Origin of the sequence: Klebsiella sp. 2680, assembly GCF_900198535.1 — a bacterium.
GTDB lineage: Bacteria > Pseudomonadota > Gammaproteobacteria > Enterobacterales > Enterobacteriaceae > Klebsiella > Klebsiella indica.
The window spans coordinates 461,373-692,058 of record NZ_FZNJ01000002.1 but is presented as its reverse complement, the minus strand read 5'-3'; the positions used below and the strand labels follow the sequence as shown (position 1 = coordinate 692,058).

At 52.8% G+C, this 230,686-nt stretch carries 206 protein-coding genes, 7 tRNA genes and 9 pseudogenes (2 of these 222 only partly in view); 126 read left to right on the top strand and 96 right to left on the bottom strand.

Features of this window, described 5'->3' with window-relative positions; translation table 11 throughout:
* From FN037_RS10685 to FN037_RS10635, 11 genes are all read left to right on the top strand, one after another.
* A protein-coding gene (locus FN037_RS10685) for an MFS transporter (RefSeq protein WP_221887623.1) crosses the window boundary here: on the top strand, positions 1-1,059 show its 3' portion. Its footprint begins 321 nt before the window's first position; 1,059 of the gene's 1,380 nt are visible here — the last part of the coding sequence; the start codon falls outside the window, past its left edge; it ends in the stop codon at positions 1,057-1,059.
* A 392-nt stretch (positions 1,060-1,451) separates the two neighbouring features.
* A complete protein-coding gene (locus FN037_RS10680; RefSeq protein ID WP_221887622.1) occupies positions 1,452-1,919 on the top strand; it encodes an Lrp/AsnC family transcriptional regulator in 468 nt (155 codons plus the stop codon).
* 230 nt (positions 1,920-2,149) lie between these two features.
* Positions 2,150-3,202, top strand: coding sequence for a PotD/PotF family extracellular solute-binding protein (locus FN037_RS10675; RefSeq protein WP_185929249.1), 1,053 nt, complete (start codon positions 2,150-2,152; stop codon positions 3,200-3,202).
* 21 nt (positions 3,203-3,223) lie between these two features.
* Positions 3,224-4,402, top strand: a complete 1,179-nt coding sequence (locus FN037_RS10670; RefSeq protein ID WP_142502188.1) for a M24 family metallopeptidase — start codon at positions 3,224-3,226, stop codon at positions 4,400-4,402.
* 40 nt (positions 4,403-4,442) lie between these two features.
* Positions 4,443-5,324 (top strand): ABC transporter permease, encoded by an 882-nt coding sequence (locus tag FN037_RS10665; protein ID WP_142502187.1) that lies wholly within the window; start codon positions 4,443-4,445, stop codon positions 5,322-5,324.
* Positions 5,324-6,136, top strand: a complete 813-nt coding sequence (locus FN037_RS10660; protein WP_142502186.1) for an ABC transporter permease — start codon at positions 5,324-5,326, stop codon at positions 6,134-6,136. Before FN037_RS10665 ends, FN037_RS10660 begins: the two co-directional genes overlap by 1 nt.
* Before the next feature lie 9 nt (positions 6,137-6,145).
* The gene (locus tag FN037_RS10655) at positions 6,146-7,192 is read left to right on the top strand and encodes an ABC transporter ATP-binding protein (RefSeq protein WP_142502185.1); all 1,047 of its coding nucleotides are present in this window, start codon (positions 6,146-6,148) and stop codon (positions 7,190-7,192) included.
* Between the two features lie 26 nt (positions 7,193-7,218).
* Positions 7,219-8,301 (top strand): DUF2817 domain-containing protein, encoded by a 1,083-nt coding sequence (locus FN037_RS10650; RefSeq protein ID WP_142502184.1) that lies wholly within the window; start codon positions 7,219-7,221, stop codon positions 8,299-8,301.
* Between the two features lie 158 nt (positions 8,302-8,459).
* A complete protein-coding gene (locus tag FN037_RS10645) occupies positions 8,460-9,635 on the top strand; it encodes a cystathionine gamma-synthase family protein (RefSeq protein ID WP_142502183.1) in 1,176 nt (391 codons plus the stop codon).
* 433 nt (positions 9,636-10,068) lie between these two features.
* Positions 10,069-11,013, top strand: coding sequence for a DMT family transporter (locus tag FN037_RS10640; protein WP_142502182.1), 945 nt, complete (start codon positions 10,069-10,071; stop codon positions 11,011-11,013).
* 688 nt (positions 11,014-11,701) lie between these two features.
* The gene (locus FN037_RS10635) at positions 11,702-12,190 is read left to right on the top strand and encodes an Lrp/AsnC family transcriptional regulator (protein WP_142502181.1); all 489 of its coding nucleotides are present in this window, start codon (positions 11,702-11,704) and stop codon (positions 12,188-12,190) included.
* Positions 12,191-12,214: 24 nt separating this feature from the next.
* Here the strand turns inward: FN037_RS10635 and FN037_RS10630 are convergent, their stop codons facing one another.
* Entirely contained in the window at positions 12,215-13,390 is a 1,176-nt protein-coding gene (locus FN037_RS10630) for a cystathionine gamma-synthase family protein (protein WP_142502180.1), read from the bottom strand.
* Positions 13,391-13,755: 365 nt separating this feature from the next.
* On the opposite strand from FN037_RS10630, the gene argT reads away from it, so the two are divergent.
* The 5 genes from argT to cbl all read left to right on the top strand — a co-directional run bounded on the left by argT (position 13,756) and on the right by cbl (position 18,927).
* Positions 13,756-14,535: a lysine/arginine/ornithine ABC transporter substrate-binding protein ArgT gene (gene argT / locus FN037_RS10625; RefSeq protein WP_142502179.1), complete on the top strand. Its 780-nt coding sequence runs from the start codon at positions 13,756-13,758 to the stop codon at positions 14,533-14,535.
* Positions 14,536-14,595: 60 nt separating this feature from the next.
* Positions 14,596-15,282 (top strand): histidine ABC transporter permease HisQ, encoded by a 687-nt coding sequence (hisQ, locus tag FN037_RS10620; RefSeq protein ID WP_142502178.1) that lies wholly within the window; start codon positions 14,596-14,598, stop codon positions 15,280-15,282.
* Positions 15,279-15,986 (top strand): ABC transporter permease, encoded by a 708-nt coding sequence (locus tag FN037_RS10615; RefSeq protein ID WP_142502177.1) that lies wholly within the window; start codon positions 15,279-15,281, stop codon positions 15,984-15,986. Before hisQ ends, FN037_RS10615 begins: the two co-directional genes overlap by 4 nt.
* A gap of 4 nt (positions 15,987-15,990) precedes the next feature.
* On the top strand, positions 15,991-16,776 hold the full coding sequence (hisP, locus tag FN037_RS10610) for a histidine ABC transporter ATP-binding protein HisP (RefSeq protein WP_142502176.1): 786 nt from the start codon (positions 15,991-15,993) through the stop codon (positions 16,774-16,776).
* Positions 16,777-17,973: 1,197 nt separating this feature from the next.
* A complete protein-coding gene (gene cbl / locus FN037_RS10600) occupies positions 17,974-18,927 on the top strand; it encodes an HTH-type transcriptional regulator Cbl (protein WP_138361735.1) in 954 nt (317 codons plus the stop codon).
* Between the two features lie 56 nt (positions 18,928-18,983).
* Here the strand turns inward: cbl and ssuB are convergent, their stop codons facing one another.
* Genes ssuB through ssuE form a run of 5 tightly spaced genes read right to left on the bottom strand, consistent with a single transcriptional unit; the run spans position 18,984 to position 23,269 of the window.
* Positions 18,984-19,784, bottom strand: coding sequence for an aliphatic sulfonates ABC transporter ATP-binding protein (ssuB, locus tag FN037_RS10595; protein WP_142502174.1), 801 nt, complete (start codon positions 19,782-19,784; stop codon positions 18,984-18,986).
* The gene (ssuC, locus tag FN037_RS10590; protein WP_138361737.1) at positions 19,781-20,560 is read right to left on the bottom strand and encodes an aliphatic sulfonate ABC transporter permease SsuC; all 780 of its coding nucleotides are present in this window, start codon (positions 20,558-20,560) and stop codon (positions 19,781-19,783) included. Before ssuC ends, ssuB begins: the two co-directional genes overlap by 4 nt.
* A gap of 14 nt (positions 20,561-20,574) precedes the next feature.
* A complete protein-coding gene (gene ssuD, locus FN037_RS10585; protein ID WP_142502173.1) occupies positions 20,575-21,720 on the bottom strand; it encodes an FMNH2-dependent alkanesulfonate monooxygenase in 1,146 nt (381 codons plus the stop codon).
* 18 nt (positions 21,721-21,738) lie between these two features.
* On the bottom strand, positions 21,739-22,698 hold the full coding sequence (locus FN037_RS10580; protein WP_142502172.1) for a sulfonate ABC transporter substrate-binding protein: 960 nt from the start codon (positions 22,696-22,698) through the stop codon (positions 21,739-21,741).
* 13 nt (positions 22,699-22,711) lie between these two features.
* Positions 22,712-23,269: an NADPH-dependent FMN reductase gene (gene ssuE / locus FN037_RS10575; RefSeq protein ID WP_138361740.1), complete on the bottom strand. Its 558-nt coding sequence runs from the start codon at positions 23,267-23,269 to the stop codon at positions 22,712-22,714.
* A gap of 1,641 nt (positions 23,270-24,910) precedes the next feature.
* On the opposite strand from ssuE, the gene FN037_RS10570 reads away from it, so the two are divergent.
* Positions 24,911-25,363, top strand: a complete 453-nt coding sequence (locus tag FN037_RS10570; protein WP_142502171.1) for a hypothetical protein — start codon at positions 24,911-24,913, stop codon at positions 25,361-25,363.
* Positions 25,364-25,454: 91 nt separating this feature from the next.
* Here the strand turns inward: FN037_RS10570 and FN037_RS10565 are convergent, their stop codons facing one another.
* The 9 genes from FN037_RS10565 to FN037_RS10525 all read right to left on the bottom strand — a co-directional run bounded on the left by FN037_RS10565 (position 25,455) and on the right by FN037_RS10525 (position 37,247).
* Entirely contained in the window at positions 25,455-26,495 is a 1,041-nt protein-coding gene (locus FN037_RS10565; protein ID WP_142502170.1) for a substrate-binding domain-containing protein, read from the bottom strand.
* Positions 26,485-27,930 carry an inositol monophosphatase family protein gene (locus tag FN037_RS10560; protein WP_142502169.1) on the bottom strand — a complete coding sequence of 482 codons (1,446 nt, stop codon included), beginning with the start codon at positions 27,928-27,930 and terminating at the stop codon, positions 26,485-26,487. The genes FN037_RS10565 and FN037_RS10560 overlap by 11 nt, the downstream gene beginning before the upstream one ends.
* A 57-nt stretch (positions 27,931-27,987) precedes the next feature.
* Positions 27,988-29,091, bottom strand: a complete 1,104-nt coding sequence (locus tag FN037_RS10555; protein WP_142502168.1) for an ABC transporter substrate-binding protein — start codon at positions 29,089-29,091, stop codon at positions 27,988-27,990.
* A gap of 27 nt (positions 29,092-29,118) precedes the next feature.
* On the bottom strand, positions 29,119-30,198 hold the full coding sequence (locus FN037_RS10550) for an ABC transporter ATP-binding protein (protein ID WP_142502167.1): 1,080 nt from the start codon (positions 30,196-30,198) through the stop codon (positions 29,119-29,121).
* Position 30,199: 1 nt separating this feature from the next.
* On the bottom strand, positions 30,200-32,020 hold the full coding sequence (locus FN037_RS10545; RefSeq protein ID WP_142502166.1) for an iron ABC transporter permease: 1,821 nt from the start codon (positions 32,018-32,020) through the stop codon (positions 30,200-30,202).
* Between the two features lie 211 nt (positions 32,021-32,231).
* Complete coding sequence (locus tag FN037_RS10540) at positions 32,232-33,536, bottom strand: histidine-type phosphatase (RefSeq protein ID WP_142502165.1); 1,305 nt, start codon at positions 33,534-33,536, stop codon at positions 32,232-32,234.
* A gap of 18 nt (positions 33,537-33,554) precedes the next feature.
* A complete protein-coding gene (locus FN037_RS10535) occupies positions 33,555-34,250 on the bottom strand; it encodes an oligogalacturonate-specific porin KdgM family protein (RefSeq protein ID WP_142502164.1) in 696 nt (231 codons plus the stop codon).
* Positions 34,251-34,551: 301 nt separating this feature from the next.
* Entirely contained in the window at positions 34,552-35,826 is a 1,275-nt protein-coding gene (locus FN037_RS10530; RefSeq protein ID WP_142502163.1) for an MFS transporter, read from the bottom strand.
* Complete coding sequence (locus FN037_RS10525; RefSeq protein ID WP_142502162.1) at positions 35,823-37,247, bottom strand: M20 family metallopeptidase; 1,425 nt, start codon at positions 37,245-37,247, stop codon at positions 35,823-35,825. Before FN037_RS10525 ends, FN037_RS10530 begins: the two co-directional genes overlap by 4 nt.
* Positions 37,248-37,412: 165 nt before the next feature.
* On the opposite strand from FN037_RS10525, the gene FN037_RS10520 reads away from it, so the two are divergent.
* The 3 genes from FN037_RS10520 (at position 37,413) to FN037_RS10515 (ending at position 39,441) form a co-directional block, all read left to right on the top strand.
* Complete coding sequence (locus FN037_RS10520) at positions 37,413-38,336, top strand: LysR family transcriptional regulator (protein ID WP_142502161.1); 924 nt, start codon at positions 37,413-37,415, stop codon at positions 38,334-38,336.
* A gap of 223 nt (positions 38,337-38,559) precedes the next feature.
* On the top strand, positions 38,560-38,724 hold the full coding sequence (locus tag FN037_RS24385; protein WP_185929248.1) for a hypothetical protein: 165 nt from the start codon (positions 38,560-38,562) through the stop codon (positions 38,722-38,724).
* Between the two features lie 285 nt (positions 38,725-39,009).
* The gene (locus tag FN037_RS10515) at positions 39,010-39,441 is read left to right on the top strand and encodes a DUF6515 family protein (protein WP_308565059.1); all 432 of its coding nucleotides are present in this window, start codon (positions 39,010-39,012) and stop codon (positions 39,439-39,441) included.
* A 215-nt stretch (positions 39,442-39,656) separates the two neighbouring features.
* Here the strand turns inward: FN037_RS10515 and FN037_RS24770 are convergent.
* Positions 39,657-39,746 (bottom strand): annotated as a pseudogene (locus tag FN037_RS24770) (hypothetical protein); the annotation flags it as partial.
* A gap of 591 nt (positions 39,747-40,337) precedes the next feature.
* Between FN037_RS24770 and FN037_RS10505 the strand changes: the two are divergent.
* Positions 40,338-40,631 carry a helix-turn-helix transcriptional regulator gene (locus FN037_RS10505; protein WP_138363081.1) on the top strand — a complete coding sequence of 98 codons (294 nt, stop codon included), beginning with the start codon at positions 40,338-40,340 and terminating at the stop codon, positions 40,629-40,631.
* A 4-nt stretch (positions 40,632-40,635) separates the two neighbouring features.
* A pseudogene (locus FN037_RS10500) lies at positions 40,636-41,460 on the top strand (HipA domain-containing protein); the annotation flags it as partial.
* A gap of 105 nt (positions 41,461-41,565) precedes the next feature.
* Here FN037_RS10500 and FN037_RS10495 read toward each other — a convergent pair.
* From FN037_RS10495 to mtfA, 3 genes and pseudogenes are all read right to left on the bottom strand, one after another.
* Positions 41,566-41,856 (bottom strand): annotated as a pseudogene (locus FN037_RS10495) (Arm DNA-binding domain-containing protein); the annotation flags it as partial.
* A gap of 161 nt (positions 41,857-42,017) precedes the next feature.
* Positions 42,018-42,093, bottom strand: a tRNA-Asn gene (locus FN037_RS10490).
* Positions 42,094-42,193: 100 nt separating this feature from the next.
* On the bottom strand, positions 42,194-42,994 hold the full coding sequence (gene mtfA / locus FN037_RS10485) for a DgsA anti-repressor MtfA (protein ID WP_171034950.1): 801 nt from the start codon (positions 42,992-42,994) through the stop codon (positions 42,194-42,196).
* A gap of 90 nt (positions 42,995-43,084) precedes the next feature.
* Between mtfA and FN037_RS10480 the strand changes: the two genes are divergently transcribed.
* Positions 43,085-43,174, top strand: a tRNA-Ser gene (locus tag FN037_RS10480).
* 179 nt (positions 43,175-43,353) lie between these two features.
* Here FN037_RS10480 and FN037_RS10475 read toward each other — a convergent pair.
* The 5 genes and pseudogenes from FN037_RS10475 to FN037_RS10455 all read right to left on the bottom strand — a co-directional run bounded on the left by FN037_RS10475 (position 43,354) and on the right by FN037_RS10455 (position 47,894).
* Positions 43,354-43,800: a hypothetical protein gene (locus FN037_RS10475; RefSeq protein WP_185929247.1), complete on the bottom strand. Its 447-nt coding sequence runs from the start codon at positions 43,798-43,800 to the stop codon at positions 43,354-43,356.
* Between the two features lie 351 nt (positions 43,801-44,151).
* Entirely contained in the window at positions 44,152-45,162 is a 1,011-nt protein-coding gene (gene gap, locus FN037_RS10470) for a type I glyceraldehyde-3-phosphate dehydrogenase (RefSeq protein WP_142502160.1), read from the bottom strand.
* 78 nt (positions 45,163-45,240) lie between these two features.
* A complete protein-coding gene (locus FN037_RS10465; RefSeq protein WP_142502159.1) occupies positions 45,241-46,221 on the bottom strand; it encodes a GlxA family transcriptional regulator in 981 nt (326 codons plus the stop codon).
* A gap of 193 nt (positions 46,222-46,414) precedes the next feature.
* Positions 46,415-46,669, bottom strand: a pseudogene (locus FN037_RS10460) (IS30 family transposase); the annotation flags it as partial.
* 169 nt (positions 46,670-46,838) lie between these two features.
* Complete coding sequence (locus tag FN037_RS10455; RefSeq protein ID WP_138363048.1) at positions 46,839-47,894, bottom strand: porin; 1,056 nt, start codon at positions 47,892-47,894, stop codon at positions 46,839-46,841.
* 769 nt (positions 47,895-48,663) lie between these two features.
* Between FN037_RS10455 and drpB the strand changes: the two genes are divergently transcribed.
* From drpB to FN037_RS10435, 4 genes and pseudogenes are all read left to right on the top strand, one after another.
* Complete coding sequence (gene drpB / locus FN037_RS10450) at positions 48,664-48,945, top strand: cell division protein DrpB (RefSeq protein WP_138363049.1); 282 nt, start codon at positions 48,664-48,666, stop codon at positions 48,943-48,945.
* A gap of 42 nt (positions 48,946-48,987) precedes the next feature.
* Positions 48,988-49,683 (top strand): phosphohydrolase, encoded by a 696-nt coding sequence (locus tag FN037_RS10445; RefSeq protein WP_142502158.1) that lies wholly within the window; start codon positions 48,988-48,990, stop codon positions 49,681-49,683.
* Positions 49,684-49,714: 31 nt separating this feature from the next.
* A pseudogene (locus FN037_RS10440) lies at positions 49,715-49,855 on the top strand (DNA (cytosine-5-)-methyltransferase); the annotation flags it as partial.
* 7 nt (positions 49,856-49,862) lie between these two features.
* A pseudogene (locus tag FN037_RS10435) lies at positions 49,863-50,330 on the top strand (very short patch repair endonuclease); the annotation flags it as partial.
* A 1-nt stretch (position 50,331) separates the two neighbouring features.
* On the opposite strand, the gene yedA reads toward FN037_RS10435, so the two are convergent.
* Positions 50,332-51,243 (bottom strand): drug/metabolite exporter YedA, encoded by a 912-nt coding sequence (gene yedA / locus FN037_RS10430; RefSeq protein ID WP_142502156.1) that lies wholly within the window; start codon positions 51,241-51,243, stop codon positions 50,332-50,334.
* Positions 51,244-51,430: 187 nt separating this feature from the next.
* On the opposite strand from yedA, the gene FN037_RS10425 reads away from it, so the two are divergent.
* Positions 51,431-52,342, top strand: coding sequence for a DUF808 domain-containing protein (locus FN037_RS10425; protein ID WP_142502155.1), 912 nt, complete (start codon positions 51,431-51,433; stop codon positions 52,340-52,342).
* Positions 52,343-52,417: 75 nt separating this feature from the next.
* Positions 52,418-52,597, top strand: coding sequence for a YodC family protein (locus tag FN037_RS10420; protein ID WP_138363054.1), 180 nt, complete (start codon positions 52,418-52,420; stop codon positions 52,595-52,597).
* 395 nt (positions 52,598-52,992) lie between these two features.
* On the opposite strand, the gene FN037_RS10415 is transcribed toward FN037_RS10420, so the two are convergent.
* Positions 52,993-53,196, bottom strand: coding sequence for a YodD family peroxide/acid resistance protein (locus tag FN037_RS10415; protein ID WP_138363055.1), 204 nt, complete (start codon positions 53,194-53,196; stop codon positions 52,993-52,995).
* A gap of 134 nt (positions 53,197-53,330) precedes the next feature.
* Here FN037_RS10415 and dsrB point away from each other — a divergent pair, with 134 nt between their 5' ends.
* A complete protein-coding gene (gene dsrB, locus FN037_RS10410; protein WP_138363056.1) occupies positions 53,331-53,528 on the top strand; it encodes a protein DsrB in 198 nt (65 codons plus the stop codon).
* 31 nt (positions 53,529-53,559) lie between these two features.
* On the opposite strand, the gene rcsA is transcribed toward dsrB, so the two are convergent.
* The gene (rcsA, locus tag FN037_RS10405) at positions 53,560-54,183 is read right to left on the bottom strand and encodes a transcriptional regulator RcsA (RefSeq protein WP_138363057.1); all 624 of its coding nucleotides are present in this window, start codon (positions 54,181-54,183) and stop codon (positions 53,560-53,562) included.
* A 459-nt stretch (positions 54,184-54,642) separates the two neighbouring features.
* On the opposite strand from rcsA, the gene yedD reads away from it, so the two are divergent.
* A complete protein-coding gene (gene yedD, locus FN037_RS10400) occupies positions 54,643-55,068 on the top strand; it encodes a lipoprotein YedD (RefSeq protein WP_138363083.1) in 426 nt (141 codons plus the stop codon).
* Between the two features lie 32 nt (positions 55,069-55,100).
* On the opposite strand, the gene amyA is transcribed toward yedD, so the two are convergent.
* Entirely contained in the window at positions 55,101-56,588 is a 1,488-nt protein-coding gene (amyA, locus tag FN037_RS10395) for an alpha-amylase (protein ID WP_142502154.1), read from the bottom strand.
* A 200-nt stretch (positions 56,589-56,788) separates the two neighbouring features.
* Between amyA and tcyJ the strand changes: the two genes are divergently transcribed.
* The 5 genes from tcyJ to sdiA all read left to right on the top strand — a co-directional run bounded on the left by tcyJ (position 56,789) and on the right by sdiA (position 61,395).
* A complete protein-coding gene (gene tcyJ / locus FN037_RS10390) occupies positions 56,789-57,589 on the top strand; it encodes a cystine ABC transporter substrate-binding protein (RefSeq protein ID WP_138363059.1) in 801 nt (266 codons plus the stop codon).
* A gap of 94 nt (positions 57,590-57,683) precedes the next feature.
* Positions 57,684-58,670, top strand: a complete 987-nt coding sequence (gene dcyD / locus FN037_RS10385; RefSeq protein WP_138363060.1) for a D-cysteine desulfhydrase — start codon at positions 57,684-57,686, stop codon at positions 58,668-58,670.
* Between the two features lie 15 nt (positions 58,671-58,685).
* Positions 58,686-59,354: a cystine ABC transporter permease gene (gene tcyL / locus FN037_RS10380; protein ID WP_142502153.1), complete on the top strand. Its 669-nt coding sequence runs from the start codon at positions 58,686-58,688 to the stop codon at positions 59,352-59,354.
* The gene (gene tcyN / locus FN037_RS10375; RefSeq protein ID WP_142502152.1) at positions 59,351-60,103 is read left to right on the top strand and encodes an L-cystine ABC transporter ATP-binding protein TcyN; all 753 of its coding nucleotides are present in this window, start codon (positions 59,351-59,353) and stop codon (positions 60,101-60,103) included. The genes tcyL and tcyN overlap by 4 nt, the downstream gene beginning before the upstream one ends.
* 569 nt (positions 60,104-60,672) lie before the next feature.
* A complete protein-coding gene (gene sdiA, locus FN037_RS10370; RefSeq protein ID WP_138363063.1) occupies positions 60,673-61,395 on the top strand; it encodes a transcriptional regulator SdiA in 723 nt (240 codons plus the stop codon).
* Between the two features lie 67 nt (positions 61,396-61,462).
* On the opposite strand, the gene FN037_RS10365 is transcribed toward sdiA, so the two are convergent.
* The gene (locus tag FN037_RS10365) at positions 61,463-61,687 is read right to left on the bottom strand and encodes a DUF2594 family protein (protein ID WP_138363064.1); all 225 of its coding nucleotides are present in this window, start codon (positions 61,685-61,687) and stop codon (positions 61,463-61,465) included.
* A gap of 458 nt (positions 61,688-62,145) precedes the next feature.
* Between FN037_RS10365 and uvrY the strand changes: the two genes are divergently transcribed.
* The 6 genes from uvrY to FN037_RS10335 all read left to right on the top strand — a co-directional run bounded on the left by uvrY (position 62,146) and on the right by FN037_RS10335 (position 65,674).
* Positions 62,146-62,802, top strand: coding sequence for a UvrY/SirA/GacA family response regulator transcription factor (gene uvrY, locus FN037_RS10360; RefSeq protein WP_138363065.1), 657 nt, complete (start codon positions 62,146-62,148; stop codon positions 62,800-62,802).
* Entirely contained in the window at positions 62,799-64,631 is a 1,833-nt protein-coding gene (uvrC, locus tag FN037_RS10355; RefSeq protein WP_138363066.1) for an excinuclease ABC subunit UvrC, read from the top strand. Before uvrY ends, uvrC begins: the two co-directional genes overlap by 4 nt.
* Positions 64,632-64,688: 57 nt before the next feature.
* Entirely contained in the window at positions 64,689-65,237 is a 549-nt protein-coding gene (pgsA, locus tag FN037_RS10350) for a CDP-diacylglycerol--glycerol-3-phosphate 3-phosphatidyltransferase (protein ID WP_138363067.1), read from the top strand.
* A 150-nt stretch (positions 65,238-65,387) separates the two neighbouring features.
* A tRNA-Gly gene (locus FN037_RS10345) sits at positions 65,388-65,463 on the top strand.
* A gap of 37 nt (positions 65,464-65,500) precedes the next feature.
* Positions 65,501-65,574, top strand: a tRNA-Cys gene (locus FN037_RS10340).
* 13 nt (positions 65,575-65,587) lie between these two features.
* Positions 65,588-65,674, top strand: a tRNA-Leu gene (locus tag FN037_RS10335).
* A gap of 335 nt (positions 65,675-66,009) precedes the next feature.
* Here the strand turns inward: FN037_RS10335 and FN037_RS10330 are convergent.
* Positions 66,010-67,758: an alpha,alpha-trehalase gene (locus FN037_RS10330; protein WP_142502151.1), complete on the bottom strand. Its 1,749-nt coding sequence runs from the start codon at positions 67,756-67,758 to the stop codon at positions 66,010-66,012.
* A gap of 795 nt (positions 67,759-68,553) precedes the next feature.
* On the opposite strand from FN037_RS10330, the gene FN037_RS10325 reads away from it, so the two are divergent.
* On the top strand, positions 68,554-69,456 hold the full coding sequence (locus tag FN037_RS10325) for a GGDEF domain-containing protein (RefSeq protein ID WP_142502150.1): 903 nt from the start codon (positions 68,554-68,556) through the stop codon (positions 69,454-69,456).
* Positions 69,457-69,467: 11 nt separating this feature from the next.
* Here the strand turns inward: FN037_RS10325 and FN037_RS10320 are convergent, their stop codons facing one another.
* Positions 69,468-70,301: an AraC family transcriptional regulator gene (locus FN037_RS10320; protein WP_138363070.1), complete on the bottom strand. Its 834-nt coding sequence runs from the start codon at positions 70,299-70,301 to the stop codon at positions 69,468-69,470.
* A gap of 252 nt (positions 70,302-70,553) precedes the next feature.
* On the opposite strand from FN037_RS10320, the gene FN037_RS10315 reads away from it, so the two are divergent.
* Positions 70,554-71,321, top strand: coding sequence for a phytanoyl-CoA dioxygenase family protein (locus FN037_RS10315; protein WP_142502149.1), 768 nt, complete (start codon positions 70,554-70,556; stop codon positions 71,319-71,321).
* Positions 71,322-72,101: 780 nt separating this feature from the next.
* Here FN037_RS10315 and FN037_RS10310 read toward each other — a convergent pair.
* Genes FN037_RS10310 through FN037_RS10290 form a run of 5 tightly spaced genes read right to left on the bottom strand, consistent with a single transcriptional unit; the run spans position 72,102 to position 77,067 of the window.
* A complete protein-coding gene (locus FN037_RS10310; RefSeq protein ID WP_138363072.1) occupies positions 72,102-72,443 on the bottom strand; it encodes a PTS fructose-like transporter subunit IIB in 342 nt (113 codons plus the stop codon).
* A 15-nt stretch (positions 72,444-72,458) separates the two neighbouring features.
* Positions 72,459-73,334, bottom strand: a complete 876-nt coding sequence (locus FN037_RS10305; protein ID WP_138363073.1) for a [formate-C-acetyltransferase]-activating enzyme — start codon at positions 73,332-73,334, stop codon at positions 72,459-72,461.
* Positions 73,300-75,597 (bottom strand): formate C-acetyltransferase, encoded by a 2,298-nt coding sequence (locus FN037_RS10300; protein ID WP_142502148.1) that lies wholly within the window; start codon positions 75,595-75,597, stop codon positions 73,300-73,302. Before FN037_RS10300 ends, FN037_RS10305 begins: the two co-directional genes overlap by 35 nt.
* Before the next feature lie 52 nt (positions 75,598-75,649).
* The gene (locus tag FN037_RS10295) at positions 75,650-75,970 is read right to left on the bottom strand and encodes a PTS fructose-like transporter subunit IIB (RefSeq protein ID WP_138363075.1); all 321 of its coding nucleotides are present in this window, start codon (positions 75,968-75,970) and stop codon (positions 75,650-75,652) included.
* Positions 75,971-75,990: 20 nt separating this feature from the next.
* Positions 75,991-77,067, bottom strand: coding sequence for a PTS fructose transporter subunit EIIC (locus tag FN037_RS10290; RefSeq protein ID WP_138363076.1), 1,077 nt, complete (start codon positions 77,065-77,067; stop codon positions 75,991-75,993).
* A gap of 310 nt (positions 77,068-77,377) precedes the next feature.
* Between FN037_RS10290 and ptsP the strand changes: the two genes are divergently transcribed.
* Positions 77,378-79,879, top strand: a complete 2,502-nt coding sequence (gene ptsP, locus FN037_RS10285; protein WP_138363077.1) for a phosphoenolpyruvate--protein phosphotransferase — start codon at positions 77,378-77,380, stop codon at positions 79,877-79,879.
* 67 nt (positions 79,880-79,946) lie between these two features.
* Here ptsP and FN037_RS10280 read toward each other — a convergent pair whose 3' ends face one another.
* Positions 79,947-81,035, bottom strand: coding sequence for a tartrate dehydrogenase (locus tag FN037_RS10280; RefSeq protein ID WP_142502147.1), 1,089 nt, complete (start codon positions 81,033-81,035; stop codon positions 79,947-79,949).
* Between the two features lie 103 nt (positions 81,036-81,138).
* On the opposite strand from FN037_RS10280, the gene FN037_RS10275 reads away from it, so the two are divergent.
* Positions 81,139-82,074: a LysR substrate-binding domain-containing protein gene (locus tag FN037_RS10275; RefSeq protein WP_138363079.1), complete on the top strand. Its 936-nt coding sequence runs from the start codon at positions 81,139-81,141 to the stop codon at positions 82,072-82,074.
* A 1,539-nt stretch (positions 82,075-83,613) separates the two neighbouring features.
* Here FN037_RS10275 and FN037_RS10265 read toward each other — a convergent pair.
* The gene (locus FN037_RS10265; RefSeq protein WP_142502145.1) at positions 83,614-83,736 is read right to left on the bottom strand and encodes a small membrane protein; all 123 of its coding nucleotides are present in this window, start codon (positions 83,734-83,736) and stop codon (positions 83,614-83,616) included.
* Between the two features lie 447 nt (positions 83,737-84,183).
* On the opposite strand from FN037_RS10265, the gene agp reads away from it, so the two are divergent.
* Positions 84,184-85,431 (top strand): bifunctional glucose-1-phosphatase/inositol phosphatase, encoded by a 1,248-nt coding sequence (gene agp, locus FN037_RS10260; RefSeq protein ID WP_142502144.1) that lies wholly within the window; start codon positions 84,184-84,186, stop codon positions 85,429-85,431.
* A gap of 150 nt (positions 85,432-85,581) precedes the next feature.
* Here agp and FN037_RS10255 read toward each other — a convergent pair whose 3' ends face one another.
* Positions 85,582-85,809, bottom strand: coding sequence for a YccJ family protein (locus FN037_RS10255; RefSeq protein WP_138362584.1), 228 nt, complete (start codon positions 85,807-85,809; stop codon positions 85,582-85,584).
* 19 nt (positions 85,810-85,828) lie between these two features.
* Positions 85,829-86,425: an NAD(P)H:quinone oxidoreductase gene (wrbA, locus tag FN037_RS10250; protein ID WP_138362583.1), complete on the bottom strand. Its 597-nt coding sequence runs from the start codon at positions 86,423-86,425 to the stop codon at positions 85,829-85,831.
* 543 nt (positions 86,426-86,968) lie between these two features.
* Here wrbA and FN037_RS10245 point away from each other — a divergent pair.
* Positions 86,969-87,142, top strand: coding sequence for a general stress protein (locus FN037_RS10245; protein ID WP_138362582.1), 174 nt, complete (start codon positions 86,969-86,971; stop codon positions 87,140-87,142).
* Between the two features lie 251 nt (positions 87,143-87,393).
* Here FN037_RS10245 and rutF read toward each other — a convergent pair whose 3' ends face one another.
* The 6 genes from rutF to rutA are packed head-to-tail and all read right to left on the bottom strand — an operon-like array spanning position 87,394 to position 91,471.
* Positions 87,394-87,888: an NADH-dependent FMN reductase RutF gene (gene rutF, locus FN037_RS10240; RefSeq protein ID WP_138362581.1), complete on the bottom strand. Its 495-nt coding sequence runs from the start codon at positions 87,886-87,888 to the stop codon at positions 87,394-87,396.
* A 9-nt stretch (positions 87,889-87,897) separates the two neighbouring features.
* Positions 87,898-88,488: a malonic semialdehyde reductase gene (locus FN037_RS10235; protein WP_138362580.1), complete on the bottom strand. Its 591-nt coding sequence runs from the start codon at positions 88,486-88,488 to the stop codon at positions 87,898-87,900.
* Positions 88,485-89,288, bottom strand: coding sequence for a pyrimidine utilization protein D (rutD, locus tag FN037_RS10230; protein WP_142502143.1), 804 nt, complete (start codon positions 89,286-89,288; stop codon positions 88,485-88,487). The genes FN037_RS10235 and rutD overlap by 4 nt, the downstream gene beginning before the upstream one ends.
* Positions 89,285-89,677: a pyrimidine utilization protein C gene (gene rutC / locus FN037_RS10225; RefSeq protein WP_138362578.1), complete on the bottom strand. Its 393-nt coding sequence runs from the start codon at positions 89,675-89,677 to the stop codon at positions 89,285-89,287. Before rutC ends, rutD begins: the two co-directional genes overlap by 4 nt.
* The gene (rutB, locus tag FN037_RS10220) at positions 89,670-90,380 is read right to left on the bottom strand and encodes a pyrimidine utilization protein B (RefSeq protein ID WP_142502142.1); all 711 of its coding nucleotides are present in this window, start codon (positions 90,378-90,380) and stop codon (positions 89,670-89,672) included. The genes rutC and rutB overlap by 8 nt, the downstream gene beginning before the upstream one ends.
* Positions 90,380-91,471 carry a pyrimidine utilization protein A gene (gene rutA, locus FN037_RS10215; protein ID WP_138362576.1) on the bottom strand — a complete coding sequence of 364 codons (1,092 nt, stop codon included), beginning with the start codon at positions 91,469-91,471 and terminating at the stop codon, positions 90,380-90,382. Before rutA ends, rutB begins: the two co-directional genes overlap by 1 nt.
* 286 nt (positions 91,472-91,757) lie before the next feature.
* Between rutA and rutR the strand changes: the two genes are divergently transcribed.
* On the top strand, positions 91,758-92,396 hold the full coding sequence (gene rutR / locus FN037_RS10210; protein ID WP_138362575.1) for an HTH-type transcriptional regulator RutR: 639 nt from the start codon (positions 91,758-91,760) through the stop codon (positions 92,394-92,396).
* 53 nt (positions 92,397-92,449) lie between these two features.
* Here rutR and putA read toward each other — a convergent pair whose 3' ends face one another.
* Positions 92,450-96,412, bottom strand: a complete 3,963-nt coding sequence (putA, locus tag FN037_RS10205) for a trifunctional transcriptional regulator/proline dehydrogenase/L-glutamate gamma-semialdehyde dehydrogenase (RefSeq protein WP_142502141.1) — start codon at positions 96,410-96,412, stop codon at positions 92,450-92,452.
* A gap of 423 nt (positions 96,413-96,835) precedes the next feature.
* On the opposite strand from putA, the gene putP reads away from it, so the two are divergent.
* On the top strand, positions 96,836-98,344 hold the full coding sequence (gene putP / locus FN037_RS10200) for a sodium/proline symporter PutP (protein ID WP_138362573.1): 1,509 nt from the start codon (positions 96,836-96,838) through the stop codon (positions 98,342-98,344).
* A gap of 769 nt (positions 98,345-99,113) precedes the next feature.
* Positions 99,114-99,548 (top strand): DUF3574 domain-containing protein, encoded by a 435-nt coding sequence (locus FN037_RS10190; RefSeq protein WP_138363208.1) that lies wholly within the window; start codon positions 99,114-99,116, stop codon positions 99,546-99,548.
* A gap of 108 nt (positions 99,549-99,656) precedes the next feature.
* On the opposite strand, the gene FN037_RS10185 is transcribed toward FN037_RS10190, so the two are convergent.
* Complete coding sequence (locus tag FN037_RS10185) at positions 99,657-100,841, bottom strand: NupC/NupG family nucleoside CNT transporter (protein ID WP_138363209.1); 1,185 nt, start codon at positions 100,839-100,841, stop codon at positions 99,657-99,659.
* Between the two features lie 273 nt (positions 100,842-101,114).
* Between FN037_RS10185 and efeU the strand changes: the two genes are divergently transcribed.
* The 4 genes from efeU (at position 101,115) to phoH (ending at position 105,714) form a co-directional block, all read left to right on the top strand.
* Positions 101,115-101,945: an iron uptake transporter permease EfeU gene (gene efeU / locus FN037_RS10180; protein WP_138363210.1), complete on the top strand. Its 831-nt coding sequence runs from the start codon at positions 101,115-101,117 to the stop codon at positions 101,943-101,945.
* 52 nt (positions 101,946-101,997) lie between these two features.
* Complete coding sequence (gene efeO, locus FN037_RS10175) at positions 101,998-103,125, top strand: iron uptake system protein EfeO (protein WP_142502140.1); 1,128 nt, start codon at positions 101,998-102,000, stop codon at positions 103,123-103,125.
* 4 nt (positions 103,126-103,129) lie between these two features.
* A complete protein-coding gene (gene efeB, locus FN037_RS10170; RefSeq protein ID WP_138363212.1) occupies positions 103,130-104,410 on the top strand; it encodes an iron uptake transporter deferrochelatase/peroxidase subunit in 1,281 nt (426 codons plus the stop codon).
* Between the two features lie 515 nt (positions 104,411-104,925).
* A complete protein-coding gene (phoH, locus tag FN037_RS10165; protein ID WP_171034958.1) occupies positions 104,926-105,714 on the top strand; it encodes a phosphate starvation-inducible protein PhoH in 789 nt (262 codons plus the stop codon).
* Between the two features lie 51 nt (positions 105,715-105,765).
* Here phoH and FN037_RS10160 read toward each other — a convergent pair whose 3' ends face one another.
* Complete coding sequence (locus FN037_RS10160) at positions 105,766-106,059, bottom strand: YciI family protein (protein ID WP_142502138.1); 294 nt, start codon at positions 106,057-106,059, stop codon at positions 105,766-105,768.
* 407 nt (positions 106,060-106,466) lie between these two features.
* Positions 106,467-106,554, bottom strand: a tRNA-Ser gene (locus FN037_RS10155).
* 389 nt (positions 106,555-106,943) lie between these two features.
* Between FN037_RS10155 and FN037_RS10150 the strand changes: the two genes are divergently transcribed.
* From FN037_RS10150 to FN037_RS10140, 3 genes are read left to right on the top strand one after another with little or no spacing between them, the layout of a single operon-like run.
* Positions 106,944-107,267 (top strand): antibiotic biosynthesis monooxygenase family protein, encoded by a 324-nt coding sequence (locus FN037_RS10150; protein ID WP_138363215.1) that lies wholly within the window; start codon positions 106,944-106,946, stop codon positions 107,265-107,267.
* A complete protein-coding gene (locus FN037_RS10145; RefSeq protein ID WP_138363216.1) occupies positions 107,260-107,652 on the top strand; it encodes an amino acid-binding protein in 393 nt (130 codons plus the stop codon). Before FN037_RS10150 ends, FN037_RS10145 begins: the two co-directional genes overlap by 8 nt.
* Before the next feature lie 52 nt (positions 107,653-107,704).
* Positions 107,705-108,376 carry an ArsR/SmtB family transcription factor gene (locus FN037_RS10140; protein ID WP_260607832.1) on the top strand — a complete coding sequence of 224 codons (672 nt, stop codon included), beginning with the start codon at positions 107,705-107,707 and terminating at the stop codon, positions 108,374-108,376.
* Between the two features lie 606 nt (positions 108,377-108,982).
* On the opposite strand, the pseudogene FN037_RS24595 reads toward FN037_RS10140, so the two are convergent.
* A pseudogene (locus FN037_RS24595) lies at positions 108,983-109,128 on the bottom strand (IS1 family transposase); the annotation flags it as partial.
* Positions 109,129-109,779: 651 nt separating this feature from the next.
* Between FN037_RS24595 and dgcN the strand changes: the two are divergent.
* Together dgcN and FN037_RS10125 are read left to right on the top strand one after the other, a co-directional pair.
* Positions 109,780-110,781: an N-acetyltransferase DgcN gene (gene dgcN, locus FN037_RS10130; protein ID WP_138363218.1), complete on the top strand. Its 1,002-nt coding sequence runs from the start codon at positions 109,780-109,782 to the stop codon at positions 110,779-110,781.
* A gap of 167 nt (positions 110,782-110,948) precedes the next feature.
* Complete coding sequence (locus FN037_RS10125) at positions 110,949-111,818, top strand: D-amino-acid transaminase (RefSeq protein ID WP_138363219.1); 870 nt, start codon at positions 110,949-110,951, stop codon at positions 111,816-111,818.
* 736 nt (positions 111,819-112,554) lie between these two features.
* On the opposite strand, the gene FN037_RS10120 is transcribed toward FN037_RS10125, so the two are convergent.
* Positions 112,555-112,642 (bottom strand) — tRNA-Ser (locus FN037_RS10120).
* A gap of 267 nt (positions 112,643-112,909) precedes the next feature.
* Between FN037_RS10120 and ghrA the strand changes: the two genes are divergently transcribed.
* The 6 genes from ghrA to FN037_RS10090 all read left to right on the top strand — a co-directional run bounded on the left by ghrA (position 112,910) and on the right by FN037_RS10090 (position 117,229).
* Entirely contained in the window at positions 112,910-113,848 is a 939-nt protein-coding gene (gene ghrA, locus FN037_RS10115; protein WP_142502136.1) for a glyoxylate/hydroxypyruvate reductase GhrA, read from the top strand.
* A gap of 86 nt (positions 113,849-113,934) precedes the next feature.
* Positions 113,935-114,672: a phosphatase gene (locus FN037_RS10110; RefSeq protein ID WP_171034873.1), complete on the top strand. Its 738-nt coding sequence runs from the start codon at positions 113,935-113,937 to the stop codon at positions 114,670-114,672.
* 22 nt (positions 114,673-114,694) lie between these two features.
* On the top strand, positions 114,695-115,249 hold the full coding sequence (locus tag FN037_RS10105) for a molecular chaperone (protein WP_138361141.1): 555 nt from the start codon (positions 114,695-114,697) through the stop codon (positions 115,247-115,249).
* Positions 115,250-115,351: 102 nt separating this feature from the next.
* On the top strand, positions 115,352-115,834 hold the full coding sequence (locus FN037_RS10100; protein WP_138361142.1) for a DUF1097 domain-containing protein: 483 nt from the start codon (positions 115,352-115,354) through the stop codon (positions 115,832-115,834).
* Positions 115,835-116,047: 213 nt separating this feature from the next.
* The gene (ymdB, locus tag FN037_RS10095) at positions 116,048-116,569 is read left to right on the top strand and encodes an O-acetyl-ADP-ribose deacetylase (protein WP_138361143.1); all 522 of its coding nucleotides are present in this window, start codon (positions 116,048-116,050) and stop codon (positions 116,567-116,569) included.
* A 72-nt stretch (positions 116,570-116,641) separates the two neighbouring features.
* A complete protein-coding gene (locus FN037_RS10090; RefSeq protein WP_138361144.1) occupies positions 116,642-117,229 on the top strand; it encodes a TetR/AcrR family transcriptional regulator in 588 nt (195 codons plus the stop codon).
* Positions 117,230-117,268: 39 nt separating this feature from the next.
* Here FN037_RS10090 and mdoC read toward each other — a convergent pair whose 3' ends face one another.
* On the bottom strand, positions 117,269-118,429 hold the full coding sequence (gene mdoC / locus FN037_RS10085; protein WP_142502135.1) for a glucans biosynthesis protein MdoC: 1,161 nt from the start codon (positions 118,427-118,429) through the stop codon (positions 117,269-117,271).
* Between the two features lie 252 nt (positions 118,430-118,681).
* Here mdoC and mdoG point away from each other — a divergent pair, with 252 nt between their 5' ends.
* The 3 genes from mdoG to FN037_RS10070 all read left to right on the top strand — a co-directional run bounded on the left by mdoG (position 118,682) and on the right by FN037_RS10070 (position 123,052).
* Positions 118,682-120,238, top strand: coding sequence for a glucans biosynthesis protein MdoG (mdoG, locus tag FN037_RS10080; protein ID WP_221887621.1), 1,557 nt, complete (start codon positions 118,682-118,684; stop codon positions 120,236-120,238).
* Positions 120,231-122,756 (top strand): glucans biosynthesis glucosyltransferase MdoH, encoded by a 2,526-nt coding sequence (gene mdoH / locus FN037_RS10075; protein ID WP_138361146.1) that lies wholly within the window; start codon positions 120,231-120,233, stop codon positions 122,754-122,756. Before mdoG ends, mdoH begins: the two co-directional genes overlap by 8 nt.
* A gap of 68 nt (positions 122,757-122,824) precedes the next feature.
* Positions 122,825-123,052 (top strand): YceK/YidQ family lipoprotein, encoded by a 228-nt coding sequence (locus FN037_RS10070; RefSeq protein ID WP_138361147.1) that lies wholly within the window; start codon positions 122,825-122,827, stop codon positions 123,050-123,052.
* A gap of 4 nt (positions 123,053-123,056) precedes the next feature.
* On the opposite strand, the gene FN037_RS10065 is transcribed toward FN037_RS10070, so the two are convergent.
* The 3 genes from FN037_RS10065 to FN037_RS10055 all read right to left on the bottom strand — a co-directional run bounded on the left by FN037_RS10065 (position 123,057) and on the right by FN037_RS10055 (position 125,892).
* Positions 123,057-123,443, bottom strand: a complete 387-nt coding sequence (locus tag FN037_RS10065) for a MysB family protein (protein ID WP_142502134.1) — start codon at positions 123,441-123,443, stop codon at positions 123,057-123,059.
* A 90-nt stretch (positions 123,444-123,533) separates the two neighbouring features.
* Positions 123,534-124,784 (bottom strand): multidrug efflux MFS transporter MdtG, encoded by a 1,251-nt coding sequence (mdtG, locus tag FN037_RS10060; protein ID WP_138361149.1) that lies wholly within the window; start codon positions 124,782-124,784, stop codon positions 123,534-123,536.
* Positions 124,785-124,971: 187 nt separating this feature from the next.
* Positions 124,972-125,892: a Kdo(2)-lipid IV(A) acyltransferase gene (locus FN037_RS10055; protein WP_138361150.1), complete on the bottom strand. Its 921-nt coding sequence runs from the start codon at positions 125,890-125,892 to the stop codon at positions 124,972-124,974.
* A 209-nt stretch (positions 125,893-126,101) separates the two neighbouring features.
* Here FN037_RS10055 and FN037_RS10050 point away from each other — a divergent pair, with 209 nt between their 5' ends.
* Positions 126,102-127,166, top strand: a complete 1,065-nt coding sequence (locus FN037_RS10050) for a rhodanese-related sulfurtransferase (protein ID WP_138361151.1) — start codon at positions 126,102-126,104, stop codon at positions 127,164-127,166.
* On the opposite strand, the gene FN037_RS10045 is transcribed toward FN037_RS10050, so the two are convergent.
* From FN037_RS10045 to mdtH, 8 genes are all read right to left on the bottom strand, one after another.
* Complete coding sequence (locus tag FN037_RS10045; protein WP_138361152.1) at positions 127,152-127,265, bottom strand: DUF2770 family protein; 114 nt, start codon at positions 127,263-127,265, stop codon at positions 127,152-127,154. The two genes, FN037_RS10050 and FN037_RS10045, sit on opposite strands and share 15 nt — an antisense overlap.
* Positions 127,266-127,332: 67 nt before the next feature.
* Positions 127,333-128,451 carry an N-methyl-L-tryptophan oxidase gene (gene solA, locus FN037_RS10040; RefSeq protein WP_138361153.1) on the bottom strand — a complete coding sequence of 373 codons (1,119 nt, stop codon included), beginning with the start codon at positions 128,449-128,451 and terminating at the stop codon, positions 127,333-127,335.
* Positions 128,452-128,576: 125 nt separating this feature from the next.
* Complete coding sequence (bssS, locus tag FN037_RS10035; RefSeq protein WP_138361154.1) at positions 128,577-128,831, bottom strand: biofilm formation regulator BssS; 255 nt, start codon at positions 128,829-128,831, stop codon at positions 128,577-128,579.
* 286 nt (positions 128,832-129,117) lie between these two features.
* Entirely contained in the window at positions 129,118-129,363 is a 246-nt protein-coding gene (gene dinI / locus FN037_RS10030) for a DNA damage-inducible protein I (RefSeq protein ID WP_138361155.1), read from the bottom strand.
* 72 nt (positions 129,364-129,435) lie between these two features.
* On the bottom strand, positions 129,436-130,482 hold the full coding sequence (gene pyrC, locus FN037_RS10025; protein WP_142502133.1) for a dihydroorotase: 1,047 nt from the start codon (positions 130,480-130,482) through the stop codon (positions 129,436-129,438).
* 122 nt (positions 130,483-130,604) lie between these two features.
* On the bottom strand, positions 130,605-131,165 hold the full coding sequence (locus tag FN037_RS10020; protein WP_138361157.1) for a lipoprotein: 561 nt from the start codon (positions 131,163-131,165) through the stop codon (positions 130,605-130,607).
* A gap of 136 nt (positions 131,166-131,301) precedes the next feature.
* Positions 131,302-131,949, bottom strand: a complete 648-nt coding sequence (gene grxB, locus FN037_RS10015) for a glutaredoxin 2 (protein WP_138361158.1) — start codon at positions 131,947-131,949, stop codon at positions 131,302-131,304.
* 65 nt (positions 131,950-132,014) lie between these two features.
* Positions 132,015-133,223 (bottom strand): multidrug efflux MFS transporter MdtH, encoded by a 1,209-nt coding sequence (mdtH, locus tag FN037_RS10010; protein ID WP_138361159.1) that lies wholly within the window; start codon positions 133,221-133,223, stop codon positions 132,015-132,017.
* Between the two features lie 229 nt (positions 133,224-133,452).
* Between mdtH and rimJ the strand changes: the two genes are divergently transcribed.
* The 4 genes from rimJ to murJ all read left to right on the top strand — a co-directional run bounded on the left by rimJ (position 133,453) and on the right by murJ (position 137,268).
* Entirely contained in the window at positions 133,453-134,037 is a 585-nt protein-coding gene (gene rimJ, locus FN037_RS10005; RefSeq protein ID WP_138361160.1) for a ribosomal protein S5-alanine N-acetyltransferase, read from the top strand.
* A gap of 9 nt (positions 134,038-134,046) precedes the next feature.
* Entirely contained in the window at positions 134,047-134,694 is a 648-nt protein-coding gene (locus FN037_RS10000; RefSeq protein ID WP_142502132.1) for a YceH family protein, read from the top strand.
* Between the two features lie 2 nt (positions 134,695-134,696).
* Positions 134,697-135,620: a Gfo/Idh/MocA family protein gene (locus FN037_RS09995; RefSeq protein ID WP_142502131.1), complete on the top strand. Its 924-nt coding sequence runs from the start codon at positions 134,697-134,699 to the stop codon at positions 135,618-135,620.
* A gap of 112 nt (positions 135,621-135,732) precedes the next feature.
* On the top strand, positions 135,733-137,268 hold the full coding sequence (gene murJ / locus FN037_RS09990) for a murein biosynthesis integral membrane protein MurJ (protein WP_138361163.1): 1,536 nt from the start codon (positions 135,733-135,735) through the stop codon (positions 137,266-137,268).
* A gap of 77 nt (positions 137,269-137,345) precedes the next feature.
* Here the strand turns inward: murJ and FN037_RS09985 are convergent, their stop codons facing one another.
* A complete protein-coding gene (locus FN037_RS09985) occupies positions 137,346-138,560 on the bottom strand; it encodes an MFS transporter (RefSeq protein ID WP_138361164.1) in 1,215 nt (404 codons plus the stop codon).
* A gap of 109 nt (positions 138,561-138,669) precedes the next feature.
* Between FN037_RS09985 and FN037_RS09980 the strand changes: the two genes are divergently transcribed.
* Positions 138,670-139,605 (top strand): LysR family transcriptional regulator, encoded by a 936-nt coding sequence (locus FN037_RS09980; RefSeq protein WP_142502130.1) that lies wholly within the window; start codon positions 138,670-138,672, stop codon positions 139,603-139,605.
* Positions 139,606-139,643: 38 nt separating this feature from the next.
* Here the strand turns inward: FN037_RS09980 and rne are convergent, their stop codons facing one another.
* Positions 139,644-142,895 (bottom strand): ribonuclease E, encoded by a 3,252-nt coding sequence (gene rne, locus FN037_RS09975; RefSeq protein WP_142502129.1) that lies wholly within the window; start codon positions 142,893-142,895, stop codon positions 139,644-139,646.
* Between the two features lie 698 nt (positions 142,896-143,593).
* Between rne and rluC the strand changes: the two genes are divergently transcribed.
* On the top strand, positions 143,594-144,547 hold the full coding sequence (gene rluC, locus FN037_RS09970) for a 23S rRNA pseudouridine(955/2504/2580) synthase RluC (protein WP_171034878.1): 954 nt from the start codon (positions 143,594-143,596) through the stop codon (positions 144,545-144,547).
* 11 nt (positions 144,548-144,558) lie between these two features.
* Here the strand turns inward: rluC and FN037_RS09965 are convergent, their stop codons facing one another.
* Together FN037_RS09965 and FN037_RS09960 are read right to left on the bottom strand one after the other, a co-directional pair.
* Complete coding sequence (locus FN037_RS09965; RefSeq protein ID WP_142502128.1) at positions 144,559-145,704, bottom strand: dienelactone hydrolase family protein; 1,146 nt, start codon at positions 145,702-145,704, stop codon at positions 144,559-144,561.
* A 244-nt stretch (positions 145,705-145,948) separates the two neighbouring features.
* Positions 145,949-146,533 carry a Maf family protein gene (locus tag FN037_RS09960; RefSeq protein ID WP_138361169.1) on the bottom strand — a complete coding sequence of 195 codons (585 nt, stop codon included), beginning with the start codon at positions 146,531-146,533 and terminating at the stop codon, positions 145,949-145,951.
* Positions 146,534-146,674: 141 nt separating this feature from the next.
* On the opposite strand from FN037_RS09960, the gene yceD reads away from it, so the two are divergent.
* The 14 genes from yceD (at position 146,675) to ptsG (ending at position 159,304) form a co-directional block, all read left to right on the top strand.
* A complete protein-coding gene (gene yceD, locus FN037_RS09955; protein ID WP_138361170.1) occupies positions 146,675-147,196 on the top strand; it encodes a 23S rRNA accumulation protein YceD in 522 nt (173 codons plus the stop codon).
* A gap of 16 nt (positions 147,197-147,212) precedes the next feature.
* A complete protein-coding gene (gene rpmF / locus FN037_RS09950; protein ID WP_000290724.1) occupies positions 147,213-147,386 on the top strand; it encodes a 50S ribosomal protein L32 in 174 nt (57 codons plus the stop codon).
* Positions 147,387-147,583: 197 nt separating this feature from the next.
* Positions 147,584-148,666, top strand: a complete 1,083-nt coding sequence (plsX, locus tag FN037_RS09945; RefSeq protein ID WP_185929245.1) for a phosphate acyltransferase PlsX — start codon at positions 147,584-147,586, stop codon at positions 148,664-148,666.
* A gap of 67 nt (positions 148,667-148,733) precedes the next feature.
* Positions 148,734-149,687 carry a beta-ketoacyl-ACP synthase III gene (locus tag FN037_RS09940; RefSeq protein WP_138361172.1) on the top strand — a complete coding sequence of 318 codons (954 nt, stop codon included), beginning with the start codon at positions 148,734-148,736 and terminating at the stop codon, positions 149,685-149,687.
* 15 nt (positions 149,688-149,702) lie between these two features.
* The gene (fabD, locus tag FN037_RS09935; protein ID WP_138361173.1) at positions 149,703-150,632 is read left to right on the top strand and encodes an ACP S-malonyltransferase; all 930 of its coding nucleotides are present in this window, start codon (positions 149,703-149,705) and stop codon (positions 150,630-150,632) included.
* A 12-nt stretch (positions 150,633-150,644) separates the two neighbouring features.
* Complete coding sequence (gene fabG / locus FN037_RS09930) at positions 150,645-151,379, top strand: 3-oxoacyl-ACP reductase FabG (RefSeq protein ID WP_138361174.1); 735 nt, start codon at positions 150,645-150,647, stop codon at positions 151,377-151,379.
* A gap of 210 nt (positions 151,380-151,589) precedes the next feature.
* Positions 151,590-151,826, top strand: a complete 237-nt coding sequence (gene acpP, locus FN037_RS09925) for an acyl carrier protein (protein WP_000103754.1) — start codon at positions 151,590-151,592, stop codon at positions 151,824-151,826.
* An 89-nt stretch (positions 151,827-151,915) separates the two neighbouring features.
* Positions 151,916-153,157, top strand: coding sequence for a beta-ketoacyl-ACP synthase II (fabF, locus tag FN037_RS09920; protein ID WP_138361175.1), 1,242 nt, complete (start codon positions 151,916-151,918; stop codon positions 153,155-153,157).
* A gap of 144 nt (positions 153,158-153,301) precedes the next feature.
* Positions 153,302-154,111: an aminodeoxychorismate lyase gene (gene pabC, locus FN037_RS09915; protein WP_142502126.1), complete on the top strand. Its 810-nt coding sequence runs from the start codon at positions 153,302-153,304 to the stop codon at positions 154,109-154,111.
* Positions 154,112-154,113: 2 nt separating this feature from the next.
* Positions 154,114-155,136, top strand: coding sequence for a cell division protein YceG (gene yceG, locus FN037_RS09910; RefSeq protein ID WP_142502125.1), 1,023 nt, complete (start codon positions 154,114-154,116; stop codon positions 155,134-155,136).
* A complete protein-coding gene (gene tmk, locus FN037_RS09905; RefSeq protein ID WP_142502124.1) occupies positions 155,126-155,767 on the top strand; it encodes a dTMP kinase in 642 nt (213 codons plus the stop codon). Before yceG ends, tmk begins: the two co-directional genes overlap by 11 nt.
* Complete coding sequence (holB, locus tag FN037_RS09900; RefSeq protein ID WP_138361179.1) at positions 155,764-156,768, top strand: DNA polymerase III subunit delta'; 1,005 nt, start codon at positions 155,764-155,766, stop codon at positions 156,766-156,768. Before tmk ends, holB begins: the two co-directional genes overlap by 4 nt.
* A 10-nt stretch (positions 156,769-156,778) precedes the next feature.
* Positions 156,779-157,573: a metal-dependent hydrolase gene (locus FN037_RS09895; RefSeq protein WP_142502123.1), complete on the top strand. Its 795-nt coding sequence runs from the start codon at positions 156,779-156,781 to the stop codon at positions 157,571-157,573.
* 297 nt (positions 157,574-157,870) lie between these two features.
* Positions 157,871-159,304 (top strand): PTS glucose transporter subunit IIBC, encoded by a 1,434-nt coding sequence (ptsG, locus tag FN037_RS09890; protein ID WP_142502122.1) that lies wholly within the window; start codon positions 157,871-157,873, stop codon positions 159,302-159,304.
* 245 nt (positions 159,305-159,549) lie between these two features.
* Here ptsG and fhuE read toward each other — a convergent pair whose 3' ends face one another.
* On the bottom strand, positions 159,550-161,730 hold the full coding sequence (gene fhuE, locus FN037_RS09885; protein WP_142502121.1) for a ferric-rhodotorulic acid/ferric-coprogen receptor FhuE: 2,181 nt from the start codon (positions 161,728-161,730) through the stop codon (positions 159,550-159,552).
* A 348-nt stretch (positions 161,731-162,078) separates the two neighbouring features.
* On the opposite strand from fhuE, the gene hinT reads away from it, so the two are divergent.
* From hinT to FN037_RS09845, 8 genes are all read left to right on the top strand, one after another.
* Positions 162,079-162,435, top strand: coding sequence for a purine nucleoside phosphoramidase (gene hinT, locus FN037_RS09880; RefSeq protein ID WP_138361183.1), 357 nt, complete (start codon positions 162,079-162,081; stop codon positions 162,433-162,435).
* Between the two features lie 5 nt (positions 162,436-162,440).
* A complete protein-coding gene (locus FN037_RS09875; protein ID WP_142502120.1) occupies positions 162,441-162,815 on the top strand; it encodes a YcfL family protein in 375 nt (124 codons plus the stop codon).
* A 21-nt stretch (positions 162,816-162,836) separates the two neighbouring features.
* A complete protein-coding gene (gene lpoB / locus FN037_RS09870) occupies positions 162,837-163,463 on the top strand; it encodes a penicillin-binding protein activator LpoB (protein WP_171034880.1) in 627 nt (208 codons plus the stop codon).
* Complete coding sequence (gene thiK, locus FN037_RS09865; protein WP_138361186.1) at positions 163,444-164,262, top strand: thiamine kinase; 819 nt, start codon at positions 163,444-163,446, stop codon at positions 164,260-164,262. The genes lpoB and thiK overlap by 20 nt, the downstream gene beginning before the upstream one ends.
* A 32-nt stretch (positions 164,263-164,294) precedes the next feature.
* The gene (nagZ, locus tag FN037_RS09860; protein ID WP_185929244.1) at positions 164,295-165,305 is read left to right on the top strand and encodes a beta-N-acetylhexosaminidase; all 1,011 of its coding nucleotides are present in this window, start codon (positions 164,295-164,297) and stop codon (positions 165,303-165,305) included.
* A 36-nt stretch (positions 165,306-165,341) separates the two neighbouring features.
* On the top strand, positions 165,342-165,884 hold the full coding sequence (ycfP, locus tag FN037_RS09855; protein ID WP_138361188.1) for an alpha/beta hydrolase YcfP: 543 nt from the start codon (positions 165,342-165,344) through the stop codon (positions 165,882-165,884).
* 419 nt (positions 165,885-166,303) lie between these two features.
* Entirely contained in the window at positions 166,304-167,608 is a 1,305-nt protein-coding gene (locus FN037_RS09850; RefSeq protein ID WP_138361189.1) for an NAD(P)/FAD-dependent oxidoreductase, read from the top strand.
* 380 nt (positions 167,609-167,988) lie between these two features.
* Entirely contained in the window at positions 167,989-168,528 is a 540-nt protein-coding gene (locus tag FN037_RS09845; protein WP_138361190.1) for a glycine zipper 2TM domain-containing protein, read from the top strand.
* 167 nt (positions 168,529-168,695) lie between these two features.
* On the opposite strand, the gene FN037_RS09840 is transcribed toward FN037_RS09845, so the two are convergent.
* Together FN037_RS09840 and FN037_RS09835 are read right to left on the bottom strand one after the other, a co-directional pair.
* Positions 168,696-170,873: a TonB-dependent siderophore receptor gene (locus tag FN037_RS09840; protein WP_142502118.1), complete on the bottom strand. Its 2,178-nt coding sequence runs from the start codon at positions 170,871-170,873 to the stop codon at positions 168,696-168,698.
* A gap of 395 nt (positions 170,874-171,268) precedes the next feature.
* Entirely contained in the window at positions 171,269-171,913 is a 645-nt protein-coding gene (locus FN037_RS09835) for a TetR/AcrR family transcriptional regulator (protein WP_138361192.1), read from the bottom strand.
* Positions 171,914-172,161: 248 nt separating this feature from the next.
* On the opposite strand from FN037_RS09835, the gene bhsA reads away from it, so the two are divergent.
* Positions 172,162-172,419: a multiple stress resistance protein BhsA gene (gene bhsA / locus FN037_RS09830; protein WP_138361193.1), complete on the top strand. Its 258-nt coding sequence runs from the start codon at positions 172,162-172,164 to the stop codon at positions 172,417-172,419.
* Positions 172,420-172,651: 232 nt separating this feature from the next.
* Here bhsA and FN037_RS09825 read toward each other — a convergent pair whose 3' ends face one another.
* Complete coding sequence (locus FN037_RS09825; RefSeq protein WP_142502117.1) at positions 172,652-173,611, bottom strand: L,D-transpeptidase family protein; 960 nt, start codon at positions 173,609-173,611, stop codon at positions 172,652-172,654.
* 164 nt (positions 173,612-173,775) lie between these two features.
* Positions 173,776-177,222, bottom strand: coding sequence for a transcription-repair coupling factor (mfd, locus tag FN037_RS09820; RefSeq protein ID WP_142502116.1), 3,447 nt, complete (start codon positions 177,220-177,222; stop codon positions 173,776-173,778).
* Positions 177,223-177,261: 39 nt separating this feature from the next.
* On the opposite strand from mfd, the pseudogene FN037_RS24765 reads away from it, so the two are divergent.
* The 6 genes and pseudogenes from FN037_RS24765 to cobB form a co-directional block, all read left to right on the top strand.
* Positions 177,262-177,327 (top strand): annotated as a pseudogene (locus tag FN037_RS24765) (hypothetical protein); the annotation flags it as partial.
* 200 nt (positions 177,328-177,527) lie between these two features.
* Positions 177,528-178,727, top strand: coding sequence for a lipoprotein-releasing ABC transporter permease subunit LolC (gene lolC / locus FN037_RS09810; protein ID WP_138361197.1), 1,200 nt, complete (start codon positions 177,528-177,530; stop codon positions 178,725-178,727).
* On the top strand, positions 178,720-179,421 hold the full coding sequence (lolD, locus tag FN037_RS09805; protein WP_142502114.1) for a lipoprotein-releasing ABC transporter ATP-binding protein LolD: 702 nt from the start codon (positions 178,720-178,722) through the stop codon (positions 179,419-179,421). The genes lolC and lolD overlap by 8 nt, the downstream gene beginning before the upstream one ends.
* Positions 179,421-180,665: a lipoprotein-releasing ABC transporter permease subunit LolE gene (gene lolE / locus FN037_RS09800; RefSeq protein ID WP_138361199.1), complete on the top strand. Its 1,245-nt coding sequence runs from the start codon at positions 179,421-179,423 to the stop codon at positions 180,663-180,665. The genes lolD and lolE overlap by 1 nt, the downstream gene beginning before the upstream one ends.
* 48 nt (positions 180,666-180,713) lie before the next feature.
* Positions 180,714-181,625 (top strand): N-acetylglucosamine kinase, encoded by a 912-nt coding sequence (gene nagK, locus FN037_RS09795; protein WP_138361200.1) that lies wholly within the window; start codon positions 180,714-180,716, stop codon positions 181,623-181,625.
* A gap of 14 nt (positions 181,626-181,639) precedes the next feature.
* Positions 181,640-182,470, top strand: coding sequence for a Sir2 family NAD+-dependent deacetylase (cobB, locus tag FN037_RS09790; protein WP_138361201.1), 831 nt, complete (start codon positions 181,640-181,642; stop codon positions 182,468-182,470).
* Positions 182,471-182,530: 60 nt separating this feature from the next.
* On the opposite strand, the gene potD is transcribed toward cobB, so the two are convergent.
* The 4 genes from potD to potA are packed head-to-tail and all read right to left on the bottom strand — an operon-like array spanning position 182,531 to position 186,333.
* On the bottom strand, positions 182,531-183,577 hold the full coding sequence (gene potD / locus FN037_RS09785) for a spermidine/putrescine ABC transporter substrate-binding protein PotD (protein WP_142502113.1): 1,047 nt from the start codon (positions 183,575-183,577) through the stop codon (positions 182,531-182,533).
* A complete protein-coding gene (gene potC, locus FN037_RS09780) occupies positions 183,574-184,359 on the bottom strand; it encodes a spermidine/putrescine ABC transporter permease PotC (protein ID WP_138361203.1) in 786 nt (261 codons plus the stop codon). The genes potD and potC overlap by 4 nt, the downstream gene beginning before the upstream one ends.
* The gene (gene potB, locus FN037_RS09775; protein WP_138361204.1) at positions 184,356-185,213 is read right to left on the bottom strand and encodes a spermidine/putrescine ABC transporter permease PotB; all 858 of its coding nucleotides are present in this window, start codon (positions 185,211-185,213) and stop codon (positions 184,356-184,358) included. The genes potC and potB overlap by 4 nt, the downstream gene beginning before the upstream one ends.
* The gene (potA, locus tag FN037_RS09770; RefSeq protein ID WP_138361205.1) at positions 185,197-186,333 is read right to left on the bottom strand and encodes a spermidine/putrescine ABC transporter ATP-binding protein PotA; all 1,137 of its coding nucleotides are present in this window, start codon (positions 186,331-186,333) and stop codon (positions 185,197-185,199) included. Before potA ends, potB begins: the two co-directional genes overlap by 17 nt.
* A 257-nt stretch (positions 186,334-186,590) precedes the next feature.
* Between potA and pepT the strand changes: the two genes are divergently transcribed.
* Positions 186,591-187,820, top strand: a complete 1,230-nt coding sequence (pepT, locus tag FN037_RS09765; protein WP_138361206.1) for a peptidase T — start codon at positions 186,591-186,593, stop codon at positions 187,818-187,820.
* A 167-nt stretch (positions 187,821-187,987) separates the two neighbouring features.
* Here the strand turns inward: pepT and FN037_RS09760 are convergent, their stop codons facing one another.
* The 8 genes from FN037_RS09760 to rluE all read right to left on the bottom strand — a co-directional run bounded on the left by FN037_RS09760 (position 187,988) and on the right by rluE (position 195,920).
* On the bottom strand, positions 187,988-189,109 hold the full coding sequence (locus FN037_RS09760; protein WP_138361208.1) for a cupin domain-containing protein: 1,122 nt from the start codon (positions 189,107-189,109) through the stop codon (positions 187,988-187,990).
* Between the two features lie 86 nt (positions 189,110-189,195).
* On the bottom strand, positions 189,196-190,662 hold the full coding sequence (gene phoQ, locus FN037_RS09755; RefSeq protein WP_138361209.1) for a two-component system sensor histidine kinase PhoQ: 1,467 nt from the start codon (positions 190,660-190,662) through the stop codon (positions 189,196-189,198).
* Entirely contained in the window at positions 190,659-191,333 is a 675-nt protein-coding gene (gene phoP / locus FN037_RS09750; RefSeq protein WP_138361210.1) for a two-component system response regulator PhoP, read from the bottom strand. The genes phoQ and phoP overlap by 4 nt, the downstream gene beginning before the upstream one ends.
* A gap of 218 nt (positions 191,334-191,551) precedes the next feature.
* Positions 191,552-192,922 (bottom strand): adenylosuccinate lyase, encoded by a 1,371-nt coding sequence (gene purB, locus FN037_RS09745; RefSeq protein ID WP_138361211.1) that lies wholly within the window; start codon positions 192,920-192,922, stop codon positions 191,552-191,554.
* Between the two features lie 3 nt (positions 192,923-192,925).
* Complete coding sequence (gene hflD, locus FN037_RS09740; RefSeq protein ID WP_142502112.1) at positions 192,926-193,567, bottom strand: high frequency lysogenization protein HflD; 642 nt, start codon at positions 193,565-193,567, stop codon at positions 192,926-192,928.
* A 59-nt stretch (positions 193,568-193,626) separates the two neighbouring features.
* On the bottom strand, positions 193,627-194,733 hold the full coding sequence (gene mnmA / locus FN037_RS09735; protein WP_138361213.1) for a tRNA 2-thiouridine(34) synthase MnmA: 1,107 nt from the start codon (positions 194,731-194,733) through the stop codon (positions 193,627-193,629).
* Positions 194,734-194,789: 56 nt separating this feature from the next.
* Positions 194,790-195,248, bottom strand: coding sequence for an NUDIX hydrolase (locus tag FN037_RS09730; RefSeq protein WP_138361214.1), 459 nt, complete (start codon positions 195,246-195,248; stop codon positions 194,790-194,792).
* Positions 195,249-195,269: 21 nt separating this feature from the next.
* Positions 195,270-195,920, bottom strand: coding sequence for a 23S rRNA pseudouridine(2457) synthase RluE (gene rluE / locus FN037_RS09725; RefSeq protein WP_142502111.1), 651 nt, complete (start codon positions 195,918-195,920; stop codon positions 195,270-195,272).
* Between the two features lie 233 nt (positions 195,921-196,153).
* On the opposite strand from rluE, the gene icd reads away from it, so the two are divergent.
* From icd to FN037_RS09630, 19 genes are all read left to right on the top strand, one after another.
* A complete protein-coding gene (gene icd / locus FN037_RS09720) occupies positions 196,154-197,404 on the top strand; it encodes an NADP-dependent isocitrate dehydrogenase (RefSeq protein ID WP_142502110.1) in 1,251 nt (416 codons plus the stop codon).
* A 649-nt stretch (positions 197,405-198,053) separates the two neighbouring features.
* Complete coding sequence (locus tag FN037_RS09715; RefSeq protein WP_142502109.1) at positions 198,054-198,236, top strand: general stress protein; 183 nt, start codon at positions 198,054-198,056, stop codon at positions 198,234-198,236.
* A 205-nt stretch (positions 198,237-198,441) separates the two neighbouring features.
* A complete protein-coding gene (locus FN037_RS09710; protein WP_142502108.1) occupies positions 198,442-198,948 on the top strand; it encodes a ferritin-like domain-containing protein in 507 nt (168 codons plus the stop codon).
* Between the two features lie 16 nt (positions 198,949-198,964).
* Positions 198,965-199,837, top strand: coding sequence for a manganese catalase family protein (locus tag FN037_RS09705; protein WP_142502107.1), 873 nt, complete (start codon positions 198,965-198,967; stop codon positions 199,835-199,837).
* Between the two features lie 648 nt (positions 199,838-200,485).
* Complete coding sequence (locus FN037_RS09700) at positions 200,486-201,601, top strand: 1-propanol dehydrogenase PduQ (RefSeq protein ID WP_142502106.1); 1,116 nt, start codon at positions 200,486-200,488, stop codon at positions 201,599-201,601.
* Positions 201,602-201,726: 125 nt separating this feature from the next.
* Complete coding sequence (gene pduL / locus FN037_RS09695; RefSeq protein WP_142502424.1) at positions 201,727-202,416, top strand: phosphate propanoyltransferase; 690 nt, start codon at positions 201,727-201,729, stop codon at positions 202,414-202,416.
* A complete protein-coding gene (gene eutJ, locus FN037_RS09690) occupies positions 202,409-203,227 on the top strand; it encodes an ethanolamine utilization protein EutJ (protein WP_138361221.1) in 819 nt (272 codons plus the stop codon). Before pduL ends, eutJ begins: the two co-directional genes overlap by 8 nt.
* A gap of 11 nt (positions 203,228-203,238) precedes the next feature.
* Positions 203,239-203,985 carry a hypothetical protein gene (locus tag FN037_RS09685; protein ID WP_142502105.1) on the top strand — a complete coding sequence of 249 codons (747 nt, stop codon included), beginning with the start codon at positions 203,239-203,241 and terminating at the stop codon, positions 203,983-203,985.
* The gene (locus FN037_RS09680; protein ID WP_142502104.1) at positions 203,967-204,239 is read left to right on the top strand and encodes a EutN/CcmL family microcompartment protein; all 273 of its coding nucleotides are present in this window, start codon (positions 203,967-203,969) and stop codon (positions 204,237-204,239) included. The genes FN037_RS09685 and FN037_RS09680 overlap by 19 nt, the downstream gene beginning before the upstream one ends.
* 20 nt (positions 204,240-204,259) lie before the next feature.
* Complete coding sequence (locus FN037_RS09675; RefSeq protein ID WP_138361224.1) at positions 204,260-204,763, top strand: heme-binding protein; 504 nt, start codon at positions 204,260-204,262, stop codon at positions 204,761-204,763.
* A gap of 33 nt (positions 204,764-204,796) precedes the next feature.
* Positions 204,797-206,008: a propionate kinase gene (gene tdcD, locus FN037_RS09670; protein ID WP_138361225.1), complete on the top strand. Its 1,212-nt coding sequence runs from the start codon at positions 204,797-204,799 to the stop codon at positions 206,006-206,008.
* A 195-nt stretch (positions 206,009-206,203) separates the two neighbouring features.
* Complete coding sequence (gene grpH, locus FN037_RS09665) at positions 206,204-206,485, top strand: propanediol utilization system shell hexameric protein GrpH (protein ID WP_004863596.1); 282 nt, start codon at positions 206,204-206,206, stop codon at positions 206,483-206,485.
* A 21-nt stretch (positions 206,486-206,506) separates the two neighbouring features.
* A complete protein-coding gene (gene pduB / locus FN037_RS09660; RefSeq protein ID WP_138361226.1) occupies positions 206,507-207,292 on the top strand; it encodes a propanediol utilization microcompartment protein PduB in 786 nt (261 codons plus the stop codon).
* A gap of 44 nt (positions 207,293-207,336) precedes the next feature.
* A complete protein-coding gene (locus FN037_RS09655; RefSeq protein WP_142502103.1) occupies positions 207,337-208,845 on the top strand; it encodes an aldehyde dehydrogenase family protein in 1,509 nt (502 codons plus the stop codon).
* Between the two features lie 25 nt (positions 208,846-208,870).
* On the top strand, positions 208,871-209,170 hold the full coding sequence (locus FN037_RS09650; RefSeq protein WP_138361228.1) for a BMC domain-containing protein: 300 nt from the start codon (positions 208,871-208,873) through the stop codon (positions 209,168-209,170).
* Between the two features lie 10 nt (positions 209,171-209,180).
* Entirely contained in the window at positions 209,181-209,756 is a 576-nt protein-coding gene (locus FN037_RS09645) for a DJ-1/PfpI family protein (protein WP_138361229.1), read from the top strand.
* 79 nt (positions 209,757-209,835) lie between these two features.
* Entirely contained in the window at positions 209,836-212,385 is a 2,550-nt protein-coding gene (gene grpM, locus FN037_RS09640) for a glycyl radical diol dehydratase GrpM (protein ID WP_138361230.1), read from the top strand.
* Positions 212,386-212,495: 110 nt separating this feature from the next.
* Positions 212,496-213,413 (top strand): glycyl-radical enzyme activating protein, encoded by a 918-nt coding sequence (locus tag FN037_RS09635; RefSeq protein ID WP_142502102.1) that lies wholly within the window; start codon positions 212,496-212,498, stop codon positions 213,411-213,413.
* Between the two features lie 103 nt (positions 213,414-213,516).
* On the top strand, positions 213,517-214,341 hold the full coding sequence (locus FN037_RS09630; RefSeq protein WP_138361232.1) for an MIP/aquaporin family protein: 825 nt from the start codon (positions 213,517-213,519) through the stop codon (positions 214,339-214,341).
* A gap of 2,442 nt (positions 214,342-216,783) precedes the next feature.
* Here FN037_RS09630 and FN037_RS24760 read toward each other — a convergent pair.
* From FN037_RS24760 to FN037_RS09600, 6 genes and pseudogenes are all read right to left on the bottom strand, one after another.
* Positions 216,784-217,050, bottom strand: a pseudogene (locus FN037_RS24760) (BMC domain-containing protein); the annotation flags it as partial.
* A 19-nt stretch (positions 217,051-217,069) separates the two neighbouring features.
* On the bottom strand, positions 217,070-218,254 hold the full coding sequence (metK, locus tag FN037_RS09620; RefSeq protein WP_138361234.1) for a methionine adenosyltransferase: 1,185 nt from the start codon (positions 218,252-218,254) through the stop codon (positions 217,070-217,072).
* Between the two features lie 137 nt (positions 218,255-218,391).
* The gene (locus FN037_RS09615; RefSeq protein WP_138361235.1) at positions 218,392-219,438 is read right to left on the bottom strand and encodes a response regulator; all 1,047 of its coding nucleotides are present in this window, start codon (positions 219,436-219,438) and stop codon (positions 218,392-218,394) included.
* Between the two features lie 15 nt (positions 219,439-219,453).
* Positions 219,454-220,683, bottom strand: a complete 1,230-nt coding sequence (locus tag FN037_RS09610; protein ID WP_171034877.1) for a PocR ligand-binding domain-containing protein — start codon at positions 220,681-220,683, stop codon at positions 219,454-219,456.
* A 498-nt stretch (positions 220,684-221,181) separates the two neighbouring features.
* Positions 221,182-222,966 carry a sensor domain-containing diguanylate cyclase gene (locus FN037_RS09605; RefSeq protein ID WP_138361237.1) on the bottom strand — a complete coding sequence of 595 codons (1,785 nt, stop codon included), beginning with the start codon at positions 222,964-222,966 and terminating at the stop codon, positions 221,182-221,184.
* 228 nt (positions 222,967-223,194) lie between these two features.
* Entirely contained in the window at positions 223,195-224,376 is a 1,182-nt protein-coding gene (locus tag FN037_RS09600) for an HD-GYP domain-containing protein (protein WP_142502101.1), read from the bottom strand.
* A gap of 311 nt (positions 224,377-224,687) precedes the next feature.
* Here FN037_RS09600 and fraE point away from each other — a divergent pair, with 311 nt between their 5' ends.
* Positions 224,688-225,731, top strand: a complete 1,044-nt coding sequence (gene fraE / locus FN037_RS09595; RefSeq protein ID WP_138361239.1) for a fructose-asparagine asparaginase — start codon at positions 224,688-224,690, stop codon at positions 225,729-225,731.
* A 552-nt stretch (positions 225,732-226,283) separates the two neighbouring features.
* On the opposite strand, the gene fecE is transcribed toward fraE, so the two are convergent.
* The 5 genes in view from fecE to fecA are tightly spaced (at most 56 nt apart) and all read right to left on the bottom strand, a layout consistent with a single transcriptional unit that may run on beyond the window.
* Entirely contained in the window at positions 226,284-227,051 is a 768-nt protein-coding gene (fecE, locus tag FN037_RS09590) for a Fe(3+) dicitrate ABC transporter ATP-binding protein FecE (RefSeq protein ID WP_142502100.1), read from the bottom strand.
* On the bottom strand, positions 227,052-228,008 hold the full coding sequence (fecD, locus tag FN037_RS09585; RefSeq protein ID WP_142502099.1) for a Fe(3+) dicitrate ABC transporter permease subunit FecD: 957 nt from the start codon (positions 228,006-228,008) through the stop codon (positions 227,052-227,054).
* Positions 228,005-229,003: an iron-dicitrate ABC transporter permease FecC gene (gene fecC, locus FN037_RS09580; RefSeq protein ID WP_138361242.1), complete on the bottom strand. Its 999-nt coding sequence runs from the start codon at positions 229,001-229,003 to the stop codon at positions 228,005-228,007. Before fecC ends, fecD begins: the two co-directional genes overlap by 4 nt.
* The gene (locus FN037_RS09575; RefSeq protein WP_142502098.1) at positions 229,000-229,902 is read right to left on the bottom strand and encodes a Fe(3+) dicitrate ABC transporter substrate-binding protein FecB; all 903 of its coding nucleotides are present in this window, start codon (positions 229,900-229,902) and stop codon (positions 229,000-229,002) included. The genes fecC and FN037_RS09575 overlap by 4 nt, the downstream gene beginning before the upstream one ends.
* 56 nt (positions 229,903-229,958) lie before the next feature.
* Positions 229,959-230,686, bottom strand: the final stretch of a protein-coding gene (gene fecA, locus FN037_RS09570) for a TonB-dependent Fe(3+) dicitrate receptor FecA (protein ID WP_142502097.1). The gene runs 1,603 nt beyond the window's last position; 728 of the gene's 2,331 nt are visible here — the last part of the coding sequence; its start codon lies off the right edge, out of view; the stop codon is at positions 229,959-229,961.

The following is a 230,686-nucleotide window of genomic DNA, read 5'->3' as shown; positions in this document are numbered from 1 at the left end:
TGCGCAATAGCGCCTGATATGCATTATCTCATTTTCTTTCGATTCCTTTGTGGAATCGGATTGGGGGCTGAGTTAGTTGTCGGGTATAGCACGTTAGCTGAATTCACGCCACCAGCCAGGCGTGGGCGCTGGCAGGCGCTGATGTCAATGATCTCTTCATTTGGCTTGTTGGCGTCAACATTACTTAGTTTTCTGCTAATTCCATATTTTGGCTGGAGAATTATGCTACTGTTACCGGGGATCGCCGCGATTATTTTGCTGCTAATGCGCAAAGCGATCCCTGAATCACCTCGCTGGCTGGAGTTACAGGGACGCCATGGTGAAGCGGATAAGATTGTTAGTAATATTGAACAAGAAGCCAATTCTGGCGGTATTTCTTTAACCAAACCCCATTCTATGGATGTTCGTGCGCCTGAACGCATTTTTCAGCGTAAGTTTATCCGTCCGCTGCTTCTGGGAACTATCTTGCAGGTTGTGATGTTTGCTGCGGTTTATGGTCTGGTCAGTTGGGTACCAACGTTTCTGACGAATCAGGGAATGTCGCTAAATCAATCTTTGGCCCATACGGTACTGATGGCGTGTGGTGGACCGGTTGGGGCGTTCTTCGCGCAATTGCTGGCTGACCGCCTTGGTCGGCGAAAAGCGATTATTTTTGGCTCGCTGATCGCGGCATTAATGGCGCTGCTGTTTGGTTATGCTTCAACGCAATTGATGGTGACCATCATTGGTTTCGCCACTTTTGTCGCAGTCTTTTTTCTGTTGGCTACCGTGCAAGCGGTTTATCTTCCTGAATTGTTTCCTACGGAAGTACGTATGCGTTGCAACTCTTTTTGTATTGGCATCGCTCGGATCTCATCCATTGTTACGCCTTTCATTATTGTGAGCTTGTTTGAGCAGGGAGGACTGTTGCTCGTACTTGGGGTGATTGCCGCACTATTCCTGATTCAAGCGATAGCAATGCTTTTTCTTGGCGTTGAAACTAGTCGCCGTTCAATCGATGATGTTCTGGAAGATTTGGTTGCTACTCAAAAAATGGCTACCGCCGAGGACTGCAAATAGTCATCTGGAAGAATGTAGTTAACAAATGATCTTGCTTTAAAATGCTTGTCGGCATCACTGCCGCAAGCATTTTATGACTCAAACTGAGGGTGGAAAATTATTATCAGTCAGCAAATGAGTTGAAAATTCTTCAATCAGACCTAAGGTTGTAGGCAAAATCATGCGGTGACCCAGTGAATTTCCGGGAGCCAACATTCGTACGTGGCTGTAATGAATACGCCCGTGAAGGCGAGAACCAGGGATGGGAAGCGCTATTGCCAGCGTCGATGTCACCTTGAGTATGACGGGGATACATGTATTATCTATGAAATCCTGTGCTACTAATAGCGGGTAATCTTGCTTAGGTATTAACAATAAAAACGAACATATCTTGTATCAACATGGAGCTTTGCATGAAAATGCCTATCGACGGTTTAGATAAGAAATTACTTAGAGTCATCCAGGATAATAATCGAATAACTACTGAGCAACTTGGGGAAATGGTAGGGTTATCTTCCACGGCCTGTCAGAGAAGATTAAAAAAGCTCCGTTCTGCGCACGTGATCGAAAAGGATATTTCAGTGATTGATCCTCGAGCTGTTGGTCAAACATTAATAACTCTGGTAGAAGTCTCATTAGAAAGGGAACGTGCAGATATTATTGATCGCTTTAAGTCCGCGATCAGAGCAACACCTGAAATTATGCTGGGTTTTTATGTTACTGGTGACGCCGATTTTGTATTAGTGATTACCGCGCAGGATATGGAGGATTATGAAAATTTCACCAGAAAGTTTTTCTATGGCAACCATGATATAAAAAACTTTAAAACTATGGTTGTTATCGATCGTGTCAAAACAGGGTTTACGATTCCCATTAGATAACAATTGCACTCTATATTATCATAGGCATTTATTCTTCATTTGATGTTTTTCATAATAAAATCTTATTATTCTGCATATTTTAATATTATTAAACATTGAATGCGATTTTTATCGGCAAATAAATAGGGTAAAACGCAGGAAAACTGCAAAATAATAGTGATAATGACATAAAAAGAACGCAGTAAGTATGTGACATTTTTTAGATGTTGGGGGAGGCAGGAGACTGTAATATGAAGCGCAGAACATTTTTAAAATTAATGACAGCGACGACTGTAATGACCGCATTCGCCGCGCCCGCTATAGTACGAGCACAGGATAAAAGATTTGATGGTGTGACTCTGCGGGTTAATGGCTATGGCGGTGACTATGACCGATTGATGAAGAAACTCATTGCTGAACCACTTGAAAAAAGAACGGGTCTTAAGGTGAGTTTCATGCCTGGAGCCAGTGCGACGGCGGTAACACGTGTAATAGCCACACCAGATGATCCACCATTCGATATTATTTTATGTGATAGCCCTTCAGTACCGCAGCTAATGACCTCTGATGTTATTGCCGCGACATCGCCAGGCGAAATTAAGGGTATTGAAAAAATCTTACCTAATATGCGGGAGTTTGGTGATTATGGTCTCCCGTTTTCGATTTCAGCAATGGCCCTGGCATATAATACAAAATATGTAAAGAATGCTATTACTTCTTATGCCGACCTGGCTCATAAAGAACTTAAGGGGAGGGTGGGTTTATTTAATCTGGAAAATAATGGAGGGTTATTAACCCTGATTGCGTTAGCTGAAGCCAATGGTGGTAGTCTTGATAATATGAAACCAGGGTTTGATGCATTCGCAAAAATTTTCCCAAATACTAATTCATTGACTCCTTCAACTGTCAATCTCCAGCAGCTCTTTCAGCAGGAAGAAGTTTTGGCGGGAGGTTTTTGGGATGGACGGATTAATGCGATGATTTCGTCTGGGCTGCCACTTAAAATCGTTATTCCACAGGAAGGTTTGTATGCTGGACGTTCTTATTTCTGTCCAATAAAAAATAGTAAACATCCAGAGGCAGTAGCTGCTTTTCTTGAACAAGCATTAAGTGATGAATTTGTCGGCGGCATTGCCAGCTTTTTCCGTTATGGTCCTGCAACCAATGTCCGTCTGCCATCAGACATCGCTAACACTATTTTGACTTATGGTCCAGCAGCCGGAAATATTAAAACGGTAGACTGGCACAAAGTCGCCGCTAATCGTTCACAATGGTTTTCAGAGTTTAACAGAACATTCAGGTAGTTAAGTTATCAGGAGAATATCATGCCAGCGCTTTATTTTACCGAATCTGAATATCAGACGCGGGTTGCTGCAACAAAAGTGGAAATGCAAGCCAGAGGAATTGATACGCTTTTATTATCAGATCCGGCTAATATTTTTTATTTAACGGGGTTCGATGCATGGGCTTTTTATACCCCGCTATTTGTTGTTGTCACACTCGATCTTGATCAACCCGTCTGGATCGGCAGATTCATGGATGCAGCATCCGCACAAGATACGACTTATCTGCGACAAGAGAATATCTGCACTTATCCTGACAGATTTGTGCAATCTATTGATTCACATCCCGTAGAACCAATAGTTTCTTTGTTGAAAGAAAGAGGGTTTGACAAAGGTGTTATCGGTGTTGAGATGGGAGCTTACTATTATAGCGCGCGCATTCATGCTGAGCTTGTGAAGCATCTGCCTGAGGTTGAGTTTATCGATGCAGAACTGCTTGTTAATCGTGTCAGGTTAATAAAGAGTCCCGCCGAGCAGGAGTATATGCGTCAGGCTGGTCAGATAGCGGATGCCGCGATGAGTGCGGCAGTCGCTAAAGCTGCGGCAGGAGTCAGAGAATGTGATGTGGTCGGTGAGATCTATCGTTCTCAGATACAAGGCACTTCCAGTTTTGGTGGTGTTTATACCACCAGCCCTCCACATTTTTGCGCAGCGCAACGAGTACGTACGCCACATGGTCTGTGGACTGATGCACCGTTAAATAATAATTCGCCGGTTAATATCGAAATTGCCGGTTCACGACTCCATTATCATTGCCCGATCTCGCGAACTATCTACATTGGCAAGCCGCCAAAAACGTATCTTTATCTTGCTGAGGCGGTGGTTTCCGGACTGACGGCTACCATGGAGGCCATCAAGCCAGGCCTAACCTGTGCGGACGTAGAAGGTGTCTGGCGTGGAGCAATCGCAAAATATGGCTTTGAGAAAGAGGCCCGCCTGGGTTATTCCATTGGTATTGGTTTTCCACCAACCTGGGGCGAACGTACGGCCAGTTTACGCGCGGGTGACCTAACACTGTTAAAAGCAGGTATGGCTTTTCATTGCATGTCAGGATTATGGTTGGACGCAACGGGTATTGTTATTACTCAGTCTTTTCTGGTGACAGAAAATGGCCATGAGCCATTGACGCGGTTTGCCCGACAATTGATTGTTAATCCATAGAGGGTATCTGTAAAATTTATCAACGGGCCGCTATTAATATATGAAGATAAGTTCGCAATCTACGCTGATACCTACAGGGCGAGAAAAATACTGGCTGGCTATATTGTTATGCCCAACAGTCACGTTTTTACTTGTTATGTTAATATTACCATTTACTGGCCTGGTAAAGCTCAGTCTCGTAAGTAATACATCTGATTCTGTGCATCAGGCTATAACTGGAGTATTCTTTAGTAATCTATTTTCCGATAGTTATTTTATGTCGGTAGTGTTTGAAACGTTAATAATGGGTGTGGCCGTTGCGCTAATCTGTGCCGTGATAGGATTTCCGGTCGGTTACTCCCTTGCCAGGTTACCAGTTGAAAAACGCCGTTGGAAATTAATTGCAGTTGTTCTACCGCTAACATTAAGCCTGGTTGTGGTGGTCTTTGGTTGGTTAGTTGTATTAGGTAGTTCGGGGATTATTAATAAAACTTTAATGACATTGGGTATTATTGATATTCCTCTACAGATGATATTTAATCCAGGCTCAGTGACATTTGTTCTGGTTCAACAATTCTTACCTTTTATGATTTTATCCGTCATGGGGGTTGTTTCGCAGATTGATCATGTTCTTGAGGAGGCATCGGCAAATCTTGGCGCTAACAGACTAACAACGTTTCGCCGAGTGATATTGCCTATGGCGGCACCAGGTATTGCTACTGGTATGCTGTTGGTTTTCATTCTAACGATTTCTGCATTTATTACCCCGCGCCTTATTGGTGGTAGCCGGGTGCAAATGATAGGTGCGGTGATCTACGAGAAAATTGTCGTGTTGTTCGACTGGTCATCAGGTGCGGCAATGTCAATTATGTTGTTAATTATTACTGTAATTTTTCTTATATCGCTCAATATAGTTAAAATGATGTTCGCGAGGAGATCCTGATGAATTCAAAACTGGATTTGAGTGATTATATATTAAATTACGGAGGGCTCGTGGTCCGTGGTTTTGTATATATTATGATGCTAACGCCTGCAGTCATTGTTATTGGCGCTTCTTTTACGTCAGGGACTATGCTGCAATTTCCTCCGGATGGTTTTTCGCTAAAATGGTACATGCGGGCATTAGCTGATGATCAGTTTATTGATGCAATGTGGACAAGTGCTTATCTGGCTTTTTTTGCTACTTTACTCTCTTTGCTATTGGGTTTAAGTAGTGCTTTTGTATTAGATCGTTTCAGTTTCACTGGGCGGTCTCTGTTTTCATCTCTACTACTGTCACCGGTAATTATCCCGATGGTGGTGCTGGGACTGGCTCTTTTACAGTTTTTATCCTGGCTGGGCATTAGTCAGACGTTTACGGGATTGTTGCTTGGACATGTGCTGATTATGTTGCCCTATGTTGTCAGAACATTGCTCACTGGGTTGGGGTTGTTAAACAAAACGCTTGAGGAGGCAGCGCTTAATTTGGGGACAGCTCCTTTACGGGTTATGTGCAGAGTGACCATTCCTTTGTTACGTCCCGCTATTATCGCCGCTAGCGTATTTGCTTTTGTCACCTCATTTGGCAATGTCACACTCTCAGTTTTTTTAGCAAGTTCGGATAGCGTTACGTTGCCGGTACAGATTTTTTCTTATGTCGAAAGCAGCTATGACCCAACAGTTGCGGCTGTCTCAGCTATTGTGATTGCTATTACTTTGGCGGTGATTCTAATCATTGAAAAAGTTGTTGGCGTCAGTCAGATCGTAGGGAGATAAAGGTATTGTATGAATTCAATGTCAGTAGTATCGCTTAAGAATATTCGAAAGACCTATTCAGACCATGTGGCGGTGGATAATTTTTCTCTGGACCTCAGGCAGGGCGAGATTGTATGTCTGCTGGGACCTTCTGGCTGTGGTAAAACCACCACATTGCGTATGGTTGCTGGTTTTGTAAAACCATCGGCCGGGCAGGTGTTAATTTCTGACAATGATGTGACAAATGCGCCATCTTATCGGCGTAATACAGGGATGGTTTTCCAGGCATATGGGTTATTTCCACATATGACCGTTGAGCAAAATATCGCATTCGGGCTGGATAACCAGAAAATGCGTAAAAAGGACAAGCGCCAGCGTGTGGCAGAGATGTTACAACTGGTTGAATTGCAGGCGTTAGCGCACCGCTATCCGAAAGCGCTATCAGGTGGTCAGCAGCAGCGCGTAGCACTAGCCAGAGCATTAGCCGTCCGGCCGGATGTATTATTGCTGGATGAACCTTTTTCTAATCTTGATGCCCAGTTGCGTAATCGTCTTAGGTCTGATATGCGTCAGCTTATCAAGCGAGTAAACATTACCACTTTATTTGTCACTCACGATCAGGAAGAAGCGCTTAGCGTAGCCGATCGCATTGTAGTAATGAGCAAAGGGGTGGTTGAACAGGTTGGCACACCATGGGAAATTTATGGTGCTCCTAAAACACAGTTTGTGGCGGAGTTTATTGGTTCATGCAATCTTGTCAGTGCTTATGTCGATAATTCACGTCTGCATCTTTCGACAGAAATTTCTCTGCCATTCGAGAAACCCCGGGGAAATGTTACCGCCGTGATCCGCCCGGAAACGATTAAGCTGTGTGAAGCGTCATATAGTGAAAATTGTTTTGCCGCTGAGGTACTGGAGAGCGTTTATCTGGGGCATACATATCGGCTAAAAATAAAAGTGGGTGATCTTGAATTGCTGATGAATAGCCATGTCGGCACGGAAAAAATTTATGATTCAGGAACCCGGATATTTATTGCATTCGATTCTGAACGCATTACTTTTCTGCCTGCTGCATAACTCGGCATGTTTAAGGGTAAAGTTTAATGAATAACGTAAAACAGTTTTTTTCTACTGATTATTTTACAGCCCGGCAAAAATTTCTTTCTGCAACGACAGCTACTTCATTACGATCACAGTTTACCGGTCCACAGGGACAACCGCTTTACACTGATATTAGCTATCTTGGCCCCAAAGATGCGGATAATTTAATGGTACTGGTATCTGGTACACATGGTGTAGAAGGATATTGTGGTTCGGCTGCTCAACTGGCGTTCCTGCACTCACCGTTGGCTGATTCTGCGAAAAAGTCCATTGGTATCTTGTTAATTCATGCGCTCAATCCTTATGGGTTTGCCTGGGATCGGCGAGTTACCGCGGAAGGATGCGATCTCAACCGTAATTTTCTCGATTTTACCCAGCCGATACCGGAGAACGATGAATATCGCCAGTTAGCGAATTACCTGATACCTCCGGATATTTCACCTGCAGGTTTAGCAGATGCCGAATCCCACATTAAGCGGTTTCGTCAGCAGTTTGGTGAACACGTTTTCCAGAGTGCGCGCAAACGCGGGCAATATACCCATGCGACGGGGATGTTTTATGGCGGCCGGGCTCCTTCGGAATCGAGGCAATGCCTTGAAAAGATTGTTGCTGATTATCAGATAGATGCGCGGAAACAGGTGGTCATTATTGATTACCATACTGGATTAGGTCCGTATGGTTATGGTGAATTGCAGTGTGAAACGCCTTCGGGAATGAAAGGTTATCAGCGCGCATTAAAAATTTTTGGTCCTTCGGTAACCTCGCCGGAACTGGGAACATCTTCCTCCGTTCATATAATCGGTACGCAGGATGAATTCTGGCAAAGAATACTGGGCGATCGTCATACCTATGTGTGTCTGGAATTCGGTACCTATGATCAGGAAAAAAGCCGGGAAGTGTTGCGAAATGATCACTGGTTATTTACTTATAAACCAGAAGAAGCGGATTCAGAGAGAGGGCGACTTATCCGCAGCGCGACGCGTCATCAATATTATCCTGAATTAGATGACTGGCAGGAAATGGTAATTTTTCGTTGCAATCAGATTCATGCACAGGCTGTTTCCTCTCTTTGCCTGGCGGAATAGCACTTTTAGCAGCAAAGCTCCGGATATCGGGTGGTTATGACCTCCCCGGTGCTATCATTCAACCTCTGACAGGCGTGGAGTCTGTTATACAGCGGTTTGTTACGATGTCATTCTGGCATCGACGTATTTTTGTTAGCGTTATATGAGGATACATTTTTATGTCTGATTACTGTGCAGGAACGCAGTCAGTCTGGGCCGGAGAAGAGCATCTTTTTGATGAAGGCGCAATATGTTCTCCCATTTATCACTCCGTCGCATTCGGTTACGATAATATGGATGACTGGTTTGATGTCGCTCTGGGGAAAAAAGAAGGGCACATCTATTCCCGAAACACTAACCCGACCGTGCATATTCTTGAAGAGAAAATGCGCATCCTGGATGGCGGTGAAGCGGCCACCAGTTTTTCAACCGGCATGGCGGCAATCAGCAACACTTTATTTGCCCTTCTTGCCCCTGGTGATAACGTTGTCGCTATAAAAGACACATATGGTGGCTCTAACAAACTGTTTATTGAATTTTTACCCAGACAAAATGTTAATGTCTCTCTCTGCGACACTACCGATTTTGATCTTATCGAGCGCGAGATCCGTAAGGGATGCAAGGTCGTTTATCTTGAAACGCCGACCAACCCGACCCTAAAAATTGTTGATATTAAACGGCTTGCCCGAACGGCACATGATGCCGGCGCGGTTGTCGTTGTGGATAATACATTTTCCACGCCGGTAAACCAGAAGCCGCTGTCGCTTGGCGCCGATCTGGTGGTTTACAGCGCAACAAAATTCCTTAATGGTCACTCCGATGTTATGGGCGGAATAGTGGTGGGTTCAGCTGAACTTGTTAAGCAAATCTATCATTACCGGGAAATCACCGGCGCTTCGCTTCATGCGCAGTCTGCGTATATGATCCTGCGGGGGCTGAAAACATTAGAGCTAAGAATTCAACGGCATAACGAAAACGCGATGCGTATTGCTCACTATCTTGCCGCGCATGAAAAAATAGATAAGGTATTTTATCCGGGCCTTGAAAGCCATCCGGGACATGATATTGCCAAAGAGCAGATGAAGGGCTTTGGCGGCATGTTCAGCTTTACCCTGAAAGGTGGCTTTGACAACGTTGTGATCCTGCTTGAGAACCTGAAGCTTGCGCATAAAGCGGCCAGCCTGGGCTCCGTCGGCACTCTGGTGGGCCCACCTAAAACCACCAGTCACGTTGAACTCTCCGCTGAGGAACGGCAGGCTGCCGGTATCCCGGAGAGTATGATCCGCTACTCCGCAGGTATTGAAAATGCAGAAGACCTCATTCGCGACCTTGAGCAGGCGTTAGCCCGGATCTAGTCTGAGCTATCTCCTGGTCGTTACCTCAAGTACTCAGCGCCTGTTATATTCTCACCGTAGTCCGGGAACCTCGCTGGACAAATCCGCTGCTGGCGGATTTGTCGTTATGTTACTGCCTCTCTTCGCCCGGCACGGTAACGGTCTAAAATGCGAGCAACTTCGTTTATAACACCCCCGTTCACTCGCCAGATCCCCCCTACAGTAAAATTTAGTCGTGATAGCCTGAACCGCGGCGAGATCAGCGTCATTACGCTGAAGTTCAGGAATATGCGAATCGATTTTATTGTATACAGTGTGCTGGTTATTTTTTTCGTTATGACCCTAATTCAAGGTATAAAATACCTTAATCCTGCTTATTCTATACATAAATAGGTCTGATTTTTAGCGAAAAACACAATAACATAACCTGTATTACTGGCAAACATTCAGGTTAATGATGAACACAAATGATGCTCCGATAGATGAACATTCGTTCGCTTCACGCGGTGATAACCGCGCGATAATAACTTACCTGTGGCTGACGGTAATGGTTGTGCTGTGGGGCCTGAGCTGGCCGTTGACGAAGATGGCGTTATCGATTGTTCCGCCACTTTGGCTGGCGGCTATTCGATTTGGTTCAGCAGCAGTTTGCCTGTTTTTATTCCTCGCCTTACGCGGTAAATTGCGCCTTCCGTTGAAACAAGACTGGCCGATTATCCTGAGTATGGGGGGACTACAGATGATGGCCTTCACCGGGTTAGGAATGATCGCGATGGTACATACTGATACCAGTCGGGCTGTTTTACTGGCATATACGACGCCACTGTGGGCCATATTGATGGGATGGCTGTTTTTACGGCAAGCGCCGACCAAAATTCAGCTTATAGCTTTATTGCTTGGTTTGTCCGGTATTATGCTTATTTGTTCCCCGTCCGAAATGGACTGGCAGGCTCCTGGCGTCCTTTGGGGAAGCGGGCTGTTGCTGATTGCCTCAATCTGCTGGTCTTTTGTTATTCTGCATATACGTCATCATCACTGGCGTTCAAGTCCGCTGGCGTTGGCGCCCTGGCAAATGCTGATTGCCTGTATTCCTCTGGGGGGGAGTGCATATTATTTTGAGGGAAGTCCGTTATCGATACCACTGACTTTACATTTATTCGGCTTGCTCTTTTTTATCGGCCCGATAGCCACTTCCGTCTGCTTTGTGATCTCCGCCGAGTATGGGAGAAAAATTTCACCGTTTGAAATGTCAACTTTCACTTCGGGAGTACCGCTGGTAGGCATTGTCTTTTCAATGATTTTGTTTGGCAACAGCATGTCAAATGCATTTTTTACTGGTTTAGCCCTTATTTTGTGTAGCGTTATCACGGTTGCATTACGTCCGCGGAAAAATTCTTGATAACTGTAGTGTACCAAATAATGCGAGTTGTCGGGCTAAAGTAAAACATTTGTCATGGATACAGATTTATAAACCAGACTCGTCTTTTCCGCACTGAATAACTTCAGGTGGTCACAATTTACTGACAGGAGAGAATAAGATAATCAAGAATATGTTATTGCTGACGGAAATAATCTCTCTTCTTAAGCGTAGTCATAAAATAGAGACCAGCGATAGAATGGATGAAGAAAAATACATAATGGTGCAACTAACAAACAAAGAAGGTGTGCGGTTGAACCATATTGGTGCACTACAGCTGTAAAAAATCAGGCAGGAATATGCCAGCAAATAATACACACTTCTTTCAAGCAAAACAAAGACGCTATAATATCGTCTGTTGATAATGAATGATTAAGACAGATAAATAAATCTGCTGCTCAGACCGGCTGCAGTATTATGGGCGTATACGTAAGTTACCATTTTCTATGCTTCTCCTGTTGATAAATATCAGTCAAATATACCCTCCGGGGTTAATACATTGTTTATAGTGCATAAATCGTGCGTGACGAATCGTAGTCTGCGGGCGTCATTAATGACTTGACAACATAACAATTGTATTGTTTTTATATCCAAAAATCAGGCCTGTTTTTGTTAAAAAACAGGTCATGATCGGTAAAAAAAACCTTGAAAGCTACAGTTGGAGAAAAAATTGACCGGAAAAGTAACTTTTGATGAAGTGACTCTCAAACTGCTTGAGCTTTTGCAAACAGATTCAGAAATAAGCCATGCAGAACTGGCAGAACGAGTGGGAATTTCTACATCACCATGCTGGCGGAGAGTGGCTGACCTGAAGTCTCAGGGCGTTATTAGAGGGGCCGTGGTACTGGCGGATCCATTAAAGCTGGGACTGGCGGTGAATGTTTTCGTTCATGTCACGTTAGAGCGGCAGGATAAAGATACGCTTGATATGTTTACCAATGCAATCAGCACCAAGCCTGAAGTCATGGAGTGCTACCTGATGACCGGTGAGGCCGATTTTTTATTGCGGGTAGTAATTGAGGATTTGATTAAATATCAGTCGTTTGTGATGGATTGCCTTACCCAGATACCTGGGGTGGCTAACATTCGTTCGAGCTTTGCTTTAAACCAGGTTAAATATACCACCGCGCTGCCTGTGACTCACCTACGTGATAAATGAGTCACAGAGCTGGAGCCTGGTTAACTATATTTTAGCTAGCGCCTGCTCAAGGTCGCGAATGAGGTCTTCTGCATTTTCAATACCCGCGGAGTAGCGGATCATACTCTCCGGGATACCGGCAGCCTGCCGTTCCTCAGCGGAGAGTTCAACGTGACTGGTGGTTTTAGGTGGGCCCACCAGAGTGCCGACGGAGCCCAGGCTGGCCGCTTTATGCGCAAGCTTCAGGTTCTCAAGCAGGATCACAACGTTGTCAAAGCCACCTTTCAGGGTAAAGCTGAGCATGCCGCCAAAGCCCTTCATCTGCTCTTTGGCAATATCATGTCCCGGATGGCTTTCAAGGCCCGGATAAAATACCTTATCTATTTTTTCATGCGCGGCAAGATAGTGAGCAATACGCATCGCGTTTTCGTTATGCCGTTGAATTCTTAGCTCTAATGTTTTCAGCCCCCGCAGGATCATATACGCAGACTGCGCATGAAGCGAAGCGCCGGTGATTTCCCGGTAATGATAGATTTGCTTAACAAGTTCAGCTGAACCCACCACTATTCCGCCCATAACATCGGAGTGACCATTAAGGAATTTTGTTGCGCTGTAAACCACCAGATCGGCGCCAAGCGACAGCGGCTTCTGGTTTACCGGCGTGGAAAATGTATTATCCACAACGACAACCGCGCCGGCATCATGTGCCGTTCGGGCAAGCCGTTTAATATCAACAATTTTTAGGGTCGGGTTGGTCGGCGTTTCAAGATAAACGACCTTGCATCCCTTACGGATCTCGCGCTCGATAAGATCAAAATCGGTAGTGTCGCAGAGAGAGACATTAACATTTTGTCTGGGTAAAAATTCAATAAACAGTTTGTTAGAGCCACCATATGTGTCTTTTATAGCGACAACGTTATCACCAGGGGCAAGAAGGGCAAATAAAGTGTTGCTGATTGCCGCCATGCCGGTTGAAAAACTGGTGGCCGCTTCACCGCCATCCAGGATGCGCATTTTTTCTTCAAGAATATGCACGGTCGGGTTAGTGTTTCTGGAATAGATGTGCCCTTCTTTTTTCCCCAGAGCGACATCAAACCAGTCATCCATATTATCGTAACCGAATGCGACGGAGTGATAAATGGGAGAACATATTGCGCCTTCATCAAAAAGATGCTCTTCTCCGGCCCAGACTGACTGCGTTCCTGAACTATACTCAGACATATATATCTCCAGCTTGAATCTCAATAAAATATAACAATCAGTCATATCATCGGTGTTTAAAAAATAAAGTCAAGGGGTGAAAAGGAGAACATTTATTAAACATTAGCACTATTTTGGTGCGTTATGTGGGTGTTTGTGCACCAAATAAATGCATTTATTTTTTGTGCCTATAGACTCTCTTTGCAATAAAGCTGATGAGTAATGCAAGGTGGAACCAGAGAAATCAATAGGTATTCCCCTCGGGCTATCATATTTGGTATACGTGCTTAAAAGAGACAGGGGTTGGCACAGTAAATGCATTATGACCACTGTTGATACCGTGAAAATAATTTCTAATTAAAAACTTTACTTCGAACGGAGATAGCATGAAAAAAAAACATATTGCCTTAGCGCTTTTGGCTTACATGACGACATGCAGTGTTTACGCGGAACTTCCTAAAACTTTGCGGATAGGGTCGGATCCAACCTATGCACCATTTTCCACCAAAAATAACAAGGGTCAGTTAGTCGGTTTTGATATCGATCTGGGTAACGAAATTTGTAAGCGAATCAACATTAAATGTACGTGGATTGCTTCAGATTTTGACTCTCTGATCCCGTCATTAAAAGCGAAAAAAATTGACGCAATTATCTCTTCCCTGTCTATTACTGAAAAACGGGAAAAAGAGATAGACTTTTCCGATAAGTTATATGCTGCGGATTCCAGGCTGATTGCCAAAAAGGGTTCGCCAATTACACCTGATCTGGCAACCCTGAAAGGTAAACATATTGGTGTTCAGCAAGGTTCAATTCAGGAAACCTATGCGGATGCTGAATGGCGGCCTAACGGTGTAGATATCGTGTCATATCCGGGGCAGGATCAGATCTATTCGGACCTTGAAGCTGGTCGTTTGGATGCGACGTTTCAGGATGAAGTTGCCGGCGGGGTCGGTTTCCTGAAGCAGCCAGCGGGTAAAGATTTTTCGTTCGCTGGTCCAACTGTACGTAGTATCAAATATTTTGGTGTGGGAACGGGCATCGGTCTCAGAAAGGGGAATGACGAACTCAAAGCTGCATTTAATAAAGCAATCGGCGATATGCGGAAAGATGGAACATATGACAAATTAGCAAAAAAATATTTCGATTTTAACATATACGGTGAGTGACAATTAAATGCCTGTTAAATGTTTTAACAGGCTAATTGTTTATAAAACAGGGTGTTTGATATGTTATATGGCTTTTCATCCGTGATTTTTCATGGTGTGTTAGTGTCTCTTGAACTTGCAATAGCGTCAGTTGTGATTGCTGTAATTATTGGATTGGTTGGCGCTGCTGCAAAGTTGTCTGGCCATAAATTTCTGCATGTTTTCGCGAATTCATATACTACCGTCATCCGAGGCGTACCTGACCTGGTGCTTATGCTGCTCATATTTTATGGGCTACAAATATCGTTAAATAGTGTTATGGAGGTGATGGGGTTTTCTGATATACAAATCGATCCAATGATCGCCGGTATCTTAACTCTTGGTTTTATATATGGAGCTTATTTTACCGAAACATTCAGAGGTGCGTATTTATCGGTACCCTATGGAATGTTAGAAGCGGCACAGGCTTATGGCTTCTCTACGATGAAAACGTTTCGCCGTATTCTTTTCCCGGCGATGATGCGATTTGCACTTCCTGGTATTGGTAATAACTGGCAGGTGATTCTTAAGGCTACCGCACTGGTTTCTCTGTTGGGGTTGGAGGATGTGGTAAAGGCGACGCAACTGGCAGGTAAAAGTACATGGCAACCCTTTTACTTTGCGCTTGTTTGTGGCGCATTTTATCTCCTTTTTACGACGGTATCGAACGGCGTGCTTTACTATCTTGAAAGACACTATAGCGCTGGTGTCAAGAGTGCTGAATTATGACTGAGATTATTTCGGAGTATTGGAAGTCGCTTTTATGGACCGATGGTTATCAGATCACTGGTGTAGCAATGACCCTGTGGTTATTGATTTCTTCGGTGATTATTGGTGGGGTATTGGCAATATTTTTGGCAATAGGACGGGTATCGAAGAATAAATTTATTGCAATGCCGATCTGGTTTTTTACTTATGTCTTTCGTGGCACTCCGCTGTATGTTCAGTTACTTGTGTTCTATACTGGTTTTTATACTCTGGGGTTTGTTAAAGAAAACGCAATATTAAGTGATTTTTTTCGTAGCGGATTAAATTGTTGTGTGCTTGCATTTGCATTAAACACGTGCGCATATACGACAGAAATATTTGCTGGCGCTATTCGCGCTGTGCCGTATGGCGATATAGAAGCGGCTAAGGCCTATGGTTTTAGTCGGGTGAAAATGTATGTTCGTATTATATTGCCAGCCGCTTTCAGAATTGCATTACCAGCATACAGTAATGAAGTGATTCTTATGTTACATTCTACTGCCCTGGCATTCACAGCCACTGTTCCTGATTTATTAAAAATAACCCGGGATATTAATGCCCAAACATATCAACCTTTTTTAGCATTTGGCATTGCTGCTGTTTTATATCTATGTATTTCTTATGTATTAATTACTCTATTCAAAAAAACAGAAAAGAAACTTCTTTGTCATATTAAAGGGGCGTGATTTTATGACTGGTATAAATGATGATATTAAACTTAAAGTTATTGAATTACATAAGACATACGGAGATCATCAGGTTTTAAAAGGCGTTTCTCTTGAGGCCAAAGCCGGTGATGTCATTAGTATCATTGGGTCTTCGGGCTCAGGTAAAAGCACTTTCTTACGCTGTATTAATTTTCTTGAAAAACCAAGTGAAGGAAGTATTTTTATTAATAATAAAAATATCTCTTTGGTCAGAGATAAAGATGGCCAGCTTAAAGTTGCTGATAAAAAACAACTACAGACGCTGAGAACTAAGTTAACGATGGTATTTCAGCATTTTAATTTATGGGGGCACATGACAATAATAGAAAATGTCATGGAAGCGCCTGTACATGTTCTGGGATTATCGAAAGAAAATGCGAGAGAACGAGCGCTTTATTATTTAGCCAAAGTTGGTATAGATGAACGGGCACAAAATAAATATCCTGCTCATCTTTCTGGCGGTCAACAACAGAGGGTATCCATTGCCAGAGCTCTGGCAATGGAACCTGATGTTTTGTTATTTGATGAACCGACCTCGGCCCTTGACCCTGAACTGGTTGGTGAGGTGTTAAAAATTATGCAAAGCCTTGCAGAAGAAGGGAAAACGATGGTGGTCGTGACGCATGAAATGGGATTTGCAAGACATATCTCTAACCATGTGATTTTTCTGCATCAGGGGAAAATAGAGGAACAGGGCCCTCCTGAGCAACTATTTAATGCACCCAAAAGTCAAAGGTTGCAACAATTCTTAAGTGGGGCATTAAAATAACCATAGATGAGTACAGCTAAATGTGCCGTATTTCGGCGATTAATCGAAAATACAGAATGCACATTATGAACCTGGCTATACCCTATAACTCCGGATAATTTTATTCGGAGTTATATTTTTAGACGGGAGAACATCAAATTGAATTCCGTCTGATTGCGTAAAAGGGGATCAATCGATATAAATGTCACTGGAATTTGTGAGCAATTTGAAAATATTCTGTTCGGTGAGTTCTTTTTTTGTAAAAAGATGCTCTGATGTGTGTATTGTATGCTGATTATGAACGTGAAGCCATTTGTAAAAAAAATTCGATACTGAGATTAAGAAATCGGTTTCCCTTTGTATCTGAATTTCCACTTCAATCATGTCATTTACGCTTTTCTCGTCACCTGAGTAACTTTTTTTAAAAATTCTTCTGGCAGAAATGAGATTCTGATTATCAATTTCGAGTAGGATCGGCAGCACGTAGTTTGAGGTTTGTGTCGACGTCGTCAGTTTTATGTAAGATGGCACATTCATGATATTCTCCCGGTATGTTTTTTGCATTGTTAAGTCAATGGTTTCTACATGGGAACGTATGTGAGTCAGCTTGTTTCATATGTTTCATACTCGTCGTACTTCAAGTTGCATGTGTGTTGGCTGTGCTTATTTACCCCAACGACATCGCTATCGATACTTCTGGATATTTACTTTTTTACCGCCTGATTCGGCCTTTAGCCTCACGCCTTCGGAGCCAGCGCAAGCGCTGTTCAAAACGATTATCCGTTTTGTCATGCTATTTGAATTATTTAGAGTCTATATATTGCAGCGATAATCTACGCTGCAATACCAATTTATCAGTAAGAATATCAATTGCAATGTTTTTCTGTGCCGATTCCCATATGATTATTATCATGAAGTATACCGGCTATACTTCATGTTACAGGTGTGTTAGCTGCCGTGCGAAGGGCGAAAGTACTTACCATACGCATACGTCTTTGGCGGCTTCCTGGCGTGATCGCCGGGCGATTTGAGACACATCGGTCGGTTTGCCTGAGCGTGCTTTTACATCGGTTCCGTTGATTTTTGCTTGCCTCCGGAACCTGGTTACCCCCCCTATTTATATGTTTTTGATATATGTGAGTGATTTTTTTTATTTGTCGGGAATAAGATTGCTTTGTATCAATAGAGTTAACGACAGCGATCACGATGGGGTTGAATGTGAATTTCCAGCAATTACGTATCATACGCGAATCCGTACGGTGCAATTTTAATCTGACAGAGGTTGCGAATACGCTATACACCTCGCAGTCAGGCGTCAGCCGCCATATACGCGAGCTGGAAGATGAACTGGGCATTGAGATTTTCGTTCGCCGGGGGAAACGTTTACTGGGGATGACCGATCCCGGTAAAGAACTATTGATTATGGCGGAACGTATTCTTAATGACGCTAGCCATATACGTCGACTGGCCAACGTATTCAGTAACAACGACAGCGGGCAACTGGTGATTGCGACCACGCATACGCAGGCGCGTTATAGTCTGCCGTCCGTTATTAAGGCGTTCCGTGAACTCTATCCCAAGGTTCGTCTGGCGCTTAACCAGGGCTCGCCGGATGAAATTGTCGCCATGCTGGAAACCGGCGAGGCGGATATCGGTATTGCGACTGAAAAGCTACGGAATGCAGATTCCCTGACCGCCTTTCCTTATTATCACTGGCACCATGCGATCCTTGTCCCCGAAGGGCACGCGCTGGAACAGGAACCTCTCATCACGCTGGATAAGCTCAATGCCTGTCCCTTAATCACCTATCGACAAGGTATCACCGGGCGTTCCCGTATTGACCGGGCGTTCACTGCCGTGGGGCTTATGCCGCAAATCTCTATCAGCGCGCAGGATTCGGATGTAATCAAAACCTATGTGGAGCAGGGGCTGGGCGTAGGTATCGTGGCGGATATGTCGTATGATCCGGCGCGCGATCGCGGCCTGGTTAAGTTAAACGCTGAACATCTTTTCGAAGCGAATACCGTCTGGGTGGGGCTAAAACGCGGTCAGTTACAGCGTAACTATACCTGGAAGTTTATCCAGTTATGCAACCCGGAACTGACGCTGGAAGAGATTAAGACGCAGATCTTCGCGGAAAATCCGCACAGCGTTATTGACTATCAAATATGATTTTCTACTGACCTCCGTGAAAAGCGTGGCGGCTTGCGCCACGCAATTGTGGAGGATTATCGCGCCGTTTTTACGGCCCGCGCCCGGGAAAACACTTCGCTGGGGGAGGGGGTCAGGATTCGATCGAGCACTTGCGCCTCCAGTTCTGCCAGCCTTGCAGAACCGCGACGACGCGGGCGAGGCAAGTCTATCGTCACATCGAGACCGACTTTACCCTCTTCTATTAGCAGCACCCGATCGGCCATCGTGACCGCTTCGGCAACATCATGCGTCACCAGCAATACGGTGAATCCCTGCTCTTGCCATAACGATTCAATGAGACTCTGCATTTCGATACGGGTCAGCGCGTCCAGCGCGCCTAACGGTTCGTCGAGTAGCAGCAGGCCGGGATTATGGATCAACGCACGGGCTAGCGCGACTCTCTGTTTCTGGCCGCCTGATAGCGCGGCGGGCCACTCACCCGCACGAGATGCCAGTCCAACCGCCGACAACACCTGGCGCGCCGGGCTGTGCCAGTCGCCTTTTAATCCGAGCCCGACATTATCCATTACCCGTTTCCAGGGCAGTAAGCGGTCATCCTGAAACATCAGGCGAATATCCTGGCGCGCGTTTTCGAGCGACGAGGCGCCAGCCCGTAGCGCGCCGCTGGAAACGGACTCTAATCCGGCCAGCAGGCGTAACAGCGTGCTCTTGCCACAGCCGCTGCGGCCAACCACGGCGACAAACTGACCGGCGGGAATGTGTAATTGCAGTGCGTCAAGAATGACGCGTTCGCCGTAATATTTGCTCACGTTATTGAGATGCAGGGGGAGACCGCTGTTCAGGCGGGCAGGAGAAGGCGAATCGGAATGTATCATGCCGGTTCCTCCGAAGGTTGATAAGCAGGATGCCAGCGTAGCCAGACGCGCTCCAGAAGTTGCGCCACGGTGTCCGCCAGCTTGCCCAGCAGGGCGTAAAGGATGATGGCGACCACCACCACATCGGTTTGCAGGAACTCACGGGCGTTCATCGCCAGGTAGCCAATACCGGCGTTGGCTGAGATAGTTTCCGCAACGATTAATGTCAGCCACATCAGCCCCAAAGAAAAACGGACCCCGACCATAATCGACGGCAGCGCGCCGGGAAGTATCACCTGCCAGAAGAGACTAAATCCCGAAAGCCCGTAGCTGCGGGCCATCTCTAACAGACCGCGGTCGAGGTTACGGATGCCGTGAAACGTATTCAGATAGACCGGAAACAGGCTACCCAGCGCCACCAGGAAGATTTTGGCGCTTTCATCAATCCCGAACCACAGAATCACCAGCGGGATCAGCGCCAGATGAGGAACGTTACGCAGCATTTGCACCGAGGTGTCGAGCACGCGTTCGCCGATGCGTGACAGGCCCGTCATCAATCCCAGCCCCAGACCGATGGATCCGCCGATGGCAAAACCGGTCAACGCACGCCAGGTGCTGATGGAGAGGTTTTGCCACAGCTCGCCGTCAACCGTGAGCCGCCAGAACGTTGCAGCGACGGCATCAGGAGCAGGGAGAATACGGGTTGACAACCAGCCAGCCTGCGATGCGATTTGCCACAGGGCAATTAGCGTTAGCGGCAGTAGCCAGGGGATCAGCCGGTGCAGTATCTTCTTCATCACGGTTTTGCCTCTTAACTTTGCGCGGCTTTCAGTGGCGCGAAACTGTTGCCGACAATTTCACCCTGCGCGCTTTGCGAGAATGGTTGAGGAATAGCCGGTACCGCCACATCGAGCAGGGGAAACAGCAGTTCTCCTACCCGATATGCCTCTTCCAGGTGCGGATACCCGGAGAGCACGAAGGTGTCTATACCGAGAGCGGCATATTCTTTAATCCGCTCTGCGACAGTCTGCGGGTCACCGACCAGCGCGGTACCCGCGCCGCCGCGAACCAGTCCGATACCGGCCCACAGGTTGGGGCTGATTTCCAGCTTGTCCCGCTTACCGCCATGCAGTTGCGCCATACGCCGCTGCCCCACCGAGTCAAAGCGCGCCAGCGCTTCCTGCGCTTTCGCAATGGTGTCATCATCCAGCCGGGAGATCAGCTGTTCTGCGGCTTGCCAGGCTTCCTCATTGGTTTCACGCACAATGACATGTAGACGAATCCCGAAACGAATCTTCCGTCCCTGAGCCGCCGCTTTGGCGCGTACCTGTTCCAGTTTTTCTCTCACCTCAGGGACCGGTTCCCCCCAGGTCAGATATAAATCCACCTGTTCTGCCGCCAGGTCCTGAGCTTCGTCGGAGGAACCGCCAAAGTAGAGTGGCGGGTGCGGTCGTTGTACAGGTGGAAAAAGGAGTTGAGCGCCTTTGACCTGCACATGTTTACCGGCAAAATCCACTTTCTCGCCGGATAACAGCCGCCGCCAGACGTGCGTAAATTCTGCCGAGGCCTGGTAACGCTCCGCGTGATCAAGAAACAGACCTTCGCCAGCTAATTCTTCCGGATTGCCGCCGGTCACCAGATTGAATAACGCGCGACCGTTAGAGAGTCGATCCAGGGTGGCGGCCTGACGTGCGGCCAGCGTCGGTGAAACAACGCCCGGACGCAGCGCAACCAGAAAGCGCAGTCGACGGGTCACGGGAATCAGCGACGACGCCACTAGCCAGGCGTCTTCACAGGAACTGCCCGTCGGGATTAACACGCCGCCAAAACCAATCCGATCCGCGGCTTGCGCAATCTGTTGCAAATAGCTGTGGTCCACCGTGCGTGCGGACGCGTCGCTGCCAAGATAACGGCCATCGCCATGTGTGGGAAGAAACCAAAAAATGTTCAGACTCATTGTGTTTGCCTCTATTTCCTATTGCGCAGCGTGGAAATGCCAGATCAGACTGGAAACATCCACAGCTTTAGGGATCAGGTGGTTTTGATAGAACAGGTCGGCCGTTTTTTGCTGGGCTTTCAGCGTAGAATCCTCCACCGGCTTAATGACGGTGATCGGACGGTGATCGAGATAACTGGCGATGACCGCCTTTGGCAGGCCCAGGGATTGAGACAGCAGATCAATGCTTTGCTCACGCTGACTGCGGGTCAGCGCATCTGCCTGGGTCAGAACCTGCAGGACCTGCTGTAAAAACGGACCATGCCGGGTGGCATAGTCGCGTGAAGCCAGATAGAACGAGCCCGCGCGGGTTATGCTGCTGCCATCGGCCAGCACCTGCGCGCCGCCCTGTAGCAATGCGGCAGAGTAGTAGGGATCCCAGATCGCCCACGCATCGACATCGCCTTGCTGGAATGCCGCGCGGGCATCTGCCGGAGTCAGATAGATGGGATGAATGTCAGTGAATTTCAGCCCCGCCTTTTGCAGCAGAAGCAGGAGGAGATTATGGGCGCTGGAACCTTTCTGAAAAGCCACCTTACGGCCCTTCAGCTCAGCAACCGTTTTTATCGGACTATTTTTCGCCACCAGAATCACTTCGGCCTTTGGTTTAGGCGGTTCCTCGCCGATATAAACCAAATCGGTTCCTGCCGCCTGAGCAAAAATGGGCGGTACTTCGCCGGTGCTGGCGATATCAATGCTGCCAACATTCAACGCTTCGAGCATTTGCGGCCCCGCAGGAAATTCGTTCCAGGTGATGCGGGTATGAGGAAAACGTTTTTCCAGCAGGTGCTGGCTTTTGGCCAGTACCAGCGCCACAGAACCTTTCTGATAGCCAACGCGCAATTGTGACGGGGCGTCTGCGGCCTGCGACAACGCGGTAAAGCCCAGCGCGCCTGCCAGTAACAGTCCGGTGATAACGCGATGATTCCATAATGACATCGGTGGCTCCTTGTTATGCGCTCTGACGCAGCGGTGTAACAGTCTGACGACGTTCCAGCGCCTGGGTGAAAGTGTTCAGCGCGTCATCCAGTCGTTGTTCCAGCGCAGGCGTGAACAGCGGGGTTCGTTCATAGTGAGCGATCTGGCTGTCATCGGCGAACACCCCCTGGAGGATCTCCTGGGCTTTCAGCGCATTGAGCACGGGTTTAAGGCTGTAATCCAGCGCCAGCATATGGGCGAGAGAGCCGCCGGTCGCAAAGGGCAACACCACTTTGTGTGCCAGCGCGCGCTCAGGTAAAAGGTCTAACAAGGCTTTCAGTACGCCGCTGAATGAGGCTTTATAAATCGGCGTTGCGATAATCAAGCCATCGGCGCTTTCCAGTTGTCGGTTAAATGTGTTTAACGCCGGGCTGTCAACGCGGGCGTTAAACAGATCTTCCGGCGGCAGATTGCTGATGTGCCAGGGAAGGACTTCAATGTTTTGTTCTTTCAGCCATTTCCCGGCATGGCTTAATAAAGCAGCCGTTCGGGAAGGGTAGCGTGGACTTCCGCCCAGCGTTAACACGCGCATAGCAACTCCTTATAACCTTTGGTTATTGTTTTTGAAGTGTTAATAACATGTTTCGAAGTCTGGCAGGAGAGTGAGCGCAGAGGAAATAAATTATTGTGAAATAAAAAGTGAATAATCAGATAACCTCGCTGAGGTGCTGCGGGGAATTTCGCGGAAACCGCGACGGGTGGCGCAATGCCGTTCACTTAAGCAAATTATTGGTGTTGTCTTTTGTTTTATTTGCCTGTCGTAATCGCATTATCGGTGGTTCTGGCGAGCATGACGCCGTTTTCACCCATTCAGATTCCGTGGTCAGTTCCGTTCACTATAAATTCGCGGATATTCGTTATATCCACAGCGTGTGAACGGGCAGGGGGACGTTTCGCCCGTCCCCCTGCACCCCCGGCATTGCGCTGAAAACCTGCCGCTGCGCGGTGCGCTCCACTCCGGCTTCATCTGGCGGACCGGGCGGGACTCGACGTCCCTGTCTCGACCCGCCCTCTGGCCGCCGTCCTGGCGGCCAGTCCTGGATGCGCGCCTGCGTTCCCGCCAGGTTTCCTTGATGCGCCCAACCCCCCCGGCGGTGAGCCCGCAGTAAACCTGCAACTGCCTGACCGCTGAAAGTGATAAAAAACTGTTTCTTTAAGCAGCGACGAATACGCTGCTGAAACCACAAAACCCACAGCGATGCCCTGGTGCCCGCTGAAACCGGCGAACCGGAGACCCGAAGACAAGGGCTGGACGCCAGGGATGGCGGCCAGAGGCGAATCGAGGCATGACGCCGAGTTGAGCCGACCGCAGGCTGAGGGCCGGGAGGTGAGCGCAGTGCGCAGCACCGGTTTCTTTGCGGGACCGCGGGGATTGTAAAGGGGGGGACGGTTTTCTCCCCCTTTACCCGTTCACGGGCGACGGTAGTTCATTTTCTGCGGGATTACGGTGAACGGAACCCGTGGCGCAGGGCCTGTATTTATGGTTTTCCAGGTCAGGTAAGGCGTCAGCCGCCACCTGACAGGAATGCGGGCATGGTAGCGAAACCCGGCCTGTTATCCTCCGGTGGCGCTGCTCTGGGGCCTCATATTCTGGTTCAGTGGGTTGTTCCGTTCACCGTCAGTACGAGGATATTCGTTATCTCCGCAGCGTGTGAACGGGCAGGGGGACGTTTCGCCCGTCCCCCTGCACCCCCGGCATGGCGCTGAAAACCTGCCGCTCCGCGGTCCGCTCCACTCCGGCTTCATCTGGCGGACCGGGCGGGACTCGACGTCCCTGTCTCGACCCGCCCTCTGGTCGCCGTCCTGGCGGCCAGTCCTGGATGCGCGCCTGCGTTCCCGCCAGGTTTCCTTGATGCGCCCAACCCCCATGCGGTGAGTCCGTTATTCGTCAGGGGCTTTTCAGAGGCTGAAAATTATAAAAAGGTTATATCCTTTATATTTCAGCCTGTATCAGCTCAGTAAGCGAATCAACTGAATCAGATTTTCGTTTAAACCACCGATTGACAGAACCGCTCAGCCAGCCATAAACGCAACTGACCAGCATTACGACGGGTGGCGTCGGCAATATGGCTTTCGGTTGGCGCAAATCGGCACGCATCAGGCTGGACGACGCCTGGTCTCTGGATTTACGCTATACGGTTACAGCGAGCGAGTTTCTTCAGGAAGGATAGCAATGAATAATGCATTTTTGTCGATTCACCCGGACCAGGTGACATTCTCGTCGCCAGCCATTTCCCTGCCAGTCGGGTATGCCTCCGTGGCCGGGCGGTTTTTCCGTCACAGGATCCCTTCGCCTTATGATGTCGAGATGGCGATCGCAACCATCGAAGACTGTATTCAGGCTGAGACCGGGTTACACGCCGTTGCCGGGACATTCCGCTGTTCTGACGATTATCTGAAAGCGATTTCGCGGATTGCGGGTGAGCTTAATCCCCTGACCCAGGGCGATATTGAAGATCTGTTCAACAGAGTTGCCGATGTGGTTTCCGGCAGTCCGTGGCGGGAGGAGGCATTCCCGGATGACCCGCATTTTATCAGCTACCTGATCATTCTCCGCGAGCTGTCGCACCATCTGAATATTCAAAATATTTACCTGCCTGAGAGTGAGAACAGGGCATCCCATTGATGGTATTCCAGCGGGCCTGGTCGCAAAAAAACGTGCCCGTTGTGGTCGTCGCCGAAACGGAGGCAATCTATATTTCCGCCCGGCGTCTATTTCAAACCATCTCCTTCGTATTTACCGCCGGGCGCAGCGTGCCGCGTCTTACCAGACGCGCATCAAACAACTGGCTGCCCGCTGCGTCCGCGCAGGGAGAGAGAATCCGTTCACATGCGGCTTCCGCCATCTCCGCCAGCGGCTGCGAGAAGGTGGTGAGCTGGTAGCCCAGCCAGCTGGCCTGCTCAATATCATCGAAGCCGATCACACAGAGATCTTGCGGAATGCGAAGGCTAAATTCGTAACGAGCGGCATCAATAAAGCCGCAGGCGATAAGGTCGGTGACGCAGAATATACCGTCGGGAGGCGTATTCTGGTTTAACAGTTCCCGTGCGGCGAGCACGCCGGTCTGGTAGCTGGCGCTGCCGGGGCGGATAAGCGCCACATCGGTATTGGCTGCGGCGGCGGCCGCCAGAAAGCGGGTTTCACGGATCACCATACTTGGTGAACGGGCGGCGGAAGAGACGATGGCCAGATTCCGGCATCCCGCGGCAACCAGATGGTCAAATGCCGCGTTCATTGTCGCGCTGTAATCGATATCGATATTCTCTGCGTTGGGAAACTCCCCCTGGCGGTTGATCAGGATCACCTGCTGTCCGCTTTGCAGGCACTGTTCAATCAGAGACGCCGGCGGTTTACCCGACAGCACGATAGTGGCGGTCGAACGATAGTTCAGCGTCTGCTGCAATGCCGCCCTGACATTCGCTTCACCGTCATCGGTGTTAATCACCATAACCGCCCGTCCGGCTTTGTGCAGGCGGCGGGTCAGGTGCTCAAGCAGGCGGGACTGATAAGGCGATGACAGGTTGCCGCCAAGAATACAGACCGGGCGGCTGGCTTCTTTGGAAAGGCCGCGCGCCAGGTGGTTGACGTGATAATTCAGCGCCTCTGCGGCAGCAAGCACTTTGCGTCGGGTTTCGGCGGAAACGCTTCTCCCCGGGGTAAAGGTGCGCGACACCGCCGAGCGGGAAACGCCCGCCAGGCGCGCCACCTCGCTGGCGCTGGCGAAGCCGGGATTGTTGTTCTGCGCGTTATTGCTCATGGCCTTGCTCCACGGCGGCAATTGCCCGTTCGCGCATAACGGCATGTTCGGCCAGGCGAGTCAGCGACGGTTTCGGCGTTTCAAACCATTCATCGGGATGGAGCTGACGCCGGTCGCGGACCCGGGCGATGGCGTCGTCGAGAGTCGGGAAGCGTTCCGGGCACTCCAGGTGCATAAACAGCGCGACAAGCGCCACGGAACGGCTGCGACCGCCGCGGCAGTTGACGAGGATGTTGCCCCGTTTACGATTGCGGTAGGAGGCTTTGTTCGGGATCTGTTGCAGCAGCGCCGAGCGCATCAGGTGATAGCCCGCATGCAGCATCTCCGGCGCGTTGCCCTCACCATCAACAAGCCCCAGCTTATAGTAGCGCACCGGCCCTGCGCCGTGGCAAAGCAGATGCGCCGCAGTGGCCGCTTCCGGCAGGATCACCCAGTCAATATCAAGGTTGACCGCGCAGTTAATGACGATGCCGATATCATGTTCCGCCAGCAACGCTGTATCGCTCACCCCGCAGGAATCGCCGATGTAAATATTCATCCCCCAGCCGGGAAAATCTTCCTCTATCAGACTGATTGCCGGGCGAGGATAGCGCACGCCCGGCGGTTGCGCGGCAGCGGAGGTGGAGGACTGCGCATCGAGCGCCAGCGGAATGCCCGATGCGCGAGCCAGCGCGACGGCGATGCCCGGCGCGACGGCCAGTACCGGCAAGCCATTGAAGATACCTTCGGCGCTATTGGGTATGATGCCGGTCCGCCCGCCCGCTTCACGCACCAGCAACAGTCCGGCCAGGCAATCCCAGGCGTTCATATGCATCTCGATATATCCGTCGGTACGGCCTTCCGCCACCCAGGCCAGCGCCAGCGCCCCGGAGCCGCCGCGGCGTACGCTGGCGCCCAGCGTGAGGAGGGACGCCATGACGTCCAGGTAGCGGCGCTGGCTGTGACGCGCCGACCACCCCAGTTCCACGGCGGCGCGCTGCGGGTCGGTAATCGCGGTACAGCGCAGAGGCTGGCCATTTTTTAGCGCGTAGCGGCCGCGACGCGCCAGATAAAGTTCCTGGCTTACCGGGTTATAAATTGCCCCCAGTTCGGTGACGCCGCGACACACCCAGGCGATGCAGACGCAAAAATGGGCAATGCCGCGGGCAAAGTTGGCGGTACCGTCAATCGGGTCCACCACCCACAGGCTCTCCGCGCTGGCGGGCTGGCTGGCGCTCTCTTCGCCGAGAATCAGATCGTCCGGAAAAGCCTCGCGAATCGCGCCGACAACCTCGCCTTCAACGAACGTATCGGCCTCGGTCAGAAAATCCTGAGGGCCTTTAAGCGCATATTCGCCCGCTTTGCGGGAGAGGAAGAAGCGCAGGGCGGTATCCCCGGCGGCGACAATAATGCGTTTGAGCGCCGTTTCATGCTGTTCAATATCGATAGTGGTCAAGGTATGTGCCGCCTGTTCTGAATGAAAGATATTTTGTTTTGTCGCCGTACCGGAACGTTATTTTTTATCGTTCAGGCTCCAGAAGTCCTGCCAGTCCTGGCGGCTTTGCCAGTCCTTTTGTACCGTAGAAGTGTGGTATTCCATTAATTCGCCGCGATATTGTTCAATGCCGGACTCCTCATCGGCCGGGAGTGAGACCGTCTGGTTGGTGGACATTTTGCCGTCTATGCCCTGCGGCGCGATGCCTTCGGCGGTCAACAGATAGTGAATAAATAACTTCGCGCTATTGGGGCTTTTACTGCCGGTGGCGATTACGCCGAGGCTCGGGTAATTCCAGCCGATAAACGGCTTTAATCCGCTGCACAGTCCAAGCTTCATTCCCAGCTTGTTGTCGCGGAATTTGGCGGTGGAAACCAGGCCGACAAAGTCGGTTTTGCTATCCGGCGCGCCGATGGCGGAGGCGGCATCATTATCCGAATGGGTCAGCAGTACGCCATTGCCCGCCAGCGCTTTCACCCATGCCGCGGTGGCCGATTTCTCATCGGTTTTCAGCGGTTTGCCGAATGCCTGCTGATACGCGTCGCGAACCTGCTGGTCGTAGTGGGTTTCCATCTGGCTGAACCAGTCGGTATAGGCCGGTTTGCCGGTGGGGTCCTGCATGGCCACCCGACCGTGCCACTGGGATTCGGTTAGCTGCCAGATATTGTTAATCGGGCAGGTGGCGTGATGCGCGGTATTATAGGCGAACACGTTCGGGGCCAGTACCACGGTCAGCGGCTTCTGATAGCGGGCGGCGATGCGGCCTTTCAGATCGTCCGGCACCCAGCTCTGCACATAGCCTTTATTCAGTAGCTGAATCATCCCCGCAGGCGCATCCTCAACAATGGCGACATCGGCCCGCACATTCTTCGCCTGGGCTTCCCGGCTCATAATCTCGATAATCTGCGGCGCATCGGCTTTTACGCCGCTGGCCTGTAGCCCATATTTCGCGCTGAAGGCTTTCGCCTGTTGCACGATTTTACCGGTGGAAGCATACACGGTAAGCGGCGGCTCTTTCTTCGCGGCGGCGATCAGTGCCTGAAGGTTAAAGGTTTCAGCCCGGACACAGGGCGCGCTCAGTAGAGCGCTGGCGATCAACACGGCGGTAAAATTACGCTTCATAATGGTTCCTCAGGAGTCAGTATCCGGTTAATTCGTGCCAACGTCGTGACGTAGCCCGTTGTGATTAAAGAAGTGCAGGGACGCGGTCGGTAGCAGGCAATGCACCTGCTGGCGAGCCTGCCAGCGAGGTCGAATCTGCGTGGAGTGAAACAGCCGGTCCTCGCCGGCAACCAGCTCAATCACCCAACTGCCGCCGGTGGGCATAATGTTATCGATAATCATCGGGATACTGTGGTTGTCTGAAGCGTCGCTGAGGACGATTTCTTCCGGGCGGATGCCGCAGTGTCGGGCCTGCCCGGACAGCGCGAAGCGCCGTTGCAGGTGCTGCGCCAGCCCGCTGTCTGGCTGGTGAAGCGGGATCATATTCAGGCGCGGCGTGCCGATAAACTCGGCAACAAAGCGGTTTGCCGGGGTAGTGTAGATCTCATCCGGCGTTCCCACCTGCTGCATTTGTCCGGCGCTCATCACCGCAATCGTGGTGGCCAGGGTCATGGCTTCCCACTGGTCGTGGCTGACAAATACGATGGTGGTGCCAAAGGTTTCATGCAGGCGGCGCAGCTCGGCGCGCATCTCCAGGCGCAGCGTGGCGTCGAGATTGGAGAGCGGTTCGTCCAGCAGCAGTACGCCGGGATTGACCGCCAGCATCCGGGCGAGGGCAACGCGCTGCTGTTGGCCGCCGGAGAGCTGAGCCGGATAGCGCCTGGCGTAATCGGCAATTCGCAGTTTTTCCATGACATCCTGGCGGCGGGCAATACGCTCTTTCGCGGGGATTTTTTGCAGGCGGAGGCCAAAATCAACGTTTTGCTCCACGGTCATATGCGGCCAGAGAGCATAGCTTTGAAAGACCAGGCCAATTCCGCGTTTTTCCGGCGGTACGTAAATACCGCGATCCACCGAATCGACGATCTTATCGCCGATGGCGATCTCCCCGCCGCTGGTGTGCTCAATTCCGGCAATCATCCGCAGAATGGTGGTCTTGCCGCAGCCGGATGGCCCCAGCAGGCACATAAATTCGCCGTCTTTCACCGTCAGATTGATGGCGTTAACCGCCGGAGCATCGCTGCCCGGATAGGTTTTCGTCAGATTGTTTAAATGAATCGCGGGCATGTTATTTCTCCAGACTATCAGCCAGACCGGTACCCGTGATCTTCTGGATCATCACCGTGCCGGCCCATGAAATCAGCGCAATCATCAGCACCACGGCATTGGCCGCCTGCTGGTAGTTGTAATCAATCAGGCGCAGGGACCAGGTGGTCAGCACGTCCGTTGCCGGAGTGGCAAGGATGACGAACAGGCTGACGCCTTTGATGCCGGAGATAAACGGCAGCAGTATGCCGGCTGCCAGAGGGGCCGCCTGAATAGGGATGACGATACGGCGAATGCGGGCGATCCAGCCTGCTCCGGCGATCCGCGCCGCTTCTTCGGCTTCTTTACCTAACTGAGTCATTGCGGCAATACCCGCGCGGCTGGCATACGGCATTTTTTCCGCAATCAGCGCCAGGATCAGAATCAACGGCGTGCCGTAGAGCGCCGGAACCGGCCCCCGGGCTACGGCAAACAGCGAGAGAAACGCGGCGGCAAAGGCGATACCCGGCACCAGATAAGGCAGGAAGGTGAGCTGGCGCAGGCAGGCGGCTACCCAGCGAAAGTGGCAGCGCGTCACCACATAGCCGACCAGCAGGCCCAGCACGCCGCAGGCCACGGATGCCGAACCGACAATCAGCAAGGTATTGCAGACCGTATGCCAGAATTCCGGCGTCAGAAGAATGCCGTTGCGCAGGGCGACGGTGTCGAGGTTGTGCCCAATCCAGTAAGCAAGAGTGAAGTTATCGGCGGTGAAGCGGCCAGGCAGCATCATTATCGTCGACAGAAACAGCGTCAGCAGAGGAATCACCATCCCCAACAAGACGAATAACAGCGGCAGCGCGGCGGCGGCTGCGCGCCAGCGTCCCAGGCTGCGGCGACGTTCCATCACGCCTTTACCGCCCACGGTCACAAAACGTTTTGCCTCGCGTAGCATCTTCATATCCAGCATCAGGGTCAGCATCCCCATCAGCATAATCACCGTGGCGATCACCGCCGCGACGCCGGACTGACGCGTGCCGATTGCCCGGTACAGTCCGGTGGAGAGGGTATCAAAATGTACCGGCAGGCCAAGAATATAGGGGAGGGCGAATTCGCCGATGCAGTCGGCGAAGATTAACAGCGCGGCGGAGAATAGCGCTGGGCGCACCAGCGGGATAATAACTTTAAAGGCGATAACCATGCGCGAGGCGCCGAGCACCCGCGCGCACTCTTCCATCTGGCTGTCCATACGTTGCAGCGCGTTGCCAACGATCAGGATCACCAACGGCGTGTAGTGCAGTACCATGATGACGACAATCGGGAAGTAACCATAGGCCACCCAGTCCGGGGTCTGGATCCCCATCGCCTCAAGCCATCCCGGCTGGCCGCCGATCGCGTTATTTTTGAAAATCGTGTTCCACGCCAGCGCAAAGGTCCAGGAAGGCAGCATAAACGGGACGATCAGCAGGGTGGCAAACCCCTTTCTGCCGACGATATCAGTACGGTTGATCAGCCATGCCAGCGAGACGCCGACGATAAGCGCGATCGTCACGGTGCTCAGGGCCACGCTCAGGGTATTGAGCAGCGGCGTCCACAGCAGCAGGTCTGACATCCGGGAAGTCAGCGTGCGCAGCAGGTACCAGGCGGTAAACGCGCCTTCTGCTGTCCCGGTTCGGCTCTCGTCGCCGCTTTGTACCAGGATCGCGTTTAACAGCACGGAAACAACCGGCGCGAGGATGATCCAACTGAACAACAGCAGCAGTAGCGCGCCCAGCAGATTTGCGGGTTCCTGGCTGATGATCGACAGCCGGTGGCGCAATTTAGGCCACAGGGTGTGGAGACGGATTTCGGATTGGTAAGACACGGGGTTCCCCCTGGCGGTGAAAGACAGACGGGAATATATCGGCGCAATGTGACAGTTTTACGAATTCTTTGCACGTACGTGCAAATTTTGACGGATTTATTTTATCCCCCCATATCGCGATGGGGGGGGAATCAGTTCTGGCGTCAGCGAGCAGCCACAGGCGGCGTTCGGCAAGAGAGGGCGCTATTTAACGTTGCTGCAAAATATCCCGTCACTGAAATACTGTTAAATCTTTGCCATCATCGACCAGATTTTTTTCCGCCAGCCGGACAAACGTATTCAGCGGGCACAGCTCGCCCAGCGTGGTTTCACGGCATCCGGGATAGGTAAATTCAGCCACCGGCAGCGGGTTGTGTTCATTCAGCGGCGAAAGTTGACGCCATTGGTCTAATGTTCTGGCGCTGAAAGTGAGGCGAACGAATCTCTCTCCGGTTTTTTTATCCAGGTAGCGCGCCATAATCAGACTGCCGCCGGGCGGAATATCATTACGGGGATAGACCGGCAGTTGCCAGTTAAAGCCGAGCATCGTCTGGATCTGTGCAATATTACTATCATGGCCAACAAAAATAACCAGCGGGCTTTGCAGATGGGTATTTTGCGATGCATTGTCAGATGCTTTTGTACCGGAAGATAGTGCCGCGATTAATTGACGCATTAATAGCGAGCCGCCGTGGCGGGCATATTCCGGCGTATCGCTGATCAGGTCATATTTTGCCGCATGCAGCGCCATTAAACGGTTCACATCCTGGGCATTTTTCACCTGGCCGAATGCGACCTCGGATAACGGCAAGTTTTCGCTATACTGCAGACGAATGGTTTCGCCAATCGAAGCGCCTTTAGATACCGGGCCGCTTAATTTAACTTTACCTTTTTCATTTATTTTAACGTTCCATTCGTTATCCAGAAACGCACAGCTTTTGCGATCGTCGGCGCACACTGCGTGGCGTAAATCCGCGACGGCCGCGGCGTATTTTTTTTGCGCCAGGGCGGAAGAACCGATTCTTTCTTTCACCTGCTGATACACGGCATCTTCATTCGGTCTGGCGATCCCCATTTCAATCGTATCAAAGAGCGGGTCGTGCTGATTCTTCGTGACGTGAATGGCCAGACCGCAGCCGGGGAACATGCCATCCAGTAACGCCTCTCCGGTTGCTCTGGTCCGCTGATCGGGGGCCGCCCATAGCCATACGCTCCCGGGCTTCGGGCAGGATGTGGGCTTCCCGACAGGCAGTCCCTGAGCACGCCACGTGGCCAGCTGATACGCTCCTTGTGTCAGCATCCCCGCATAGCCATGACCGGTTAAAAAACCATCCGGCACGCTCCATTTCGGCCATTTTTTCCCGGTAGCGGCTTCCAGCGCAGCGGTATCCGTTTGCGGGCGAACGCCGTGGCGGGAGAGCATCACCACTTTTTCCAGCTCATAGCGTGAGGCTTCGGCCGGAGCCGCATGGGACGCGGGTATCAGGCTGGCGCTCAGGCAGACCAGCAGCAGATTTAACGTCAGTAATTTCTTCATTTCGACTCCCGAGGGCGATTAAAATTCGTAGGTTATGCCGGTGATGAATTCCGTCTGTCGTGCGGAATCGCTTTTCGAGACGGCCTCATTTTTTACGCCGATATAGGGCGAAAAATGTTGCGTGAGCTGATATGCCACTTCAACCTTATGCTCAACATCCTGGCGTTTATTATTATATAAATTCTCATTACCGTGATACCAGATGAGGGTGTAACTGAATTTAAAATTGTTTATTTTTTGAGATATTTTTCCTTCAACTTTATCAACGCGCTTAGTCGGTTTTGCATCCCGGTCACTTATCTCTTTGCGATAACGCAGTGAGAGTTGCGTTTTATCAAACAGGCGATACTTAAATTTAATCGATGGCTTATATTTTTGCTCATTGCTTTTAAGGGCGAAGACCATGCCCGGCTCAATACTGAGCTTATCGGTAAGGTCCCGGGTATAATTAAGCTTAAATTCTTTTTCATTAATCTTCCGCCGTTCGAAGACGTCACCGGCATCGCCATTGGCTTTTTCTTGCGGATGAAATTTCAGTTTTACCCCGAGGCCAACGCCTGATTCGAAATCGTGAGAGATTTCCAGTTCATCAGTGTGTTGTCTGGAGATATCCTCGTATTTGTGCGCGTAATTTAATTCCAGCGCCAACGCGGAGTGTGAGAGTAAAATAAAGCCAGTTCCTGCCATCATTGGAAATACAATTTTCTTAATCATGGTGATTCTTATCTTGGTTAATCAGGAGGAACTGGAATTTACGGATGAAATATTTCATTTAAATTTAAGAAATAATTCAATTTTATGAATGTGCTATTTTGTCTGAATGACGAGTGGCGAGTGAAATAGAGAAAATCAGATGATGATATTTATGCACCTTTTGCGGATGGTGAAATATCTTGCACACCAGGGTTCGGAATCTGACCCGCAAAAGATTATTACGGATGCGAATGGCGCAGGAAAAATGTGTTTCTGGCGCAAAAAGTCAGGCCATTCTCCCGAAGGAGAATGGCGGGTAAAACTAGCGAAACAGCCGTTGTGTTTGCGACAAAGCCGTAACACTTAAGAAAACCGTCAACACCAGATAGAGACCAGGGGCAAAATGGCTGCCTGTGGCGCTGATGAGTAGCGTACAGATAAACGGGGCGAACCCACCGAATACCGTGACCGCAATGTTGTAACTGATGGACATCCCACTGGCGCGCGTGGCGACCGGAAAGATATCCGCCATTACTGACGGAATGGTGGAGAAGTAGATAGATTTCAGCAGGGCCATCCAGCCCACCAGCAGGCAAAGCGACAGCGGCGTGACGTTCAGGCTGGTCAGCCAGAAGGCCGGGAGCAGCGTAAAGGCCAGCATCCCCAGCGCCGTCCACAGTAAACGTTCGCGTCCAACGCGCTCCGCCAGCAGACCACTAACAGGGGTTACCACCGTGAGGATCACCCCGGCCAGCAAGGTGGCGCTGTACGCCGATGAGGCTGGTAGCCCCAGCGTTTTGGTCGCCCAGGTTGGCACATAGTTGAGCATGTAGTTAATTGCTGTTGAGACGACCATCAGACCGATCGCCAGCGCCAGCAGCCGTTTTTGCGAACCAAACAGCAGTTTCACCGGATGGCGGGTTTTCGCTGTTCTGGCATAAGCCGTGGGTTCATGCACATGGCGGCGGATCCACAAACCTACCGGGCCAATCAACAGGCCAAAGGCGAACGGCACGCGCCATCCCCAGTCAAGCAACTGTTCCGGCGTCAACCAGTGCGCCAGACCCAGGCCGAAGGCCGAGGCCATCAGGGTACTCGCCCCCTGTGTCGCGAACTGCCAACTGGCGATAAAGGTTTTACGCTCCGGGAAGTGCTCCACAAGGAATGCCGTCGAGCTGCCGAATTCCCCGCCAGCGGAGAAGCCCTGAATCAGGCGGGCAAGCAGAATAAGCAGCGGCGCCGCGACCCCTAATGTGGCATAGCCCGGCATAAAGGTGATCATCGCGCCGCCCAGCATCATCAGGTTGATAGAGAGTAACAGAGACGCTTTACGGCCATGTTTATCAGCATACGACCCCAGTATCACCGCGCCCAGCGGGCGGATCAGGAAGGCGATACCAAAACTGCCGAATGCCAGTAGCAATGACACCGTTGGGTTGGTGGTCGGGAAAAAGACCTGTGCGATATAGCTGGCAAAGAAACCGTAGACTGCAATATCAAACCACTCCAGCGCATTGCCAATACAGGTGGCGAAGAGCGTTTTCACCAGATTCGGGCGCGGGCCGGCCTGGTCTGATTCTCGAACGAGCGCTGTCATTGTGCACCTCCGTTTTGATGCGCAAGGTGACTGGCAAGCAGTGTTGCGCCTTGCTCGCCCAAATCCCAGAACAGACGAGTCATGATGGCAAGGCCCTCACGGGCAATGGCGATCGGTAAATGTTCATCCGGCGCATGTTGTCCGCAGGCGGGATATGAGTGGGGCACCCACAACGTCGGTAACCCTAAAATCCCGGCAAACACATCGTTTGGCAACGAACCGCCAAGGTTAGGCAACAGTGCCGGTTTGATACCGGTGGTTTCCTCCATCGCCGTCAGCGCCCAGCTGACCAGCGGGTCGGTCGGGTCGAAACGCGTTGCGGGAGTCCCGCGTATATCGCTAATGGTGACCATGGAAAAACCGTGGGCGTCCAGATGGTCGCGAACCGCCCGCTCCAGATGCGCCCAGTCAGTTCCGACCACAAAACGTAGCTGGCAGACTGCGGTCGCCTGACCAGGAATCGCATTCATCGGCTGCGCCGGGTTGCCGGTAAGAAAAGAGAGTACCTCCAGCGTGTTCCAGCCGAACAGTTTTTCCGCCGCCGTCAGACCCGGCTCCCCCCAGTTCGGGTCGGTTGCCGGATCGTGCTTACCGCGCGCTGGCGCGATGTCCGCCAGAATGGTTTTTAATGTGGGCGTCAGGGCTGGGGGCTTCAGGGCCGCAAGCTGAATCTCCCCTTTGCCATCCACCAGGCTGGCAATGGCGTTGGCCAGTTGCGTGCCGGGATTACTCAGCAGTCCCCCCCAGTTACCAGAGTGGTAATCTTTGGCGCGGGCATTGATGGTCAGACGGAAGTTAACGCAGCCACGAGAACCGAGGAACAGCGTCGGGCGCTGTGCATTCAGACGCGGGCCGTCGGAGGCGATCAACAGATCGGCCTTGATGCGTGTTTTCAACTGTTCGCATACGGCTGCCAGCCCCGGCGAGCTGATCTCTTCGCCCATTTCGCACAGCCAGACGCAGTTAAAGCCCAGGCGCCCGCTGCGTGCATGGAACACCTGCTCCAGCGCCGCCAGGTTCACGGTGTGCTGGCCTTTGTTGTCCGCCGCACCGCGCCCGTACCAGTTACCGTCGCGCTCGGTCAGCGTCCACGGCGACAACCCTTCCGCCCAGCGGGCATCGTCGCCAAATACCACATCGCCGTGCCCGTAAGACATGACGGTTGGCAAGCTGTCATCTTCCACTCGGCTGGCGAGTAAAAAGGGGCGAGCGGCGTTAACAGGGTTCGCGATAACCTCAGTGGTAAAGCCCATTTCATGAAAAGCCGGAATAAACGCTTCATCATAATAACGGCGCAGTTGTTCATCCCGGTCGCTGCGCTGGCTTTCGCTGGGAATGGCCACCCTGTCGGCAAGCGTGGTTTTAAAATGGCCGCTGTCGAACCACGCCAGCGCCTGCGCAATGATTTGTTGTGTTGTCATGTTGTTTGCCCTGTCTGTCTGCTCCCGATGGGGCAGATCGCTGTTATTGTCTTTTCGTTCTAAACCAGAACAGAGCCTTGCCACAATAATAATAATTGCAATTTGGCGTTGCCTTTTTGATAAGGGTACACTGCACAATTCCAGGGCGAGAGAGAGGAATCCCCTATGATGAGTCATGAGTTGCGCTACTTTTTTGCCGTAGCCACTACCGGATCGTTAAGCACGGCCAGCGCGCAATTGTATGTCGCTGGCTCGGCAATTAGCCGGCAGATCCAGAAACTGGAGATGCGGCTTGGCGTGACGCTTTTCGAGCGCCATTCGCGGGGAATGATCCTCACTGACGCCGGGCAGATTCTGGCGAATCATGTCCGCAAAAGTATGCGCGACATGGAGTTTGCAATGGCCGAGATTCAGGGGCTAAAAGCAGTGCGCAAAGCGTTGGTGCGTCTCGCCTGCACGGATGGTATGGCGTTTGACTTATTGCCAGGCCTGCTGGCGCAGTTTCGCCTGCAGTATCCTGGCGTCAGCTTTGATCTGCAGGTTGGCACCGCCATGCAAGTCGCCGAGTGGATTCGCCGCAACGATTGTGATGTGGCATTTCAGTTTAGCCTCGCGCCTGAACGGGACGTGGAAATTATTGCCGCCTGGCCCGCTCCGGTTCTGTTGCTGCTGGATAATGCACATCCGCTGGTGAAGCAACCGGGCGTGGCGATGGAAGATTTGCACCACTATCCGCTGGCATTGCCCGAGGCGGGCACCACACTGCGTCAGCTATTCGATCTCTCTTGTCGCATGGCGGGCACCTTCCTTGAACCGGCCTTTAGCAGCAATAACTTCTCGGCGTTATACGGTTTTACCCGCCATACGCAGGGGGCTGCTATTGTTTGCAGCCATTTCAGCGTACTGTGGCGGGCGAAACAGGATGGCATGACGCTTAAGGCCATCAATAACACCGCGCTCAGCCAGCGCACTCTGCAAATCCAGGTTCCGGGTAGCAAACACCGACCGACGGTGGTCAATACCTTTCTGGAGATGGCAGCGCAGTTGCTGGACAACGAACATAAACAATGGATGGCGCAACTATTCTGACATCGCGTTTATCATTTTGCTCCGGTGCTATCAGATCCGCGTCGTTAGTGATCGCCACGCACGCTATGACATCCCGCCAGGATAATGCCACTATCACGCATGTCGTCGGGTAAGCATATCGCGCGCTGTTTTCCAGCAGCTCCTGCTACTCATCAAGGCGGCGGAGCCGGGATAAGGCCAGTTGTGTTTGTCCAGTCAGGTTGGTTAATGGTGTGTGCCGTTCATGGAGTGCATCGGCATTAAAACTTTCCGGTTGCCAGATGACAGCGCTGGCCTTTATTGTCGGCGTATTCCCGCTGGTGCCAATAGTCGCATCGTTATTGAAACCGGCATCATCGGTGGCATACTCACCGACACCGTGCTGGTGCTTCTATTCGTGCTTTTTTAATCTGGTTAAATATTTGTTTACACATCGAAATAAATATAAAAATTGTCGGCAGGCAGCGAAATATGATAATTCATGAATATTATGGATAAAACATGGAATAATGTCGGGCCGTGTAAATTGTCTTGAATCTCAGTGGTAGAGCCAATTAAATGAATATACCCGTCATATTTCAAGTTGCTTGCAGGTTTGCCACGGCACTGGCCCAGGTCAGTGACCTGGGATTAGCTATCTGTCATTCTCATTTTAATAAACCCTGCGTATGCAGATTGCGGAAAGGAGCCCCACGTGAACATCGCCACTAAAACACTGGCATCACTGCTGGTATTCTCCATACCATTTAGCAGTTTTGCCATGCCTCCGGTCGGTCCTGGCCCCTTCGGGCATCACCCCGGCTGGCATGGACCGGTTCTTTTCCACAGAGGGCCGGGACCATTTCCCCATGGTGGGCCATATCCTCACCCTGGATACCGCGTGAATATATTGCCGGGGCTTGCCACAACATTATTACTCGGCGGAATAACCTATTACATTGTCAATGGTATTTATTATCAACGTCAGGCGGATCATTATATCGTTGTTGATGCGCCAGACACTGTCAGCAGCAGCCTTCATCCGCTGGATTATAACGGAAAGCGTTATTACGTTGAGGACGGCCATTATTATGAACGAGATATTAATGGTCATTATACTGAAGTGCCTCGCCCGCCAGGTTTATAACTCCACGATGTATGATGCGCCAGTCTTTATCAGACTGGCGCGGTAAGAGAATCGGGTTGCTTTACGGTCATACGTTGAGCTCAGAATCTTGATTTTATGGATGCGGCATACATGGGAAATTTCGGCAACGGGAGGCTGAGTCCGATCTTACTCGCTATTAGTGGACACGCTATTAAGCGCGAGGATTTATTGAAGAAACAGAATGTCACGGATAGTTGATGATAGTCTTCAATGCGTTCGAGCAACTCAGGCAACTGTTTCAGAGGCAGGGCAGGATAATGCCGTCTGACTGACGAAACCGTCATTCTCTGGCTTTGTTTAAGCCACTTCAAGAGCAGACAGACGTCACAGCGTGATAAATAAGGTTTACGGGGTGAGAGGTATATCACCTGTGGGTGCCAGGTTTGACGCCTTGTAGACATGAGGGTGCGTTACGTTGGTGCAGAAATGAATGTTTCTGCACTTATTGTGTGAAGGTTATTTGTGCAAGTCACCTTCTGTTTTTGTGAAAGCTCTTGAGGACATAACCGTGAGGCTGGCTTGAACGCCAACGCATCAGCTGTATTTCTGATTATGCTCAGTTTACGTTACGCAAAGGATCAGGCTTGTAGAGAGTATTCAGTACCATCAGGTCAAGTAACATTCACCGGAGCTCCTCCGGGGTACCATAGCCCACCAGCTTCTAAAAGCCTGCCCAATGCTTTTAATACTTTGCCTGCCTCCTTGTGGAGGCAAATGGCAGATTGGATCAATGCTGCCGCTTAGTAACACCCTAAAGGCTGTATTCCTTATTTAACAGCTTTTAGGCTGTAAAATTGATATAACAGCCTTTAGGGTGTATGTTTAGAAAACAGCCTGCAAGTTGTATCAGAGGAAACTACTGAGGCCAGTTTATGATCAATAATGATTACCCGTTAAACACGCTCAACCAGCTGCGTCCCTTGCTCATTGGTTTTCGCAAGGCGAATGGTCTTACGCAAAAAGACCTGTCCGAAAGGTTAGGTGTCACTCAACAGACATACGCACGTCTGGAAGCCAACCCTGCCAGTGCGAGCATTGAACGGCTGTTTAAGGTGTTTTCCGTCCTGGGTGTAAAAATCAGCTTCTCCTCGGCAACCACCTCTTCAGAAAAGAAGCAGACGGAAGAAATACTTAAATTAAGCTCACCTGCACGACAGGAGAATTGGTAACGATATGAGCCGGAAACAGCAGCGTCTGGCAATCTGGATGAACGGCATCAGGGTTGGGTACTGGGAAAAAAGTAAAGGGGTGGACAGCTTACACTACCTTCCAGAATGGAGTGCTGACGAACTGGGAAGGCCTCTGTCATTGTCCCTTCCTTTTACTCCCGGGAACCAGGTCTGGCGCGGAGATGTGGTACGTGACTATTTTGATAATTTACTCCCGGACAGCGAAGGCATACGCAGACGTCTGGCAATGCGTTACAAGGCCGATAGCCTTGAGCCTTTTGATCTGCTGACGGAGCTGGGGAAAGACTGTGTGGGCGCGATACAGCTGCTTCATGACGGCGAGGAACCCACGGATTTATATTCCGTGAAATATCATCCTCTTACTGAATCAGAAGTCGCGACAACTTTGCGTAATACCACGGAGACATTGCTACCGGGCAGGCCGGAAGATAACGACGACTTACGTTTATCTATTGCCGGTGCTCAGGAGAAAACAGCTTTACTGTGGCATGAAGATCGGTGGTGTATGCCGGAGGGTAATACACCGACGACGCATATATTCAAGCTACCGCTCGGGCTTGTCGGGAACATGAAAGCCGACATGAGCTCGTCGGTTGAAAATGAATGGCTCTGCTCGGTACTTCTCGAACAGTACGGGCTCCCCGTAGCAAGAACGCAGATTGCTCACTTTGAAGATCAGAAAGCGCTGGTGGTAGAACGTTTTGACCGGAGATGGTCAGGAGACGGGCAGTGGATCATTCGTTTACCCCAGGAGGATATGTGTCAGACCCTGGGCGTTTCGTCATTACGAAAATATCAGGCTGACGGCGTGTAAGAATCCCGCTAAACCGGACCATACACTTTTAGAGATCTTCCGGCATACTGATTATGTCCTCCTGAGGAGATCGCCATGCGCAAAGCCCGATTCACCGAGCACCATCTCAGGCGACCGTGAGTCACGTTCAGCAGCCCGCTGCTGTACCGGGTTGATATTCAGCGCCAGCATTTTACGGACACCTTCACGCTGCTGTCGCGCATCAGAGAGGGAGACGGCAGGCCAGGCTCCCAGTGCAATGCGGGATTCTTTACCGTTAATACGGTACTTGAGATACCAGTGACGTGAGCCACCCGGTTTGACCAGCAGATACAGACCGTGGGAATCGGAGACTTTAAAGGGTTTATCAGAAGGCTTGAGAGTGCGGATTTTCGCGTCGGTAAGGGACATATGGGGGTCACTCCATTATCGAACTAACCTGACCCCAGATTTGACCACCAATTTTTCCCGATGCGGAGGGTAAAATCAAAATGCACCGGGAAGAGTTTTCACGCTAACCTCTTGAATCAACATCAGATAAGGATTCGCAAAGATGCATGAAAACAGGAAATTGGCTCCTCTGACTGGACTCGAACCAGTGACATACGGATTAACAGTCCGCCGTTCTACCGACTGAACTACAGAGGAATCGTGTGAACGGGGCGCATACTACTGTCCACCGTTTTTTGTGTCAATACTAAATTTAACTTACTGATTCAAATGGTTAAATTTAACACAGTCCGTTGTTTTAGTGTACCGTCGGGTCATTGTCCTCGCTTTGCGAGTTAGTGTCGCCCAATCTCTCCAGGGGATTCTGGCGATAAAAATGACAAAAGCGTTGCCAAAGAGAGGGAAAGCGTGGGGCAAACAGTGCTGGCGCGCTAAAGAAATATTCAGAGAGCACGGCAAAACATTCGGCAGGATCGGTCGCGGCATAGGCGTCAATACTGGCCGCGCTTTCTCCAACCAGATCAATTTCATCCTGGATGTTATTCATTGCGGCATGGAGATCGTGTTCCCAGCCAGCGACGTCACGTAAAGCGATGAAAGGCACGCCACTCGCACGATCGCCATTACGGACATCTAATTTATGCGCTACTTCATGGACTATGAGGTTAAAACCTGATGCGTCAAAGGAATCCTGAATATCCAGCCAATTGAGAACAACGGGACCCTGTTGCCAGCTTTGACCCGATTGTATGACGCGCTGATTATGTACCAGGCCGATGTCGTCTTCCCATTCGTCATCAACGACGAACTCTGCGGGGTAGATAAGCACTTCGTGAAAACCGTCTAACCACTCAAGCCCCAGTTCGAGAACTGGCAGGCAAAACAGGAGTGCAATACGCGCGTTCTGCAGGGGAGTGAGTTCAAGCCCTTGCAACGCAACAAGACGCTTTTGTTGTAAAAAACGGGCTGCCATTTGCTGCAGCTTCTGCTGCTCCTGATCGGAGAGATTGGCTAAAACAGGGATGGCAAGCGCCTTTTCCCAGGGGATTTCTGCGTTGCCGGACTCTTCACCTACTTTCCAGGGCCATTTAAACATCATTTTGCTCGCAAAGTCGTCACTTGAACTGAATTAAAGAGACAGGAACTATTAAAATGCCAAAGAACCTGGCATTATAGCAACTTCAATAACGGAGAGATGCCGGAGCGGCTGAACGGACCGGTCTCGAAAACCGGAGTAGGGGCAACTCTACCGGGGGTTCAAATCCCCCTCTCTCCGCCACTATTCAAACACTTACGTGATTTCCTTTCAACGACTCCCATCACACTTGGTATAGTGTTGGTATATTCAATTGGTATATTTTCTTCAATCATCATCTCCTGGTTTTTCCGGAATCGGAAGATCTCTTGTCGGCGAAACTGTCGACTTAACAAACTGACCATTGACGCGGCGGTGTTTTATTATACTGCTGAGTTATTACTAACAGAGCTAATCTTTAAAAGATCCTCAATCAACGCTGGGCCAGTAGGTTGCCACGCCAGGCGTTCTCGGGTGAGAGTACTTGAGGCTGACATATCATGATCAATCAGCAAACTCATCCAGCCAAAATGTTCTTTTGCATCTTGAGTTGCGATACGTTTAACGGATACGTTCAGAATATAACCGATAACTTCAGCAAGAGTGCACATAGGAATTCCTTCTTCCGTTACCGCGTGATAACGGCTATTGGGGCTATTTTTCTCCAGCGCGCGTAAATAGACATCAGCCACATCGCTGATGTGCGCGGCTGACCATCGGTTTTGACCTTCTTCAACATACCCGGATACGCTTTTCTGGCGGGCAAGTTCGATCAGTAGAGTGACTAATCCTTGTTTATTTGTGTCATGAACTTGCGACAGGCGTACCACAGAAACGTTAACACCGCGTTGTGCAACGGTCAGTCCGGCTAATTCCGCCGCCCGTCGCGGCTTAGGATGTTCGGGATTAGCGTAATGCCTTTAAACGTGTGATGGGTTATTCATTCAGGCAGCATCATTAGATGACTTCTAAATATAGCGCATGTCTTCAATCTATTAATTGTTGATGCGGTCTGGTGTGGGCTTTGATTCCGGTTTTGCCCTTAAGGAGGCGTTGAGTTGGGATCGCTTATTCCACCCTAGAACTCACTTTCAATACGCTGGCATGCGACGACTTACAAGCGACAGATATAAAAAATCCACGCCAGGCATGGATTTTAGAGCACGTGCGGGAGCAGCGGGTTAGTGTTCGCACCGGGCTATCAACAGCGCCAGGTCGACGAGGCGATTAGAGAATCCCCATTCATTGTCGTACCACGCCAGAATTTTAACCATATTGCCGCCAATCACCCGTGTTGACAGACCGTCGATAATGGAAGAACGCGGGTCACCCTGGTAGTCGCTTGAGACGAGCGGTTCATCACTATAGCCGAGGATCCCTTTCAGTGGCCCCGTCGCAGCGGCATCACGAAACGCATTATTGATCTCGTCTACTGTCACATCCCGCGCAAGCGTTACGGTCAGGTCGACAATAGATACCACCGGAACGGGGACGCGCAGCGAGTAACCGGTTAAGCGGCCATCCAGCCCGGGGATGACTTTGCCAAGCGCCTTCGCAGCACCGCTGGAGTAAGGCACAATCGACAGCGCGGCGGCGCGGGCGCCACGAAGGTCTTTTTCCGGCTGGTCGTGCAGCGCCTGGCTGTTGGTGTAGGCGTGGGTGGTGTTCATCAGACCATGCTTAATACCAAAATGTTGGTGCAGAACCTGTGCGGCAGGTGCCAGACCGTTGGTAGTGCAGCTCCCATTGCTGACCACGTAGTGCTTATCCGGGGAGTAGAGGCCATCATTAACGCCCATCACGATGGTTAAATCATCGTTTTTCCCGGGGGCGGAGATAATCACTCGCTTTGCGCCACCGCGGTGGATATGCACCGCCGCCTTGTCACGCTCAGTAAAGAGCCCCGTTGCTTCAATGACGATATCGACTTCACGCTGACGCCACGGGATATTGGCTGGGTCGCGTTCGCTGAACACGGTGATGGGTTTACCGTCAACCACAAGCTGCCCCTCGCCGGCAGTGACGTCGGCATTGAGTTTACCGAGCAGCGAGTCGTATTTCAGCAGATGCGCCAGCGTTTGACTATCTGTCAGATCGTTGATTGCTACGACCTGAATATCCGGGTTACCCAGCGCAGCACGCAGTACGTTGCGTCCGATACGGCCAAAACCGTTAATACCGACCTTTACCATGATCAACTCCTTGTCTGTTGTCTCTGAAGGTAATGTAGGTCGGTGACGAGTTGGCGTAAATGACAAAAAAGGATCACTTTACGCCATTTTACGGCAGTGAAAGCGCTGGCGATATTCACCAGGTGTGAGCTGAAGTTGTTTTTCAAATAGCCGCCGCAGATTAACGCTGTTGCCAAATCCCGTTTGCTCGGCTATACGATCCAGTGTCTCGTTGGTCTGCTCCAGACGCTGCCGGGCAGCGGCCAGCCGGGCTTCTGCGACGTAGCGCGCTGGGGAAAGGCCGGTTTCACGGGTAAATACGCGGGTGAAATTACGTGGACTCATGGCGACTTTTTCTGCCAGTTTATCCACGCAGAGGTCGGCAGTGAGGTTCTCGAGCAACCAGGCCTGCAGATCGTTAAGAGGGCTCTGGGGGCTGGTCTGCTGAAGGTTGTAGCGGCTAAACTGCAACTGGCCTCCGGGACGGCGCAGGTACATGACGAAGTCCTGGGCGATGTCGCGCGCCAGACTGAAGCCGTAGTCCTCTTCGACCAGCGCCAGCGTCAGGTCAAAGCCGGAACTGACCCCGCCGGATGTCCAGATGTGTTCGTCCTGAATGTAGAGTGGACCACCTTCGACGCGAACCTGAGGAAATTCTGCCTGCATGGTCTCCAGCAGTTTCCAGTGGGTGGTGGCTCGTCTGCCGTCCAGCAACCCGGTTTGCGCCAGCAGCATCGCGCCACCGCAAATGGATGCAATGCGACGGGAATGGGGAGCGGCAAGGCGCAGCCAGTCAACGACTGCAATCCCTTCCTGCGGATTTTGCCCCCTGCCGGTGATAATAATGGTATCGAGAGGTTCACGAGGGTTCATCTCATGCAGGCGATGATCTGCCAGTAGATTTAAACCGGACTGACCATGGATCACCTGATGCGGCTGAGTTGTCGCTAACTGAACCTGGTAACAGATGTCCGTAGCGCCTTTCGCGTGCAGGCGGTTGGCCTGCATCAGAATGTCGGCAATACCGGCGGATTCAAACAGCATGCCGCCATCGGGTACAATGATAAGTATCTTCTTCATGTCCTGAAAAGTAGACTTTTTACAGAATAAGTCAACAGAACCTCTGTGGACGGAAAAATTCTCTCTACCGAAGTGACAGGGCCATCTCTGGATGATGGTTTGATTTTGACTGACCGGAGTTGCCTGCTAATGTGCGATTCTGACACACAGTGGATCGGGCATATGGCCCGGTGTTCCGCTATGCGCTGTGAGTTCAACTGATGGATGCAACACATTGATTGAAGCGCTCTGCGGGTGATTCATAGTCTGGCGTTTTTCTGGGCCTTTCGTTGAGCTGTCTGGCAACATTGTTTAGTCTTTGTTGGCTGTGAACTGATAAGTCAGTTCCTTTTGGAAAATACTGTCTGAGTAATCTGTTTGTATTTTCATTTGAGCCGCGTTGCCAGGGAGATTGAGGATCACAGAAATAAATCTGAATGTTTGCCGCTACAGTAAATCGGGTGTAGCTGGCGCAGAGGCGTCCGGGAATCATCCTGAATCTTCATTATAAAATGCCCCGGTCATCAAGACCAGGGCCGTTTTTCAAGGGTAAAACCTGTTATCCGGTGAATAAACATGCCGCTTCGCTTAAAGGAATGACATGGTTTACGAGGCGGATCTGGATGTGTTGAACAACCTTAGAACTGGTAGGTGATACCGACCGCGAACTGATCGTCAGTCGACGCGCCAGTCACAACGGCATCGTCGTCATCCAACAGGTTGAATTTGTATGCAGTGAAAACGTTGAGGTTCTTGTTGAAGTAGTACCAGGTACCCAGCTCAACATAGTTCATGATATCCGCATCGCGGCGGTTATTCAGATCTTTGCCTTTCGCGTAGACATAGCCCAGGGACGGACGCAGACCAAAGTCAAACTGATATTGAACAACGGCTTCGATGTTCTGGGTTTTATTTGCAAAAGAACCATTTTCCATAGGGCTCAAGTTGCGGGATTCCGCATACATGGCGGCTGTATAGATGTTATTCGCACTATACTTCGCGGCGATGCTCCAGGCTTCCGCCTTTTCGCCTTTGTTGTCTGCTGTTTGTTCGTGCGTACGGTCAGAATTGCTGTATGCGCCAACGAAACCGAAGTCGTTAATGTTGTAGTTTACGGAGAAGCCGAAACCGTCACCGTTCGATTTTTTAGCTGAGCTCTGGTTGTTTTTACCCTGATACTGGAGCGCAAAGTTCAGGCCATTAACCAATCCGAAAAAGTCGGTATTACGGTAGGTTGCAACGCCAGTGGTACGGCCGGTCATGAAGTTGTCGGTGTGAACCAGACCATCGCCTCCCCATTCAACCAACATATCGGTGTAACCGGCTGCGTCGTAAACCACGCCATAGTTACGCCCATAATCGAATGAACCATAGTCACTAAATTTCAGGCCAGCGAAAGCCAGACGCGTGGCATGAGTCTGCTGCCCTTCAGGTTTGTCCGCTTTGATGTTGTACTCAAACCGGCCATAACCGGTCAGCGTGTTGTTAATCTGCGTTTCCCCTTTGATACCAAAGCGGGCATAGGAGGCATCGTTGGCATTATTGTTGCCGCCATCATGGGTCATGATGTGCTTGCCGACCATTTTACCGTAGAAATCCAGTTTGTTACCGTTCTTATTATAGATTTCAGCCGCATTAGCGCTACCCACAGTGAATAACGCTGGAATCAAAATTGCCAGTACTTTTCTTTTCATTATATATTCCCTTTTAATCATAATTAATATGAATTGTGCCACCTCACTCCGAAGTGACGGTGTGATACTAGCGATTAAGTTTATTTTTCTTTAAATTAAATTATGTAAACAAAATATATAAAATATTTCTAATTATTTCTAATGCTCTCTTTATGTTTTAATTATATAATTAAGATGCAATATATTCATTGCAATAATATTTAAAGATAACATGCTGTTATGTTTTTTTTGGTGTGATTGATGTCATGAATTTCTTCCGGGTGTATCAGGTATTGCTGTTTTCCGTTTTTAGGTGGATGTTGGGTTCTTTGTGGGTCTCTTTTAAAAAGATAACTGAGGGTTTTGTATAAAATAGGAATTCAGTGATGATGTCAGTGGCGAAGAGGAGAGGGGCTATTGTTTATCGCTGTCAGATTCGATTATTTAAATATAATGAGTATTCTCAATATTACCTATCGGATTGCTGATGCATCGGTGACGGTTACCCGTTTATCTTTGAATACTATCCGCTCCCATTGCCGTGGCTGCATTCAAACTGGCACCGGGGGTCCTGTCGTTCTCGTCAGTCCATCATTACCTCTGATCATGAGGATGGATGCGCGGTCGCCTGCCATGCATTTTTCTCCTGCGTCTGCTCCTGACTGTTCAGGTCTGTCACCTGCCTGGCGCCGCAATGCATATTGAACAATTTTAAGTATATAATGTGATGTTTATCACAATTTTGTGCAACCAGACTGCATATGGCTGTTAAGTAAAGGGAGAAAAATAAATGGCAGAAAAAGCGAAACGGAGCCCGGGAGGTAAACTGGCGTTATGGGCATTTTATGCTTTTTGTTGTTATTTCTGTTGGGCGATGGTGCGCTACTGGTGGGTTGTCGGACAGATTCAAAGTGTGCCTGGTGCGACAATCGCAGGTGAACTTGGCTCAACGGCGGGGAAATGGATCGGTGCATTGTTGGGTTTTTTGGTTCTGGGTGCCGTGGGCGGAATTCTCGGCGCAATTGCCTGGTACACGCGCCCGCTTCCACAGCGTTATGAACATCACGATTAATGTTGCTATGCTGATTGCTGGCGTTATCTTAAAGGAACGAGCATGGAACTGGTTGACTGGCAGCAACGATTTGAAAACTGGTTAAGCGGATGCCATTCGCAAGAGGATTCCGCACACGATATTTCACACTTTCGTCGGGTATGGTCAACGGCACAGAGACTGGCGGAAGGCACCGATGCTGATCGTCTGGTGATCCTGACCGCCTGCTATTTTCATGACATTATTAGTCTGGCGAAAAATCATCCAGACCGTAGCCGGTCTTCGGTAATGGCGGCAGAGAGGACGCTGGCCATTCTGCAGTCTTCTTTCCCGGACTTCCCCGCAGACCGCTATCCGGCGGTTCTGCACGCCATTGAAGCGCACAGCTTTAGCGCCGCAATTGCCCCGCAAAGTGAAGAAGCGAAAATTGTCCAGGACGCCGATCGTCTGGAAGCTTTAGGCGCGATTGGGCTGGCTCGTGTGTTTGCGGTCTCCGGTTCGTTGAATAATCTCTTGTTTGATGCCGACGATCCTTTCGCCGAACGGCGGGAATTAAATGACAAGAAGTATGCCCTGGACCACTTTCAGTGCAAGCTATTGCGTTTACCGGAAACGATGCAGACAGAAAAGGGCAGGGTAATGGCGATGCATAACGCGCACTTTCTGGTGCAGTTTATGGCTAAACTCAGCGCGGAGCTTCGCGGCGATCCTGTGACCTTTGATGAGGCTGTTTTACAGCGCTTTACCCCGTTGACTTAAAACTGCCAGCGCTATTGATGGTAATTTCCGCAGAGATATTACGGCCCTTTATCCGGCAAAACGGCCAACATTCGGTGAGTTACTTGAAGCCGAAGTCGATCCTAAGTTTATTCTCACGAAGGTGCTATGGAAATATCTCTACCGTTATGCGCATAAACATCAGGAACGAGGGATTCATCATGGCGGACGTTCACGATAAAGCCACCCGCAGTAAAAACATGCGGGCGATTGGCACGCGCGATACGGCGATCGAAAAACGGCTGGCGGCATTGCTGACGCGTACAGGATTTTCTTTTACGGTGCAGGACGCCGCCTTGCCGGGACGGCCTGATTTTGTGGTGGCCGACTATCAGTGCGTGATTTTTACTCACGGCTGTTTCTGGCATCATCACCATTGCTATCTGTTTAAAATCCCAGCCACGAGAACCGAATTTTGGTTAGCTAAGATAGCCAAAAACGTGGCGCGTGATGGCCGGGATCTCGGGCGACTGACGGAACTGGGATGGCGGGTGCTGGTGGTCTGGGAGTGTGCGTTGCGCGGGAGAAAGAAACTCAGTGATGAAGCGCTTGGCGAACGCCTGGAAGAGTGGATCTGCGGCGGTGGGGACTGCGCGCAGATCGACACTCAAGGCATAGGTCCGCTGGCGATCACTTCTCAGCCTGACAGGAAGTCACTTTGCTCCGGGGAGGGAGCAGATATTTTCCAAGCGTCACCAGCACCACCGCAAAAATAATCACTCCCAGTGCCAGCCACTCGATCGGCGACAGATTTTCACCCGCCAGTCCGGTACCCAACAGAACGGCGACTACCGGATTAACGTAGGCATAGCTGGTGGCAACAGCAGGAGTTACGTTACGAATCAGATACATGTAGGCATTGATAGCGATAAGTGAGCCGAATATGGCCAGGTAAGCAACGGCAAGTATGCCGGACCATGAAGGCATTCGGGTTAACGTTTCTCCGGTTAACGCCGAGGCAATTATCAGCACGAGGCCCGCAGCCAGCATCTCAATGGCCCCCGCCATCATGCCTGTCGGTAGCGCAATTCGCGACCCGTAGACGGAACCAAAGGCCCAACTCATCGAACCAAGCAGAATCAGCAATGCTCCCCACGGATTACCGTTGAGGTTACCGCCGCTATTGAGCAGGACAATCCCCGCCAGACCGATGACGATACCCAGCCACTCAAGCTTACGGGTAGCAATGCCGAAAAAGCGGCTAAAGCACAGGGTAAACAGAGGCACCGTCGCCACCATTACCGCCGCAATGCCGGAGGGAACATGCTGGTGTTCCGCGAGGGTGACGAAACCGTTACCGACAGCCAGCAGTAAAATACCAATCAGCGCGGCGTTGAGCAGCGGCCTGCGGGCGGGAAGTTTATGTCCGGTTGCCAGTAACCAGGCTGTGAGCACCGCGCCGGCAGAAAGAAAACGGACGCCAGCCATCATGAGCGGCGGCCAGCTGGCAACACCAATGGCGATAGCAAAATAGGTGGAACCCCAGATGATATATAACGCAAATAATGCCCCGATAAGCGGTAACAACTGACGGGTAGACATATTTCCTCACGACGGTGCAGAGATAGAAAGGAGGCACATAGTAAACGTGAAAACTATCGCGCTGGCGAGTCCTTTCACACATTTGCTACTGTTAAATTTTTGTTGACTATATGCAGACTGTTGTGGGCGAAAAAGGGCTTTTGCTTCATACTTTACGCTGAACAACCATCAATGAAGGAATGTAATTTTGGCAGGAAGTAGTCTTTTAACCTTATTGGATGATATTGCCACTCTGCTTGACGATATTTCGGTCATGGGGAAACTGGCGGCAAAAAAAACAGCGGGCGTATTGGGCGATGATTTATCGCTTAATGCGCAACAGGTGACTGGCGTACGGGCTAACCGCGAGCTGCCGGTGGTTTGGGGCGTGGCTAAAGGTTCGTTTATTAATAAAGTGATTCTGGTGCCGCTGGCGTTGTTGATTAGCGCTTTTATTCCGTGGGCAATTACGCCGTTACTGATGTTGGGTGGGGCGTTTTTGTGCTTTGAAGGGGTAGAGAAAGTTCTGCACAGCCTGCAGGCGCGTAAACATAAAGAGGATCCGCAGGTTCGCCAGCAGCGGCTTGAGGCGCTGGCAAATCAGGATCCTATGGCTTTTGAACGCGATAAGGTAAAAGGGGCGATACGCACCGATTTTATCCTCTCCGCTGAAATTGTCGCCATCACGCTCGGCATAGTCGCCGAAGCGCCGCTGTTAAACCAGATTCTGATCTTGTCTGGCATTGCGCTGCTGGTCACGATAGGCGTGTATGGTCTGGTGGGGATCATCGTCAAGCTTGATGATATGGGGTACTGGCTGGTGGAGAAAACCAGTTCGCTGGCGCAATGGTCAGGTAAGGCCTTATTAGCGATTGCTCCTCGCTTGATGAAAGCGTTATCGGTGGTCGGAACGCTGGCGATGTTTCTGGTCGGCGGAGGGATTGTCGTTCACGGTATTACGCCGTTGCACCATGCTATTGAGGAGATTGCCCATGAGCAGAATGGCATAATTGCGTCATTGTTGCCCATGGCGGCGAATCTGCTGCTGGGCTTTATCATTGGCGCTATTGTGCTGGCAGGGGTGAAAGCGATTGCTGCGCTTCAGCGTTCTGCAGACTAAATGCCCGCCGGACCAGGCAATATCGCCCATCTTCGTCTAAGGTAACGTTGTTTCTTCCTGAAAGCGGAGGCGAAGATGGGCTTGTTGATTAGCGATGAAGTGAGGCGTAAAAACGGAGGACCGCGGATGATTGTCACCGGGTTTGCCAGCGGTATGGTTGAGTGTCGCTGGTATGACGGGCATGGCGTTAAGCGTGAGTCATTTCGTGAGGATGAGCTGATCCGCGGAGGGGAGGAGAAGCTCAATCATTCCTGAGTTTGTATACTGTTGCTCCGGCTTCATTTGTGCGAACGGGGCGGGTTTGTCATTGCGAGGGATAATTATTTATTCGTTTAACCAATGAATAAATCCATAATCTATTTGTTGCGATCGCTATAATGAGATTTATCTTAAAAAAAATACGCCTGCGAACAAATGTTCGTAGCAGAACAAACTGGTAAAGTCCTTGTCTGGCGTGCCTTGCCAGCGTTACGCCTTTTATAAGTCACATTTTTTCAATAATTTGCCTCATGAATAGACCTTGTCATGCAAAATAATTGAGGATAATGTCTTTAGTACATCGGATTTCCCGGTGTAACGAATTTTAAGTGCTTCTTGCATTAGCAAGTTTCTTCCCGACTCCTGCGAGTCGGGATTTTTTTGCGTGCGTATCAGCGATTAATCTCCGTTATGCTAACGTCATGAATATCCAGCTCAAAAGCTTCAGCCAGTTCACGCCAGGCATGATAATCGCCATCATCACTACTTACCTCGCGTATGCGGTGCGCCTCAGTTGCGCTGATTTCATTAATTGCCGCCAGCAGGGCGTCAACATCGACTCTTTCTCCGACGTTATTTTCTTTGGCGGTTTTCATCGCAGCGACCTCGCTTAACTCGGGGATGGCGCTTTTAAGTATAGACTGTTTACAAAAACACCTGTTATCAGGGAGAGCGCTGCGCGATCGGCTCTTTTGTTCTACACTGGCTCAAAATAGAGAGGAGATGAGTTATGCAGGTAAACGATCGTGTCACGGTCAAGACCGATGGTGGCCCACGTCGATCGGGGGTTGTGCTGGCCATAGAGTCGTTTAGTGAAGGGGTCATGTATCTGGTTTCGCTGGAAGATTATCCGCTGGGAATTTGGTTTTTCAACGAGAAAGGGCATCCGGACGGCATTTTTGTTGAGAAAGAAGAGTCACCTGTATGAAGCAAACTGGCGGCCGATGCCGCCAGCGTTTTCAACGAGCGTTGACATAAATCCCGGACGTGATGTTTTCCGTCAATCGTACAATGTGATAAATCACTTGTTTATTGTGAGTCTGGATTTTCTTTTTAATATTGCCTTTATGCGATGAGACCGTTTTGGCCTTAATGTTCATCTGGGCGGATATATGCGTGGTGCCGTGCCCGGCCATCCACATCCGGAGCATATTTGATTCAGTCTGGCTTAACGCCAGCGTCGGGATAGTAATGCGCGTAGTGCGATGATTCTCATATTTCAGACGATTGGCCAGAATATCATCAAGGTCTTTTGCCGTCAGTGACTTTGAGCAAATAAGTAAGTTTTTGCGCACCAACAGATAGTGATCAAAATGAATATTGGTTAGCGACATAAAGACAACAAATAGCGTCGCCGGGTGCGCTTTGATGATCTGCCGGACAAGCTGGTTGCTCTCTTTATGGTGAATAAAGCAATCTTCATTGATAAACACCACCGTTGGGCGGTTACTCTCGCAGCCTGATTGCAGGCTGGTGAGGCTGTGTACTTCAGTGATATCGCGCTTCTTTATCCCCCGGCTTGTCAGGTACCCGGTTAATCCCAGCCGGGTGAAGCTGCATAAATCCATGATAATCGTTGACATGACTCATCCTCAATCAACACCTAACGATAATTTATTCCTCGCCGGTAAGTGCGATGAAGTCCATTTTGTTAGTCATAAAAACTGCTACCGCTCAGTAACTATCAGGCAGCATGAACCATTCTGTAATAATCCCATAATTTGCCAGGAATATTCTTAAAGTAAAGGTGACGAATTGCTACGTGGAGGAAATAAAAACCAAAAACTCCCGTGTGATATAAGGTTGTCATTTTTCATCGTATTTTAAAATAGGATTATCCTTATATTGAGCGATTAAAATATCACCTCACAAAAAGATAGGATTATTCAATAGAGAAAAATAATTTATTCGGTACAGGCAATTTTTTGCCGCGCCGGAGGTGGCAGGCACGATGCGGATGTTTTCCCTCAATTCGAGAAGAGTAGCGGGCGTAACGCTTTAATGCCACAATAATTTTTTATCGGTTTGCGGGATGGATGATGATGAAGAACAAGATCGTATTTTTGGGATTGCTGTTGGTTTTATCTGGCTGCGCTCAGGTTGATAACTACAGCGATGTAATTAAAGCGCCAGCCCCGGACGGTCTGGATGGCTACTGGCAATCGGCGGGACCGCAGAAAGAGATGATGAGCCCACAGGCGATTGCCAGCCTGATTGTGACTAAAGATGGCGATACGTTTGACTGTCGACAGTGGCAAAGGGTGATCGTCGTACCGGGGAAATTAATGAAACGTGACGCAGTTATCTATAACGTTACCGCTGCGCTGAATGTTTATCCCGTTGAGCGTGAAGGTGATACGCTGCACTACGATCGCATGACGTTCAAACGGGTGGCGCGTCTTACTCCGGAGTGTGAACAGGCGTGGGAAGCGTCTTCAACGGAGAGCACGAACGCCCACGCGGAATGAGTCATTTTCAGCCCGCGCGGGACCGGTATGTTTTATAGCGTCTCTTCAATCACCCAAACGCTGACGCTACCACCGTTACAGGTAAAAATACCGTTACCTTTAGCATCGGTGGTAATCACTTCTTCACGGTTGCCGAGAAAATCCCGCCAGCGTTTGTTGCCGTAGTTTTCCCCCAGAGGAAGCGATTTTTCTCCGTCATCGCCGTTTGACAGCACCACCACACAACCTGGATCTTCATCGGTGCCGCTACGGCTAAAGGCGATACAGTTAGGATGATCGAACCATAGCGTTTGTACACCGTGGGCAAAACGCTGGCGGGCATCGATCAGCTCATGTAACTGTTCGATAACTGGCATCTCAATTGCATAGCGTTGTCCATCGCTGCCGGCGTCTTCATAGCAGGCGCCGAAAAGATCGGCATAAAAGACCGACGGCACGCCATTTTCACGTAGCAGAATCAGCGCATAGGCCAGCGGCTTAAACCATGCCTCAACCGGTGCTTCCAGCGCCTGCAGCGGCTGCGTATCATGGTTGGTGACCAGCGTCACTGCGTGGAATGGATCGGCTTCAACCAGCGTACCGCTAAAAATCTGACGCATATCGTATTCGCGTCCCTGTCGGGAGGCTTCATGGAATTTCATTTGCAAAGGGGCATCAAATAGCAGTGTCTTTCCATCTACCATGGCGATATATTGCTGAAGTTTGTCGACTTCGTGCGACCAGTATTCCGCGACGATAAACAGTGGTTTTGTCGCGACGTCCTGGACGTGGTTGATCCATTCTTTATAAAACCAGGCGGGGATGTGTTTAACTGCATCAAGACGGAAGCCATCGCAGCCGGTTTGCTCCATTATCCAGCGCGCCCAGTATTTAATCTCCTCGGCAACGGCCCGATTGCGAAAATCAATATTTTCGCCCATCAGGTAGTCGAAATTACCCATTTCATCATCGACCTGATCGTTCCATCCCTCGCCGGTATAGTCGTTGACGATTTTAAACACGCCATCTTCATCAGGGTTTTCAATATGATCGATGCCGCTAAAGCATTTGTAATCCCATATAAACGCTGAATATTGTCCGCGCCTGGCGGGGAAGGTGTAGCGCGTCCAGGCTTCACACTCAATAATCTCATCGTCGATTTGCGTCCGGTCTTGTTCATCAACACGCTGTATACGTACGGCCTCTTTTTCATCAGCACCCATTTTGTGATTGATCACGACATCAAGCAGCACGGCGATATCATGCTGGCGGAGCGCGGAGATGGCGGCGAGTAGTTGGGCTTTATCGCCATATTTGGTGGCGACCGAGCCTTTTTGATCGAACTCACCGAGGTCAAAAAGATCGTAGCTGTCATAACCGACGGAATATCCGCCAGAAGCGCCTTTGTAGGCGGGAGGCAACCAAATCATATTGATACCGATTTCATTCAGGTTTGGTGCCAGGGCTTCGATTTCACGCCATAATTCGCCGCCGGTGGGGTAGTACCAGTGAAAGCACTGCAATAACGTGGGGTTTTTCATCTTCCGTGCTCCAGACGTCATCAAGCTGACCATTGCAGTATGAGAGATATCCACCAAAACGGTGGCATTTTTGTTGTATTTTCACTATGTGATAAAAGGCATCATATATAATTATTTGGTATAAGATGTAGCGTATCGATGTTGGTGACAGGGGCTAAACCCTTTACACTACAAAAAATATCTCTCTGCCAGGAGTCTCTATGAAATTAGCATTTCGGGGTCGTCAGGCGCTGATGGGCGTTATGGCTGTTGTTTTGTTGGCGGGCGTCAGCGTAAAAACCTTTGCCGCTGAAAATTTACTTAATCAGATTAAAGAGCGCGGCACCTTACGTGTTGGCCTGGAAGGCACCTACCCGCCATTCAGTTATCAGGGCGATGACGGCAAGCTGACCGGTTTTGAGGTGGATTTTGCCAACGATCTGGCGAAGCACTTAGGCGTAAAAGCTGACCTTAAACCGACGAAATGGGACGGCATGCTTGCGTCACTGGAATCCAAACGTATCGACGTGGTTATCAACCAGGTAACCATCTCCCCTGAGCGTAAGAAGAAGTATGACTTCTCGACGCCATACACCATCTCCGGGATTCAGGCGCTGGTGAAAAAAGGTAATGCAGGAACGATTAAAACCGCCGCTGACCTGAAAGGTAAGAAAGTTGGTGTCGGCCTGGGCACGAATTATGAAGCCTGGCTGCGCCAGAACGTGCAAGGGGTTGATATTCGTACTTACGACGATGATCCGACCAAGTATCAGGATCTGCGCGTTGGCCGTATCGACGCCATCCTGGTTGACCGCCTGGCGGCGCTCGATCTGGTGAAGAAAACGGGCGACACCCTTGCGCTCGCCGGAGAACCCTTCTCCCGGCAGGAATCCGGCGTGGCGCTGCGTAAAGGCAATGAGGACCTGCTGAACGCGATCGATGGCGCCATTGCGGATATGCAAAAAGATGGCAGCCTGAAGGCACTATCGGAAAAGTGGTTTGGTGCTGACGTCACGAAGTAACCACAGGTGGTGAAAAAAGGCGCTTTCGATAGCGCCTTTTTTATTTCGCCTGTAACAGCGTGCATAATTAAGGATAATTGAGTCAGGAGGTCTTATGTCACTGCAAAATTTAACGCTTTTCCCGCGTCTGGAACTGATTGGCGCGCCGACGCCGCTTGAATATCTGCCGCGTTTATCCGATCACCTTGGTCGCGAAATTTTCATTAAACGTGATGACGTCACTCCCCTGGCAATGGGGGGAAATAAGCTACGCAAACTGGAATTTCTGGCGGCCGATGCGCTGCGCGAGGGCGCAGATACGCTCATCACCGCAGGGGCTATCCAGTCTAACCATGTCCGTCAGACGGCGGCAGTTGCGGCGAAACTGGGTCTGCATTGCGTGGCGTTGCTGGAGAATCCGATAGGTACCCGGGCGGAGAACTACCTGACTAACGGTAACCGCCTGCTCCTCGACTTGTTTAATACTCAGGTTGAAATGTGTGATGCGCTGACCGATCCCAATGCGCAACTGGAGGAACTGGCGACACGTATTGAAGCTCAGGGCTACCGTCCGTATGTGATCCCGGTTGGCGGTTCTAATGCCCTGGGCGCCCTGGGTTATGTAGAAAGTGCGCTGGAAATTGCTCAGCAGTGTGAAGGTGCGGTTGGCCTTTCGTCAATTGTGGTGGCATCCGGGAGCGCAGGCACCCATGCAGGTCTCGCCGTGGGTCTTGAACAATTGATGCCAGAGACTGAATTGATTGGTGTAACCGTGTCGCGCACAGTTGCGGACCAGTTGCCAAAGGTGGTTGCGCTGCAACAGGCGGTGGCAAACAGCCTGGCGCTGGAGGCGAAGGCCGATATTCAGCTATGGGATGACTACTTTGCGCCGGGTTATGGTACGCCGAACGATGAGGGGATGGCGGCGGTGAAGCTGCTGGCACAGCTGGAGGGCATCCTGCTGGATCCGGTTTATACCGGAAAAGCGATGGCTGGACTGATTGATGGCATCAACCAGAATCGTTTTAAAGATGAAGGGCCGATATTGTTTGTCCACACTGGCGGTGCACCTGCGCTGTTCGCCTATCATCCTCATATCTAATACAGAGCGAATAGAATGCAAGAGAGTATCCAACTGGTTATCGATTCGGCGCCTTTTCTGCTAAAAGGAGCGGTTTTCACGCTACAGCTCAGCATCGGCGGTATGTTATTTGGTCTGGTGCTAGGGTTCATTCTGGCCCTGATGCGTATGTCGTCGGTCTGGCCAGTAAAATGGCTGGCACGGATGTATATTTCCATTTTTCGCGGTACACCGCTGATCGCGCAACTGTTTATGATCTATTACGGTTTGCCGCAGTTTGGTATTGAACTGGATCCTGTTCCCGCGGCAATGATCGGTTTGTCGCTCAATACTGCGGCTTACGCAGCCGAGACGCTGCGCGCAGCCATTGCCTCCATTGACAAAGGGCAGTGGGAAGCGGCGGCAAGTATCGGTATGACGCGCTGGCAGGCGATGCGTCGGGCTATTCTTCCGCAGGCCGCTCGGGTGGCGCTGCCGCCGCTTTCTAACAGTTTTATCAGCCTGGTGAAAGATACCTCGCTGGCCGCGACTATCCAGGTACCGGAACTGTTTCGTCAGGCGCAACTGATCACCTCGCGTACTCTGGAGGTGTTCACCATGTATCTGGCTGCGTCACTGATCTATTGGGTGATGGCGACGGTACTGTCGACGCTGCAAAACTATTTTGAACATCAACTTAACCGCCAGGAGCGTGAGCCGAAATGAGTGCCATTGAAGTCAAAAACCTGGTGAAAAAATTTCATGGGCAAACGGTCCTGCATGGTATCGACCTTGAAGTACAGGAAGGCGAGGTTGTTGCAATCATCGGTCCCAGCGGCTCCGGCAAAACCACATTGTTGCGCAGTATTAATCTGCTGGAACAGCCGGAAAGCGGGACGATTCGGGTTGGTGAGGTCACGATAGATATAGCACGCAGCATCAGTCAGCAAAAAGCGGCCATTCGCCGCCTGCGTCAGCATGTGGGCTTTGTGTTTCAGAACTTCAATCTTTTTCCACATCGGACGGTGTTAGAAAATATCATTGAGGGGCCGGTAATCGTTAAAGGCGAGGATAAAAACGCCGCCATTATCCGGGCCCGTGAACTGTTGGCGAAGGTTGGCCTTGCCGGTAAAGAAAACAGCTATCCGCGGCGCTTGTCCGGCGGGCAGCAGCAGCGCGTGGCGATAGCGCGTGCGCTGGCGATGCGCCCCGATGTGATCCTGTTTGACGAACCCACATCGGCGTTAGATCCTGAACTGGTGGGTGAGGTGCTTAACACCATTCGTCAGCTGGCGCAGGAGAAGCGTACTATGGTGATAGTGACCCACGAGATGAGTTTCGCCCGTGACGTGGCGGATCGTGCGATTTTTATGGATCAGGGGCGTATTGTTGAACAGGGCGAAGCGAAATCACTGTTTGCTAATCCCCGGCAGTCGCGTACTCGCCAGTTCCTTGAAAAATTCCTGATGCAGTAACATTTTCCTCCGGTTGCGTTCCCGGGGTAATGTTCTGGCGAACGCACTCTGAGGGCCCATGTTTGTACTGATTGCGGCTATCAAATGTTGCTTATTCTGCCGCAGGTTATGAGCAATCTGGTTGTGTATTTCATCAATTCAGGCGTGCCGGAGGTATACTTTATTTATTAAATCAGGTGATGTTGCCCGCGGCAGTCTAATAAATGGGGGGCTTTTTAGCCGTCAGACTTCAGGCTGCAGATGTGTTGGCTGCGGTGTGATGCGTTTCATCTATGAGGCACGGCCTTTCGGGAGCCGTGCAAGCGTTGTTCAAAACGGATAGTCGTTTTGTTCTGCAATTCTAATTATTCAGGCTATAGATATTTTATATACCCTAAATTATTCGAGTTGCAGGAAGGCGGCGACGCAGTGAATCCCCGGGAGCGTACTCCAGTACGTGACTGGGGTGAACGAGGAAAGCCAACGCACATGCAACTTGAAGTATGACGGGTATACATATAAAAAAGATTTATGTGTTAGCTTTATATGTTTATAAGAATGATTATTACTTAGGGGTTATTTGGTCAGTTATGAGGGACAATGATTTTTTCAGCTGGCGGCGGGATATGCTGCAACAATTTCAGTCAATCGCTTCGGGGGAAGGGGTTTATAAACTGCTACAGCAGCAGGTGCAGGGACTGGAATATGATTACTTCGCGCTTTGTGTTCGGCATCCTGTACCGTTTACGCGCCCCAGGTTGACCCTGCAATCAACCTATCCGCAGGCCTGGATGTCGCACTATCAAGCCGAAAATTATTTTGCTATTGATCCGGTACTACGCAACGAGAATTTCATTCGCGGGCATCTGCAGTGGAACGACACGTTATTTCGTGATACGCCGGAATTATGGAATGGCGCGCGCGATCATGGTTTACGCAAAGGTGTGACTCAGTGCCGGATATTGCCGAATCATGCCCAGGGATTCCTATCCGTTTCAGGTAACAAGCCGGGTCCGGGCCCTTTTGCGGAAGATGAACTGGAAATGCGTTTAAGTATGCTAACAGAATTAAGTTTATTCACGCTGTTGCGACTGGAAGATGGGATGGTTATGCCGCCGGAAATGAAATTTAGCCGACGCGAACTGGAGATTCTCAAATGGACGGCGGAAGGGAAAACGTCGGCAGAAGTGGCGATGATTCTCTCTATCTCTGAAAATACCGTCAATTTCCATCAGAAGAATATGCAGCGAAAATTCAATGCACCAAACAAAACACAAATTGCCTGCTATGCGGTGGCGACGGGATTAATTTGAGTTAATTCGTTGTTCTGCGTGTCAGACGCAAAACCGGCTGTCAGTCATACTTTCAGCCGGTGAATGATTACTGACGGTACGCCTGTTTAATTTGCTTGACCGTACTGGAGAATACGGCAGCCTGAGCCTTATCTTCCATCTGCGCGATTTGCTTTTCCATTTTAATAATCACGCGGCCTGCATCTGCCTGGCCCATGGCCTGAAGCATCAACGTCAGCATCGCTTTCAGGCAGCAAACTTCTTGCGCCAGCTCTTGATTATTTTCTGCAGTGGAAAAATCTGGTGTACTCATCGATATCCTCGTTTGCTTTCTGCGCAAATGCGCATGACTAAAAGTAAAGGCGGCGCAGTATACCACAAGCAAGGGAAAAAAGAGTGCCTGATTTCTGTTCTCTCATTTGAATGGTGAATGGTTCTATTTGTTGCGTAATACGTAATTATGGGGCCTGAGCGGGATAATTTTGCGTGATGCTATTTTTTCGTTAATAATTGTTACATATCAGCGCTGTATTTCGCTTCTACATAAAGTGTTGTGTTTTTGCGTAATCTGTATGATCAATGTTAAAAAAATGGTGTTGTATAACGCTATGTTATCTATGGAATTCCATAAGATACGCTGACAAATTTTCACTATGGCGTAAGAAAGTTTTCGTAGCACATTTTTGGGCTTTTAAAGTTACGATAAAACCCGGTAATATGTAAAAGATAAGCTATCAGTAGCGTTATCCCTCAATTCTGGAGATTATTCCTTTGATCAACGTCCTTCTTGTTGATGACCACGAACTAGTGCGCGCAGGGATACGACGCATTCTGGAAGATATAAAAGGGATTAAAGTTGCCGGCGAAGCCTGCTGCGGCGAGGATGCCGTGAAATGGTGCCGCGCACATCCCGTTGATGTCGTCCTGATGGATATGAATATGCCGGGTATCGGCGGACTTGAAGCGACGCGTAAGATTGTCCGCTCTGTTGCCGATGCCAAAGTGATTATGCTGACGGTGCATACTGAAAACCCACTGCCGGCCAGGGTTATGCAAGCCGGCGCGGCGGGGTATCTCAGTAAAGGCGCAGCGCCGAAGGAAGTCGTCAATGCGATTCGTTGCGTGGCGTCCGGCCAGCGTTATATCGCCTCGGATATCGCCCAACAAATGGCCCTCAGCCAGATTGAACCTGAAAAGGCAGAATCGCCGTTTGCCAGTTTGTCCGAGCGAGAATTGCAGATTATGCTGATGATCACCCGAGGTCAGAAGGTCAATGAGATCTCAGAGCAGTTAAATCTGAGTCCTAAGACGGTGAACAGCTATCGTTATCGTATGTTCAGTAAACTTAACATTCATGGCGATGTGGAGCTGACGCACCTGGCAATTCGCCATGGCCTGTGCAATACGGAGTCGTTAGCAAGTCAGTGAGTGATGTTTTTGACGCCAAAGCTTTCCTGAAGACAGTTACCAGCCAACCGGGCGTCTATCGTATGTATGATGCTGGCGGTACTGTCATTTATGTAGGTAAAGCCAAAGATTTAAAAAAGCGCCTCAGCAGCTATTTTCGCAGCAATCTGGCTTCGCGCAAAACGGAGGCGCTGGTGGCGCTCATCGCGCAGATAGACGTGACCGTTACCCACACCGAAACGGAAGCGCTGCTGCTTGAGCACAATTATATCAAGCTGTATCAGCCGCGTTACAACGTGCTGCTGCGCGATGATAAATCCTACCCTTTTATTTTTCTTAGCGGCGATACCCATCCTCGTCTGGCCATGCATCGCGGGGCAAAGCATGCGAAAGGTGAGTATTTTGGCCCGTTTCCGAATGGTTATGCGGTTCGCGAAACTTTAGCTCTGCTGCAAAAAATCTTCCCCATCCGGCAGTGTGAAAACAGTGTGTACCGCAATCGCTCCCGGCCCTGCCTGCAATATCAAATTGGCCGCTGTCTGGGGCCGTGTGTCGCCGGGCTGGTGAGTGAAGAAGAGTATGCACAGCAGGTTGATTATGTCCGCCTGTTCCTTACGGGTAAGGACGATCAGGTGCTCACGCAGTTGATTGCCCGCATGGAGAAGGCCAGCCGGTCGCTGGCGTTTGAAGAGGCGGCGCGGATCCGCGATCAGATTCAGGCCGTGCGTCGGGTCACCGAAAAGCAGTTTGTTTCTAATACCGGGGACGATCTGGATGTGATTGGCGTGGCGTTTGAGGCCGGAATGGCCTGTGTCCACGTGCTATTTATTCGTCAGGGTAAAGTGCTGGGTAGCCGCAGCTATTTCCCCAGGGTCCCCAATGGAACCGAACTGGGGGAAGTTGTGGAAACCTTTGTCGGTCAATTCTATTTACAGGGCAGCCAGATGCGTACTTTACCTGGCGAGATCTTACTGGATTTTAATCTGGGTGATAAAACGCTGCTGTCCGATTCGCTCTCTGAGCTGGCGGGGCGTCGGGTTAATGTACAGACGAAGCCGCGTGGCGATCGTGCACGTTATTTGAAGCTGGCGCGAACCAATGCTGCGACGGCGTTGACGGCTAAACTTTCTCAACACGCGACGATTACGCAACGCCTGCAGGCGCTGGCAACATTGCTTAAGCTGCCGACGGTGAATAGGATGGAGTGTTTCGATATCAGTCACACTATGGGTGAGCAGACGGTCGCCTCGTGCGTGGTTTTTGACAATAACGGGCCGCTGCGCGCGGAATATCGCCGTTATAACATTACCGGCATCACGCCGGGAGATGATTATGCGGCGATGAATCAGGTTCTGCGTCGTCGCTATGGCAAGGCGATAGAAGAGAGTAAAATTCCTGATGTTATCCTGATTGATGGCGGTAAAGGTCAGCTTGGACAGGCGAAAACGGTTTTTGCCGGGCTGGATGTTCCGTGGGATAAAAATCATCCTTTGCTGTTGGGCGTGGCAAAAGGCAGTGACCGTAAAGCGGGGCTGGAGACGCTATTTTTCGACGCGGAAGGTGACGGTTTTAGCTTGCCGCCGGATTCACCGGCGCTGCATGTTATCCAGCATATACGTGATGAATCACACGATCATGCTATTTCCGGTCATCGCAAAAAACGGGCGAAGGTGAAAAGCACCAGCACGTTAGAAACGATTGAAGGAGTGGGGCCAAAACGCCGACAAATGCTGCTGAAATATATGGGGGGTCTGCAAGGGCTGCAGAAAGCCAGCGTCGAAGAGATTGCTAAAGTACCGGGTATATCTCACGGTCTGGCAGAAAAGATCTTCTACTCGTTGAAACATTAGGGGCTCTGTAGCAACATAGGGCTAATTTTTACTTACAACAGATAGTTACCCGTTATTATGCGATTTAATATCCCTACGTTGCTTACTCTGTTTCGCGTCATTCTTATCCCGTTCTTTGTACTGGCGTTTTACCTGCCATTTACCTGGGCGCCATTTGCCTGCGCGCTGATTTTCTTTATTGCCGCAGTGACCGACTGGTTTGATGGCTACCTGGCGCGCCGCTGGAACCAGAGCACCCGTTTCGGTGCTTTCCTTGACCCGGTAGCGGATAAAGTGATGGTGGCGATTGCGATGGTGCTGGTTGCTGAACACTACCACACCTGGTGGGTGACGTTACCGGCCGCAACGATGATCGCCCGTGAAATCATTATTTCCGCGCTACGTGAGTGGATGGCCGAGCTGGGCAAGCGCAGCAGCGTGGCGGTATCGTGGATAGGTAAAGTGAAAACCACCGCTCAGATGACGGCGTTGGTGTGGATGCTGTGGCGGCCATATATTTGGGTTGAATGGGCGGGAATCGGTCTGTTTTTTGTCGCGGCAGTACTGACGCTGTGGTCCATGCTGCAATATCTGAACGCGGCACGTGGGGATTTGCTTGAACAGTGATCGTTTCGGCGCAATTTTCAGCAAACAATACGGGGTTTTAAAAAATAACGTTGACTCATTGCGCCAGGTAAGTAGAATGCAACGCATCGAACGGCAGCACAGTCTGACAGACGATAACGAAATCAAGTGATTAGCAATTAGCTTGACACTGCGGGAATAGCTCAGTTGGTAGAGCACGACCTTGCCAAGGTCGGGGTCGCGAGTTCGAGTCTCGTTTCCCGCTCCAGTTAAAAGCATCGGCAAATGCGGGTGTTAATTATTAAGGCGCGTTAGCAAAGCGGTTATGTAGCGGATTGCAAATCCGTCTAGTCCGGTTCGACTCCGGAACGCGCCTCCAATTTCAATCCCGAGCCCGGATGGTGGAATCGGTAGACACAAGGGATTTAAAATCCCTCGGCGTTCGCGCTGTGCGGGTTCAAGTCCCGCTCCGGGTACCATTGGGATAAAAGCAGAATAATCAAAGCAATAAGCAGTGTCGTAAAACCACCTCCGGGTGGTTTTTTTGTGCCTGCAATTCACCTTTCCGACGATGATTTTGCCTCCCGGCATAAAAATGACTTTTCTATTTCCCCATAATTTCCCCACAATCAGAACAAGGTACATTTGCCGATCGTACCGTGAACTATGTTTTCGCCGGAAAATCCTTCCCCGAAGCCTGAATGTTTTTTGTATTTGAGTCGCGGATAAAAAGAGTTAATTTAATTGATCATGAAAATAAAATAGCAGACATCCCCTGAAGAGAGTGCGCGACGGATACCCGCCGCGCAAAAGGTCACTGCGCAGTTTGTTTATTTTCCGTGGCGACAGGATCGTTGGCTGCAGGCTCGGGGAGGCTGTTAGACACCTTGTCGGGCGCGTCATTCGTTGCCGGGCGCGTAGCCGGAACGGAATCGCACGGTTTCTCCTGCGGACAAATCAGATCCAGCATTTTCAACGTCACGCCATTAGTCCAGCCAAAACCATCCTGCAACGGGTACTCTCCGCCGCCGCCACCGGTGCCCGTGGAGCTGACATTGTATTTTTCAACCAGCTTCTGCTCCTTATCGTAAGTGTGCTGGACGTTACGCAGGAAGCGCCAGCTTACCTCCATGGCGATTTTCTTTTGACCATATTTTTGCAGACCTTCAGCAGCAACCCACTGTAGCGGCGCCCAGCCGTTTGGCGCATCCCATTGCTGGCCGCTATCCACCGTCGTGGTGGTCAGTCCGCCGGGTTTAAGTAATCGAGATTCGGTGGCGGCGGCGACTTTTGCCGCGCGTTCGCTGGAGGCGGCATTGACGTACAGAGGGAACAACGCCGCGGCGGTCAACTGATTACGTACTTTGTGATTCTTCAGATCGTAATCGGCGTACCAGCCTTCTTTATCATTCCACAGGTATTTCTCCAGCGCTTTCTGTCTGGCGTTGGCTAAGGCCTCATACTGTGCGGCTTTCGCACTGTCTCCCGCCGCTGTACTGGCGCGGGAGAGCGTTTTTTCCATATGAAACATCAGCGCGTTCAAATCAACCGGAATAATTGTGGTCGTACGGATGGTCGCGAGCTGCTGCGGATTATCCATCCAACGGGAGCTGAAATCCCAGCCGGAAGCTGCAGCGGATCGCAGATCGCGGTAGATCTCGGTGGCCGGACGGTTTGGGTTGCTTTTGGCGGTAGTGACATCATCCAGCCAGGATTCTGGTCGCGGCGTGTCTTTGTCATCCCAGTAGCGATTAAGCAGCGATCCATCAGGCATGCGTACAACACGCTGGTTGGCGCTGCCGGGTTCAAGCGCTTCAGCTCCCGCCATCCAGTACTGGTACTCTTTTTCCATCTGCGGCTGCCATTTTTTGAACGCCTCGTTACCATCGTGCGTGGCCAGCAGTTCGACCATAAATGAAAAGAACGGGGGTTGCGAGCGGCTCAGATAGTAGGTGCGGTTGCCGTTGGGAATATGGCCCCAGGTATCAATTTCAGCAGCGAAATTCGCCACCATATCTTCGATTTTATCCCAGTGCCCACTCTCTGCCAGACCGAGCATGGTGAAGTAGCTGTCCCAGTAATAGACTTCGCGAAAGCGTCCGCCGGGGACCACATAAGGTTTTGGCAGCGGCAACAATGAATCCCATTTTTCCACCTCGACGGTGCTGCGCGTCAGTACCGGCCATAACCCGTCAATATGCTGGCGCAACGTCTGTCCTGCTGGCGGAACGTACCGATCATTCTCTCCCGGAAGCGTAAAATTGAGTTCGACGAAGTGTCGTAAATCGAAACTTCTCTGATTCTTCTGCATGCGGTAATCGGCAAGGATCATCAGCGGATCGCTGTTCGGGATAGCGTCGGCGAAAGTTTTCTGATCGGAGAAAAGTCTGGCGCTTTGCACATCATTAAATAGCGGACCGAGCAGAATATCGGGCGATTGCGGGGTGGTGCGGGGCTCCGCCGCCTGAGCCGTCAGCGTCGCCAGGGCGATGAATGCCCCTCCCAGCGCCAGATGTAGAGCATAGGGAAGGGGGGCGGGGCGACGAGAAGCGGAACGCGTCATAGGTTGTTCTCCTTATCATTGCAGACTCTGTGCCACTGCATTTGGCTATCAGAAAACCTTAGACGAATATTTGCCGCTGCGCGTGCGGGAGGTAACATTTTGCGTGAAAACAGCAGATTTACCGGCTGCTGCTGCCATCACAAAATCAATATATTGGCGGTGAAAATAGCCTTTGTTGGCCTGTATTGCCGATAAGGTAAAATTGCCGGATCAGGTAAAAATAAAGGGAAGGAAAAGCCGTCCAGCGTGAGGCGAGGCCATGTGGTATCCGCTCTCGCGTGAATACCACTATCAATGGTCGTAGCTTCAAGGACAGTCGACAAATGCTCTGCTGGCCAACATCGGCGGGCAGATTACGCAATACTCCGGGGCCGAGCAAATATTGCAACATGCTACGTTAGATGTCTGTAAGAGGGTGAGTCTGGCGATGGAAACCTGGTGTCAGCAGGCCGTTTTTTGGACAATTCAGGTTCGCTGTAAGGATAATGCCCGTGTCAGATGGCAATAACGGCAGTTCTGAGTGATGTTTCGTGTGTCTCTGATGACGGCGTCCCGTTTCCTCACGCACCCAATGGTAAATCTCCGCGACGTTAACCCGATACCATGCGCTTCACTGACTCCGTCACCAGGGATTGGTTGTTGGTTGGAAAAATTCCGCGGAGTCAGTCCATTCCCCATCGGTCGACATTTGCCACTGGCTGGCATCCTTTAAAAATTCGCGCCACTACTTTCACCTGATATACTTTCCGCCAGTTTTGTTAAAACTGGCGAACCGCGTTGTTAAGGGAATTGATTATGCCAGAACGTGAAAAAAACGTTATCATTCAACCGTCCTCCACTGTCTCCCGAATGCATTTTCTTCCCGCGCTATTGGTTGTTGTTTCCGTATCCGCTTTATGTGCATTTTTATCACCGCGACTGGGGTCGTGGCGCGTGATCTTGTTTAATCCAGGAATATATATTGATTTTCTGGTGCTGCTTTTTTTGCTGTTTATGCTCTGGAGTTCAACGAAAGTACGCATGCACCATGTGGCCGTAAACTGGGTGCGCTATGGGCTACTGCTGTGGATTGCCGGCGGCACTTTCGACCTGATGGATGAAATCTATTTCCAGCCACGCTGGATGGGGTACTACTGCGAAGATCTCCTGCGTTTGTCCGGCATGCTGTTGGCCACGGTCGGGATCTACAAAATCATTGCGCGTATTAATCGCCTCTACGTCGATGCGCGTTCTCAATCGCTGAAAGATGAATTAACCCGGCTACCAAACCGACGCTTTTTTACCGATACCATCCGTGAGAAAGAGGGCCATGCGATAGCGATCATGATTGTCGATATCGACTACTTTAAGAACATTAACGACACCTATGGTCACATGGTGGGAGATGAAGTGCTGTTTGCTTTCGGTAAACAGCTGGCCAGGCTCACCAGCGATAAGGTGCTGCCTTCCCGAATCGGGGGAGAAGAGTTCGCCATTATTGTTGATGGTCTGACGGCGCAGGAAGTGGATGAACTGGCGCAATCTATTTTGCAAAATGCCCGTGCGATCCTGATTAACCATGATAATCCGCTGTCGGTCAGCATTGGCGTTGGGGTGCGTGGTAAAGGCGAGCCGCAGAACCTGTTTATTAAAAAGATTGATAACGCGCTCTACAAGGCGAAAAAGAAGGGACGAGGGCGCGTGGAGTGGGCCGTTTAGCGCGGCCTGAATTATCCCTGCTGGGCGCTGCGGCAGTGACGGCGATATTCAGATGGGGAGCGCTCGGTATAGCGTTTAAACACCCGGCAGAAATAGTTACTGTCAACAAACCCGCAGTTATGGGCGATCTCTTTCACCTTGAGATCGTAGCCGCGCAGCAGTTTTTTCGCTTTCTCCAGCCGTACGCTGGTCAAAAATTCATTAAAACCGACGGAACCGGATTTCTGGAAGATATGCGAAAGATAATTCGGTGTAATATGGAAGCGCCTGGCTACCGATTCACGGGTCAGGGGCTGGCTGAGATGCTCTTCCAGATAATCCTGCACCGCCATAAACAGATCGCGGCTGCGGCTGACGCGCATCTCCAGCCCGACCAGTTGCTCAAGGCAGTGGCTCAGTAAGGCAGAAACCACCAGCCTGGCGGTGACCGGATCCGGCTGCAGGCAAATTTCATTCAGTGACAGCAACAGATAAGAACCCACCCGCGGCCCCAGACGGGCGACGTTCTGCTTCTCTGTTCGGAGTTGCTTGCCGTCCCAGTGCTGAAGGCAAAAACCGAGCTTCTGACGGCCAAACAGAATACTTAATGTTGCTGCCGGTCCGGTCCATTCCGGCAGCGTCCATTTCCCCGCCTGCACGTAGAGTACCTGTGAAGCGGATAAAACCGTCTCTGACAGCGGCAGACCGCTCTCCTTAAGATCGCCTTCCAGTACAATTTCCAGCCGCGGAAAGGGCACTTTAAACGCCAGCGCGGGCTCGGAAATGTCTGGATCGGGAAACCTGACGTGCAGATTATCTTTCTGATTCACTAAACGATTTAAAATATCCGCCAGCGTGTCAATCATTCCGTAGGCCTTAGAAGAGAATTATTATCCTGTTGATTATAATCTATTTTATGAATATTGATCTGTTCTGTATCAGAGCAATCTCCCCTGGGCCTTCAGCAGAGAAGGGTGAAAACGCTGGATTTTGATATCCTTCACACTTTTCTGTCCCGTGTACGCCTGTCCAGTTTTTTGTAGTTTTAGCCTCATGTATTCCGTCGTGACGCAGCTTAGAGTTGGTATTGTGTTATCGATAAGTTAAGGAATATACATATGGAACAACAATCTGCCGTTTATCTGAACGCGCTGGGGGCCGACATGGCGCTTCCTGCGAAAATGCAGCAGGAGCTGGATACGCTGGGTTATACCGTTGTGCATAACGTGGTGGACACGGAGTGGCTGGCGGCGATGCGCACGCTTATTGACGCTATCGTTGAGAAAGAGGGTGATAACCTGGCGATTGAGCATCACCAGGAAGCGACGGCGACGCGCATTGCCAATCTGATTAACAAAGGGGCGATTTGGGAGAAAGTCTGGTGTCATCCGCTGATCCTTTCTGCCTGTCACTATATTTTTCAGGGCGACTTTAAAGTCTCCAGCCTCAACGCGCGGGAAGCGTTGTTTAACGGCGGTCACCAGCCGCTGCATGCGGACTGGAAAAAACCGCGACCTGATTTTCCGAAAGTGCATCTGGTGAATACCATTTGGGCAATTGATGATTTAAGTGCGGAAAATGGCGCGCCGCGCATTATTCCCGGTACGCATCTGCGGCCAGAGCTGCCGGAAGAGGTGCTGGATGACCCGGAGCAGACGCATCCTGATGAAGTGGTGTTTGCCGCACCGGCAGGCAGCGTGATGATCTATAACGCTCATGCCTGGCACGGCGGAACGCGTAACCGGATTGGCAGCAGAAGACGGGTGCTGCACGGCTTGTATATTGACCGGCAAGACACAGCGCAGCAGGATCAGCAGCGCTGGCTGACGCAGGAAACCGCCAGTCGTCTGACGCCAGCGCAAAAATGGTTGCTGGGTGTGGAATAGCGGAAAGGCTCGCGGGCGAGTGTGGATAGCGACGCCAGCTTCTCGCCAGTTGGCGGAGAATGTCTGACCTGGCCCGCAAACCTGACCGTCATCAGAAATGGCAGTTCAGGTCAGCGCCGTCGCGCCCCAGGGTACGCCGCCTCAGAGGCGCGATACAACCGGAGCAAGAGCCCAATGCCGTTCACTTAAGCAAATCATCGGTGTTGTCTTTTGTTTTATTTGCCAGCGGCAATCGCATTATCGGTGGTTATGGCGAACATGGCGCGTTTTTCGTTTTCGCCCATTCAGATTCCGTGGTCTGTTCCGTTCACGATAAATTCGCGGATATTCGTTATATCCACTGCATGTGAACGGGCAGGGGGACGTTTCGCCCGTCCCCCTGCACCCCCGGCATGGCGCTGAAAACCTGCCGCTGCGCGGTCCGCTCCACTCCGGCTTCATCTGGCGGACCGGGCGGGACTCGACGTCCCTGTCTCGACCCGCCCTCTGGCCGCCGTCCTGGCGGCCAGTCCTGGATGCGCGCCTGCGTTCCCGCCAGGTTTCCCTGATGCGCCCAACCCCCATGCGGTGAGTCGGTTATTCGTCAGGGGCTTTTCAGAGGCTGAAAGTCATAAAAAAGTTATATCCTTTATATTTCATTCAGCCCGTATCAGCTCAGTTAGTGAATCAACCGAATCAGATTTTCGTTTAAACCACCGATTGACAGAACCGCTCAGCCAGCCATAAACACAACTGACACCCCTTAACTTGACCCGCATTAGAGCAAGAATCTCATCGCACTCAGGGGATCTCAATATAGACCACCGGTTTTTTCATAATGCCTCTCACCGCGTCGACAATTTGCTGCGGCTGCAATAAAAAAGTTTTGATACTGGTCTTAATGGTACGGATGCCGCTAAAGCGTCTGGCGTCGTCAATCTCAATATCCGTTACCAGCAGAACGACATCGGCGTGGGCAATATCGTCAGCCGTTATTTTATTCTCTACTCCCAGCGCGCCCTGGGTTTCTATTTTGATATTCCATTTCTCGTGGTGACCGACCTTTTCCAGGCGCTCAGCCGCCATATAGGTGTGAGCGACGCCGCTGACACAGGCCGTTACGGCAACGATATTGAAATCCATAGCATCCTCCAGGCGTTATCCGCCAATGGTCACGCTAAAGCCGGCCTGTTCGGCCAGCGTCTTGAATGGTTGAATCTCAGACTCTGTGGGGGCGTTAATCATCGACATCGACCATGTTTTGCCCAGTAAGCGATATTTTGGCTCGCCGTATTGATGGAATGGCAGAAGATGAATGTCGCTTAGTTTTAAGGGGGCCAGAAACGCCAGAATCTGGCGGAAATTCTCTTCATTAAGTGTAAAACCCGGAATTAACGGTATCCGTGGAATCACGGGAATATTCGCCTCCACCAGGCGAGTAAAGTTATCCAGTACCCGCGGCATATTGATCCGCAGCAGTCTCCGGGCCAGGGCTGCATCCATGATTTTCAAATCAAACAGTACTTCATCACATGCCTTCGCCAGCGGAAAAAAGCGGTTAAACGCGCTATCGCCTGCCGTTTCGATAGCGGTCCTGATCCCCCATTGGCGTAAGCGGCACAGAAAACGCGCGGCGAATTCGGCCTGCATCAATACTTCGCCCCCCGACAGGGTCACGCCGCCGCCGGATGCGCGGAAGAATACGTCATCCTTCAGCACCTCGTTAAGCAACGTATCCAGCGTCACGTCGCGACCAATTTGCTCCCATGCGCCGGAAGGGCACTCGGTAACATCCTGCTGGCAGCGGGCGCAATGCAGGCATTTGCTCTCCCGGCGCACGGTCTGGATTTTCGGCGATATCGATTCCGGATTGGCGCACCATGGGCAGGCGTGCGGGCAGCCTTTAAAAAAAACGACGGTGCGGATCCCCTGACCGTCATTCAAAGAGTAGCGCTGAATGTTAAAAATGCGCGCCCTGTCGGCGCGCGTTTCCATCACCTCACAATTGATGCGCGGTGCGGCGGATAATGTCATCCTGAATCTCCTGCGACAGCTCGACGAAAAAGGCGCTGTATCCCGCCACACGCACCACCAGACCGGCGAAATCCTGTGGCCGCCGCTGGGCTTCGCGCAGCGTGTCGGCGTTGACCACGTTGAACTGAATGTGCTGTAGCTTAAGCCGGGTGAAAGCCTGTAAAAAGTCGGCGAGCTTATTGAGGCCGCTGTCACCGGCAAGCGTCGCCGGCGTGAATTTGACGTTGAGCAGCGTACCGTTAGACAACAGATAGTTATCCAGCTTGCTGACCGACTTGAGCACCGCCGTTGGCCCCTGGGCGTCCTGACCGACCATCGGCGACAGTCCGCCGTCCGCCAGTTGCTCACCGGCCAGGCGTCCGTCAGGGGTTGCGCCAACCACCGAGCCCAGCGGCACGTGGGCGGACACGGTATATGAGCCCGGTGTGAAATGGCCGCCGCGCGGGTTCTGGTACCGCTCCACCTCTTTACAATAGAAGCGCAGCAAATCGGCGCTGATATTGTCCACCTCGTCAATATCGTTACCGTATTTCTCAAAGCGATTGATCAGGCGGGCGCGGATTTGTTCCCCTTCTGGCGTCTGGAAATTGGCTTTCAGCACCGCCATCAGTTCAGCAAAACTCAGGCGTTTCTGCTCAAACACCATCCCTTTGAGCGCATGCAGCGAGTCGCTCAGATTAGCGATGCCGATGCCCTGAACGCCGGAGAAGTTATAGCGCGCGCCGCCTTCGGTAATATCTTTGCCGTGCTGCACGCAGTCTTCAATAAACGATGAAAGCAGGGGTACCGGCGCCCAGTCCCGGTGGCCGATATCGCAAATATTACTGCCTTCGACCATCAGTTTGATGTAGTAGCGAATTTTGTCGCGGATCTGGCTAATCAACCCATCCCAGCTGATGTCGGGATTGTCTTCGTTTTCCAGCATCACGATCTCCATCACCTTCAGCAGATTAAACATCGCGATATCGTGCAGGCCGTAGGTGCGCCCAGGGATCGACAGCTCAACGCAGCCGACCACCGAATAATCCCGCGCATCTTCCAGCGACACGCCGCGATTGAGAAACGCCGGGATCACCACTTCGTCGTTAAAGATTTGCGGTATACCGGTGCCAAGGCGAATGGTTTCTGCGGTTTTGCGCAGGAAAGGACGGTCAATAAGCTCATTGACCCGCACGCCGAGGTTCGGCTGCGGCAGGCGAACGTTCTGATAAGCGTCAAGGGATAAAAACGACAGAACGTTCACCGCGCTGCGCCCGGTCACGGTCAGGCCGCCGAGCAGGGCGGTATAACCCGTGGGAAAGCCGGCAAAGTAGCGCGCGCTGCTGGTCGAGCGCAGCAGGACAATATCGTTACACTTCACCCACAGCGATTCCAGTAGCTCTTGAAGAAACCGCGGATCCTGACCGCGATTTAGCGACGCCTGATAATAAGGCAGCATGTATTGATCAAAGCGCCCCAGCGAAATCGAACTGGCGTTGGATTCATACTGCAAAATAATATTCATATACCAGAACAACTGGCACGCCTGGCAGAAATCCTCCGGACGGTGTCGCGCATTATGGCGGGAAATATCCGCAATGCTCTTTAGCTCCTTGCGCCGCTGCGTATCGTCGCAACTGGCGGCCATTTCATCGGCAAGGGCCGCATAGCGCAGGATATGGCGCTGAGAGGCTTCCAGCAGGATCAGCACCGCCTGATAGAAGTGGTTTTGCGGATGCTGTTTATTCACCGCTTTAAGTTCCGTTACCAGCGCGGCCAGGCCATTTTCCAGCAGGCGAGGGTAGTCAATAATAATATGCCCCTGGCCCTTATCCGTCTGGTTAACGCTAAAAATTTGCGTACTGACGGCACTTTTCACTTCATCCGTCATCTGGCGATTAATAAAGTCCTTCATTGAGCGATTTTCCCAGTAAGGGAAAAGTTCTTCGCGGTAGATGCGTTTGTCTTCCTCGCTGATAGTGAAGCGATCCTGAGGGCGGGTCGGGAACTGATCCAGCTCCCTGAGCAGCCAGTAAGGGTCCATCTCCGGAGAGATAATTCCGGCACGCGGCTTAATCGTCCGGTTACCGGCGATCAGTTCGTCATCACGAATCGAAATCTGCACATGATCGAGGATCCATGCGGTTGCTTTCGCCCGGCGGATCATCACCGGCTCCCCTTCAGTCTGCTTATGGCTGGCGGTATAGAGCAGAGCACGTTCAAGGGAGATCTCGCGCGGCTGGGCGAAGAGGCGATCTTTTAGGCGTTGAGTGCGATTGGTCATGACAAACTCCATGTTAATTTAGCGGGGCGCAGAACCTGCCCCGCGATGCAATTCAGGCCTTCTGTGAAAGGTGGCTATCGATTTTGTTCATAATGGCTTCGGCGCGCTTCACGGCATCGCTGATGTTGACGCGCACAATGGTTTTTCCGGCAAAACGTTCTTCGAACTTGATACCGATATCTTTGGTCAGAATAACCATATCGGCGCTGGCGACGTCATCCGCCGTCAGTTCGTTCTCAATGCCGATAGAGCCCTGGGTCTCGACTTTCACCTGCCAGCCTTTGGCTTTGGCGGCGCTTTCCAGTGACTCGGCGGCCATATAGGTGTGGGCGACGCCAGACGGGCATGCGGTAACGGCGATAATTTTGGTCATATGATATTCCTTCCCGTGTTTCAGTTAATTTCAAAATCAAGATCCATGTCGTCATCGGCTTTCGCATCCGGCGTGTTCTTTTTCGCCAGCGCTTTGAGCAGAATGACGCAGGCTGCGCTGACGATTGCACCTACCACGATACCGGCAATAAAGCCGCCTTTACCCTGTACCACTGGCAGGACAATCAGCCCGCCCCAGCCGGCGTAGCATTGTGCGCCAAGCAGCGCTGCGGTGACGCAACCCGCGGCGGCGCCAACCATAATGGAGGGGATCACGCGCAACGGGTCGGCGGCGGCGAAAGGGATTGCGCCTTCAGTGACACCAACGCAGCCCATGACCAGCGCGGCTTTACCCGTTTCCCGCTCTTCCGCGGAGAAGTATTTCCGACCAATCAATGTTGCCAGCCCCATGCCCAGCGGCGGTACGGCGATGCCGACGGCAGCGATGGCCACCACGGTGTAAACCCCCTGTGAGACACAAATCAGCATAAAGGCATAAGCGACCTTATTGACCGGACCGCCCATATCGAAGGCCAGCATCAGGCCCATAATGATGGCTAACACGACGATGCTGCCCTCGCGCATGCCCTGCAGCCAACTGGTTAAGCTGGCGGTCAGCGCGCCAATCGGCTCGCCGAGGCCCCACATCATGATCGCGGCGGTAATAAAGGTGCCAGCGATCGGGATAACAAAGATCGGCATCACCGAGCGCAGTATCTTGTGCACCGGGATCTTCTTCAGGTAGTAAACCACCAGACCGCCAATCATCCCGGCAATCAGCGCGCCGAAGAAACCGGCGCCGAAGCTGTTGCCGACCCAGGCGCCGATGGCGCAGGGCGCCAGCGCCGCGCGGTCGGCAATGGAGTAACCGATGTAGGCCGCCAGAAACGGCACCATCAGCGTCAGGCCCGCTACGCCAATATCAAACAGTTTTTTCAGATTAGGATCGGTGGCGACATCGGGTACTGCTCCCTTGCCGTACAACATGACGGAGACCGCCAGCAGGATCCCCCCGGACACGACAAAAGGGATCATATGCGAGACCCCGGTCATCAGGTGCTGGCGTGTATTTTTTAGTATTTGCACCAGTTCGTTCATTGTTTTTCTCCTGGGCGCGGCGTGGCCCGTGGCTGGGTTGATGTTTCAACATTAGAAAAAGGGCGGCGCATAAAATAGTAGAGAAAAAGCGCATTTACTGGATATTTGTAAGGCGAGAAGAAAATTGCGATCCACCTCAAATCTTAGCTATGCCGGGTTATTGGGGCGTTGAATCGCGCTATTTGTGATGACGCGCATAAAAAAGAGCTAAGCATACAATTGTCCAGTAATTACCAGTTTTGTCGCGTAGTGGCGGGCGGATAATTTTTTTACCTTTTGGAGAAATAATGCATTGCTCAGGAGGAAGGCGATGGCCCTGGTAATTGAATTCATCTGTGATTTGCCCAATGGCGTACATGCGCGTCCGGCGAGCCTGGTTGAAACACTGTGTAATCGTTTTTCGTCTTCGGTCGAATGGGTCAATATTCGTAGTGCAGGGCGGGGGAACGCAAAAAGCGCGCTGGCGATTATCGGCACCAATACAATTAAAGGTGATTGCTGCCAGTTGATCATCAGCGGCGAGGACGAGCCGCAGGCGTTTGAGGCACTGTCGGCATTTATCGCCGATGAGTTTCCGCATTGCGATGCGCCGTTACCAGCGGTGGAACAAATGGATATTCAGCCGGTGCCTGAATCACTCTCACGTCTTCACCCTACGCTGTTTCATGCTGTACCGGTCTGCGCCGGGAGCGCGGGCGGCAGGCTCATCCATCTGAAATCATTGGATCTGCGTGATTCAGGCCCGCTGCCGGCGGCGGGCTCGATTGAGCAGGAGCAGGCGTTGCTGGATGAGGGACTGACGCTGCTGGTCAAAAATATTGAGTTTCGTCTGCTGGATAACGACGGCACCGCCAGCGCGATCCTCGACGCGCATCGCTCGCTGGCGACCGACGCCTCGCTGCGCCAGCATCTGCTCGACGGTCTGCTGTCCGGCCTGAGTTGCGCCGAAGCGGTGGTTCGCTCCGGCGAACATTTCTGCGCTCAGTTCAGCGCTTCCGGCAATCGCTATTTACAGGAGCGCGTACTGGATGTCCGCGATGTCTGTTTCCAGTTGCTGCAGCATATCTATGGCGAATCACGCTTTCCGGCGCCGGGAAAACTGACGGAAGCATCTGTCTGTCTGGCCGATGAATTAACCCCCAGCCAGTTTCTCGAACTGGATAAAACGCGTCTTAAAGGCCTGCTGCTGCGTAGCGGCGGTACGACATCGCATACGGTGATCCTCGCACGCTCGTTCAATATCCCGACCCTGGTCGGCGTGGAGATGGACGCGCTGCTGCCGTGGGTCGATCAGCCGGTGCAGATTGACGGCAATGCCGGTCTGGTCGTCGTGAAGCCGGATGACGCGGTGGCGCGATATTATCAGCAGGAAGCCTGGGTACAGGCGCAAATCCATCGCCAGCAGCAGGTCTGGCTGGATAAAGAGGGGCGGACGGAAGATGGCGTTCGCCTGGAAGTTGCGGCGAATATTGCCCATTCGGTGGAAGCGACGGCAGCATTTAGCCAGGGGGCGCAGTCGGTGGGGCTGTACCGCACCGAAATGCTCTATATGGATCGTCCGAACGCGCCATCGGAAGACGAGCTTTACAATCTATTTTGTCAGGCGCTGGAGCCGGCCAACGGGCGCAGCATTATCATTCGCACCATGGATATCGGCGGTGACAAGCCGGTGGCATATCTCAATATTCCGGCGGAAAACAATCCGTTTCTTGGTTACCGCGCGGTGCGTATTTATGAGGAGTACCAGGCGCTGTTCCGCACCCAGCTACGGGCGATTTTGCGCGCGTCGGCGCACGGTGCGCTGAAAATCATGATCCCGATGATTTCAGCAATGGAAGAGATTCTGTGGGTAAAAGAGCAACTGGCGGATGCCAAACAGTCGCTGCGCAGCGAGCATATTCCGTTTGATGAGAAAATCCCGCTCGGCATTATGCTCGAAGTGCCGTCGGTGATGTTTATTATCGACCAGTGCTGCGAAGAGATTGATTTCTTTAGCATCGGCAGCAATGACCTGACTCAGTATCTGCTGGCGGTGGATCGCGATAACGCTAAGGTGACGCGCCACTATAACAGCCTCAATCCGGCATTTTTGCGGGCGCTGGATTATGCGGTTCAGGCGGCGCATCGTCAGGGGAAGTGGATCGGTTTGTGCGGCGAACTGGGGGCGAAAGGGTCGGTGTTGCCGCTGCTGGTGGGGCTGGGGCTGGATGAATTGAGCATGAGCGCGCCATCGATTCCGGCGACAAAAGCGCGTCTGGCGCAGCTTGATAGCCGCGCCTGTCGTCAGTTGCTTAACCAGGCGATGCAGTGCCGTACTTCGCTGGAGGTGGAGCATCTGCTGGCCCAGTTCCGCATGGCGCAGCAGGATGCGCCGCTGATTACCGTCCGCTGCATTACGTTGAACAGCGACTGGCGCAGTAAAGAGGAAGTGATGAAAGGCATGACCGATAACCTGCTGCTGGCCGGCCGCTGCCGCTACCCGCGCAAGCTGGAGGCCGATCTGTGGGCCCGCGAAGCGGTATTTTCCACCGGCCTGGGGTTCAGTTTTGCCATTCCGCACAGCAAATCGGAACATATTGAGCAGTCGACCATCAGCGTCGCCCGTCTGGCGCAGCCGGTGGCCTGGGGCGATGATGAAGCGCAGTTTGTGATTATGCTGACCCTGAACAAGCATTCGGCGGGGGATCAGCATATGCGCATCTTCTCGCGGCTGGCACGGCGCATTATGCATGAAGCGTTCCGTCAATCGCTGGTGGCGGCAGACAGCAGCGAGGCCATTGCCGCGCTGCTGCAGCGGGAGCTGGAGCTTTAGCCCGCGGCCTCTTCCCGGCGCCGCCGCCTCTGGCGGGCCGACAGTTTGGCTTTGCCGCCGGTGCCCGTTACCGCCGGGCAATCGCCTGACAAATCGCCTCGCCCACCTGTTGGGTGGAGGCGCTGCCTTTCATATCCGGCGTTTTCGGCCCGCTGGCAATGGTCTGCTCAATCGCCGCCAGAATGCCGTCATGGGCGGCCTGGAAGCGTTCATCCCCGTTACCGAGGAAACCCAGCATCATCGCGCCGGCCCAAATGGTGGCGATAGGGTTGGCGATATTTTTGCCGTAGATATCCGGCGCAGAACCGTGGACGGCTTCAAACAGCGAGGGGAAGGTACGATCCGGATTAAGATTTGCCGACGGCGCGATACCAATGGTGCCGGTACAGGCCGGGCCGAGGTCGGAGAGGATATCGCCGAACAGGTTGGAGCCGACCACCACGTCAAAACGCTCCGGCTGTAGCACAAAGCGGGCGCACAGAATATCAATATGCTGCTTATCCCATTTCACGTCCGGGTAATGCTGCGCCATCGCTTCAACCCGTTCGTCCCAGTAGGGCATGCTAATGGCGAGGCCGTTGGATTTGGTTGCTGACGTGAGTGTCTTGCGCGGGCGGCTTTGCGCCAGTTCAAAGGCGTAACGCAGGATCCGATCGACGCCGCGCCGGGTAAATACCGACTCCTGAAGCACCACTTCATGTTCGGTTCCCGGATTCACTCGCCCCCCCAGAGCGGAGTATTCTCCTTCGGTATTTTCGCGCACCACATAGAAATCAATATCGCCGGGCTGTTTACCCGCCAGCGGGCAGGGGACGCCGGGGAACAGGCGCACCGGACGCAGGTTGACGTACTGGTCGAATTCACGGCGAAACTTCAGCAGCGACCCCCACAAGGAGATGTGATCCGGCACGATAGCCGGCCAGCCGACCGCGCCGAAATAGATAGCATCAAAATCTTTCAACTGCGCGTGCCAGTCGTCAGGCATCATTTGACCGTGTTGCGCGTAGTAATCGCAACTGGCCCATTCGAAATGTTCGAAGCTTAACGCCAGCCCCCAGCGTTCGGCGGCGGCTTGTAGCACGCGCACGCCCTCAGGCAGCACTTCTTTACCGATGCCATCGCCGGGGATGGCGGCAATACGTAAGGTTTTATTCATCTTTTTTCTCAGTTCAGGGTAAGAGAGGTTGACTTCATGTCTATCCTATAATGGACTCATTCATAATTAATCCCGTCAAACGGTAAAACATAAAACACGAATTATGAATAATCTGCTGCTAAACGATTTACGCGTCTTTATGCTGGTCGCCCGCCGCGCCGGTTTTGCCGCCGCTGCCGAAGAGTTGGGTGTTTCCCCGGCTTTTGTCAGTAAGCGTGTATCGTTACTTGAGCAAACGCTCAATGTCCGGTTACTGCACCGCACGACCCGGCGGGTCGCGATTACCGCAGAAGGCGAACGTATCTATGAGTGGGGGCAGCGTATTTTGCAGGATGTCGACCAGATGATGGATGAGCTTTCCGATGTGCGTCAGGTGCCGCAGGGGACGCTGCGCATTATCAGCAGCTTTGGCTTTGGCCGCCGGATCGTCGCCCCGGCGCTCTCTGAGCTGGCCCGCCTCTATCCGCAACTGGAGATCCGTTTTGATGTTGCCGACCGGCTGGTGGATTTAGCCAATGAAGGGGTCGATCTGGATATCCGCGTCGGTGACGACATCGCCCCCAATCTGATTGCCCGCCAGCTCGCCGCCAATCGCCGTATTCTCTGCGCCTCAGCGGAATTTGTCGCCCGTCATCCGGTACCAAAACAGCTTAGCGACCTTGCCGCGCTGCCCTGCCTGGTTATTAAGGAACGCGATCGGCCCTTTGGCGTCTGGCAACTGCGCGATAAAGAGGGCGAGCATGCGATTAAGGTTACCGGCCCGCTGTCGTCAAATCACGGTGAGATCGTCCATCAATGGTGTCTGGACGGCCAGGGAATCGCGCTGCGTTCATGGTGGGATGTCCGGGAAAATATTGCCAGCGGCCATCTGGTGCATTTACTGCCGGAGTTCTATCAGCCCGCCAATATCTGGGCGGTGTATGTGTCGCGGCTGGCAACCTCGGCAAAAATTCGGACCACCGTGGAGTTCTTGCGTCACTATTTTCAGCAACACTTTCCACAACTGGAGAGTGAAGTCAAAACACCGCGCCAGCAATAACAATGCCGTTCACTTAAGCAAATCATCGGTGTTGTCTTTTGTTTTATTTGCCTGTGGTAATCGCATTATCGGTGGTTCTGGCTAAAATGGCATTTTCGTTTTCGCCCATTCAGATTCCGTGGTCTGTTCCGTTCACGATAAATACGCGGATATTCGTTATATCCACAGCGTGTGAACGGGCAGGGGGACGTTTCGCCCGTCCCCCTGCACCCCCGGCACGGCGCTGAAAACCTGCCGCTGCGCGGTCCGCTCCACTCCGGCTTCATCTGGCGGACCGGGCGGGACTCGACGTCCCTGTCTCGACCCGCCCTCTGGCCGCCGTCCTGGCGGCCAGTCCTGGATGCGCGCCTGCGTTCCCGCCAGGTTTCCTTGATGCGCCCAACCCCCCCGGCGGTGAGCCCGCAGTAAACCTGCAACTGCCTGACCGCTGAAAGTGATAAAAAACTGTTTCTTTAAGCAGCGACGAATACGCTGCTGAAACCACAAAACCCACAGCGATGCCCTGGTGCCCGCTGAAACCGGCGAACCGGAGACCCGAAGACAAGGGCTGGACGCCAGGGATGGCGGCCAGAGGCGAATCGAGGCATGACGCCGAGTTGAGCCGACCGCAGGCTGAGGGCCGGGAGGTGAGCGCAGTGCGCAGCACCGGTTTCTTTGCGGGACCGCGGGGATTGTAAAGGGGGGGACGGTTTTCTCCCCCTTTACCCGTTCACGGGCGACGGTAGTTCATTTTCTGCGGGATTACGGTGAACGGAACCCGTGGCGCAGGGCCTGTATTTATGGTTTTCCAGGTCAGGTAAGGCGTCAGCCGCCACCTGACAGGAATGCGGGCATGGTAGCGAAACCCGGCCTGTTATCCTCCGGTGGCGCTGCTCTGGGGCCTCATATTCTGGTTCAGTGGGTTGTTCCGTTCACCGTCAGTACGAGGATATTCGTTATCTCCGCAGCGTGTGAACGGGCAGGGGGACGTTTCGCCCGGCCCCCTGCACCCCCGGCATTGCGCTGAAAACCTGCCGCTGCGCGGTCCGCTCCACTCCGGCTTCATCTGGCGGACCGGGCGGGACTCGACGCTACTCGTCCCATCCCTGGGACTCGCCCTTCCAGGGCCAGCGCAAGCGCTGTTCAAAATTGCTCCCGGCAATTTTGTCCCTGTCTCGACCCGCCCTCTGGCCGCGTCCTGGCGGCCAGTCCTGGATGCGCGCCTGCGTTCCCGCCAGGTTTCCTTGATGCGCCCAACCCCCATGCGGTGAGTCCGTTATTCGTCAGGGGCTTTTCAGAGGCTGAAAGTCATAAAAAAAGTTATATCCTTTATATTTCAGCCCGTATCAGCTCAGTTAGTGAATCAACCGAATCAGATTTTCGTTTAAACCACCGATTAACGGAACCGCTCAGCCATAAACACAACTGACAGCCCTTAACTGACCTGCATTGCGGCAGCAATAGTGGTTTTTCACTTTGTTTCGCGAACGGTAACTGTTTGCCAGAGGAACGGTTTACCAGGAATAACAGGGGGCAGAGAGTAAGAATAGTGGGGATGTTTTATTTCTTTTTCTTATGAGTTGGCAGTTGTCCGGAACGCCGATCCTTGACGTAGGACAGCAGGCTGTAAATGGCCACACCCAGCAAAACCACCGCGACGATAAAGAGCAGGATACCTGACATACATTAACCTAATAGTCTGTTTAACATGAAGAAAAAATACAGTGATGCAGGGATGATAACATCGGGAAATATCTGAAAGAGAACCCGACTTGTTAGACAAAAGTGGCAGACCAGTGAAATATTGAAATTATTTTTTACATCAATAATCATAAAGTGTAAAGCCGGATTGCTCATTAATTGAACAGTGATGAGCGCGGTGATGAATGTCGCACCGTGAATCCGGTCAGGCACGGCGCACCATCTGTTATGCCACGGGGCAGATTCAGCACCTCTGAACATAGTGGCAGGAATAGCCTAAAAAACCCCGGTTATGTTACTGATATTAGTCATTACGGTGGGGGAGGAGGACGCGGTCTTTCTTTCCTCACTTTGCGAGCTATTGCCAGGAAAAATGTCATAAATTTGTCACAATTAAGGCGATGATAATCACTGACTGAGGATTAAGGGATGAGAAAAAGTCTACTCGCCACCGCAGTGGCAGGCGTCGTTTTACTGTCGGCAGGTGCTCAGGCGCAGGAACAGGCCGCACCGGAAGGGTACCAGCTTCAGCAGGTGCTGATCATGAGCCGCCATAACCTGCGCGCGCCGCTGGCGAACAATGGCAGCGTGCTGGAGCAATCCACGCCGAAGCCGTGGCCGCAGTGGGATGTTCCCGGCGGGCAACTGACCACCAAGGGTGGGGTGCTTGAAGTTTATATGGGGCACTATATGCGTGAATGGCTGGCGCAGCAGGGGCTGGTGACCAGCGGTGAGTGTCCGCCGGAGAACGCGGTCTATGCTTACGCCAATAGCCTGCAACGAACCGTCGCCACGGCGCAGTTCTTCATTACCGGCGCCTTTCCCGGCTGCGGCGTGACGGTGCATCATCAGGAGAAAATGGGCACCATGGACCCAACTTTTAACCCGGTGATCACCGACGATTCCGCCGCATTCAAAGAAAAAGCCGTGCACGCGATGGAGAAAGAGCGGCAGGGGATGCAGCTTGATGAAAGCTATAAATTACTGGAGACGATGACGGATTACCGTCATTCCCCTTCCTGCAAAGAGAAGCAGCAGTGCTCGCTAAGCGACGGGAAAGATACCTTCAGCGCCCAATACCAGAAGGAGCCGGGCGTATCCGGTCCGCTGAAGGTAGGCAATTCGCTGGTTGACGCTTTTACACTGCAATATTACGAAGGTTTCCCCAAAGATCAGGTGGCCTGGGGGGAAATCAAAAGCGATCAGCAGTGGCGGGTGCTCTCTAAGCTGAAAAATGGCTACCAGGATAGTCTGTTTACCTCTCCGCAAGTGGCGCGCAACGTCGCTAAACCGTTGGTGAAATATATTGATAACGCGCTGGTGGGCGATGCGGAAAGAGCGGCGAAAGTCACGCTGCTGGTGGGGCATGATTCCAATATCGCCTCGCTGCTGACGGCGCTGGATTTTAAAGCTTATCAGTTGCCTGAACAGTACGAACGTACGCCAATCGGCGGCAAGCTGGTGTTCCAGCGCTGGCACGATAAGCGCGGCAATCGTGATTTAATGAAGATTGAGTATGTTTATCAAAGCACTGAGCAACTGCGCAATGCCGAGGCGCTGACCCTGCAATCCCCGCCGCAGCGGGTGACGCTGGCGCTGAACGGTTGTCCGGTGGATGGTAACGGCTTCTGCCCGATGGAAACCTTTAAGAAGGCGATGGCCGAGGCGATAAAATAACCAGTGTTATAAAAAACCGGAGTCATCCGGTTTTTTATAACATCAACAAAATATGGCCGCGCCGTAATGGCGGTGCGGCCATGCACACATGATACCCCGGTAAGCCGTCGCGCTACCGGGGAGACAACCAGGTAAATCATGCCGAACGCGTCAGACGTTTTTACGCTCGATGGTCTGTTCGCCCCAGAACAGAGACGCTTTGTCGGTTTTGGCGAACGCGAGAGGCAAAACGTCATCGCTGCCTTCTTCCCAGATTTGCTCCGCTATTTTTTCATCGTAATTGGCTAATTCAAAAATCGCCTCGGCAATTTCGGGAGAGGTATTGCGTAAACGTGCCCATTCGCCCACGTGGTGGGATTTTGCTTCTTGATTCGGCATGCTTTCCTCCTGCTGAAGATTAACCGTGAAGTTTAACCGCCAGGCTTGCGACATGTTGACCTTGATAGCGAGCAATCGCCAGCTCTTCCTCGCTCGGTTGACGTGAACCGTCTCCCCCGGCGATAGTGGTGGCGCCGTAAGGCGTCCCGCCGCGAACCTGTGATATATCGAACAGTTCCTGAGCGCCGTAACCAATTGGCACAATGATCATCCCGTGATGGGCAAGGGTGGTCCAGGTGGAGGTGATCGTCTGCTCCTGGCCGCCGCCGGTGCCCGTTGAACTGAATACGCTGGCCAGTTTGCCGTACAGCGCACCGGACGCCCACAGGCCGCCAGTTTGATCGAGAAACGTGCGCATTTGTCCGGACATATTGCCGAAACGGGTTGGGGTGCCGAAGATGATGGCATCATATTCTGCCAGTTCCTGCGGTGTGGCAACGGCAGCGTTTTGTGTTTTTCCTCCTGCTTTGGCAAACGCCTCCGCCTGCATGGTTTCCGGTACGCGCTTCACGACCACGTCAACGCCATCGACTTTGTTTGCCCCTTCGGCGACAGCATGCGCCATGGTCTCGATGTGTCCGTACATTGAATAATAAAGCACCAGAATTTTAGCCATTTGCATCACTCCTCGGTTACGTTATGGACCAGTTAATTTACTGGCTACTTTTAAAGATAAGATCTCTGGTGAGGAGTGCAAATGCATCAATCATTTATTTGATTTATAACAAAATTGGAATTATTGATTTTGTCGCAAAATGATACATTTTCTGCTTTGCTCTTTTCGTAACCATAAGAAGCGGTTAGCGGATAACCCGGTGGACAATAAAGATTGTGTTGGCAAAGTTATTTCAGAATGTGACTCTGTTCCGTCAGCATGACGCGCATTCGCTAACCTTAAAGGCACGTGATACGAAAAGGGCGGTGCTCTGTATTACGGAGACGAAAGTCTTGAGATTCACCTCATGCAATATGATGTCCATACCCGTCATATGCCAGGTTGTCTGGTATTGGCTGCGTTGATGCCGTTCATCTCCGGGCCTTGCGCTCAGGGGATACCGCATCAGCGAGTGACGCGGCCATTTCGGGGCTAACGCGTCCCCGGCGTTTTTATCCTGCAACCTGAATGCGTCAGGGTAGATAACCTAAGTGGAGGTCAGTAATGGCAAACCATCGTGGCGGTGCCGGCAACTTTGCCGAAGACCGTGAAAGAGCATCAGAAGCAGGTCGTAAAGGTGGTCAGCATAGCGGGGGGAATTTCAAAAATGATCCCCAGCGCGCATCAGAAGCTGGCAAAAAAGGAGGGAAAAATAGTCACGGTAGCCGCAATAGCTAGTGCGTTGACCGGATTGTTTGCTGATGGGGGAGATCCCGAACACGAACTCATCACCCTTGCCGCCGACGTTTCGTCGGCGGCGTCCATTTCGTCGATCGTCTGGCCCCGGTACATGCTGTGCTGTCGGGGAAGGATGATAGTCACAGGGGAATAGCCCAGGTGCGATGGTAACGGCGGCACCGCGTGTGTCACTGTCTGCGAGAAAATCGAAACACCATATGCAGCCTTACGCTGTTAGCCTGGCGTTAAGGTTAACAGGCTGGCCGCATCAGCGTATGGTAGCCTCGGTCGAACCACATTAATCCGCGCGGCTCAGGGTGGCGAACAATTGCCGCCACCTCGCAAAACAGAATGTCGTGAGTGCCGACGCTGACAACCTGGCTAATACAGCAATCGAAGCTGACCAGCGCGTCTTGCAGACGCGGGCAGCCGGTCACGCCGGTTTGCCAGTCGGCGGCGGCGAAGCGCTCCGTCATCGGTGTTTTGCCGCCAAATATATTCGATAATCCCTCCTGTCCGGCGGCCAGCGTATTGATGCACAGTGTCTTGTGCTGGCTGAATACCGGCCAGACTGAGGCCGAGCGGTTCAGGCACACCAGCAGCGTGGGTGGCGTATCGGTCACGCTACAGACGGCGCTGGCGGTAAATCCCGCGCGTCCGGCGGGACCATCCGTGGTGATAATATTGACCGCCGCCCCGACATGCGCCATGGCATCGCGAAAGCTTTGTTTATCGGCAAGGGACATTCCGGCTCCTTATGCTAACTGGCAGGCATCATCGAAGGGCAAACGTGGCAGGCGATCATACAGTTTGCTGCTATCGCCGTAGCCGATATTAATCAGCAGATTACTCTTCCAGCGGCCATCGGCAAAAAACGCTGCATCCACTTTTTCCCGGTCAAAACCCGACATCGGCCCGGTATCAAGGCCAAGCGCCCGGCAGGCGAAAATCAGATATGCCGCCTGCAATGTGCTGTTGCGAAACGCGGTCTCCTCCGCCAGTTGCGGGCTGGAGGTAAACCAGCTGCGGGCGTCGCCGTGGGGAAACAGTTCCGGCAGCCGATCGTAGAAGGCGCTGTCCCAGGCTACGATCGCGGTGACCGGGGCGTTCATGGTTTTCTCTACATTCCCGCTCGACAGGGTCGGGCGTAGTTTTTCTTTCCCTTCCGGCGTGCGGACGAAAACAATGCGTGCCGGAGAGCAGTTGGCCGAGGTTGGCCCCATTTTCATCAGGTCGTAGATTTCATGTAACTTGTCGTCAGTGACCGCTTTATCCAGCCAGCCATTGTGGGTCCTGGCATCGGTAAACAGGGTAGCACAGGCCGCCCGGCTAATGGCTTCGCTCATAGATTCTCCTTCGCGGCAGGCAGTATGGTGGCCAGCCCGTCACATAAAATGGGGTTAAAGGCGGCAGTATCGGTGACGTTGCAGGCGTGGCCGCCCCAGGCCATTTCCACCCGCTGGCTGCCGGGGATGGCCTCTTGCAGCACGCGGGAACAGGAGGCCGGCACCAGCAGGTCGTCAGCTGCGCTGATAATGAATGTCGGGCAGGTTATTTCCGCCGCCCGGCGTGAAAAGTCGGCTTGCTTCAGGGCATTAAGCCGCTTAAACAGATTATCTTTACCCTGGAAATGGCTGATGGCGAGCGCATCTTCGGCCTCCAGACGCGGCTGGCGAGAAGCCATCCACTCTGCCGGATAGAGAAACAGCGGCTGCGCTTCTACCCAGGCCTGAACGCCCCCGGCGTGCAGCAATCGTTCGCGTACCTGGAAACAGCGGCGGGTATGCGGGGAGAGTTTCAGCCAGCCGTTAACCAGCACCAGAGCGCTTATCGCTTCGGGATAATCAAGCGCCAGTTGCAGACCAATCAACGCGCCCAGCGCATGACCGACCAGCACGAAGCGCATAATTCCCGCTCCCTGCAGCGCGGCGTAAAGCTCCTCCGCCATGGTTGCCATGCTGTAGTCCGCCGGTAGCGGACCGCCGTTTTCTCCGGTGCCGTTATGGTCATAGCTCACCAGTTGGTACTGTGCTTCCAGCGCCGTTCGCTGCGGCAACCAGTAACCGCCCGCGCCGCCGAGCCCGGCGCTCAGCACCACTACCGGCGCGTTCGGATAAGGTGCCGGGGAAATATTCAGCTTGATCATGAGGGTTTCCCGATATGTGCTACAGTCGCGATTTCCACCAGTGCATCTGGCTTCACCAGTCCGCACTGAATGCAGAAGCGTGCCGGTTTGTCGCCGGGGAAAAATTCGGCGTAGACCTCGTTAATCGCGGCGTAGTTTTTCCAGTCGGTGATAAAGATGCTGTTGAAGGTCACATCCTCCATACTGCCTCCCGCCGTCTCGATAACGCTCCTGATGGTTTCCAGTACGTGGCGGGTTTGCGCCTTTGGGTCGCCGATATAGACCACGTTGTTTTGTTTATCAAACGGCAGCGTGCCGGAAACATAAACCACACCGTCGGCCAGCGTACCGGGGACAAATGGTGCAATAGGCGTGGTGGTGCCTGGCGGAATAATCACGTGTTTAGGCATAACGTTTCTCCTCGGGGAATGAGAGTGGTGCGGCGGGGTCAAGGGCCGCACAGAAGCGGGCGACATCGCTGACCCAGCCAAAGAAGGTTTCAATATTGAACAGCGCCGCCTGTTGAGCGAATGCCGGACCGGCCTGGTGAGTTGCGTCTTCCAGAACGATGCCGAAATATTCGAGGAAGAAACCATCTCGCAGGGTGGATTCCACGCAGACGTTGGTGGCGATGCCGGTAAAGACCAGATGGCGAATGCCGCGGCTGCGCAGGATGCTGTCGAGCGCGGTATTGAAGAAGCCGCTGTAGCGCGGTTTCGGCAGCACAATATCGCCGGGCTGCGGCATAAGCTGATCAACCAGTTGATAATCCCAGCTACCTTTCGCCAGCAGCTTGCCCTGGAGTTCCGGGTTCTGACGCATGGTTTTCAGCGCGTTGGATTTATGAAAATTTGGCGAGCCCGGACCGCCCGCTTCAACATACTGGTCGTCCCAGCCGTTCTGGAACCAGATAATCAGCATTCCGGCGGCACGGGCGGCGGCCACGGCGGTGTTGATATTGTCGATGACCGGCTGGGTGGCGGACACATCAAACCCGGCGAGATCGAGATAGCCGCCTTTGCTGGCGTAGGCGTTCTGCATATCCACCACGATCAGCGCGCTTTGCTGCGGCGCAAAGGTCAGGGATTCCGGGCGAGCAGGCAGGGTAATCATCAGGCAACCTCCTGAGTCATTGTGGTAACAGGGGCGCGGCAGCGCATCAGCGGCTGAATGCGCTGACCAAAGGCTTCGATGCCGATAAGGAAATCATCAAACGTCAGCAGCACGCCGTCTGTGCCGGGGACGGTCGCGACTTCGTCAAGCATGCGGGCAACATTGGCATAGGAGCCGACAAGGGTGCCCATATTGATATTGACAGCGGAAGTGGGGTCAGCCATCTGGCGTACGTTGGTATCGCTGCCGGAGCGGGTGTCTTTCTGACTCTGCTCGGTCAGCCATGCCAGAGCCTCTTCATCCGCGCCTGCTTTATAGTGTTCCCATTTGGCGCGGGCCGCTTCATCGGTCTCGTCGGCAATTACCATAAACAGCACGTAGGAGCCGACATCGCGACCCGTTTCCTCCGCCGCTTTCATCATGCGGGCGGCGGTGGGGGCAAAGGCGGTGGGCGTATTGACCCCCTTGCCGAAGCAGAAGTTGTAGTCAGCGTATTTCGCGGAGAACGCCATGCCCGCATCGCTTTGCCCGGCGCAGATCACCTTCATCGGCTGCGACGGCTGGGGACTCACGCGGCAGTCGTTCATGGTGAAGTAGTCGCCTTTAAAGTCGCTGTGCCCGGTCCCCCACAGGTCGCGCAGGACCTGGACATACTCAGTGAGATAGTCATAGCGGTTGGCGAAGTAATCATCGCCCGGCCACATGCCCATCTGTTCATATTCCGGTTTTTGCCAGCCGGTCACCAGATTGACGCCAAAGCGACCGCCGGAGATGGAATCAATAGTGGACGCCATGCGGGCGACGATCGCCGGCGGCAACGTCAGCGTGGCGGCGGTGGCGTAAATCTGGATACGCGAGGTCACCGCCGCCAGCCCGGCCATCAGGGTGAAGGATTCAAGGTTATGATCCCAGAATTCGGTTTTACCGCCGAAGCCGCGCAGTTTGATCATCGAGAGCGCGAAATCAAAGTTGTAATGTTCGGCTTTTTGCACGATGGCCTTATTGAGCTCGAACGTTGGCATGTACTGGGGAGCATGGGTGGAAATCAGCCAGCCGTTATTACCGATCGGAACGAAGACACCAATTTTCATACCTACCTCTCTGCATGTCGTTGAACAAGAAGGCGCGCGGCGTTGCATCCTGCAGCTTCCTCGGTCACCCCGCGTTATAGATAAAGCAAAGACGATGCCAGTTTTTGAAAGATCAATGTTATTAATGTGTTGCAATATGGTTGCTGAAAATAGCAGCAATAAAAGTGGACTGAATGGTCAAAAATAGTGCACGAAAAAAACGCAGTCGTGCGCAATGGGAGTGCAGAGAGTCGTGTCGGCGCCGGGCTTTTGTTATGCTGATGGTCTGAAAAGAAGGAGATGAGCTATGGCACAGGGCGCCGTGAAAAAGAGCGGTAAACGTTCACAGGCGGTGAGCGCGAAAAAAGCGGCTATTCTGGCTGCGGCGCTGGACGCGTTCTCGCAGTTTGGTATCCACGGTACGCGCCTTGAACAGGTGGCTGAGCTGGCCGGGGTATCGAAAACCAATATGCTCTATTACTACCCGTCAAAAGAGGCGCTGTATATCGCCGTGCTGCAGCAGATTCTGGCTATCTGGCTAATGCCGCTGAAAGCTTTTCGCGAAGATATCAGTCCGCTGGTCGCTATCGGTGAATATATTCGCCTTAAGCTGGAGGTATCCCGCGACCACCCTGAGGCGTCGAGGCTGTTTTGTCTTGAAATGCTTCAGGGCGCGCCGTTGCTGATGGCAGAACTTACCGGCGATTTGAAAGCGCTGGTGGATGAGAAGTCGGCGATTATTTCCCGCTGGGTTGAGAGCGGTAAACTTGCTCCTGTTGATCCTCAGCATTTGATCTTTATGATTTGGGCAACAACTCAACATTATGCTGACTTCGCCACCCAGGTTGAGGCGATAACCGGCGCGACGCTTCGCGATGAGGCGTTTTTTCAGCAGACCGTTGACAACGTGCAGCGGATGATTCTCGACGGTATTCGCGTGCGTTAATTGACGGGCGGCGCTGTGCGACAGATGCGCCGCGCCGCCTACGGGAAACAACCTTAGCCAATGGTCATCAGACTGGCGTTGCCGCCTGCGGCGGCGGTATTGACGCTGAGTGAACGTTCAATATAGAGGCGTTCCAGCAGCAGATTGCTGTCACCACGGGCGAACCCCTGCACCGAAATAATGGCTCCCTCGCGCGCCGCGACCTGCTCGCACAGCTCACGCAACTGATCGGAGTCGCCGTGATAAATAACCGCATCGAAAGGCTGGGCCGTCAGGGTTTCCGCTTTTGCAAAGTGGATCCGTTCGCTGACGTCAGGCGGCAGTTTTTTCGCCAGCTCGCGCTGCAGAGGCGCGTCAGGCCACAGTACTTCACAACCGACTGCGGTTACGCCCGCTAACTGAGTTAACGCATCCTGCTCATTATCGGCCACGCACAGCACGCGATTGCGCGGCATAAAGGTCAGGGTGTTGCGTTCGCCGGTGGGGCCTGGCAGCAGGCGCTGAGTCCCGGCCTGCGCCTGTTCGGCGAACTGCTGGCACAGAGACTGCAATTCCGGGCGATCCGCCGCCCACTGCTGTAGCGCGAGCAAGGGTTTTTCCAGCAGCGTTTTCAACTGCGCATCCAGCGGGTACTCCGCATCCTGGCGGGCGAGGGTGATCCCGACGGCGTTTTGCGGACGGCAGGCGAGCAGGCGGTAGAGATACAGCGGGCCGCCGGCTTTCGGACCGGTGCCCGATAGCCCTTCGCCGCCAAATGGCTGTACGCCGACCACGGCGCCGACCATATTGCGGTTGACATACAGGTTGCCGACATGGGCGCTACCGGTGACCTGGGCGATCGTTTCGTCAATGCGGGTATGCACGCCCAGGGTCAGGCCGTAGCCGGAGGCGTTAATCTGCTCAAGCAACTGATCCAGTTCGTTGCGGTGATAACGCACCACGTGCAGGACCGGGCCGAAGACCTCTTTTTTCAGCTCATCGACGCTGTCGAGTTCAATCAGCGTTGGCGGCACAAAAGTGCCGGTGTCCCACTCGCGGGAATCCTCGCTGTTTTCACGCACCGCCTGGAAGACGGTTCGTCCTTTGCCCCGCAGCGCCTGGATATGACGCTCAATGTTCTCTTTGGCTTCTGCATCAATCACCGGCCCGATATCGGTCGTCAGGCGGCCGGGATTGCCCATCCGGCACTCGGCCATCGCGCCGCGCAGCATGGTCAGCGTATGGTCGGCAATCTCCTCCTGCAGACAGAGCACCCGCAAAGCGGAGCAGCGCTGACCGGCGCTGTCGAACGCCGAGGCAAGTACATCGATCACCACCTGCTCGGTCAAGGCGGAAGAGTCAACGATCATCGCGTTCATCCCGCCGGTTTCGGCAATCAGCGGAGTTGGCCGACCCTGCGTATCAAGGCGGCTGGCGATATTGCGTTGCAGCAGGGTGGCGACGTCGGTTGAGCCGGTAAACATGACGCCACGCACCCGTTCATCGGCAGTCAACGCGGCGCCGACGGTCTCCCCGCGGCCCGGCAATAGCTGAATAACGCCCGGTGGTACGCCAGCCTCCAGCAGGATCGCCACGCCCCGGGCAGCGATAAGCGGCGTCTGTTCGGCGGGTTTCGCCAGCACGGTATTGCCTGCCGCCAGCGCGGCGGCAATCTGTCCGGTAAATATCGCCAGCGGGAAGTTCCACGGGCTGATACACACCACCGGCCCCAGCGGGCGATGGGTTTCGTTATCAAAATCGTCGCGGACCTGACCCGCATAATAGTGGAGGAAATCTACCGCTTCGCGTACTTCAGCAATGGCGTTGCTGAAAGTCTTGCCGGCTTCCCGCACCAGGATACCCATCAGGGTCGGCATCTGGCCTTCCATCAATACCGCTGCGCGTTCGAGGATCGCCGCGCGCTCCTGTGGCGGGGTGGCGAACCAGATTGGCGCAAGGTTGACCGCGCTGGTCAGCGCCTGCTGAACTTCAGCGTCGCTGGTTTCTCGCGCGTAACCGACGATATCTTTTGGTTCCGCCGGGTTAATCACCGCCTGCATCTCACCTTCGGCAACCGACTGCTCCAGCATCGGCAGCGCCTGCCATTTATGTAATGCGCTATTTAATAAAGAGGAGGAGAGGGAGGCCAGTCGATGTTCATTGGCCAGATCCAGACCGGCCGAGTTGCTGCGCCCTTTGCCGTAAAGATCGCGCGGCAGGGGGATTTTCGGATGCGGCAGGCCAGGCTGACCTTCCTGCTGGGCCAGCTTTTCCACGGCGGCAACCGGATCGGCAACCAGTTCATCCAGCGGCAGCGTGCTGTCCGCAATACGGTTAACAAAAGAGGTGTTAGCGCCGTTCTCCAGCAGACGGCGCACCAGATACGCCAGCAGCGTCTCATGAGTGCCGACCGGGGCGTAAATACGGCACGGTCGGTTGAGTTTACCATCAGCGACCTTACCGGTGACCTGCTCATACAGCGGTTCGCCCATGCCATGCAGGCACTGGAATTCGTATTGTCCCGGATAGTAGTTCTGTCCGGCCAGGTGATAAATCGCCGCCAGGGTATGGGCGTTATGAGTGGCGAACTGCGGATAGATCAGGTTCGGCGCCGCCAGCAGCTTTTTCGCGCAGGCCAGATAAGAGACGTCGGTGTAGACCTTGCGGGTATAGACCGGATAGCCTTCGAGACCGTCCATCTGCGCGCGTTTGATTTCGCTGTCCCAGTAGGCGCCTTTCACCAGGCGGATCATCAGGCGACGATGGCTACGGGTTGCAAGGTCGATCAGGTAGTCAATGACGAACGGGCAGCGTTTCTGGTAGGCCTGAATAACAAAACCAATGCCGTTCCATCCCGCCAGTTCCGGTTCAAAACAGAGTTTTTCCAGCAGGTCGAGTGAGATCTCCAGACGATCGGCCTCCTCGGCGTCGATATTGATGCCGATATCGTACTGGCGCGCCAGCAGGGTCAGGGACTTCAGCCGGGGGTAAAGCTCCTCCATCGCGCGGTCGTACTGGGCGCGGCTGTAGCGGGGGTGCAGTGCGGAGAGTTTGATTGAAATGCCCGGTCCTTCATAAATGCCGCGCCCGTTTGAGGCTTTGCCGATGGCATGGATTGCCTGCTGGTAGGAGACCATATAGGCTTGCGCGTCGGCGGCGGTCAGCGCCGCTTCGCCCAGCATATCGTAGGAGTAACGGAAGCCTTTATCTTCCAGCTTACGGGCGTTAGCCAGCGCTTCAGCGATAGTTTCCCCGGTGACGAACTGCTCGCCCATCAGGCGCATGGCCATATCGACGCCTTTGCGGATCAAGGGTTCGCCGCTCTTACCGATAATGCGGTTCAGCGAGCGCGACAGGCTGGTTTCATTATGGGTGGAAACCAGTCTGCCGGTAAACAGCAGTCCCCAGGTGGCGGCGTTGACGAACAACGAGGGGCTACGGCCAATATGCGACTGCCAGTTGCCATTGCTGATTTTGTCGCGGATCAGCGCATCGCGGGTGGCTTTATCGGGAATACGCAGCAGAGCCTCTGCCAGGCACATTAGCGCGACGCCCTCCTGTGAGGAGAGTGAAAATTCCTGTAACAGACTCTGCACCATCCCGGCGCGGCCGCTGGCGGTTTTTTGATTACGTAGTTTTTCTGCCAGTTGATAAGCGAGCTTATGTGTCTGTTCACTCAGATTCTGCGGCAGACGGGCCTGCTCCAGCAGCATCGGTACGGCATCGGTTTCGGCCCGCCGCCAGGCGGCGGTAATCGCGGCGCGAGAGACGGATTGCGGCAGGATCTGCTCGGCGAATTCAAGGAACGGCTGATAAGGCTCATCGCCTGGCGTACCGGCTTCTTCACCCTCATTAACCTCACCGGAAAACCTTCCCGAAAGTTCCGGCAACGCCTGGTCGCTTTCCAGCTTTTCCAGATAGTTGAAGATGGCCTGTTTAATCAACCAGTGTGGCGTGCGGTCAATACGGCTTGCCGCGGATTTAATACGTTCGCGCGTCGCTTCGTCCAGTTTTACACCCATGGTGGTGGTGCCCATATCAGGAACTCCTGCAATAGATTATCAGTGTCGTTATGCGGTTGCGTAGAAATATCCACCATGTTGCAACTTTGTGCAACCTTGTTAATTGAGAATTGTGTTGCGGGCAGAAAAATGCCTCATTTGTTAAAAAATATAATGAAAATTACGCAGATTTATCCCTTATGGATAAGGTTTTTGTCTGCGTGACTTAACACTTTTTCATGGTGCAACCGATAAAAACGTGAGAGAGTGCAACCTATAACAAAATGGAGTTTGGCCCCGGAGGCATTTCGTGTAAATGCTGTGTTAAATCGTTTGTGAAAAAACAAAGCTTCCGTCAGGATACGGTCGCCCAATACAACCAATATGCCATTACCCCGTTCCGGTAATGGAAAAACGACAAATTTGGACGCTGTCGACAAAAATTCTGGAGATTTTTACATGGCTATTAGCACACCCATGTTAGTGACTTTTATTGTTTATATTTTTGGTATGGTTCTTATCGGTTTTATTGCCTGGCGTTCCACCAGAAATTTCGATGATTATATTCTCGGTGGCCGTAGTCTCGGCCCATTTGTCACGGCGCTCTCCGCCGGGGCTTCCGATATGAGCGGTTGGCTGCTGATGGGGCTGCCAGGCGCGATATTTATTTCCGGTATTTCCGAAAGCTGGATCGCCATTGGTCTGACGCTGGGCGCGTGGATCAACTGGAAACTGGTGGCAGGGCGTTTACGCGTGCATACCGAGGTTAATAATAACGCCCTGACGCTGCCGGATTATTTCACCGGCCGTTTTGAAGATACCAGTCGTGTGCTGCGAATTATTTCGGCGCTGGTGATTTTGCTGTTTTTCACCATTTATTGTGCTTCCGGCATTGTGGCCGGTGCCCGGTTGTTTGAAAGTACCTTCGGGATGAGCTACGAAACCGCGCTGTGGGCGGGGGCGGCGGCAACCATTGTGTATACTTTCGTCGGGGGATTCCTTGCGGTGAGCTGGACCGATACCGTCCAGGCCAGCCTGATGATATTCGCTCTGCTGCTGACGCCGATAATGGTGATCATTTCCGTCGGCAGTTTTGGTGATTCGCTGGAAGTGATTAAGCAAAAGAGCATTGAGAATATTGATATGCTCAAGGGGCTGAACGTTGTGGCGATTATCTCTTTGATGGGCTGGGGACTTGGCTATTTTGGTCAGCCGCATATCCTGGCGCGTTTTATGGCGGCGGACTCCCACCACAGTATTGTACACGCGCGTCGTATCAGCATGACCTGGATGATCCTCTGCCTGGCGGGGGCTGTTGCCGTCGGTTTCTTTGGTATCGCTTATTTCACCACTCATCCGGGAGTGGCCGGCGCAGTGAATCAGAATGCTGAACGCGTCTTTATTGAACTGGCGCAAATTTTATTCAACCCGTGGATTGCGGGGATCCTGTTATCGGCGATTCTGGCGGCGGTGATGTCGACGCTGAGCTGCCAGCTGCTGGTGTGCTCCAGCGCGATTACCGAAGATTTGTATAAAGCGTTTCTGCGTAAAAATGCCGGTCAGCAAGAGCTGGTATGGGTGGGGCGCTTTATGGTGTTGCTGGTTGCGCTGGTGTCTATCGCCCTGGCTGCAAACCCGGAGAATCGGGTACTGGGTCTGGTGAGCTATGCCTGGGCTGGCTTCGGCGCGGCGTTTGGCCCGGTGGTGCTGTTCTCAGTGATGTGGTCGCGTATGACGCGTAATGGCGCGCTGGCCGGGATGATTATCGGCGCGTTGACCGTGATCATCTGGAAACAGTTCGGCTGGCTGGGTTTGTATGAAATCATTCCGGGTTTCATTTTCGGCAGTCTGGGCATTGTGGTCTTTAGTCTGCTGGGGAGCGCCCCCTCCGCTGAGATGCAAAGACGCTTTGCCGAAGCGGACGCGCATTATCACTCCGCGCCGTCGCAATCCGCGACCGCCGAATAATCCTGCGCCCGCGTTATGCGCAATGCGGGTCAGTTAAGGGGTGTCAGTTGTGTTTATGGCTGGCTGAGCGGTTCTGTTAATCGGTGGTTTAAACGAAAATCTGATTCAGTTGATTCGCTTACTGAGCTGATACGGGCTGAAATATAAAGGATATAACCTTTTTATAATTTTCAGCCTCTGAAAAGCCACTGACGAATAACGGACTCACCGCATGGGGGTTGGGCGCATCAAGGAAACCTGGCGGGAACGCAGGCGCGCATCCAGGACTGGCCGCCAGGACGGCGGCCAGAGGGCGGGTCGAGACAGGGACAAAATTGCCGGGAGCAATTTTGAACAGCGCTTGCGCTGGCCCTGGAAGGGCGAGTCCCAGGGATGGGACGAGTAGCGTCGAGTCCCGCCCGGTCCGCCAGATGAAGCCGGAGTGGAGCGGACCGCGCAGCGGCAGGTTTTCAGCGCAATGCCGGGGGTGCAGGGGGACGGGCGAAACGTCCCCCTGCCCGTTCACACGCTGTGGATATAACGAATATCCGCGAATTTATCGTGAACGGAACAGACCACGGAATCTGAATGGGCGAAAACGAAAAATGCCATTTTCGCCATAACCACCGATAATGCGATTGCCACAGGCAAATAAAACAAAAGACAACACCGATGATTTGCTTAAGTGAACGGCATTGCGCGTTATGCGGGCTTTGTTTTATCTCAGCCTCTTGCTAATTCTTTGAAAATACGCTGATATCTCAGCTCGAATAACAATGAGGATAGCAAAATGAATTTCAGACAAGGTGCGATGGCACTGGTTTTGGCAGGGATTTTAAGCGGCTGCGTGGCACCTGCCGCGAAAACCTCGTCGATAGCGGATACCAGCGCTTGCCCGGCGGAGAACAGCATGATTCAGACGACGCTTTATTTCGGTTTAAGCCGTCCGGCAGGGAAAGATATCACTGCCCAGGAGTGGCAGCAGTTCGTTGACCGCGACGTGACGCCGCGTTTTCGCGATGGTCTGACGGTATTTGATGCCCGCGGTCAGTGGCTGGGCCATGACGGCGCCGTTGCGCGCGAGCAGAGCAGGGCGCTGATGTTGATTCATGGCAAAGAGGATAAGAGTGAGGAGGGGATTGAGGCGTTACGCACGATCTATAAATCACGCTTTGCGCAGGAGTCAGTGATGCGTGTCGATCAACCGGTCTGCGTTCACTTTTAGGGGGACGCCTTTGTAATATCGCCCGCTAGCGGCCCGCGCTGACCGGGCATGGGCGATGTGGTCGCCAGATCCCCCGGTCGCGTTGACCGGGGAAACCGGGACTTGCGGTTACAGCACCAGCCCCGCGAAGCTGGCAGAGAGCAGGCTGACCAGCGTTGCGCCATACACCAGACGCAAGCCAAAGCGGGAAACGATATTCCCTTGTTGCTCATTCAGTCCTTTGATCGCGCCGGCAATAATGCCGATAGAGGCGAAGTTGGCGAAAGAGACCAGGAAGACCGACAAAATACCCAGTCCGCGCGGTGTCATGCTGGCGGCGATTTTTTGTAGTTCAATCATGGCGACAAACTCATTGGCGACCAGTTTGGTTGCCATAATAGCGCCTGCGTTAAGCGCATCGCTTAGCGGAATCCCAATCAGCCACGCCAGCGGATAAAAAACGTAGCCAAGGAGCTGCTGGAAGCTCAGGCCAAACAGGGTGGCGAACAAGGCATTAATCGCGCTAATTAAGGCAATAAAGCCAATCAGCATCGCCAGAATAATCATCGCCACTTTAAAACCAGCAAGAATATATTCGCCGAGCATTTCAAAGAAACTCTGGGATTCATGCAGTTTTTCCAGTTTTATCTCTTCCTCACTGCCAGGGCGAGTGGGGTTAATTATCGACAGCACAATAAAGGTGCTGAACATATTCAGAATCAGCGCCGCAACGACATATTTCGCATCAAGCATACTCATATAGGCGCCGACAATCGACAAGGAAACGGTCGACATTGCGGTGGCCGACATGGTAAACAGACGGCGTGATGAGAGGTCGCCAAGGACGCCTTTATAGGCAATGAAGTTTTCTGATTGTCCGAGGATCAGCGAGCTGACCGCGTTAAAGGATTCCAGTTTGCCCATACCGTTAATTTTCGACAGCAGGGTACCAATCAGGCGAATGAAAATTGGCAGAACACGCCAGTGCTGAAGAATACCAATCAGCGCTGAGATAAACACAATTGGGCAAAGCACGCCGAGGAAAATAAACGCCAGGCCTTTTTCACTCATGCCGCCAAATACAAAGTTGGTCCCTTCTGCGGCAAAATGAAGCAGAGATTCAAAGAAAGTGGCGATATTTCTCACTAGCCACAGGCCGCTTTCGGCATGAAGAAAAAAGAAAGCCAGCGCAATTTCTATAACAATTAACTGGATAACATAGCGAATGCGGATTTTTTTACGGTCGTAACTGGCGAGCCAGGCGAGGGCAAGGATCACCACCAGCGCCAGCAGGAAGTGCAAGAATTGAGTCATGTTGTTCATTTCGAAGGTAAATAAGGCGGACATTTAGCCACAGCCTGCAGGCGGGGTAAATATCTGGCGCAAAAAATTCCTTTATCCGGCTGCGGGTCTCCGCGACAGCGTGATGATCCTGCAAGTCATTATTTGCTAGCGGGTAATTTACAAATCATCATCATTTTGTACACATTTTGCTTGTGTTTCTGGTTTTTGTAATGATAATCACTATCATAAATATTTACTTATCTTTGCATCTGCTGACGGTAATACACACTTAAGGATGTAGGCATGTTTGTCCCATTTCTCATCATGTTACGTGAAGGTCTGGAGGCTGCGCTGATTGTCAGCCTGATTGCCAGCTATCTCAAACGCACACAGCGTGGTAACTGGATTGGCGTAATGTGGGTTGGGGTGTTTCTCGCGGCGGCGCTGTGTCTGGGGCTGGGAATTTTTATCAACGAAACGACCGGCGAATTTCCACAGCGTCAACAGGAGCTGTTTGAAGGCATCGTGGCGGTAGTGGCGGTGTGCATCCTGACCTGGATGGTGTTCTGGATGCGGAAAGTGTCGCGCAACGTGAAACAACAGCTTGAAGAGGCGGTCGACAATGCGCTTCAGCGCGGGAATAACCACGGCTGGGCGCTGGTGATGATGGTGTTTTTCGCCGTTGCACGCGAAGGGCTGGAATCGGTGTTTTTCCTGCTGGCGGCGTTTCAGCAGGATGTGGGGATCTGGCCGCCTGTCGGCGCGATGCTGGGCCTGGCGATGGCAATTGTATTGGGATTCCTGCTCTACTGGGGCGGCATCCGCATGAATCTCGGTCTCTTTTTCAAGTGGACCAGCCTGTTTATTTTGCTGGTGGCCGCCGGCCTGGCTGCAGGCGCCATCCGCGCATTCCATGAAGCGGGATTATGGAACTATTTCCAGGACGTTGCCTTCGATCTGAGCAACGTTATTTCGACACACACGCTGTTTGGTACTCTGCTGGAAGGGATTTTTGGCTATCAGGAAACGCCGACCATCAGCGAAGTGGCGGTCTACTTTATCTATCTGATCCCGGCGCTGGTGCTGTTCATTCTGCCGTCGGGCAATAAAACCACCGCATCACGTGTCGCTTAGTCGGGCATCGCGGATTTATATAGTTACAACATACTTATCGAAAGGAACGGTCATGATGAATCATTTTCGTCGCAATGCGCTGCAGCTTACCGTTGCTGCGCTGTTCAGTTCTGCTTTTTACGCTCAGGCTGCCGATATTCCGCAGGTAAAAGTTACCGTCACCGACAAACAGTGTGAACCGATGAACGTTACTGTGAAAGCGGGTAAAACGCAGTTCATCATTCAAAACCACAGCCAGAAAGCCCTGGAGTGGGAAATACTGAAAGGGGTGATGGTGGTGGAAGAGCGCGAGAATATTGCTCCCGGCTTTACGCAAAAGCTGACGGCGAATCTGCAGCCGGGCGAATATGACATGACCTGCGGCCTGCTGACGAATCCCAAAGGTAAACTAACGGTAACCGGCGAAGCGACCAAAGACGCGGCTAAAGCGGATGCGTTACTTAGCCTGGGCGGAGCCATTACCGCGTATAAAGCCTACGTTACCGCAGAGACCGCTGAACTGGTTAGTGGGACAAAAGCGTTTACCGATGCGGTGAAAGCCGGCGATATCGCGAAGGCAAAAGCGCTGTATGCGCCGACGCGCCAGCATTATGAGCGCATCGAACCGATTGCCGAGCTGTTCTCTGACCTCGACAGCAATATTGATGCCCGCGAGGATGATTACGAGAAAAAAGCGGAAGACCCGAAATTCACTGGCTTCCATCGACTGGAAAAAGCGCTGTTTAGCGATAACAGCGTTAAAGGAATGGATAAATATGCCGATCAACTGAATGCGGACGTTCTCGATCTGCAAAAACGCATCAGTGAACTGGCATTCCCGCCTTCAAAAGTGGTTGGCGGCGCGGCGGATTTGATTGAAGAAGTGGCGGCCAGCAAAATTAGCGGCGAAGAAGACCGTTACAGCCACACCGACCTGTGGGATTTCCAGGCCAACATTGATGGCGCACAAAAAATCGTTAACCTGCTGCGTCCGCAGTTGCAAAAAGATAACAGTTCGCTGCTGGAGAAAGTGGATGCCAACTTCAAAAAAGTGGATGTTATCCTGAGTAAATATCGCACGAAAGAGGGCTTTGAGACCTACGATAAGCTGACGGACGCGGATCGTACGGCGTTGAAAGGGCCGATCACCACTCTGGCGGAAGAGCTGGCTCAGTTGCGTGGGATCCTCGGTCTGGACTAAGTCGATGACAGAGCAAAAAGATGATCTGAATGAACCGTCACGCCGGCGGTTATTAAAAGGGATCGGCGCGCTTGGCGGCGCGCTGGCCATCACCGGCGGTTGCCCGGTAGCGCATGCGGCAAAAGACAATAGCTCGCCGGGAACGTTGTCACCCAATGCCCGTATGGAAACTCAGCCGTTTTACGGACCGCATCAGGCTGGCGTGCTCACGCCACAGCAGGCCTCGATGATGATTGTGGCGTTTGATGTGCTCGCCAGCGATAAAGCGGATCTGGAGCGACTGTTTCGCTTACTGACCCAGCGCATCGCCTTTCTGACCAAAGGCGGGCCTGCGCCACAGACGCCGAATCCCCGCCTGCCGCCCATGGATTCGGGGATTCTGGGGCCGTGGATCGCGCCGGATAATCTGACGATGACCGTATCGGTTGGCCATTCACTCTTTGATGCGCGCTTCGGGTTAGCCAGTCATGCGCCGAAAAAGCTGCAAAAGATGACGGGCTTTCCTAACGATGCCCTTGATGCAGCGCTCTGCCACGGCGATCTATTGTTGCAGATTTGTGCCAATACGCAGGATACGGTGATTCATGCCCTGCGCGATGTGATCAAGCATACTCCGGATCTGCTCAGCGTTCGCTGGAAGCGGGAAGGCTTTATCTCCGATAGCGCCGCGCGAAGCAGAGGCAAAGAGACGCCGGTTAATCTGCTGGGTTTTAAAGACGGTACCGCGAATCCGCAGAGCACGGATAATGCGTTAATGGATAAAGTGGTGTGGGTCACCGAGGACCAGGGCGAGCCGGCGTGGGCGACGGGCGGTAGCTATCAGGCGGCGCGGATTATTCAGTTTCACGTTGAGTTCTGGGATCGCACGCCGTTAAAAGAGCAGCAAACAATTTTCGGCCGTGATAAACAAACTGGCGCTCCGCTTGGCATGCAGCAGGAACACGATGTACCGGATTACAGTAAAGATCCCGACGGTGATATCATTCCGCTTGATAGCCACATTCGGCTGGCAAACCCGCGCACGCCGGAGACCGCGTCCAGCCTGATGATGCGACGGGGTTATAGCTATTCGCTGGGAGTGACCCCTGCCGGGCAACTGGATATGGGGCTGCTTTTTGTTTGCTATCAACACGATCTGGAAAAAGGGTTTCTGACGGTGCAGAAGCGGCTTAACGGAGAGCCTCTGGAAGAGTATGTGAAGCCGATTGGCGGTGGTTATTTCTTTGTGCTGCCGGGAGTTATCGACAATCAGCACTATCTGGGGCAATCACTGCTCGAAGCCTGACGATCCTGCCCGTAAGGGCAGGGCGTTTTCTGCTGTTTTTCCATTCATTTTTTGTATTTCCTGCCTTGTTTAATTTTTCTGTAATCTAATTGTCGGAAACTCTCTTCCGCTGCGATGAGAATTATTTGTTGTCTATCTGTAAGAAATAAGTTGCATTGAGAATTATTTTTGATGTACTTATTACAGACGCGGTAGTTCCCGGCAGTGATGTCGTTTCACCATGGAGATCGCGAATGCCCGATTGCTGTAACGGAAAACGTCAAGCTTCATACCGTACTTATCAGCACGGGGGTCGCATTTCCGACCGTGATTACTGCCCCTCAAATCTATCCCCATCCCCATACACAACAGAAAATCCATACACCGGCAAGGTTATCGGTGCGCGTAGCCATAACCCTCTGTCAATTCGTCATGCAAGCAATGGCTTACAAGGAAGCCAAACCTCAATCGTTCGTGCGCATAATCGCGTCGATATTGACGCGTGTGATGTAAACCAACAACGCAAGGTGCTATCCATGGGAAGACAAAAAGCAGTGACCAGAGCTCGTCGTGAGGCCAAACGTGTGCTGAGACAGGATTCGCGAAGCCATAAACAACGCGAAGAAGAATCGGTCACATCGCTTGTGCAAATGAGTGGCGTAGAAGCAATTGGTATGGCGCGGGACAGCCGCGATGCATCGCCAATTGAAGCACGCAATGACGCTCAGGCGCATTATTTGAATGCCATCGACAGTAAACAGCTGATTTTCGCGACAGGCGAGGCCGGGTGCGGGAAGACCTGGATCAGTGCGGCAAAAGCAGCTGAGGCCCTGATTCATAAGGATGTGGACAGAATTATTGTTACCCGTCCCGTGCTGCAGGCCGACGAAGATCTCGGCTTCTTACCGGGAGATATCGCCGAGAAGTTCGCCCCCTATTTTCGACCCGTTTATGACGTACTGGTGAGGCGGTTGGGGGCTTCCTTTATGCAGTACTGCCTGCGCCCGGAAATTGGCAAGGTAGAAATCGCACCGTTTGCTTATATGCGCGGGCGAACATTTGAGAATGCGGTGGTGATTCTGGATGAGGCTCAGAACGTGACCGCTGCGCAAATGAAGATGTTTTTGACTCGCCTCGGGGAAAACGTGACGGTTATCGTCAACGGCGACATTACCCAGTGCGATTTGCCATCTGGGGTGAGGTCGGGCCTTGCCGATGCGCTGGCGCGTTTTGAGGAAGATGAGATGGTGGGCATTGTGCGCTTTACGGCGGACGATTGCGTGCGATCAACCCTTTGTCAGCGTGCGCTTCAGGCCTATTACTGATTCATATTTAACCTGCAAAGCCCGGGATGACCGGGCTTTGTTTATATGGGGCTAAAGTAAATTTTGCAGAGAGGGGGCGGTCATCGTGGCTTCGAAAGGGATGATTTCGACGTTAGCGATGCCCGATTGCTGAAATGGATCCTGTCTCAGCCAGCTATGCAACAAATCCAGGTCATCGCCTTTAGCCAGAATCACACCACCTGAGCGAGGAATTTTGCGCCCTGATGCGAGAAATATCCCCGCCGAATAACCTTTCTTAAGCCATGCCACATGCTCAGCCAGCAGTGCATCCACTTCATTAAGCGGTTTATGGTAAGTCAGAACAACAACTGCGATGGTGCTCATTCTTCTGTCCATCTTTTATATGGGTATATAAAAGTAGCATGGTGGAGATGCAGGAGGATAGTGGATTGAGTGGGGGATCAGCTCCCAACGGGCAGATTCCTCGCGGGCTTGTCATCTGTCCAACTGGCTGCGCCAGTTGTCGACCCCCGGTCGGGGCTTCTCATCCCCCCCCTGAGTGTGCGATATACAAAAAAAAGCCCGTACCTGGTACGCGCTCTTCTTTAAAGATGGCGGTGAGGGGGGGATTGACTCGCTGCGCTCGCCCTGCGGGCAGATTCCTCGGGGGCTCGTCATCTGTCCAACTGGCTGCGCCAGTTGTCGACCCCCGGTCGGGGCTTCTCATCCCCCCCGGTGTGTGCGATATACAAAAAAGAGCCCGTACTTGCGTACGCGCTCTTCTTTAAAGATGGCGGTGAGGGGGGGATTCGAACCCCCGATACGTTGCCGTATACACACTTTCCAGGCGTGCTCCTTCAGCCACTCGGACACCTCACCATATTTTTTCTGCTGCTCACCTTAGGCGGCAACGGGGCGCTACTATAGGGAGTTGCGCTAAAACGGTCAAGCAGTATTTATTTTTTCTGTATCGTTCGGTTAAGCAATGAACACAACGGGCTGTAGAGTTATGGAATAGAAATGTTAATGCTGTGAATCAGGCCGTGCGTTTTTCACTCTCGGCAGAGATTTTGTATAACTCGTGGACAGCATATGCCGCAACCTTTTCCATCATGTGCTCTGGTCTTTTCATTTTATGCCGAAGTGCCCGCGTTCTTGACACTTATTTGTTCTTATCCGCGATGACACTCATATTTCGTCCGCCATCGAAGTGTACTGTGCTGAAAACGGTACAGTCATATTCCACCAAATATGTTGAGGACAGGAATATGATCGCGGTGCTTTTTGAAGCCGATGTTGTTGCCACGCAACAAGCGCGTTATCTCCAGTTGGCTGCGGAATTAAAACCACTGCTGGCAGATATTGATGGTTTTATCTCTATAGAACGCTTCCAGAGCATGACAACATCAGGAAAGATCCTTTCGTTGTCATGGTGGCGAGACGAAGAGTCAGTGTTACTTTGGAAACAAAACATTTTGCATAAAGCGGCGCAGGTGGAAGGCCGTCGTTCTATTTTTTCTCTTTATCGTATCCGTATTGCACATGTGATTAGAGACTACTCATCCGAAACCACAGGAAGAAAAAATGTTTGATATTCATGTTGTTTTAAATAATAACGTCGGTGAACTGGCCGCATTGGGAACGGTACTGGGACAAAATGGTATTGGTCTTGAAGGCGGTGGTGTTTTTACTATCGCTGGCAAGGGGCATGCTCATTTTCTTGTCGAAAACGGTGATGATGCGAAAATTGTGCTCGAAGAACGAGGTTTTCAGGTTGAGCGAGTACGCCGACATGTGATCCGAAAACTTAAGCAAAAACGCCCCGGTGAATTGGGAGAGATAGCGGCAGTGCTGGCTGAGAATGGTATTAATATATTATGCCAATACAGCGACCATGCAAACCAACTGATCCTTGTGACAGATAATGATATGGTTGCCAGTAAAGTGACAGAAAAATGGGCTGTAATGCATGAGTAAGGTATTAAGACGTACGGACTGCATTGACAGTAGCGATGCTCTGGAATATTCAATGGCAGCTTTAGCGGCTGCCATATCAGACCCATCTCGTGTAAAAATGCTCTGTGCCTTGATGGATGGACGCGCATGGACGGCTACTGAGTTAAGCGTTGTAGCCGATATTGCAGCGTCAACAGCCAGCTCTCATTTATCCCGGCTTGTCAGCGAGAAACTGATTATCTGTCTTTCTCAGGGGCGTCATCGATACTACCGGCTGGCGGGGACGCATATCGCCAGGCTGCTTGAGCATATGATGGGTGTATCATGGCGCTCAGAATCGATAGCGAAAATAAGCACACCGTCCTCATTACGCATTTCCCGAACATGTTATGACCATTTCGCCGGGGAAATCGCGGTTAATCTTTATGATTGTATGGTTTCTGAAGGTTGGGTAACTGCCGATGGCGCTTCACTGACGTTAGCAGGACATGAACGGTTCCGACAGTTGGGCGTTAAACTGAACCCAAAAACTCGGCGTAAAGAATGCTGCGCCTGCCTTGACTGGAGTGAACGGCGATTCCATCTTGGCGGAGAGGCCGGCGCCGCTTTTTTTGCCTGTTGTGAGCAGAAAGGCTGGTTAAGCAGGGCTAAAGGGTTTAGGGAAGTGCGCGTTACTTCCAGTGGAAAAAGGGCATTTAAGAAATTGTTCGGGCTGTGTATATCGGAGAGTATTAAAAATACCTGATTTTCCCACGGCAGAGAGTCGCGCCAACCGATATAAACATATTCACCACTAATCAACAAAAAAGCTGAATTTGAGCGCCTTTGTGACATTACCTGCGATGAGTATATTCGCGGCAGGATCAAGGCCGCTCTTCTGCCTGTGAAGGTGGGGTTGTGCCATGATTATCCAGGCTTTAGGCCTGCATCGTTTCTTTATTTTCTCTGATTCTGGTGGAGTAAAGGAAAGTAAACAGTCAGACGTAAATAGTCTGGATTTGCGTCTTATTCGCTAGTAATGTTAACCATCGTCAGATGAAATGAATGAGGGGAGTAATGTACGGGCAGACTTGAAATAATAACCACTTCAACAAGCTAAGACGTTTCAGGGGTGTAATATCTGATTTGTGTTTTTCAGGATGATTTTCCTCAAAAATAGCGAAAGTGTTAACCCTTTCAATTAGCAGTTACTTCCGGGTTTTTAAAGCAGTGGGTTGAGGTTTTTATGGGTGTAAAAATAAGAAAAGTATTTTTCAAATCTCTTGTCGCAAATAATTATGGTTATTTTTATTGCTTATTTCATCTTTGAGAAAATAGTTTTCTGTGGGTATTCGTGGTTCTTTATTTTTATCCCAAAGGTGTAGGCCAGTACGTCTCCCGTTCTTGTGTTGTACGCACTCCAGTTCCAGTGCCGGAGTGTTTTACTGGCGGCAAAATGACTTTGTCATTAGGTTCACAGATAAGTGCCACGTCAGCACAGGCGATCGGCAGGGATGTGGGCATGAACTTTTGGTGTTAAAAACACGTATCATAAATGGTTCTGATTATAATAAATTATTAACATTTCAGGGAGGGAATAAATGAAAATATAATTTAACAATAAATAAGATGTTTATCATTCATTCTTCTTATCACGAAATGTAATCATCGATCTAAAATTATTAAGCAACCGTTGTGCCTGAATGTATGTCGTATTCGTTATCGCTCTTTTTGCCATCATTACCGGGCAGACCATAAATAGGAATGCTTTGCACTATTTTGGGGCTGCGGTGCATGACTGCACTTTATTGAGGCATCACTGAGCCAGGTATGAGAAATTATATTATGAATAGTGTGTCCTGGCAGGATAAGGTCTGGCACACCAATTATGTTTGGCGGGGTAAATTTTTTTGATTTTTTTCGGAGAGGCGCAGGCGTAACGTATTATTTAAAGAGTAATATCATTTTTATAAGAATTAAATGGCTTTTCCTTAGTGCAAAAAACTGCAATTTCAATTATTAATTGGTTAATATCGCCTTATTTTAACTTTATTGACAACAAAAAAACTGCTGATATTCTCGATAGTAGTCAAAGTGAGTCTTTAATCCTGCGGATTGTTAAATCTGAGTTATTTTATTTACTTTTCATTATCCTGTGGGGGATAAATAATGGAAATTAAAAAGCCGTATTTACTTTTTTTAGGCGATGCCCATGATCAACTGGCGGCAAAAGTCGCTGAGGGGATTAAACAATGGCATCCGGAATATTGCGTCGGTCAGTTTCGCATGGAGAATTGTCATGCAGATTGCCATTTAGTGGATATGGATATTGCCGTAGCGAAAGCGGCGGGAGCAAAAACCCTGGTGGTGGGTGTCGCGAACCGTGGCGGGATTATTTCCAGCCAGTGGATATCTGTATTAAGCGCCGCGCTGCAAAGCGGTATGGATCTGGCTGCCGGGCTGCATAACAAACTGGCTGATGTACCGGAACTGAACGCGTTGGCGGCGCGTCTTGGGCGCAAACTGTTCGATGTGCGCCACCCGGAACAACAATACCCCGTGGCGAACGGCCGCAAACGCAGTGGTAAACGCTTGCTACCGGTGGGTACTGATTGCTCCTGCGGTAAAATGTATACCGCGTTGGCGATTGAACGGGAGATCCTGGCGCGCGGTGGCAAAGCAACCTTCCGCGCCACCGGCCAGACCGGGATTTTGATCAGTGGCGCGGGAGTGAGCATCGATGCCGTCGTATCGGATTTTGTCTCCGGCGCAGTGGAAACGCTGACCCCGGATAACGAGGCGGATCACTGGGATGTTATTGAAGGACAGGGGTCGTTATTCCACCCGTCCTTCGCTGGAGTGACGACAGGACTCATTCACGGGGCGCAACCCGATGCGCTGGTGCTGTGTCACGAACCCACTCGCCGTACGATGCGCGGCGTGGATTATCCGATTCCTGAACTGGGTGATTGCATGGCCTTGAGTCTGAAAACAGCGCAACTGACTAACCCCAAAGCCCGGTTTGTTGGTATCTCGGTAAATACTGCCGCACTGAGCGAAGACGCCGCCTTCACACTGATGAAGCAACTGGCAAAACAGTATGATTTACCGGTTATCGACCCCTTCCGTCAGGGGGTGGGTGCTATTGTCGACCAGTTAGCGGATGAGTAAGGGAACTTACAGTCGCTGCATAATCCGGCAATGGAGGATCGCGATGCTCCGTGGCTGTTGGCCCAGGATCGTGAATCAGATTTACGTTACGAAACCGTGAGTGCTATCCGCCAGAGAGTACATTGTGGGGCTGACGCAGTTATCCGGCCGTTTATCAGGAGAACAACATGTCACGTACCGTCTATGTCAATGGGCAGTATTTGCCTGCCGAGGACGCAAAAGTTTCTGTTTTTGACCGTGGTTTTTTATTTGCCGATGCCGTTTATGAAGTGACAGCAGTGGTGAACGGACAGGTCATTGAGTTTGATGGGCATCTGGCGCGTCTGCATCGTTCCTGTCAGGAGCTGGAGTTAACTTTGCCAGTTAGCGATGCAGAGTTACGCGCTATACATGATGAACTCATTACACGTAACAGACTGCGGGAAGGGGGAATTTATCTGCAATTGAGCCGGGGGAACGCCGGTGATCGGGACTTCAATTTCCCGGAAAAGGATATTGCATCCACCCTGGTGCTGTTTACTCAGGCGCGAGCAGTGGTAAATCACCCGATGGCAGAAACCGGTATCCGGGTGATCACCTGCCCGGATATCCGCTGGCACAGGCGGGACATTAAAACTGTGCAATTGCTGGCCCCGTGCCTGGCAAAAGCAATGGCGCATGCCCAGGGTGCCGATGATGCTTTTTTGGTGGAAAACGGGTTTATTACTGAAGGCAGTTCCTGTAACTGTTATATCGTTACGGCGGATAATGTTGTGGTAACCCGTCCGCGGAGCCATGATATTCTGCACGGTATTACGCGCCATGCGCTATTACAACTGGCGGCGCAGCACGATATCCATCTGGAGGAACGACTGTTCACTCCGGAGGAAGCACGCGAGGCGCGAGAAGTGTTTATTAGTTCTGCCACGACATTCGTCTGGCCGGTGATCAGTGTAGATGGCCAGCTTATTGGTGACGGGAGGCCCGGTCCGCTGACACGGCGCTTGCGCCAGATCTACCTGGAAAATGTTGCTCGCCAGGCGGGACCGCTGGGGTGAGCCTGGCGAGCAACACGTCAAAATAACCGCGTGTCTGACCCGTGGTCTGGCACATGAATATGGTCCACGCTTTCCCTTTCATCTCCATCAAGCTGCGGGTGTGCGCCAGTTGTCGACCCCCGGTCGGGGCTTCTCATCCCCCCCGGCGTGTGCGATATACAAAAAAGAGCCCGTACCTGGTACGTGCTCTTCTTTAAAGATGGCGGTGAGGGGGGGATTGACTCGCTGCGCTCGCCCTGCGGGCAGATTCCTCGCGGGCTCGTCATCTGTCCAACTGGCTACGCCAGTTGTCGACCCCCGGTCGGGGCTTCTCATCCCCCCCTGAGTGTGCGATATACAAAAAAAAAGCCCGTACTTGCGTACGCGCTCTTCTTTAAAGATGGCGGTGAGGGGGGGATTGACTCGCTGCGCTCGCCCTGCGGGCAGATTCCTCGCGGGCTCGTCATCTGTCCAACTGGCTGCGCCAGTTGTCGACCCCCGGTCGGGGCTTCTCATCCCCCCCGGCGTGTGCGATATACAAAAAAGAGCCCGTACCTGGTACGTGCTCTTCTTTAAAGATGGCGGTGAGGGGGGGATTGACTCGCTGCGCTCGCCCTGCGGGCAGATTCCTCGCGGGCTCGTCATCTGTCCAACTGGCTGCGCCAGTTGTCGACCCCCGGTCGGGGCTTCTCATCCCCCCCGGTGTGTGCGATATACAAAAAAGAGCCCGTACCTGGTACGTGCTCTTCTTTAAAGATGGCGGTGAGGGGGGGATTCGAACCCCCGATACGTTGCCGTATACACACTTTCCAGGCGTGCTCCTTCAGCCACTCGGACACCTCACCATATTGTCTTTCCCGCTGATCTCGGGAACGGCCGCTAATTTAGGGAAATACGTTTCGCCCGTCAATCACCTTTTTGAAAAAAACGCGCGTTTAGCCAAACTTCAGGCAACTTGCTGCCTAAGTACGCGGAAATTGATTTTTTTCTCGCCATTCCCTTTTTCACTCGCGGGTCAGGTGAAATTTGCTATGCTGGCAACTTAATAGAAAACAAAGAGTAAAATACCGCGTTGACGTCACCGTACGTGGCGTCGGCTATCAGGAGTCTTCATGGATATCATCTTTTACCACCCAACCTTCGACACACCTTACTGGATTGCGGAACTGGAAAAACAGTTGCCGGGTTCTCGAGTCCGCGAGTGGAAAACCGGCGATAACCAACCTGCAGACTATGCTCTGGTCTGGCATCCACCGGTAGATATGCTGCAAGGACGAGAACTGAAAGCAGTCTTTGCTCTTGGTGCCGGCGTTGATTCAATTCTTAGAAAGCTCCGGGAGCATCCGGAGATGCTGCCGCAGTCGATTCCGTTGTTCCGCCTGGAAGATACCGGCATGGGGTTGCAGATGCAGGAATACGCGGTGAGTCAGGTGCTTCACTGGTTCCGTCGTTTCGACGATTACCAGGCCTTGAAGCAGGAAGCATGCTGGCATCCGCTGGATGAGTACCTGCGCGAAGAGTTCACTATTGGAATTATGGGCGCTGGCGTGCTGGGCGCTAAAGTGGCTGAGGGGCTGCGTCCCTGGGGGTTCCCATTGCGTAGCTGGAGTCGTAGCCGTAAAGCCTGGCCACAGGTGACCAGTTTTGCCGGAAAAGAAGAGCTGAACACGTTCCTCTCGGGTACACGTGTACTGATTAATCTACTGCCTGACACCGCGGAAACCGCCGGAATCATTGATAAAGCGCTGTTGTCTCAGCTTGCGGATAACAGCTATGTGCTGAACCTGGCGCGCGGCGTTCATGTGATTGAAGACGATCTGCTGGCGGCTCTGGATAGCGGCAAGCTGAAAGGGGCGATGCTAGATGTCTTCAGCCGCGAACCGTTGCCCAAAGAGAGCCCTCTCTGGGCGCACCCCCGGGTGGCGATGACGCCGCATATCGCAGCCGTCACCCGACCGCTGGAAGCGATAGCGTATATCGCCACAACGATTGGTCAACTGGAACGAGGTGAAAAGGTGAGCGGGCAGGTGGATCGCAGGCTGGGATACTAAGCGCTAAGCCCGTCGCGGCGGGGTTTTGCTGATCATATACTCAGATTCCTGCTATCCTTGCCACAAACAAAAAGAAGGAGATTGTGATGTATCCTGTTGACCTGCACATGCACACCGTCGCCAGCACCCATGCATATAGCACTCTGCATGACTATATTGCTGAAGCCAGGCGCAAGGAAATTAAACTCTTTGCCATTACCGATCATGGGCCAGATATGGCTGATGCGCCGCACTACTGGCATTTTGTCAATATGCGTATCTGGCCTCGTCTGGTTGATGGCGTCGGCATCCTGCGTGGCATTGAAGCGAATATCAAAAATACTCAAGGTGAAATAGATTGTACCGGACCGATGCTTAACTCGCTGGATTTGATTATCGCCGGCTTTCACGAGCCGGTTTTTCCGCCTCAGAATAAAGCGGTCCATACCGAGGCGATGATTGCGGCTATGGCGAGCGGTGCGGTTCATATTATCAGCCATCCCGGCAACCCAAAGTTTCCGGTTGATATCCCGGCTATTGCCGCCGCTGCGGCGAAGTATAATGTTGCACTGGAAATCAATAATTCATCTTTTGTTTCCTCGCGCATTGGCAGTGAGGATAATTGTCGCGCCGTGGCTGCGGCCGTGCGCGATGCCGGAGGATGGGTTGCGCTGGGTTCGGATTCTCACACGGCGTTCACGCTTGGTGAATTTGCCGAATGTCGTAAAATCCTCGATGCCGTCGATTTTCCTGAAGACAGAATTCTTAACGTGACGCCGCGTCGCCTGCTTAATTTTCTTGAATCACGTGGAATGCCACCGATTCCTGAGTTTGCTGAACTGTAATTTTAAAAACTGGAATAAATAAATGAATGAGTTTTCCATCCTCTGCCGCGTGCTGGGTTCGTTATATTATCGTCAGCCGCAGGATCCGCTGCTGGTCCCGCTGTTTACCCTTATTCGCGAAGGGAAGCTGGCGGCGAGCTGGCCGCTGGAGCAGGATGAACTGCTGGAACGGCTGCAAAAGAGCTGCGATATGCCGTCTCTGGCCACGGAATACAATGCGTTGTTTGTTGGTAAAGAGTGCAGCGTTGCGCCCTATCGTAGCGCATGGGTAGATGGCGCAACGGAAGCGGAAGTTCGGGGATTTTTTACCGCTCATGGCATCCCGACAGGTGAGGGGATGGCGGATCATTTAGGATCGCTACTGTTAGCGGCCTCGTGGCTGGAAGATCACGCGACAGAGGATGAAGACGAGGTTCTGGAAACCCTCTTTGCTGAATATATTCTGCCGTGGTGCGGCTCATTCCTCGGCAAAGTTGAAGCGCATGCGGTTACACCGTTCTGGCGGACAATGGCCCCGTTGACCCGTGAAGCCCTCTCCGCAATGTGGGATGAACTGCAGGAACAGCATAACGATTAAGTGTGACTAGAATCACAATTTATATGCAACGAAATGTTCGCTATTCCACATAATGTGCTTTGTATCTCATTTATGGGGCGCGTATCTGCTATGATACGCGCCATGAATATACTCTTCGCAATCGCATTAACGACCGGCATTCTTTCTGGTATTTGGGGATGGGTGGCGGTCGCGCTTGGCCTGCTAAGCTGGGCGGGTTTCCTCGGCTGTACGGCTTACTTTGCTTGCCCACAGGGCGGGCTGAAGGGGCTGCTGATCTCGACATGCACGGTAATGAGCGGCGTGGTGTGGGCGCTGGTTATCATGTATGGTAGCGCGCTGGCACCGCAATTCGAAATCCTGAGTTATATCATGACGGGGATCGTGGCGTTCCTGATGTGTATGCAGGCACGCAGGCTGTGGTTATCTTTTGTTCCCGGGACCTTTATTGGCGCCTGTTCAACGTTTGCGGGTAATGGCGACTGGCATGTAGTTGTGCCTTCCCTGGCGCTGGGCCTGGTATTTGGTTACGCCATGAAAAATAGTGGGCTGTGGCTGGCGGCGCGCGCGGAGAAAAATAAGCCGCTTGCTAATGAAAGCAACTGATCTCACATAGGCCGCTTTCATTACCTTAGTACCCAGCCCGTTCAGGTTACTGCTGCTCAGTTAAGCCACTCATCGGTTTTATTATCACCATAGCGCGATGCCTGTTCTGATGGCTGATTATCGTCAACATCTTCTTCGCCTTTCGTCATGAGGGCTGTCGTGTCATATTATCCACGAATATCAATCTTAAGACGTATGTCGGCAGGAGGATAAATGGCTGTTCAACCTGAGGTTATTCTCGGCGATATTACAAAACTTGCCGTCGATGTTATCGTGAATGCGGCAAACCCCTCGCTGCTTGGCGGCGGCGGTGTTGACGGCGCGATCCATCGTGCCGCAGGGCCGGAACTGTTGGCCGCCTGTAAAGTGGTGCGGCAACAGCAGGGGGAGTGTCCGCCAGGCCATGCGGTGATTACCCTCGCGGGAAATTTACCCGCCAGCGCGGTTATTCACGCCGTAGGGCCTGTCTGGCATGGTGGTAGCCAGCAGGAAGCGGAGCTACTGGCTGATGTTTATAAAAATAGTTTGCTGTTGGCCTCGGCAAATAACTACCGATCCATTGCATTTCCGGCGATTAGCACCGGCGTTTATGGCTACCCTAAACGTGCGGCGGCAGAGATAGCGGTACGGACGGTGACGGCGTTTCTTACCCGCTATACGCCGCTGGAACGTGTCTGTTTTGTTTGCTTTGATCCCGAAACCGCCGGCATCTACAGACAATTGCTTCAGGTGTAGTCGCGTATCGCGCGGTTGTTGAAGTAAACTATGCGTTTTTAGCCGGAAATTATCACCGCGGGAGAGTAATCGGTGGCTGTAGGGAAAGTATTGCAAAAACAACAGATTCGCCGAGGAGAAATTGTTAATGCGGCGCAAAAATGCTTCGCGGAAAAGGGGCTGCATGGAGCTTCGGTTGCGGATATTGCACGCCAGGCTGGCCTGAGCGTAGGGCAGTTGTACCGCATCTTTGCCAGTAAAGAAGAAATTGTTGAAGCGATTGTCACGGAAATCGTTAATGCCAGAGTCGGCGAAATGATTGCCGGAAATCACGATTTATCCCGGATGGCAGCGATTTTAGCGGGGGCGATCCCCGTGAATGAGCATACTAAAAATGATAATTATCTGTTGATGGAAATTAACGCGGAAGCGTCCAGGAACCCGCGCCTGCGAGACATTATGCTGCAGGCAGATCGCCGTTTGAAAGAAGAAGGGGGGCGGCTTACCCGGCACTACCATCCTGATATGAGCGATGAACACATTAATGCCGCCTGCGAATTTATCGCCATATTAACGGAAGGCGCCGCCTATCGACGTGAACTGGTCACATCGATAGTGGATAAAACGGCAATGGAAGGCCTGTATCGTGATGTCTTTCGTCTGCTGTTCGCGAAAAAGTAGGCTGGTTTACATGAAATACAGTCTGTCTTGCTGTTGGCGTTAGCAGGTCGACGTCTGCGGTTTAGCCGCTTTTTGTGGGTATTTCCCGGAAAAAAGAAAGCGCAACAGCGGTATCCGCAGATGGATTTCATACAGAATCAGAGCAATTCCAACAACAAAAACCAGCCCGGTCATAAATCCCAGGATATTTGATTTAATTACCGGCGCTATCCAGGCTCCGTAGAGCAGAGTTAACGGGTGGTGAACCAGATAGATAAACAGCGATGCATTGACGAAATAGGTCACGCGTGCTGACTGAAAATTGAGTAAACGGTGTCCAAGCGAAAAGACGACATTGACCATCCACAGACCCAGCACCATGGTAATAATATATTCTATTTCATACATCCAGCCATCGCCGGAGCCATACTGTTGATTGAGGCGGTAAGCGATAAAACCCAACAGCGCCGCGGTAAAACACCCAGGTGACGGAGTGGTCAACATCGTTTTCAGGCGTGCGTTAATAAATGTCTGGGCGCCGAGTATAAAGAACGGCAGATAAAACAGCGTCTGCATGACGATAAAGTTGAACAGACCGTTGCTGAGAATCGGCGGATATAAAATGAATAGCGTGCGGCGAATGATGGCATATAGCACGCCGAGAACCAGGAAAATGACCGATAGCTGCCTTAATGTGACAGCGTCACCGAAAGTGGATGCTGCGGCAGAACGCCGCTGTGCCAGCCACTTAAACAGCACAACGCCTAATGTCGTCAGTACCATCAGAACTAATAAAAACCACAGGTGTGAGATGAGTTCCCAGGCCAGTGTGTTGAATTTTTCATAACCCGAGAGCGCATGCCAGTTCTCCGTTTTTCCATTGACATACTGCAGCATAATGAACTGCGGAAGGGTGAGTAGCGGAATGGCGGTTAACATGGGAATTCCCACCCGTTCAATGCGTACCTTCCACCATTTCTTAAGCGGATAGCGCAGAAAGAGCATGTAGGAAAAATAGCCGGAAATCACGAAGAACACCTGCATGCGAAAGGCGTGGATGAAGTCATTAAACAATGTCAACCACCATGAGGGCTCGACGCTATTAACATGCCAGCTGTGGCTGGAATAGATGAGCGAGATGTGAAAAGGGATACCTAACAGCATTAACCAGGCGCGGATGCTGTCGAGGAAATATTCACGCTGTACTGGAGTATTATTCATACGATTTCACGGCATTCTCAGACAATTCGTCTTACCACTCAATGCGATAAGCTTTAAATTCACTGTAACCCTACATGAACCCCGGGTATCTGTCTCCAGGATAAGTACGTAAAGTGCGACTGAGAGAGTGAACTGTTTGTTCCCTGTACCGCTAAGCTGAACAATACAGGGATTATGTTGTCGGATTGCCCGAGTTTCCATTAAAATAGATCGGATCGATTTAAGCACACAAAGGGGGAAGTGCTTACTTATATGAAACATAAACCACAGATGATGAAAATGCGTTGGTTAAGTGCAGCTGTCATGTTGTCCCTGTGTACTTCATCTGCATGGGCATTCAGCATTGATGATGTCGCAAAAGAAGCTCAAACGCTAGCTGGTAAAGGCTACGAAGCGCCAAAAAGTAACCTGCCCTCTGTCTTCCGCGATATGAAGTACGCTGACTATCAGCAAATTCAGTTTAATCACGATAAAGCCTATTGGAACAATCTGAAAACCCCCTTCAAACTTGAGTTTTATCATCAGGGGATGTATTTCGACACACCGGTGACCATTAATGAAGTCACTGCAACCAGCGTGCACAAAATTAAATATAGCCCGGACTATTTCAATTTTGGCAATGTCCAGCACGATAAAGATACGGTTAAAGATCTGGGGTTCGCGGGCTTTAAGGTCCTGTATCCGATCAACAGCAAAGATAAGAACGATGAAATAGTCAGTATGCTCGGCGCCAGCTACTTTCGCGTGCTGGGCCAGGGCCAGGTGTATGGGCTTTCTGCCCGTGGGCTCGCCATTGACACTGCGCTGCCTTCCGGCGAAGAATTCCCGCGTTTTCGTGAGTTCTGGATTGAGCGTCCAAAAGCCACGGATAAGCGTCTGACTATCTATGCGTTACTGGATTCCCCGCGTGCCACAGGCGCTTATCGCTTTATCATCATGCCGGGTCGCGATACTGTCGTGGACGTACAATCGAAAGTTTATCTGCGCGATAAAGTGGGGAAACTGGGGATCGCTCCGTTAACCAGTATGTTCCTGTTTGGGCCGCATCAGCCATCTCCCACCATTAACTACCGTCCGGCGCTGCACGATTCCAACGGGCTTTCTATCCTGGCCGGTAATGGTGAGTGGATCTGGCGTCCTCTGAATAATCCAAAACATCTCGCTGTCAGCAGTTATGCAATGGAGAATCCACAGGGATTTGGCTTGCTGCAGCGAGGCCGTCAGTTCTCGCGTTTTGAAGACCTTGACGATCGTTACGATTTGCGCCCAAGCGCGTGGATTACGCCAAAAGGCGATTGGGGGAAAGGGAAAATCGAACTGGTTGAGATCCCGACCAACGATGAAACCAACGATAATATCGTTACCTACTGGACGCCGGATCAACTGCCGGAACCCGGTAAAGAGATGAACTTCAGATACACTATCACTTTCACCCGTGACGAAGATAAATTGCATGCGCCGGATAACGCGTACGTTATGCAGACTCGTCGTTCCACTGGTGATGTCAAGCAATCAAATCTGATCCGCCAGCCTGATGGCACTATCGCTTTTATTGTTGATTTTATCGGCGATGACATGAAAAAGATGCCTGCGGATACGCCGGTAACCGCGCAGGCCAGCATTGGTGATAACGGCGAAATCGTTGAAAACAGCGTGCGCTATAATCCAGTGACGAAAGGCTGGCGCCTGATCCTGCGCGTAAAAGTGAAAGATCCGAAGAAAACGACGGACATGCGCGCTGCGCTGGTCAATGCCGACCAGACGACGTTGAGTGAAACCTGGAGCTATCAGCTGCCTGCCAATGAATAAGATAACGAAGTACATCGACGCATTGCCGCTGTCGGAGGCGGAGAAAACCGCATTACCCGACGCGAGTCTACAGGCCGTCCATGAAGCGCTGGACGCGGAGCATCATGTTTATCATCGCGAAGACGATTCACCGCTGGGCTCGGTAAAGTCGCGACTGGCGCATAGCTGGCCGCATTCGCTGTCTGGTGAGCAGTTGATTAAAGATGATGAAGGTCGCACCCAACTGAATGCCATGCCAGAAATAAAGCGTTCCTCTATGTTTCCGGACCCGTGGCGAACCAATCCCATCGGGCGGTTCTGGGATCGTCTGCGTGGTCGTGATGTCACGCCCCGTTACCTCACTCGCCTGAGTAAAGAAGAGCTGGAGAGCGAACAGAAGTGGCGAACTGTGGGTACTATCCGCCGCTATATATTGCTGTTGTTGACCTTGTCGCAGACCATCGTGGCGACCTGGTACATGAAAACTATCTTACCGTATCAAGGTTGGGCGCTGATTAATCCGATGGACATGGTCGGGCAGAACCTTTGGGTGTCCTTTATGCAACTGCTGCCCTATGTGTTGCAGTCAGGGATTCTGGTTCTGTTTGCGGTGCTTTTCTGCTGGGTTTCCGCGGGGTTCTGGACGGCATTAATGGGGTTCCTGCAACTGCTGATCGGGCGCGATAAATACAGCATTTCTGCGTCGACCATCGGAGACGAGCCGCTGAATCCGGAACATCGTACTGCGCTCATCATGCCGATTTGTAATGAAGACGTGGACCGCGTTTTCGCCGGGCTGCGGGCGACCTGGGAGTCAGTAAAAGCCAGCGGTAACGCCAGGCACTTTGATGTCTATATCCTTAGCGATAGCTACAACCCGGATATCTGCGTGGCGGAGCAAAAAGCGTGGATGGAACTGATCGCTGAAGTGCAGGGTGAAGGGCAGATTTTCTACCGTCGCCGCCGTCGGCGCGTAAAACGCAAAAGCGGCAACATTGATGATTTCTGTCGCCGGTGGGGCAGCCAGTACAGTTACATGGTGGTGCTGGACGCTGACTCGGTGATGAGCGGCGAGTGCCTGAGCGGACTGGTTCGGCTCATGGAAGCGAACCCGAATGCCGGGATTATCCAGTCGTCGCCGCGCGCTTCCGGTATGGATACGCTCTATGCTCGTTGTCAGCAGTTTGCCACGCGTGTGTATGGTCCGCTGTTTACCGCGGGCCTGCACTTTTGGCAATTAGGCGAGTCGCACTACTGGGGTCATAACGCGATTATCCGCGTAAAGCCGTTTATTGAGCACTGTGCGCTGGCACCGTTACCGGGAGAGGGTAACTTTGCCGGTTCCATTCTGTCGCACGATTTTGTGGAGGCGGCGTTGATGCGTCGCGCCGGATGGGGGGTGTGGATTGCCTACGATCTTCCCGGTTCGTATGAAGAGTTACCGCCGAACCTGCTGGACGAACTGAAGCGCGATCGCCGCTGGTGCCAGGGTAACCTGATGAACTTCCGTCTGTTTTTGGTGAAGGGAATGCATCCGGTTCACCGTGCGGTGTTCCTGACCGGTGTCATGTCTTACCTCTCGGCGCCGCTATGGTTTATGTTCCTTGCGCTGTCTACCGCTTTGCAGGTTGTACATGCCCTGACTGAGCCACAGTATTTCCTGCAGCCGCGGCAGTTGTTCCCGGTCTGGCCGCAGTGGCGCCCGGAGCTGGCAATTGCGCTGTTTGCCTCGACTATGGTGCTGCTGTTCCTGCCGAAGTTACTGAGCGTTATTCTGATCTGGTGTAAAGGGCCAAAAGCGTACGGCGGCTTTATCCGCGTCACGCTTTCTCTGCTGCTGGAAGTGCTTTTTTCCGTGCTGCTGGCGCCAGTGCGAATGTTGTTTCACACTGTGTTTGTGGTCAGTGCGTTTCTCGGCTGGGAAGTCGTGTGGAACTCGCCGCAGCGTGATGATGATTCCACCCCGTGGAGCGAAGCGTTTATGCGTCACGGTTCACAACTGCTGCTGGGCCTGGTCTGGGCGATTGGCATGGCGTGGCTGGATCTGCGTTTTCTGTTCTGGCTGGCGCCAATCGTGTTTTCGCTTATCTTGTCTCCGTTTGTGTCGGCGATTTCCAGCCGTGCGACAATCGGTCTGCGTACCAAGAGATGCAAGCTGTTCCTGATCCCGGAAGAGTATTCTCCGCCGCAGGTGTTAAAAGATACCGATACCTTCCTGACGCTGAACCGTCAGCGTTCCCTGGACGATGGTTTTATGCACGCGGTATTTAACCCGTCGTTTAACGCACTGGCAACCGCGATGGCGACGGCGCGTCATCGTCACGGTCATATTCTCGATACTGCGCGCGAACGCCATGTTGAACAGGCGCTGAATGAGATGCCGGATAAGCTTAATCGTGACCGCCGCCTGGTGTTGCTGAGCGATCCGGTCACGATGTCGCGTATGCATTATCGTGTATGGGCCGCGCCGGAAAAATATTCTTCGTGGGTGACGGCGTATCAACAGTTGACGCTGAATCCCCTCGCGTTAAAACGATGAAAGCCGTACGTTAAGGAAAATACCGGCAATTGTGCCGGTATTTTTTTACCAGAGAGTCGAGGTTTTTGATGAGAGTTTTACTGGCTATCGCTATGACGCTGCTGCTTAGCGGCTGCGGTAGTATTATCAGTCGTACCGTGCCCGGACAGGGGCATGGAAATCAGTATTATCCAGGCGTTCAGTGGGACGTCCGGGATTCTTCATGGCGTTATATCACCATTCTCGATCTGCCCTTTTCGCTGGTGTTTGATACGTTACTGCTGCCGCTTGATGCCAGCCACGGTCCTTACAACTAATACGCTAGCGGTCATCCCACTCATCGGCTGCGGTCTGACCCTCTCCGCTATCCAGAGAGGGTTCTAACTGAAACTCGCCTTCATCCCACTCGTGCAGCGTATTGTCTTCAAGCCACTCCTGGCGTAGCTCAATTTCGTCATAATCGCCGTCAAAGACGCTTTGTGCCGCTTGGCCGATGAGTATAGGTTGACATTCTCCGTCCTCATCTTCATCGGCAAGAAATTCAGCCTGCCAGGCGATATCGCCATCCTGGAGTACGTATTTCTGAATATTTAATTGTTCGACGCTGGCATTCTCTTCATCGCTATCTGAATGATTAGCAAGAAACTCTTCGCGGGCTGCATCAATAGCTTCTTCAAGCGTGGCATAGAACATTAACTCCTTTGACATGGCTAACCCCCTAAGAAGAATAGAAATGAACACGATTCAATCTATAGAAGGCGTCGGGTCAGGCGTCAAGAGAGGAATGGGCTCGCAATATTAATTTACGGAATGCTGGCCGGAACCCGGATTATCAGAGGCGCGATTGCGGCGAGGGCGGCGAAGAGTGAGGGTTGAATAGATCGCGTTAAACAGCACCACAAAGGCGGTGACTAAAAAGACGGCACGGAAGCCATAGTTAGCGGAAACCGATGCGCCAATCAGCGGTCCGGTGACGTTGCCAATATCGCGAAATGACTGATTGTAGCTGAAAATTCTACCGGATATCTGGTTGGTGGAGTTATATACCAGTAATGTTTGCACCGCGGGTAATAACGCCCCGTCGGCCGCGCCTAACAGAAAACGCAGGATCCCCAGTTGCAGTGGCGTCTGCACGAACGACATCGGTATAAGGAGGACAACGGAGATCACCATCGCGGCAATCAGGATTTTTTCCGGCCCGATGCGGTCGCCCAGTTTCCCCAGACGCGGTGCGCTGAGCAGGGCCGCAACGCCGGGTACTGACGCAATCATACCGCTAATAAACGCAATATTACTGACATTACCCGCAAGATCGCGCACGTATAGCGTCAGAATCGGGGCAATTGAACCTGTGGCGACCTGAATAATCAGCGATGTGACAAACAGACTCAGCACCAGCTTCGGATTTTTCAGCGAAGAGACAACCGCCTTCGCGTTGAGCATCTCTTTTTTATTAACCGGCACAAACTGCTCGCGGATAAGAAACCAGGTAAATAAGAAACAAATAAACAACACAGTCGCAGTGATAAAGAAGACGGTACGCAATCCCCAGTTATCGGCCAGAATCCCCCCCACCAACGGCCCAAGCAGCGCACCGCTGACGCCGCCTGTCGATAGCGTTCCCAGCGCCCACCCGCTCTTTTGTCGGGGAACCTGGGTGGCAATCAGGGCATTGGCGTTAGGAATGAATCCGCCAAGCAGACCTAACAGTGCGCGCAGGATCAGAAATTGCCAGATTGTTTGCGCCAGTCCCATCAGCAACATGACGATCCCCATGCCGAGGGCCGAGCGCAGCAGCATAATTTTGCGGCCTTTACGGTCAGCCAGCCCACCCCAGAATGGCGAAGCGATAGCAGAAAATAAAAAGGTAATGCTGAAAACCAGACCTGACCACATATTAAGCGCGCTGTAGCCGGTTACGCCGAGTTGTTCAACATACAGAGGGAGAAATGGCATTACCAGGCTGAAGGCGGCGCCGGTTAAAAAACAGCCAAGCCAGGTGACGGTAAGGTTACGCTTCCAGTTAATCGAAGTATCAGCAGCCGGCATAGGTTCCCACTGGCCTGCAGCGCAGGTCAAACAATTGAAAATATGAGCATGCTAATTATGCGCCCGGGAAAGGGTTGCCGCAATGGAGGACAGCTTTTAAAGCTTAAAAAAGGCTGACAGATGGCAGAGTTATCCCACATCCGTATTCAGATGCGGGATAACCGCGTTGCTGGGCAGGATGCGGGAATCAATAGCGGGACGGGACGCCCTGGGGACGCGTTTTAAAGCGACGGTGCATCCACATATATTGCTCAGGCGCCATCAGAATGCACTGCTCGACAACCTTGTTCATCCAGGCGGCGGTGGTTTCCCCATCATCCAGCGGTGGGTCGCATTCCGCTGGCAGGATGATTAATTCATACCCTTTGCCACCCGGTTTGCGGCGAGGAACAAAGGGAACAATGCAGGCTTTTGACATTCTGGCCAGCATCCAGGTACCCGAAGTGGTAGCGGCCTGGTCGACAGCGAAAAATGGCACAAACACACTGGATGCCGGGCCATAATCGTGGTCGGGGGCGTACCAGATAACTTCCCCTTTTTTCAGGGCACGAATCATACCTTTCAGATCTTTGCGATCGATCATGTCTTTATTCGAACGCAAACGCCCCCATGTCTGCAACCAGTCGATGACCGGGTTGTCATTTGGGCGGTAGACGCCAATACCAGGGGCATTAATACCAAACATGCGCGCGCCCATCTCCAGGGTCAGAAAATGGATGCCAATCAGCAAAATACCGCGCTTTTGCGCCTGCACTTGCCTGATATGCTCAACGCCAATGGAGTCAGTCCAGCGCGCAATACGCTTTGTCGGCCAGAACCAGGCCATGCCGGTTTCCATGAGTCCCATGCCGACAGATTCAAAGTTAGCCACCACCATCTGGTGACATTCCCGCTCACTTTTATCCGGAAAGCAGAGTTGCAGATTACGATAAGCAATTTTGGCCCGCCGCTTCATCAAATGCCGGGCCAGATGGCCCAGTCCGGTTCCCAGACGATAAATTAGCGGATAGGGGAGTTGTACAACTAACCAGAGCAGGCCAATACCTGACCAAAGCAACCAATAGCGTGGATGCAGCAACGCTGCGGAAAATTTAGGTAATTGGGTCATCTTATACCTGTTTAATTAAGCAACGCGTTCTATTATCGCATTTTTTTATGCTCCAGCCAAAATACCGCCGCCCAATGGCATTTAATGTTAATGTGGGCACCTGTGAGTGAGAGAAATGTAGCTCAAAATGTAGGGATGTAAATTAATCGTGTTTGCTATATGATGCCCGCCGTTTATTTTACTCATTGACTATGTTGAACAGGTACACCATGCCAGTGTTACATAACCGCATTGCAAATGAGACGTTAAAAGCGCAAATGTTGGCTGAGACCGAGCCGCGCACGACGATCTCGTTTTATAAGTATTTCACGATTACCGATCCTCAAGCGACGCGCGATGCGCTGTGGCTTGCGCTGACTAAACTGAATGTTTTTGGCCGTATTTATCTGGCTCATGAAGGCATCAACGCACAAATCAGCGTGCCGCAAAGCCGGGTCAATGCGTTACGTGAATTTTTGTACGCGTTTGATCCCGCCCTGAATGGTTTGCGCCTGAATATCGCGCTGGACGATGATGGTAAATCCTTTTGGGTTCTGCGCCTCAAAGTTCGCGATCGTATCGTTGCGGATGGTATTGACGATCCGACGTTCGATGCATCAGACGTGGGGGAGTATCTGAAAGCGGCGGAAGTTAACGCGATGCTGGATGATCCGGATGCCGTTTTCATCGATATGCGTAACCATTACGAATATGAGGTCGGGCACTTCGAGAAGGCACTGGAGATCCCGGCGGATACTTTCCGCGATCAGTTGCCGAAGGCCGTTGAGATGATGCAGGAACATAAAGATAAGAAAATCGTTATGTACTGCACCGGCGGTATTCGTTGTGAAAAAGCGAGCGCCTGGATGAAGCATAATGGATTCAGTAAGGTCTGGCATATTGAAGGCGGGATCATTGAGTATGCGCGACGGGCGCGGGAGCAGGGGCTGCCAGTACGCTTTGTCGGTAAGAACTTTGTCTTTGATGAGCGTATGGGCGAACGTATTACTGAGGATGTTATTGCGCATTGCCATCAGTGCGGCGCACCTTGCGATAGTCATACTAACTGTTTGAACGATGGCTGCCACCTGCTGTTTATCCAGTGCCCGTCCTGCGCGGAGAAATTTTCCGGCTGCTGCAGCGAAGCCTGCATGGAAGAGCATAAGCTGCCGGAAGAGGAGCAGAGAAAACTGCGCGCCGGACGTGAGAATGGCAATAAGATCTTCAATAAATCTCGCGGTCGGCTGAATACTAAGTTAGGGATCCCGGACCCTGAATTTTCAGAAAAACCATAACCAGATGAGATCGAGAATCGCCAGCAGCAGCCATAGCGCGAGATAAATCATAAAATGTTCGCGGATGTTGTTGACCAGCAGTTCAAAAAGGCGACGCATAATCTCTCTCTGCACATAACGGCCTCAATTGAGGCCGTTGTTTTTTGCTCACCAGTAAATCGGGCGCTTATAACGTAAATCGCGCCAGTGAAAAGGGCGTCAGATCAAACTCAAAGGGCGCTCCAAGCGCGAACCGGGTAGCCAGTTCCCCTAGCACCGGGGCGAACTTAAAACCGTGCCCGCTGAGGCCCGTAATCAACAGCGTATTGGGCTGACCGGGAAGAGTATCAATAATAAAGTCTTCATCGACGGTGTTATCGTAGGTACAGGATGCGCCATGCAGGCAGCCGCCAATACCGGGCAACACGTTACGCAAGAAGTTGAAAGACTCCGAGCCATCCGTCGCCACGCTGCCAAACGCTGTACGCTCTTCCGGGGCGGAAATGCGCTGCCCGCCGTTGTGCTTTCCGATTTTCAGTTCGTTATCTTCCGCCGGAAAACCGTAAAACTGATCGCCGTTGGCTAACTCGCCGGTAAATGCCGGGAAGTTATTTTTGCTGCTGTAACGTCCATCCGCCTGGAACCAGGCGAAAACTTTACGTACGGGCTGAACAGGGAGCTCAGGCAGAAGGCGCGTGACCCAGGTTCCGGCGCTGACCAGCAATTTTTTACCGCTGTACTCACCCTCTATCGTCTCGACCGTCACGCCATGCGATTGCGGGTGAATGGCCGAGACCGGGCAATTAAACAGCTGTGCGGCTCCCGCTTCGCGGGCGAGACGAATCCAGGTTTCAACGGCCAGTTCGCTGCGCAGTACGCCGGAGGCGGGTTCAAATATCGCCCGATAATCATCTGGCACACGAATTTCCGGCCAGCGAGCCATAACCGCTCGTGCGTCCATTTCCTCGACATCTAGCTGGAACTGGGCTGCACTGCTGGCGACGTTACGCAGGAATTCAGAACCGGCAGGCCCCAGGTTTATGACACCGGTTGGTTCAAAAACGGTTTCGCCGCTGGCTGCGGCAAATTCATCCCACAGCTTTTGCGCGCGTAATAGCAGAGGGACATATTTCTCGCCTTCGCCGTAGGCATGACGAATGAGACGCGTACTGCCATGATGGCTGCCTTCCCGATGTGGAGGCTGATGCGCATCGATCATCAGGACGTTGAGCCCTGCCTGCCGTGCATAATAACCAGCTGCGGCGCCGACTGAGCCGCTACCGAGGATGATAAGATCGTATTGCATGGTGCGTTCCGGGTTATTGCTTTATAAGCAGGGTAATTAACAACCTGTTGTTATACAAGCCCGAAAATAATTCAGGCACCCTGGGGTGCCTGTTTAGTGAATATTTAGACATCATGGCGGTAATACTAATGTCTGCGATACTCATTTTCCTGGTATTCGCCAGATTCAATCTTCGCAATACCGGCTTGCAGAATAGAAATAAACTGACGTGCGACGTCCGTCGTTAGCCATAGCGTCTGGCCAATTTCTGCGTCTTTACTGCTTTCTTGAGTGGGGTTTTGGTAGTGTAAGCGCAACATCAGCGCATCGTAACTGTCTACGGTGCTGATGTCCCATCCGACGAGGGGATGGGTCTGGATGACTTCATTATTCTTTTCCATCATAACCCCTTATTCATATGTTAAAAGACAACAGTTATCGAGGTTTAATGCGCGTTTTCTGAAGCAAGTTAATTATATCAGTAGTCAAGAATAAACTCGAGAAATTAAATGGAACAGAAGGTACATACGCTATCATTTGTTGATTTTTTGCGCAAAAAAGTATCGGTTCTTTGTTATTTTTGAAGACACTAAACAGAAGTATCAGGAGGATGTATGAGTCTGAAAAATAAAAAAGCCGGGGCGACCCGGCAAAAAAACAGCACAATGAGGGAGCAAAGTTAATTGACTAGTCGTGGACAAACCAGTCATCGGCGCTTTCCCAGGTTTCTTGCAGGATTTCACTAATCCGGTCTTTATCTTCTTTCAGGCCGCCGATAACCGACAGATTATTATTAGCCGCATAGCGTACGCTCACCTCACTGGATATTGCGGGGAACTGCTGTTCGATACGGCGGGAGAGTTCATTGTTCAGCGCTTCTAAGGCACCATTGGGTAGAGCTGTTGATTTGGCGATGGACACTTCAATGCGCATAATTGCCCCCTGCGTAATGTGCTGTTTATTTATACAGTTATTATTGCGCGTTTACAACAGGGAGCGAGATTTTTATTTTTTCATTGTCCAGCGCACGGTTTCACCGGCGAGGAACGGAACCAGCGCATCGCCTGGCAGGGGAATTGTTTCCGCCACCTTGCTTTCCTCGCGCACCAGCTCAACGTAGCCTTCATTGACCGGCAGTCCGTAAAAACGCGGGCCATTGAGCGAACAAAAGGCTTCAAAGTGCTGCAGGGCGTTCATCTCTTCAAACACCGTCGCGTAACTACCCAGCGCGGTTGGCGCGTTGAAACAGCCGGCGCATCCGCAACTGGCTTCTTTACGATGGCGGGCGTGCGGCGCGGAGTCCGTTCCGAGGAAAGTGCGGTTGAAACCGCTGGCGACCAGTTCACGCAAAGCTTGCTGGTGGATGTTGCGTTTCAGAATCGGCAGGCAGTAGAGATGAGGGCGCACCCCGCCAACCAGCATATGGTTACGGTTAAACATCAGGTGCTGCGGGGTGATGGTGGCCGCCAGCAGTTCATTGGCGTCGCGTACATATTCAGCGGCATCTTTGGTGGTGATATGTTCGAAGACAACCTTCAGGCCCGGGAGACGCTGGCGCAGCGGCTCCATGACCGTGTCAATGAAACGCGCCTCCCGGTCGAAAATGTCGATATCAGGATGGGTAACTTCCCCGTGAACCAGCAGCGGCATCCCCAGTTTTTCCATGCGCTCCAGCACCGGCATAATCGCATCGGTACTGGTGACGCCATGGCTGGAGTTGGTGGTGGCATTGGCGGGATAGAGTTTGGCGGCAGTGAATACGCCTTCGTTGAATCCGCGCTCCAGCTCCGCCGGTTCGAGCGTATCGGTCAGATAGCAGGTCATCAGCGGCGTAAAATCGTGGCCCGCAGGGACGGCAGCAAGAATACGCTGGCGATAGGCGATGGCGGCGTCTACGGTGGTGACAGGCGGCACCAGATTCGGCATCACGATCGCCCGGCCATAGAATTCACTGGTATATGGCACGACGGTTTGTAACATATCGTCATCTCGCAGATGGATATGCCAGTCGTCAGGGCGGCGGATTTTCAATACCTGGGATTGTGCTGTCATGGAAGGCTCCGGCTAGTAGGTTCAGTCATCAGGGCTGTTTTTGCCGGGCACTAAGGATAAGCGTAAACGTTTTCCTTTGCACCCATTTCCGCAAAAAAACGGGCGCGTCAGCGCCCGGAGAACTAATCGGTGAACGGGATAATGATTTCCCCTGGCTTCACCTCTATACCTTTAGCATATTTCTTAGCCAGCGCTTCACCGGTGCTGGCATCTTCGCGCAGTACGTAGGCAGGCTGTTGATTAAAATAGCTGCGCAGGGACTGATTGAGATAAGGGATCAGCGTTTGCACAACGGACTGGAGCTTCTCAGGCTGAACTTTTGCATCAACGACCTCCATCTCCTGCAGGAAAATGGCCCCTTTCTCTTGATTAAATACCGGCAGTGCCTTGAGCTTCAGGTCGATGGTTGCTTTCTGATTGCCGAATAATGAATTGAGATCTAAATTGGCTTCTCCGCTTAGCGTCACCTTGTTGGGTTCTTCCCGGCCAATGGCGCTGGTAAGGTTTTGCAGTTCAATATGGGCATCCGCTACGCCCGGCAGGCCAATGTCTTTGGCGAAATGGTTACGTTTCTGCAGCGCCTGGTTGATCTCCTGCTCGCTCACGGAATACTGCGTAAGCTGGTTACAGCCGCTCAGCAGGCCGATAACCATAAGCGCGGCCACGATAAACATCTTTTTCATTGGGTTCCTTAATGTCATGCCATGGGTTCATCCTGACATAAAGCAGCATGGTCGGCCAGCGCAGGAAGTGCTAGCGGAAAATACTGAAAACGCGCCTGAATGGCAGCGAACGGCCAGACCTTTCGCTGCCTTCTTTTTAGATGGCCATGGATGACAGCAGATTTATCTGCGTCTGTTTGGCCATATTATCACGATAGGCGGCCACGCGGCTTGGCCAGTTTACGCCGGCGACCAGCGTCAGGTTCCGCAGTAGCGGGAAGAGATGAATATCATCTTCGGACAGATCACCGTTGACGGCATTTGGCTGGACTATTCGTTTATCCAGCGCGCGCAGATCGTCGCTGATGTTCTTTACCAGACCGGGTGAATGCGCAAGATGGTCGGTGAAACTGCCGATTGCCGCTTCTTTATTATTCACAAACCAGGCACGCGCTTCTGGCGTTGAGAACTCATCGAACGCCGATTTTGCAAAGCGCGGGAGCAGCAGGCGGTTAACATAACCGTTGACCTTTCGCAGCCAGGTGTCGATGGCCGGGTTACGCGAGCCGGTAAGTAGCGGTTTGCCGTCCAGTTTATCGACATAGTGCACGATATCCATACTTTCAGGCATGTAACGGCTATCGTCTTTTTGCAGGATCGGAACCATTTTTTCCCCGATCAGTCGGGTGGGTGTTGATTCATCATCGTTCAGGAGCGTGATCAGCTCGACAGGAATGTTTTTCAGGCCGAAAATCATGCGGGCTTTAAGGCAGAACGGGCAGTGATCGTAGATATATAACTTCACGTTTCTCCTCCATTGGTACTGAACATCCTCAATTCAGTATGGAGGAGAAACAAAGGACCGGCAACTCAGGTACGCGGCTCCAGCATGCGGGGCGTTGAGCGCTTTGAACTGAATTGCCACCATAATGCGACGAAGGTGGCCAGTCCGATAACGCCCAGCATTAGCCACGGCAGCGCGGGCTGAGATGCCGCTTTACCGGCGTCGAACAACCAGCCGCCACCGGCATAGCCGAAAGCGCCACCAAAGGCCAGTCCTAAACGACTAAAACCCATATAGCTGCCGCGCGCCCTGGCATCCGCCAGCGAAGCGCCCAGCGTTTCACGTGCAGGTTCCGCAATAATTGAGCCAATATAAAACACACAGATCAGGGTAAACAGCTGCTGCAGGTTGCTGGTTAAGCCGATCGGCATCATCGCGAGGGTCATCACTAACAGACCGGCCATCAGGCGCTGCTCAAGGCGAAAACGCTTTTCACTCCAGCGGGCAATGGGGTAAAGCAGGGTGAGCGAAATGGTTGCTTCAATGGCATACATCCATTTCACCGCCGACGGCGAACCGGCAATGTCGTTAACCATGATCGGCAGCATTAACATCACCTGCACCGCCAGCATGTAGTAACCCGTCAGCGTCAGAACGTAAGTGACAAAGCGTTTGTCGCGCAGCACGCGCCCCAGCCCTTCGCGAACCGGTGCTTTTACCGTCGACAGTTTCCAGGCCGGGAGATACCAGGCATTGAATGCCGCACAGGCGATAAACAGCGCCGCGCCGGCGCTACAAACCAGACGAAAATCATATTGCAACAACCAGCTACCCAACAGCGCGCCGACTACCGCGCCCGCGCTGTCCTGCATCATCAGAACAGAAAAAAAACGCCCACGATGCTGAGGGCGCACCAGTTTGACCACCAGCGCGGCGCGAGGCGGATCGAACAACGTGCCGCCGAGGCCGGAAAGCACACAGGATAGCCACAATACCCACGGTTCATGGGCGATGGCCATGGCCGCGAAGCCGGCAGCGCGCATCAGCATACCGGTAACAATCATCGGTTTGGCGCCGAAACGGTCGGCAATTGCACCGCCAAATATACCAAATCCTTGCTGTACAAGCTGGCGCAAGCCAAGGGCTATTCCGACCGTTAGCGCCGCCCAGCCCATCTGGTCGACGAAGCGAATAGAGATCAGTGGGAATACAACGAAAAAACCGAGCACCACCAGCATGTTATCGACTAACAGGAAATATTTACCCAGGCTCCTTGCCTGCGATACGCGGGACATTTCCCCTCCCGGGAAAGATAAGAATAAGCGCTGATATTTTGCGGGGTTAATGGCTATTTTCCCAGCAAACTGGCGACAATATTTTTTTATCAAAATGCAAGAACGATAGACGCTATTCATCGAAAAGCAGAGATGGTGCAGAAAATGGTATGTTGCTGTTTTCACACCACCGTGCAGGACAGGTATAGTGAAGTCAGTATGTATTGCGTCAGGGGAACAGGAGAGGGAAATGTTTGGCTATCGCAGTAACGTACCGAAGGTACGTTTGACGACGGATCGGCTGGTGGTCCGGCTGGTTCACGATCGTGACGCCTGGCGTCTGGCCGATTATTACGCGGAGAATAAAGGGTTCTTAAAACCCTGGGAGCCCGTGCGCGATGACAGCCACTGTTATCCGTCCGGCTGGCAGGCGCGGTTATCGATGATATCGGAGTTTCATAAACAGGGTTCGGCATTCTATTTTGCGCTTCTCGATCCGGAAGAAAAAGAGATTATCGGCGTGGCGAATTTTTCCAATGTTGTGCGCGGGTCGTTCCATGCCTGCTATCTGGGCTATTCCATTGCGGAAAAGTGTCAAGGGCAGGGGCTGATGTTTGAAGCGCTGACCGCGGCAATTCGCTATATGCAGCGTACACAACATATTCATCGCATAATGGCAAACTATATGCCGCATAATCAGCGCAGCGGCGATTTGCTGGCGCGTCTGGGCTTTGAAAAAGAGGGATACGCCAAAGATTACCTGCTGATCGACGGGCAGTGGCGCGATCACGTACTGACGGCGTTGACAACACAGGACTGGACCCCGGGTCGCTAAGGAGACATCATGAAATATCAGTTAACCGCGCATGAAGCGCGCGTCATTGGCTGCCTGCTGGAGAAGCAGGTCACTACGCCGGAACAGTATCCTCTGTCGGTCAATGCGGTTGTGACCGCCTGTAACCAGAAAACGAACCGTGAACCGGTGATGTCGCTAAGCGAAAGTGCGGTCCAGGATCTGCTTGATACGTTAGTGAAGCGGCATTATTTGCGTACGGTCAGCGGTTTTGGCAATCGGGTGACGAAATATGAACAGCGTTTCTGCAACTCAGAATTTGGCGACCTGAAATTAACTGCCGCTGAGGTCGCTATTGTGACCACCTTGCTGCTGCGCGGCGCGCAGACGCCAGGCGAGCTACGTAGTCGCGCGCAAAGAATGTATGAATTCAGCGATATGGCGGAAGTGGAAAGCGTCCTTGATAACCTGGCGGCGCGGGAAGATGGGCCGTATGTCGCGCGTCTGCCGCGTGAGCCGGGAAAACGTGAAAGTCGCTATATGCATCTGTTCTGCGACGATATGGATTCATTTATCGCTACGGCTGACGTCGTTTCGCTGCCGGGCGACGATCTTCAGGCCCGGGTTGAAGCGCTGGAGGAGGAAGTCGCAGAATTAAAAGCACGGCTGGATTCACTGCTCGCTCATTTGGGAGATTAAGTATGGCGGCGAAGCTACGCGTCGGCGTTGTGGGTTTAGGTGGTATCGCGCAAAAGGCCTGGCTGCCGGTCCTGGGCCCCGCGGACGGCTGGACGCTACAGGCGGCGTGGTCCCCGGGGAAAGAGAAAGCGCTGCGTATCTGTGAAACCTGGCGTATACCCTATGCCGATTCTTTGGATCTGTTGGCGGCGCAATGTGACGCCGTATTCGTCCACAGTTCGACGACTTCACATTATGACGTGGTGAGTCGGTTGCTTAATGCTGGCGTTCATGTCTGCGTTGATAAACCGCTGGCGGATAAGCTTAGCGACGCGGAGGCGTTGGTTGAACTGGCGGCCCGCCGCAATCTCACGCTGATGGTCGGTTTTAACCGCCGTTTTGCTCCGCTGTATCGTGAACTTAAAACGCAACTTACGCATGCGGCGTCGCTGCGAATGGATAAACATCGTAGCGATAGCGTGGGTCACGATCTGCGTTTCACGTTATTGGATGATTATCTGCATGTGGTCGATACCGCTCTGTGGCTGGCGGGCGGGCAAGCGCGTTTGCGCGGCGGGGCGCTACAAACCACGGCGCAAGGTGAAATGTTGTATGCAGAACATCATTTCAGTTCCGGCCCGCTACAGATCACCACCAGTATGCACCGTCGCGCCGGAAGCCAGCGGGAGTGGGTACAGGCGGTGAGCGATGGCGGATTATATGAAGTACGGGATATGCGGGAGTGGCAGGAGGAGCGGGGAAGCGGTGTGCTCCAGCGTCCTGTTCCCGGCTGGCAGACCACCCAGGAGCAGCGAGGATTTACCGGTTGCGCGCGGCACTTTATTGAATGTGTGCAAAATCAGACAGTTCCTGAAACATCCGGAGAACAGGCGCTTCTGGCTCAGCGCATCGTGGAAAAGCTGTGGCGCGAAGCGATGAGCGAATAATCCGTTGTAACATCTGACAGTAGTAATTCAGTATGAACCCGGTAGACTATCGCCACTTTCCCGCGCCCGCCATTGCGGGCGTTTTACTCCAGGGTTTTGGAATAATACGTTAATGAATCTTTTAAAATCACTGGCGGCAGTCAGTTCGATGACCATGTTTTCGCGCGTGCTGGGTTTTGCTCGCGATGCGATTGTGGCACGTATTTTTGGCGCAGGGATGGCAACTGACGCTTTCTTTGTCGCGTTTAAACTGCCAAACCTTTTACGGCGTATTTTTGCTGAGGGCGCTTTTTCTCAGGCCTTTGTGCCGATTCTGGCTGAATATAAAAACAAACAGGGCGAGGATGCAACGCGCGTTTTCGTGGCCTATGTGTCGGGACTGTTGACGCTGGTACTGGCGCTGGTGACCGTTGCCGGTATGCTGGCAGCGCCATGGGTGATTGCCATTACCGCGCCGGGCTTTGCCGATACGCCCGATAAATTCACGCTGACCACACAACTGCTGCGTATTACATTTCCCTATATTCTGCTGATTTCTCTGGCCTCGCTGGTGGGCGCGATTCTCAATACCTGGAACCGTTTTTCGGTTCCGGCCTTTGCGCCGACGCTTCTTAACGTCAGTATGATCGGTTTTGCCCTGTTTGCGGCGCCATACTTTCATCCGCCGATGTTGGCCATGGCGTGGGCGGTGACGGTTGGCGGCGTGTTGCAGCTCGCCTGGCAACTGCCGCATCTGAAAAGAATTGGCATGCTGGTACTGCCGCGAATTAATTTTAAAGATGCGGGCGCGATGCGGGTCATGAAACAAATGGGGCCGGCGATCCTTGGCGTTTCCGTCAGCCAGATTTCACTGATCATTAATACCATTTTTGCTTCATTTCTGGTTTCCGGCTCCGTTTCCTGGATGTATTACGCCGATCGTCTGATGGAGTTTCCGTCCGGTGTGCTGGGCGTGGCGCTGGGGACCATTCTGTTGCCTTCGCTGTCGAAAAGTTTCGCCAGCGGCGATCACGACGAGTACTGCCGCTTAATGGACTGGGGATTGCGCCTGTGCTTTCTGCTCGCGCTGCCGAGCGCCGTGGCGTTGGGCATACTTGCTAAACCGTTGACGGTCGCGTTATTCCAGTACGGCAAATTTACCGCTTTCGATGCAGTGATGACGCAACGCGCGCTGGTGGCGTATTCCGTCGGACTGATGGGGCTTATTGTAGTGAAAGTACTGGCCCCGGGATTCTATTCGCGGCAGGACATAAAAACCCCGGTGAAAATTGCCATCGTTACCCTGATTATGACGCAGGTGATGAACCTGGCATTTATTGGCCCGCTGAAGCACGCGGGCCTGTCATTATCAATTGGCCTGGCTGCCTGCCTCAACGCTGCGCTGCTCTACTGGCAACTGCGGAAGCAGAAAATTTTCACGCCTCAGGCGGGCTGGTTTATGTTCCTGCTGCGCTTAGTGATAGCGGTGATTGTGATGGCTGTGGCACTGCTGGGGGTGATGTCCGTGATGCCGGAGTGGTCGCAGGGGACGATGCCGTTTCGCCTGTTGCGTTTGATGGTCGTGGTGGCGGCTGGCGTCATCGCCTATTTTGCGACGCTGCTGTTGCTGGGGTTCCGCATTAAAGAGTTCGCCCGCCGTACTGTCTGAGTTGCCGTGTCGGGTTGAAAATGGAGCCGCTCTGCGTCATGGCAGAGCGGCTTTTGGTTATATGAACGGGAGAATGTTTATTTGTCCTCTCGCTGGGCTGAGAGCACTCTGGCGCTTTCGAGCAAACGAATACCAAGCGCAACCGCGCCGCTGATGATCCCCAGGATAACCACGCCGCCCCAGCCTGCCAGCACATACAATTTGCTGCCGAGGATTGAACCCAGCGACATCCCAATAAATACGCCGGTGAACAGCAGTGCGTTAAGGCGACCACGGGCCTGAGGCTCCAGGCCATAAACCAGATTCTGGTGGGCCACCAGGCTGGATTGCAGCCCAAGGTCAAAACCAACAGCCGAGATGGCAATCAGCATCAACTGGCCATGCGGAGGCAGGACAGGCAGCAGGAGCATCAGGGCGAACGATGCAGTCACCAGCGCCGCGCCCATTTGCGTGACTTTTCCCGCGCCCAATTTATCGGCCAGACCACCGGCCAGCGGCGCAGCGAGCGCCCCGGCGGCACCGGCAATACCAAAGCCGCCAGCCACCGCGCTGCCCATCTGATAGCGCGCCAGCAACATAACCGCCAGTGTTGACCAGAATGCGCTGAAGGCGACGGACAGGAAGCCCTGCGCCAGTGCGGCACGGCGCAGCGCAGGATAGCGCTGCCACAGGTGTGCCATTGACTTCATCAACTGCGGGTAGCTCAGGGTGGAATGAATCGCAAAACGCGGCAGGACGCGCCACATTAGCACGCCAATGAGCGCGATACTGATCGCAGCGGCCTGATACATGACTCGCCAGCCGAATATTGCCCCCACCAGACCACTGACGGTTCTGGAGAGCAGGATCCCCAACAGCAGGCCGGTCATGACTGTGCCAACCATTTTACCTTGTTTGCCCGCCGGCGCCAGGATAGCGGCTGCCGGTACGATATCCTGCGCCATGGTTGCCGCCATACCAATAAGCAGGCTGACAATCAGCAGAGTGCTGAGTTGCCCGGTGAGACTACATAACAACAGAAGTACGGCCAGGGCGGCGCTTTTCATCAGAATGAGCGTTCTGCGATCATGGCGATCACCGAGAGGAAGCAGAAAAAGGATCCCCAGCGCGTAGCCTGCCTGAGTCAACGTCGGCACCAGACCCATACCTTCGACGCTTAGTTGCATATTGGCCCCTATCAGCGGCAGAAGCGGTTGCGCATAATAGATTGAAGCAACGCTGAAGCCGGCGCCCAGGGCGAGGATGAAGATGACCCACCCGGCATTGCGGGAGGAGAGTGGAGTCGGTGTCATGGTATGTTCCTTGTAAAAACGATGGCGCTATTTTTCCCCTAATAGGCCAGATGCGGTAGATGGCCCGGTGGTAAAACGGTTATACGCTAAACGTATAGGAAAAATAAAAATGAAGAAGCAGGAACGTATAGATCGTATTGCGCTGATGCGTACATTTATTCGTATCGTTGAGGCGGGTTCGCTCTCCGCGGCGGCGATACAGATGAATACCACGCAGGCGACGGTAAGTCGACGGCTCCAGTCTCTGGAAGGGCTGCTGGGCGTCAAGCTGATTCTGCGTACCACCCATGCAATGAAACTGACTGATGACGGTGAACGCTGTTATCAGCATGCTCGTCAGATTGTCGATGCCTGGCTGGCGCTGGAGGACGATTTGCATATCGCCGATGACCGGCCTGTCGGAGTATTAAGAGTGCGGGCACCGCATGCATTTGGTCAACAGCAGTTACTGGGACCGCTGGTGAATTTTCTCCAGCGCTATCCTGAACTTTCTGTCGAGTGGATGCTGAATGACAAGACCGTCGATTTCCTGAGTGAGGGTATCGACTGCGCGATTCGCGTGGGGGCGGAAGTGGACCCGGCGACGGTATCAGTATTGTTGGCCGAGGTGCCACGTAGCGTGGTCGCCTCGCCGACGCTGCTGGCGCGCTATCCGGCATTAACATCCCCACGGGAGATGTCAGTATTACCGTGGGTGGCGATCAGCACCTTTTATCAGCACGAGGTGATGCTGCAATCTCAGGTTGATAACCAGCTTATCACCTTTGGCATTGCCCCCTGTCTGAGCACGGATAGCGTGCATGTCGCCCGTAATACCGCCGTAGCCGGGCTGGGCGCGGCGATCGTTTCGAGCTGGGCGGTTGTGGAGGATATTGCCGCCGGGCGACTGATTGAGCTATTTCCACAGTGGCGGGCACCTTCGCTGCCGGTGCATCTTGTGTATCCCTGGGCACGCTATTATCCGATGCGCTTGCGTAAATTTCTTGATCTGATGAGAGCGGTGATGCCGCAGGTTGCCGGAATGCAGAGGCCGGAAGCTGAATAAAAAAACCGGCCGCAGGGGCCGGTTTTCAGGTGCAGACGTTACTCTACAGGATGCGGGCGGGTTGGTTCCGCCGTGGCTGTACGGGTTGCGCTATGGCCGCCAGCGGCGCCTTTGCCATCAAAAGCAAATTTCGGGCGAACCCAGTCGCTCTGGCGAGGCGCCTCCGGCACGTAGTCAGGTGCCGGGGCTCGGGTCATCGGCGCGGTCGCATGACGATTTCCCACCACGACAACCGGAGCGGCGGTGTCAGGTTTTGGTTCAACAACCGATTCCGCAACCGGGGCTGCCACCGGCGCGGAAACCACAGGGGCGTCCTCAACGGCAGTAACCGTGTCTTCGACGACAACAGGCGCCTGAGCGACGATCGCCGCTTCCGCTCCGGCTGCGTCGTGTGCAGCGGTTTCAGTGGTAGCCTCTTGTGCAACGGCCTCTACGGCTTCGGCGGCAACGTCATCGGCGACGGCCTGGTCAACCTCTGCAATCAACTGCGGCTGTTCATCAACCGGGGCAGCGATAACGTCCGGATGAGTTGTTTCGACCACCGCAACGTCAGGCTCGCTGATCGTCGCCTGCGGCTCAATAACCTCAACCTCTGCCGGATTCACAGCATTTTCTTCAACAACGTCAGGCGCGATGACTTCCGCGACAACCGGTTCTGCGCTAACCGCGGGTGTAACTTCCGGCGCGACTGCCGCAGCGGTCAGTGCCTGATCCTGAACCTGGGCCTCTTCTTGCTGCTGGTCCTGTGGACGAACAACCGGGTAACGGATCCACACTTTGCCAGACGCCATTTCCGGCGATGCGCAGGCAACGGCCAGCGGCATCGGGGATTGTGTCGGGTAACGCTCATCACGGTAGCGACGGCGACGCTGGCCGCTTACGCGCAGATGGCGTGGTGAACGACGCGAACGACGCGGCATTCCGTTAGTCTCACGAGCTTCACCGTTATCGTCGCTCTCCGCTGTTGCTGTGGTCTCAACAACCGCTGGCAGATCGACTTTTGCCAGTTCAGTGCGTGGGGCAACGGCTTCCGGCTGAGAGGCGTCTGTTTGCCCGGCAACGACCGCTTCGGCGACGTCTGCCGCAGCGGATTCAATGCGCACCTTCTGTGCCAGCTGGCGCGGTTTGCGACGTGGCATCGTCTGAACCCGCTCTTCCTGCTCGCTATCCTGTGCTACCGGCTCTTCACGGGTTTGCGCTTTTGCTTCCTGTTGCGCCTGGCGCTTGTCATCGTTACGACGACGATTACGTTCACGACGCGGCTGCTGCTCGTCGCGGGTTTTGCCTTTTTCGCTGTCTTCGTTCACGGTCTGACGAGACTCGCGCGGCTCGACGTTTTGCGGTTTCTCACGACGATTGCGTCGGTTTTCTTCACGAGGTTCACGAACGTCGCCATTTTCAGCGCGATTATCACGGTTCTCGCGACGATCGTTACGATCTCGCCGGTTGTTTGCGCGAGGTTTGCGACGCTCCTGTTGACGACCGGATTTCTCTTCGCTTTTCTTCTCGACCGGCGTTGCGGCCGGTTTGGCCTCATCCGCGCCGGAGAACATATTTTTCAGCGCGCTGAAGAAGCGTGAAATCAGACCCGGTTGCGCAGGGACAGAAACGTGAGGCGCCACCGGGGCGCTGGTGACCACTGGCGCTTTAGCCGGGGCTTCCTGTGCCGGCGCAGGAGGCACATCCGGCATCACAAACGCGGCCAGCGCCGGTTGCTCAGGAAGTTTACGTTCGGCAGGTTCTTCATCCGAAGGTAACGCCATCTCTTCTTCGTGCAGCTTCGGCAGCAGATAGCTCAGGGTCGAGGTCTCTTCGCCTTTACGCACGCGCAGAACAGAGTAGTGCGGCGTTTCCATCTGGTCGTTTGGCACGATGATGACGCGCACATCCGTCTGACGGTTTTCAATCGCGCTGACCGCAGCACGTTTTTCGTTCAGCAGGTAAGAGGCAATCGGTACGGGCACAATCGCGTGCACTTCTTTGGTGTTCTCTTTCAGCGCCTCTTCTTCAATCAAACGCAGAATGGAGAGCGACAAAGACTCGTTATCGCGGATAGTGCCTGTGCCGCTACAGCGCGGGCAGACGTGGTGGCTGGATTCGCCCAGCGACGGGCTCAAACGCTGGCGCGACATCTCCAGAAGGCCAAAACGTGAAATATGGCTGATCTGGATACGCGCTCTGTCCTGACGCACGGCTTCACGCAGGCGATTTTCCACCGCGCGCTGGTGGCGTACCGGAGTCATATCGATGAAGTCGATTACGATCAGACCGCCGAGGTCGCGCAGACGCAGCTGGCGGGCGATTTCATCGGCCGCTTCAAGGTTAGTGTTGAACGCCGTTTCTTCGATATCGCCGCCGCGGGTTGCCCGTGCGGAGTTGATATCGATAGCGGTCAGCGCTTCTGTGCTATCAATAACGATAGAACCGCCGGAAGGCAGACGAACTTCGCGCTGGAATGCGGATTCAATCTGCGATTCGATTTGGTAGTGGCTGAACAACGGGATTTCGCCGGTGTACAGTTTGATTTTGCTGCTGAAATCCGGACGCCCCAGCGCCGCGATATGCTGGCGAGCCAGCTCAAGCACTTTTGGGTTGTCGATAAGGATTTCGCCGATATCCTGACGCAGATAGTCGCGAAAGGCGCGGACAATCACGTTGCTTTCCTGGTGGATCAGAAACGGAGCAGGGCGACTTTCAGCGGCTTTCTGAATGGCTTCCCAGTGCTTCAGGCGGAAACTTAAGTCCCACTGCAGCGCCTCGGCGGATTTGCCGACGCCAGCGGTACGTACGATAAGTCCCATGCCTTCCGGCAGCTCAAGGCTGGCCAGCGCTTCTTTAAGCTCGGTGCGATCATCACCCTCAATACGGCGCGAAATACCACCAGCACGCGGGTTGTTCGGCATTAATACCAGATAACTTCCCGCCAGGCTGATAAACGTGGTCAGCGCGGCGCCTTTATTGCCGCGTTCTTCTTTATCAATCTGCACAATAACTTCCTGACCTTCACGCAGCACATCCTTAATGTTTGGACGGCCATGGGAATTGTAGCTGGCAGGGAAGTATTCGCGGGCAATTTCTTTGAGAGGGAGGAAACCATGACGCTCGGCACCATAATCAACAAATGCGGCTTCGAGGCTCGGTTCAATACGTGTGATTTTGCCTTTGTAGATGTTCGCTTTTTTCTGTTCGTGCCCGGGGCTTTCGATATCCAGGTCGTACAGGCGTTGCCCATCAACAAGGGCGACACGCAACTCTTCCTGCTGAGTTGCGTTGATTAACATTCTTTTCATCGTAACTTACTCATTATTCTTACATTGACGACTAAGCTGCGGGCAGAGTAACGCCTTACCGGGAGAAACCGATGGCCTCGTGTCTGTTTCACGTCGCCAACCTCACGGTTGTCGCGCGCTTAAGAGGCGCAGAGTGTCGGTTGCCTGTATTTCAAACGGAAACACAATGCAATTATCAGGGGAACTGCCTGGGATGTATCACCAGAGAAGATTCCATTTATACTCAATGTTTTTCACGTTGCAGGCAAAGTGGCTTAACTTGCTCACCTTAATCATCAGACTGAGATGAACATCCGGGGAACCCGGAAGTTGACGCCTTCCTGCGATGTGAAATCCATAGAGCCTGTACCGGTAAGGACTGCAACCCGCAGCCCGCTAACTGTCTGAAAGATCAATACGTCTTACGCCATTGCTGCGTGGATGAACGGTCAGACAAAATTGGTCATTCCGCTAATTTCTTGTTCTAACAAGGTTCAGCACGGAAAACTGCACCATTATTCCATTGCTGAGCGCGTTATAGCAAGTTGACTTTCACCTTTTATTTCCCGCTTACTCACCGTTTTTTCACCTGTGTATACAGATTGTTCTAATAACCAACAAAATACCGGAGGAGCATGTGATGATATGCGGATGATGATAAATATAAGCATATAAAAATGAGTGGCGCTAATGCGCAGGGATATTTAGAATCGCGCACCATGAAAACTGAGATCCCAAGCGTAAAAATGGTTGCCATTGCTGATGATGAAGCCGGGCAACGTATCGACAACTTTTTGCGTACGCAACTGAAAGGCGTACCGAAGAGCATGATTTATCGCATCTTGCGTAAAGGCGAGGTGCGGGTGAACAAAAAACGCGTTAAGCCGGAGTATAAACTGGAAGCCGGCGACGAAGTGCGTATCCCGCCTGTGCGGGTGGCAGAGAAAGAAGAAGAGGCGGTGTCGCCGCATTTGCAAAAAGTGGCTGCGCTGGCTGATGTGATTCTCTATGAAGATGAACATATTCTGGTGCTTAACAAACCTTCCGGCACGGCAGTGCACGGCGGCAGCGGCCTGAGTTTTGGCGTGATTGAAGGCTTGCGGGCGTTGCGCCCGGAGGCCCGTTTCCTGGAACTGGTGCATCGCCTCGATCGCGACACATCTGGCGTTTTGCTGGTGGCGAAAAAGCGTTCGGCGCTGCGTTCGCTGCACGAGCAACTGCGCGAGAAAGGGATGCAGAAGGATTATCTGGCGCTGGTGCGCGGCCAGTGGCAGTCGCATATGAAAGTGGTGCAGGCGCCCTTGCTGAAAAACATTCTGCAAAGCGGTGAACGTATTGTGCGGGTAAACCAGGAGGGGAAACCCTCGGAGACGCGTTTTAAAGTCGAAGAGCGTTATACGCATGCCACGCTGGTACGCTGCAGCCCGGTAACCGGGCGTACGCACCAGATTCGTGTGCACACACAATATGCTGGTCACCCCATCGCGTTCGACGATCGCTATGGCGATCGTGAATTCGACAAGCAACTGGCAGGAACGGGCCTTAATCGCCTGTTCCTGCATGCCGCCGCGCTGAAGTTTACGCATCCGGGAAGTGGCGAGGTGCTGCGTATTGAAGCGCCGCTGGATAATCAGCTAAAGCGCTGTCTGCAGGTATTGCGTAGCACGAAATAATCCGCAGCAGTTCAGGGTTTAAGCCACTTATCCAGCCAGGGGAAAACCGCATCCTGCTGCTCTTTATAAAAGACGTGGCCCAGTTCCGGCCACGTTTTCGTTTCAAGTCGGTCCTGCGCTTTTTGTGATGCCCAGACGCTGCGTACTTTTGCGAAGGCATCGTTTACGGCCTCAGCCGGGAACAGCTTATCCTGACCACCGCTATAAATAAGCATCGGTTTTGGCGCCGCAATGCTGGCGATATCGGGGATATCCAGACGCGTGGATAAGCCCGGGTGCAGCATATAAAATGCCGATTGACCGCGCAGGATGTTATTACCCGCTTGCATCAGGCCGCTCCTGGTGCCAAACCAGGAGATAACGGCAGTGGCGGCCACATTATCGGAGAGCGCGGCAAGTTGCCAGGCGCGAAAGCCTCCCATCGAGAAACCCAGCACCCCGATTCGTGTACTGTCAACTTTTTTGAGCGTAGTGAGAAAATCGACGGTGCGCAGATCTTCGTAGGCCATTTCACCGGCCAGCGAGCGTCCAAGATTAAAATAGTTGCTGGCCAGCGCCTGCTGCTGTTCGTAAACCATAGGCCCGCGATCTCCCCAGCCTGGGCTATCAATGGCGATCACGAGATAACCGCGCTTTGCCAGTTCGTCACCGATGAATCTACCGGTGAAAAATTTATCCGCCCACGCCTGGGCGCTGGCTAACTGCGCGGCATTATTCCATGGGCGAATGAGCTTTTCCTTACCGATATCAAACTTAGCGCCATGATCGTGAAGCAGAACGATCGCCGGGTGAGGGCCTGCGGATTTTGGCGTCAACATCAGGGCGGCGATTCGATTATCGTCGGTGATATTGAGCGCGATTTTTTCGGCGAGATAACTTCCGCGATCTTCCGTCATGATCGTCTGCGGATCAAAGGGGATGGTTGAATCAGGCGTGAGCAGAGATTGCCGAAGCAGTTGACGAGCATGCTGTCGCCAGTGATTAAAATCGCTATAGCGGCCAGAGAGCCAGGAATCCGGGTAAGTCATTTGTGCTTTCAACTGTTGCCAGGAGGCGGGGAGATTGCCGTCTACCACACCTTGACGCTGCCAGTCATCGGCGTTGGCGCTGGCGGCGGCCAGCAGGGTAATAGCTAAAAGCGCGACGCGACTATTCATCGGGGCTCCATTTTTAAAATAAAACGACGTTTCATTATTGTGTGGATTGTAATGGAGGCAGAGAAATAAACTGTGATCGACAAGACAATAAAGGAGTCGATAACACCCCGTAGTGTGGGCGTGTTGTGCTGCTTGCCGCACCGCCAGGCGGGCCTGTCGGATGAACGGGTCGCGCTGGCATAAAGAAAAGGGCGCAGGAATCGGGGGCGGGCGGTGAAATCCCTGATTCCCGTTTTCTGTCTCCTTAGGCAAGCAGCGGATTAAATCCTTCCCGACGCAGCATCTGACATAAGGCGATTAGCGGTAAACCGACCAGCGCGTTCGGATCGCGTCCTTCCAGGCGTTCGAAAAGCGTGATGCCTAAACCCTCGCTTTTGAAACTTCCGGCACAGGCTAACGGATTTTCTTTGCGAATATAGCTGTCAATTTCCTGGTCGCTTAAATGGCGAAAATGAACATCAAAGGGTTCACATTCGGTTTGTAAATGACCCCTGGCTGAATTGTATAACGCCAGCCCGGTATAAAACGTCACGATGGTGCCGCTGGCTTTCTTCAACTGACGATGGGCATTTTCCGCCGTGTGCGGCTTACCGGTAATTTCGCCATCCAGGACGCAAACCTGATCGGAGCCTATAATAAGGTGTTGTGGATAGCGCTCGGCGAGGGCCTGCGCTTTAGCTTGCGCCAGGCGCATCACCAGCTGGCGCGCCGGTTCGCCGGGCAGCGGCGTTTCATCAACCTCCGGCGCCGCGCAGGCAAAAGAGACCGACAGCTTTTCCAGCAGCATCCGCCGCCAGGGGGAGGTTGACGCGAGGATCAGTTCAGACATATTTTTTCATCCACATATAGCGCTTCGCAGTGCATCATTTTAAACTATGCGCCGCAATGTGTGCGAATAAATGGCAAAAGGCAACCTGAGGCTGCCTTTTTCTTTGACTCTATGACGTTACAAAGTTAATATGCGCGCCCTATGCAAAAGGTAAAATTACCCCTGACTCTCGATCCGGTTCGCACGGCTCAAAAACGCTTAGATTACCAGGGTATCTATACTCGTGATCAGGCTGTGCGTGTCGCTGATTCTGTTGTCAGCGTGGACAGTGATGTGGAATGTAGCATGTCGTTCGCTATTGATAACCAGCGTCTTGCCGTTTTACGCGGCGATGCGACGGTGTCAGTAACCCTCGAATGTCAGCGTTGCGGGAAACCGTTCTCTCATCATGTCCACACAACGTATTGTTTCAGCCCCGTCAGAAATGACGAACAGGCCGAAGCACTGCCGGAAGCGTATGAGCCGATTGAGGTTAACGAATTCGGTGAAATCGATCTGCTGGCGCTGGTTGAAGATGAAATTATCCTCTCCTTGCCTGTAGTTCCGGTGCATGATTCTGAACACTGTGAAGTGTCCGACGCGGACATGGTCTTTGGTGAACTGCCTGAAGAGGCACAAAAGCCGAACCCATTTGCCGTATTAGCCAGCTTAAAGCATAAGTAATTGAGGAGTAAGGTCCATGGCCGTACAACAGAATAAACCAACCCGTTCCAAACGTGGCATGCGTCGTTCACATGACGCGCTGACCGCTGTCACCAGCCTGTCTGTAGACAAAACTTCTGGTGAAAAACACCTGCGTCACCACATCACTGCCGACGGTTTTTACCGCGGCCGCAAGGTAATCGCTAAGTAATCACGCATTACTCCATGGATTTCGCGTTGCAAAAAGAGGCAAGCGAGAGCGCGCCGGTAGCATAGATGATGTAACTGGCGTGAATGCGCGCAGTCACCCCCTTGCAACGTGAAAGACAAAGAGTAAACGCGTGATGAAGCTTAGTGAGGATTTCCCTGGGTGACCGGGGAATAACTGAACCGGGCAGCGACGATACTTTGACACGTCTAACCCTGGCGTTAGATGTCATGGGTGGGGATTTTGGCCCTTCCGTGACGGTGCCTGCAGCTTTGCAGGCACTGAATTCTAACTCACAACTTACACTCCTTTTAGTCGGCGATCCCGACGCAATCGTACCATTACTCGCCAAAGCTGATTTCGAGCAACGTTCGCGTTTACAGGTTATTCCTGCGCAGTCAGTTATTGCCAGTGATGCTCGTCCCGCACAAGCGATTCGCGCCAGTCGCGGTAGCTCAATGCGCATGGCGCTGGAGTTAGTGAAAGAAGGGCGGGCGGAAGCCTGTGTGAGCGCAGGAAATACCGGCGCGCTGATGGGGCTGGCCAAGCTGTTGCTCAGGCCTATTGACGGGATTGAGCGCCCGGCGCTGGTCACGATGTTACCGCATCAGTTAAAGGGCAAAACGGTGGTGCTTGACTTAGGCGCCAACGTCGATTGCGATAGTACGATGCTGGTGCAGTTTGCCGTGATGGGGGCCGTTCTTGCCGAAGAAGTTATCGGCATTAAGAATCCCCGCGTTGCGCTGCTGAATATTGGTGAAGAAGAGACGAAAGGTCTCAGCAGTATTCGCGATGCGGCAGCCGTCTTGAAAACGTTGCCGACCCTGAATTATATCGGCTATCTGGAAGCCAATGAATTATTGACGGGGAAGACGGATGTTCTGGTTTGTGATGGATTCACAGGCAACGTCACATTAAAAACGATGGAAGGTGTTGTCAGAATGTTCCTTTCACTGTTGAAATTACAGGGAGAGGGGAAAAAAAGGTCGTGGTGGTTGCTTTTATTAAAGCGTTGGTTACAAAAAAGCCTGTCGAGGCGATTCAGTCACCTCAACCCCGACCAGTATAATGGTGCTTGTCTGTTAGGATTGCGCGGCTCGGTGATTAAAAGCCACGGGGCTGCTAATCAGCGCGCTTTTTGCGTCGCGATAGAACAGGCGGTGCAGGCGGTGCAGCGGCAGGTTCCCCAGCGAATCGCCGCTCGCCTGGAATCTTTATACCCTACAGGTTTCGAACGGCCTGAGAGCGCCCAAACGGAAACGCCGGGTCACGGACCCGGGTGACCGGATACGATCGACGCCTCACAGTTTGACTAAACCAGGTATATTACCCAAGAGTGACTGAGCGTACATGTATACGAAGATTATTGGCACCGGCAGCTATCTGCCTGAGCAAGTGCGTACTAACGCCGATTTGGAAAAAATGGTTGATACGACTGACGAGTGGATTGTGACTCGTACCGGTATCCGCGAACGCCGTATTGCCGCACCGAATGAAACAGTCGCTACTATGGGCTTTGCAGCCGCTAAGAATGCGCTGGATATGGCGGGCGTTAAGCCGGAGCAAATTGGTCTGATTGTTGTTGCGACCACCTCCGGAACCCATGCGTTCCCCAGCTCAGCTTGCCAGATTCAATCAATGCTGGGTGTTAAAGGTTGTCCGGCGTTTGATGTTGCCGCGGCGTGCGCAGGGTTTACCTACGCGTTAAGCGTTGCCGATCAATACGTAAAAAATGGCGCGGTTGATTATGCGCTGGTTATTGGCGCGGATGTTCTGGCGCGTACCTGCGATCCCGCCGATCGCGGAACAATTATTATCTTCGGCGATGGCGCGGGTGCAGTGGTGCTGGGGGCTTCTGAAGAACCGGGAATTATCTCAACGCATTTGCATGCGGATGGCAGCTACGGCGAACTACTGACGCTGCCGAACGCCGATCGCGTCGAGCCGGAAAATTCAATTTATCTGACGATGGCGGGCAACGAAGTCTTTAAAGTCGCGGTGACCGAGCTGGCGCATATCGTTGATGAGACCTTAGCGGCGAATAATCTCGAACGTTCTGAGCTGAACTGGCTGGTGCCGCATCAGGCTAACCTGCGTATTATCAGCGCCACGGCGAAGAAACTGGGGATGTCGATGGACAACGTGGTGATAACCCTTGACCGGCATGGCAATACGTCGGCGGCTTCTGTTCCCTGCGCGCTGGATGAGGCGGTTCGTGATGGTCGCATCGAGCGTGGTCAGTTGATTCTGCTGGAAGCCTTCGGTGGTGGTTTCACCTGGGGTTCCGCGCTGGTTCGTTTTTAGTATAAGGATTTAAACATGACGCAATTTGCTTTTGTGTTCCCGGGACAGGGTTCTCAGAGTGTCGGGATGCTGTCGGATATGGCGGCGGCTTACCCGGTCATCGAAGAGACATTCCGTGAAGCCTCTGCGGCGTTGGGTTACGATCTGTGGGCGCTTGCGCAGCAGGGCCCGGCGGAAGAGCTGAATAAAACCTGGCAGACGCAACCGGCGCTGCTGACCGCGTCTGTCGCGCTGTATCGCGTCTGGCAGACGCAGGGCGGTAAAGCCCCTGTTCTGCTGGCGGGCCACAGCCTCGGCGAATATTCTGCGCTGGTCTGCGCGGGCGTGATCGATTTTGCCGACGCCGTGCGTCTGGTTGAAATGCGCGGTAAGTTTATGCAGGAAGCGGTGCCGGAAGGCACTGGCGCGATGTCGGCGATTATTGGCCTCGACGATGCGGCGATTGCCAAAGCCTGCGAAGAGTCTGCTCAAGGGCAGGTTGTTTCACCGGTGAACTTTAACTCGCCGGGCCAGGTGGTTATCGCCGGTAACAAAGAGGCCGTCGAACGTGCCGGCGCCGCCTGTAAAGCGGCGGGCGCTAAACGTGCGCTGCCGCTGCCGGTCAGCGTACCGTCACACTGCGCGCTGATGAAACCAGCGGCGGAAAAACTGGCCGTTGAATTGCAAAAAATCACCTTTAACGCGCCGACGATTGCGGTGGTGAACAACGTTGATGTGAAAAGCGAAACCGCGCCCGATGCTATCCGCGATGCCTTGATCCGTCAGCTTTACAGCCCGGTTCAGTGGACCAAAACCGTTGAGTTTATGGCAGCGCAGGGCGTAACGCATCTGTATGAAGTGGGGCCGGGTAAGGTCCTCACCGGTCTGACTAAACGTATTGTTGACACCCTGACAGCCTCCGCGCTTAACGAGCCGGCGGGCCTGTCTGCGGCGCTTGAGCAATAAAAGAGGAATACCATGAGTTTTGAAGGAAAAATCGCGCTGGTCACCGGTGCAAGTCGCGGTATTGGCCGCGCAATCGCTGAAACGCTCGTTGCCCGTGGCGCGAAAGTTATCGGTACTGCGACCAGCGAAAGCGGCGCACAGGCGATTAGCGATTATTTAGGTGCGAACGGCAAAGGTTTGCTGCTGAATGTGACCGATCCTGCATCTATTGAATCTGTTCTTGGAAATATTCGCGCAGAATTTGGTGAAGTTGATATCCTGGTAAATAATGCCGGGATCACTCGTGATAACCTGTTAATGCGCATGAAAGATGACGAGTGGAACGATATCATCGACACCAATTTGTCATCTGTTTTCCGTCTGTCAAAAGCGGTAATGCGCGCTATGATGAAAAAGCGTTATGGGCGTATTATCACTATCGGTTCTGTGGTTGGTACCATGGGAAATGCGGGTCAGGCCAACTACGCTGCGGCGAAGGCGGGTCTGATTGGCTTCAGTAAATCACTGGCTCGCGAAGTTGCGTCCCGTGGTATTACTGTAAACGTTGTTGCTCCGGGCTTTATTGAAACGGACATGACGCGTGCGCTGACTGATGAGCAGCGTGCGGGTACGCTGGCGGCTGTTCCTGCGGGGCGCCTTGGCTCTCCAAATGAAATTGCCAGTGCGGTTGCATTTTTAGCCTCTGACGAAGCGAGTTACATCACCGGTGAAACCCTTCACGTCAACGGCGGAATGTATATGGTCTGATCGAGTTTTGCGCAAAACGTTCAGGAACCGCGCAGTCCGTGCAGTTCCCTGCGATGTTTTGTGCAAAATGATTTGCGTTATTAGGGGATATGGCCTCAAAATAACGTAAAATCGTGGTAAGACCTGCCGGGATTTAGTTGCAAATTTTTCAACATTTTATACACTACGAAAACCATCGCGAAAGCGAGTTTTGATAGGAAATTTAAGAGTATGAGCACTATCGAAGAACGCGTTAAGAAAATTATCGGCGAACAGCTGGGCGTTAAGCAGGAAGAAGTCACCAACAATGCTTCCTTCGTTGAAGACCTGGGCGCTGATTCTCTTGACACCGTTGAGCTGGTAATGGCTCTGGAAGAAGAGTTTGATACTGAGATTCCGGATGAAGAAGCTGAGAAAATCACTACAGTTCAGGCTGCCATTGATTATATCAACGGTCACCAGGCGTAAGTGAGCATCTCCAGGCGGTCGTTCGACCGCCTGAGTTTTATCTATATTTTGTCCCACAAGAATCTATTTTCCCTCCCTGGAGGACAACCGTGTCTAAGCGTCGTGTAGTTGTGACCGGACTGGGCATGTTGTCTCCTGTCGGCAATACCGTAGAGTCTACCTGGAAAGCTCTCCTTGCCGGTCAGAGTGGCATCAGCCTGATCGACCATTTCGATACTAGCGCCTATGCAACCAAATTTGCTGGCTTAGTAAAGGATTTTAACTGTGATGATTTCATCTCGCGCAAAGAACAGCGCAAGATGGACCCCTTCATTCAATATGGAATTGTCGCTGGCATTCAGGCCATGCAGGATTCTGGCCTTGAAGTGACGGAAGAGAATGCGACCCGCATCGGTGCTGCTATTGGCTCCGGTATTGGCGGTCTCGGTTTGATCGAAGAAAACCACAGTTCGCTGGTAAAAGGCGGACCGCGTAAGATCAGCCCGTTCTTTGTTCCTTCCACAATTGTTAACATGGTGGCCGGGCATCTGACCATCATGTTTGGTCTGCGTGGGCCAAGTATCTCCATCGCGACCGCTTGTACGTCAGGCGTACACAACATTGGCCACGCAGCGCGCATCATTGCCTATGGCGATGCCGACGCTATGGTTGCCGGTGGTGCGGAAAAGGCCAGTACCCCACTGGGCGTAGGCGGTTTTGGCGCGGCGCGTGCGCTGTCCACGCGCAATGATAACCCGCAGGCGGCAAGTCGCCCGTGGGATAAAGAGCGTGACGGTTTCGTGCTGGGCGATGGCGCGGGCATGCTGGTACTGGAAGAGTACGAGCACGCGAAAAAGCGCGGTGCAAAAATTTACGCTGAAGTCGTCGGTTTCGGTATGAGCAGCGATGCCTACCATATGACGTCGCCGCCGGAAGATGGCGCTGGCGCGGCGCTGGCGATGGTGAACGCCATTCGTGATGCGGGCATTGAAGCCAGCCAGATTGGCTACGTCAACGCCCACGGTACTTCTACGCCGGCAGGCGATAAAGCAGAAACGCAGGCGGTGAAATCCGTCTTTGGTGACGCGGCCAGCCGCGTAATGGTCAGCTCCACCAAGTCAATGACGGGTCACCTGTTGGGCGCTGCGGGCGCGGTAGAGTCAATCTATTCGATCCTCGCCCTGCGCGATCAGGCGATCCCGCCGACCATTAACCTGGATAATCCGGATGAAGGTTGCGACCTGGACTTTGTTCCGCATGAAGCACGCCAGGTAAGCGGTATGGCGTATACGCTGTGCAACTCTTTTGGTTTCGGTGGTACTAACGGTTCGCTGATCTTTAAAAAGGTGTGATGTGCGCCCGACGTAACATCGTTGATGTCGTCAATGCGCATCGGAAAACTGGCCCGCTTGTCGGGCCTTTTTTATTCGGTTTTCTCTGCTTGCTCCATACCTTTCCTCCTGCGACACTGACCGGTCAGCGATAAGGAGTCCTTTATGTTTTTGATAAATGGCACTAAAAGTGAAACGCTTGCGGTTAACGATCGTGGTGTACAGTTCGGCGACGGCTGCTTTACCACCGCCCGCATCGTCAGAGGCCGCGTTCAGTTCCTTGTGGCCCATCTGGAGCGGTTGCGGACTACCTGTGAAAAACTTTTTATTCCCTATAATGAGTGGGCATTATTACGTCAGGAGATGAAGCATCTTGCGCAATCGCAGCAGGATGGCGTACTGAAGGTGATGATCACACGTGGAGCGGGAGGACGTGGCTACAGTACCGCAGGGTGTGTGAATCCCACGCGTATTCTTGGCGTATCACCTTATCCTGCCCACTATACCCGCTGGCGCGAAGAGGGGATCTCTGTGACGCTGAGTCCTGTTCAACTGGGACGTAACCCTTCCCTGGCGGGACTTAAACATCTCAACCGCCTGGAGCAGGTGCTGATTCGTTCTTATCTTGAGCAGACGGACGCCGATGAAGCGCTGGTCCTTGACAGTGACGGGTGGCTTACGGAATGCTGTGCCGCAAACGTATTCTGGCGTAAAGGCTTTGACGTATATACTCCACGCCTCGAACAAGCGGGCGTTAACGGTATTATGCGTCAGCATATTCTCGCGCAGCTGGCACCCTCGCCGTTTCGTGTTGTCGAAACCACCGCACGCCCCGAGGCGTTACGCGATGCCGATGAGGTGCTTGTCTGCAACGCATTAATGCCGCTGGTGCCGGTTCGCCGCTGGGACGATATATGCTGGTCCGCGCGGGAGCTTTACCCTTTTTTAGCCCCATTGTGTGAGCTGTCTGATTAGTTATGAAGAAAATGTTACGTTTCATCCTGTTGCTGGTGGTGATGCTGGGCATCGCCGCAGGCATCGGTATGTGGAAGGTTCGTCAACTGGCGGACAGCAAGTTACTGATTAAAGAAGAGACTATTTTTACTCTTGCCGCGGGTACCGGACGTCTGGCGTTGGGGCAGCAGTTGTATGGCGAGAAAGTGATTAACCGGCCCCGGGTTTTCCAGTGGCTGTTGCGCGTTGAGCCGGAGTTATCTCATTTTAAGGCCGGGACCTATCGTCTGACGCCTGAAATGACGGTACGGCAGATGCTGCAACTTCTGGTCAGCGGCAAAGAAGCCCAGTTTCCGCTACGCTTCGTTGAAGGGATGCGGGTGAGTGATTATCTGCGCGAGCTGCGCGATGCGCCTTATGTGAAGCATACGCTGGCGGATGATAGTTATGAAACCGTTGCTAAAGCGCTCAATCTGGATCATGCGGATTGGGTTGAGGGCTGGTTCTGGCCGGACACCTGGATGTATACCGCCTATACCAGCGACGTCGCAATCCTCAAACGCGCACATGAGAAAATGGTTTCTGAAGTTGAAAAGGCCTGGGCAGGGCGAGCGGATAATCTGCCGTATAAGGATCAGAATCAACTGCTGACGATGGCGTCGATCATTGAGAAAGAGACGGCGGTACCCGAAGAGCGCGATCGCATCGCGTCTGTATTTATTAATCGTTTACGGATCGGTATGCGCCTGCAAACCGATCCGACCGTGATTTACGGGATGGGTGAGCGTTATAATGGTAAGTTAACACGTAAAGACCTGGAAACCCCTACTGCTTACAATACCTATGTCATTAACGGCATGCCGCCAGGGCCAATTGCTACACCGGGTGAAGCCTCACTGAACGCTGCCGCGCATCCGGCAAAAACGCCTTATCTCTATTTTGTCGCAGATGGTAAGGGCGGGCACACGTTTAGCACTAACCTGGCCAGCCACAACCGTGCGGTACAGGACTATTTAAAGGTACTTAAGGAAAAAAATGCGCAGTAACTATATTGTCATCGAAGGCCTGGAGGGGGCGGGGAAGACTACCGCACGTAATCTGGTGGTGGAGACGTTGCAACAGTCAGGCGTCAGCGATCTGCTGTTTACCCGCGAACCGGGCGGCACCATTCTGGCCGAGAAGCTGCGTAGCCTGGTGCTGGATATCCAATCTACCGGCGATGAGGTGATCAATGATAAAGCGGAAGTGCTCATGTTTTATGCCGCTCGGGTGCAACTGGTCGAGACGGTGATTAAACCGGCGCTGGCCCGTGGACAATGGGTGATTGGCGATCGTCACGACCTGTCGACTCAGGCTTACCAGGGCGGGGGACGCGGTATCGATCAAACAATGCTGGCGACGCTGCGGGATGCGGTGCTGGGGGATTTTCGCCCTGATCTGACGCTCTATCTTGACGTTACCCCTGAGGTCGGCCTGAAACGTGCTCGCGCACGCGGTGAGCTTGATCGCATTGAACAGGAGTCGCTGGATTTCTTTAATCGTACCCGCGCACGCTATCTTGAACTGGCGGCGCAGGACGCCACTATTCGCACCGTTGACGCCACGCAGCCGCTGGAGGCTGTTGCGCGCGACATTCGTGCTGCGGTCACTCAGTGGCTCGCGGAGCAGCGTGCATGAAATGGTATCCGTGGTTACGCCCCTCTTTTGAACAGTTAGTCTCCAGCTACCAGGCGGGACGGGGGCACCATGCGTTACTGGTTCAGGCCCTACCAGGAATGGGGAGTGACGCGTTGATTTATGCGCTGTGCCGCTTCCTGATGTGTCACCAGCCCCAGGGGCATAAGAGCTGCGGTCATTGTCATAGCTGTCAGTTGATGCAGGCCGGTACCCATCCTGATTATTATCTCCTGGCCCCTGAAAAGGGAAAGATTTCCCTTGGGATTGACGCCGTGCGTGAGGTAAGCGAAAAGCTTTATGAACGCGCCCGATTAGGGGGGGCTAAGGTAGTATGGATAGACGATGCCGCGATGCTGACTGACGCAGCGGCCAATGCATTACTGAAAACGCTGGAGGAGCCGCCGGAGAATACCTGGTTCTTCCTTGCCTGTCAGGAGCCCGCTCGCTTGCTGGCTACGTTGCGTAGCCGCTGCCGCTTGCACCATCTTGCTCCCCCGTCAGAACACTATGCGCTGGCGTGGCTGGAGCGAGAAGTGACAATGTCACAAGATGCATTGCTGACGGCGTTACGCCTCAGCGCCAATGCGCCAGCGGCGGCTCTGGCGCTGTTACAGGAGGCGCACTGGGCCTCACGCCAGCAACTGTGTCAGACACTGGCGACAACTTTAACCCACGGTGACTGGCTGACCCTGTTGCCGATTCTGAACCATGAACAGGCCGCCGTTCGTCTGTACTGGCTGGCATCGCTGCTGGTTGATGCGCAAAAAAGGCAGCAGGGGGTCACGCTGGTCAGCAACCCGGATGTCTGGCCCCTGTTGAATCAACTGGCCGCCACGTTGCCTGCCGCCTGCTTACAGGCGATTGCGGGTGATGTTGGCGTCTGCCGGGAACAGCTGTTGAGTGTGGTCGGCGTTAATCGCGAACTGCTACTAACCGAGCGTCTTCTGCGCTGGGAACACTATCTGCAACCCGGGGCGGTTTTGCCCCTATCCCACCTCTGAGAGAGACATCATGATTTTAGTCGACTCCCATTGCCATCTTGATGGCCTGAATTATCAAACGCTGCATAAAGATGTAGACGATGTGCTGGCAAAAGCCTCTGCGCGTGATGTGAAATTTTGTCTGGCGGTTGCCACGACGCTGCCGGGGTATCGTGATATGCGCAAACGGGTGGGCGAGCGTAACGATGTGGTTTTCTCGTGCGGCGTGCATCCGTTAAATCAGGATGAAGAGTATGACGTTGACGAGCTCCGCAAACTTGCGGCAGAGGAAGGGGTAGTGGCGATGGGAGAAACCGGCCTGGACTATTTCTACACGCCGGAAACTAAAACGCGTCAGCAGGCATCGTTTCGTGACCATATTCGCATTGGTCGGGAGCTGAATAAGCCGGTTATCGTGCACACCCGCGACGCCCGGGCTGATACGCTGGCGATTTTGCGCGAGGAAAACGTGATGGATTGTGGCGGCGTACTACACTGTTTCACTGAGGACAGGGAGACGGCGGGTAAGCTGCTGGATATGGGATTCTATATCTCGTTTTCCGGTATTGTGACGTTCCGTAATGCAGAACAGCTTCGTGATGCTGCGCGTTATGTGCCTCTCGACCGCCTGCTGGTCGAGACCGATTCACCATACCTGGCCCCGGTACCGCACCGAGGTAAAGAGAACCAGCCGGCGATGGTTCGGGATGTCGCCGAGTACATGGCGGTTCTGAAAGGTGTTTCGCTGGAGCATCTGGCACAACAGACCACGGAAAATTTCATTACGCTTTTCCATATCCATCCCTCCAGGCTGCAATCTGTCTGATACTCCTATTATTTTAATGCTCGTAATTAATAGCTAAAGCGAGTAAAGTTCACCGCCAAAAATGCGGCGGTGAAGGGGTTCTGACAACCTTCAAGACCATGATGTGTAAACTAACGTAAATTTTTATCTAATGTCTGTTTGAAACGTGATAGCCGTCAAACAATCATTCGGGGAATTATTTTACTCTGTGTAATAAATAAAGGGCGCTTAGATGTCCTGTCCACGGTGCGGTTCTCCCCCCGCGCCAATGCGTGAAAGCGTAAAAAAAGCACCAAATACTCAGGAGCACTCTCAATTATGTTTAAGAATGCATTTGCTAACCTGCAGAAGGTCGGTAAATCGCTGATGCTGCCAGTATCCGTACTGCCTATTGCAGGTATTCTGCTGGGCGTCGGTTCTGCGAACTTCAGCTGGCTGCCAGTCGTCGTCTCTCACGTCATGGCGGAAGCGGGCGGTTCGGTCTTCGCTAATATGCCGCTGATTTTTGCTATCGGTGTCGCGCTGGGCTTCACCAATAATGATGGCGTATCCGCGCTGGCATCGGTTGTCGCGTACGGCATCATGGTGAAAACCATGGCGGTTGTGGCGCCATTGGTTCTGCATTTACCCGCGGAAGAAATCGCGGCTAAACACCTGGCGGATACCGGCGTCCTTGGCGGTATTATCTCGGGCGCTATCGCAGCGTATATGTTCAACCGCTTCTACCGTATCAAACTGCCTGAATATCTGGGCTTCTTTGCGGGCAAGCGCTTTGTGCCGATTATTTCCGGTCTGGCCGCGATCTTCACTGGTGTGATCCTGTCCTTTATCTGGCCGCCGATCGGTACTGCTATCCAGACGTTCTCTCAATGGGCCGCGTACCAGAACCCGGTTGTGGCGTTCGGTATCTATGGCTTTATTGAGCGCTGCCTGGTGCCGTTTGGTCTGCACCATATCTGGAACGTTCCTTTCCAGATGCAGATTGGCGAATACACCAACGCTGCGGGTCAGGTCTTCCACGGCGATATCCCACGCTATATGGCGGGCGACCCGACGGCGGGTAAACTGTCCGGCGGCTTCCTGTTCAAAATGTATGGTCTGCCGGCTGCTGCAATTGCTATCTGGCACTCCGCGAAACCGGAAAACCGCGCGAAAGTGGGCGGTATCATGATCTCCGCGGCGCTGACCTCGTTTCTGACCGGCATTACCGAACCGATCGAGTTCTCTTTCATGTTCGTTGCGCCGATCCTGTATATTATTCACGCAATTCTGGCAGGTCTGGCCTTCCCTATCTGTATCCTGTTAGGGATGCGTGATGGCACGTCGTTCTCTCATGGGTTGATCGATTTCATCGTTCTGTCCGGCAACAGCAGCAAGCTGTGGTTGTTCCCGATTGTGGGTATCTGCTACGCGATCGTTTACTACGTCATATTCCGTGTGCTGATCAAAGTACTGGATCTGAAAACGCCGGGTCGTGAAGACGCAACGGACGACAGCAAGGCTGGCGTCGCCAGCGAGATGGCTCCGGCGCTGATTGCCGCCTTTGGGGGTAAAGAGAACATTACCAACCTGGATGCATGTATCACCCGTTTGCGTGTGAGCGTGGCGGATGTAGCGAAAGTTGATCAGGCGGGCCTGAAAAAACTGGGCGCCGCTGGTGTGGTGGTTGCAGGTTCAGGCGTTCAGGCGATTTTCGGTACCAAATCCGATAACCTGAAGACTGAAATGGATGATTATATCCGCAGCAACTAAGTTGTGATGTGGGGAGACTAAGGCAGCCAGACGGCTGCCTTTTTTAATGCGCGCAATAAATCTGTGGCGACCAGGCTGCAGAAGGCCGTAATAAATAACATTCTGCAGGCGGAAGCAGAGTAGACATTACTTTCGTCGTCCCATCCGTAAAAAGAGCGTCACGCCGGTAAGCAAAATAAAAACCGGATGACGCCCGTAACGGACCCGCTTTAGCCTGTTACTCCCTTTACGCTGCGAATAAGGGATCAGAACTGATAGCTGGCAGTGATACTAAAGTTGCGGGGTTCACCGTACACAATCGAACCATCAATATTGGTATCGTAGGTTTTGTCAAACAGGTTATTAACGTTACCCTGTATGGCAAAATTTTTGCTGACCTGATAACGGGTGAACAAATCAACCAGCGCATAGCTGCCTTGTTCGGCACGGAAAGTACCGTATGGCGTCACCTTATCTGTATAAACGCGGTTCTGCCAGGTGACACCGCCGCCCACAGTCAATGCGGGCATAGCCGGCAGGCGATAGCGAGTGAAGAGTTTGACGCTGGTGCGCGGCAGATTCGGATTTACCGTATTGCCTTCATTGTCTTTGGCGACAAAGCGCGTGGCCCCGAAGGTCATCTGCCAGTTATCGGTGAGCGCGCCGTTGATTTCAAACTCCACCCCTTTGCTTACGGTACCGTTGACGGTCTTATAAGCGTCTTCGCCGTTGCTGCCGGGAATTTGCGCGCCGGTCGCCTGGGCGAGATTATCCTGTTCGATTCGGAAAAGGGAGAGGCTGGTGGTCAGGCGGCTATTCATCCAGTCTGACTTCAGACCGACTTCATAGTTATTCCCGGTAATGGGCGTCAGATATTTTCCGGAAATATCGCGCTTATTCTGCGGCTGGAAGACGGAAGTATAGCTGGTATAAGCCGACCAGTTATCGTTGATGTCGTAGACCACACCGGCATAGGGGGTGGTATGATTTTTCTCCATAGTGTAGGTCAGCGTCTTGATACTCCAGTTGTTAAAGCGGACGCCAAGGATCAGATGCAGCGGGTCAAGCAGCGAAAAGCGCGTCGCCGCGTACAGCGACTTCATCCGCGTGGTATCGTCCTGCGCCAGGCTCTGCGGACCCCAGTTGGTTTCCGGGAAGTTGCTGCTATTGAAGTTATAGAAACTGCCGATCTCATCCGGGAAGACGTTCGCCCAGGCGCTGAAATAGCGGTTATTTTGTTTACTGTAGCTGCCGCCAATCATCAGATTATGCTGGCGGCCGAACAGGTCGTAGCCGCCGTCAACGAACAGATCCAGAGCATCAACTTTTCGCTTGCCGCTGTTCCAGCCGGTTCCGCCGACGTAGTCGTAGCCTGCGCCGTAATTACTGTAGGGGCCCTCCAGCATTCCGGTGTCTTTGTTGACGTACGCATCTACATACATCATTTTACTGTCGAACTTAACCTCTGAATGGGTTGCATTCAGGGTCGCCTGCCAGGTTTCGGCAAAGCGCTGTTTCAGCGTGACGAAAACTTTGTTGAACTCTTTATCGTTATAGGCCCAGTCCGGTGAGGTACTGTGGGCGCGATCGTAGTGGTTCTTGCTGCCATCCGTGTTCCAGCGCGGCAGACCGCCCCATGTCGGGCTATTGACGTCGATACGTTGATATTCGTAGCCTGCGGACAAGCGGGTTGATGTCCCGAGGTCAGCATCGATAATACCGGAGAAGAAGGTTTTCTCATTGTTATAGCGATCGAGCCATGAATCGTTGTTCTGGTAGCCCGCGATAATACGGGCGCGTACGTTGCCATCTTCAGTCAGCGGGCTCTGCAGATCGGCAACGTAGCGCTGCTTGTTCCAGCTACCATACTCCGCGGAGACATGACCTTTGAACTCACGGCTGGTTGCGTGTTTGCGAATCATATTGATTGAAGCGGCTGGGTTACCTGTGCCGGTCAATAAGCCATTGGCACCACGTACGATTTCGACCCGCTCGAAGAGGGCCATATCAGAAAGCGCGTCGCCGAGATTCCAGCGGGATTCAAACCATGTCGGGATGCCATCAACCATATAGTTGTCGATCTGAAAACCGCGTGAGTAATAGGTGGTACGATCGGAGTCCGCCTGACTACCGCTGATCCCGAGCGTGTGATCCATCACGTCGCCGAGCGTTTGTAACTGCTGATCCTGCATCCGCTGTTCGGTGATGATACTGACCGATTGCGGAATATCGCGCTGGGTCATTTCCATTTTAGTCCCGGCAGCGGTGGTTTTGACGTTGTAATCCTGCGCTTGTGTATCGGAATCATTATTAGTGGAACCGTCTACAATAATGGTGTCTTCGCTATTGGCGGCGTGGCTGAGATGAGGGAAGAGCGCCAGGGTAATAGCCATAGCAAGCAGGGATGGTGCAATACGCCCATCACGGGAAGGTGTGGAGAGAAACATTGTAATTCCTTGATCATATGAGTGTTGTTATTCGCCATGGATCTGTGTCCGCGGTCGATTGGGAATATTTCTACTTATGAATGCAAATGAGAAATATACGCATTAATATTTAATATGTAAACATAAGTAACATAGATGCTGTGAATGGTTTCCGCGAAGACTGCCGTAGGGGAAAACGTACGAAGTGATGAATCAACCAACAGCTAAATGGTTTGTTGCGTAAGAAAAAACGCATTCAGGTTGAAAGAGAGGGAGTAACTCGCTCATACTCTTAGGCGAATCCTGTGCATCCGCGTTTATCTGCAGAGGCAGGCCAGAGCACAGTTAAAAATTAAGAAGGAATCAGTCATGGCAGAAGAAACGATTTTCAGCAAAATCATTCGCCGGGAGATCCCGTCGGATGTGGTCTATCAGGACGAGTTAGTTACCGCCTTTCGCGATATCTCTCCGCAGGCGCCGACCCATATTTTAATCGTTCCCAATATTCTGATTCCTACCGTTAACGATGTGACCGCCGAGCATGAGCTGACGCTGGGGCGTATGATGACCGTAGCAGCGAAAATTGCCCGCGATGAAGGGCTGGCCGACGATGGTTATCGTCTGATCGTCAACTGCAATCGCCACGGCGGTCAGGAGGTCTATCATATCCATATGCATTTGCTGGGTGGTCGCCCGCTAGGCCCTCTACTGGCCCATAAAGGCTAATACTCGTGCGCGTGATCCCTTTCTGTGTCTTCCTGGCGGCAGTGCTGTTGGCCGGATGTCGTTCGCATCCGGAAATTCCGGTCAGCGATCGGCAAAGTCTGGTGATGGAGTCCAACGTCCTTGCCGCAGGGATTAGCGCTGAAGTACCGACGGTGAGCGCATCCGAGATCCAGGCGAGGGCGACAACCAGAGTGTTTAATGAACGCCCGGTACCGGTCATCGTGCATTATCGCTTTTTCTGGTATGACGCCAGGGGACTGGAGATGCACCCGCTGGAGCCTGCGCGTAGCATAACAGTCCCTGCGCACGCTTCCGTTACGCTGTATGGCAGCGCCAATATTCTCGGGGCGCACAAGGCCCGACTTTATCTTTATCTGTAAGAGGTCTTCGTAATGACTAAAATATGTCGCTATGCATTCGTTACCGCACTGGCGATATTCCTTGCCGGATGCGCGGGGCAACGCCAGGAGCCCGCTCCCGTTGAGGAAGCGCAGCCGAAACCGCAGCAGCCCGTTCAGCCGCAGCCGGTAGTGCCGAGTATTCCGGTGATACCTACGCAACCCGGTCCGATTGAACATGGGGAGCAGCCAACTCAGCCGGCACCACGCGTGCGTCATTTTGGCTGGAGCGCGGCGGTTCAGCCCATGGTCGGGCAGATGCTGCAGGCAGGCGGCGTGAATGCAGGTAGCATTTTGCTGGTTGATAGCGTCAATAACCGTACGAACGGCTCACTGGATGCCAGTGAAGCCACAACGGCGCTGCGCAATGCGCTGACGGGGAACGGGAAATTTGTTCTGGTATCCCAGCAGCAGTTGAGCGTGGCCAAACAGCAGCTTGGCCTGTCGCCGCAGGATAGCCTCGGCAGCCGTAGTAAAGCGATGGGCATTGCACGCGCCGTTGGCGCGCAGTATGTGCTTTATTCCAGCGCGACCGGCAACGTCAATTCACCTGAGCTGAAAATGCAACTGATGCTGGTGCAGACCGGCGAAATTATCTGGTCAGGTAAAGGTGCCGTTCAGCAACAATAAACTCTCGCGCGATGAAGTATTATCGCGCTTTTTCCCGCGTTATTCACCCGTCGCCGCGCAGTCCCCGTCGGGTCTGAGCGGCGGCAGTTGTATTCTCAGCGATGGTCGACGAAAGCTGGTGTTGCGTCAGCCGCATGATTTGCAGGCGCCCGTTTACCATTTTCGTCGCCAGTATCATGCGCTTTCCCGCCTGCCTGATTCTCTCTCGCCGGTGCCGCTTTTTTATTCTCCCGCCTGGATGGTGGTGGAATATTGCGCGGGTGAAATCGGAAACGTACTGCCAGCGTGTCCGGCGCTCGCAGGGTTATTGTATCATCTGCATCAGCAGCCGCGTTTTGGCTGGCGCATCGCGTTGAGGCCATTGCTTGAGTTGTACTGGCAGCAGTGCGATCCCGCCCGGCGTACCCCGCAATGGCTACGCTGGCACAAACGGCTGCTGCGCCACGGCGAGCCCCGTCCTCTGCGTCTTGCCCCCTTACATATGGATGTTCATACCGGCAATATTGTGCATGGCGCAGGCGGGCTGCGCTTGATTGACTGGGAATATGCAGGGGATGGCGATATTGCGCTGGAGCTGGCGGCGGTATGGGTCGATCCGGTTACTCGTCGCCGGTTAGCGGCAGAATATGCGAAACAGGCACATATTGATGAGCGTCAGCTCTGGCGACAAATACGGCGCTGGCGTCCGTGGGTGCGGTTGCTGATGGCAGGATGGTACGAACGACGCTGGCAGCAAACCGGCGACCGACAGTTTATCGCGCTGGCGGATGAAATATGGCGTCAGTCAGACAACGAATAAAAGGATAAAGAGAGGTTTATGTGGGGCCGGTAATGTTGGATGTCGAAGGTTTTGAACTGGATGCCGAAGAGCGAGAGATTCTGGCCCATCCGTTGGTTGGCGGGTTAATACTGTTTACCCGCAACTACCACGATCCGGCGCAGCTACGTGAACTGGTTCGCCAGATCCGTGAGGCATCGCGAAACCATCTGGTGGTGGCCGTCGATCAGGAGGGCGGTCGCGTGCAGCGTTTTCGCGAAGGTTTTACCCGTCTTCCCGCGGCGCAATCCTTCGCGGCGTTGCTGGGCATGGAAGAGGGCGGCAGACTGGCTGAAGAGGCAGGCTGGCTGATGGCCAGTGAAATGATCGCCATGGACATTGATATTAGCTTTGCGCCGGTGCTGGATGTTGGTCATATCAGCGCCGCGATCGGCGAGCGCGCATATCATGAAGAGCCCGAAAAAGCGCTGGCGATAGCCCGCCATTTCATCGACGGGATGCACGGCGCGGGCATGAAAACGACGGGTAAGCACTTTCCGGGGCACGGCGCGGTGACGGCCGATTCCCATAAAGAGACGCCGCGAGACCCGCGCACGGAAGCGGAAATTCGCGCCAGAGATATGGCCGTGTTTCGCACGCTTATTAGCGAGCAGCGGCTTGACGCCATCATGCCTGCCCACGTTATCTACAGCGATGTTGACCCACGACCGGCGAGCGGCTCCGCTCACTGGCTAAAAACGGTTCTGCGCGGTGAGCTGGGTTTTGACGGGGTGATTTTCTCTGACGATCTGTCGATGGAAGGAGCGGCGATTATGGGCAGTTACGCTGAACGAGGACAGGCATCGCTGGATGCGGGTTGCGATATGATCCTCGTTTGCAATAATCGTAAAGGTGCGGTCAGCGTGCTGGATAACCTGTCGCCGATCAAAGCAGAGCGTGTTACAAAATTGTATCATAAAGGTTCATTTAGTCGTCAGGCGTTAAGGGATTCCGCCCGCTGGAAGACGATAAGCGCGCAACTGGAGCAGCTTCAGGCGCGCTGGCTGGAGGCGAAATCAGCATAATTAACCTGAACGGCGTTGTTGTCTGGTGAGGATGCGATGATTATTTATTTACATGGTTTTGACTCAAACAGCCCCGGTAACCATGAGAAGGTGCTTCAGCTACAGTTTATCGACCCCGATGTCCGGTTGATTAGCTACAGCACGCGGCATCCCAAACATGATATGCAGCACTTGTTAAAAGAGGTCGATAAGATGCTGCAGCTCAGCGCCGACGCTTGCCCGTTGATTTGCGGCGTGGGCCTCGGTGGTTTCTGGGCGGAGCGGATTGGCTTCCTTTGCGATATTCGTCAAACTATTCTGAACCCGAATCTGTTTCCCCATGAAAACATGGAAGGGAAGATTGATCGGCCGGAAGAGTATGCGGATATCGCTACCAAGTGCGTGGACAATTTCCGCGAAAAAAACCGCGATCGTTGCCTGGTTGTGCTGTCACGGCAGGACGAAGCGCTGAATAGCCAGCGTTCGGCGGACTTGCTGAGCCGTTACTACGAGATAATCTGGGATGAAGAGCAGACCCACAAATTTAAAAATATCTCTCCGCATCTTCAGCGTATAAAGGCCTTTAAAACCCTCGGCTGATCTCCCCGGCCCGCAGCGTTAAGATGCTGCGGGTGTTTTCACCTCTCCCGTCTTTTTCTGGTTGTCGACGCGTTGGCTACACGTTTTCACATTGCTGACGAAGCGCATTCTTCCGCCACCAGAAATGGTGGATGTTGTTGACCGTCATCCTGCAGAAATGTGCGCACGTTATGTCAGCGGGCACGAGCCTGTCATCAGCCTCGTTTTTGCGCCGTAAGGCGGATTATTTGGTGTATATGTGATTGTGTGCACAAAAAATATGCAGTAAAACTTGATGCATATCAATTTTGGTATGACCAATGCACCGTTCATGTTATTCTCGATCTCGCTGAATGGTTTCACTTCCGTAACCTGTTGTTAAATAAAGGCTATTTTAATAACTTTTAATTAACAATTGGTTAATAATTTTAGGGGGTTGCGTGACTACACCATTGAAAAAAATAGTGATTGTGGGTGGCGGTGCCGGAGGGCTGGAGCTGGCCACTCAGTTGGGTAAAAAGCTGGGCCGCGGTAAAAAAGCAAAAATTACGCTGGTCGATCGTAACCACAGCCATCTGTGGAAACCGCTACTGCATGAAGTCGCGACCGGTTCACTTGACGAAGGCGTCGATGCGCTGAGCTATCTGGCCCACGCCCGCAATCACGGTTTTCAGTTCCAGCTCGGGTCGGTGGTTGATATTAACCGCGAAGCGAAAACCATCACCCTGAGCGAGCTACGTAACGATAAGGGCGAGCTGCTGGTGGCTGAACGTAAGCTGTCATACGATACGCTGGTGATGGCGCTGGGAAGCACCTCAAACGATTTCAATACCCCGGGGGTGAAAGAGAATTGCATTTTCCTCGATAACCCGCATCAGGCGCGCCGTTTCCATCAGGAAATGTTGGATCTGTTCCTCAAGTACTCGGCGAATCTCGGCGCGAACGGCAAGGTGAATATCGCGATCGTCGGCGGCGGCGCGACCGGCGTTGAGCTGTCGGCCGAACTGCACAATGCGGTGAAACAGCTGCACAGCTACGGTTATAAAGGGCTGACCAATGAAGCCCTGAACGTGACCCTGGTTGAAGCCGGGGAGCGTATCCTGCCGGCTCTGCCGGAACGTATTTCAGGCGCCGCGCACAGCGAGCTGACCAAACTTGGCGTTCGCGTATTGACCAAAACCATGGTCACCAGCGCTGATGCCAACGGTCTGCACACGAAAGACGGCGAGTTTATTGATGCTGATCTGATGGTCTGGGCTGCCGGGATTAAAGCGCCGGACTTTATGAAAGAGATCGGGGGGCTGGAAACTAACCGCATCAACCAACTGGTGGTGGAAGCGACGCTGCAAACGACGCGCGACCCGGATATCTATGCGATTGGCGACTGCGCATCCTGTGCTCGTCCGGAAGGGGGTTTTGTGCCGCCGCGCGCGCAGGCGGCGCACCAGATGGCGACCTGTGCTCTGCACAATATTCTGGCGCAAATGAAAGGCAAACCGCTGAAATCATATACCTATAAAGATCACGGTTCGCTGGTGTCGCTCTCTAATTATTCAACCGTCGGGAGCCTGATGGGTAACCTGATGCGCGGCTCTATGATGATTGAAGGGCGTATTGCGCGTTTCGTCTATATCTCTTTATACCGTATGCATCAGATTGCCCTGCATGGTTACTTTAAAACCGGTCTGATGATGCTGGTTGGACGTATCAACCGTATTATTCGTCCGCGTCTGAAGCTGCATTAAAGTTCCCTGTCTCTGGCCGCTGTCCTGGCGGCCAGTCCTGGATGCGCGCCTGCGTTCTCGCCGGGTTTCCTTGGCGCGAACAACTCCCATGCGGTGAGCCCGTAATCAATCTGCGGCTACCCGGCTGCTGCATGCCATGAAAAAACAGGCGATATTCATCAGCCCTCGTACAGCATCAGAGCCGCAAATAAAACAGCATAAAACGCCGATGGCTCGCTTAACTGACCGGCATTACCTGCCAGAGGCCGGTTATTTTCTCGGATTCATCTTAATTGCACCGCTTTTACGGATCCGCACGCACTTTTCATCCTCTTTCTTATTTTCGAGCCTGACGTCTGAATTACAGAATGACGGACAATAGCAATAAAGGAGGATCTCCCGTGAATAAATCAATGTTGGCGGGTATAGGGATTGGCGTGGCCGCCGCGCTGGGCGTCGCAGCTGTTGCCGGTCTTAACGTGTTCGATCGCGGCCCGCAGTATGCGCAGGTGGTGTCCAGTACGCCAATAAAAGAGCGTATCAAAACGCCACGCCAGGAGTGCCGGAACGTCACCGTCACCCATCGTCGTCCGGTGCAGGATGAAAACCGTATCGCCGGTTCCGTTTTAGGCGCCGTCGCCGGTGGGGTTATTGGTCATCAGTTTGGCGGCGGACGCGGGCGTGATGTCGCCACCGTGGTGGGGGCGCTGGGCGGTGGCTATGCCGGTAACCAGATCCAGGGATCAATGCAGGAGGGGGATACCTACACCACCACGCAGCAGCGCTGCAAAACCGTGTACGACAAATCGGAAAAAGTGCTGGGTTATGACGTCACTTATAAAATTGGCGACCAGAAAGGCAAAATTCGTATGGAACGCGATCCCGGTAAGCAAATTCCGCTGGACAGCAATGGTCAACTGATTCTGACGAATAAAGCGTAAAAGGGGCATTTATCTCAGTACCCGGATAATGTGGGCTTACTTAATTCAGTGAGCCGGGTGACACAGCGTTGAACCCGGCTTGCCGGCCCCTGTAAGAGAGAAATGGCCCAAATAACGCATAAGTAATGATAGTAGCCCCTCAGGCGCACAGGCTGAGGGGCGCTTTATCAGAAGCTCAGAGAATAATTCAGGCCAAAGGTGCGGCCGCGTCCTTTGTACTCGTATAGCGCGCTGCTGCCGTAGGTCGGGCTGTAAATCAACTGTGCGCGTTGCCCCCAGAGAGTGACATAGTCTTCATTGAGCAGGTTCTCAATGCTGAAGGTGAGCTTACCGAGAGGAAGTGCGTAGCTACCGATAAAGTCCACGGTATTATAACCGTCGAGTTTATTACCGCTGGCGTCGCTTAAATCAAACACCTGCTGGCTCTGTACCCGCAGCGACCACGGATCCGGCGTCCAGCCTACCCATACGGTGGCTTTTGATGGGGAGGCGAGCGTAACATCCCACTTCTGCCAGCGACCGTGGCTCTTCACCTGGGATTTCAGAACATTAAAGTTTGCCCCTGCAAGCCAGTCGCTGTTCGGGAAGACGTAATCCACCGCACCTTCTACGCCATAAATGCGACGTTTGTCCGACTGTACGTTAATCGTCATATCGGTACGGTTGACGGCGATGGTTTTGTCGGAAGTTGAGTAGTAAGCCGCCAGTTGGGTCCGCAGATTATCACCCGTGTAACGCCAGCCAAGTTCGTAAGAGTTGACTTTAATTCCCTGCAGCGGCGAGTCGCCGATGTTCACACTTGAGAGCAGTGGAAGGTGACCATTGACCGCTGCGCCATATTTTCCGATGCCGTAGTATTTACCCGGATCCGGTAGTTCAACGCCTTGAGAGAAGTTAAACCAGGTCTGCTGACGCGCGGTAAGATGGGCGACAATCCCGGCGTTAAATAAAACGTTATCGTAATCGGTTTTTCCGCCGGGAATCGCATCCGCTGAATTGGCCGCGCCGCTGGCGACAGCCTGTTGCTGGGCGTAACCTACGAAATCGTCGACCCGGTTTTCCGTCCACTGATAGCGCACGCCGCCGCTGAGGGTAAAGATATCATTCAGGTCATAGCTGGACTGCAGGAACGGCGCCAGGTTGGTAATACTGTAGCCAGGGTAGCGACCGGTGGTATAGATAGCCTGATTGCTGAGCCCGCCGGAAGACATCGCCTGGTCCAAATCAAAGAACATCTGGTTGGCATTGAAGGTTTCGTGGTCGGCATCCACTCCCCATGTCAGGTCCCAGCCATTCAGCGGCTGGCTATTCAGGGTTATTTTCGCGCCGTATTGATCGGTATCCTGCTTTGAAGAAGAGAAACTGCTGACCTGACCATTGCTGAGCGTAGGGAAAGGGTAAAAGGTCAGGGACTCGTCGCGATAATAGACCTGGCTTATCAGGTTCTGGCCGAAGAAATCGGCATCCGAGTACTGGAGACTCATCAGGTGGCGTTCAGTGCCGGGGACGCGGTCGGAATTCAGGCCGTTAGTGGTAAAGGCTTTACCCTTGCCGGTCACCGCCGACATATTTTCACCCAGGTACAGCCCGTAATCGTCACCCTGGCTTTTATAGTATTGGGTTATTAGCTGCAGTTGACGGTTATTGTCAATTTCAACGGTTCCCGTTGCCATCACATCCAGGCGATCGGAATGCTGAAGCCCGGTCTGAGTATTATCGAGGAGTAGCGCGTCGTTGTTACCATCATACCAGCCGCCAAAACGCTGATATGCCACGGACAGCCGACCGGAAGCGTGGTCGGTACCGCCGCTCACCGCTGCTGCGACGCGCTCGTCATGATCGTTACGATTGGCAAAGCCGGTTTTTCCTCCCAGTTCCAGGTCGACCTGGCGCTCCTGCTGGCCCTTTTTGGTGACAATATTGATAAGACCGCCGGTACTGCCGCCACCGTACAGCGATGTTGCTCCGGAGATCACCTCAATGTGCTCAATGTTAAAAGGATCAATGGCGTCGAGCTGACGGCTGTCGGTACGGGAGGAGTTCAGGCGAACGCCGTCAATCAACACCACAATGGCTCGACCACGCATATTCATACCGTAGTTGGTCCGTCCCTGGCTGCTGACGTCGATACCGGGGATCAACTGTGCCAGTACATCTTTGAATTCTTTACCGCCCTGAACCTGTTGTTCAATTTCCTGTCCTTCAATAACCCAGGTGGTCTGGGCCATTTCAGCGACGGTACGGTGCGTTCGGTTGGCGCTGACGATCATATTGTCATCAGCGGACCAGGCGGGGAGGGCGCTTGCCAGCAGCAGTGGGTTAAGCACCCAGAGACGTTTTTTCATGCTCATTCCTTTTCTGAATTTACGATATTGTTGTTTTAATTTCCGGCACAGGTGCACCGTTTGTTACAAACTGAAATAAAGAGAAATATTCAAGGCTGAAGTTTGCCCGTATTGATTATTGTTATCAATATCATTCTCGAAAATTAATCAAATAAGCTATTGAAAGTACTATTAAATGTGTGGTTAAGGCGGGAGGGGAAATTAAATGGAAAAGCCGGAAAGAAAAATCGGTGACAGTGATGATAAGCCTGTATCAGCAACTGCGCTCGCCTTTCTGCCGGGGGGCGGATGACGCCTTACCCGGCAAGGAAAATCACGAATATCAGCATGTCATGCAGTGAGCCAGTCCCGCACAGGCGAAGCGCGGCCGGAAAATTCCAGAATCCGCGCTTTTGTCAGACAGCCTGGTGGTGGAGAACCAGCGGCCACAGGCGCAGCGTCGTTTCGGCGATTTGCATGATTTTAGTGAAATCAGCGCCTTCCCGGGCACTGATCGACATCCCTTGTAATATGCAATTGAGGAACTGCGCCAGCTGATTTACATCGCCGTCTGGCGGTAATTCACCACGGCGCTGTCGCTTCAGAAGAAACTGGGTGAGTGTCTGTTCCTGCATTGCGTGCCGTGATTTTACGGTATTGGCAATATCGGTAGATGAGGCCGCCAGCGCCGCGGAAGTGTTGATCATAAAGCAGCCGGCTGGTGTTTCTTTGCTGGTGAAACAGGTGGCGACGGCGGTGAAATAATCGCGCAATGCCTGATCGACGGATTTGTCTTCATCAAGCAGTAATGCTTCATGTCTGGCGGCAAAACGAGAGATATAGCGATCCAGCACTGCGCGAAACAATCCCTCTTTATTTACAAATTCGGCGTATAGCGTTGGGGCTTTAGCGCCCGTCGCCTCAACCAAATCGGCGAGAGAAGTAGCTTCATAGCCGTGCTTCCAGAAGAGTGTCATGGCCTTATCCAGCGCCGCTTCCCTGTCGAACACTTTAGGTCGGCCACGGCTTTTTTTTGTGCAACTTTGAACATCAGTTGTCATGGTGCCGTTGTACCTGTGTTGGTATGTTGAAAGGGTATTATAAAAACAAACCTTACCGGCTACCAGCACTGTCAGATTAAAAATAAATAATTCATATCCGTATGAATTTCAAACTGTTTGTTAATATTGTAACGTTCATTATGAAAATGGTTTGACGCGTGATTTGCTTCACATTATCATTTATTTATCGATCGTTAATTTAATGTGTTGGTTCCAACAAAATCATTCATCTGCACAGGTATATCATCATGAAAAATAGCACTGTAGTTGCCATCGCCGCTGTCCTTAGCTCACTCTCTTTCGCCAGCTTTGCGGCGGTTGAAGTTCAGTCAACGCCGGCAGGGCAGCACAAAATCGGCACCGTTTCCGCCTCAGCCGGGACTAACCTGGGTTCGCTGGAACAACAACTGGCGCAAAAAGCGGATAAGATGGGCGCAAGCGCTTACCGTATTACTTCCGTCTCCGGTCCGAATAACCTGCACGGGACAGCAGTGATCTACAAATAAATTTGAGGCATGGCGTACACCCCTTCGGTTAAACGCTATTGGCCGCGCATAACCCGATTTGATGGTCAGCCAGAAGCGAATACTTAATCGGGGGGTCGGGGAAAGCGATATCGTGTTTCCGCGCATGGGCTCGAAGGCCGATGAAGGCCGCCTGTTTTTATGGCGCTGAACAGGCGGCGGGCTTCATCCGGCAAGGTAGCAGACAGACGATGAAAGTCTGTGGAATCGTGACCTATAGCGACTGTTGGGTAACGTAATCGTCGCGGGTGACGTCAACCGGCATTCCTGAACGCAGCGCCATGGCGCGCACCATCACCTCTTCATCGGTTAACGGCGACTGTTTAAAAGCCTGCATGCTGTCGTCAAGCGTCATCGGCAGCGTTCGCGGATCGTCATCAATATGCTTCGACAGCGGCTGATGAATTTCCACCAGCCGGGTACCGTTGGGCTCAACGGAAGCCTTCACTGGCGTATTAATAATCGTGACTTTTGTTCCCGGCGTTATTTCGTTGTACAGCGTTTTAATGTCGTCATCGCGCAGGCGGATACAGCCGGAACTAACGCGCATACCAATACCGAAATCCGCGTTGGTGCCATGCAGCAGATACACGCCGCCGTATGCCGCCAGACGAATGGCGTGATGGCCCATCGGGTTATCGGGTCCGGCGGGTACCACGGCAGGTAGTTCAATGCCCATTGCTTTATAACGGGCGCGGATATTGGCCGTTGGCGTCCAGGTGGGGTTAGCGCGTTTATCCGAGACGGTGGTAACCATCGTCGGAGTGACGGTATCGCTGCCCAACTGACCAATGCCAATCGGGTAAACGGTGACCTCATTTCTGTCCGGCGGATAGTAGTAGAGACGAAGTTCAGCCAGATTAATGACCAATCCTTCGCGCGGGGTATCGGGCAGCAGGGTCTGTTGCGGAATGGTCAGCACGCTACCGGCGCGTGGAACGTAAGCATCAACGCCGGGATTGGCCTGTAGCAGAGCCAGAAAACCCACGTTGTATTTTTTGGCGATGGCTTCGAGAGAGCCGCCGTTATTCTCAACGACGTGAAACTGGTTTTGTCCGACCAGACGGCTATCGGGCGGGGGAAGTGGCCAGGTACTGGCGTGCGCGGGTAGCGCCAGCGTGGCGGTAATGGCTATCATCCTTAGCCAGACGGAAATGCGTGAGCAGCGTTTCATCACCCTAACTCCATAATCACTAACCATTTATTTTTATACGCAAAGTCACTGCATTATGGCGTAGCGAGTATCAGGAAGTGCCGGAAGAGTGCAAAATGTTTGTAAATTTTTCCGCTAGTGACGGGGAACGGACCGGGATACGGAATACCGTATCCCGGATACCCCTATGCAGCGGCGTTCTCTTCCAGCTGGCGCATAAACTGGCGCACCCAGTCCATTCGCATTTTACGTTCAGTAAGATCCTGCATAAACTTCAGCCTCGTGGGGCCATCCAGCCGGTAGTGCTGAGGCTGTTTCTGCAGCAGGCCAATTAACCATAGTGGATTAACGTTATTCTTCTCGTTGAACTCAATGATGCCGCCTTTTTCGTTACTCTCCAGCTTACGGATCCCCAGTTTCTGCGCCTGCTGACGTAACCGGGCAATATCAAGCAGGTTTCTTGCCGGGTCCGGCAACATGCCAAAGCGATCGATAAGCTCGACCTTGATCTCTTCCAGCTCATTTTCGCTCTTCGCGCTGGCAATGCGCTTATAGAACGACAGGCGGGTATTCACGTCCGGGATAAAGTCGTCCGGCAGCAGCGACGGCATGCGCAGTTCCACTTCGGTTTGCTGGCTGATGAGATCTTCCAGCGATGGCTCGCGTCCGGCTTTCAGCGCATCAACGGCGTTTTCCAGCAGCTCCATATACAGCGAGAAGCCAATGGTTTCCATGGAACCGCTCTGATCCTCACCCAGCAGTTCACCGGCGCCGCGAATTTCAAGATCGTGGGTTGCCAGCGCGAATCCGGCGCCAAGATCTTCCAGCGAAGCGATAGCCTCAAGGCGTTTTTGCGCATCGGTGCTCATGGCTTTTGGATGCGGCGTCAGTAGCCAGGCGTAGGCCTGATGGTGCGAGCGCCCAACGCGACCGCGCAACTGGTGCAACTGCGCCAGACCGAAGTGATCGGCGCGCTCGATAATAATGGTGTTGGCGGTTGGAATATCGATCCCGGTTTCAATAATGGTGGTACACACCAGCACGTTAAAGCGCTGATGATGGAAATCGTTCATCACCCGTTCCAGCTCGCGCTCGCGCATCTGCCCGTGGCCGATGGCGATACGCGCTTCCGGCACCAGTTCAGCCAGCCTGTCCGCCGCTTTTTGGATATTTTCCACATCATTGTAGAGATAGTAGACCTGGCCGCCGCGCAGCACCTCACGCAGGATCGCCTCGCGAACCACCAGCGCGTCATATTCGCGAACGAAGGTTTTGACTGCCAGACGACGGGCGGGCGGCGTGGCGATAATCGACAGGTCGCGCATGCCGCTCATCGCCATATTCAGGGTTCGCGGGATTGGCGTGGCGGTCAGGGTCAGGATATCGACGTTGGCGCGCATCGCTTTGATACGCTCTTTGTGACGTACGCCAAAGCGGTGCTCTTCATCAACAATCAACAGACCGAGATCGCGCAGCTTTACGTCCGGCTGCAGCAGCTTATGGGTGCCGATAAGAATATCGATTTTCCCTTCCGCCACCTGTTCGAGGATCTGCGCCTGCTCTTTGGCGCTACGAAAGCGTGAAAGCATCTCAATGCGTATCGGCCAGTTAGCGAAGCGATCGCGGAAGTTATCGAGGTGCTGCTGGGCGAGCAGGGTGGTGGGCACCAGCACTGCCACCTGCTTATGGTTTTCGACCGCCAGAAAGGCGGCACGCATAGCCACTTCGGTTTTGCCGAAGCCGACATCGCCGCAGACCAGGCGATCCATCGCCAGTGGTTGACACATATCGCTCAAGACGGCGTTAATGGCCTGCGCCTGATCGGGCGTGGTTTCGAATGGGAAGCTGTCGCAGAATAGCTGATACTGCTCTTTATCATGTTTAAATGCGTAGCCTTCTTTCGCCGCGCGCTGGGCGTAGATATCCAGCAGCTCAGCGGCGACATCGCGCACTTTCTCGGCCGCTTTTTGGCGCGCCCGCGCCCACGCATCGCCGCCCAGCTTATGCAGCGGCGCATTCTCTTCCGCGCCACCGGCGTAACGGCTGATCAGATGCAAAGATGAAACCGGTACGTACAGTTTGGCATCGTTGGCGTAGGTCAGCATCAGGTATTCGCCGTTGATGCCGCCTGCTTCAAGCGTTGTCATGCCCGCGTAGCGCCCGACACCATGCTCAAGATGTACCACCGGCTGGCCGATATGCAGTTCCGCCAGATTACGGATTAAGGTGTCCGGGTTAATCGTGCGTCGCGAATCCTGACGGCGGCGGGCGACGCGCTCACCCAGCATGTCGCTTTCGCAAATCAACGCCAGATTACGCTGGCTGTCGATAAAGCCATGCTCAGCCGCGCCAATCATCAGATAGCGTCCGTCACCAGTCGCCTCTTCAAGGCGCAAAATATGTTTTGGCGCCACTTTAATTCGCGCCAGCATTTCACTCAGCGCTTCGCGACGCCCCTCGCTCTCTACGGAAAAAATAACCGGCCCGCTGAAGGACTCAAGGAACCGACGCAGGTTATCCATCGGCGCTTTGCTCTGCGCCTGAATCGCCAGTTCGGGTAAGGTTTGATAACCAAGATTGGTATTGGCGGCTTTATCCGCCAGACGTTCCGTTTTGAGCTGTACGCGCGGCCATTTTTTCAGCTCGCTAAACAGTTCATCACAGCGCAGCCATAGCTGTTCCGGCGGCAGAAGCGGACGCATCGGGTCGACGCCGCGATTTTCAAAACGCGCGCGGATTTCATTGTGGAAGCGTTCGGCGCTGGCCTCCAGATCGCCGGTGTTAACGATTAACGTCTTCGGCGGGAAATAACTGAATAGCGGCGGCAGCGGCTCGTTAAAGAACAGCGGCTGCCAGTATTCGATCCCCGCAGGCAGCGTGCCTTTACTGACCTGCTGATAAATATGTTCGGCGTCGCGTTTCACCTCAAAACGGTCGCGCCACTGGCTGCGGAAGATCTCTATGGCCGCCTGGTCGGTCGGGAACTCGTGCGCCGGAAGCAGGTTGATGCTGGCGACTTCCTCCAGCGTGCGCTGGCTATCAACGTCAAACAGACGCAAGCTGTCGATTTCGTCATCGAAAAAATCGAGGCGGTAAGGCTGTTCGCTGCCCATAGGGAACAGGTCGAGCAATGCGCCGCGCGTAGCATATTCGCCGTGCTCCATGACCTGGTCGACGTGACGATAGCCGGCGCTATCCAGTTGGGCGCGCAGCGCATCTCGCGACAGACGCTGACCTTTTTTCATCACCAGCGCGTGGCCGTGGAGAAAATTATGCGGACAGACGCGCTGCATCAGCGTGCTGACCGGGACAATTAATACGCCGCGTTCCATCGTCGGTAGCTGGTACAGGGTCGCGAGGCGAGAAGAGATGATGTCCTGATGCGGGGAGAAACTGTCGTAGGGGAGCGTTTCCCAGTCCGCCAGGCCCGCCACCATGCTGTCGGTAAACTGGCTGATTTCATCATTCAGACGCAGGGCATTTTGCATATCGGGGGCAATCAGAACCACCGGACCACGATGGCGTTCGGCCATTTCCGCCACCAGAGTGGCGCAGGCCGCGCCGGTAAGTTCGCCGAGCTGGCGCTGATCGCCAGCGTTAACCGGCAAGGAGTATCGATATTGTTCAGGCATAGACGGTATCATAGTCTCTTGGGGATTCGCTTTGCCGATATGGAGGGCAACTCGCTGATATTCAATAGGGTGATTATCCGCGATCGATCCGGATTCGCCAACCCGTATCGCCAGTGTTATGTTGCGGGCAAAAATGTAACGGACTCTGATAAGCGTAAAGATAAATCAGCACTGACCTTACTATCCTTATGTTTTTATTATGTTTATAGACCAATTGCTAATAAAACCGTCAGGTATCAGACATTTACGCTGTCCATAATCGCTTATATACTCGGGCATCGGCTATCAGCAATCAGATGGATTACATGTATCAACCTGCCGCACTTTTTATCGGCCTCCGCTATATGCGCGGCCGCGCAGCCGACCGCTTCGGTCGTTTCGTCTCCTGGCTCTCGACCATTGGCATTACGCTTGGCGTGATGGCGCTGGTCACCGTTTTGTCGGTGATGAACGGCTTTGAACGTGAACTGCAAAATAACATCCTGGGGCTGATGCCGCAGGCCATTCTTAGCGCCCAGAATGGGTCCCTGAACCCGCAGAAGCTACCGGAAAGCGCCGTTAAATTACAGGGTGTTACCCGTATTGCGCCGTTAACCACCGGCGATGTGGTGCTGCAAAGCGCCCGCAGCGTGGCGGTTGGCGTGATGTTGGGGATCGATCCGGCCCAAAAAGATCCTTTGACGCCATATCTGGTTAACGTGAAGCAGAGCGATCTGCAGCCAGGAAAATATAACGTGATCCTCGGTGAGCAACTGGCAGGGCAACTGGGGGTTAATCGCGGCGACCAGATTCGCGTGATGGTGCCTTCCGCCAGCCAGTTCACGCCGATGGGGCGGGTTCCCAGCCAGCGTCTGTTTAATGTGATCGGCACCTTTGCTGCCAACAGTGAAGTCGATGGCTATCAGATGTTGACCAATATTGACGACGCCTCGCGCCTGATGCGTTACCCGCTGGGTAATATTACCGGCTGGCGTCTGTGGCTGAGTCATCCTTTACAGGTCGATACCCTGAGCCAGCAGACGCTGCCGGCAGGCACCAAATGGCAGGACTGGCGCGAGCGTAAGGGCGAACTGTTTCAGGCCGTACGGATGGAAAAAAATATGATGGGCCTGCTGCTGAGCCTGATCGTCGCCGTTGCCGCGTTTAACATCATTACCTCGCTGGGAATGATGGTGATGGAGAAACAGGGAGAAGTGGCGATTTTGCAGACTCTGGGCCTGACTCCGCGGCAGATTATGCTGATCTTTATGGTCCAGGGGGCCAGCGCTGGCATCGTCGGCGCGCTGCTGGGCGCCGGGCTCGGCACGCTGCTTGCCAGCCAGTTAAATAATCTGATGCCGATTATCGGCGCGTTTCTTGACGGTGCCGCGCTGCCGGTGGCCATTGAGCCGCTGCAGGTGATTGTGATTGCCCTGGTGGCGATGGTCCTGGCATTACTGTCTACGTTGTATCCTTCATGGCGCGCTGCCGCCACTCAACCCGCTGAGGCTTTACGTTATGAATAAGATCCTGCTGCAATGCGACAACCTGTGCAAACGCTATCAGGAAGGCACCGTACACACCGACGTGTTGCATAATGTCAGCTTCAGCATTGAAGAGGGTGAGATGATGGCGATTGTCGGTTCCTCCGGTTCCGGCAAGAGTACCCTGTTACATCTGCTTGGCGGGCTGGATACGCCGACCGCCGGCGATGTTATCTTTTCCGGCCAGCCGATGAGCCAGCTCTCTGCCGCCGCCCGTGCTGACCTGCGCAACCGTGAACTGGGATTTATCTATCAGTTTCACCATCTGCTGCCCGATTTTACCGCCCTGGAAAACGTGGCGATGCCGCTGCTGATTGGTAAGCAGAAAGCGGCGGAGATTGAGCGTCAGGCGAAAGCGATGCTGCACGCTGTCGGGCTTGAGCACCGCAGCGGCCACCGCCCGTCCGAGCTTTCAGGCGGTGAGCGCCAGCGGGTCGCCATTGCGCGCGCGCTGGTCAATAAACCGCGTCTGGTGCTGGCGGATGAACCTACCGGTAACCTTGATGCCCGTAATGCCGACAGTATTTTTCAACTGCTCGGTGAACTGAATGCGGCGCAGGGCACCGCATTTCTGGTGGTTACCCATGATCTGCAACTGGCAAAACGCATGGGTCGTCAGCTGGAGATGCGCGACGGGCGTCTGACCGATACCCTTTCCCTGATGGGGGCCGAGTAATGGCTTCTCCGTTATCGTTATTGATTGCCCTGCGCTTTAGCCGTGGACGGCGGCGCGGCGGGATGGTATCGCTGATTTCGGTTATCTCCACCATCGGCATCGCGCTGGGCGTCGCGGTGCTGATTGTTGGCCTGAGCGCGATGAACGGCTTTGAGCGCGAGCTGAACAACCGCATTCTGGCGGTCGTGCCGCACGGCGAAATTGAACCGGTTAAGCAGCCGTGGAATAACTGGCAGGATGCGCTCGCCAGGGTTGAAAAGGTGAAAGGTATTGTTGCTGCCGCCCCCTATATCAACTTCACCGGACTGGTGGAGAGCGGCAGTAACATGCGCGCAATTCAGGTGAAAGGCGTCGATCCGCAGCAGGAGAGTCGCCTCAGCGCATTACCCCATTTTGTGCAGAATAACGCCTGGGCCAGCTTTACAGCCGGTGAACAGCAGGTGATCCTTGGTAAAGGCGTCGCCGACGCGCTGCATGTTAAGCAGGGCGACTGGATTTCCATCATGATCCCCAACGCCGACGCTGAGCATCAGCTGCTGCAGCCAAAGCGTGTCAGACTTCACGTCACCGGTATTTTGCAACTTAGCGGCCAGCTCGATCATAGTTTTGCCATGATTCCGATGCAGGATGCGCAGCAGTATCTTGATATGGGCAGCAGCGTAACCGGTATCGCCATTAAAGTGACTGACGTCTTCCATGCCAATACGCTGGTGCGCGATGCCGGCGAAGTGACCAACAATTATGTGTACATCAAGAGCTGGATAGGCACCTATGGTTATATGTATCGCGATATTCAAATGATCCGCGCCATTATGTATCTGGCGATGGTGCTGGTGATTGGCGTCGCCTGCTTTAACATCGTCTCTACCCTGGTGATGGCGGTGAAAGATAAAAGCGGCGACATTGCGGTGTTGCGAACGCTTGGCGCGAAAGACGGCCTGATCCGCGCGATTTTCGTATGGTATGGTTTACTTGCCGGTTCGGTAGGGAGCCTGATTGGCGCAGCGATTGGCGTTATCTCCGCACTTAATCTGACGGCGATGATTAACGGTATTGAGGCTGTGATCGGGCATAAATTCCTCTCCGGCGACATCTATTTTATTGACTTCCTGCCGTCTGAACTGCACTGGCTGGATGTCGTTTACGTGCTGGTGACGGCACTGTTGCTGAGTTTGCTGGCCAGCTGGTATCCCGCCCGCCGCGCCAGCCGTATTGACCCGGCGAGGGTGCTGAGCGGCCAGTAATTTATCGTCATCGTCAGCGTTGCTGACGACTCAAGAGGAATTGCTGAAATGTACTATGGATTTGACATCGGCGGCAGCAAGATAGCGTTAGGCGTTTTTGATAAAGCGCGGCGACTACGGTGGGAAAAACGCGTCGCCACACCGAAAGCGAGCTATGAGGCATTTTTACAGGCGATAGAAGCGCTGGTTCAGGAGGCCGACCAGCGTTTTGGCTGCCAGGGTTCGGTGGGAATCGGTATTCCTGGAATGCCGGAAACGGAAGATGGCACGCTGTATGCCGCTAATGTGCCCGCGGCCAGCGGCAGGCGATTGCGGGCCGATCTGAGCGAACGTCTGGGGCGCGACGCGCGTCTGGATAACGATGCTAACTGTTTTGCGCTCTCCGAAGCCTGGGATGATGAATTTGCCCGGTATCCGCTGGTCATGGGGCTGATTCTTGGCACCGGCGTCGGCGGTGGTCTGGTGCTTAACGGTAAATCGATTACCGGGCATCACTATATCACCGGCGAGTTTGGTCATATCCGTCTGCCTGTAGATGCGCTGGACGTGGTAGGACGTGATTTTCCACTGGTCCGCTGCGGCTGCGGTCAACTGGGCTGCATTGAAAATTACCTTTCTGGCCGTGGTTTCGCCTGGCTGTACGACTATTTTTATCAACAATCCTTCACCTCGCCAGAGATTGTTGCACTCTGGCAGCAGGGGGACGCAAAAGCACATGAGCACGTTGAGCGCTATCTCGACCTGCTGGCGGTCTGCCTGGGAAATATTTTAACCATTGTCGACCCGGATCTGCTGGTGCTTGGCGGAGGATTGTCTAACTTTACTGCAATTACAGAAGGACTGGCGCAGCGCCTGCCGCGACATTTGCTTCCGGTCGCCAGCGCGCCGCGTATAGAGCGTGCGCGTCATGGTGATGCCGGCGGCATGCGCGGAGCGGCTTTTCTTCATCTGACTCATTAATGACAGAGGTAGCTATGCAGTCGCGCCGCTTACATCGATTAAGTCGATTTCGCCGCAACAAACGTCGGTTACATGACCGTCTGCGTCAGCGGATTTTTTTCGGCGAAGATAAGGAGACTTTAGCAACGATGGAAAAACCAAGAGTAGTGGTGCTGACCGGGGCGGGTATTTCGGCGGAATCGGGAATTAAAACCTTCCGCGCCGCCGATGGCCTTTGGGAAGAGCATCGGGTTGAAGATGTGGCGACGCCGGAAGGCTTCGCTCGCGACCCGGCGCTGGTGCAGGCGTTTTACAACGCTCGTCGTCGCCAGTTGCAAAGCCCGGATATCGTGCCTAACGCGGCGCATCAGGCGCTGGCGCGGCTGGAAGAGGCGCTGGGTGACCGTTTTCTGCTGGTCACCCAGAATATCGATAATCTGCATGAACGCGCCGGCAACCGTCGGGTGATTCATATGCACGGCGAGCTGCTGAAGGTGCGCTGTTCGTGGAGCGGACAGGTACTGGAGTGGACCGGCGATGTGACGGCGGATGACAAGTGCCACTGCTGCCAGTTCCCGGCGCCGTTGCGTCCGCATGTAGTGTGGTTTGGAGAGATGCCGCTGGATATGGATGAAATTTATCTGGCGCTGGCCGAAGCTGATATTTTTATTGCCATCGGCACCTCCGGGCACGTCTATCCGGCGGCAGGCTTTGTTCATGAAGCGCGGCTGCAGGGCGCCCATACGGTTGAGCTAAATCTTGAGCCAAGCCAGGTGGGCAGCGAGTTTGAAGAGAAGCATTACGGCCTGGCGAGCAAGGAAGTACCGCGTTATGTGGATAAACTGCTGAAAGAGATAGCCGGGTAACCACACAACGCGCTTTTAGGCGCGAAGGGCGTGAGCCTTTCGCGCAGATTTTGCCGGTAACTAGCGACCCGCTTTCAGCTTCTGATAATACTCTTCGTACAGGGCGCTGGCGCTGCCGACGTCATTCTGCCATTCGCCTTTTTGAATGGTCGCGGCATCAGGGTAGAGCGATTTATCGTTGGCGATTTCCGGCTTCAGCATTTTACGCGCGGCAAGGTTTGGCGTCGGGTAGCCGATAGTTTCTGCTACCTGTTTGGCGATTTCCGGACGCAGCAGGAAGTTGATCAGCTTCAGCGCGCCGTCGACGTTTTTGGCGTTGGCCGGAATCGCCAGACTATCCATCCAGAAAATACCGCCTTCTTTCGGCCACACCACTTCCAGCGGCGTACCGGCCTGGCGCGCGACCCAGGCGGAGCCGTTCCATACCATGCCGAGATTTACTTCACCTTCCATATACGGGTTCGCCGGGTTATCGGAGTTGAACGCCGCCACGTTTGGCATCAGCTTTTTCAGCTCGTTATAAGCCGCTTCGATCTCTTTGGGATCGGTGGTATTGCCGGAATAGCCCAGTTTACGTAACGCGATCTGGAATACTTCGCGTGCGTCATCGGTCAGCAGCAGGCTGTTTTTATACTGCGGCTTCCAGAGATCGGCCCAACTGGTCACGGTCTTCGGGTCGATAGCATCGCTATTAACGCCAATCGCCGTTGCTCCCCAAATGTAGGGAATCGAGTAGTCGTTATTCGGGTCGAAGGGTTTATTGAGCATTTGCGGATCGAGATTGCTGAAGTTGCTCAGTTTGCTCTTGTCGATTTTCTGCAACATGCCTTCTTTGCGCATTTTGTCGACAAAATAGGTGGAAGGCACCACCAGGTCATAGGCGCCGTTTTTGTAGGTTTTGAGCTTGGCGTACATGGTTTCGTTCGACTCGTAGGTCGAATAGATAACCTTAATGCCGGTTTCTTTGGTGAACTGTTCCAGCAGCCCCGGCGGAACATATTCGGTCCAGTTGTAGAAATAGAGCGTTTTGCTATCGTCCGCATGCGCGGTGCTCATCCCGATTGCCAGAGCGCCTGCAGCGAGCAGGTGGCGCGACCATTTTTTCATTTTAACGTCCCCTGAGTTTTATCACGTGCAATTAACTGGCTGGCAATAACCATCACCAGCGACAGAACCAACAGAATGGTCGCCAGCGCATTAACCTCTGGCGATACCCCAACTTTGACCATTGAATAAATTTTTAGCGGCAGGATCTCATAACCCGGCCCGGTAACGAACGACGAGACCACCACGTCGTCCATCGACAGGGTAAAGCTCAGCAGCCAGCCCGCAGCCACAGCGGGCAGCGCCAGCGGAAAAATGATTTTCCGCAGAATAGTCAGCTCGCTGGCGCCGAGATCTTTCGCAGCTTCCAGCATTCGCACATCAAAGCCTTTCAGGCGCGAAAACACCGTGACCACCACGAAAGGCAGGCAGAAAGTAATATGCGAAAACAGCAGCGACCAGAAGCCCAGTTGAATACCGATCAGCATAAACAGCACCAGAAGCGAAATGGCCATCACGATATCCGGTGACATCATCACTACAAATAACATCCCGCTAACGAACGGCTTGCCGCGAAAGCGATAGCGATACAGCGCTACGGCGGTCAGGGAGCCGATAAGCGTCGCGAAAGTTGCCGACAACACCGCCATGGTCAGCGAGTGCTGCGCCGCCTGCAACAGGCTGTCGTTGTTTATCAGCAGGCTATACCACCTGGCGGTGAAGCCCTGCCAGTTGATGCCGAATCGCGAACTGTTAAAAGAGTTAACGATCAGAATAATAATGGGAATATAGAGATACGCGTAAATGGCGGTCATAAAGCCGCCGCGCAGCAGTCGACCGATCATTCCAGCTCTACCTTTTTATTAAGCAGACGCGCTGCACGCCAGTAAATCAGCAACATCAGACCCATTACCAGCGTTAACGTAATGCTGGTTGCCGCGCCGAACGGCCAGTCGCGAATGTTAAGAAACTGGCTCTTAATCACGTTACCAATCAGCAGGTTTTTCGCTCCGCCCATCAGGTCGGAAACATAGAACAGCCCCATTGCCGGGAGCATCACCAGCAGGCAGCCGGCAATAATTCCCGGCATGGTCAGCGGAATGATAATGCGGATAAAGGTTTGCAGCTTGTTGGCGCCCAAATCTTTTGCTGCTTCCAGCAGCGGACGATCGAGCTTTTCAATGCTGGAATAGAGCGGCATCACCATAAACGGCAGCAGAATATAGACCAGACCTAAAATCACCGCTGAAGGGGTGTACATGATGCGTATTGGTGTATCAATAACGCCCAGCCACAGCAGGAATTCGTTGAGATAACCTCTGGTGCTGAGAAAAATCTTTAGTCCATAAATACGAATCAACGAGTTGGTCCAGAACGGTACGATCAGCAGAAACAGCATCAGGGGGCGCACTTTCTCCGGCAGCCTTGCCAGAAACCAGGCGAAAGGATAGCCCAGCGCCAGGCAGGCCAGCGTCGCCTGCAGAGCCATATTTAACGAGTGCAGCAGTACCTCGTAATAGAGCGGGTCGAGCAGGCGCGCGTAGTTGTCCAGCGTAAAGACCAGTTTGACGAAATTAGCATCGTCGCGGGTCAGAAAACTGGTGGCGATGATCATCAGGTTGGGCAGAAAGACAAACAGCACAAGCCAGCCCACGATAGTGGCGATCACCACACTCTGGAATTTACTTGTGTTCTTCATCGGCCAGCACAACCTCCCAGCTTTCTACCCAGTTAATCGCCATTTTCTGATTGAGAGAGTGGTCAAAATCGGGATCGTCTTCGTTAAAGAATTCGCTGACCATCACCATCTTGCCGTTTTCCAGTTCGACCACCGACTCCAGCGTCATGCCTTTATAGTTGCGTTCGCGGATATAGCCGATCAGGCCATCGGCTTCATTCGCGTGATGGATCTCATCGACGCGCAGGTCCTCCGGGCGCAGTAAGACGTTAAGGCGCTGGTCTTTTTCAACGGCGAAGTTGACGTAAATATTACATTCGCGGCCTTCAACGCTGGCGCGGACCCGCTGTTCGTCAATACGTTCGATGACCGTGGCGCTGAAGATGTTAATTTCGCCAATAAAGCTGGCGACAAACAGATTTTTCGGCTCTTCATAGATTTCGCGCGGCGTACCGTCCTGCTCGATTTTGCCATCGCGCATCACCACAATACGGTCGGACATGGTCAGTGCCTCTTCCTGATCGTGGGTGACAAAGACGAAGGTGATGCCGAGTTTACGCTGCAGTGCTTTGAGCTCGTTTTGCATCTGCTTGCGCAGTTTGTAATCGAGGGCGGAGAGCGATTCATCAAGTAGTAGCAGGCTGGGTTTGTTGACCACGGCCCGGGCAATCGCCACACGTTGCTGCTGCCCGCCGGAGAGCTGGTGCGGCTTACGCTGGGCGAACGCTTCAAGCTGCACCATCCGCAGGGCCTCGTGGACGCGCGGGGTGATTTCCGCCGCCGGAGTTTTCTGCATACGCAGACCAAACGCGACGTTCTCAAATACCGTCATGTGCGGAAACAGGGCATAGCTCTGGAATACGGTGTTGACATGGCGATTTTCCGCCGGGATTTGGGTGATATCCTGATCTTCGAGATGGATTCGGCCGCTATCGACATTTTCCAGCCCGGCAATAAGACGAAGAACGGTGGTTTTACCGCAGCCGGAGGGGCCAAGCAGGGTGAGAAACTCACCGTTGTTGATGGTCAGATTGAGGTTGGATATTACCGTTTTACCATCAAAGCTTTTGCTAATTTCCGCCAGTTGAACCAGCGGCGCACGCGAACGCGGTTGCATATTCAATTTTTGACTCTGTCCCATGTAGACGCAACGGAAAGCTGACCGATGCGGGGTTTGTGGTTAACCACCTTTGGGGTTGCGCATAGAATAATAAGGGCCCGCATTCTACGGCAAACGTCTATAATCGCCAATGATTGATGCACCATGATGACCGACCTTTACAACATTATTGTGCGAAATGTATTAAATTCTCATTTGCCGGGCTAAAAATGACCTGACGCAATATTTGTCTTGTCCGGCTTATCAATAATGTTGTCACAAGAGAAGAGGGTGGCTACATGGATAAATTGCTTGAGCGTTTTTTACAGTACGTTTCTTTGGACACGCAGTCGAAGCCCGGCGTGCGTCAGGTACCGAGCACGGAAGGGCAGTGGAAACTATTACGTCTGCTTCAGACTCAGCTGCAAGAAATGGGACTTGTCAATGTGACGCTAAGTGAGAAAGGGACGGTCATGGGCACCCTGGCGGCCAACGTCGCGGGCGATATTCCGCCCATTGGCTTCATTTCCCACGTTGACACGTCGCCTGACTTTAGCGGCAAGAACGTCAATCCGCAGATCGTAGAAAACTACCGCGGCGGCGATATCGCTCTTGGGATCGGTGATGAGGTGCTCTCACCGGTGATGTTTCCTGTTCTGCATCAGTTGCTCGGTCAGACGCTGATTACCACCGAGGGGAAAACGCTACTTGGCGCTGATGATAAAGCGGGGATCGCTGAAATTATGACCGCGCTGGCGACGTTAAAGGCGAAAAACGTTCCCCACGGCGATATCCGGGTGGCCTTTACTCCGGATGAAGAGGTGGGCAAAGGGGCGAAGCATTTTGACGTTGCCGCGTTTGACGCTCGCTGGGCCTATACCGTGGATGGCGGCGGTGTCGGCGAGCTGGAGTTCGAAAACTTTAACGCCGCGTCGGTGACCATTAAAATTGTCGGTAACAATGTTCACCCCGGCACGGCGAAAGGGGTGATGGTCAATGCGCTGTCGCTGGCGGCGCGCATTCATGCCGAGGTGCCTGCCGATGAAGCGCCGGAAACCACCGAAGGTTACGAGGGCTTCTATCATCTGGCCAGTATCAAAGGCACGGTCGACCGGGCCGATATGCACTATATTATTCGCGATTTTGACCGTAAGCAGTTTGAAGCCCGCAAGCGAAAAATGATGGAGATTGCCAAAAAAGTCGGCAAAGGGTTACACCCGGATTGCTATATTGAACTGGTGATTGAGGACAGTTATTACAATATGCATGAGAAGGTGATGGCGCACCCACATGTGGTGGAGATTGCCCGTCAGGCGATGGTTGACTGCCAGATTGAGCCGGAGATGAAGCCAATTCGCGGCGGCACCGACGGCGCGCAGCTCTCGTTTATGGGGCTACCGTGTCCGAATCTGTTTACCGGCGGTTATAACTACCACGGCAAGCATGAGTTTGTGACTCTGGAAGGCATGGAGAAAGCGGTGCAGGTGATTGTGCGCATTGCCGAACTGACGGCAAAACGAGGCGAGTGACGGTTGTTTTCACCGGCTTGCGCTGTGCTTATCCCATGCTTCCCGCAGGCCCGGTAAGGCGTGAGCCGCCACCGGGCAAAACAGACGATTCGGTTCTCAACCTCGAACTCCGTCCCACAGGCCCGGTAAGGCGCAAGCCGCCACCGGGCAAAACAGATACAGATGCCTCAGTCCCCAAAGAACCAATAGCCGCTGTTGACCAGCGCGGCCAACAGGGCGAGAAAGGACGGATCTTCCAGCGCATCGCCGAAGTGTTCAGCTTTCAGCGTCAGGTGGGTTGCCAGCGCATCAAGGGCCGGGCGGTGCGGAGAGTTAATTTTTTCGCCATTGACGAACACCTCGCCATCAATGCGCAGCACGCGCAGCCCCCCGAGGCGCGAGAGTGTATCCCCCTGCTGCAGGGCATCGTATATCTCATCCGGCTGGTACGGTGGTTCGGGCGGCGCAACATCCAGTTCGTGACGGGACTGGGTGATAAACTCGCCAAACCACTGCGTAAAGTGCTCCGGCTGGTTAATTAAGTCCAGCATCATATCGCGCAGGCGATCCAGCTCTGATGGCAGAATATCTGCCGGATGATCGCGCGACGGCACATCGGGATCGGCATAGCGCTGGCTACCCAGTTCCCGTTGCAGAACATAATCGGCAAAGCCGCTGAACAGCTCGCGGGCGTTAGGCGCGCGATAGCCAACCGAATAGTTAAGCGAATTCTCCAGCGAATAGCCTTCGTGCGGGAATCCTGGCGGAATATAAAGAATATCGCCTGGCTCCATCTCTTCATCAATAATGGCGTCAAACGGGTCTACCTGCAGCAGGTCCGGATGCGGGCAGTGTTGCTTCATCGGCACTTTCTCGCCTACGCGCCAGCGGCGGCGGCCGGTGCCCTGAATAATAAACACATCATATTGATCGAGATGCGGGCCGACGCCACCGCCGGGAACGGAAAAGGAGATCATCAAATCGTCAATGCGCCAGTCGGGCAGGGCGCGGAAAGGATGCATGAGCGCCGCCGTCGGTTCGTGCCAGTGATTTACCGCCTGTACCAGTAACGACCAGTTATTCTCACTCAGATGATCGTAGCTCTCAAACGGACCGTGACTGACCTGCCATTTACCGTCCTGATGACTGACGAGGCGGCTGTCGACTTCGCTCTCCATAGCCAGTCCTGCCAGCTCGTCCGGGCTTAACGGATCGACGAAATTGGTAAAGCCCCGCTTCAGGACCACCGGGCGTTTTTGCCAGTAGCGTTCAATAAAGTCGGGCCAGTTAAGCGTTAATTGATAATCCATATTTATATTCCATAGCAGGTGTCTGTCAGGGATTATAACGGATAGAGCCCTGGCATGATGCAGGCGCCGTTAAAAAACGGGCTGGTTTAGCTCTCTTTATCTTCCGGGAACTGGCGGCCAAAAATAACTTCCATGCAGGCGCCGCCAAGTAAGCTCTCTTCGGTAAGGATACGACCATCGTACTGTTCAACGATATCACGCGCGACGGCCAGCCCCACGCCCTGACCGGGGCGCAGGGTATCGGCGCGCTGGCCACGGTCAAACACCACATTGCGCAGACTTTGCGGGATCCCCGGACCATCATCTTCAACCAGAATATGCAGGGCGTTGTCGTTGGTCTGACGCACAGAGACTTCCACAAACTCCAGACAGTATTTGCAGGCGTTATCGAGCACGTTGCCCATGACTTCCATAAAGTCATTCTTTTCGCCAACAAAACTGATTTCCGGCGATATATCAAGAGTAATGTTCACCCCTTTACGCTGATAGACTTTATTCAGCGCAGAAGTCAGGTTGTCGAGCAGCGGGGCAATAGGGTGCAGTTCACGGCTGAGCAGTGAGCGGCCGCTACGCATGCTGGCGCGGTGCAGATAATAACCGATTTGCTGTGAAATACGGCTAATCTGTTCCAGCATTATCGGCTCTGCCTCGTTGACGCCAAGCTTCCCGCCGCGCATGGAACGCAGCGTACTTTGCATGACCGCCAGCGGTGTCTTCAGACTATGAGTGAGATCGGTCAGCGTCGTACGGTATTTGTTATAGCGCTCACGCTCGCTTTTCAGCAGGCGGTTTAGGTTGCTGACCAGTCGCGTAAGCTCGCGGGTCGTGTTCGGGTTGAGCATTTCACGGTGATGCTCTTCCAGTTCACGTACTTCTTTAGCCAGCGACTCAATAGGACGCAAACTCCACCACGCGGCGACCCACAACAGCGGGATGACCAGCAGCAGGTTGGCTGCCAGCACGTAGATAAACCAGCTCCACACCATATAGGAGTTCTTAAGCTCCACGGGAATGGTGTCGACAACGACGATACTCAACTGCGGCATGGTGCTGGTCGCCGGATAGATATTGATCGCGACCGAATGGGTCATTTCGGTATCGTCACCCTCTTCACGAATAGCGTCCAACTGTTGTTGAATTTCATGATTGTTGTGCTGCAACATACTGCTCTTACTGATGTCAGTTTCAATCTCATGAAAGCCGTTGTTTTTAAGCCATTCCGGCTGAATGCGTTTTGTCAGCCAGGGGACATCGTGTTGCGCCCATAACAGACGGCCGTTGGCGTTGTAAATCAACGTTACCGTCGGGCTTTGCATATTGAGATTTTCGGGAATATCAACGACGATGGTATCGTTTTCCCACTTCGCCAGCATATAAAACAGGTTACTTTCGCCGCGCAGCAGGCGGAAAGTGGTTTTATCGAAGCTTACGCTATAACCAACCAGCGCGACCATGCCATAAGATAGCGACAGCACCAGAACCACGGCGGCCGTCGCCAGCAAAAAGCGGACGCGTAGCGACAACGGCAAAATATGCCGCATCAGCCCTTTCATCCGCGCAGTTCGAACAGATAGCCCTGGCCGCGCACTGTCGTAATGACATCCTGCGGATATTCGGCCTGGATTTTTTTGCGCAATCGCCCCATCAGGACATCAATCGTGTGGCTTTCCCGCAGTTCGGCATCGGGATAGAGTTGCAGCATCAGCGAATCTTTACTGACAACTTTACCCCGGTTACGGATCAGGGTCTCCATAATCGTGTATTCGAACGCCGTCAGTTTGATTGGCTGACCGTTAACTGAAAGCTCCCGGCGCGACAAATCCACCTGGAAAGGCGGAATAGAGATAATCTGCGATGCCAGGCCGCTATTACGCCGCAGAAGCGCCTGCATGCGGGCGGCAACCTCTTCGATATGGAACGGCTTGGTGACGTAATCATCGGCCCCGGCGCTCAGAACTTCGACTTTATCCTGCCAGCCTTCGCGTGCGGTCAGCACCAGCACCGGCACCGAAACGTCATGACTGCGCCAGCGGCGGATCAGGGAAAGTCCGTCTTCATCAGGCAGGCCAAGATCGACGATGGCGATATCCGGAACGTGTTCATCCAGATAGTAATCCGCTTCCTTTGCGTCTTCCGCCGCATCGACCTGATGGCCCAGCTCTTGTAGCTGAACTTTCAGATGATGGCGCAGCAGAGCGTTGTCCTCAACCACGAGTACGCGCATGCCAGTTCTCCATTTCATTGTGATTTGAATAGTTTAACGCTGATTTGCGGTTATGGGGATAAACATTGTATAAACCGAACGGCAGCGCGCTTTATTCAGCAGATTAATCCGCCACACGTCAGGCGCTGCATCTCTGAGACGCTTTCCGTGCAGAACCTATATCGAACAGGCGTTGACCAGCAGGCCCCTCTTCCCGGGCGGGAAGAGGGGAAGGGGAATTACTTCAGTTCGTCAACCAGGGTAATCGCGCGGCCGATATAGTTGGCTGGCGTCATGGCTTTCAGGCGAACTTTCTCATCTTCCGGCAGCGCCAGGCTGTCGATGAACTGCTGCATACCTTCCGCGTCAACGCGCTTGCCGCGGGTCAGTTCTTTCAGCTTCTCATACGGCTTCTCGATGCCGTAGCGGCGCATCACGGTCTGAATAGGTTCCGCCAGAACTTCCCAGTTATGATCCAGTTCATCCAGCAGACGATCCTGATTCAGCTCCAGCTTGCTTACTCCCTTCAGCGTGGACTGATAAGCGATCAGCGCATAGCCAATACCTACTCCGAGGTTACGCAGTACGGTGGAGTCGGTAAGGTCGCGTTGCCAGCGGGAAACCGGCAGTTTGCTCGCCAGATGCTGCATGACCGCATTGGCCAGACCGAGGTTGCCTTCGGAGTTCTCGAAGTCGATCGGGTTAACTTTATGCGGCATAGTCGAGGAACCGATTTCGCCGGCAATGGTTTTCTGTTTGAAATGATTGAGCGCAATATAGCCCCATACGTCACGATCGAAATCGATCAGAATGGTGTTGAAGCGCGCAACGCAATCGAACAGTTCGGCGATATAGTCGTGCGGCTCAATCTGCGTGGTGTACGGGTTCCACTGGATGCCCAGCGAGGTCACGAACGTTTCGCTGAACTGGTGCCAGTCTACTTCCGGGTAAGCGGCGATATGGGCGTTGTAGTTACCCACCGCGCCATTGATTTTGCCAAGAATTTCAACCTGATTCAGCTGACGGTACTGGCGTTCCATACGGTAAGCGACGTTTGCCATCTCTTTACCCATAGTGGACGGCGTTGCCGGCTGACCGTGAGTGCGGGAGAGCAGCGGAATATCGCGATACTGCTGCGCGAGATCTTTAACTGCGTCGATCAGCTTGCGCCACCAGGGCAGGAGCACTTCATCGCGGGCGGTTTTCAGCATCAGCGCATGGGACAGGTTGTTGATGTCCTCGGAGGTGCAGGCGAAATGGATAAACTCGGAGACCGCATGCAGTTCAGGGACGTCGGCGACTTTTTCCTTGAGGAAATACTCAACCGCTTTCACGTCGTGGTTAGTGGTACGTTCGATAGTTTTGATGCGTTCTGCATCTTCTACGCTGAAATCGGCGACGATTTTATCGAGGTAACCGTTTGCGTCGGCAGCAAAAGCAGGAACTTCCTTGATCGCTGCGTGCGCGGCCAGTTTTTGCAGCCAACGTACTTCTACCTGAACACGGAATTTCAGCAAGCCGAATTCGCTGAAGATACCGCGCAGCGCGCTGACTTTGTCGCCGTAGCGGCCGTCGACTGGGGAAACGGCGGTCAGTGAGGATAATTCCATAGATCAAAACTCCGGGGTTAAATGAGCAAGAATTTGTTTTGCCTGGTTAACCAGACGATGACGAGAAAACATGAGCTGCAGGCGTCCACCGCCCACCTGGTGCCAGAGCACGGCGGAACGAATGCCCGCCAGCAGGGCTGAGCGCACCTTTGCCTGTACCTGAGGGCTTTGTAGCACGGCTGGCGAACCGGTGACCTGAATTCGCGGGCCCAGCGGGCTAATCACATCAACATAGATGCCCGCCATCGCGCTGAGCAGCGTTTCAGATTGCAGATCGAAATGCTCCAGTTGACGGCGCAGGCCACCGATACGGTTGCCAAGGGTATCCATAGCCTTTTTGTTGGCGGCAAGCTTACGCTCCAGCACCATCAGGCTTAAAGTATAGCGGGTGAGTTCCGCGTTCATACCCTGGCGACTGCTGGTATTCAGCACGCCGAGGAGGGTTTCCAGCCCGAGGCGAAGATTGGTTTCACTGCCGCCGAACACCGCCAGCGTTGACGCCGGGTCGAGGTCGATGATGCTGTTCAGCGATACATGCAGGGCATCGTTGTTACAATGTCCCTGATGCGCCAGTTCCTGAACCAGCCGCGCGGCCTGGCAAATTCCGGCCAGCGCCAGCGTAATGTCATAATAATTCTTCGCCACACATTCTCCTTGTAAACCGCCGCTCGCCTGACTGAGGCGTTCGGCGGCAAAAATGTCTGTCAGGCCTGCAGAGGCAAGCGTTGTTCAATAATACCGCCGCCAAGGCAGACTTCATCGCGATAGAAAACCGCTGACTGGCCTGGCGTGACCGCCGCAACCGGCTCATCAAAAATCACTTCGATGCGGTCATCGTCCAGCGCGTTTACGGTGCAGGAAATATCAGACTGGCGATAGCGGGTTTTTACCGTACAGCGCAGCGTTCCGGTTAGCGGCTCGCGATCGACCCAGTGAAGCTGCTGGGCGATCAGTCCGACGGACATCAGGCGCGGATGGTCATGGCCCTGAGCCACAACCAGAATATTGTTTTCCACGTCTTTATCGACCACATACCACGGATCTTCGCCGCCGTCTTTAATGCCGCCGATACCCAGCCCTTTGCGTTGACCCAGCGTGTGGTACATCAGCCCCTGATGTTCACCAAGTTCGTCGCCGTCAACGCTGACAATTTTACCGGGCTGAGCGGGCAGGTAGCGGCCGAGAAACTCGCGGAATTTCCGCTCGCCGATAAAGCAGATACCGGTCGAGTCTTTTTTCTTCGCGGTGACCAGGCCCAGATCCTCGGCAATTTTGCGTACCTGCGGTTTTTCCAGTTCGCCGACCGGGAAGAGGCTTTGCGCGATTTGCTCGTGGCTCAGGGTGTAAAGGAAATAGCTCTGGTCCTTATTGCCGTCGAGGCCGCGCAGCAACCGGCTCTTGCCGTTCACATCGGCACGGCGCACGTAGTGGCCGGTGGCGATGTAGTCGGCGCCGAGGTCTTCTGCGGCAAATTCGAGGAAGGCTTTAAATTTAATCTCTTTGTTGCACAGAATATCCGGGTTCGGCGTGCGTCCGGCTTTATATTCTTCGAGGAACAGTTCGAATACGTTGTCCCAGTATTCTGCGGCAAAGTTAACGGTGTGAAGTTCAATCCCGAGCTTATCGCAGACGGCCTGGGCGTCGGCAAGATCGGCTGCAGCGGTACAGTATTCCTCGCCGTCGTCCTCCTCCCAGTTCTTCATGAACAGGCCTTCCACCTTATACCCTTGCTGGAGCAGCAGCCAGGCGGAAACGGAGGAATCAACCCCGCCGGACATGCCGACGATCACTTTTTTCTGGCTTTCTGACATTGGAATACTCACTACATTCAACTTCGAGGCGGCGTATTCTAGCACGCGCCAACCGTTCAGGCACCCCCTGTGAACGGCCAGTTAAATTCCCCGATCAATGACAACGGATAACGTGGTTCCTGGTGATAGCTGCGAATACTCTCGGCAACCAGGGGGGAACGCAGGTTTGTTGCGTTAAGAATTTCCTCATCACTAAGCCACAGGCAGCGATCGATATCGCTGTCGTGCGGTTCGGTTGCGCACATAGCGTCAAGCTCGATAGCAAAAAGGAAACGCAAAAAAGGAGTGCGATCCGGCGCGATCCACTGATGCATGCGAATAAAATGCTGCGGCGTGGCGCGAATGCCGGTCTCTTCCCAAAGCTCGCGTTCTGCGGCCTGTACCAGGGTTTCATCGGCTTCGAGATGACCCGCAGGCTGATTCCATAGCGCTTTACCATGAATGGTTTCTTCAACGATCAAAAATTTGCCTTTTGCGTGCACCAGGCAGGCAACGGTAACGTGTGGTTTAAACATCGTTTTTCCTTATGAAGGTTGTTATTCGCTTTTGCGCCATTCGCCGTTGACCAGCCCATCCAGCGTATAGCCGCCCATGGCATAGCGAATCAGGCGCAGCGTCGGATAGCCGACATGCGCGGTCATACGCCTTACCTGGCGGTTGCGCCCTTCGTAAAGGGTGATTTTCAGCCAACGGGTAGGAATGGATTTTCGCTCGCGGATCGGCGGGTTACGCGGCCACAGCCATGCAGGTTCCTCCACCCGTTCAACGCCTGCCGGCAGGGTCGGGCCATCATTCAACGTGACGCCGTCCCGTAGTGCAGCCAGCGCCTCAGGTGTGGGTTCTCCCTCAACCTGAACGTAATAAATTTTACCCGTACGTTTACCTGGCTGGGTGAGCGCCGCCTGCAGCGCGCCATCGTTGGTCAGCACCAGCAAACCTTCGCTGTCGCGATCAAGGCGGCCTGCGGCATAGACTCCGCTGACGGGAATAAAATCTTTTAGCGTTCGGCGTCCGGATGCATCGGTAAATTGCGGCAACACATCATATGGTTTATTGAACAAGATCACGGTTTTTACTTGGCGTTCTCTATTTTGTCTGGTGACTTGTCGGCGGCTGAATCGCTCAACGCGATGTTTTCTAAATGAAGTTTTTTGCATGGTATTTTCAGACTCTGTCAATTGCCGCATTATAGCCTAATTACGAATGCCTTTCATGGACGCAAACATTCAGGTAGTATCGACATGCCCATTACAAATTATTAACAAAAGTTGCTCACACCGATTCGCATCGCAGGAAGGCGACAAGGACGCGACATCTTCGGTTAGCGGAACATTCCGATAGCGGGAGGGGCGGATAAAGCCAACGCCCGGCTGGCGTGAAGAGGGAAGAGCAGAACCAGAAGCGCTCGAAGGAGAGGTTAATGGAAAGCAAAGTAGTAGTTCCGGCGGAAGGTCAAAAAATCACCCTACAAAATGGCAAGCTGAACGTTCCTGACAATCCGATTATCCCGTTCATTGAAGGCGACGGAATCGGTGTTGACGTCACGCCGGCAATGCTGAAAGTGGTTGATGCTGCCGTTGCGAAAGCCTATAAAGGCGAGCGTAAAATTTCCTGGATGGAAGTTTACACCGGCGAAAAATCGACCCAGATTTATGGCCAGGACGTCTGGCTGCCCGCCGAAACGCTTGATCTGATTCGTGAATATCGTGTTGCTATTAAAGGCCCTCTGACGACGCCGGTCGGCGGCGGCATTCGTTCCCTGAACGTTGCCCTGCGTCAGGAGCTGGATCTCTACGTTTGTCTGCGTCCGGTACGCTACTATCAGGGAACGCCGAGCCCGGTTAAACACCCCGAACTGACCGATATGGTTATCTTCCGCGAAAACTCGGAAGACATCTATGCCGGTATTGAGTGGAAAGCGGATTCTGCTGAAGCCGATAAAGTGATTAAATTCCTGCGTGATGAAATGGGCGTGAAGAAAATTCGCTTCCCGGAACATTGCGGTATCGGTATCAAGCCATGCTCTGAAGAAGGTACCAAACGTCTGGTTCGCGCCGCTATCGAATACGCGATCACCAACGATCGCGATTCGCTGACGCTGGTGCACAAAGGCAACATCATGAAGTTTACCGAAGGTGCGTTCAAAGACTGGGGCTACCAGCTGGCACGCGAAGAGTTCGGGGGTGAACCGATCGACGGCGGCCCGTGGCTGAAGATTAAAAACCCGAACACCGGGAAAGAGATTGTGGTGAAAGATGTTATCGCCGATGCCTTCCTGCAGCAAATCCTGCTGCGCCCGGCTGAGTATGATGTTATCGCCTGTATGAACCTTAACGGTGACTACATCTCTGATGCCCTGGCGGCACAGGTCGGCGGTATTGGTATCGCCCCGGGCGCGAATATCGGCGACGAGTGCGCACTGTTCGAAGCAACCCACGGTACGGCACCGAAATATGCCGGTCAGGATAAAGTGAACCCAGGCTCTATCATCCTGTCCGCTGAAATGATGCTGCGCCACCTGCAGTGGTTCGAAGCCGCAGACTTAATCGTTAAAGGCACCGAAGGCGCGATTGCCGCCAAGACCGTGACCTATGACTTTGAACGTCTGATGGAAGGCGCTAAACTGCTGAAATGTAGCGAGTTTGGCGACGCGATTATCGCAAACATGTAATCCACTATTTGGGTTAAATAAGAACGGGAGCCAACGGGTTCCCGTTCTTTATTGGCGTCACTATTTCTTCGGCTTCGTTAAATAAATAGATTTTATGCCGTGAGCTCAGGCAATTTTCAGCCCATTGAGATTAATGTCATAAATCTCAATGCGTCAGGCGGAACAAATAATAACAGTGTCACATATTTATTATTTCTGATTATTTTATACTTCGCTTATGAACTGTTATTCAGACCCTACGGTGGGCTATGTGAAAACACCTTCAATGAGTGCATGTGTTCATTTTTAAAATTACGTCTCAACGAATTTTATTTTTTTTAGGATTAATCCTGGTGCCTTCTCGTGACAGGTACTGTCGTCATTTTACGAGAAAATAAATTTTTCCCTTCGCTTTCGATAGTCTGACGGTAATATTATCACTTTTTTATTTTGTTATTTGTAGCGAACACAGTAAGTTACCGTTTATACCACGGAAATATATTTTTGTAACGTAGCGGTAATGTTTAAGAATAATCGACGATACCACACCGGTGGTTTACAAAACAAATTTGACTCACGCAGGATAGCTACTAAATTTAAACATCGAACGACGAGAGATATGGACTTTATTCATATCTTACTGACATAACCGATATGTAAGAGGTGATATATGGCAGAACATCGTGGCGGTTCCGGAAATTTTGCAGAAGATCGTGAAAAAGCGTCTGAAGCGGGTCGTAAAGGGGGACGGCACAGCGGAGGGAATTTTAAAAATGATCCCGAGCGTGCAGCTGAAGCGGGTAAAAAAGGTGGACAAAACAGCCACGGCGGTGGTAGGTCCGATAATTCCTGATTAACCGCTTAATTTCCTCTTTTAATAAAAAAGTGTCCTGCGGGTCTTTTACCGGACTCGCAGTTATTTTCTTGCCCTGAAGGTATGTCTATGAAGATGAAAAGCATAGAAGATGTATTTATTTACTCTCGGATATCGATTTGGCCGTAAATACGATTAACTCATACGCTCAGCAAGAATAAAACCATGACTCGAGGACATAACGATGAATCACGTAGAACATTATCATGACTGGCTACGAGATGCGCATGCGATGGAGAAGCAGGCTGAGTCTATGCTGGCGTCGATGGCACGCCGCATCGATAACTATCCGGATTTACGTGCCAGAATTGAGCAGCATATCGACGAGACTAAACGGCAAATTACCTTACTGGAAGCCATATTAGATCGTAATGGTATTTCACGGTCGGTAATTAAAGATTCGATGAGTAAGATGACTACTTTTGGTCAGTCCGTTGGTGGAATGCTTCCCGCTGATGAAATCGTCAAAGGTTCGATAAGCGGTTATGTTTTCGAGCAATTTGAAATTGCCTGTTACACCGCCTTATTGGCGGCGGCTAAACATGCGGGCGATAGTGCCTCAGTTGCAGATATCGAAACGATTCTGGCCGAGGAACAGCAAATGGCCGACTGGCTGATCCGGCATATTCCCCAGACCACTGAACAATTTCTTTTGCGGTCAGACGCTGACGGCATTGAAGCAAAAAAATAACCCATGAGGAGTGCCTATGTTTAGACATGTGAAGCAATTGCAATATACCGTACGCGTCTCGGAACCTAACCCTGGGCTCGCGAATTTACTGCTGGAGCAATTTGGCGGCCCACAGGGTGAACTGGCTGCTGCTTGCCGCTATTTTACTCAGGGATTGAGTGATGACGATCCTGGGCGTAAAGATATGCTGATGGATATCGCAACCGAAGAACTGAGTCATCTTGAAATTATCGGAACCTTGGTCGGTATGCTTAACAAAGGCGCCAAAGGCGCGCTGGCGGAAGGAACCGAGAACGAGGCGGAGCTGTACCGGTCGCTCACAGCCAACGGTAACGACAGTCATATCACTTCTCTGCTTTATGGTGGCGGGCCGCCTCTGACCAATTCCGCGGGTGTTCCCTGGACGGTGGCCTATATTGATACAATAGGCGAGCCCACAGCCGATCTGCGTTCTAATGTGGCGGCGGAGGCGAGGGCGAAGATTATCTATGAACGCCTTATCAATGTCACCGACGATCCTGGGGTAAAAGATGCCCTGGCTTTCTTGATGACCCGTGAAGTGGCGCATCAGTTGTCGTTTGAGAAGGCGCTGCAGTCGATCAAAAATAACTATCCGCCCGGAAAATTGCCGCCGATTAGCGAATACGCGAACACCTACTATGATATGTCGAAAGGGGGAGAGGCTCGCGGAAGCTGGAACAGCGACACGCATTTCGACTATGTAAAAGATCCGCAGCCTGCCGTGGATGGCGGTGACGGAAGCGCTTCTGTCAATCTGACTTCTGAGCAGGAGGCGTTATGCAAAGCAATGTTGAAGCGAACGAAGTCCGATCCGAAAGCCGATCCTCTGACAGGGGCTGAACTGGGCGCGGGTAAGAAAAACACGTAATCATTTGCAGCGGTGTCCTGATACCGTTCACTCAGGCGGATCATCGGCGGTGTCTGCGGTTTTATATGCCAGCGGCAAGCGCATTATCGGTAGGTGAAGCGAACATGGCGCATTTTTTGTTTCCTCCCGTTTGATTCAGCAGCCTGCTCCGTTCTCGGTGGGTATGAGAATACCGTTTATCTTCATTTTCATGGCACACGAAAGGCAGGGGACGTTTTGCCGTCCCTTTGCCTCCGGTCTGCACGATCTTCAGCATTCGGCGGTGTAGGCTCGCGCAAGCGAAGCCGGGCAATGTGAAAAGAGCGCACTATATCCGCTATCTGAGCTAAAGCTGTGACTCTCCGGACTTTGTCGGAGCATTGCTGCAGAAGATGTTTACCCGTAACACGTTACACCCCTCTGATTTTATCCCACCTTTTGTCTTATCTATCGGGGTTTTGATAGCCAGTAGCGGTCGCGCCGTCGCGCGTTTTTTTGATTTTTACGCTGTATTTTTTTGTCAGCCGCCGGAGACGACAGCAACATAATCCTGCCAGTGCACAAACATGGTCAGCCCATTTTTATGCCTCATATGACACCATCAGGTCTCTTTTAACGATCGGCGTTTACCCACCGACGCTCAGTATTAAGGGATAAGGTAGTCGAGAGATGGCGAACTATTTTTTTTCTATTCCGAAAGTCTATTTTGGCGAAGATGCTATTAAGGCATTACGTCAGTTAGATCATAAACGGGTTGGGATTGTCACTGACAGCTTTATGGCGACTTCGGGTAAAACCCGCTATCTGATTAATGAGATGCCGCAGGCTTCCGTGTCTATTTTCAGCGACGTGAAACCCGATCCCAGCGTTGAAATCCTGCAAGCGGGGGCCGCCCAATTTAAAACATTTAAGCCGGATGTCATTATTGCGCTGGGCGGCGGTTCTTCACTTGATGCCGCAAAAGGGATTAAAGCCACGCTGGAAGAGTATTTCCCGGACCATGCGATTGCGCTTATTGCTATTCCCACCACCAGCGGTTCCGGTTCGGAAGTCACCTCCTACGCAATTATTTCCGATCCACAAAATGGGCGAAAATATCCGCTGATTGCCGACGAACTGGTGCCCGATTATGCCATCCTTGACCCGCATCTGGTGCTGTCTGTTCCCCGGCAAGTGGCGGTCGATACGGGCATGGATGTGCTGACGCATGCCATTGAAGCGTTGGTCTCCTCTGGCGCAAATGACTTCAGCGACGCGCTGGCGGAAAAAGCGATTGCCCTGACATGGCAATACCTTCCCGTGGTTTTCCGCAATGAACAAGATATTCAGGCACGCACCCATATGCACAACGCGTCCTGCATGGCCGGCATGGCGTTTAATTCCGCAGGCCTGGGGCTGGTGCACGGCATGGCGCATGCCATTGGCGGCATGCTGCATATACCGCATGGCAAGATCAACGCCATGTTGCTGCCTGTCGTTATTGCCTGGAACGCCAGTCATGCCGAACAAGCGATTCCGCGTTATTTAAAATGCGCCAGCATCATGGGTATTCAGGCTGCCACGGCGGAACAAACCCTCCGGGCACTGATCAACAGCATTCACGAGATTAATCGCTATTTCGGGATTCCTGCCACATTGCGGGAGCTGGGTAAAGATCTGACGGATTTCGAATCTTTACGTCAGCCGCTGATTAATGCGGCGTTAGCCGATGGATGTACCGCGTCAAATCCCTGCCAGCCAGGGGCCGCAGATGTGGACCAGCTACTGACGCAAATTGTCGGGTAAATCTGGATAAGTTTGTCCTGTGAATACCGGACAGTCAAAAAAGTCCTGCGTGACAGCAAAAAGCACAATTCAGGACTGAATATTCTGAAGATCGTTTTATTCCTCTTTTTCAGGTCGTTGACATGATGAATGATAACCAGCTGCAAGCCGAATTGATTACCCAGCAGATCCTTCGGGAACTGGCGGCCCGCGGCGCGATAGCAAGCAATGAAACAGGTACGCCGCGGACGCTGGAAATCCCGGTCGGCATTTCCAATCGCCATGTGCATTTGAGCCGGGAAGACATGGACGCGCTGTTTGGCTACGGCTCAACGCTCACCCGCATGAAAGCGGTAAAACAGCCCGGACAATACGCCGCCGAAGAGACGGTCACGCTGCGCGGCCCGAAAGGCGAATTAAGCAAGGTACGCGTACTTGGCCCACTGCGCAGCGCCACCCAGATTGAAATCTCCGTATCCGATAGCTTTGCCCTCGGCGTGAAAGCCCCCGTCAGGATGTCAGGTGATTTGCAGGACTCTCCGGGCATTGAAATCATCGGCCCGCGGGGATGCGTGAGCAAACCGAGCGGGGCGATTGTTGCCTGGCGGCATATTCATATTTCGCCAGCCGAGGCGGAGCAGTATGGGCTGCGCGACGGTATGGAAATCGATGTCCACATTGAAGGTCACCGGGGCGGCATTCTCAGCCATGTGGTGGTGCGTGTAAGCGCCGATGCCGTGCTGGAAATGCATATCGACGTGGAAGAAGCCAATGGCTTCGGCTTACGTAACGGCGACTGCGTAAAACGTGTACTGACGGAATGCCGTTATGGCTAAGAACCCCGAAACCCGGCGCTTACACGAACTGGCGGAATTGGTCAGCCGTGGCGAATGTCGTCGCGGTGAGGGAGGACTGAAAGTGGGTGTCGATCCCGGTACGGCCAATATCGCGATAATCGTTGTGGATGAAAACGATCGTCCAGTTGCTGGCATCAGTCATCCCTCGCGGGCGATCAAAGATGGTGTGGTGGTGGATTTTCTGACCGCCAGTCGGGTGGTTAGCGGGCTGAAAGCGACGCTGGAGGAACGGCTCGGCAGGCCGCTAACCCATGCGGCAACCGCAATCCCGCCGGGCATCATTCCCGGCAATACCAAAGTGATCGTCAATATGGTGGAAGCGGCCGGTTTCGAGGTGACGGACGTGGTGGATGAACCGGTTGCGGCGGCGCGGGCGCTTAACATCCGCGACGGCGCGGTTGTCGATGTCGGTGGCGGCACCACCGGGATCAGTATTCTGCGCAATGGCGAAGTTATCTTTAGCGCCGACGAGCCTACCGGCGGTAATCATATGACGCTGGTACTTTCCGGCGCGCTGGGCATCACTTTCGCTGAAGCGGAAGAGATGAAGAAATCACCTGAAAATGAAGAGCAGGTCTTCGCGCTGGTGCGTCCCGTAGCGGAAAAAATGGCCCATCTGGTGGCGACCTGGCTGGTGGAATATCCGGTTGAAACGCTCTATCTGGTCGGGGGCGCAAGCAGTTTTCCGCAGTTTGCCGATGTTTTTCGCAAATCTACCGGCAAACGGGTTGTTCAGGCCACGCAGCCGCTTTTGGTCACCCCGCTTGGCATTGCGATGCTGAGTCGCTGAGAAGGAAAACTATGGACTCGCAACGACTCTCTCGCCTGCTGGATACCATTATTGATGACATCCTGATGCAGCGGAAACAACGCCTGCAATCGCGAAACCGAGTGATGCGCGTGGTGATCAGCGGGGAAGATCTCACCACACTGCCCACGACGCTGGCGTGCCTCGCGGCGCTGGATCGTAGCGGTTATTTACTGGTTATGACATTCTCCTGGAGCGCCAGACACTCGTCGTTGCAATCCTCCTGCCTGGACGCGCTGGCCCGGCGCGGTATTGATGTCGTGTGCGATAACCGGGACCCGCAACCAGCAGAGCCCCCCGCCACCGGCGTCTATTTTCCGGCCCTCTCCAGTAATAGTTTAAGCAAAATCGCCCTCGGTATTCGGGATAACCTGGTCTGTCGCTGGGCCTGGCATGCGCTCAGCGTGAATCAATCCGTCATCGTAACGCTTAATGGCGAATGCCGCGATGAGACGCTGCCGCAAGCGTTCCGCGCGCGTCTGGCGAACTATGCCAGCACGCTGGTGGAATATGGTTTCACCGTCATGGGCCATCAACACACCCACGGGAAACACAGGTCACCTACGCGTCATCACCCGCGGCTGGTAACCCTTAGCGATGTGCGTCAGTACCCAAAGGGCCAGACGCTGTATATCGGTAACCATACGCTAATCACTCCCGCTGCCCGCGATGAAATCCGGGATCGCGGTCTCGTCGTTGTTCAGAACCACCAGGAGGATACATGTATCTGGCAAAGGTAACCGGCGCGTTAGTTTCAACCACCAAACACGCTTCGCTCAATGGCGCGAAATTGCTGATTGTCGCCCGTCTGGATGAGCACTATCAGCCCACGGGCACGGCACAGGTGGCCGTGGATTTTGTCGGCGCAGGGAATGGGGAAACGGTGATTGTGACCACGGGCAGTTCTGCCCGCATGAGTACCAGCAAAGAGCACTCCGTTATTGATGCCGCGGTCGTCGGTATCGTCGATTCGCTCGACCTGAATGGTCAGTGAGAGTCCTGAGAGGAAAAGCCATGCGCATTGAGCAAAACCGCGACCTGGAACAGCGCATTAATGAGGCGATTTCACGTCAATTGCCGGTTCGGCGCATGTCGCTGAGCCTCGCTGACGCCAGGCGACTGGCGCAATATGCCAGCGATGCCGCCGACGCCGCCGATGTTCCCATTGTTTTCAGTCTGGTGGATGCCTGCGGTCAGCAACGCTACTTCTTTAGCATGGACAACGCGCTGCTTGTCAGCCACCGGCTGGCCGGGCAAAAGGCCTGGACAGCAGTGGCGCTAAAAATACCGACGCATCAGCTTGCGGGCGAAGTACAACCCGGTGCCAGCCTGTATGGTTTGCAAAATGAACCCGGCATCTGCTGTTTTGGCGGCGGATTGCCCTGCTGGTCAGACGGTGTGCTGCTTGGGGCGATCGGCATCAGCGGCGGCAGCGTTGAGGAAGATATTGCGATTGCCAGCGAGACGCTCGCGCGTTTCAGCCGTGAACGGTTTCCACTCACGCCTTTCAATAGATAGTTTTTGAAAAGACAAATACGGACAGAGGTTATCATGTCGCTAGCATCATTGGTTCTGGTTATTAACTGTGGATCATCGTCACTAAAATTTTCGCTTATCCCACTGGATGAGGAGACGCCATTACTCTCTGGTCTGGCTGAAAAGCTTGGACTGACAGACGCCTGCATCACATTCAAAGATGCGGCAGGGGGGAAAACCACGGCGCGACTTGCTGAATCCACCCATAACAGTGCGTTAAAAACGCTTTTCTCCCGTCTCGATAATATGGGGATGCTTGAACGCGTATGCGCCATCGGTCATCGCGTGGCGCATGGCGGCAGAGATTTCAAACAATCTGTTCTGCTTACACCGTCGGTGATTGCGCGGATTCGTGAGCTTTCGGCTCTGGCGCCGTTGCATAACCCGGCTAATCTGATTGGCATTGAGGCAACCCTGTCGTTGTTACCGCAGTTGCCCCAGGTGGCCGTCTTTGACACGGCATTCCACCAGACCCTGCCGCCAGAAGCCTATACCTACGCCATTCCGCTTGAGTATCAACAGCAACATCAGGTCCGACGATATGGTTTTCATGGTACATCGCATCGCTTTATCGCGGCGGAAGCCGTGGCGCGATTAAATCTTGATCCCGACGATCATGGCATTCTTATCGCGCATCTTGGCAACGGTTCGTCGGTATGCGCGGTGAAAAACGGGAAAAGCGTGGATACCTCAATGGGAATGACGCCCCTTGAAGGTCTGGTGATGGGAACGCGCTGCGGCGACCTGGATTTGGGCGCGGCAGCCTATATCGCCCGTTGTACAGGGCAGACCATCGAATCACTGTACAAAATGGCGAATAACGACTCAGGTTTATTGGGGTTGTCCGGTCTCTCCAGCGATTGCCGTACGTTGCAGGACGCACGCAGCAAAGGCGATCCCCGCGCAACGCTGGCTATTGATGTCATGGTTCACCGTCTTGCCCGCCATCTTGGCGCGCACCTCGCCTCGTTGCACCGCTTTGATGCGCTTATTTTTACCGGCGGTATTGGCGAGAACTCTGCGCTGGTGCGTGAACTGACGGCCCGGCGGCTGGCTATCTTTGGTATACGCCTGGATACGGCGAAAAATGCGCAGATTGTTGCTGGCCGTGAGGGCGTTATTTCACTCCCAGGTTCTCCCGTTGTGGCAGTGATCCCCACCAATGAAGAAAAAATGATCGCGCAGGATGCCGCCGGGCTTTCAGCTTCATTTGAGGGCGCGGCCTGAGTCGCCATTATTGCGGATGGGGAGGATTTTATTGTCCAGTGGAATAGTGAATAGCAAGAAAGTCTATCTGGCGAACAAAACATTTTGTCTTTAGTGCAATAACATCATAGTGCATGAATTTATTAGGTATATGAATTTCCCTTCAGCGTTAATTCATTACTGACTTTACACTTACCTGGAAATATTGAGGTCGTTATGCAACAAGAAGCATTAGGTATGGTTGAAACAAAAGGTCTGGTATCGGCAATTGAAGCCGCAGATACCATGGTTAAATCTGCTAACGTAACGCTGGTTGGTTACGAAAAAATCGGTTCCGGGTTAGTTACTGTTATGGTCCGCGGCGACGTCGGGGCAGTAAAAGCGGCGACTGATGCGGGTTCCGCGGCGGCAGGGAAAGTGGGTGAACTGGTATCCGTACATGTTATTCCGCGCCCGCATATTGAAGTGGAAAAAATCCTGCCGAAAGCTGTCAGTTAATAAAGCCAGAGGATACTGACTATGAGAGATAATCTTGTTGAACAGATTATATCTGAAGTAATGAATAAGCAGACTGACGCCCAGACAAATAACAAAACAGCAGCCAGCTTTACCGGTTGTAGTTTAACGGAATTTGTCGGTACAGCGTTAGGGCATACCATCGGGCTGGTTATTGCTAATGTTGATCATCAACTACATGAAGCCATGAATATCGACAAGAAATATCGCTCAATTGGTATTCTTGGCGCACGCACTGGTGCCGGTCCGCATATTTTTGCTGCGGATGAGGCAATTAAAGCCACCAACAGCGAAATTCTTTCTATTGAGCTGGCGCGTGATACAGAAGGCGGCGGCGGTCATGGTTGCTTAATTATCTTCGGTGCATCTGATGTGTCCGATGTTCGTCGAGCGGTTGAAGTCGCTCTGGCGGAAATTGAACGCACAATGGGTGATGTCTATGGTACGCCGGCTGGCCACCTTGAGTTCCAGTATACCGCTCGCGCCAGCTATGCCCTTAACAAGGCTTTCGGCGCGCCGATCGGTAAATCCTTTGGCATGACCTGCGCTTCCCCTGCGGCGATTGGTGTGGTGGTTGCCGATGCGGCGGCGAAAGCCGCGGTGATTGAACCTGTGGGTTATGCGAGCCCGGCGAAAGGCACCAGCTTTAGTAATGAAGTGATTTTCACTTTTGCCGGTGACTCGGGTGCCGTTCGTCAGGCGGTTATTGCAGCAAGAGATGTTGGAATGCAACTGCTGTCCACCCTGGATCCGGCGCCAATCAAATCGACAACAACACCGTACATTTGATGGCGGGCGGCAACGTGTGTGAAGTGAAGTAAGGAAAGTAGAGCATGAACGATCTTGAAATTACTCAGGCCGTTTCCCGCGTACTGAGTAAGTACACAAAAACAACGCCGGAAACTCAGGCCTCCGGCACGCCTGCTACAGCGCCCGTCGCCGATAGCGCCAGTATTGAAGCGATTGTCGCCAGCGTACTGGCGAACCGTTTGGCAACGGCGCCTGCTGCGGAGAATACCTCTGGCGACGGCGCTTTCGCGACAATGGATGAGGCGATTAGCGCCGCGCAGCACGCACAGATCCAATATCGTCACTGCTCCATGCAGGATCGTGCCAGTTTTGTTGATGGAATTCGCACGCTTTTTCTGCAGGATGATGTGTTGCAGGCGATTTCCAGAATGGCGGTAGAAGAAACCGGAATGGGCAATTATGCTGACAAACTGGTGAAAAACCGCGTTGCCGCGCAAAAAACCCCTGGCATTGAAGATCTGTCAACCGGTGCGCTCAGTGGTGACGGCGGTCTGACGCTGACCGAACACTCAGCCTACGGTGTTATTGGTTCCATTACGCCGACTACCAACCCGACGGAGACCATTATTAATAACGCCATCGGCATGCTGGCGGCGGGTAATACGGTGGTCTTTAGTCCTCATCCGCGTTCACGTAACGTTTCACTGCATTGCGTCGCCCTGATCAACCAGCAGCTGGCACGGCTTGGCGCGCCCGCCAATCTGGTTGTGACGGTAACGCAGCCCTCGATTGATAACACTAACGCCTTAATCAACGATCCCCGGGTCAATATGCTGGTGGCAACCGGTGGTCCGGGCATTGTCAAAACGGTTATGTCGTCAGGTAAAAAGGCGATTGGCGCTGGCGCTGGCAACCCACCTGCGGTGGTGGATGAAACCGCCAATATCGAGAAGGCCGCCCGGGATATCATCAATGGCTGCAGTTTTGATAATAACCTGCCTTGCGTGGCTGAAAAGGAGGTCATCGTTGTCAACGAGGTGGCGGATTATCTTATCCATTGCATGAAGAAAAGCGGGGCCTGGCTGCTGTGCGATAAGCAGCTTATTCAGCAGCTGCAGTCGCGGGTGTTGAATGAAAAAGGCACCGGGCCGAATACGGCGTTCGTGGGTAAAGATGCCCGCTATATTCTGCAGCAGATAGGTATTAGCGTACCGGAAGAGATCAAAGTGATTCTGATCGAAACCGAGCGTGATCATCCTTTCGTCGTACATGAACTGATGATGCCGATTCTGCCGGTCGTGCGGGTCGAAAATGTCGATGAAGCGATCGATCTGGCGGTGAAAGTGGAACACGGTAACCGCCATACGGCCATGATGCACTCCACCAATGTGGAGAAGCTCACCAAAATGGCGCGTCTGATCCAGACCACTATTTTCGTGAAAAACGGCCCGTCATACGCAGGTATTGGTGTGGGCGGCGAAGGTCATGCCACATTTACCATCGCCGGGCCGACCGGGGAAGGGCTGACCTCTGCGCGCACCTTCAGCAGAAACCGCCGGTGTGTGATGGTCGAAGCGCTGAATATTCGCTGATATAAGCAGGACGGGTAACGCTGAGATGAAAAAACGGATTATCAACGCGCCGACGCCAGAAACGCTGGCCATGCTGAAACGACGAATGCCATCTGAGTCACGCAGTCGTCTGGAAAGGGTTCGTATTGACGCGGTCGGGTTGATTATGTTGCCAATACCGGATTTGTACTTTTATGCCGATCAGGCCAGTAAAAGCGCACATGTTGCGGTATCGGAAATCTTTGGCAGTTGCCCGCAACATATCACAACGCTGGCCATATTCGGCGAAGTCGCCGCAGTGAATGAAGCCATGCGCGTTATTGAAGATGATGACAATACATTCTGAGAGTTCGCTTATGAAAAGAATTTTGATGCTCGCAGGCGATTTCTCTGAAGACTATGAAGTCATGGTGCCATGGCAGGCATTAAGCATGTTAGGTTTCAGAGTGGATGTTGTTTGCCCAGGGAAACGCGTGGGAGAATATATTAAGACCGCAATTCATGATTTTGAAGGCGATCAAACCTATACCGAAAAACCCGGGCATTTATTTCGCTTAACTGCCTCCTTTGATGAAATCAGGATGCAAGAATACGGCGGCGTATACATTGTTGGCGGTCGTGCGCCAGAATATTTACGCCTCAATAAATCGGTACTGAATATTATTCATTATGCGAATAATTTTTCACTGCCCATTGCGGCAATCTGTCACGGTCCGCAAATTCTGGTGGCCGCCGGTATTTTGAAAGGAAAAAAATTAACGGGATATTTCACCCTGAAACCAGAGATTGAAATGGCCGGGGGGAGCTGGGTTACTGCAGCTGATGATGAAGCTGTTCAGGACGGAAAGCTGGTGACGGCCACAACCTGGAAGGCGCACCCGGCAATATTACGTTATTTCATTAGTTTAATAGGTGCCAACATTATTCACTAGTGTATTCAGCTCTGCCGTCAGATTAAACAATTCAGGTGTGGTTGATCAATCACGCTAATATCATTTCGGGAGTTATTGTATGTTAGAGAAAGGCTTTACTCATCCGACCGATCGTGTTGTAAGACTCAAAAATATGATTCTGCATGCTAAACCCTATGTGGAATCTGAGCGTGCAGTGCTGGCCACTGAGGCGTATAAAGAAAATGAACATCTTCCTGCAATTATGCGTCGCGCAAAAGTCGTTGAAAAGATATTCAATGAATTACCCGTCACCATTCGTCCGGACGAATTAATTGTCGGTGCGGTCACCATTAATCCGCGTTCCACGGAGATCTGCCCTGAATTCTCCTACGACTGGGTTGAGAAAGAGTTCGACACCATGGAGCACCGCGTCGCTGACCCGTTCATTATTCCGAAGAAAACCGCGGATGAGCTGCATCAGGCATTTCAATACTGGCCGGGCAAAACCACCAGCTCGCTGGCCGCCTCTTATATGTCTGAGGAGACCAAAGAGAGTATGGCCAGCGGTGTATTCACCGTGGGGAACTATTTCTTCGGCGGTGTCGGCCATGTCAGCGTCGACTACGGCAAGGTACTGAAAATCGGTTTTCGCGGTATTATCAATGAAGTCACCCGGGCGCTGGAAAATCTTGACCGCAGCTCGCCGGACTACATTAAAAAAGAGCAGTTCTATAACGCCGTCATCGTGAGCTATCAGGCGGCGATCAATTTCGCGCATCGCTACGCCCAGGAAGCGTCCCGTCTGGCACGGGAAGAACGCGATCCTACCCGCCAGCGTGAACTGGAACAAATTGCGCAAAACTGTACCCGCGTACCGGAATATGGCGCGACCACCTTCTGGGAAGCCTGTCAGACATTCTGGTTTATTCAGAGCATGCTGCAGATTGAGTCCAGTGGTCACTCGATTTCTCCGGGGCGTTTTGACCAGTATATGTACCCCTATCTGGCCGCGGACAAATCGATCAGCAATGAATTTGCTCAGGAACTGGTGGACTGCTGCTGGATCAAACTTAACGATATCAACAAAACCCGCGACGAAGTCTCTGCTCAGGCCTTCGCCGGTTATGCCGTATTCCAGAACTTGTGCGTAGGTGGCCAAACGGAAGATGGTCGCGATGCGACCAACCCGTTAACCTACATGTGCATGGAAGCCACCGCCCATGTGCGTTTGCCGCAACCCTCTTTCTCTATCCGCGTCTGGCAGGGCACCCCGGACGAGTTCCTCTATCGCGCCTGTGAACTGGTGCGCCTGGGCCTTGGCGTACCCGCCATGTATAACGATGAGGTGATTATTCCGGCGTTGCAAAACCGCGGCGTCTCCCTGCATGATGCGCGTGACTATTGCATCATCGGTTGCGTGGAACCGCAGGCGCCGCATCGTACGGAAGGCTGGCACGATGCGGCTTTCTTCAACGTGGCTAAAGTCCTGGAAATCACCCTCAACAACGGGCGGGCCGGTAACAAGCAGCTCGGTCCGGTTACCGGAGAGATGACGCAGTACACCTGCATGGACGACTTCTATACCGCTTTCAAAAAACAGATGGCACACTTTGTTCACCAGTTAGTCGAAGCCTGTAACAGCGTTGACATCGCCCATGGAGAACGCTGCCCGCTGCCGTTCCTTTCCGCGCTGGTGGATGATTGTATTGGTCGCGGTAAATCCCTGCAGGAAGGTGGCGCAATCTATAACTTTACCGGCCCGCAGGCGTTCGGCGTCGCGGATACTGGCGACTCGGTTTATGCCATTCAGAAGCAGGTGTTTGAAGATCGCCGTATGACTCTCCAGGAGTTGAAAGGCGCGCTGGATGCTAACTTCGGTTATCCGGTTGGCGGCAACCCGCATAGCGCCGCGGAGAAATCTTCCCTGGGCGAGCAGGATATCTATGAGGTGGTCAAACGGATTATCGATCAGCACGGCTCCCTCAATCCGGCGGCGATTAAAAATGAAGTCTACCGTCAGCTCTCCGCTAACGGCGCTGGCGCCGAGTCTGCTTCAGGCAACGCGCGTTATGAAGAGATCCGCCATATTCTGGAAAACACGCCTTGTTTCGGTAACGACATCGACGACGTTGACCTTGTTGCCCGCAACTGCGCATTGATTTACTGCCAGGAAGTGGAGAAATACACCAACCCGCGCGGCGGTCGTTTCCAGGCCGGCATCTACCCGGTATCGGCTAACGTGCTGTTTGGTAAAGACGTCAGCGCGCTGCCGGATGGCCGTCTGGCGAAAGAGCCGCTGGCGGACGGCGTATCGCCGCGTCAGGGGAAAGATACCCTTGGCCCAACCGCTGCGGCCAACTCCGTGGCCAAGCTGGATCACTTTATCGCCTCAAACGGCACGCTCTATAACCAGAAGTTCCTGCCGTCGTCGCTGGCCGGCGAGAAAGGTCTGCGTAACTTTGGTGGACTGGTGCGCAACTACTTCGATAAGAAAGGGATGCACGTCCAGTTCAACGTTATCGATCGCAATACGTTAGTGGAGGCGCAGAAAAATCCGCAGCAGCATCAGGATCTTGTCGTTCGCGTTGCCGGCTATAGCGCCCAGTTCGTGGTGCTGGCCAAAGAAGTTCAGGATGACATTATCAGCCGTACCGAACAGCACTTCTGATTTTGTCTCTCCTGTCCGGGCCATGCCGGGAGGCATGGCCCGCTATCAGACCCGATTTTAGCGGCTGGCCTGTTTATTACCGCGTGGTCGCTTTTTTGATGAGTGATGTTATGAATAGAGTCGAATACGATACCGAGGGCGTTTTATTCAATATTCAACGCTATTCGCTGCACGATGGCCCAGGCATCCGGACAATCCCTTTTTTTAAAGGCTGCCCCCTGGCGTGCAAATGGTGCAGTAATCCTGAATCGCAACGTCCGCAACCTGAGCTAATTTATAAAAAGAGCGATTGTATTCAGTGCGGGAAATGTATTGCTACCTGTAAGCAAAAGGCGCTCTCTCCCGGCAACCCCTTTTTTATCGATCGCGAACGTTGTATCCAGTGCGGTGATTGTACGCGCGTTTGTCCGACCCAGGCGCTGGAGATGAAAGGTAAACGCATGACGGTGAGTGAAGTAATGCGTGAATTGCAGAAGGAAGAGAATCTGTTTCGTCGTTCCGGCGGCGGGGTAACGTTATCGGGCGGCGAGCCGCTGGTGCAGCCGGAATTCGCCCGTGAATTATTAAAGGCGTGCAAAGAAAAAGGCTGGCATACCGCAATAGAAACTACCGGGTTTGCCCGCAAAGAGGTGATCGAAGATGTCTTTCCGTGGATTGATCTGGCATTGACCGATATTAAAGCGATAAATCCAGCGGTACATAAAGCGAATACCGGGGTAGATAACAGTCAAATTCTGGAAAACCTACTGCGAATTTCATTTATCACCAACGTTATCGTCCGCATACCGGTCATTCCTGGCGTCAACGACAATCCGGAGGAGATTCGCAGCATTGCCGAATTTGCCCGCCTGATGTCCGGTGTCGATACTATTCATCTGCTGCCATATCATACGTTTGGCGAGAATAAATATAATTTGCTCGGCAGAATTTATCCAATGGGAGATGCCGCCGCGCACTCGGAAGAAAAAATGGACAGTCTTAAAAAAGTGGTTGAGTCAATGGGTTTTCACTGCCATATCGGCGGCTAAGCAGTAGCAGAAAGATGATTTTGGTTAATTTTAATTGTCCTCTCGTACCCACAATTCATTAAGCGATATACGGCGATAATATCGCTTAAGACAGGAAAATATTATGAGTGAATCAACTGAGACGTTAAAAGGGCAGTGCATTGCCGAATTCCTCGGTACCGGACTGTTTATGTTCTTCGGCACCAGCGTACTTTGCGCGACTAAAGTGGCTGGCGCCAGCTTTGGCCTTTGGGAAATATGTATCGTATGGGGGCTGGCTATATCCCTTGCCGTGTATTTGACGGCGGGGATATCCGGTGCGCATCTTAACCCGGCGGTGACTATTGCGTTATGCGTATTTGCTAACTTTGATGTAAAAAAAGTTGTGCCCTATATTCTGGCGCAGATGGTCGGCGCGTTTTGCGGCGCGGCGCTCACTTATCTGCTGTATCACAATATGTTTGCTGATTATGAACAACTGCACCATATGGTGCGTGGAAGTCAGGATAGTCTGTACTTAGCCAGCATATTTTCGACTTATCCGGCGCCGAGTATTAGCGTCTGGCTGGCCGCGTTGGTAGAAATTGTGATTACCTCGATGCTCATCGGGCTAATTATGGCGTTGACTGATGATGGTAATGGTGTGCCTAAAGGCCCGCTGGCGCCATTATTGATTGGTTTACTGGTTGCGGTTATCGGCGCGGCAACGGCGCCATTGACCGGGTTTGCCATGAACCCTGCCCGTGATTTTGGCCCGAAACTTTTCACCTGGCTTAACGGCTGGGGATCGATTGCAATGACGGGAGGCCGGGAAATTCCTTATTTCCTTGTCCCTCTGATCGCCCCGGTGATTGGCGGGCTTCTCGGCGCAGCCATTTATCGTTATGGCATTGGGCGCAATCTGCCCGCAGCCAGAGGGGAGGAAATCGCGAAGAATACCGCAGTCTGATCCTAATAAATTCTCTGCGGGGTAGCGGTGAACGGAACCCGTGCCGTTGGGCTTATATTTATGGGGTTTGTAGGTCAGGTAAGGCGTCAGCCGCCACCTGACAGGAATACGGGCATGACAGCTAAAACAGGCCTCTTATCTCCCCGGTGAGAACAGTGCTGGTTCCTCACATTCTGACATTCTGGTTCAGTGGGCTGTTCCGTTCACTGTGAATACGCGGATAGTTTTTCTGTCCGTTGCGTGTGAACGGCATGGGGGCGTTTCGCTCGCCCCCATGACCCCCGGCATTGCGCTGGAAACCTGCCGCTGCGCGGTCCGCTCCACTCCGGCTTCATCTGGCGGACCGGGCGCGACTCGACGGCCCTGTCTCGACACGCCCTCTGGCCGCCGTCCTGGCGGCCAGTCCTGGATGCGCGCCTGCGTTCCCGCCAGGTTTCCCTGATGCGCCCCCCCCCCCGGCGGTAAGCCCGCAGGAAACCTGCAACTGCCTGACCGCTGAAGGTGATAAAAAACCGGGGAAATACCTGCCACATCTGAAAGACCGACAGCGACGAATACGCTGCTGAAAGCATAAAACTCACAGCGATGCCCTGGTGCCCGCTGAAACCGGCGAACCGGCGACCCGAAGACAAGGGCTGGACGCCAGGATGGCGGCCAGAGGCGAATCGAGACAGGCCGTCGAGTTGAGCCGACCGCAGGCTGAGGGTCGGGAGGTGAGCGCAGTGCGCAGCACCGGTTTCTTTGCGGGACCGCGGGGATAGTAAAGGGGGAGACGGTTTTCTCCCCCTTTACCCGTTCACGGGCGACGGTCATCCATTTTCTGAGGGGTTACGGTGAACGGAACCCGTGGCGCAGGGCTTATATTTATGGGGTTTGTAGGTCAGGTAAGGCGTCAGCCGCCACCTGACAGGAATACGGGCATGACAGCTAAAACAGGCCTCTTATCCCCCCGGTGAGAACAGTGCTGGTTCCTCACATTCTGACATTCTGGTTCAGTGGGCTGTTCCGTTCACTGTGAATACGCGGATAGTTTTTCTGTCCGTTGCGTGTGAACGGGCAGGGGGACGTTTCGCCCGTCCCCCTGCACCCCCGGCATTGCGCTGTAAACCTGCCGCTTCGCGGTCCGCTCCACTCCGGCTTCATCTGGCGGACCGGGCGCGACTCGACGGCCTTGTCTCGACACGCCCTCTGGCCGCCGTCCTGGCGGCCAGTCCTGGATGCGCGCCTGCGTTCCCGCCAGGTTTCCCTGATGCGCCCACCCCCCCGGCGGTAAGCCCGCAGTAAACCTGCAACTGCCTGACCGCTGAAGGTGATAAAAAACTGTTTCTTTAAGCAGCGACGAATACGCTGCTGAAAGCATAAAACCCACAGCGATGCCCTGGTGCCCGCTGAAACCGGCGAACCGGAGACCCGAAGACAAGGGCTGGACGCCAGGATGGCGGCCAGAGGCGAATCGAGGCATGACAAAATTGCCCGGAGCAATTTTGAACAGCGCTTGCGCTGGCCCTGAAAGGGCGAGTCCCAGGGATGGGACGAGTAGTACCGAGTTGAGCCGACCGCAGGCTGAGGGCCGGGAGGTGAGCGCAGTGCGCAGCACCGGTTTCTTTGCGGGACCGCGGGGATAGTAAAGGGGGAGACGGTTTTCTCCCCCTTTACCCGTTCACGGGCGACGGTAATACATTTGCGGGGTTACGGTGAACGGAACCTTTGTCCACAGGAGTGGAAACTAACCGGGCTTGCCGGTGCATGGAAAGACGCAGTGCTGCCCCCTCAAATTCTGGTTCTGTGGCCTGTTCCGTTCACAGCGAATACGCAGATAGATTTTCTGTCTAATTCGAGCTGCAGGACAAAACGGTTAACCGTTTTGCACAGCGCTTACGCTGACCTCACAGAGGTGAGGCCACAGGCCAAATCACGCGGCAAGAGAGTCAATCTCCGGGAGCATAGATAGCTATGTGACGGGAGAAACGACAAATCTGTCAGCAACAGATTTGGACGTCATAAAGCGACAGCCCGCAAGGGCGAGTCTCATGGATGAGACCAGTCACTCAGAAGCCAACACACATGCAACCTGAAGTATGACGAGTATAAATATTATTTTTAGCGCCGGGTGCTCTTTACCCTTGCCCGCAATGGCTTTTTATTGTCATTGGCCGTTTTTTCTGCCTTCTCTGTTATTAACAGAGAAGCCGGTACTGCCTCCACGCCACTCTGCGTGAGTTCAGACTCTGGCTGGGGAGAAACCGTGTCCGCCATATCCGTCACCACGTTCTCTTCTTGCGCCAGACAATCGGAGATAATCTCATCCGGTTCAACGTTAACGACCGGGATGATAGCTTCTTTATTTTCCTCTACTGGCGTGCTGCTTTGATCCACCGGCTTCATCGCTTCTACAGATTTCACTGGTTCCTGAGGCGCAACACCCTGCGTTTCCTTTGAGGCGATCAGTTCGTCAATGCCGGTTGCGGTACGGGCAATGACTTTCCAGGCGTAGACACTGCCCACGTTATTTGCAGCGGCAACGCCAGCGGAAACCGCCGCGTTCATCGCGCCGATTTCTCCCGTTAATTTCACCGTCACCAGACCGCCGCCTTTCGTCAACTCGTATCCGATCAGGTCGACATTCGCCGATTTCATTGCAGCATCGGCGGCTTCAATCGCCACCGTTAAGCCGACGGTTTCGATTAAGCCTAAGCTCTGTCCGGCCATAACTATCTCCTGTCATTTTTCAATTGAATGGGGTATCAGAGAGAGCACACGTCTGGCCTGCCGCTTCGTCACGCAGCAGTGCCGCTTTATCGGTGAGTTCCCAGGGAAAACCTTCGCGGCCAAAGTGGCCGTAACACGCGGTCTGACGATAACGGGGAGCCAGTAAATCAAGCTGGCGAATAATGCCATATACGCTCAGATCAAAATGACGTTCGACCATCCGGGTCAAAAACTCGGATGTGAGTCGCGACGTGCCGAAGGTATTAATACGTACAGAGACTGGCCGGGATAATCCGATGGCCCACGCCAGTTGCACTTCACAGCGCGTTGCCAGGCCGGCTGCAACGATATTTTTTGCTACATAGCGCGCGGCATAGGCGGCGGAGCGATCGACTTTAGACGGGTCCTTACCTGAAAATGCGCCACCGCCATGGCAGGCCGCGCCGCCGTAGGTATCGACGATGATTTTACGGCCGGTTAAACCACAATCCGCAGCCGGTCCGCCGTTAATGAATGGCCCCGCGGGGTTAATCAGCAAACGTGTTTCTGCCGTCAGCCAGGCAGCGGGAATGACGGGTTTAACGATCTCTTCGATAACCGCTTCACGCAGCAACGCAAGCGAAAGATCGGCACGATGCTGCGTGGACACCACGACTACTGCGGCATGGTGTATCTGGCCATTGCAATATTGCAACGTGAGCTGGCTTTTGGCATCCGGTAATAGCCCGTCAAGTTGGCCAGTTTTACGCAGTAGCGCCTGTCGTGCCATTAAGCGATGCGCATACAAAAGCGGGGCGGGCATGAGCTGCGGTGTTTCGTCGCACGCATAACCGAACGTGATCCCCTGGTCACCTGCGCCAGGCCCTGTCGGCGAGTTTGCGCGAATGCCTCTGGCGATATCGTCCGATTGTCGGCCCAACATGCTCATCACGGCACAGGTCGCACCGTCAAACCCTTTCGCGGAATCATCGTAACCAATGGATTTTACCGTCCGGCGAACAACGTGCTCGATATCAATATGCGCATCGGAGGCAATTTCACCGGCAAGGATCACCGCGCCGGTTTTCACCAGACATTCACAGGCGACTTTGGCCCAGGGGTCTTGCACCAGGTAAGCATCCAGAATGGCATCAGAGATCTGGTCAGCCATCTTATCCGGATGACCTTCGGCAACGGATTCTGAGGTAAAAAGATATTCAGACACGGCGGAACCACTGTTAAACAAGCGTATCTTATTTTAGCGGTTACCGTTTTGCTGGCGCGTAAACTATTTTGCCCGCGTGGCGGACTTTTTTGCGCTCGGCCATACTGCCAGCGCAAAAAATCCACGGTAAATCAGCACTACTCTGGTGATACAATGCGGCGGTAATCTGACGGGGCAATCCCCGTCTCTTTTTTGAAGATGCGGCAGAAATAATTCGCATCTTGCCACGAAAGTTCAAGTGCGATGGTGTTGATTTTTAAATCACTAAATTGCAACAGTGATTTCGCAATATTAATTTTACGGCTGGTAATGTAACTTGAAAAACCTGTCCCGGTACTCTTTTTAAATGCCCGGCTTAAATAGCAGGGACTCACGAACGCTTTCGCCGCTATGTCATCAAGGGTAAGGTTTTTAAGAATATTTTTCTCAATATGAAATTTTGCCCGGGAAACGAAATCCATCTCACCGTGAGTATTTTTTATCGCCTGTTCAAAAATGTCTTCGCTGAGACTTAACAAGCTGTTCATGGTATGCCAGTAGTGGCTGGCGGGTAGGCCTTTTTGATGGATATGTTGAACGATATCAGCCGCCTTATTGCGGCAGTGCTCATATTTTTCCCCTGATCCCGCAAGATATTGCTGGAGTAATTCAAGAACGTCGATCAGCGCCTTCGAGCGATCGCCGCCAAAAGCCCGGCCCGTACAGGCGGCATCAAGAATACTGAATAATAAAGTATGCCAGCCAGGATAGTCGCAGCGGCTAATCAGATCGCTAATATTTTGTCGCAGTTCGCGTATTGCTGACGCTTCTTCTTCATCGACCAGCAGGGTTTTGCGAATTGTGTCGCTCAGGGTGCTTTGCTTAACGGGCTTTAAAAGATAGTCGTCAATTTTCAGACTGAGCATATGGCGAACAATGTCAAAGTCATCGTTTGCCGTGGTGACAATGACTTTGGTCTCAGTATTCTTCTGTTTAAGATACTCAATGACCTGGTTACCATTGGGTAACGGGATGTTTATATCTACAAACATCATGTCTATTTGGTTAAGTTGATCAATGAGTTGAATGGCTTTTCTCCCCGTTGACGCTTCATGAATCACTGAATTTTCGACGCAGTGGGAAATGATGCGTTTTAACGCTTCCGATTCAATATACTCATCTTCGACAATGACAATATTATACATATTTATGCTCCAGACTCAGGCTGGCACCATCGGGAACCGTAGTTTTATTGTGGTACCCAGCATTGGCTTATGGGGACTGATGATTTGCAGGCCATAGCTTTCACCAAATAGCAATTGCAGGCGATTTTTAATATTATTGATACCTATTCCACCTTTTTGTCGGTTCTGGCTTCCTGAAAGGATATGTTCGATATTCTCCCGGGAAATGCCATCACCGTTATCAGTGATTTCAATAATCACATCCTTGCCATCGTCAGTTGCGCGCAGAATAATATAACTCTTGGTTTCTCGTGGCTCCACCACATAATTGAAAAAATTCTCAACAAGAGGCTGAAGGATTAAAAAAGGGCAAACAACATCCTTATATTTTTCGGGGATCTCGCAGATGTAATCAAAACGGTCATTCATTCTGACCTTCTGAATCGCCATGTAACAATTCACATAGTTCAATTCCTGACCAAGCGTAATCAGGCCGTTATTATTTTTACGCAAAAGGTAGCGCATCATATCTGAAAAATCGTGCACCATGGTTTCAGTACGGCTGGCCTCTTCAAGAAACGCCAGGCGACCTATCGTATTGAGTACATTAAATAAAAAATGCGGATTAATCTGGTAAGAAAGCGCTTTGAATTCCGCTTCATGTAATGAACGTTCAATCTCAACGCGTTTGCGTAATTCGCTGGTTAACTCCTGCTCTTTGTGGCGTAGCTCGCGTTGAATGTTGTTGGCATGCGCCTGTTCCACCAGATAAGAAGCCACATGAAGCAGCGTATACGCTGTGGATTCAAAGCGCTCATAAGGCATACGCGGGGTGTTTTCATGGAGGTTGATAAGCCAGGTGTTTTCTTGCCAGAGGTGGTTGTTGTCAAGGATATAGGGGATACTTTTTTCTTTCTCTTCTTCTACCTTCACCTGGCCTGATATAAATGCGCCAAGATAATGATTATTAATCATTATCGGTACCGCAAACTCGACAAAACCGCAGTAACAACGGTATACGACGGGCTTTCCGGCACGCATTGCGGCCTTACCGCCCGCGCTGTCGCTATCGTAGCAGTGCCGGGCTAACGTTTCATTCATTCTGGAGCGCGCGCAAAAATCTGAAAAGCCGCTGGGGCGGGTAACCGGCACCCCTTCCTGATCCACGACGACCAGAGCAATCATCATTGATTTACTGAAATTGTCTTGCAGTGTTTGTAAACGATTGACATCAAGAAATTCGTGTAATTTATATTTATTATTCATGATATCCACCAAATCAATTTACATACGCTGAAAGCATACCTTTTTCTACCGATAAAAATGATGAAATGGCTCACAAACAAAAAATGAGTTGTGATTAAAATGTTATCATAATGATGATTATGTTTTTATTTTATTTAAATAAATAGAGGTGTTGTCTTTATTAAATAAAAGCAAGCTTATGTTAAATAAAAATATCAGGAAAAATAAGTAAACATCTTGTTTCAATTATTTCCGTTAAACACCCGCGCATCAGCACATTGTCGGGAGTAACTCTGTTTATTGATGGTTCTCGCGCAGTGAAATTGCTGCAGACGATATTGATCCTCTTTCCTGAGCAAACTCTTGCACCTCAGTTATGGATTTTACTTAAAGCCAGGAAATGGGGCGGCCACGCCGGACAAGAACAACGCACGGTCACCGCGCATGCATCTTGCGAATGGCGGTGTAACCTCCTTGTCGCACGCCGTTATACCGTCAGGTGGATTATCTCTTCGCCATTCACTCTGTTTTCAATCTGCCAAAACTTACCACCCGCGATCTCCCCAGCTCTTTTGCCCGGTAGAGTGCCGCATCCGCCGCGCGCAGAAGACCTTCGCTTTGTGTGTTTTGCGGGTAGCTGGCGATACCTATTGATACATCGACCTGGCCAATTTCGGTCAGACCATAGCGCAGCGCCAGCAGATGAACACCGTTATAGATGTCGGTTGCGCAGGCCATCGCCGCCTCTTCGTTGGTTCCGGGCAGCAGCACCAGAAACTCTTCGCCGCCATAGCGGAATGCCATACCGTTATCGCACACGACACGCTGGATAATAGCCGCGATGCTTTTTATCACCAGATCACCTGCCTCGTGACCGTAATGGTCATTAATCGTTTTAAAGTGATCGATATCAATCATCAGACAGCTCAGCGGCGTGTCATTACGCACTGCCAGATTCATCTGCGTATGCAGCGCATCGTCCAGATGGTGGCGGTTACGCAGACCGGTCAGTGAATCGAACAGCGCTTTTTCCAACAGCGCATGACGTAAACGCTGGTTGGCCAGCGCCAGTCCCAGCGCTTCCGCCATCAGTTCGAGATAGGGGCGGGAAAGGGCGGTTGCAGAGGTGATATGGCTGAACGAGAGCAGGCCAATGGTTTCCCCCTGGGCAATGAGGGGGACGCACAGCGATTGCCCGGCCTGCGCATCCGGCAGATGATAACAGGCAATATCGGGTTCGCCATTCACCGGGGGATGGCTCAGTCCGCGCCGCACGGCCCAGCAATCATCTGGTTGAAAGACGGCGGTTTCTTCCGGTGGTGAAAGCCACTGTGCGACGCAGCGCATCTGCCAGGGGGCGGTGTCGAGAATATAGAGCCGGCCTGGGATCTCAGGCGCAATATTCGGCGCGAACAGCTCCGCGACTTTAATGATATCCTCGAACGACTCACAGCCCTGTAAGCGCTGGGTCATGCGCGCCAGCAGCGTGCGAATCGCCCAGTCGGCATCGCGCTCTTGTTCCAGCCGTTGGCGCGCGAGTCCATTTTCGCGAAAGATACTAATCGCCTGGGCCATATCGCCAATTTCATCAATCTGGTTAAACTGCGGCGTCTCGACAGCATAATCCTGCGATGCCAGCCGCTGTACCACATCGCTGAGGCGGACCACAGGGTACAGTACCCGGCGTTTAAGAATAAAACCAAGCACAAACAGGAACATGAGCGCCGTGATTGCGACCATCACCTCAGAAAGCGTTCTCCAGTGACGCGATGTCTCGGTCGCCTGCAAAATCGCTTTATTTACCCGGCTTTCCAGCATCAGATGAAAATGGTCAAGCTGCGTCTGAATTTGCTCAAGCTGCTGCTCATAGGATGGGCCGTAAAGTAGAGTGATGGCCGCTTTATCTTCGCCTCTGGCAATCTGCGCCAGCGATGTTTGCTGCTCTGCCTGGAGCGCATCGGCAATCTGCAAACCGTCGCGCAATAGCGCCAGTTCATCTGCGGTGGCGCCGTTTTCTTTTAGTTTTTCCAGCCGGTGTTCAATGGTGGTGGTAGCCTGAGATTGTCGCCGGTATTCTTGTAGTACATCCGGATCTTTTTGGATGATGTAGAGCCGCGCGAGATCTGAAAGTTCCCAGGCGCCGCTTTCTACCTCTTCGCTTAATTGGTAGAACTGCTGGCGTTGTTCGACGGCCCGACGTTCGGCGTTATCGGCGCCGGAGGCCATCAACATCGCGATGCCGGAAGTGAGGGTGAGGGCGACGGTGATGCCGTACGCCCAGTTGGTTATGGTGGCAATTCTCACCGGATATGTCCTTGCGTAGAGATAAATTAATTATCTTTTTTAGAGCCTATCCCATTAGGACTATTTTGCTTGTCATTTTGAACCTGGGCAGTGCTCAGAATCCTCACGTACTAGGTGTACGCTCCGGTTCTTCCGCGCTGGCCGTGTTCAAACTGGCTGCGCCAATAACGCCTGGTGGGATAGGCTCTTAATCGTTGTATTCCCGCTGCACCAGAAGCGCGCCAGTGATTATGGGCGCGGTGTGTTAATAACGGCATGGAGCGTATCGGCATGCTGGTGCAAAACACGATATACATCGTTGTCTAACGCGCCATTTATAACATCAATCTCTATCAGCCGTAACGCCTGCTTATGGCTCATACCATGACGATAGGGGCGCTCTTCGGTAAGGGCGGTGAAAATATCAGCGATGGCGATAATCCGGTCCGCTTGTTGCAGATGATCCTTATTAAGATGAAGAGGATAACCGCTGCCATCCAGTTTTTCATGATGGTTAGCGGCCCAGTTGATGATATCGCCGAGTTCGCTAAAAGCGCTAAGGATTTCGCCGGTCATATAGCTATGTTCACGAACCAGTAACCGCTCTTCGGCATTCAGTTCACCCTGTTTCTCCAGAATCGCCAGTGGAATGTAGACTTTGCCGATATCATGTAAATAACCGGCGATTTCAATTTTTTTACACTCTACCGCGGGCAGGCCTATATAGTCCGCCAGCATGTGAGAGACTTTCCCCACCATCAGACTATGGCTGGCGGTAAAACTGCTGTAGGTATCAACCACGTTAGCGATCAATAAGCAAATATCTTTCAGCCCGTCGATATCGATATAAACATCGTTGATGGGGCCAATAATTTCCAGCATCCGCTGGATATGTCCAGGATTAAGATGCAGCCAGAAATGCTCCTTTTGTGCGAGCTGGCATAAGATTTTACACAGTTCCTGGTCAATATCCTGGTGCAGCGAGCGAAATTTATCGATTATATCGGTTTTATATGTCGTTTCATTTTTACCGCCGGAAAGCAGGCGTTCGAAGACGTCAGCAAAATAAACGATATGTTGTTCCTGGCTGCCTTTGTGGGATGGGCTGAAATGGTGGTCGCGGATAATTGGCAGTATGGGGGACAGGGTGGTTAACCCGAGAAGCATTTCGGCTCCCCGTTGCTGATGCGGATCGTCGAGGTTATCAATGTCATTCAACGATGAGATAACTCTTTTATCGCCCAATACGCCGATATCGTGTAACAACGCGGCGCAAAAAATGACTTGCTGCTGCCGGTGTGAGAGTCCGGCAGCCAGCGCAAGCTCCAGGGCAATCAGCGCCGTTCTTTGCATGTGCAGGTGCAATTCAGGATTAATGATTTGGATGACGCGGCTGGTAAGCATCAATGCCGATTTTAAGGCGATACGCATTGTTTTTCTCCGTCGCGTTGCTCGTATCGTTTTACTTCATTTAGCGCGCGGCTAACTGAGGATGTCATGATTGCACGTTTTGCGTCTGTACGACAGGATACGCTGAATCGGAATTGTGCATTTTTATGCATGCTCATTTTGGGTGCGCTGTTGCACTGAAATGGTGCCATCCGACAGTGGCGACACTCTTTCTGCTTGAAAATTAATCACTTTACTAAGTAAAGCCGAATAAAGTGACGAATAAATTCTGGCAAGGCCTTTGCATTACCGCTGCGCAGGTTCGATTAATATCTATTTCGGGATGAGTAAATATGAATTTTAGAGCATTACTGGCAATTGGGTTACTGACGATGAGTGCTTTCGCGTTCAGTGAGACGCGTTTACCGCACATCGTGATCCTGGCGACCGGGGGAACCATTGCCGGTTCAGCGGCGAATAATACCCAGACTACGGGATATAAAGCCGGCGCGATTGGCGTACAGACGCTGATTAATGCCGTGCCTGAAATGAGCAAGGTGGCGCGCGTTGACGGTGAGCAAGTGGCGAATATCGGCAGTGAAAACATGACCAGCGATATTATTCTCAAGCTCTCAAAACGCGTCAACGAACTGCTGGCCCGCGACGATGTGGATGGGGTTGTGATTACTCATGGTACGGATACCCTTGATGAGACGCCTTATTTCCTCAACCTGACGGTAAAAAGCAATAAGCCGGTGGTTTTCACGGCGGCGATGCGTCCGGCGACGGCCATCAGCGCTGACGGCCCGATGAATTTGCTGGAAGCGGTAACCGTGGCGGCGGATCCGGCGGCAAAGGGGCGCGGCGTGATGGTGGTCCTTAATGACCGCATTGGCGCTGCGCGTTTTGTTACCAAAACCAATGCCACGACGCTGGATACCTTTAAGGCGCCGGAAGAGGGCTATCTTGGGGTGATCGTCGGTGGCAAACCGCAGTTTGAAACCCGTGTGGATAAAATTCATACTGTTCGCTCGGTCTTTGACGTGCGTAACCTTAACACGTTGCCGAAAGTGGTCATTATTTATGGCTATCAGGATGATCCGGAATATATGTATGACGCGGCGATTGCGCATCATGTTGATGGTATTGTTTATGCAGGGACGGGCGCGGGATCGGTCTCTGTGCGCAGCGCGGCGGGGATCAAAAAAGCGGAAAAAGCCGGGATTGTGGTGGTGCGCGCTTCGCGTACCGGCAGCGGCGTAGTGCCGGTTGATGATAGCCAGCCGGGTCTGGTGGCTGATTCGCTCAACCCGGCCAAAGCGCGTATTTTGCTGATGACCGCGCTGACTGAGACTAAAAATCCGCAGGTGATTCAGCAGTATTTCCACACTTACTGAGAAACGCAGGCGATGGCGTCTGGGGATTATAGTCCGGCGCCAGTCAGTTAAACGGTGGTTTTGGCGAAAATGGCGTATTTTGCGTTTCCTCCCATTTGATTCAGTGGCCTGTTCCGTTCACGATAAATACGCGGATATCCGTTATATCCACAGCGTGTGAACGGGCAGGGGGACGTTTCGCCCGTCCCCCTGCACCCCCGGCATTGCGCTGAAAACCTGCCGCTGCGCGGTCCGCTCCACTCCGGCTTCATCTGGCGGACCGGGCGGGACTCGACGTCCCTGTCTCGACCCGCCCTCTGGCCGCCGTCCTGGCGGCCAGTCCTGGATGCGCGCCTGCGTTCTCGCCAGGTTTCCTTGATGCGCCCAACCCCCCTGCGGTGAGCCCGAGTTAAATAAGGGAACGTCTTAGCCGCTGTCGGTCGTAAAAACCGATTTTTGCCACTGCATCAGGCGTTCGCCAAAACCACGCTAAAAAAGACATTTCCCCCTGGCAACGAGTCTGCTTAAAAATCCAGATAACGCATTTAACGGACCAGTATTACTTATACCGGCCTATTTCACTACGCACATCGGGCACTGCGACACCGGTTCCGGGTGAATCTCCGCCTCCAGATGAAAAACCTCACGCAACATCTCCGGCGTAAGCACCGTCTCCGGCGACCCCTGAGCCTGAATGCGTCCTCCTTCCAGCACAATCAGATGATCACAATAGCGGCTGGCCTGGTTAAGATCGTGCAGTACGGTGACCACGGTTTTTCCCAGCATTTGCAGCTCGCGCATCAGCTTCATCAATTCCACCTGATGATTGATATCCAGCCAGGTCGTCGGTTCGTCGAGCAACACCAGCGGCGTATCCTGCGCCAGCAGTAACGCCAGAAAAGCCCGCTGCCGCTGGCCGCCGGAAAGGGCGCTTAGCGGCTGCTCCGCCAGTGAAGCGACGCCGGTTCGCATCAGCGCGTCCTCGACTCTCTGGCGATCCTGCGCCGAAAACCGTCCCCATAGCGGCAGCCACGGGCTGCGGCCATAGCCGACCAGTTCGCGGACGGTCACGCCTTCCGGTACATGATGCTGTTGCGGCAGCAGCGCCAGTCGTCGCGCCAGTTGCCGCGTCGATATTCGGTTTAATGTCGTATTACCGAGCCAGATTTCACCCGCTGTCGGCGTCAAAAGACGAGAGAAGCACTTCAGTAAGGTGGATTTGCCACAGCCGTTTGGCCCCAGCAAGGCGGTGATTTTCCCGGCCGGTAGGGTCAGATTGAGATCGTTGATAATGCGCTTGCCGTTATAGCCAGCGGTCAGATTTTCCGTTCGCAGTTCCATTTAACGCATTCTCACAAGTAGCCAGATAAACCAGGGGGCGCCGATAATCGCGGTTAACACGCCAGCCGGTAGTTCCATCGGCGGCTGGAGGGTTCGCGCTAACAGATCGGCAAACAGCAGCAACAGTCCACCGGCCAGGGCCGAAACCGGTAATACATAGCGATGACGACCGCCGAAGAGACGGCGAACAAGGTGCGGCACCACGAGGCTGATAAAAGCAACAGGGCCGCAGACCGCGACGCTCACCGAAGCGAGAGCCACCGCCAGGGTTAAGCCGTAGCCGTTAAGCCAGCGCATATTAACGCCAAGCGTCCCGGCGCGGTCGCTGCCCAGTGCCGCCAGATCCAGATCGCGGTGGAGAGCGAAACTCAGAGGGAGCAACACGGCCAGCAGCGGCAGGGCGACGATGACGAACGAACCGTCTCTGGCCCACAGGCTGCCGGTCAGCCACAGCAGCGCGTTATTGATATCCTGGGGGCGTGACAATAAAAGGTAATCGGTTATGCTGGCCCAGCAGCTTGATAACGCCACACCGGTCAACGCCAGGCGCATGGGACGGGAAAACCCTGCCAGGAGACTCAGCACGCCCATCGCCGTCATTCCGCCGATAAAGGCCAGCAGCGGCAGCCACAGCAGGGATAACGCGGGCAAAAACCACAGAGCGCACACTGAGGCAAGGCTGGCGGCGTGATTAATGCCCAGAATATCCGGCGAGGCCAGCGGGTTACGCACGATTCCCTGTACCAGTACCCCGGAAACCGCCAGCGCGGCGCCGATACACAGCGCCAGGACAACGCGCGGCAGGCGATATTGCATCAGCACATAATGAGAATCACTACCGGGATACCATCCATCAAGCAGCGCCTGCCACGGCAGCGGCACCGCGCCCATTCGCAGGGACAGTACGGTTAACAGCGCCAGTATGAGCAGCAACAAAATAATGCGGCGGAGTCTCATCCGCGCCTCCTTGCCAGCCAGACGAAACAGGGAGCGCCGACCAGCGCCAGTACCGCGCCGGCAGGAAGCTCGCCCGGCCAGGCCAGCGCCCTGGCGAGAATATCTGCCAGCAGCATAAACAGCGCGCCGAGTATGGCGCTCATAGGCAGAAGCACTCGATGATCGTGGCCCGCCCAAAGTCGCGCCAGATGCGGGATCAGCAGGCCAATAAACGCGACTGGGCCGGCCACGCTGACGCAGCTACCGGTCAGCAATAACGTTGCGGCGTTGATGAACAGACGCAGGCGGAACAAATTTACCCCCAGTGAATGGGCGGTGTTATCGCCGACATTGAGCAGATTAAGCGCGTTAGACAGCAGCAATACGCCGGGAATAATCAGCGCTGTAAAGGGAAAAAGCTGCCAGAATTCGGCCCAGCGTACGTGGGAAACGCCGCCCGCTAGCCAGGTGAGAATTCCGTACGCGTGATCTTCCGCCAGTAACAGGGTGATGCGGGTCAGCGCCATACAGAGTGCCGAAAGGGCAATACCGGCGAGGATCAGCCGATGACGATCCAGTTCCTGACGCCAGCCGCCGCCGGCGGTCATCACCAGAAGCCAGCTTATTCCACCGCCGCAGGCGGCGATCAACGCCAGCGAATAACCTGCCAGCGGCGCCGGGCTGAAAGCGCTGGTCAGTGCCATCGCCAGCGCCGCGCCGCTATTAATACCCAGTAGCGAGGGCGATGCCAGCGGGTTATGCGTCAGGGTTTGCAGCAGCGAGCCTGATATCGCCAGGCTGGCGCCGAGCATCATCGCCACCAGGCTGCGGGGCAGACGCAGATTAAGCACTAACGCCTCCGCAAGGGGAGGCGTGTCAGGGGCGAGCAGCGCGTGAAGAGCGTTGAGCGGGGAGATGGGGATCGCCGCATAGCAGAACAGACTCAGCCAGAACAGGCCGGTTAGCGTCAGCAGCGGCAGCCCCCAGATAAAAAACGAACGATGGAACGGTCTCATGGCGTGCTATCGACCGCCTGATGGTGGACAATTTTTACCATGTCGCTGGCGATACGTTCGGCGGCAAAGATACCGCGCATCCGCGCCCAGCTGTTGCTGTCGACGGCGACAACCTGCTGATTTTGCTGCGCCTGCAACATGGACCAGAGCGGATCTTGCTGCCATTTTTTAACGATGCTTTCAGCGCGGTAATGCGCCACCAGCAGCCACTGGGGATTTATTGCCAGCAGTTGTTCGAGATTAATCGCCGTCATCGGCGTGCCGTTGATGGGCTGTGGAACCTTTAGCCCGAGCGCCGTCAGTACGCTGCCGGTATAGGTTTGCGCCGAGTGAAGATTAAATTGCTGTTCGCGCGACGTGCCAAACAGCACGCTGGCTCCGGCCGGTAACTGACGGGCAAACGCCGCCATTGTTTGCCGATGCTGTGCCAGACGCTGCTGCATCTGCGTATCTTTGCCGACGACTTTGCCGATAATGGCCGCTGATTGCAGATTTTCTGCATAGGTTTCATTGCGCGATTTTAACAGCAGTACCGGAGCAATTTGCCGCAGGGCGGGGTAAATGCCCGTATGACGACTGCTATCGGCGATGATCAGATCCGGGTGTAGCGCGCTGATTGCCTCCAGAGAGGGCTGAGCACGGGTGCCGACCGACTGCCAGGACTTCAGGCGCGCACGCACCTCCGGCAGAATCCGCGAGGGGTCGTTATCATCAGCGACGCCAGCCGGGCTAACGTTGACCGCCGCCAGCGCGTCGACAAAAGAGAATTCAAGCACCACGATCCGCTGCGGCGTTTTATCAAGGGTAAAAGTACCGTGCTCATCCTGCACGGTAACGGCAAATGCCGGGCCTGCCAGAAGCAACAGACTGAAAAGAAACCTGCGAGTAAGGGTAAACATAGTGAACTCCAGTGGGCGGACAGGGCGCTGACGCCGCTATCCGCCAAAAACAATCATCAGAACTTCATTGAGCCTTGCAGATACAGCGTGCGCGGCTGACCGGCGTAAAGGCCTTTATTGTTATCGTCGTATGAGCGGATGTAATACTCATGATCGAAGATATTTTTTACCCCCAGGGCAAGGTTGAGCCTGGCCATCTGCGGACCGAAATCGTAGGCGACGCGCGCGCCCCATAGCATATAGCCGGGAATACGCCCGGTACTGCCGTCGGCGCTCTCGGCAACGGTATTGGCGTTATCCGCAAACTGACTGGACTGGAAGTCGCTGTTAAGGTTAAACGTCCAGTTGCCGGGCTTATAATCGACGCCAAAGGTGCCTTTATGCTTCGGCGAGAAGGGAACCTGATTGCCATAGGTGTCGCCTTTCTCACGGATCACCGCATTGACGTACGCGTAGCTGGCGTAAACCGAAAGGTTATCCAGCGCGGGCGACAGCTCACCAAGATCGTAACGGGTTTGCGCCTCCAGGCCGCTATGGCGGGTTTTACCGCGGGCGGTAACCGTGTCATTGATCTGATTGGAGTCGTACTGATTGTTGAAGTTAATCAGGAACAGCCCCATTTCAGCGCTCAGCGCGCCGTCGTCGTAGCGGGTGCCGACCTCCCATGTGCGTGCTTTTTCCGGTTCCACATTGCCGCTTTGCACAGCCTTGCCAATTTGGCTGTACTGTACGGTGCCGAATGATCCTTCTGTGTTGGCATATAAATTCCAGCTGTCGGTGAGGT

What these genes read in the sequence shown, in the direction of transcription:
- mdtH (WP_138361159.1), bottom strand. Translation starts at nt 133,223, where the DNA reads ATGTCCCGCGTATCGCAGGCAAGGAGCCTGGGTAAATATTTCCTGTTA.
- pyrC (WP_142502133.1), bottom strand. Translation starts at nt 130,482, where the DNA reads ATGACAGCACAATCCCAGGTATTGAAAATCCGCCGCCCTGACGACTGG.
- pgsA (WP_138363067.1), top strand. Translation starts at nt 64,689, where the DNA reads ATGCGATTTAATATCCCTACGTTGCTTACTCTGTTTCGCGTCATTCTT.
- FN037_RS09685 (WP_142502105.1), top strand. Translation starts at nt 203,239, where the DNA reads ATGGACTCGCAACGACTCTCTCGCCTGCTGGATACCATTATTGATGAC.
- FN037_RS10100 (WP_138361142.1), top strand. Translation starts at nt 115,352, where the DNA reads ATGAATATACTCTTCGCAATCGCATTAACGACCGGCATTCTTTCTGGT.
- efeB (WP_138363212.1), top strand. Translation starts at nt 103,130, where the DNA reads ATGACAGAGCAAAAAGATGATCTGAATGAACCGTCACGCCGGCGGTTA.
- FN037_RS10665 (WP_142502187.1), top strand. Translation starts at nt 4,443, where the DNA reads ATGAAGATAAGTTCGCAATCTACGCTGATACCTACAGGGCGAGAAAAA.
- FN037_RS10455 (WP_138363048.1), bottom strand. Translation starts at nt 47,894, where the DNA reads ATGAAAAGAAAAGTACTGGCAATTTTGATTCCAGCGTTATTCACTGTG.
- FN037_RS09575 (WP_142502098.1), bottom strand. Translation starts at nt 229,902, where the DNA reads ATGTTTACCCTTACTCGCAGGTTTCTTTTCAGTCTGTTGCTTCTGGCA.
- purB (WP_138361211.1), bottom strand. Translation starts at nt 192,922, where the DNA reads ATGGAATTATCCTCACTGACCGCCGTTTCCCCAGTCGACGGCCGCTAC.
- ssuC (WP_138361737.1), bottom strand. Translation starts at nt 20,560, where the DNA reads ATGAAGAAGATACTGCACCGGCTGATCCCCTGGCTACTGCCGCTAACG.
- FN037_RS10265 (WP_142502145.1), bottom strand. Translation starts at nt 83,736, where the DNA reads ATGTCAGGTATCCTGCTCTTTATCGTCGCGGTGGTTTTGCTGGGTGTG.
- FN037_RS09650 (WP_138361228.1), top strand. Translation starts at nt 208,871, where the DNA reads ATGAAAAAACGGATTATCAACGCGCCGACGCCAGAAACGCTGGCCATG.
- grpH (WP_004863596.1), top strand. Translation starts at nt 206,204, where the DNA reads ATGCAACAAGAAGCATTAGGTATGGTTGAAACAAAAGGTCTGGTATCG.
- FN037_RS10280 (WP_142502147.1), bottom strand. Translation starts at nt 81,035, where the DNA reads ATGAATAAAACCTTACGTATTGCCGCCATCCCCGGCGATGGCATCGGT.
- fabG (WP_138361174.1), top strand. Translation starts at nt 150,645, where the DNA reads ATGAGTTTTGAAGGAAAAATCGCGCTGGTCACCGGTGCAAGTCGCGGT.
- yedD (WP_138363083.1), top strand. Translation starts at nt 54,643, where the DNA reads ATGAAGAACAAGATCGTATTTTTGGGATTGCTGTTGGTTTTATCTGGC.
- FN037_RS09630 (WP_138361232.1), top strand. Translation starts at nt 213,517, where the DNA reads ATGAGTGAATCAACTGAGACGTTAAAAGGGCAGTGCATTGCCGAATTC.
- rcsA (WP_138363057.1), bottom strand. Translation starts at nt 54,183, where the DNA reads ATGTCAACGATTATCATGGATTTATGCAGCTTCACCCGGCTGGGATTA.
- FN037_RS09710 (WP_142502108.1), top strand. Translation starts at nt 198,442, where the DNA reads ATGAATCACGTAGAACATTATCATGACTGGCTACGAGATGCGCATGCG.
- FN037_RS10365 (WP_138363064.1), bottom strand. Translation starts at nt 61,687, where the DNA reads ATGAGTACACCAGATTTTTCCACTGCAGAAAATAATCAAGAGCTGGCG.
- FN037_RS10295 (WP_138363075.1), bottom strand. Translation starts at nt 75,970, where the DNA reads ATGACCAAAATTATCGCCGTTACCGCATGCCCGTCTGGCGTCGCCCAC.
- FN037_RS10020 (WP_138361157.1), bottom strand. Translation starts at nt 131,165, where the DNA reads ATGAAAAAGATGTTTATCGTGGCCGCGCTTATGGTTATCGGCCTGCTG.
- ssuD (WP_142502173.1), bottom strand. Translation starts at nt 21,720, where the DNA reads ATGAGTCTGAACATTTTTTGGTTTCTTCCCACACATGGCGATGGCCGT.
- FN037_RS09840 (WP_142502118.1), bottom strand. Translation starts at nt 170,873, where the DNA reads ATGAAAAAACGTCTCTGGGTGCTTAACCCACTGCTGCTGGCAAGCGCC.
- FN037_RS10630 (WP_142502180.1), bottom strand. Translation starts at nt 13,390, where the DNA reads ATGTCTGAGTATAGTTCAGGAACGCAGTCAGTCTGGGCCGGAGAAGAG.
- tcyL (WP_142502153.1), top strand. Translation starts at nt 58,686, where the DNA reads ATGCAAGAGAGTATCCAACTGGTTATCGATTCGGCGCCTTTTCTGCTA.
- FN037_RS09615 (WP_138361235.1), bottom strand. Translation starts at nt 219,438, where the DNA reads ATGTATAATATTGTCATTGTCGAAGATGAGTATATTGAATCGGAAGCG.
- wrbA (WP_138362583.1), bottom strand. Translation starts at nt 86,425, where the DNA reads ATGGCTAAAATTCTGGTGCTTTATTATTCAATGTACGGACACATCGAG.
- FN037_RS09715 (WP_142502109.1), top strand. Translation starts at nt 198,054, where the DNA reads ATGGCAGAACATCGTGGCGGTTCCGGAAATTTTGCAGAAGATCGTGAA.
- FN037_RS10325 (WP_142502150.1), top strand. Translation starts at nt 68,554, where the DNA reads ATGCCAGAACGTGAAAAAAACGTTATCATTCAACCGTCCTCCACTGTC.
- rutA (WP_138362576.1), bottom strand. Translation starts at nt 91,471, where the DNA reads ATGAAAATTGGTGTCTTCGTTCCGATCGGTAATAACGGCTGGCTGATT.
- tdcD (WP_138361225.1), top strand. Translation starts at nt 204,797, where the DNA reads ATGTCGCTAGCATCATTGGTTCTGGTTATTAACTGTGGATCATCGTCA.
- hisP (WP_142502176.1), top strand. Translation starts at nt 15,991, where the DNA reads ATGACTGGTATAAATGATGATATTAAACTTAAAGTTATTGAATTACAT.
- FN037_RS09680 (WP_142502104.1), top strand. Translation starts at nt 203,967, where the DNA reads ATGTATCTGGCAAAGGTAACCGGCGCGTTAGTTTCAACCACCAAACAC.
- FN037_RS09645 (WP_138361229.1), top strand. Translation starts at nt 209,181, where the DNA reads ATGAAAAGAATTTTGATGCTCGCAGGCGATTTCTCTGAAGACTATGAA.
- efeO (WP_142502140.1), top strand. Translation starts at nt 101,998, where the DNA reads ATGATGAATCATTTTCGTCGCAATGCGCTGCAGCTTACCGTTGCTGCG.
- agp (WP_142502144.1), top strand. Translation starts at nt 84,184, where the DNA reads ATGAGAAAAAGTCTACTCGCCACCGCAGTGGCAGGCGTCGTTTTACTG.
- dinI (WP_138361155.1), bottom strand. Translation starts at nt 129,363, where the DNA reads ATGCGCATTGAAGTGTCCATCGCCAAATCAACAGCTCTACCCAATGGT.
- FN037_RS10055 (WP_138361150.1), bottom strand. Translation starts at nt 125,892, where the DNA reads ATGACCCAATTACCTAAATTTTCCGCAGCGTTGCTGCATCCACGCTAT.
- FN037_RS10520 (WP_142502161.1), top strand. Translation starts at nt 37,413, where the DNA reads ATGATGAGTCATGAGTTGCGCTACTTTTTTGCCGTAGCCACTACCGGA.
- FN037_RS10580 (WP_142502172.1), bottom strand. Translation starts at nt 22,698, where the DNA reads ATGTCATTATGGAATCATCGCGTTATCACCGGACTGTTACTGGCAGGC.
- pepT (WP_138361206.1), top strand. Translation starts at nt 186,591, where the DNA reads ATGGATAAATTGCTTGAGCGTTTTTTACAGTACGTTTCTTTGGACACG.
- FN037_RS10650 (WP_142502184.1), top strand. Translation starts at nt 7,219, where the DNA reads ATGAATAACGTAAAACAGTTTTTTTCTACTGATTATTTTACAGCCCGG.
- putP (WP_138362573.1), top strand. Translation starts at nt 96,836, where the DNA reads ATGGCTATTAGCACACCCATGTTAGTGACTTTTATTGTTTATATTTTT.
- FN037_RS10330 (WP_142502151.1), bottom strand. Translation starts at nt 67,758, where the DNA reads ATGACGCGTTCCGCTTCTCGTCGCCCCGCCCCCCTTCCCTATGCTCTA.
- FN037_RS10110 (WP_171034873.1), top strand. Translation starts at nt 113,935, where the DNA reads ATGTATCCTGTTGACCTGCACATGCACACCGTCGCCAGCACCCATGCA.
- FN037_RS09980 (WP_142502130.1), top strand. Translation starts at nt 138,670, where the DNA reads ATGAAGAAGCAGGAACGTATAGATCGTATTGCGCTGATGCGTACATTT.
- FN037_RS10245 (WP_138362582.1), top strand. Translation starts at nt 86,969, where the DNA reads ATGGCAAACCATCGTGGCGGTGCCGGCAACTTTGCCGAAGACCGTGAA.
- FN037_RS10530 (WP_142502163.1), bottom strand. Translation starts at nt 35,826, where the DNA reads ATGACAGCGCTCGTTCGAGAATCAGACCAGGCCGGCCCGCGCCCGAAT.
- solA (WP_138361153.1), bottom strand. Translation starts at nt 128,451, where the DNA reads ATGCAATACGATCTTATCATCCTCGGTAGCGGCTCAGTCGGCGCCGCA.
- lolE (WP_138361199.1), top strand. Translation starts at nt 179,421, where the DNA reads ATGGCTTCTCCGTTATCGTTATTGATTGCCCTGCGCTTTAGCCGTGGA.
- mdoG (WP_221887621.1), top strand. Translation starts at nt 118,682, where the DNA reads ATGAAACATAAACCACAGATGATGAAAATGCGTTGGTTAAGTGCAGCT.
- acpP (WP_000103754.1), top strand. Translation starts at nt 151,590, where the DNA reads ATGAGCACTATCGAAGAACGCGTTAAGAAAATTATCGGCGAACAGCTG.
- FN037_RS10555 (WP_142502168.1), bottom strand. Translation starts at nt 29,091, where the DNA reads ATGAAGCGTAATTTTACCGCCGTGTTGATCGCCAGCGCTCTACTGAGC.
- icd (WP_142502110.1), top strand. Translation starts at nt 196,154, where the DNA reads ATGGAAAGCAAAGTAGTAGTTCCGGCGGAAGGTCAAAAAATCACCCTA.
- FN037_RS09600 (WP_142502101.1), bottom strand. Translation starts at nt 224,376, where the DNA reads ATGCGTATCGCCTTAAAATCGGCATTGATGCTTACCAGCCGCGTCATC.
- FN037_RS10535 (WP_142502164.1), bottom strand. Translation starts at nt 34,250, where the DNA reads ATGATTAAGAAAATTGTATTTCCAATGATGGCAGGAACTGGCTTTATT.
- eutJ (WP_138361221.1), top strand. Translation starts at nt 202,409, where the DNA reads ATGGCTAAGAACCCCGAAACCCGGCGCTTACACGAACTGGCGGAATTG.
- mfd (WP_142502116.1), bottom strand. Translation starts at nt 177,222, where the DNA reads ATGCCTGAACAATATCGATACTCCTTGCCGGTTAACGCTGGCGATCAG.
- FN037_RS10160 (WP_142502138.1), bottom strand. Translation starts at nt 106,059, where the DNA reads ATGAGCACCATCGCAGTTGTTGTTCTGACTTACCATAAACCGCTTAAT.
- potC (WP_138361203.1), bottom strand. Translation starts at nt 184,359, where the DNA reads ATGATCGGTCGACTGCTGCGCGGCGGCTTTATGACCGCCATTTACGCG.
- FN037_RS10565 (WP_142502170.1), bottom strand. Translation starts at nt 26,495, where the DNA reads ATGAGCAATAACGCGCAGAACAACAATCCCGGCTTCGCCAGCGCCAGC.
- FN037_RS10525 (WP_142502162.1), bottom strand. Translation starts at nt 37,247, where the DNA reads ATGACAACACAACAAATCATTGCGCAGGCGCTGGCGTGGTTCGACAGC.
- FN037_RS09635 (WP_142502102.1), top strand. Translation starts at nt 212,496, where the DNA reads ATGAATAGAGTCGAATACGATACCGAGGGCGTTTTATTCAATATTCAA.
- tcyJ (WP_138363059.1), top strand. Translation starts at nt 56,789, where the DNA reads ATGAAATTAGCATTTCGGGGTCGTCAGGCGCTGATGGGCGTTATGGCT.
- fecD (WP_142502099.1), bottom strand. Translation starts at nt 228,008, where the DNA reads ATGAGACTCCGCCGCATTATTTTGTTGCTGCTCATACTGGCGCTGTTA.
- FN037_RS10615 (WP_142502177.1), top strand. Translation starts at nt 15,279, where the DNA reads ATGACTGAGATTATTTCGGAGTATTGGAAGTCGCTTTTATGGACCGAT.
- murJ (WP_138361163.1), top strand. Translation starts at nt 135,733, where the DNA reads ATGAATCTTTTAAAATCACTGGCGGCAGTCAGTTCGATGACCATGTTT.
- fraE (WP_138361239.1), top strand. Translation starts at nt 224,688, where the DNA reads ATGAATTTTAGAGCATTACTGGCAATTGGGTTACTGACGATGAGTGCT.
- bhsA (WP_138361193.1), top strand. Translation starts at nt 172,162, where the DNA reads ATGAAAAATAGCACTGTAGTTGCCATCGCCGCTGTCCTTAGCTCACTC.
- dsrB (WP_138363056.1), top strand. Translation starts at nt 53,331, where the DNA reads ATGCAGGTAAACGATCGTGTCACGGTCAAGACCGATGGTGGCCCACGT.
- yceG (WP_142502125.1), top strand. Translation starts at nt 154,114, where the DNA reads ATGAAGAAAATGTTACGTTTCATCCTGTTGCTGGTGGTGATGCTGGGC.
- pabC (WP_142502126.1), top strand. Translation starts at nt 153,302, where the DNA reads ATGTTTTTGATAAATGGCACTAAAAGTGAAACGCTTGCGGTTAACGAT.
- FN037_RS09825 (WP_142502117.1), bottom strand. Translation starts at nt 173,611, where the DNA reads ATGAAACGCTGCTCACGCATTTCCGTCTGGCTAAGGATGATAGCCATT.
- FN037_RS09730 (WP_138361214.1), bottom strand. Translation starts at nt 195,248, where the DNA reads ATGTTTAAACCACACGTTACCGTTGCCTGCCTGGTGCACGCAAAAGGC.
- grpM (WP_138361230.1), top strand. Translation starts at nt 209,836, where the DNA reads ATGTTAGAGAAAGGCTTTACTCATCCGACCGATCGTGTTGTAAGACTC.
- mdoH (WP_138361146.1), top strand. Translation starts at nt 120,231, where the DNA reads ATGAATAAGATAACGAAGTACATCGACGCATTGCCGCTGTCGGAGGCG.
- FN037_RS10320 (WP_138363070.1), bottom strand. Translation starts at nt 70,301, where the DNA reads ATGATTGACACGCTGGCGGATATTTTAAATCGTTTAGTGAATCAGAAA.
- argT (WP_142502179.1), top strand. Translation starts at nt 13,756, where the DNA reads ATGAAAAAAAAACATATTGCCTTAGCGCTTTTGGCTTACATGACGACA.
- FN037_RS10185 (WP_138363209.1), bottom strand. Translation starts at nt 100,841, where the DNA reads ATGACTCAATTCTTGCACTTCCTGCTGGCGCTGGTGGTGATCCTTGCC.
- FN037_RS10065 (WP_142502134.1), bottom strand. Translation starts at nt 123,443, where the DNA reads ATGTCAAAGGAGTTAATGTTCTATGCCACGCTTGAAGAAGCTATTGAT.
- FN037_RS10305 (WP_138363073.1), bottom strand. Translation starts at nt 73,334, where the DNA reads ATGACATTATCCGCCGCACCGCGCATCAATTGTGAGGTGATGGAAACG.
- FN037_RS10660 (WP_142502186.1), top strand. Translation starts at nt 5,324, where the DNA reads ATGAATTCAAAACTGGATTTGAGTGATTATATATTAAATTACGGAGGG.
- FN037_RS09895 (WP_142502123.1), top strand. Translation starts at nt 156,779, where the DNA reads ATGATTTTAGTCGACTCCCATTGCCATCTTGATGGCCTGAATTATCAA.
- rutR (WP_138362575.1), top strand. Translation starts at nt 91,758, where the DNA reads ATGGCACAGGGCGCCGTGAAAAAGAGCGGTAAACGTTCACAGGCGGTG.
- hisQ (WP_142502178.1), top strand. Translation starts at nt 14,596, where the DNA reads ATGTTATATGGCTTTTCATCCGTGATTTTTCATGGTGTGTTAGTGTCT.
- hinT (WP_138361183.1), top strand. Translation starts at nt 162,079, where the DNA reads ATGGCAGAAGAAACGATTTTCAGCAAAATCATTCGCCGGGAGATCCCG.
- phoP (WP_138361210.1), bottom strand. Translation starts at nt 191,333, where the DNA reads ATGCGCGTACTCGTGGTTGAGGACAACGCTCTGCTGCGCCATCATCTG.
- FN037_RS10050 (WP_138361151.1), top strand. Translation starts at nt 126,102, where the DNA reads ATGCCAGTGTTACATAACCGCATTGCAAATGAGACGTTAAAAGCGCAA.
- rpmF (WP_000290724.1), top strand. Translation starts at nt 147,213, where the DNA reads ATGGCCGTACAACAGAATAAACCAACCCGTTCCAAACGTGGCATGCGT.
- FN037_RS10540 (WP_142502165.1), bottom strand. Translation starts at nt 33,536, where the DNA reads ATGAAGAAATTACTGACGTTAAATCTGCTGCTGGTCTGCCTGAGCGCC.
- FN037_RS09610 (WP_171034877.1), bottom strand. Translation starts at nt 220,683, where the DNA reads ATGAATAATAAATATAAATTACACGAATTTCTTGATGTCAATCGTTTA.
- FN037_RS10300 (WP_142502148.1), bottom strand. Translation starts at nt 75,597, where the DNA reads ATGACCAATCGCACTCAACGCCTAAAAGATCGCCTCTTCGCCCAGCCG.
- phoQ (WP_138361209.1), bottom strand. Translation starts at nt 190,662, where the DNA reads ATGAAAGGGCTGATGCGGCATATTTTGCCGTTGTCGCTACGCGTCCGC.
- FN037_RS10145 (WP_138363216.1), top strand. Translation starts at nt 107,260, where the DNA reads ATGTTTGATATTCATGTTGTTTTAAATAATAACGTCGGTGAACTGGCC.
- rutC (WP_138362578.1), bottom strand. Translation starts at nt 89,677, where the DNA reads ATGCCTAAACACGTGATTATTCCGCCAGGCACCACCACGCCTATTGCA.
- ptsG (WP_142502122.1), top strand. Translation starts at nt 157,871, where the DNA reads ATGTTTAAGAATGCATTTGCTAACCTGCAGAAGGTCGGTAAATCGCTG.
- FN037_RS10290 (WP_138363076.1), bottom strand. Translation starts at nt 77,067, where the DNA reads ATGAACGAACTGGTGCAAATACTAAAAAATACACGCCAGCACCTGATG.
- fabD (WP_138361173.1), top strand. Translation starts at nt 149,703, where the DNA reads ATGACGCAATTTGCTTTTGTGTTCCCGGGACAGGGTTCTCAGAGTGTC.
- phoH (WP_171034958.1), top strand. Translation starts at nt 104,926, where the DNA reads ATGGGAAGACAAAAAGCAGTGACCAGAGCTCGTCGTGAGGCCAAACGT.
- FN037_RS09655 (WP_142502103.1), top strand. Translation starts at nt 207,337, where the DNA reads ATGAACGATCTTGAAATTACTCAGGCCGTTTCCCGCGTACTGAGTAAG.
- FN037_RS10675 (WP_185929249.1), top strand. Translation starts at nt 2,150, where the DNA reads ATGAAGCGCAGAACATTTTTAAAATTAATGACAGCGACGACTGTAATG.
- pduB (WP_138361226.1), top strand. Translation starts at nt 206,507, where the DNA reads ATGAGAGATAATCTTGTTGAACAGATTATATCTGAAGTAATGAATAAG.
- fecC (WP_138361242.1), bottom strand. Translation starts at nt 229,003, where the DNA reads ATGAGACCGTTCCATCGTTCGTTTTTTATCTGGGGGCTGCCGCTGCTG.
- lolC (WP_138361197.1), top strand. Translation starts at nt 177,528, where the DNA reads ATGTATCAACCTGCCGCACTTTTTATCGGCCTCCGCTATATGCGCGGC.
- FN037_RS10275 (WP_138363079.1), top strand. Translation starts at nt 81,139, where the DNA reads ATGAATAATCTGCTGCTAAACGATTTACGCGTCTTTATGCTGGTCGCC.
- FN037_RS10255 (WP_138362584.1), bottom strand. Translation starts at nt 85,809, where the DNA reads ATGCCGAATCAAGAAGCAAAATCCCACCACGTGGGCGAATGGGCACGT.
- FN037_RS10645 (WP_142502183.1), top strand. Translation starts at nt 8,460, where the DNA reads ATGTCTGATTACTGTGCAGGAACGCAGTCAGTCTGGGCCGGAGAAGAG.
- yedA (WP_142502156.1), bottom strand. Translation starts at nt 51,243, where the DNA reads ATGTCTACCCGTCAGTTGTTACCGCTTATCGGGGCATTATTTGCGTTA.
- mnmA (WP_138361213.1), bottom strand. Translation starts at nt 194,733, where the DNA reads ATGTCAGAAAGCCAGAAAAAAGTGATCGTCGGCATGTCCGGCGGGGTT.
- lolD (WP_142502114.1), top strand. Translation starts at nt 178,720, where the DNA reads ATGAATAAGATCCTGCTGCAATGCGACAACCTGTGCAAACGCTATCAG.
- FN037_RS10315 (WP_142502149.1), top strand. Translation starts at nt 70,554, where the DNA reads ATGGAACAACAATCTGCCGTTTATCTGAACGCGCTGGGGGCCGACATG.
- FN037_RS10070 (WP_138361147.1), top strand. Translation starts at nt 122,825, where the DNA reads ATGAGAGTTTTACTGGCTATCGCTATGACGCTGCTGCTTAGCGGCTGC.
- drpB (WP_138363049.1), top strand. Translation starts at nt 48,664, where the DNA reads ATGGCAGAAAAAGCGAAACGGAGCCCGGGAGGTAAACTGGCGTTATGG.
- rluE (WP_142502111.1), bottom strand. Translation starts at nt 195,920, where the DNA reads ATGCGGCAATTGACAGAGTCTGAAAATACCATGCAAAAAACTTCATTT.
- potB (WP_138361204.1), bottom strand. Translation starts at nt 185,213, where the DNA reads ATGAAGAACACAAGTAAATTCCAGAGTGTGGTGATCGCCACTATCGTG.
- ycfP (WP_138361188.1), top strand. Translation starts at nt 165,342, where the DNA reads ATGATTATTTATTTACATGGTTTTGACTCAAACAGCCCCGGTAACCAT.
- nagZ (WP_185929244.1), top strand. Translation starts at nt 164,295, where the DNA reads ATGTTGGATGTCGAAGGTTTTGAACTGGATGCCGAAGAGCGAGAGATT.
- FN037_RS10420 (WP_138363054.1), top strand. Translation starts at nt 52,418, where the DNA reads ATGGGCTTGTTGATTAGCGATGAAGTGAGGCGTAAAAACGGAGGACCG.
- rutD (WP_142502143.1), bottom strand. Translation starts at nt 89,288, where the DNA reads ATGATCAAGCTGAATATTTCCCCGGCACCTTATCCGAACGCGCCGGTA.
- FN037_RS10045 (WP_138361152.1), bottom strand. Translation starts at nt 127,265, where the DNA reads ATGCGTCGCCTTTTTGAACTGCTGGTCAACAACATCCGCGAACATTTT.
- FN037_RS09995 (WP_142502131.1), top strand. Translation starts at nt 134,697, where the DNA reads ATGGCGGCGAAGCTACGCGTCGGCGTTGTGGGTTTAGGTGGTATCGCG.
- ymdB (WP_138361143.1), top strand. Translation starts at nt 116,048, where the DNA reads ATGGCTGTTCAACCTGAGGTTATTCTCGGCGATATTACAAAACTTGCC.
- potA (WP_138361205.1), bottom strand. Translation starts at nt 186,333, where the DNA reads ATGGGACAGAGTCAAAAATTGAATATGCAACCGCGTTCGCGTGCGCCG.
- FN037_RS10570 (WP_142502171.1), top strand. Translation starts at nt 24,911, where the DNA reads ATGAATAATGCATTTTTGTCGATTCACCCGGACCAGGTGACATTCTCG.
- mtfA (WP_171034950.1), bottom strand. Translation starts at nt 42,994, where the DNA reads ATGATGTTTAAATGGCCCTGGAAAGTAGGTGAAGAGTCCGGCAACGCA.
- cobB (WP_138361201.1), top strand. Translation starts at nt 181,640, where the DNA reads ATGCAGTCGCGCCGCTTACATCGATTAAGTCGATTTCGCCGCAACAAA.
- rluC (WP_171034878.1), top strand. Translation starts at nt 143,594, where the DNA reads ATGAAAACTGAGATCCCAAGCGTAAAAATGGTTGCCATTGCTGATGAT.
- FN037_RS10655 (WP_142502185.1), top strand. Translation starts at nt 6,146, where the DNA reads ATGAATTCAATGTCAGTAGTATCGCTTAAGAATATTCGAAAGACCTAT.
- FN037_RS10190 (WP_138363208.1), top strand. Translation starts at nt 99,114, where the DNA reads ATGAATTTCAGACAAGGTGCGATGGCACTGGTTTTGGCAGGGATTTTA.
- FN037_RS09985 (WP_138361164.1), bottom strand. Translation starts at nt 138,560, where the DNA reads ATGACACCGACTCCACTCTCCTCCCGCAATGCCGGGTGGGTCATCTTC.
- tmk (WP_142502124.1), top strand. Translation starts at nt 155,126, where the DNA reads ATGCGCAGTAACTATATTGTCATCGAAGGCCTGGAGGGGGCGGGGAAG.
- FN037_RS09705 (WP_142502107.1), top strand. Translation starts at nt 198,965, where the DNA reads ATGTTTAGACATGTGAAGCAATTGCAATATACCGTACGCGTCTCGGAA.
- ssuB (WP_142502174.1), bottom strand. Translation starts at nt 19,784, where the DNA reads ATGATACATTCCGATTCGCCTTCTCCTGCCCGCCTGAACAGCGGTCTC.
- FN037_RS10415 (WP_138363055.1), bottom strand. Translation starts at nt 53,196, where the DNA reads ATGAAAACCGCCAAAGAAAATAACGTCGGAGAAAGAGTCGATGTTGAC.
- mdoC (WP_142502135.1), bottom strand. Translation starts at nt 118,429, where the DNA reads ATGAATAATACTCCAGTACAGCGTGAATATTTCCTCGACAGCATCCGC.
- FN037_RS10670 (WP_142502188.1), top strand. Translation starts at nt 3,224, where the DNA reads ATGCCAGCGCTTTATTTTACCGAATCTGAATATCAGACGCGGGTTGCT.
- rimJ (WP_138361160.1), top strand. Translation starts at nt 133,453, where the DNA reads ATGTTTGGCTATCGCAGTAACGTACCGAAGGTACGTTTGACGACGGAT.
- rutB (WP_142502142.1), bottom strand. Translation starts at nt 90,380, where the DNA reads ATGATTACCCTGCCTGCTCGCCCGGAATCCCTGACCTTTGCGCCGCAG.
- FN037_RS09940 (WP_138361172.1), top strand. Translation starts at nt 148,734, where the DNA reads ATGTATACGAAGATTATTGGCACCGGCAGCTATCTGCCTGAGCAAGTG.
- FN037_RS10000 (WP_142502132.1), top strand. Translation starts at nt 134,047, where the DNA reads ATGAAATATCAGTTAACCGCGCATGAAGCGCGCGTCATTGGCTGCCTG.
- FN037_RS10550 (WP_142502167.1), bottom strand. Translation starts at nt 30,198, where the DNA reads ATGCCCGCGATTCATTTAAACAATCTGACGAAAACCTATCCGGGCAGC.
- ghrA (WP_142502136.1), top strand. Translation starts at nt 112,910, where the DNA reads ATGGATATCATCTTTTACCACCCAACCTTCGACACACCTTACTGGATT.
- fecE (WP_142502100.1), bottom strand. Translation starts at nt 227,051, where the DNA reads ATGGAACTGCGAACGGAAAATCTGACCGCTGGCTATAACGGCAAGCGC.
- amyA (WP_142502154.1), bottom strand. Translation starts at nt 56,588, where the DNA reads ATGAAAAACCCCACGTTATTGCAGTGCTTTCACTGGTACTACCCCACC.
- dcyD (WP_138363060.1), top strand. Translation starts at nt 57,684, where the DNA reads ATGTCACTGCAAAATTTAACGCTTTTCCCGCGTCTGGAACTGATTGGC.
- FN037_RS10125 (WP_138363219.1), top strand. Translation starts at nt 110,949, where the DNA reads ATGTCACGTACCGTCTATGTCAATGGGCAGTATTTGCCTGCCGAGGAC.
- dgcN (WP_138363218.1), top strand. Translation starts at nt 109,780, where the DNA reads ATGGAAATTAAAAAGCCGTATTTACTTTTTTTAGGCGATGCCCATGAT.
- FN037_RS10640 (WP_142502182.1), top strand. Translation starts at nt 10,069, where the DNA reads ATGATGAACACAAATGATGCTCCGATAGATGAACATTCGTTCGCTTCA.
- bssS (WP_138361154.1), bottom strand. Translation starts at nt 128,831, where the DNA reads ATGGAAAAGAATAATGAAGTCATCCAGACCCATCCCCTCGTCGGATGG.
- FN037_RS09675 (WP_138361224.1), top strand. Translation starts at nt 204,260, where the DNA reads ATGCGCATTGAGCAAAACCGCGACCTGGAACAGCGCATTAATGAGGCG.
- sdiA (WP_138363063.1), top strand. Translation starts at nt 60,673, where the DNA reads ATGAGGGACAATGATTTTTTCAGCTGGCGGCGGGATATGCTGCAACAA.
- FN037_RS09760 (WP_138361208.1), bottom strand. Translation starts at nt 189,109, where the DNA reads ATGGATTATCAATTAACGCTTAACTGGCCCGACTTTATTGAACGCTAC.
- FN037_RS10105 (WP_138361141.1), top strand. Translation starts at nt 114,695, where the DNA reads ATGAATGAGTTTTCCATCCTCTGCCGCGTGCTGGGTTCGTTATATTAT.
- mdtG (WP_138361149.1), bottom strand. Translation starts at nt 124,784, where the DNA reads ATGCCGGCTGCTGATACTTCGATTAACTGGAAGCGTAACCTTACCGTC.
- FN037_RS10310 (WP_138363072.1), bottom strand. Translation starts at nt 72,443, where the DNA reads ATGGATTTCAATATCGTTGCCGTAACGGCCTGTGTCAGCGGCGTCGCT.
- ptsP (WP_138363077.1), top strand. Translation starts at nt 77,378, where the DNA reads ATGGCCCTGGTAATTGAATTCATCTGTGATTTGCCCAATGGCGTACAT.
- FN037_RS10680 (WP_221887622.1), top strand. Translation starts at nt 1,452, where the DNA reads ATGAAAATGCCTATCGACGGTTTAGATAAGAAATTACTTAGAGTCATC.
- ssuE (WP_138361740.1), bottom strand. Translation starts at nt 23,269, where the DNA reads ATGCGCGTGTTAACGCTGGGCGGAAGTCCACGCTACCCTTCCCGAACG.
- FN037_RS10140 (WP_260607832.1), top strand. Translation starts at nt 107,705, where the DNA reads ATGGCAGCTTTAGCGGCTGCCATATCAGACCCATCTCGTGTAAAAATG.
- FN037_RS09835 (WP_138361192.1), bottom strand. Translation starts at nt 171,913, where the DNA reads ATGACAACTGATGTTCAAAGTTGCACAAAAAAAAGCCGTGGCCGACCT.
- FN037_RS10465 (WP_142502159.1), bottom strand. Translation starts at nt 46,221, where the DNA reads ATGAAGAAGATACTTATCATTGTACCCGATGGCGGCATGCTGTTTGAA.
- efeU (WP_138363210.1), top strand. Translation starts at nt 101,115, where the DNA reads ATGTTTGTCCCATTTCTCATCATGTTACGTGAAGGTCTGGAGGCTGCG.
- potD (WP_142502113.1), bottom strand. Translation starts at nt 183,577, where the DNA reads ATGAAAAAATGGTCGCGCCACCTGCTCGCTGCAGGCGCTCTGGCAATC.
- putA (WP_142502141.1), bottom strand. Translation starts at nt 96,412, where the DNA reads ATGGGCACCACCACCATGGGTGTAAAACTGGACGAAGCGACGCGCGAA.
- tcyN (WP_142502152.1), top strand. Translation starts at nt 59,351, where the DNA reads ATGAGTGCCATTGAAGTCAAAAACCTGGTGAAAAAATTTCATGGGCAA.
- FN037_RS10150 (WP_138363215.1), top strand. Translation starts at nt 106,944, where the DNA reads ATGATCGCGGTGCTTTTTGAAGCCGATGTTGTTGCCACGCAACAAGCG.
- holB (WP_138361179.1), top strand. Translation starts at nt 155,764, where the DNA reads ATGAAATGGTATCCGTGGTTACGCCCCTCTTTTGAACAGTTAGTCTCC.
- FN037_RS10445 (WP_142502158.1), top strand. Translation starts at nt 48,988, where the DNA reads ATGGAACTGGTTGACTGGCAGCAACGATTTGAAAACTGGTTAAGCGGA.
- gap (WP_142502160.1), bottom strand. Translation starts at nt 45,162, where the DNA reads ATGGTAAAGGTCGGTATTAACGGTTTTGGCCGTATCGGACGCAACGTA.
- rutF (WP_138362581.1), bottom strand. Translation starts at nt 87,888, where the DNA reads ATGTCCCTTGCCGATAAACAAAGCTTTCGCGATGCCATGGCGCATGTC.
- yceD (WP_138361170.1), top strand. Translation starts at nt 146,675, where the DNA reads ATGCAAAAGGTAAAATTACCCCTGACTCTCGATCCGGTTCGCACGGCT.
- FN037_RS09965 (WP_142502128.1), bottom strand. Translation starts at nt 145,704, where the DNA reads ATGAATAGTCGCGTCGCGCTTTTAGCTATTACCCTGCTGGCCGCCGCC.
- FN037_RS10235 (WP_138362580.1), bottom strand. Translation starts at nt 88,488, where the DNA reads ATGAGCGAAGCCATTAGCCGGGCGGCCTGTGCTACCCTGTTTACCGAT.
- FN037_RS09700 (WP_142502106.1), top strand. Translation starts at nt 200,486, where the DNA reads ATGGCGAACTATTTTTTTTCTATTCCGAAAGTCTATTTTGGCGAAGAT.
- FN037_RS09960 (WP_138361169.1), bottom strand. Translation starts at nt 146,533, where the DNA reads ATGTCTGAACTGATCCTCGCGTCAACCTCCCCCTGGCGGCGGATGCTG.
- fhuE (WP_142502121.1), bottom strand. Translation starts at nt 161,730, where the DNA reads ATGTTTCTCTCCACACCTTCCCGTGATGGGCGTATTGCACCATCCCTG.
- nagK (WP_138361200.1), top strand. Translation starts at nt 180,714, where the DNA reads ATGTACTATGGATTTGACATCGGCGGCAGCAAGATAGCGTTAGGCGTT.
- FN037_RS24385 (WP_185929248.1), top strand. Translation starts at nt 38,560, where the DNA reads ATGGAGTGCATCGGCATTAAAACTTTCCGGTTGCCAGATGACAGCGCT.
- rne (WP_142502129.1), bottom strand. Translation starts at nt 142,895, where the DNA reads ATGAAAAGAATGTTAATCAACGCAACTCAGCAGGAAGAGTTGCGTGTC.
- pduL (WP_142502424.1), top strand. Translation starts at nt 201,727, where the DNA reads ATGAATGATAACCAGCTGCAAGCCGAATTGATTACCCAGCAGATCCTT.